Source organism: Streptomyces sp. NPDC051569 (assembly GCF_044454085.1).
GTDB lineage: Bacteria > Actinomycetota > Actinomycetes > Streptomycetales > Streptomycetaceae > Streptomyces.
Genome location: NZ_JBITDJ010000004.1, coordinates 230,687 through 458,803 on the forward strand (window position 1 = coordinate 230,687; position 228,117 = coordinate 458,803).

Here is a 228,117-nt window from a genome sequence, read left to right on the forward strand (position 1 = left end):
CCTGGAGGCGCAGGAACTGCTCGCCGCCGACTGGGGAGTCACCGCCGACGTCTGGTCCGCCACGTCCTGGGGCGAGCTGCGCCGGGACGCGCTGGAGGCGGACGAGGCGCTGCTGCGCGGCGAGGAGCGGGTGCCGTACGTGACCCGCGCGCTGTCCGGTGCGCCGGGCCCGGTGCTCGCGGTCAGCGACTGGATGCGTCAGGTCCCGGACCAGATCAGCCAGTGGGTCGAGCAGGACTACACCTCGCTCGGTACGGACGGCTTCGGCCTCTCCGACACCCGTGAGGCGGCCCGCCGCTACTTCGGCGTGGACGCGCAGTCGATCGTGGTCGCGGCGCTGGCGCAGCTCGCCCGCCGTGGCGAGGTCAAGCCGGCGCGGGTCCTGGAGGCCCGCGAGCGCTACGGTCTCTGACCCGCGGAACGCACATCGGGAGCCCCTGTCGCCTGGCGACAGGGGCTCCCCCGCGTGTGACGGGCTCGGCGCCCTCCTCGTCATGAAGTCGCGGCGGGAGGGGCCGACCCGCTCACACGGCAACGAGGCGGACCGGCCGCCGCAAGCACCTGACCGCGCGGCTCACGCTCGACAGTCTCCGCGATGAACGCGGAGAGCTCCCGCTTGCCGGCCCCGGCACGGATCGCTTCCGCAGTCCCCTCGGGCAGGGCGGGACTGGCCTTCGTCGCCGCCCCTCACCGATGTCGTACCTCGTCCCGGACATGACCCGGATGTATCAACCGAGTAGAAAAAAGAGGGCGCCCGTTGCCCGTCCGACCTCGGTCGGGCCTCTGACCGGTATGCGGCGGCTCCGCGTGCGCCGCCCCCCGGCAACCACGATGCTGGACCCGTGATGGACGAGACGGAGTTCTGGGAGATCATCGACAGCACCCGCGAGGCCGCCGAGGGCGACCCCGAGGACCATGCCGATCTGCTGGTCGAGCGGCTGATGCGGCTCGACCCCGATTCCGTCCTGGACTTCGGGCGCCACTTCGAGGCCCGGTACAACCGCGCGTACCGCTGGGATCTGTGGGGCGCCGCCGTCGTGCTGCTCGGCGGGGCGAGCGACGACGCCTTCGACTACTTCCGCTGCTGGCTCATCGGACAGGGCCGCGAGATCTTCGAGGGCGCGCTGCACGACCCGGACAGCCTGGCCGAGCTGCTGGACCACTTCGACGAGGACCTCGACGGGGACGGCGAGGAGCTGGGGTACGCGGCGGACGAGGCGTACGAGCAGCTCACCGGCGCCGTGCCGCCCGACCTCGGGATCGCGCCGCAGCCGGCGGACCCGGAGGGGGCCTTGCTGGACCTGGAGAACGACGCGGCGCTGGCGGAGCGGTTCCCCGGGCTCTGGGAGCGCTTCGGGGCCGAATAGGGCTGTCCGGCTCGGCGGAGCCCTCCCTCCGGCCCAACGGGCTCAGGGCGGCCGCGTGTTCTCGCGGCGGCCCCGTGGGCTCAGGGCGTCAGCGAGATCGCCATGAACACGTCGTCGACGTACCGCCCGTCCAGGTGGAACTCCCCGGGCAGGACGCCCTCGACGACGTACCCCTCCGCCTCGTAGAGCGCGCGGGCCGGGGCGTTGTGCCCCAGGACCCGCAGGGTCAGCCGCCGCGCGCCCTGGTTGCACGCGTGCAGGGCGGCGGCGCGCAGCAGCGCCCGGGCGATGCCGCGCCCGCGCGCCTCGGGGTGGACGACCAGGCCCTGTATCTGCCGTACGTGCGCGTTGCTCGCGAGTGACGTGGGCCGGGCCACCCGGATGTACCCGACGACCAGGTCCTCCCCGCCGGGACCGTCGGCCTCGGCGACCAGGTACTCCTCGGGCCGGTGCCGGGCGTCGAAGAACGGATCGTAGGGCGGCTGCGGCTTCGGCGTCACCGCGTGCAGCGGCGACCATGTCCGGTGGTCCAGTTCGGCCAGGACGGCTGCGTCGGAGTGGACGGCGGGACGTATGCGCGATTCGGACATGGCGCAACTGTGCCACGAGCCCTTCCAGGGGCAGGATGGGGCCATGAGGATCGCGGTCACCGGCTCCACCGGGCTCATCGGTACGGCTCTTGTACGCTCCCTGCGCGCGGACGGCCATGAGGTGCGCCGCCTCGTGCGGCACCCCGCCCGGGGCGCCGACGAGGTCCAGTGGGACCCCATGCGCCAGTACGTCGACACCGACGGTCTCCGTGGCTGCGAGGCGGTCGTCCACCTCGCGGGCGCGGGGGTGGGCGACCGCCGCTGGACGGAGGCGTACAAGAAGGAGATCCGGGACAGCCGGCTGCTCGGTACGGCGGCGATCGCGGAGGCCGTCGCCTCGCTCGACGTGCCGCCCCGGGTCCTGGTGTCCGGATCCGCCATCGGGTTCTACGGTGAGACCGGGGACCACGCGGTCGACGAGAGCACGCCCCCCGGCGACGGTTTCCTCCCCTCACTCACCGTGGAGTGGGAGGAGGCGGCCCTGGCGGCCGAGGAGGCGGGCGTGCGTACGGTGTTCGCCCGCACGGGTCTCGTGGTCTCGCGCGAGGGCGGTGCCTGGGGGCGGCTCTTCCCGATCTTCCGGGCGGGCCTGGGCGGACGGCTCGGATCAGGACGGCAGTACTGGAGCTTCATCGCGCTGCACGACGAGGTGGCGGCGCTGCGGCACCTGATCGACACGGACTCGCTGGAAGGCCCGGTGAACCTGACGGCGCCCTCACCGGTGACGAACCGTGAGGTCACGGCGGCGATGGGCCGGGTCCTGCGCCGGCCGACCCTCTTCCCGGTCCCGGCGGCGGCGCTGCGGGTGGCGCTGGGCGACTTCGCGGAGGACGTGATCGGCAGCCAGCGCGTGCTGCCGACCCGCCTGCTGGAGTCCGGCTTCCGGTTCGCGTTCCCGACGATCGACGAATCGATCCGCGCGGCGTTGCGCTGACCGGTCGCCCGGCGGGGGCCCGGGCGGCGCCCTTCCACCCGTATCCGCCCGCGCGCCCCACCGGATTCCGCCCGTGCGTCGGCGGCCCCGCGCCCCCATTGCATCGATGCCCCCGCCCACGCGCGTCCGCCGCGCGCCCTTTCCCTTCCTACTCTCGACCGGAACTCGGGCATTCCGACGTCGGGGAGGGGCACGTGATCAGCACCGCGCACCACGCGACCGCACATCAGGCGACCGCGCATCAGGCGGACGTCGTCATCATCGGAGCCGGAATCGCAGGTCTGGCGGCGGCTCATCACCTCACCAGCGCGGGGGTGACGGTCCGTGTCCTGGAGGCCGCCCCTTACGTGGGAGGCCGCCTGACCACCGACCAGGTCGACGGTTTCCGGCTCGACCGCACCGGACAGCTGCTCAACACCTCGTACCCGGAGCTGCTGCGCACCCCGGGCCTGGAGGGGGCCGCCCTCAGGATGTTCTCGCCGGGCGTGCTCGTGCACAGTGACGGACGGAACTACCGGACCGGGGCCGTCGGGAGCGCACGGAGCGCATTGACAGCGGCGCGCGCCCTGGCGAGCGCCCCCCGTCCCCCGGTCGGCGGCGCGCTCGACCAGGCCCGGCTCGGCGCGTCCCTCGGCCGCCTGGCGGCGACACCGACGCCCCGTCTGATGGCCCGCCCCGAACGGACCGCGCTGGAGGCGCTGTCCGCCCGGGGGCTGCCCTCCCGTACGGTCAACGGCTTTGTGCGCCCGCTGCTGTCGGCACTGCTGTGCGACCCGGACCTGACCACGTCCAGCCGCTGCGCCGACCTGGCGCTGCGCGCGTTCGCCCGGGGCCGGCTGTGTGTCACGGCGGGCGGGGCGTCGGCGCTTCCGGAGCTGCTGGTGCGGGCGCTGCCGCCGGGAACCGTCCGTACGGACGTCTGCGTCACGGACGCGTCCATCAGCGGTGTGACCACCAAGGAACACGGCGAGATCGCCTGCCGGTCGCTGGTGGTGGCGACCGGTGCCCGGGCGGCGGCCGAGCTGCTGCCGGGGCTGCGGGTGCCGGACTTCCACGCGGTGACGGTCCTGCACCACACCGCTCCGGCGCCCCCGCTGACGGATCCGGCGCTGCTGCTGGACGCCGAGCGGAGCGGCCCGGTCTCGCACACGGCGGTGATGAGCGCGGTCGACGCCTCACGGGCGCCGGACGGCCGGGTCCTGATCTCGTCGACGGTCCTGGGCACGCCCCCTCCGGCCGCCGAGCTGAACCGTACGGTCCTGGCCCATCTGGCGCGGCTGTACGGGACGGCGACGGACGACTGGGAGCTGCTGGCCGTCCATCACGACCCGGAGGCGGTGCCCGCCATGCCGCCGCCGCACGACCTGCTCAGGCCGGTGCGACTGCTGAAGGGGCTGTACGTATGTGGTGACCACCGGGACACGAACACGGTCCAGGGCGCCCTGTTCTCGGCTCGTCGAGCCGCTCACGCGGTCCTGGGCGATCTGGGCCTGAAACCCGCGCACACCCCCGCACACGGGAGGACACGGCTGCCCGCGGTGGCATGACCGGCTCGCGGCCGGGAGCGCGCGGGTCCCCGGGCCCGCGCGCGTCGGGGCGCGGCGCACCGGCCGCCGCCCCGCTGCCGAGGCCCCGCTGACGAGGCCCCGTCGCCGCCCGTCGCCGCCCGCCCGCCGCCGCCGCCCGCCGCCGCCCCGTTCAGCTGAACATCGCCGTCCGGTCGCGGTAGTTCCGTACCGCCGCCGCGTCCCGGTACGGCTCCAGCCGCCGTTCGAAGTCCCGTACGTACTCCACCGCCCGGGCCGACCGCATCTCCGTGGCCTGCTGGGCCGCCTCCGCGCCCAGCAGGCACGCCTGGTCCAGCTCGCCGAGGCCCAGGCGTGAACAGGCGAGGACGACCCGGCAGAAGAGGCGGCTGCGCGCGTAGGCCGGGGCGCGGAGCTGGAGCGAGCGTTCGGCGTACTGCACGGCGGTGCGGTACTGCTGGAGGTCGCGGTGGCAGTGTCCGAACTCGTCCGCGAGCTGCGCCTCGTCGAAGAAGCGGGCCCAGTGCGGTGCGTCGTCGCCGGGTCTGGCCGCCTCCAGGGCCCGTTCGGCCCGTACGAGGGAGGCGGTGCAGGCCCGGGCGTCGCCGAGCACGCCGTGTCCCCGGGCCTCGGCGGAGTGCAGCAGCGCCTGCACGGCCGGGGGCGCGGACCCGCCGAGCCCCTGCTGGGCGACGCGGGAGAGCTGGATCGCCTCGCGGCCGTGGCCGAGGTAGACGGCCTGCCGGCTCATGGTGGTCAGGACGTACGCGCCGTACGCGCGGTCCCCGGCCGCCTGGGCGAGCCGCAGGGCCTGGACGAAGTAGCGCTGGGCGAGGCCGTGGGCGGCGATGTCGTACGAGGTCCAGCCCGCCAGCCGGGTCAGATCGGCGGCCGCCGCGAAGAGCCGGCGCCCGGTGGCCTCGCCGTACCGGCCGCGCAGCATGGGCTCGGTCTCGTGTTCGAGATAGCGCACGAGCGCCTGGCGGGCGTGGCCGCCGCCGTACGTCTGGTCGAGGGTACGGAAGAGATCGCCGACGGAGCGCAGCGCGGCGATGTCCCCGGCGGTGACCTTCTGACCGGCCGCGCGTTCGGTACGGGGTCGGGGGACCGGGGGCAGGGCGGCGACCGGGGCAGGGGCGTGACCGGCGGCGGAACGCCCCTGGAGCGGCACCCGGGCGGCGTCCCGCAGGGCGGGGTCGGGGCGGCCGACGCGGTCGTCGGCGCGGCCGATCAGCCAGTCCCGGCTGGGAATGACCAGCCCCGCCGGGGTGAACGCGATCTTGCGCAGTTCGGCGTGGCTGCCGGAGTCCTTGCGCCACAGCCCGCTGACGATGTCGACGGCTTCCTCGGGCGTGGACGCGAATTCGAGCCCCGCGTAGACCGGGGCGCAGGCCTCCAGACCCAGGTCCTGGGCGGAGAGCCGCCGGCCGAGCCGGCGGGTGAAGACCTCGGCGATCAGTGCGGGCGTGGTGCCACGAGGCTGCTGCCCGCGCAGCCAGCGCGTCACCGACGTCTTGTCGTACCGCAGGTCGAGGCCGTGTTCGAGGCCGAGCTGATCCACCCGACGGGCGAGCCCCGCGTTGGAGAATCCGGCTTCTGAGATGAGCGCGGCGAGCTGGCGGTTGGGGATGCGCTGCGGAGGTCGTTCCGACATCAGCTGTACGGTCTCCTGCCTTCCGGGCCCGGGGAGCAGCCCTCATGGAACGGCGCGAATTTAGCGGTAGCGACCACCTTGATTGCGGCGTTCGTCCCACCTTCATCCGATCGTGTGAGGATCCAGGGCAGCGCTGACGCGGCGGGACGGACCCTGTCCCGCGCCCCGTCCCGGCCACCTGCCCCGGCGCCTGCCCCCGCGACCTGCCCGGCCGCTCCCCCGAACGCCGCCGTACAGTTGCGAAGGGCGCGACACGTGCACCCTGAAGGTTCTAAGGAGACTCTGCCGTGAGTGAGCTGCGGTACGTCCATCTGGGCTTCGGCGAGGAATCCGTCGAGTACCAGGAGGCCTGGCAGGAGCAGCGCCGGGTGCACGCCGCCCGCTTCGCGGACGAGATCCCCGACACCTGCCTGCTGCTGGAGCACCCGCCCGTCTACACCGCGGGCAGGCGTACGGCGGACAGTGAGCGCCCGCTGGACGGCACTCCCGTCGTCGACGTGGACCGCGGCGGCAAGATCACCTGGCACGGCCCGGGCCAGCTCGTCGGCTACCCGATCCTGAAGCTGCCCCGTCCCGTGGACGTCGTCGCGCACGTACGCCGCCTGGAGGAGGCGCTGATCCGCACGGCCACCGAGTTCGGCCTGGAGACGACCCGGCTGGAGGGCCGCAGCGGGGTGTGGGTCCTCGGGGACCCGGTGGCGGAGCGTCCCGCGATCGGCGGTCTCTCACTGGACTTCGACCCCCGGCTGCGGGACGACGAGTTCGACCCCCGGCTGAACGGTCCGGAGTACGCCCCGTCCAACGCCGGCCAGCGCCGGGAGGACCGCAAACTCGCGGCGATCGGCATCCGGGTCGCGAAGGGCGTGACCATGCACGGCTTCGCGCTGAACGTGAACCCGGACAACACCTGGTTCGACCGGATCGTGCCGTGCGGGATCCGGGACGCGGGCGTCACGTCGCTCGCGAACGAGCTGGGCCGCGACCTGACGATCGCGGAGGTGCTGCCCGTACTGGAGAAGCACCTGCGCGACGTGCTGGAGGGCGCGGCGCCGAAGCCGCGCGAGGTCGAGCGCGCGAGCGTCTGACGCCCCGGGCTCCGCCGGACCCCGTCCGGGACCGTGCCGGGCCCTCGGGGGCCGGGCCTTCGTCCCGGGCCGTGATCACAGGCCTCGGCCCCGACCGCTGGTCCGACCGGGGGAATGGGCCTCTACGGCCACTGGTTGGCCAGACGTCATGCCACACAAATAACGGGCGTAACCTGGTGTTCGCCGAAGAATCGAATGCCGCGCCAGCAGAGAGAGGTGCCGGACGTGTCCGCTGTCGCACCCGACGGACGCAAGATGCTGCGCCTGGAGGTCCGGAACAGCCAGACCCCCATCGAGCGCAAGCCCGAGTGGATCAAGACCCGGGCGAAAATGGGTCCCGAGTACAACCAGCTGCAGAAACTCGTGAAGAGCGAGGGCCTGCACACGGTCTGCCAGGAGGCCGGCTGTCCGAACATCTTCGAGTGCTGGGAGGACCGTGAGGCGACTTTCCTCATCGGTGGCGACCAGTGCACCCGGCGCTGTGACTTCTGCCAGATCGACACGGGCAAGCCGCAGGCGCTGGACCGTGACGAGCCGCGCCGTGTGGGTGAGTCCGTCGTCACGATGGACCTGAACTACGCCACGATCACCGGCGTCGCCCGCGACGACCTGGAGGACGGTGGCGCGTGGCTGTACGCGGAGACCGTGCGCCGGATCCACGCGATGACGGCGGAGCGCGCGGCCGGCGGTACCAAGGTCGAGCTGCTGATCCCCGACTTCAACGCCGTGCCCGAGCAGTTGGCGGAGGTCTTCTCGTCCCGCCCCGAGGTGCTCGCGCACAACGTCGAGACGGTGCCCCGGATCTTCAAGCGGATCCGTCCCGGATTCCGCTACGAGCGCTCCCTCGAAGTGATCACGCGCGCCCGCGAGGCGGGCCTGGTCACCAAGTCGAACCTGATCCTGGGCATGGGCGAGGAGCGCGCCGAGGTCAGCGAGGCGCTGCGGCACCTGCACGACGCCGGCTGCGAGCTGATCACGATCACGCAGTACCTCCGTCCGTCCGTGCGGCACCACCCGGTCGAGCGCTGGGTGAAGCCGCACGAGTTCGTGGAGCTGCAGCAGGAGGCCGAGGAGATCGGCTTCTCCGGTGTCATGTCGGGGCCGCTGGTGCGTTCGTCGTACCGCGCGGGCCGGCTGTACCAGCAGGCGATGGAGCGACGGGGCGCGGCGGTGGCCGGCCAGGCCGTCTGACTCCGCGCCCGGACGCACGGCCTCCCGCTGTGTGAACCCGAGCACAAGCGACTACTTGCCAGTAGCAAGTGGTCGCACCGCGGCCCGTACTCCCCCCGCAGGTCGGGGGCGGTGTACGGGCCGCTTCGGCGTTCTCACGTCTCCCCGCCAACGTTTCATTCGCGTTTGACCGGTCGGTCACGCCCTGGTAACACCAGTCAGTGACGCTGGTTCCACGCACCGCGCACACTTTCCCACCGCTCCAGGCTCCAAGGGAGACCGCCACCATGCAGGTCGCGCCGGTACGACCCGTAACCGAAGCAAGGGCGGCGGCCACCCGCCCGGCAGCCATCCGCCCCGTCACCGCACTGCCCTCCGTCGCCACCGCGCTGCGCGCCGTGGAGTCCCTTCTGCTGAGCGGCGGCCAGCGCACCGCCCGCCGCAACGCCTGGGCGGCCGTCCTGGAGGACCGCCGCAGGGCCAAGGACCGGGCCGAGGTACAGCACGTACTGGAGGCGGTGTCGGACCGCACTTCCCACGCCACGTAAACTTCAGGACATGGCGAGGAAGGAAACCGCAGACACTACTGCGAACGCGGGGCGACTGAAGCAGATCGTCCTTACCTACAAGATGACCCGGCGGGCCGACTCGAAGGTCGGTCTTGTCGTCGCGGGTGTGGGAATCGTCACCTTCGGTGTCTTCCTCGCGATCGGCTTCCTGATCGATCACCCCATCTACCTGGGGATTCTGGGCTTCATCCTGGCGTTCCTCGCGATGGCGATCATCTTCGGCCGCCGGGCCGAGCGAGCCGCCTTCGGGCAGCTGGAGGGCCAGCCGGGCGCGGCGGCCGCGGTGCTGGAGAACGTGGGCCGTGGCTGGACCACGACGCCCGCGGTGGCGATGAACCGCAGCCAGGACGTCGTTCACCGGTCCGTCGGCAAAGCGGGCATCGTCCTGGTGGGCGAGGGCAACCCGAATCGGGTGAAGGGCCTGCTGGCCGCCGAGAAGAAGCGCATGGCCCGTGTCGTCGTGGACGTACCGGTGCACGACATCATCGTCGGTGACGGCGAGGGCCAGGTGCCGCTGAAGAAGGTCCGTACGACCATGCTGAAGCTGCCCCGCGTACTGGCGGGGCCGCAGGTCACGGCGGCCAACGACCGGCTGCGCGCGCTGGGCGACCTGATGAGCAACATGCCCCTGCCGAAGGGTCCGATGCCGAAGGGTATGCGGATGCCGCGCGGCGGGAAGATGCGCTGATCGCACCCACCACGTAACACACGTACAAGAGGGCGGTCCGGAACGCGAGTTCCGGACCGCCCTCTCTATGTTTCCGTTCTCCTGGAAGCCGGCGCCGGTGGCGGCCCGTGCCGGTCGCGGCGTCAGATGCGCACCTGTACGGAGCGGGCGAGGCGGTCGTGCAGTCCGCGCCCGTCGCGATCCCAGATCAGCGCCGGGATGGCCAGGCAGAGCAGCAGACTGCGCAGCAGGACGCGGCCCAGGGAGATCCGGCCGCCGCTCTCGGCGACGACCCGCAGGCCGAAAAGGCGCTTGCCGGGGGTGGAACCGACCGTACTGACGGTAAGCACGCTCAGGACGAAGAGGATGCCGAGCGCCCAGTTGCCCGCCGCCTGCCAGTCACCCGAAGCGAGCAGCCCGTATGCGATCAGCACGCACAGGGCCCAGTCGACGAGGAGGGCGCCGAAGCGCCGGCCGAGCGGCGCTGCCGAGCCCGGTCCCCGCTCCGGCAGTCCGAGCCGTTCACCCCGGTAGCCGAAGTCGACGCCCATGTCCTCGGCGGCCGCACGCGGCCCGGAGAGCCACGATCCGATTACTTGCCTGTTGTCCACCCGCCTACGGTACTGCGCCCCTGTTTGCACCCCCGGGACGGGGTATCGCGGACCGGTTGTCCAGCCCCGGCGCCCACCCGGGCTGGTTAACTTCGGCGAAACAAATGGGTCATGCTTGAGAAATCCTGGAAATCTATGGTCGTGTCCAACGTGTGCCACCGCACTGGCCGCACGACCGAGCGAGAACCCCCGCCCCTTCCCGGGACGGGAGGAGGAGGAGCTGGATGTTCCAGAACGCCGACGAGGCCAAGAAGTTCATCACGGACGAGGAAATCAAGTTCGTCGATGTCCGCTTCTGCGACCTTCCTGGGGTGATGCAGCACTTCACCATCCCGGCGAAGGCGTTCGACCCGACGGAAGAGCTGGCCTTCGACGGCTCGTCCATCCGCGGCTTCCAGGCCATCCACGAGTCCGACATGGCGCTGCGCGCGGACCTGTCGACGGCCCGGCTGGACCCGTTCCGCCGCGACAAGACGCTGAACATCAACTTCTTCATCCACGACCCGATCACGGGCGAGCAGTACAGCCGCGACCCGCGCAACATCGCCAAGAAGGCAGAGGCCTACCTCGCCTCCACCGGCATCGCGGACACCGCGTACTTCGGCCCCGAGGCCGAGTTCTACGTCTTCGACAGCGTGCGCTTCAACACCACGTCGAACGAGAGCTTCTACCACATCGACTCCGAGGCCGGCGCCTGGAACACCGGCTCCACGGAGGACAACCGCGGCTACAAGGTCCGCTACAAGGGCGGCTACTTCCCGGCCCCCCCGGTCGACCACTTCGCCGACCTGCGCGCCGAGATCTCCCTGGAGCTGGAGGCTTCCGGCCTCCAGGTCGAGCGCCAGCACCACGAGGTCGGCACCGCCGGCCAGGCCGAGATCAACTACAAGTTCAACACGCTGCTCGCCGCGGCCGACGACCTGATGCTCTTCAAGTACATCGTGAAGAACGTCGCCTGGCGCAACGGCAAGACCGCGACCTTCATGCCCAAGCCGATCTTCGGTGACAACGGCTCCGGCATGCACGTCCACCAGTCCCTGTGGCAGGGCGGCACCCCCCTCTTCTACGACGAGCAGGGCTACGCGGGCCTCTCGGACACCGCCCGCTTCTACATCGGCGGCATCCTCAAGCACGCCCCGTCGCTGCTGGCCTTCACCAACCCGACGGTGAACTCGTACCACCGTCTGGTCCCCGGCTTCGAGGCCCCGGTCAACCTGGTCTACTCGCAGCGCAACCGCTCCGCCGCGATGCGCATCCCGATCACGGGCTCGAACCCGAAGGCCAAGCGCGTCGAATTCCGCGCCCCGGACCCGTCCTCGAACCCGTACCTGGCCTTCTCCGCCCTCCTCCTCGCGGGCCTGGACGGCGTCAAGAACAAGATCGAGCCGGCCGAGCCGATCGACAAGGACCTCTACGAGCTGGCTCCCGAGGAGCACGCGGGCGTCCCCCAGGTCCCGACCTCCCTCCCCGCCGTCCTCGACGCGCTGGAAGCGGACAACGAGTACCTGCAGGCGGGCGGCGTCTTCACGTCGGACCTGATCGAGACGTGGATCGACTACAAGCGCACGAAGGAAATCGCCCCGATCCAGCTGCGCCCGCACCCGCACGAGTTCGAGCTGTACTTCGACATCTAGCAAGACCCCAGGTCAGAGCGGCCTTTCGCTCCCCTGGACCGTCCGAGGGCCGTTGGCCGCGCGTTCCTTCATCAGGAAGCGCGGCTGACGGCCCGTTTTTTGGACCTCGGCCCGATCAGGCTGTCGACACAAAGCCCATTTGACGTGATGATTGCGTCAGGCTATCGTCCATGCATGCTCTATCCGACCCCAGACCTGAGCGCCGACGACGAGCGCGTCCTTGGTGACATCGACCGCATGCGCCAAGCCCTGCGGCACCAAGTGCGGACCACTCCGTCGAAGTGGTCCGCGGGACTGCGGAAGTTTCTCACCGCCGACGCCGTGGCCGCCTCCAACTCCATCGAGGGCTTCAAGGTGGCCACCGTCGACGTCGAGGATCTGATGGAAGGCGAGCGTGAGGTGGAGGTCTCGGAGGAGAACCGGGAAGAGACCCTCGCCTATCAGCGGATGATGACGTACATCCAGACACTGCATGACGTCGAGGACTTCACATACAGCAAAGGCCTGCTCAACGCACTGCATTGGATCCTTCAGGGGCACCGGCACAGCACGCGAAAGCCGGCCGGCCAGTGGCGTCGGGGCCCGGTCTATGTCACGGACGCTCGCGACCCGAGTGTCGCCGCCTATACCGCGCCGGGCGCAGAACAGGTGGCCGCGCTCATAGACGAATTCGTCGACTGGCTGAACGCCGAGAGCAGCACCCACCCGCTCGTACGGGCGGCCATGGCTCACCTGCACCTTGTGTCGATCCACCCCTGGGCGGACGGCAACGGCCGGATGTCCCGATCTGTGCAGACACTGCTGATCGCTCGGGAAGGTCTCCTGGCCCCGGAGTTCTCCTCCATCGAGGCCTGGCTCGGGCGCCCGGGTAACACCTGGGAGTACTACCGCGAGCTCCAGAGCCGCGGCGCCGAGTACCTCCCGGATCAGAACGTCGCCAGCTGGATCCGCTTCAACCTCACTGCCTACCACCAGCAGATCCAGACCGTCCAGGGCCGCGTCGCCCGCTCCGGGCGCGTGTGGGAGGCACTCACCGACTTCGCCGGGGATACCGGACTGGATGATCGCGCCGTAACCGCTCTGCACGACGTGGCCATGGCCGGACGTGTCCGCCGTTCCCGCTACGAGCACGCCGAAGGTCTCAGTCTGCAACAAGCCCAACGCGACCTGCGCGACCTCGTCACCGCTCAGGTCCTGCAGCCGGTCGGCCGCACGCGGGCACGCTATTACACCGCCGGCCCTCGCTTCCCCCAGTCGGCACTGGACATCGCCCGGACACCCATGACCTTGGCCGACCCGTACAGGGCATGACGAAAGGCATCCGGCGTCAGAGCCATGTCCCGGGGATGCGGGACCGGGGCTCACGCCCGCCTCACGAAGGGACCGCGTCGGCGCGCTCGTAGCGGAGGAGGACGACCCCGTTGCCGAAGGTCCGGGTCTCGGTGAGGCGGAGGCGGGTCTTGGTGTCCGACGGCTGGAACAGGGGCTTGCCCTGGCCGAGGACGATCGGATGGACGTAGAGCCGGTACTCGTCGATCAGGTCATGCCGCAGGAAGGTCGCGGCGAGGTCGGCGCCGCCGAGTGCGAGGTCCCCGCCCGGCTCTGCCGTGAGCGCGCGGATCTCCTCGACGTCGACGTCCCGCACGACGGTGGCGTTCCAGTCGGCCCGTTCAAGGGTCCGGGAGAACACGATCTTGGGCATGTCACGCCAGATTCCGGCGAACTCCGCCACAGGGCCGGAACATGACGGGTCGGCGTCGGCGGTGGGCCAGTACCCAGCCATGAGTTCGTAGGTGACGCGGCCGTTCAGGAAAGCGCCCATCGCCCTGAGCTGCTCGTTGAAGTGGCTGTGCAGCTCGTCATCGACCAGGTGCCAGTCGATCTGCCGCTCCGGTCCCTCGACGTATCCGTCAAGGGACACCGACATCATCAGGACGATCTTTCGCATCGCGGTCCTCGCCGAAGTCATCGAGCCCACCGGGTATGACGGGGAAGATACGCCTCCGGCGCCGGGCGTCGGGCTTTCAACCCGCGGCGATCAGGCCTTCAGTCGTGCACGGGCGAGGATGCGAGGGCGGCGGCGGGGCCGTCCGGGTTGGCTTCGATCCACTCCCGCAGCTGGTCGGGGGTGACCGAGGGGTCGGCGACGCGGACGAAGACGTCGTCATCGGAGCGGACGGCGGTGGCCACGGCCGGGCAGTGGCCACAGGCCGCGGAGCCGGTCTGGCGCCACCACTTGCAGTGGGCGCGCAGGTGGCAGCGGGGAAGGCCGGACTCGGCGGCGGCCGGCAGCGTACGGATCTTGCTGATGAGGGTGCAGTCGTTGCCGCTGCGGTGTGCGCAGCTGCTCACACAGTGGGTGGCGAAGCGGAGGACCCGGGTGGGCTCGATGTTGTCCGGGATCAGGGACTGGACGTCGGCGGCGGGTACGGGCTGGGCGAGGTAGGTGAGCGTACCGTCGGACCGGGATCGGACGCCGAGGACGACTGCCTCCGGGGCATCCGCCCGTCCGCTGGGACACCAGGCGAGTGCGGGGTCGGTGGGAGCCTGCGGGTCGGTCGTGTCCTCGGCGTCCATGATTCTCCTCAGGGTGAGTGCTGGTAAGTGGGCTGGATCAGGTGGCCTTCTGGCCGGCCGGGCCGCAGTTGATCGTGATGGGCGTCTGGGAGTTCTCCAGGTCGATCGCCTTTGCCAGGTGGGCCTGGAGCTGGGCGGCCGAGGTGATGCGCTCGGGGGCCGGGGCCGCGGCGGCGGTGCTGGCGCCCGCGGCGATGAGGCCGGCGGCGACGAGCGTGACGGCGGTGGAACGGCGTACGGGGTTCATGGAATCCTCTCGGGAACGGCGGGCCCGGATGGATCGGCCCTTCCATGGAATGTAGGGTGGCGGCCACGGCACCGGCGGCAGCATCGGCGGCAGTGCGCAGGCAGTGCGCGGGCACCTCTCCCCCGCGCCGGCTTCTGCCTCGATGGCCGGATGTGAGGAGCTGACAGCCCGATGACGACACCCGTCCCGCTGACGGACGAGGCGTTGGCCGAGATCGAGGAGCTCGCCGGGGCCGCGACTCCCGGCCCCTGGTTCGTACGGCTCCTCGATGATGACAAGGCCATGAACCTCGTGGCTGTCAGCACCGTGCCCGACACGGGAAGCGGCGAGCGGTGGCCGCGTTTCGACCGGCGCGAGATCGTGGCGGCGACGCTCGTCCAGTCCCCGGATCACGTCGGCGTCGCCGACGAGCGCTGGGACGAGAACGCCAGGTTTGTCGCCGCCGCTCGCGAGGCCGTTCCCGCTCTGGTCGCCGAGATCAAACGGCTTCGCCGGGAACGCGCCGGCGAAGAGACGCCCTGGGGCTGAAGGCCGGTGACCGGAGGGAGCGAGGTGCGGCACGCGTCGGCCGTCTTTGGCGTCGCCAGCCCTGGCGAACGGAGACGGCTGTGGCCGGGGCGGATGTCCCGACCGCCCCGGCCACAGCCGTGTGTAGTGGATGAACCGTGTCTCAGCGCGATGGCTGAACCGGGTCTCAGCGTGGTAGCTGAACCGGGTCTCAGCGTGGTAGCTGAACCGGGTCTCAGCCCGGTGGCTGAACCGCGTCTCAGCCCGGTGGCTGAACCGCGTCTCAGCGCGCGGTCTCAGCGCGCGGTGTTCGCCGCGAGAGCCGCCGAGATCGCCTCGGCGAGGGTGGTGGTGGGGCGGCCCAGGAGCCGGCTGAGGTCGCCGGTGTCGGTGAAGAGCTCACCACGGGCGAGGCCGAGGTCGGCGTCCGCCAGGACCTCGGCGAACCCCTGGGGAAGGCCGGCGCCGACCAGCAGCCCCGTGAAGTCGGCGACCGGGAGGTCGGCGTAGGTGATCTCCTGGCCGGTGGCGGCGGTGATCGCGGCGGCCAGCTCGGTGAGGGTGAACGCCTCGTCACCGCCCAGCTCGTACACGGAACCGGCGTGCCCCTCGGTGGTCAGGACGACCGCGGCGGCCTCGGCGTAGTCGGCACGGGTGGCGGCGTTGACCCGGCCTTCGCCCGCGCTGCCCGCGACGGTGCTGTGCTCCAGGACCACGGGGAGCTGGTCGGTGTAGTTCTCCAGGTACCAGCCGTTGCGCAGGATGACGAAGGGGACGCCGCTGTCGCGGAGGTGCCGCTCGGTCGCCGCGTGCTCGATCGCCAGCTTCATGGTGGCGGAGTCGGCCTTGGGCGCGCTGGTGTACGCGATGAGGGAGACACCGGCGGCGCGGGCGGCATCGATGGCACGGCGGTGGTTGTCGGCCCGCTCGCCGACCGTGGTGGTGGAGACGAGGAGGAGCTTCTCGGCGCCGGCGAACGCGGCGGCGAGAGTGTCGGGGTCGGCGAAGTCGGCGCGGCGTACGACCACACCACGGTCGGCCAGGTCCTTGATCTTGTCGGTGTCGCGGCCGGTGGCCACGATCTCCGACGGCCGTACTCCGCGCCGCAGCAGCGCTTCGACGGCGAGGCGGCCGAGCTGGCCGGTGGCTCCGGTGACGACGATCGACATTTCGTGCTCCTACATGCTCCGTGGTGGTGGCCGGGCCCTTGGCGACCCGCACAGGGGGAAGTGAACACGAGTCACTCTCTATTCGGAAGTGGCCACCTTTTGGTAAGGTAACCACCCAGAAGAGAGTGAGCAGGTGGGAGCCGATATGCCGAGCGAAATCGCGGAGACCGAGAGGCCGGAAGCCGACATGAGGGAAGCCGAGACGGCGGAACCCGCGTGGGATCCGTACGCCAGCGGGTGCCCGTCCCGGGATGTGCTCGACCGGATCGGGGACAAGTGGACGGTCCTCGTACTCGGCGAGCTGGCCGACGCCGGACCGCAGCGGTTCACGGCGCTGCGCAAGCGGGTCTCCGGGGTGAGCGAGAAGATGCTCACGCAGACGCTCCGCGCGCTGGAGCGGGACGGGCTGGTGCTCCGCACGGTATACCCCACGGTCCCACCCCGGGTCGAGTACGAGCTCACCGACCTCGGGCATACGCTGCGCGACCCGCTGGACGCGATCAAGCGGTGGGCGAAGGAGCACATGGGCGAGGTGCTCGCCGCCCGCGCCTCCTACGCGGCGGAGGCGGGCGGCGCGGGGTCGGGCGGCGCCGGGTCGGGCGGCGTGAAGTCCGCTCCCCAGCCGGCGACGGCCCGGCGCTGAGGGTGAGCGGGGCCGCCGCTGCCGGGCCATCGCGCGCCGCCCGGCCCGCCCGGCCCGCCCGGCCCGATCGGCCCGCCCGGCCTGTCCGCGCCGAGGTCATCAGGACCGAGCGGCTGGAGCTGTTGCCGCTCCGCGTGGACCATGCCGGAGAGATGGCTTCCGTACTGTCCGATCCTGCCCTGCACACCTTTACCGGCGGGACTCCGTCGACGGTGGACGAGCTGCGCTCGCGGTACGCGCGTATGGTCGCCGGCCCGTCCGACCCCGGCGTCTCCTGGTGCAACTGGGTGCTGGTACTCGGGGAGGGCGGGAGCAGGAGGCTGACCGGTACGGTCCAGGTGACCATCGGTCCGGGCCGGCGAGGCCTGCTCGCGGCCGAGATCGCCTGGGTGGTGGGGACGCCGTGGCAGGGGCGCGGCATCGCGACCGAAGCCGCGCGCGGGCTCGTTCGGTGGCTGGACGCGCGGGGCGTAGGGGTCCTGATCGCCCATATTCATCCGGATCACGCGGCATCGGCCGCCGTCGCCGGAGCGGTCGGGCTCGCGCCCACCGACGCACGGCAGGACGGAGAGACGCGCTGGGAGCGGAGCTCGCGCTGAGACGGCGGGCCGGGGAGGGCGCGCCGAGGCAGAGACCGTACGGCGTCCGCCCTACGCAGGAGTCCGTACGGCGGTGTCCCGCCCCGGTTGTACGGGGCGGGACACCGCCTCGGTCGTCGCGGCAGCTGTCAGCCGATCAGCTCCCGCACCATGCGGCAGGTGGTGTTGGACGGCGGGTGGATGCCGATCCGGACCGCCGCGCTCCGTATCCTGCGGTTGCTCGCGCTCGCCGGTCGGTAGACCCCCGAGTCGAGCAGGGCGATGGCGAGACGCATGGCCTTGAGCCGGCGGTTGTGCGTCTCGTACCACTCCCGGGGCCGACCGGCGGGCAGTGGCTTGCGCTTGATCGGTCGCACGGTTTCGAAGGATTTCGTCGTGGTGGTGGCAACAGCCATCGGCGGCCTCCCGGCACGGTGGTGTAACTCTCCCGAACACCCTCCATTTTACCGCCCACCACTGACAATCGCCCCTGGCCAGGCGGCGTTTGCAGGGAGCCTGGCGGTACGGTCCGCGCGCGCTCGCCCTACTCCTTCGCGCGCGCCGCCACGCGCTCCTCCGCCTCTGTCAGGATCTCCGTCAGCCGCAGCCCGAACCGCACGTCGCAGGCGTGCGGCCGGCCCGTACGGACCGACTCCAGCAGCGCGTCGATCGCCGCCGTGAAGGAGCCGACCGGGTCGCTCCCGCCCTGCGGCAGCGCCGCCGTGCCGTGTTCCCCGCGCAGTTCGACGCCCGCGCCCGCCGCCTCCTGAGGTGCGCTCAGGCTGAGCACCGCCGAACTGGCCGCCCCGGACGTGTGCCGCAGCACCAGGTGGGTCAGGTCCGGCTCGCCGCGTACGGCCGTCACCTCGGTGACATCGCCGAGCAGCGGGATGAGGACGGACAGCGCGTGCGGGCCGACGTCCCACAGCCCGCCCTTCTCGCGGCGCCAGGGCGACGCGGCGTACGGGCTGTCCTCATCGGATCCGTACAGGGCGCCGAGCCAGTGCGCGTGGGCGGTGAACCAGCCTCCCCTGGCGGCCTGTTCGTCGATCCAGCGGGCGCTCTCGGGAGCGAACCGCATGGTGCAGAAGACCACGGACGAGACGCCCGCGATCGCGGCCGCGTCCGCCACCTCACGGGCGCCGGCCACGGTCGTCGCGACCGGCTTGTCCATGAGCAGATGGCATCCGGCGGCCGCCGCGCGGGTCGCGAGCGGGGCCTGGATGTCGGGCGGCAGCGCGAAGGCGATGGCGTCGCTCGCGGCGAAGAGCGCGTCGAGGCCGGCCTCGCCCGAGTGCGCGGTGGTGTCATGGGCGGCGGCGAGGGCGGCGGCCGCCTCGGGGCGCCTCCCCCAGACACCGCTGAAGTCGAGTCCGGAGTGGGCGGCGAGTGCGGGTGCGTGCGTGCGTTCCGCCCAGGGGCCGGTGCCGAGGAGTCCGATACGTGGCTTGCTCATGACGCTCAGTCTGCCGGGTCGACACGGGACGGCGGATGTCCCGCGGGTAAAGAAGACCTGGCCGTAGCCCCGGCGGCGGGCGTGGCGCTGCCGGGACGGTCGGCTCAGACGCGGAAGAGCAGGATGATCCCGCCGAAGAAGGCCAGCATGCCGAAGGGCACGACCGGCGCGGGCCGACCGGGACGGCGGGCCGGCACCCGTCTGTTCGGTCCCGAGATGATCCGCGCGTTCAGCAGCGCGGCGACGGGGACGAAAATCAACCACACCGGTTCGAAGAGCCAGTTGGGTGAGTCGAAGGAGAAGTTGTATCCCAGGAGCCAGCTGTCGATGTGGCTCACCCACAGCAGCACATGCGCGAGCAGCGTCCACGGCATGCGCAGCATCACGGCCAGGAAGCGCGCGCGGACCGGGGATCCGGCACCAGCCCGAACGCACCCGCCGACGCCCATACCGCCAGGGCCGCCAGGGCCGCCAGGGCCGCCACGAGGACGACGTAGACGCGCGACGGCCAGTTGTCAGTCGCGGACGCGAGTATCCGGCGGACCGCTGAGCGGAAGCAACCGGAAGGACCGGCGAAACAAGCCTGAGTAACACGTGGTTCACAGTGGGGCAACAGTCAGGAAACTGTACATTGCGAGGCTGCGCGTCATAGCTGCTGGACCCGCAAAGGATGAGGCCCCCCGTGACCTTCAAGGCTGAGTACATCTGGATCGACGGCACCGAGCCGACCGCGAAGCTCCGCTCGAAGACGAAGATTCTCAACGACGGCGCGGAGCTGCCCATCTGGGGCTTCGACGGGTCGAGCACCAACCAGGCCGAGGGCCACGCCTCCGACCGGGTGCTGAAGCCGGTCTTCTCCTGCCCGGACCCGATCCGCGGCGGGGACGACGTCCTCGTCATGTGCGAGGTCCTGAACATCGACCTGACGCCGCACGAGTCCAACACGCGGGCGCCGCTGACCGAGGTCGCGGAGAAGTTCGCGGGCCAGGAGCCGATCTTCGGCATCGAGCAGGAGTACACCTTCTTCAAGGGCGCCCGCCCGCTGGGCTTCCCCGAGGGCGGATTCCCCGCCGCGCAGGGCGGCTACTACTGCGGTGTCGGCGCGGACGAGATCTTCGGCCGTGACATCGTCGAGGCGCACCTCGACAACTGCCTCAAGGCGGGGCTGGGCATCTCCGGCATCAACGCCGAGGTCATGCCGGGGCAGTGGGAGTTCCAGGTCGGCCCGCTGGCGCCGCTGGAGGTCGCGGACCAGCTGTGGATCGCCCGCTGGCTGCTCTACCGCACCGCCGAGGACTTCGAGGTCTCCGCGACCCTCGACCCGAAGCCGGTGAAGGGCGACTGGAACGGCGCGGGCGCGCACACCAACTTCTCGACCAAGGCGATGCGCGAGGGCTACGAGGCGATCATCACCGCGTGCGAGTCGCTGGGCGAGGGCTCCAAGCCGCTCGACCACGTCAAGAACTACGGCGCGGGCATCGACGACCGCCTGACGGGCCTGCACGAGACCGCCCCGTGGAACGAGTACAGCTACGGCGTCTCCAACCGCGGCGCCTCGGTCCGCATCCCGTGGCAGGTCGAGCAGGACGGCAAGGGCTACATCGAGGACCGCCGCCCGAACGCCAACGTCGACCCGTACGTGGTGACGCGACTGATCGTCGACACGTGCTGCACCGCGCTGGACAAGGCCGGCCAGGTCTGACCCGCACCACCGCGCATGTGAGGGGGTGTCCGCCGATCCGGCGGACACCCCCTCATGCCGTACCGGCATGGCGGGCACCCCCACATGCCGTACCGGCGGACGCACGCCGTATCGACAGATGAAAGGGGCCTGCCGCAGCCCTGGGGTATCTGCTTGAATGAAGGCATGGCCAGCTTCCAGCACACCGCGACGGGTCGTATCGACCTGGAGCCGTTCTGGCCGTCCCGGCAGCATCACGACTTCGACCGGGTGTGTTGCCGCGCGAGGAACGCGTCGGCCCTCTAAAGCCTTTCCGGCCTTCGGCCGCCGCGCACGACGTACGTCCCGTCCTTCCTGTCGACTCGACGACTCCTTCGCGCGAAAGAGCTGACCTCCCATGGCGAATTCCCGTTCCTTCTCCACCGGCGCCGCCGCGGTCACAGCCGCCCCCGCACCCCTCAACCAGAAGCCGGCCGCGCCCGGCCGTCACCGTCTCCGGGCCGTCGACCGCGACGAACCGGGGCCGGCCGCCGCCACGGCCGGCCGGGTCATCGACTTCCTTCCGCCGGGAGCCACCTGGCTGCCCGCGCCGCAGCACACGCTGCCCTCGCTGCCGGGTCAGCCGCCGATGGTCGGCTATCTCGTGCTCGTGCCGGCCGATCAGCACGCGGCCGCCCTGGCCGCCTCGGCGCCGTACCGGATCGCCGGTACCGAGCCGAGCGGGACCGAGGGCGGCGGCGGCCCGGTGCGGATCGACAGTGTCGAGCGGACCGCCGTCGTGGACGGGCAGCAGCTGGATCTCACCTATCTCGAATTCGAGCTGCTCGCCCACCTGGTGGCGCATCCCCACCGGGTGCACAGCCGGGACCAGTTGGTGACCACGGTCTGGGGATACGGGCATGTGGGCGACGGACGGACCGTCGATGTCCATGTGGCGCGACTGCGCCGCAAGTTGGGGGCCGAGCACCGTCACACCATCCAGACGGTACGGCGGGTCGGGTACAAGTACGCCCCGTGACAGGGTGCGGGAGCCCAGTCGGCCGCCGCCCCGCCCCCTCGGACGGTGGCGGTGACGACCGGGGTGGCGCCACCGGTGGGCCTGGCACCAGAGCTGGGGGCCCGATTGCTCGCCGGCTGGCCTTCTCCGGGACGGCCGCCCCTCCGGTCAGCGGGCCTCCCGGGCCTCCTCGGGTGCTTCCGGGAAGGCGAGCCGCGTCACGCCCGTCGCCGGTATCAGCGCGTCGCGCCCGGCGGGATCCAAGTGACCATCGGACCATCCGCTCGTTCTGCTGAACGTGCCCCCACGCGAAGCCGTCTCCGCCCCCGCGCCCGGCCCCACCGGCCCCGCCGCCCTCCCCGTCGGCGTCGAAGAGGCCGAGGCGGCCCTCGTCGAGCACTACCCCCGGCTCGTGCGGCTCGCCTATCTCGTCCTGCCGCCCTCACTCGGCCGCAACCGCCGCGTCCTGACCGCCCATGCCCTGGTCCAGCGCTCACTGCCACGCGGCCGTGGCGCGCCGGGCGGAAGCCCGATCCCCGCGCCGCGCCACACCGGTGAGCCGGGTCCGGTTCGCCACGGCCGCGGTTACGCGTACGTGCGCGGCCGGGTGCTGGTCCAGGCGCTCGACGCCGGGCGTCCGCTGCTGCGGATCGCCCGGCCCACCCGGGCCCAACTGCCGCCGCTGCTGCCGCGCGTGTGGGGGCTGCGGCTCTTCCCGCGCTCCGGTGGCGCCGACGAACTCGCCCTGGACCAGCGGCTGTCCCGCCTCTCCTCGGCCGCCCGCGCCGCCTTCGTCCTGCGCGCCCTGGAGCGGCTGTCCGATGACGGGGTGCGGCAGTTGCTCGGCGCGGCCGGCGTGGAGGACCTGGATACGGCCCTCGCCGACGCGGACGCCGCCGACACACCGGACGCCGTCGCGCTACTGGGCTCCGTCGAGTTCGATCCCTGCTCGCTCCAGGCCAGGCCCACCGATCTGCTGCGCCGCCGCCAGCACACCAAGGCCGCGGTCGCCGCGACCCTGGCGGCGCTGGCCTGCGGGGCGTTCCTCGGGCTGCCGGGTGACGGCTGGGGGCCGGACGGGCCCGCGGCGCCCGCGTACGCCCGCAACCCGGCCGCCGAGGCCGCCCTCGACCCGGCGAAGGTACGGCGGGTGGAGCCCACCGCGTGGCGGGCCGCCACCCGTACCGACTTCTCCGTCTGGCCCGCGCGCGGCCCACTGGCCAAGGATCCCGGCCTGCTGCGGCGGGCGCTGGCCGTGTGGGCCAGGCCCGGGGCCTCCGTACAGGTCTCCGCCACCCCGGACACCCCGTCAGGGCCGCCGATGGGACCGCCGCAACTGCTGTACGCGGGCACGGTCGACCGGGCGCGTGTCGTGCTCTTCCACGACGGTCTGCGGGTCGTGCGCTACGCGGAGCCCACGGACAGCGGCGAGGACGCGGCGGCCCTGGATTTCGCGCGCGTCGACGACGCGGACGCGGCGGCCTCCAGCGCGGTGGTCGTCGGCCGCTCCGATGACAACGTCCGCTATCTCACCGCTCCTTGGGTACGGGAAACGTCCGTGCGCGATCTCCTCGACCCGGCGGGCCCGGCGCGACCGCTGCACCGCGACGCGGACGGGGTGACCGACCCGCTGACGAGTCCCGCGATGGCCCGCGACTGCCGCTCCTGGGACACCCTCGACGTGAGCGATACCGGTGCGAGCGATACCGGTGCGAGCGATACCGGTGCGAGCGGCGCCGATGCGTTCGGCGCCGACAGGAGCGGCGCCGAACGGCTGCTCACCGACCTCGGCGAGCTCACCCCGGCGCGGCTGACGTCCGGGCCTCCCGGGGACCCGGAGGACGTGTCGGACAGCGCCGACCGCGCGGCCTGGGCCCGGACGGCCTGCCTCCTCCCCGCGATGCGCTCGCACGGCGTACGGTCCGTGAATTCCTGGCAGTACGCCCGCCAGCCCCTGCCGGAGTCCGACGGCACGGCGGCCTGGCTCTGCACCCGCGCCGAGACCTGGTCGGGCGCGGGGAGCCGGGTGCTGGCGCAGTTCCAGGCGCCGGCGAAGCCCGGGGCCGTGCCGCCGGGGGCGATCGCTGCGCGAGCGGAGAACTCGGCGGCCTGCGGGGTCCGGGATCAGCGGGTGCTGGCGGGCGTGCTGTGGAAGTCGCGCGGCGGCCGGTGGTACGTACTGGCGGCGGGCGGCGGGCAGTTCGGGTCGCTCGCGGTGTCGGGCGGTGTGAAGGGCGGCGCGCGGGGGAATCTGCTGGCGGTACGGGCGCGGGAGGGCGCGCGGGCCGAGCTGTACGGGCTGCTCCCGGACGGTACCCGGGTGGACGCACTGCGTTGAGGAAACGGCGGCGCGGACAGGCTCTCAGGGCAGCAGCAGCCAGTCCGCGCCCAGCGCCGCCGCCAGGCCCGCCCCCAGCAGCCAGATGCCGAGGCGGGTGCGCCCGTGGCGGCTCAGTTCGATCACCACGCCGCACAGGATCATCGCCAGCCCGTACACCCCCACCACCAGCACGGATGTCCGCTGCGCGAGCCGGACCATCAGCAGCACCGCCATCGCCGCCAGCAGCACCGACGCCACCGCGACGCTCGCGGCGCGTGCCTGACGGGGCGTCAGTCCGTTGAGTTCCGGCTCCGGTATGGGGGCGTTCAGGGCCTCGTCCTGGTCAGATGCGCTCATGGACGGGGAGCGTAACGGACCTCTCCGACGACCGCCCGTTAGGCTGTTCGTATGACCACCGTGGTACGCCGCAGGATGGGCGTCGAAGAGCGGAAGCGGCAACTGATCAGCGTGGCGCTGGAGCTGTTCAGCCACCGCTCGCCCGAAGATGTCTCGATCGACGAGATCGCCGCGGCCGCCGGTATCTCCCGGCCGCTCGTCTACCACTACTTCCCCGGCAAACAGAGCCTGTACGAGGCCGCGCTGCGTCATGCCGCCGACGAATTGGCGGACCGCTTCACGGAGCCGCACGAAGGCCCGCTCGGCGCCCGGCTGCTCCGGGTCATGGGGCGTTTCTTCGACTTCGTCGACGGGCACGGCCCCGGCTTCTTCGCGCTGATGCGGGGCGGACCGGCCGTCGGCTCCTCGACGGCCAACGCGATGATCGACGAGGTGCGGCAGACGGCGTACGAGCAGATCATGGCGCACCTCGGGGTCCGGAACCCGCCCGCGCGGCTCGAACTGATCGTCCGTTCCTGGGTGTCGCTGGCCGAGTCGACGGCGCTGATCTGGCTGGACGGGCGGCGGATACCCCGCGGCGAACTGGAGTCGCAGCTCGTGCACGACTTCGCCGCGCTGACCGCCGTGAGCGCCGCGTACGACGACGAGATGGCCGGGATCCTGCTCCGTATCGTCGCGGACGAACCGGCCGACGGACCCTTCGGGGACCTGCTCGGCCGGCTCACCCGGCTGGGTCAGCGCGCTCAGGCGTGACTCGGGCGTGACTCGGACACGGCTCGGACGCGGCTCAGGCCAGGCTCAGGTGGCTCAGCGCGCCTCGGGCCCGGCTCAGGCGTAGACGATCTTGACGTCGGTGAAGCCGAGGGAGCGCAGCAGGCCCTGGAGCATGCTGGTGGTGTTCTTCTCGGCCCGGGCGGTGAGTTCGCTGTCCTTGGCGGCGTCCCCGATGTGGCGCGCGGCCAGCTGGTTCACGGCCCGCTCGTCGGCCGGATTGTCGGAGAAGAGGTCGCCGAGCCGGTCGAGCAGCCCGCGCTGCTTGGACACGGCGTACGAGCGCTCCGGGTCGAGCGCGGGCTTGCCGAGCTGGGCGTGCGGCAGCCGGATCGTGGCGGAGGTGCGCTCCTTGTCGACCTGGACGCTGTTCTCGCCGATGCCGCTGAAGTCGACGTACGCGCTGACGGTGCCGGCGCCCACATAGAGGGTGCGGGTGCCCCGGATGGCGTCCGGCAGGTATTTGGCGTCCTTCTCCAGGTCGACGACGACCTGGAAGTTGCCGGAGGCCGCTTCGTACCGGTCCAGGTCCTGGATGGATTCGAGCAGGGTCGGCCCCGTACGGTCGTGCGTCTCCTCGCCGAACAGGCCGCCGAGCCCGGGCACCAGGTCCAGCCGGCTGCCGAGGAACAGCAGGGCGAGCACGGCGGCCAGGGCGATGAGCGGTTTGCTCCACCGGGGCAGGCGCGACGCGCGCGTGCCGTTCCGGTTCTCTTCCGTTGTCACGTCGGTGGACATACCTACCGGGATTCCCGCCCGGCCGCCGTTCACACAGGGATTGCCGAACGGGCGTGCCACAAAAGCGTGTTCAGCGAAGAGAAGTCCCGGAGAGAACGTCCCTGAGGGAGCGCCCCGGCGAGAGCGCCCGAGCGGCGTTCAGCCCTCCGACCGCAGGTGTCCCCGCAGCGCGTGCGCGAGCGCGCTCTCGCCGTCGTCGACGAGCCCGCGGTGGAAGGCGTCCTCGTACGCGGGGTTCCCGGCCGCCGCGCGCGCCTGCTCCTCGCACTTGGCGCGCACCGGCGCGAGTTCCGGGGTGCCGCGCTGCGGGTGGCCGACCATGTGCCAGTACGCCTGGCCCGTCCCGTAGGCGTGCGCGGCCCGTTCTCCGTTGCCCTGGGCCGCGAAGGCGGCGGCCAGCAGGTCGAGGCCGAGGGCGATGCCGAAGCTGTCGCCCAGCTGCCGTTTGCAGGCGATCATCGAGCGGGCGTGGCCTTCCGCCTCGTACGGCCGGCCCTGGAGCAGGTGCACCAGGGCGAGCTGGTAGTCGGCGTAGGACCGGGTCCAGCTCTCGCCGTGCTCCAGGCACACCCGCCGCAGGTCGGCGGCTTCTTCGCCCGCTTCGTCGAGGCGGCCCATCGCGGTGAGCGCGAAGATCCGGACGATCCGGCAGCGCAGCCGCGCGGCGGAGTCGAAGGGTCCGCCGGGCAGTGCCCGCAGGGCGCGGTCGGCCACCGTGTAGGCGGCCTGAGGGCGGCTCATCATCAGGTAGGCGATGCCGAGGAGGTAGGCGGCGGCGAGCATGGCCTCGGGGTCCTGCTCTTGCCAGGCGGCCATGCCGCACTGCTCGCCGAGCCGGTGGGCGGTCTCGTGGTCGCCCTGGAGCACGACGGTCATACCGAGGGCCCAGAGGGCGGGGGTGCGGTGCGGACCGGTGGTGCGGTCGGCGTCCAGGGCCCGTTCCAGGTAGATCCGGGCCTCGTGCAGATGGCCGGAGCAGCACCAGAAGAAGCCGATGTGACCGGCCATCTTCACGGCCGTTTCCGGGTCGGCCGCGAGCAGGTGGTTGAGGGCGGCGCACAGGTCGGCGTGGGTGTCGGCGACCCGCCGGTACCAGGGGACCTGGTCGGGGCCGAGCCAGGCATCGTGGGCCTGCCGGGCGAGGTCGGCGAAGTAGGCGGCGTGCCGGTCGGTGAGGAGCCGGTCCTCGCCGAGTTCGGCCAGCCAGAGGGCGCCGTACTCGCGGAGGGTGTCGAGCATCCGGTAGCGGTTGCCGTCCCGTCGCAGGACGGACTGGGCGGCGAGGCCCTCCAGGGCCGTACCGACGTCGTCGGCGGAGAGCGGGCCCCCGGCGCAGACCTCGCGGGCGTCCTGTGCGTCGATGTCGCCGCGGAAGACGGAGAGCCTGGCCCACAGCAGGCGTTCGAGGGGGGCGCACAGCTCGTGGCTCCAGCCGATGGCGGTGCGCAGGGCGCGGTGCCGCTGGGGCCATACGTTGTCGTTGGTGAGGATGTCGAAGCGCGAGGTGAGCCGGTCGGCGATCTGCTCGACGGAGTTCTCGTCGAGCCGGGCGCAGGCGAGTTCGACGGCGAGCGGAATGCCTTCGAGCCGGCGGCAGATCTGGACGGCGGCCGCGGCGGTCCCGGGGTCGTCGAGGGAGACCTGGGGTGCGGCCTGGGCCGCGCGGTCGCGGAAGAGCTGGAGGACCTCGTCGTCGCCTTCCAGCGGCAGCGGGGGAACGTCGATGAGGTGCTCGCCCCTGGTGCCGAGGGGCTGTCTGCTGGTGGCGAGGACGGTGAGGCCCGGTGCGGCGGCGAGGAGTTCGCCGACGAGGTGGCCGCAGGCGGGCACCAGCCGCTCGCAGGAGTCGAGGACGAGCAGCAGGCGCCGGTCCCCGAGCCATTGGCGGAGCGCCTCGACGGGCACCCGCTGGGCGTAGTCGGAGAGGCCTACGGCGTCGGAGACCGTGGCGAGCATCAGCCGGTCGTCGTAGAGCGGCGAGAGGTCGGCCCACCACACGCCGTCGGGATGGCGGCCGCCGGAGCGGACGGTGACGCGGCCGCCCGCGCGCTCGGCAGCACGAAGCGCCAGTCGGCTCTTGCCGACGCCGCCGCTGCCGGTCAGAGTGATCAGCCGGTGTTCTTCGAGCGCGCGTTCCAGGAGGGCCAGTTCGCCGGTGCGTCCTACGAAACTGGTCGTCTCTTCGGGAAGGTTCCCCACCACGGATACATTCTGGCCCAGTTGAACTCCAGAACCGACACCCCTGGTGGGGAACGGTCAGAAACGACCGATAGTGCATCTCAATCGGTCAGAATCAGTCCCTCAGTCGGAACTTTCATGATCCGGTTGCACACGTCAGCAATTTCTGGCGCCGGTGTGGAGCGCGAGCGCCGTATTCACACCGAGCGTCGCCGTGAACTGTCCCGAGCTGTTCACGGTCACTCTGCGGCCGCTCTGCACATCGCAGTAGTCCCCACCGGACAGCGAGGTCTGGAAGGTACGGGTCAGCGCGGAGCCCTGGTGGTTGATCGCGACGTACGCCTTGTTCCCGCGTCCGAAGGCGATCTGGTCGTCCCCGTTGTCCCACCAGTCCGTCACGGCCTGGCCGCCGGCGGTGTTGCGGAAGCCGACCATGGACGAGATCTCCGGCCAGGCGTGCTGGCACTTCCAGCCGTCGCTGTAGCAGGCGTTGACCGTGCCACCGTTCGGCGGACCGGCGTCCGGGTCGGTGAACTCGTAGCCGGAGTGCACATCCGGTGATCCGTACGGCCAGGCCAGCATGAACACGTGCGCGAGGGTGTAGTTCGCGTTGTCCTTGTAGCTGAGGGTGTCGCCGCCGCGCTCGGTGTCGTGGTTGTCCACGAAGACGGCCGACTTGGCGCTCTGCATATATCCCCAGCCCTCGCCGTAGTTCTTCAGATAGGCGAGGCTCTCGTTGTTGAAGACGCGCTTGAGGTCCCGGGCGTACCGGAACTCCTGGACGTCACCGGTCCCGAGGTACTCCGTGGGCTGGACCGCTTCGCCCGCGCCGTAGATGACCTCCTGTTTCCAGTAGGCGCCCGGGTTGGACAGTCTGCTCTTGATGTTGGCGAGGTCGGTGGCCGGCATGTGTTTCGCGCCGTCGACCCGGAAGCCGTCGACCCCGAGCGAGAGCAGGTCGTTCAGGTACGCGGCGATCCGGCCGCGCACGTACTCCTCGCCGGTGTCCAGGTCGGCGAGCCCGACCAGCTCGCAGTTCTGCACGTTGGCGCGGTCGGCGTAGTTGCTGACCTGGGAACGGCAGTCGTCCATGTCGGCGCCCGAGTAGATGCCCGGGTAGTCGTACTTGGTGTACGAGGAGCCGCCGGTCCCGGTGCCGTTCCCGGCCGCCATGTGGTTGATGACGCTGTCGGCGACGACCTTGACGCCCGCCGCGTGGCAGGTGTTCACCATGGAGCTGAAGGCGGCACGGTCACCGAGCCGGCCGGCGATCTTGTAGCTGACGGGCTGGTACGAGGTCCACCACTGGCCGCCCTGGATGTGCTCCTGGGGCGGCGAGACCTGGACGAAGCCGTAGCCGGCCGGGCCGAGGTTGTCCGTGCACGCCTTGGCTATGGAGCTGAACTTCCACTCGAACAGCACGGCGGTGACGTCCTTCGAGCCCGGCGGCGCCGCCTGGGCGGTCCCGGCGGGGACCGCGAGGGCGGTGGCACCGGCCACAAGGGCGAGCGCGGCGGCCAGAGATCTGCGAGCCATGGTTCCTCCTGCACTGATGGGGGTGTGCGGGTGACGGATGGTGCGGCCTCGCCGGCGACGCGCTCTGCCCTTGAGGCTCCTTACGGGTGGTGCCGGGGGGTGGTGTGTGGGCGGTGGTGGTGCCGGGGGGTGGTGTGTGGGCGGTGGTGGTGTGCGGGTGGTGGTGCCGGGGGGGTGGTCCGTGGGTGGCGGCCCTCTTTCACCGGGATGCCGGGCGCCGGCGGACGGTCACACCGTCCACCACACCGTGGTGTCGGCCGGCAGCTCGGCCCCGGCGCCGTCGGTCGCGACGGGGCCGCTCGCCAGCAACACCCCGCCGGGGGCCGGGACCCGTACCGCCGTGTCCGTGGTGTTGACCGTGCAGACGAAGCCGGGGCGGGCGAAGGCCAGCACCCCGTCGGGCGCGTCCAGCCACCGCACCGCGTCACCGGCGCCGAGCCCCGGCTGCTCCCGCCGCGCGGCCAGCGCCGACCGGTACAGCTCCAGGGTGGAGTCCGGGTCGCCGCTCTGCGCCTCGACGCTGAGACCGGCCCAGCTGTCCGGCTGTGGCAGCCAGCTGCCGCCGCTGCCGAAGCCGTACGAGCTGCCCTCGCGCGTCCAGGGGATCGGTACCCGGCAGCCGTCGCGGAAGCCGTCCTGGCCGTCCGCGCGGAAGTACGAGGGGTCCTGGCGGGCCTCGTCGGGCAGGTCGGTGACGTCGGGCAGGCCGAGTTCCTCGCCCTGGTAGATGTACGCGGAACCGGGCAGCGCCAGCATCAGCAGCGTCGCCGCGCGGGCCCGCCGCAGGCCCAGCGCGCGGTCGCCGGGCTCCCGGGTCTGGGTGCCGCCCCCGGGCGGCCCGGCGAAGCGGGTGGCGTGCCGGGTCACGTCGTGGTTGGAGAGCACCCAGGTGGTGGGGGCGCCGACGGGGCGCATCGCGGCGAGCGAGAGATCGATGACCTCGCGCAGCGCGGACGCCTCCCACGAGGTGGCCAGGTACTGGAAGTTGAACGCCTGGTGCAGTTCGTCGGGGCGTACGTAGTTCGCGGTGCGTTCGATGGTCGGGGTCCACGCCTCGGCGACGGCGACCCGCTCCCCCGGGTACTCGTCGAGGATGACGCGCCACTGCCGGTAGATCTCGTGCACCCCGTCCTGGTCGAAGAACGGCAGGCCTGCCTCGCTGCTGCCGAGCAGCCTGAGCTGTTCCGCGCCGCCGACGTCGGGCAGGCCCGGCGCCTTGACGAGGCCGTGGGCGACATCGATACGGAAGCCGTCGACGCCCATGTCCAGCCAGAACCGCAGGATCGAGCGGAACTCGTCGGCGACGGCCGGGTGGTCCCAGTTGAAGTCGGGCTGCTCGGGTGCGAACAGGTGCAGGTACCAGTCGCCGGGGGTGCCGTCGGGGTCGGTCGTCCGGGTCCAGGCGGGACCGCCGAAGAGGGACTCCCAGTCGTTGGGCGGGAGTTCGCCGTCCGCACCCTTGCCGGGGCGGAAGTGGTAGCGCTCGCGCAGCGCGGAGCCGGGGCCTTCGCGCAGGGCGCGCTTGAACCATTCGTGCTCGGCGGAGGAGTGGTTGGGTACCAGGTCGACGATGATCCGCAGCGCCAGTTCGTGGGCGTCGCGGATCAGCGCGTCGGCGTCCAGCAGGGAGCCGAACATCGGGTCGATGGCGCGGTAGTCGGCGACGTCGTACCCCGCGTCGGCCTGCGGGGAGGCGTAGAAGGGGCTGAGCCAGACAGCGTCGACGCCCAGCTCCTTGAGGTACGGGAGCCGGCGGCGTACGCCGTCGAGATCGCCCATGCCGTCGCCGTCCGCGTCGGCGAAGCTGCGTGGATAGACCTGGTAGATCACCGCGTCCCGCCACCAGCCGGAGGGGTGGCCCGGGGCGTCGTCGGACGTGCCGGTGAGGGGGGCAGCGAGGTGCTGGGTCATGTCGTCCCTGGAGTGTCTGGGTGGGGAGCGGCGCCGGGCCTGGGCCCCGCGCCGCCGTCGTACAGGTCGTACAGGTCGTACAGGTCGTGAAAGCGGATGGTCGTGCGGCGGGCGCGGGAGGCGTCAGCCCTTGACCGCGCCCGCGGACATGCCGGTGACGAGATGGCGCTGGGCGAAGAGGAAGACGAGCGCGGCCGGGATGGCGATGAGCACGGAGGCGGCGGTCATCGGCCCCCACTGGGCTCCGTACTGGTTGACGAATTTCTGCAGCCCGCCGGCGAGGGTGAGGTTCTCGTCGCCGACCATGAAGGCGGAGGCGTACGCGACCTCGCCCCACGCGGTGATGAAGGAGTAGAACGCGGTCACCGCGAGCCCCGGCTTGGCGAGCGGCAGGACGAGCCGGAAGAACGTGCCGAACGGGGTGAGGCCGTCGACCTGGCCCGATTCGTCGATCTCCCGGGGGATGGTGTCGAAGAAGCCCTTCATCATCCAGGCGCAGAACGGCACGGCGATGGTGAGGTACGTGATGACCAGCCCGGCCGACCTGTTGAGCAGGCCGAGGCCCGCCATGATGTTGTAGATCGGCACGATGAGGACGGCGACCGGGAACATCTGGGTGACGAGCAGGGTCCACATCAGCCCGCGCTTGCCGGGGAAGCGGAAGCGGCTGACGGCGTAGCCGGTGGTGGCGGCGACGAACACCCCGAGGAGGGTGGTGAACCCGGCGATGATCAGCGAGTTGCCGAACCAGGTGAGGAACGGGGTGTCCCGCAGCAGGTTCGTGTAGTTCTCGAACGTCGTGTCCTTGAAGAAGTCCGTCGTCGTCGCGTAGCTCGCCGGCTTGAGCGAGGTCAGGAAGACCCACAGCACCGGGAAGACCGCGATCACGGACGCCACGACGAGCGTGGTGTGCAGCGCGACCGAGGCCAGCGGCGAACGGCGGCCCCGGGGCCCGGTGGTGGTGACGGCCCGGCCGGGGACGGCGGTCCCCGCGGTGCCGGTCGCGGCGGTACTGGTCGCCGCGGTACTGGTCGCTGCGCTGGTCACCACGTATCTCCCTGGTTGCGGAGGACTCGCCGGTAGACCGCGGCGAAGGCCATCAGGAGGACGAGGATCAGCACGCCCCAGGTGGAGGACTGCGCGAAGTCACGCGGGCTGATCTCGAAGGAGAACTTGTACGCCTGCGTGACGAGGATCTGGGTGGCCTCGCCGGGGCCGCCGCGGGTCAGCAGGAAGATCACCGGGAACATGTTGAAGGTCCAGATGGTGGAGAGCAGGATCACCGTCGTGGAGACCGAGCGCAGCCCCGGCATGGTGATGTGGCAGAAGCGCTGCCAGGGGCTCGCGCCGTCCATCTCGGCCGCTTCGTACATCTCCCCGGGGATGGACTGGAGCCCGCCGAGCAGCGCGACCATCATGAAGGGGACGCCGAGCCAGATGTTCACGGCGATGACCGAGAACTTCGCCCAGGTCGGGTCGTTGAGCCAGGGCACGGCGTCGATGCCGCCGCCGGCCAGGATCTTGTTGAGGAGGCCGCGGTCCTCGTTGTAGAGGAAGCGCCAGGCGAAGACCGACACGAAGCCGGGTACGGCCCAGGGCAGGATCAGCAGCAGCCGGTAGAAGGAGCGGCCCGCGATCCGGCGGTTGAGGATGTTCGCGAGGGCGAGGCCCAGCGCGAAGGTCACGCTGACGCAGGACACCGTCCACACCAGCGTCCAGCCCAGGGTGGAGAGGAACTGACCGCCGGTGAGCGCGTCGGCGTAGTTGTCGAGGCCGACGAACCGGTAGGTGGCGGGCAGGTGGTTGACGCCGATATTGCGGGCGACATTGCGCTCGTTGGCGTCGGTGAGCGACAGGTATACGCCACGGACCAGCGGATATCCGATGATCACGCCGATCACGGCCACCACGGGGGCGACCATGGTCCAGGCGTACCAGTGGGTCGAGACGCCACGCCGGAACCCGCCGGGTGGGTTGCCAGAGCCGCGGCTCCGGCCGCGGGCGAGATCCTCGCCCGCGGCCTTCGCCACCGACTGGCTGGTGTGGACAGCCATCAGCCGGCCTGCCTTCCTGTTACTTCCAGCCCTTGAGCAGCTTGCGGTAGGCGTCGCCGGTGGCCTTGACGCCCTTCTCCGGGGTGGTCTGGCCGGTGAGGACCTTGGTGTACTCGGTGACCAGCGGCGCGAAGAGGCTGCCGGTCTCCGGGATCCAGGGGCGCTCGATGGCCTTGTCGACGACGGGCTTGAAGAACCCGACGATCTCGTTGCCCGCGACGTCCGGCTGCGAGTAGACGGAGGTACGGGTCGGGAGCAGGTTCAGCTCCTTGGCGACCTTGGCCTGGCTCTCGGCGGACGTCATGTACTCGGTGAACGCGTAGGAGGCGTCGAGGTTCTTGGAGCCCGCGTAGACCGCGAGGTTGTGGCCGCCCTGCGGGGCGCCCTGGCCCGCTGATCCGGCCGGTACAGGCGCGATGCCGAGGTTGGCCTTGTCCTTGAACTGCGCGCCGCCGTAGGTGTCGGCGATGGCCCAGGGGCCGTTGATCATCATGGCGACCTTGCCGTCCTTGAAGGCGGCCTGCATGTTCTCCCAGCCGTCCGTGGCGTCGGTCTTGGCGGCGCCGGAGTCGACGAGGTCCTTGACGACGGTCATGGCCTTGGCGCCGGCCGCGTTGTCGACGGTGACGGTCTTCGTCTTGGCGTCGACGAGGTTGCCGCCCTCGCCGTACAGGAACGACAGGAACCAGTAGGCGTCGTCGCCGCGCAGATAGAGGCCGGTCCTGCCGGTCTTGTCCTTGATCGTCTTCGATACGGTCTTCAGCTCGTCGACGGTCGTGGGAACCTCGACGCCCGCCTCCGCGAAGATCTTCTTGTTGTAGAAGATGCCCATGGAGTCGATGACCTGCGGCGCCGCGTACGTCTTGCCGTCGTACTTGGTGGAGGCCGCGGCCTGCGGCAGGAAGTCCTGCTCGTTCTTGAGCGCGGGGGTGCCGTCGAGCGGCGCGAGGTAGCCCAGATCGGCGAACTCGGGCGTCCAGGCGACCTCGGAGCGGATCACGTCGGGGGCGCCGGAGCCGGACTGCGCGGCGTTCTTGAACTTGTTCTGGGCATCGCCGAAGGGCACGTTGACGTAGGTGACGTCGACCTTCGGGTGCACCTTCTCGAAGTCCTCGGCGAGCTGCTTGAAGACCTTGTCCTCGCTGCCGACGGTGGAGGTGTCCCACCAGGTGACGGTGCCCGAGAGCTCGCCGCCCGAGCTCTTGCCGTCCGACTTCCCGTCAGTGCCACAGGCGGTCACCGCGAGAGCCAGGGTCGCGGCCAGGGCGGTGGCCGTTATGCCACGTCGCATCCGAACTCCTTCAACTGCCGTACCGCTCCGTCGCGGGCCGGGTCGGACGTGAAGGTAACAGCGATGAAAGAAGGCCGAAAGACCTTGCGGAATATTTCTGCAAGGACGGGTGATCGTTACGGATATGTGTCCCAGTCACGGCGAACCGTGCGGGTGACGTCAGCTCACTTCCGGTAACTAGCACGGTAGATGGGGCTTTCCGGCCCCCGGATGCCGGGCGGAGGCGTTGCGGGAGTGGTGCAGGAAGGTTTCGCAAGCTCTTGCAAGAACGTGCCGTGACGGCTGGTTCCGACGCCCGGTGGGCAATCCGACAGGCGCCCGGTACAGTCCACACTCATGACCGCACGGCTTGCCGACATCGCAACCCAGGCGGGGGTCAGCGAAGCGACGGTCAGCCGCGTTCTGAACGGCAAACCGGGGGTCGCCGCGGCCACCCGCGAATCCGTACTCGCCGCGCTCGACGTCCTCGGATATGAGCGTCCCGTACGGCTGCGCCGGCGCAGCGCGGGACTCGTCGGCCTGATCACCCCGGAGCTGGAGAACCCCATCTTCCCGGCCCTGGCGCAGGTCATCGGCCAGGCGCTGACCCGGCAGGGCTACACCCCCGTACTGGCGACGCAGACTCCCGGCGGCTCCACCGAGGACGAACTGACGGAGATGCTCGTCGAGCGGGACGTCTCGGGCATCATCTTCGTCTCCGGGCTGCACGCCGACACCTCCGCCGATATGCGGCGGTACGAGAAGCTGCGCGCCCAGGGCGTGCCGTTCGTCCTGGTGGACGGCTTCTCGCCGAAGGTCCAGGCACCCTTCATCTCGCCCGACGACCGGGCGGCCATGCGGCTCGCGGTGACCCATCTCGTCTCCCTGGGGCATCAGCGGATCGGCCTCGCCGTCGGTCCCAAGCGCTTCGTGCCGGTGCTCCGCAAGATCGAGGGCTTCCGCGCCACGGTGCGGGAGCTGCTCTCCCTGTCCGAGGCGGACACGGACGAGCTGATCCAGCAGTCGCTGTTCACTCTTGAGGGTGGTCAGGCGGCCGCCGCCGCGCTGATCGAACGCGGCTGTACGGCGGTGGTGTGCGCGAGCGACATGATGGCGCTCGGCGCCATCAGGGCCGCCCGGCAGCTGGGGCTCCGGGTGCCCCGCGACCTGTCCGTCGTCGGCTTCGACGACTCCCCCCTCATAGCCTTCACCGATCCCCCGCTGACGACGATCCGCAAGCCGGTGCCCTCGATGGGCCAGGCCGCCGTTCGTACGCTGCTGGAGGAGATCGGTGGCACACCGGCGCCGCACAGCGAATTCGTCTTCATGCCTGAGCTGGTCGTCCGCGGCTCGACGGCGTCCGGCCCGACCCCCGGGCCGCTGGGTCCTTCGGAGCCCCGCACCCGTCTCTGACGTGCAGCGAATGCGGCGGGAAGCCGACAGAGGGATGATCGGTCGGGGGGTACGAATCTGGCAGAATCTCTCACCATGGGTGAATCCGTGAAAACACAGGACGGCCGCACGGCGAAAGGCAGATCGGCCACCCCGTCACCCATCACTGACGAGGCGGCCGATCCAGCTGACGCCCTCGAAGAGACGCGGGACGCGACCGCGCCCGCCATCGACATGACGCACGGCGCGATCGCGCCGAACGGCTCGACGCCGGCGTTCCCCGACTCCCCGGACCGCCACTCCTGGCTACGCCGCGCACGCTCGCCCCGCCGGCCGCGCCTCTGGTTCGAAATCCTGCTGATCGGGCTGAGTTACTGGATCTATTCCCTGATCCGCAACGCCGTGCCCGAGCAGCGGACGAAGGCCCTGAGCAACGCCGACTGGATCTGGAGCGCCGAACACCATCTCGGCATCGCGGTGGAGCAGTCGATCAACCACGCCGCGGATTCGGTGACCTGGTTGATCGTCGGCATGAACTACTACTACGCGACGCTGCACTTCATCATCACGATCGGCGTCCTGATCTGGCTCTTCCGCCGCCACCCGGGCCGGTACGCGGCGGCCCGCCTGGTGCTCTTCGCGACCACGGCGGTGGCCCTGCTCGGCTACTACCTCTTCCCCCTGGCGCCACCGCGCCTGATGCGCGGCGGGCACTTCATCGACACGGTCGAGCACCACGAGACCTGGGGTTCGTTCGCCTCGGGCAACCTCAAGAACGTGTCGAACCAGTACGCGGCGATGCCCTCGATGCACATCGGCTGGTCCCTCTGGTGCGGCCTGACCATCTTCGCCCTCGCCAAAGCGCCCTGGGCCAAGATCCTCGGCCTCCTCTACCCGACGGTGACCCTGGTCGTGATCGTCGCCACCGCGAACCACTTCTGGCTGGACGCGGTGGGCGGCATGATCTGCCTGGCCTTCGGCTTCGCGGTCTCGTACGTCTGGTACGGCTCGCTCCCGTACAGCCTCCCCCGCACCGTGAAGAACACCCGCCCCAGGCGCCGCCGACGCCCGCTGACGGCGTGAGCCGCGCGTTCGAAGCACCACGCGTGAGGGCCGGGACCGCACCAGCGGCCCCGGCCCTCACCTCGTACCCGGCCCTCAGGGAGTAGCGTCGCGCGTCCCGCGCACTCACGCCGTGCCGTAGAAGAGGTTCTCCACCACCGCCCGCGCCCTGCGTGTCGTGCGGCGGTAGTCGTCGATCATGTCGCCGACATGGCCCGGGTCGTAGCCGAGGTAGCGGCCCATCGCGCCCAGTTCGCGGCCGTCGGAGGGGAAGGTGTCGCCCGGTCTGCCGCGTACGAGCATGACGCCGTTGCGGACGCGGGTGGCCAGGACCCAGGCCTCGTCCAGAATCTGCGCGTCCTCCGCCGGGAGCAGGCCGGCCGCGTGGGCCGCCGCGAGGGCCTCGCGGGTGCGGGGAGTGCGCAGGGTCGGCTCCGAGTGGCCGTGGCGCATCTGGAGGAGCTGGACCGTCCATTCGACGTCGGAGAGGCCGCCCCGGCCCAGTTTGGTGTGGAGTGTCGGGTCGGCGCCCCTGGGCAGGCGTTCCGTTTCCATCCGGGCCTTGAGCCGGCGGATCTCCCGTACGGCGTCGTCGCCGAGGCCCCGCTCCGGGTAGCGGAGCGGGTCGATCAGCTCGATGAAGCGGCGGCCGAGATCCGCGTCCCCGGCCATCGGGACGGCCCTCAGCAGCGCCTGGCTCTCCCACACCAGCGACCAGCGCCGGTAGTACGCCGCGTAGGAGGCGAGGGTACGGACCATCGGGCCGCTCTTGCCCTCGGGGCGCAGGTCGGCGTCGATGAGCAGCGGCGGGTCGGCGGTGGGGACCTGGAGCAGTCTGCGCATCTCGGCGACGACCGCGTTGGCGGCGCGGGCCGCGTCGTGTTCGCTGACGCCCTCGCGTGGCTCGTGCACGAACAGGACGTCCGCGTCGGAGCCGTAACTCAGCTCGCGGCCGCCGAAGCGGCCCATGCCGATGACCGCGAAGCGGGTGGGCAGGGTGTCGCCCCACTGTTCGCGTACGGCGGCGCGCAGGGCGCCGGCGAGGGTGGCCGCGTTGAGGTCGCTGAGGGCTTTGCCGACCCGTTCGACGAGGGCCCCGGGGTCGGCCTCGGCCGGGCTCTCCTCCGTACCGTACGAGCCGATGATGTCGGCGGCCGTCGTACGGAACAGCTCCCGCCGGCGCACCCCGCGCGCCGAGGCGACCGCGCCCTCGGCGGTGTCGGCGCGGCCGACGGCGGCGAGGACTTCCTGTTCCAGGCCCTCGCGGCCGCGCGGGGTCAGCCCGGTCGGGTCGCCGAGGATCGAGACGGCCTCGGGCGCGCGCAGCAGCAGGTCGGGGGCGAGCCGGCCGGCCGACAGGACGCGCGCCAGATTCTCCGCCGCCGCTCCCTCGTCGCGCAGCAGCCGCAGATACCAGGGAGTCTTGCCGAGGGCGTCGGAGACCTTGCGGAAGCCGAGCAGCCCGGCGTCCGGATCGGCCGAGTCCGCGAACCAGCCGAGCAGCACCGGCAGCAGCGTCCGCTGGATCGCCGCCTTGCGGCTCACTCCGGAGGACAGCGCCTCCAGATGGCGCAGGGCGGCCACCGGGTCGGCGTACCCGAGCGCTTCGAGCCGGTGTCCGGCCGCCTTCGTGCTGAGCCTGATCTCGCCGGGTGCGAGCTGGGCGACGGCGTCGAGCAGCGGCCGGTAGAAAAGTTTCTCGTGCAGCCGGCGGACCACCGAGGCGTGCCGTTTCCAGGCCCTGTTCAGCTCGCTGACCGGGTCGCCGCGCATGCCGAGCGAGCGGGCTAGGCGGCGCAGATCGGCCTCGTCGTCCGGCACCATGTGGGTGCGCCGCAGCCGGTAGAGCTGGATGCGGTGTTCCATGGCACGCAGGAAGCGGTACGCCTCGTCGAACTGCGCCGCGTCCGTCCGGCCCACGTAGCCGCCCGCCGCCAGCGCCGCCAGCGCTTCGAGCGTCGAGCCGCTGTGCAGCGAGGCGTCACTCCGGCCGTGCACCAACTGGAGGAGCTGTACGGCGAATTCGACGTCCCGCAGCCCGCCGGGGCCGAGCTTCAGCTCGCGTTCCGCCTGTCCGGCCGGGATGTTCTCGATGACCCGGCGGCGCATCTTCTGCACGTCGGGGACGAAGTGTTCGCGTTCGGCGGCCTGCCACACCATCGGCGACACGGCGTCGACGTACTCCTCGCCGAGCGCCACGTCACCGGCCACGGGGCGGGCCTTGAGCAGTGCCTGGAACTCCCAGGTCTTCGCCCAGCGCTGGTAGTAGGCGAGGTGGCTGCTCAGGGTCCGTACGAGCGGTCCGTTGCGGCCCTCGGGCCGCAGGTTGGCGTCGACGGGCCAGATGGTGCCTTCGATGTTCGATTCGGAGCAGATCCGCATCAGGTGCGAGGCGAGCCGGGTCGCGGCCTGTACGGCCGCCGCCTCGTCGACGGGCTCGGCCGGCCCGCCGGGCCCCTCCGGCGCCTCTCCGACGAAGATCACGTCCACGTCGGAGACGTAGTTCAGTTCGTGTCCGCCGCACTTGCCCATCGCGATGACCGCGAGACGGCAGGCCGCCGCGTCCTCCGGGGCCGCCGCCTTGGCGATGGCGAGGGCGGCGCGCAGGGTCGCGGTCGCCAGGTCGGCCAGCTCGGCGGCGGTCTGGGCGACGTCGGTCGTGCCGCAGACGTCCCTGGCCGCTATGGCCAGCAGACAGCGGCGGTAGGCGATCCGCAGCGAGACGGGGTCGGTGGCGTCGGCGAGGCCTTGTTCGAACTCCGCGACACCGGGGTGCAGATCGGACGATTCGTACGTGACCAGGACCTGCCAGTCGCCGGGGTGTCTGGCCAGGTGGTCTCCGAGCGCCTCCGAGGCGCCGAGCACTCCGAGGAGCCGGTCCCGCAGCGGCTTCGCGGAGACCACGGTGTCCAGCAGCATCCGCAGCTGGTCGGGCGCGGCCGCCTCGGCCAGCCGGACGAGCCCGCGCAGGGCGAGATCGGGGTCGGCGGTGCCGCCCAGGGCGTCGAGGAGCAGCGGATCGGACCGTATGAGGGACATCGCCGGGACATCGAGCAGCCGCTCGGCGGCGGACGGGTCGGTGAAGCCGTGCCGGAGCAGTCGGGTGAACGTACTGCTCCTGCGTCCCGGCATCGTCATGTCGCCGTCTCCTGTCCGCGTCCCCGTACGGTGAGAAAAGCCCAGGTTTCGAGCGTAGCCGCAGGGCGCGGCGGAGGATCGACCGCGTACCGGACCGGGGTGCGGACCAGGGCGCGGCCCGGGGCGGAGACGGCGACATGACGATGCCGGGACGGGGCCGGGACCGGGGGCTGGCCGATGAGTCCTGGGTGCGCGTCCGGTCCATACGTGCGGTCAATGGATGCAGGGCAGCGCCGGCGAGAGGAACGCGTCATGACAGTGAAGGAACCTGTGAACGAGGCGGGAACGGCGACCGGTACCGGATCGGGGACGGCGTCCGTCGCGGGGCACGGGAAGGAGCCCCGCACCGAGCTGGACGCCCGTTACGGCGAGCCGGGGGCGCCCGCCACGGCCTGGTCCGAGGCGGTCGCCCGCCTCACCGAGGCCGAGGTCTTCTGGCTGACGACCGTACGGCCCGGGGGACGCCCGCACGTCACCCCGGTCATGGCCATCTGGACGGACGGCGCGCTGTACTTCTGCACGGGCGGTGAGGAGCGCAAGGCCGCGAACCTGGCGAAGAACCAGGAGGTGGTCCTCACCACCGGCGTGAACGCCCTCCGCGGGGGCCTCGACCTGGTGGTGGAGGGCACGGCGGTGCGGGTGACCGATGACGGGCTGCTGAAAGCCCTCTCGCGGGCCTGGGAGGGGAAGTACGGCCGGGACTGGCATTTCGACGTACAGGACGGCGGTTTCGTGGGCGAGGCGGGCAACCTGGCCCTGGTGTTCGAGGTCGCTCCCCGTACGGTCTTCGGCTTCGGGAAGGCCCCGTACAGCCAGACCCGCTGGCAATTCTGAGCCCCGCCTCGCGTCCACCCGCCCTGTGGCCATTTCACCCGAACGGGTGAATCAGGGCCGACCGACCCAGCCGCGCTCCCGCGCGAGCAGCGCGATCTGGAAACGGGTCCTGGCACCGAGCACGTCCGCCGCCTTGCTGATGTGTTTCTGGATGGTGCGGCGGCTCAGCCCGAGAGAGCGGGCGATCGAGTCGTCCGTGAGGCCTGCGGCCATGAGGTCCAGGATGTCGCGGGTGCGCCCGCCCAGTTGGTCCTTCTCGCCGGGCGCCCGCTCCGGGAGCTGTTCCGTCGTGCCGGACAGGGTGAGGGGCGTCGCGCGCTCCCACACGCTCTCGAAGAGCGCCCGCAGCGCCTCCAGGAGTGGCGAGGCGTGCACGATGACGGATCCGGCGGCGGGGTCCTCCTTGCGCAGCGGGATGATCCCCGCCGTCTCGTCGAAGAGGACCAGCTTCATGGGCAGGCCGGGGAGGAGCCGGAGCCGGCCGCCCATGGCCGTACCGCGCAGGGCGGTCCGCAGGGATACGGCGTCCGTGAATCCGTCACTGTCGTAGACGGAGCGGAGCTGGACGCCTTCCGGGACGTCCCGGTCGGGATCCGGGCCCTGGGCCGGGTCGTGATCCGGGCCTTCGACCGGGTCATGATCCGGGCCTTCGGCCAGGTCGTGATCCGGCTCGTGTTCCGGGTCGTGTTCAGGTCCCTGGGCCGGGCTCTGGGCCGGGCCTCGGGCCGGGCCTCGGGCCGGGCCCCGCACATGATCCTGGCCGAGGTCCGCGATCGGGCCAGGGCTGTGGCCGGGGTCCAGGCCGGGGGCGGAGTCGTCCGCGCCGTCGCCGTGACCGTCGCTGTCGCCGTCATCGCCCGGGGGCAGCTCCAGGTACGGCGGCTTGGCCAGGTGCAGTACCTCGCGCTTGCTGGACGTCAGGAGCTGCGTGTAGCGGGCGGAGACCTGGTCCACGCTCTCGACGATCTCGAAGAGGTCGGAGGTGACGCGCCGGGACGGCACCGAGCGGTAGGCCTCCTGCAGTTGTTCCATGAACAGCTCGGTGCGGGCCAGCTCCTGTCTTCGCCGGGCCAGCAGCGCGCCGAGCGTCGAGCGGGGCGGGCCCGCCGCCCAGCGGGTCGGCCGGCTGCCCGTCCGTACCACGAGCTGCTCGGATTCCAGCGCGCGCAGCGCCTCGCCGGTCTCCCCGGCCGGGGCGCCGACTGCGGCGGCTATCTCGCCCTCCGTCAGCACCGGCCGGGCGACCAGATGCTCCAGGATGCGGCCGGTGAGCGGAGCCAGACCAACTGCGGCCCATGCAGCGTCAGATGACGAAGCCACGACGTCTCCCCCCTATGGAACGTGGGATTGATCGTACGGAAACCGGCAGCTGTCGACGAGTGGTCTTCGACACCAACGAAGCCTAGGGCAGGGCTGTTACAGGCAGTCGCTTCCCCTGTCCCGCCCGCATCTCACCCACGTCTCACCGCGCCTCACCCGCCGCCTCACCCGCCGCCACACACTCCGCCTCACCCGCCGCCACACACTCCGCCTCACCCGCCGCCTCGCCCTCCGTCTCACCCGCCGCCACGCACTCCGCCTCGCCCTCCGCACCCACGTCCGGCGTGGCGCCGCTTCTCATGTGCGCACCTGCGCGGACTCCCCTTCCTGTGGCCCTTGTCCGGAGCCACGCGCGGCAACGAGGGTGAGCGCGAGCCGCGGCGCAACGGTGCGCCACTTCTCCCTGGTCAACACGACATCAGCCGAAGTCACTTCGGCCCTTGGAGGCACCACCTCATGCCACGACTCACTGCCCCGATATCGAGACACAGACGGATCTCCGCAGCGGTCGCGCTCGCCAGTGCCGCCGCCGTGATCATCCCGGCGCTGCCCGCGCAGGCGGCCTCCACCGATCAGCCGGCCACCATCGAGGTCGTGCCGGGCACGGACACCCGTACCCCCGCCCTCGTTGACGGGATCGCGGAGCCGGCCGAGGCGTCCGCGCCGGCCGACGACGCCGCCGTCACCTACCTGGCCGGCCGCCGGGACCGGTACGCCATCCCCAGCCCGGACCAGGACCTGAGCACCGCCGGCGTGAGCAAGGACGCCGCTGGGCTGGAAACCGTCCGTCTCCAGCAGAAGCACCAGGGCGTGGAGGTCCTCGGCGGCCAGTACGTCGTGCGCATGGAGCGGAAGAGCGGCAAGCGCACCGTCACCGGTACCTCCGGCAAGTACTTCACGAACCTCACGGTGAGCACCACTCCGAGCGTGTCCGTGGAGACCGCCGTCAGCCGCGCCGTCGGGGCGGTCGAGCGCGGTACCTCGGCCGGTCTCGTCAAGCCCGCCGCCGTACGCAAGGACAGCGCGTCGAAGCAGGCCGGCACGACGTTCCACGGAGTGGAAAAGGGCCTGATCGTGCTGCCGCGCGGCGCCGGTGTGCTGACCCGCCGTGTGACGGTCAGCGGCACCGACGCGTCGACCGGCGAACCGGTCGTGCAGGAGGTGTACGTCGACGCGAAGTCGGGCTTCCCCGTCCTCCGGTACAGCGCGCTGCGCACCTTTCAGGCGCAGGGCATCGCCCCGGTGACGAAGGCGACGAAGGCCGGGAAGAACGCCTCCGCCAAGGCCGCGAAAACCGCGAAGAGCCTGAGCAGCGCGAAGAGCCTGAACAGCGCGAAGTCCGCGAGCGCGGCGCCCAAGGCCGGCAGCGGCCTCACCGATGTCACCGGCAGCGGCAAGACCCTCAACGGCCGTGACGTGGCCCTCGGTCTCCAGCGCGACAAGGCGACCGGCCTGCACTGGCTGACGGACTACAGCCGGATGAAGTCCACCTCCAAGGCGTCCATCTCCACCTGGGACGCGCGGGACGTGTGGGTGTACGAGGCGTCCGGTGTGTGGCCCCAGGGCATCGTGCCGTTCTCCTCCGCCACCCCGGCGTTCGGCGGCGACGCCACGGGGTCCGGTGCGGTCGACGCCCACTGGGGCGCGCAGCAGGTGTACGACTACTACCTCAAGCAGCACGGCCGGGACAGCCTGGACGGACACGGCGGGGCCATCAACTCCCTCGTCGGCGTGACCGACTTCGGTTACCCGTACGTGAACGCCTTCTGGGACGGCCAGAAGATGGTGTACGGCAGCGGCGACGACGAGTACCTGCCCATGGCGGCCGACACGGACGTCGTCGGTCACGAGATGACCCATGGCGTCGTCGAGAACACGGCGGCGCTGGTGTACGCGGGCCAGTCGGGCGCGATGAACGAGGCGGTGGCCGACTACTTCGGCAACGCCATCGACGTCACCGCCTCCGGGACGCCGATGACGGACCCGGACGCGGGCCTGCTCGGCGAGGACCTGTGCCGTACCGCCGGACCGCGCGACTGCGCGCTGCGCGACCTGAACGACGGCGCCACCACCTCCAAGAACTTCCTCGGGATGTCGTACGGGGTCGACAGCGGCGGCGTCCACCTGAACTCCACCATCTTCAGCGGCGCCCTCTGGGACATGCGCGAGGATCTGGGCGGCCAGCTCGCCGACAAGATCGTCTACCGCGCGCTCACCTCGTACATGACACCGCTGGACGGCTTCACCGAGGGCCGCGCCGCCGTCATCGCGGCTGCCAAGGAACTCGGCGTCAAGAGCAAGGAACTGAAGACCGTCAAGGCCTCCTTCGACGCCCACGGCATCGTGCCGGGCTGGGAGAAGGCGCTCGGCATGGACAGCGACACGCTGCTCGGCAAGCTCAACGTTGCCGGCGCGGGCACGGACGCCGGCGGCGGCTGGTGGGCCACGTCCAAGTCGAACGACGACGGCTCCGCACCGTACTCGATCTACGCGGGCCGCACCGACGGCAAGGGCAAGCCCCAGCAGATGAACGACAACAACGGCTTCTACAACGTCTACCCGTCCACGGACGGCAAGCGGGTCGTGTGGATCACCTACGGCAGCGACGGCGTCAGCATCATGTCGCGGGCGGTCAGCGGCGGGGTCCCGAAGAAGCTGTACACCTCGCTCTACTACGACATCGTCAACCTGAGCGTCGACGGTGACACGGTGGTCTTCGAGCTGGGTGACGACTACGGCGTCCGCCACGTGAACTCCCTGCGGGACGGCGAGAAGCAGCCCAAGCGCCTCGACGAGGACCCGACCAGCATGTGGGTCACCGGTTCGGGCCTGCCGACCATCAAGGGCGGCAAGGTCGCGTACGCCCGGACCTACGCCGACGACTACGGCTACACCACCATCGGCATCGAGCTGTACGACCTGAAGACCGGCAAGGCGACCCGCCTCGGGAAGCCCGCCGAGTACGGCATCGGCCGGCCGGCCATCACGGCGACCGACGTCGTCTGGTTCGTCGACGAGACGCTCTACGACGACAACCACACCGCCGTGCGGAAGTCCGACTTCAAGGGCAAGAACATCGTCGACATCGTCCCCGAGAACGGTCCCGGCGCGGTCTGGGCGATGGACCTGACCGCCTCGGACGACACCGTCACGCTCACCACCCTCGTCCCGGACACCGCCTACCGCAACGAGACGTCGCCGAAGCTCAACCAGTACGGCCTGGACGGCGCGTACCTGGGCCGCGTCTCGTGCAACCGCGGCATGCAGATGGACGCCGCCGCGGACAGCGGTCGGCGCGTGGTCTGGATCGACGGCACCACCAGCGCCACCGACCTGGTGACCCGCGCGCGCCCTGCGGGCCGCTGCGGCTGATCCCGCCGGCTCACGCCTCCGCGACAACCGCTACACCGCCGCGCACGCACCATCCGCCCCGGGGACGCCTTCAGGTGCGCCCCCGGAGCGACCGAGCCGCTTTCCGCCACCGACAGGGTGGCGGAGAGCGGCTCTTCATGCTCTGCCTCCGGTACGGGTCGTGGATACCGTCCTGGAGGTATCCACTGCCGCCGTAAATCGATGGCCCCCTCCGATACGAGGTGGTTCCCTGCGCGGATGACGACCATCGACAACGCCTCCACGAGTACCGACAGCCCGCTGGACCGGATCGACCACTATCAGGACCGCCTGAACCGCCCCCACGCGCGGGCGGAGGACTTCGGGCCGCTGACTCTCTTCGTACGGAAGGGATCCGGGCCGCCGCTCCATGCCCGCCCCACCCGGGGGCGGTCGGGGCCCGCAGTCACGGCCGCCGATGTCGCGCGGGTACAGGCGCGTCAGCGCGAGTTGGGGATTCCGGAGAGCTTCGGGTGGGTCGCACAGACCACTCCCGCGCTGCGGGCCGCCGTCGAGGAGGCGGGGCTGCGGGTCGAGGAGCGGCCTCTGCTGGTGCTTCCCGAGGACGCGCCGGTGCCGGTAGCGGCTGCCCGTACCGTACCCGTGGGGGTGTCGGTCCGCTCCCTGGGCCCGGACGATCCGTGCCTCGCGAGCGCCGTCGCCGTGGCTGAGCTGGGCTTCGCCGAACTGGGTACGCAGGTCGGCGAAGCGGGCGTCAAGGAGCTGGCCGAGGCGGTACGTACGCACGCGGCGAAGGCCACGCGCATCGCGGACCATGTCCGCGCGGGCAGTATGACGGTCGTCGCTGCGGTGGAGGGCGGACTCGCACTCAGCTCGGGCCTGTTCCCGGGGTCCGTCGACGGTGTCACCGAAGTGTGCGCCGTCGCCACGCTCCCGGCCGCCCGCCGCCGCGGCCTGGGACTCGCGGTCACAGCCGCGCTGGTGACCGAAGCGCGCGCCCAGGGAGTGCCGTTCGTCTTCCTCTGCGCGACGGACGAGTCCGTCGCGCGCGTCTACGCCCGGCTCGGCTTCCGCCCCACCGCCACCTTTCTTGAGGCCGAAGGCTGATCCTGACGCAGCGCCAATTGCCTTTTGTGCGGGAGACGTTCCCCCGACTTTTCCTGAATCCACCCCTTAGGGATCCCGGTTCGCGGATGTGAACCCCGAATCCTCTTATTCCGTTGGGTTGTTAACAAGGTCGAAGGAGCGGGGCATCGCCATGGGCGCGAGAGAAGCGCCGTCGGACGAGAAGGCGTCCATCGCTGTTCGAGGGCCGACCACCGCGCCGGACGCGACCGGGGCCCTCCCCGAATCGACGACTTGGTCAGCGCTTCGGCAGACCCACGGGACGTGACGTACATCACTACGACCATCCCTGCGCCTTATTGCATTTTGAGTGGCTGATCATCATTTGCCCGTCTCGCATCTCGGGTAACTTCCCCAATTGATCACAGCTTCTTCACAAATATTTGGGGTGGGACCGTGAATGTGACCGAAGTACTGCCATCTTCTGGGGAGAGGGGGCGGATGTGGCACGAGAAGAGCAAGAGCCTGCGGTGGATAGCCGGCGGGCTCGCCGTCCTCATGTCCGTCACCGTGCTGGAAGGGGCCGCCACAGCCGCGCCCTCCGTCGATCGTCCGACCCAGCTGGCGGCTGATCAGCCGGTCACGGCCGCTGCTGACATCGCTTCCGCGAAGGTTGCCGCCCGGTTGTCGGGTAAGCGGGTGGAGGCGTTGTCGGAGCGGACGGAGACGTCGACGACGTGGGTGAACAGGGACGGCAGTCTGACGACCGATGTCGCGGCCGGTCCGGTCCGGTTCGAGCGGGACGGCCGGTGGGTCGATGTCGATGTGGACTTCGCCCGGCAGGCGGACGGTTCGGTCGCGTCGGTCGCGCATCCGAACGGTCTGCGGCTGACGGGCGGGGCGGGGACGCCGGCGCTCTCGCTGGAGGCGGCGCGGCTGGCGCGGGCGACGGATCTGGTCACGCTCGGGGAGGGCGATGAGCAGATCACGTTGCAGTGGAAGGGTGGTCTGCCGTCCCCGGTACTCGACGGCGCGCGCGCCACGTACGAGGACGCGGTGCCGGGCGCCGATGTGGTCGTGGAGGCGACGCGTACCGGCTTCGAGCAGTTCGTGGAGATCAAGCGGCGTCCGGCGACGGACGATTACACGTACACGCTGCCTCTGCTGGTCAAGGGGCTGGCGGCGAAGCAACAGGCGGACGGCAGTGTGCTGTTCACCGACGAGCGGAACAAGCAGCGGGCGGTGATGCCGGCGCCGGTGATGTGGGACGCGACGGTGGATCCGGTCTCCGGTGAGCACACCCGTCGGGTGCCGGTGGCGATGAAGGTGGTGCAGCAGGGTTCGGCCATCGATCTGGTGGTCACCCCCGATGCCGCTTTCCTCGCCGATCCGGCGACGAAGTTCCCGGTGACGGTGGACCCGTCGACCTCGGCGCTGGGCAATGTCTTCGACACGTACGTCCAGCAGGGTGAGACCAAGGACTGGTCCACGGACACCGAGCTGGACCTGGGCGATCCGGGGACGACGAACTCCAACGGCACGGCTCGTACGGCGCGTTCGTTCATCTCGTGGAACACGGCCCCGTTCGCGGACGCTCTGGTGTCCAGTGCGAAGCTGAGCCTGTGGAATTTCCACTCGGCCAACACGGACTGCAAGGCGTATCCGTGGGAGGTGTGGTCCACCGGCGCGGCGTCGACGTCGTCACGCTGGACGGCGCAGCCCGCGTGGACGGCGAAGAAGGCGACCTCCACCGAGACCAGGGGCAACGCGGCCTGCTCGTCCTCTCCGGACGGGTGGATCAACGCCGATGTGACGGGCCTGGCGCAGGAGTGGGCCTCGGCGAAGGCCGCCAAGGGTCACATGGGTCTGCGTGCTTCGAGCGAGACGGTGGTGGCGCAGTGGAAGCGTGTCAACTCCGCCAACGCGAAGTCGAACCCGCCGAAGCTGAGCGTCACGTACAACTTCCGGCCGCGTACCGGTACCAAGCAGGAGGCCGGTCCGCCGTACTTCTCGTACAGCGGCGCCTACATGGTCAACACTCTGACGCCGACGCTGCGGGACACCTTCGTCGACCCGGACGGTGACAAGGTCAACGCGACCTTCCAGGTCTTCGACAACGCCACCAACGTCCAGGTCGGCGGGAACATCACGTCCAAGTTCGTCGCGTCGGGCCAGCCCGCCTCGGTGACGGTCCCGGCCGGTGTGCTGGCCGAGGGCAGGACGTACAAGTTCCGTACCACCCCCTACGACGGGACGCACTACAACCTGGACTGGTCGGCGTGGAAGACGTTCACGGTCGACACGAAGTCCCCGTCCGCGCCGACGAAGATCGTCTCGACGGACTATCCGGTGGGCCAGTGGGTCAAGGGTGAGGGCCAGGCGGGCACGTTCACCGTCACCCCGCCGTCCGCCGACCACAACTGGCTGGAGTGGTCCCTGGACGGGGTGACCTGGACCAAGGTCACCACCAGCGGCTCCAACACCGCCAAGGCGATCAGTGTCACCCCGCCGAAGAACGGCACCCACGTCCTGCAGGTCCGCTCGGTGGACAAGGCGGACAACAAGTCCGAGGCGCTGGAGTACACCTTCCACGCCGGAGCGGGTGGCTTCGTCCAGCCCTCCGAGGGTGAGCGCACCGCGCGCCGGCTCCCGCTGGTCGCCGAAGCCGACGGTGCGAAGTACGACAAGGTCTCCTACTCCTGGCGCCGTTCCGAGGCGGACGCCTGGGTGCGGATCCCGGTGGGCAACGTCACCTCCGGTGGCACGGCACTGACGGCGTGGCCGGTCCCGCTCGTGGGCGGCAAGAACGCACCGCTGGTGTGGAACACCACCGACACGGTCGACCCCGACGGCACCATCCAGATCAAGGCCGACTTCACCGGCCCCAACTCGGCCGCGTCCAGCACGCTCCCGCTGACGGTCGTCGTCGACCGCGACGCCTCCGGCGCCGCGACCACCGGGGTGGGCCCGGGCTCGGTGAATCTCCTCACCGGCGACTACACCCTCTCGGGAACGGACGCTTCGTTCTTCGGCATGTCCGTCTCCCGCACCCTCTCCTCCCGCACCCCGAACAAGGGGGCCGCCCAGGAGGGCCAGGCCGCCATCTTCGGCAAGGAGTGGGTGGCCGGCACGATCGCCGAGGAGACCGAGTCCGACTACTCGCATGTACGCCGGATCTCCGACACCGCGGTCGACGTGGTGCTGGAGGAGGGCGACGCGATCCACTTCACCGCCAACGCGGCGAAGACCGGCTGGGTCCCGGAACCCGGCTCCGAGGACCTGACCCTCAAGGGCACGGTGACCAGTACGTTCACCCTCACCGACACCGAGGGCACGGTCACCACCTTCACCAAGCCGGACCCGGCGGCAGTGACCTGGCAGGTCTCCAGCACGCTGCTGGACGGTCTGTCCAACACCACCACCAAGATCGTCTCGGAGCTGGTTCCGGGCACGAAGCTGGTCCGCCCGAAGCGCATCATCGCCCCGACCACGGCCGCCACCACCGCCACCTGCGAGACGGCTCCGTCGACCAAGGGCTGCCGGGTGCTGGACTTCGTCTACGCGACGACGACCACCGCCACCGGCACCAGCACCCACGCGCAGTTCGGTGACGTCAAGGACCAGGTCAGCGAGCTCCGCCTGTGGGCCACCGATCCCGGGGCGGCCGCCGCCACCGTGACGGCCGTGGCGAAGTACCGCTACGACTCCAACGGCAGTCTGCGCCAGCAGTGGGACCCACGCCTGAGCCAGGCCACCCAGACCCAGTACGCCTACTCGGGCGGCCGGGTCACCTGGCTGGAACCGCAGGGCCAGCTCCCGTACAACTTCACCTACGGCAACGCGGGCGCCGGCGCGGTCTCCGGGGAGGGCATGCTGCTCAAGGTCTCCCGCGACGCACTCAAGCAGGGCACCACGGACACCGTGGAAGGCAACGCGGTCACCAGTCTCGTCTACGGTGTCCCGCTGACCGGCACCAAGGCGCCGCACGCCATGGGCGCGGCCGACGTCAGGGTGTGGGGACAGCTCGACGCCCCGACTGACGCCACCGCCGTCTTCCCGGCCGACACGGTCCCCGCCTCCTCCAACGGGGCGAACCTGACCGCCGGTGACTACCGCCGGGCCACGGTCAACTACCTGAACGTCTCCGGCCGTCAGGTGAACACCGCCGACCCCGGCAAGAACATCTCCACCACCGAATACGACCGCTTCGGCAACACCATCCGTGAACTGACGGCGGGCAACCGCGTCGTCGCCCTGGGAGCCACGGCCGACGACCGGGAGACCCTGGAGGACCTGGGCATCAGCTCGCTGTCCACCGCGGAGCGTGCCCGGCTGCTGTCGACCACCTCGTTCTACAACGAGAACGGCACCCGCAACATCGAGGGCTTCGGTCCGATGCACCGCATCGACCTGACCGAGGATCTCAAGGAGGGCTCCACCGTCCTGGTCGCCGCGGGCACCTCGGTCCCGGCCCGTTCCTGGACGGTCAACGAGTACGACCAGGGCCGTCCCACGGACGGCAGCGCCACGGTCAAGGACCAGCTGACCATGCCCATCACCGGGGCACGGGTGCGCGACTACTACTCGGTCATGGGCGAGAAGCGTGTCGACCAGACCATCTACGACTGGGCCAAGGGTCTGCCGACCCAGTCCATCAAGGACTCCGGCGGCCTCAGCCTGACCACCACCACCGGCTACGACACCCAGGGCCGCGTCACGGGTCAGATCCTCCCCGGCGGCAACGGCGGCGATGCCGCCAGCCGGATCACCGCGTACTGGTCGGCGACCGGCACCGGCTGGTGCAAGGGACGCCCGGAGTGGGCGGACCAGGTGTGCTGGACCGGCCCCGGTGGTGACATCACCGGCGGCGGTTCCCAGCCCGTCCAGACCGTCGACAGCACCACCGAGTACGACCGGTGGGGCAATCCCGCCAAGGTCGTCGACACGGCGAACAGCGTCGGCCGCACCACCACCACCACGTACGACGCCGCGGGCCGGGCGGTCAGGACGACGGTGACCGGTGGCCTCGGCCAGGCTGTCCCGGAGACCACCACCGAGTACGACCCGGCCACCGGCCAGGTCGTCAAGGTCACCTCGCCGACCGGCGGGACCATCACCAAGGCGTACGACAGGCTCGGCCGCCAGGTCTCCTACACCGACGCCGACGGCGGCGTGACGAGGACCGAGTACGACCTTCTCGACCGCAAGGTCAAGGAGACCGACTCCGTTCCCTCGACCATCACCTACACCTACGACCACACCGCCGAACCGCGCGGCCTGGCCACCAGGACGGTCGACTCCATCGCGGGCACCTTCCAGGCCACCTACGACTCGGACGGCTCCGTGCACACGGAGAAGCTCCCCGGCGGATACACCCTCACCATCGGTGAGGACACCGGCGGCTCGACGGTGAACCGCACCTACACGCGGGACAGTGACGGCGCCACCGTCTACACCGACACCGTCACCCACTCCGTCCACGGCCAGACCACCACACACGCCGGCTGGTCCGACCAGACGTACCGCTACGACAGGGCCGGGCGCCTCACCACCGTCGAAGACACCGCCAGCATGGCGTGCACACGCCGCTCGTACATCTTCGACAAGCGCACCAACCGCACCTCCCTCACCACGGCCACCGCCGACCAGGGCGCGGACTGCCCGACCGGCGGAGGCACCACCAGGACCCACACCTACGACAGCGCCGACCGCATCACCGACCCCGGGTACGTCTACGACGCACTCGGCCGTACCACCGCGGTACCGGGCAACGGCACCATCGGCTACTACGCCAACGACCTCGTGCACCAGCAGACCGCCGACGGCCGGCGCCAGACCTGGCAGCTCGACGCGGGCCTGCGCTTCCGCTCCTGGAAGACCGAGACCGGCAGCGGCACCACCTGGACCCAGACCGCGTCCAAGCTCAACCACTACGACAGCGACGGCGACAACCCCCGCTGGATCATCGAGGACACCGCCAGCGGGACCCTGACCCGCAACGTCGAAACAGCCGGCGGAGACCTCGGCGCCACCACCGGCAAGACCGGCGACACCGTCCTCCAGCTCACCAACATCCACGGCGACATAGCCCTCCAGCTCCCCCTGGACCCGGAACAGGCACCCACCGCCCTGGACAACGACGAATACGGCAACCCCCGCGAAGGCCAGCAACCCACCCGCTACAACTGGCTCGGCGGCAAACAGCGCTCAGCCGAAACCCTCACCGGCCTCACCCTCATGGGCGTCCGCCTCTACAACCCCACCACCGGACGCTTCCTCTCCGTGGACCCCGTCTACGGAGGAAATCTCAACGCCTACGAATACGCCCACGCGGACCCCATCAACCGATTCGATCTCGACGGCAAGTGGAGCATTATGGGGTTGGCAAAGGGGGCCGGACGGGTGGCCTGGAAGTACAAGTGGGACATCGCGCTGACAGCTGCCGGATTCATACCCGGCGTCGGCCAAGTGGCCTGGGGCGTACGAGGCTACCAAGCGTATCGATCTTATCGCGCCATACAGACAGTGAGGAAGGCGCAGACAGTTACGCGTCGGACACACCATGCCCGACGAGGAACAAATTACGGACAGGCCGCTGGCTGCGGTATAGCCTGGGGCGGAGGGGCCGCTATGATTGGCCTATGGCATAAGCCTAGCAATTCAAATTACCAGCGAGGTCTTTCCGTAGCTGGAGCGGGAGTAGGCATAGGACTCTATGCCCGATATGCCCGATGCAGCCCTAGAATCAAGAAGAATTAAGCACCAATGACCCGTATCAGATTCACTCAGATGAGTCTGATACGGGTCATTCTTGATAGGTGAAGGCATAATTTGCGGGACGCAATGGCGCGACACTCTCACCGAATCGAAATCGCGAATAAGTACAATCCAATGAGGGACAGTGATACCCCATCTGAGATTACACACCAATAGCAGCGGGTTAAGAAGAAATTTTACTCAAGAATTAACCAAGGGAAGGTTTAAGCAACATGCCGAAAGTCCGTAGAACCAGGATGGCGAATCGCGTCGCATTCTCTGTCACCGTTCTGTGGTTGTTGTACATTCTCACGGCAGGCAGGTCCATCACAACAGGTGAAACCTCATGGGGGAATCTTCTCAGGAACGTCCCTGCACTGGGCTGGGTACTAGCTCTTGGCTACGGTTTTCTTGCGCCCTTCATGTTTCCTGGTGGATTCTTCACTCTCGTTCAAGAAGGCCAGAAAATACGCCCGGCAGGGGTCGCCTCACGACTGTCCGCCTTGGCTACTACCGTGGCTGCAACGATCTTTGGTTTGCTTTTCGCGGGCCCCCTCTTCGGAGATGGAACTTGGAATGCGAGATTCTGCTCATTCAAGGAATTTCTCACTTCCGCTCCCTTTCTGATTCCTTTCTCTTTGGCGACTCTCTACTGCCTTTTCTCGCCTGTTGTTTGGCCGACCGGAGAACTATTGCGAAAGTTCTTGAAAATGGGAAATAATCCTTAACTTCAACAGCCGTGAGATCCGCTAAATAAACCGCTCCGTTGAGATTTAAGAGAGGTGCGAATGGTTTGGTTCTACCTTCCCGCCTGGCACACCTGGCACCAGTAGCGTCTGCTCCCTTAAGTGGCTCGGTCCAGATCACCAGGCCACCCAAGAACCCAACACATCCCGTCGATTTTTGGCAGGATGCGCGACATCAAGGAGAACGGCATGGCTGAGATTCCAAAGAGGCTGCGGATCGTCGGCATCATCAACGCCTTGGCAACACTAGCCCTCTATTGAGTGGCATTCATCTCGGAAGATGACCAAGAGTCCATTTCTTCCACGCTAATGAGCGACTACAACCACTGGAATAATAATCGCCAGTTCCGTCGCGACTGAAATGACTCGTTGACCTACGCGGAGCGAGAGTCGGTCTGCCGAAAATACACCGGAAGAAGTAGCTGTAAGTGGGGCAAATGGTAAAATATTCTCGGTGGGAGAAATTCCGGCAGGCTATCATCTCCTGGATTCTTTTCGCTCTCCTTGGGCTACTCCAAGGGCTTACGGGAATCACCGGATGGCTGATCCTGGCAATGATCATCGGCTGTACGATCAATCTATTCTTTGAGACGTTTCACTTGCTGCGCGCGGCATGGAATCGGCTGACGAGAAAAGAATAATCAAATATAGGTCACGAGTAATTGCCTCTCGTAGAAATTGATCCGAGGCGGTCCGCTGGTTGTAATGGCGGCCGCCTTATTTATGAGGCGAGTTTCGAATAATACAACTGATTCGGCGGAAAGCGGCGATCGGCCAAAATTCTACCGACCGCAATCTTGCAGGCGTCCGCCTCTACAACCCCACCACCGGACGCTTCCTCTCCGTGGACCCCGATCCACGGAGGGCAACCTCAACGCCTACGAATACGCCCACGCAGACCCCATCAATAGATTCGACCTTGATGGCAAGTGAAGCTGGGGCAAGAAGCAGTGGAATCGATTCCACAACAAAAGACACCGGGTCGGCGGCAACCCAAACTGGCGTTCGATCTACTGGTCTGGAAAGTTCTCCCTCAGCGCGGCGGGGATGGTCGCGCCGTTCGGCCGCGTGAAGACGGTCAGGAATATCTGGAGAGCCGCGAAGAGCCCGCGTGGCACGGCCAAGCGATGCCTGAAATCTGGAGGTAGGCTCGTCACTTGCGCTGGAGCCGGCTGAGGGGTTCAAACAGTAATGAGCGACTACAGCAACTGGAACAATAATCGCCAGTTCCGTCGCGACTGGAATGACTCGTTGACCTACGCGGGGCGAGAGTCGGTCTGCCGGAAATACACCGGAAGAAGTAGCTGTAAGTAATCAGCGTTAAGTCGGTGGGAGGGCTGGTGCGTGGTCATACGTGCCAGCCCTCCCGTCGGAAGCGTAATTCCTCGACGAATGCATCACGGAAGGCGTCATGCAATACAGGGTAACGTATCTAATTTTTCTCGCCCCATTCATGATTTCCAGTGGGATAGACCGCCTTCAGCAGTCGGGATGGCAGCTGGCGTGGGGGGGACTTGAGATCCTTCTGGGAATTTCCATCGTGGTGTATTCGGCCATAGAAATCAGAGATGGGCGAAAGCAGAGACGGTCAAGTAAGTAACAAAAAAGTCAAATAGGGTTGAGCGTAAGCAACGCGCGGTTGGGTCTATGGCAAGGCCGCCCCCTGGCTGATCGGCGTGAGGCAGCCTTTTGCGGCTGGGTGCAGATCCCATGGGGGTTCTGGCGATCAAGCCGCTGGTATGAGCGTGTCGCGGTATCGGGTCTGGTGGTTGCGGTTGAATTCCCGTGTAAGGATTGCACCGGTGAACACATCCCTTACTGGTGGTCTTTTGGACTCAAGCGGCACTAGGGCTTGACAGTCTGCTACTCGCGCTCTTCCTGACGGGAATAGCCCGCAAGGGTGCGGCTCGGACATCTGGGGCCGTTTACATGCTCTCCCTGGCGCCTTGAGTATCGCTACTCGCCCTTTGTGTCTATTTTCGTACCATCTTCGATGCTTGGTAGTCCAGGAATGGCGGGCCGACCGCAGCCTCGACTCTGAGACTCTTCCGCTACGCCCTATCTATGCAGGTAGCGTCAATGCGTGGCAGGCAGGGCCGCTCTGCGGCGTACTTCACGACCTAGGGCAGGGAGCACAGAAGGTAACTTCGCCTTAGCCGTCAAGCGAGAACCGGCCGAGCAGGAGTAGGTGAGCGGTGGCGTGCGGGCCCTGGATACCCACACGCCACTGTCTCGACAGTTGTTCGAGTACGGCGAAGTTTGCAATGTCGCCGCACGAATCGATCGTACGGAAGCAAGGTGATGCAATGCCCGATAGGGAAGTATCCGATTTGAACTGTCGGATCATTTCAGCGTTCCGGAATTTCTGGCTCCTCTCATCTGGAACTGCGGGAGTTGCTGCGTCCTCCGGAGATTCCATCTGGGGTGCAGCCACCTCGTACAGAATCGAGATTGTTGCAATCTATGTCGGATGTGTCGCCTACCCTTTTACGCCCCTCCACTCGGCAAGAGCAGGGAGGTGGAAACCCATGTCCCTCTCCCGCGGAGCGGGAAGCTCGCGCACTCGCTTGTCCTCCTTTGGCATCTGGATAGCCATATACGGGGTCTACGTCTCTATAGTTGGAGTAGTGGGTGGAATCGGATTCCGAGGCAAGTCGGCTGCTGTGGTAGCAGATTCTGTATTCGACACGCTGGTGAGCACTGAGTCATGGGTCCTGTTTTCCGTTCTTGCTCTGTTTTCCCTGGCTGTGCCCACAGCGTGGCCCGTGGCGAAACAGGGCTTCGAGCCAGGCCTAGCCAGCATGGCTAAAACATCAAGGAAGCTACAGACCGCCATCAACGTCACGACGGCGACAGTTCTAGCCATCTTCGGGGCGATATCTCTTTCGGAAAATAATCACGAATCCATTTCCAATATACTAAAGCCAACTTTTATTGTCGCAATGGGAATACTGGTAGGGCTTGTACTCAAGGCGAAGAAAGAGCGAAAAGAATAACCACCCCTGAGAGGGCTGGCGGAGACCTCGGCGCCACCACCGGCAAGACCGGCGACACCGTCCTCCAGCTCACCAACATCCACGGCGACACAGCCCTCCAGCTCCCCCTGGACCCGGAACAGGCACCCACCGCCCTGGACAACGACGAATACGGCAACCCCCGCGAAGGCCAGCAACCCACCCGCTACAACTGGCTCGGCGCCAAACAACGCTCAGCCGAAACCCTCACCGGCCTCACCCTCATGGGCGTCCGCCTCTACAACCCCACCACCGGACGCTTCCTCTCCGTGGACCCCGTCTACGGAGGAAACCTCAACGCCTACGAATACGCCCACGCGGACCCCATCAACCGATTCGACCTCGACGGCAAGTGGAGCTTCAAGAAGAAGTGGAGAACCTTCAAGAAGAAAAGCTGGAGAAAGTGGGCGCGTAGGGGCATCCGAGTCGGCGCGTGGGTAGGGGGCGCTGTGGCTACTGGTGCAATCTGCGGCATGACCGCAGGAGTTGGGTGCCTCGCTGCAGGTTTCGTCATCGGTGCCGCAACTGGCTCGATCGATTATCAGGCGCGGTACTCGTTCCAGCGCAAGAAGCGAATGAACAGAAACGACCACGTTAAAAATATTTGGGCCTTTGCCATCCCAGGATTCGCGGGCGCGTCTGTTGGCAAGCTCAAGTATGCGCGATACTTCTTCAAAGGCGGGGGGAAATGTCGCAAATGACTACCGGGCAGAAATAATCGCAGTATAGAATAAGGTCTGCCCTGTCTCCAGCAACCAGGCGAGGGTGGTCAGACGCTTCGGGGTGCGCGGGAGTGAGGTTACCGCGCACCCCGAAACTCATTCAGGGTATGGACTGAAAGGATGGAAAATAAATGCCAAAGTTCTATATGCAACTCATTGCGTGGGCAATTCTGTGGTGCGTCGTCGGTGTCGCGGCATCGGTAATAGCAACTGCCCTAGGTGTTGCAGATTCCTCAACTGTTAAAGCGGCTATTGTTGCATGGGTGCTCTTCATTGGGACCGGACTGAGCGGCAATAGGCTATATGTAAGGGAAAAGAACGCGATTGACGGTAAAGGAAAGAAGAAATAATGTCATGCGTCGAAAATTTCAGGCTTTAGTGGAGACAAATTCTCCGCTGGTTAGACGTGGCGGGGGACGGGAATAATACCGCCCCCGCCACCCCGTCACATGGACCACGAAAGGTGATCGAAACATGCAGATCCCGAAGCGCGGGCGGGACGCGCTGCTGTCCCGGCCGCGGGGCCGGCTCGCGGGTGAGCGGGTTTGTGGCGCGGGTGTGGCATTTTTGGTGGGGGAGGAAGGGGCGGACAGGGCGTCCTAGCTTTCTCTCTCGCATTTACCGGCGTGATCGTGGGAATGCGAATACGGCTTCGCATGAGGTGAGCCCGTATCCAGTTCCACGACATCGTTGAACAGCCAACGGGCGCAGTCAAAGAAAACGCCGACGAGGATCTGCGGGAACACGAACGGCGACAGGGCAGGGCCAAGCCAGGGACTTGCTCCAGGCATATCTGCGCGAAAGGCAATGAGAGTCAGTGGACATTGGCATGGGAGCTCTGTGGCGTGCCCTCACATTCGTGGGGCGAGGAATTTACACGGTTCTCGATATCGGCAACGTGATTGATGGATTTCGGGCAATGCGCGATGAAATCCGCAAGAAAAAGAAATGATCCCTGTGCCCGACTGCTCGGGAAGGGATCGCCTCCATGCTCCAGGAGGGAGCACCACGAGCGCCACCGGCTACAGCAGCCGTCACCACGCAGGAGCGGGAACAGACCTCACGGCAGGGGAACCCGGGCGGACGGCCCGGCATGCCCCAGCCCCCCCGTCCCGCATGGCCGTGCCCCGGGTGGGGCGCGGCCGGCTCGGAAGCCGGTGCGCGTCCCACCCGGGGCACGGGTCGTTCAGGCACAGGTCGTTCAGGTGGTTACGTGAGCTACGTGAGTTGCGTGAGCTACCTGAGTTACTTGATGCCGAGGGCGCGGATCACCGTCTGGGTCACCGCGTTGCCCGCCTTGTCGCGCGCGGTCGCCCGCAGCGAGACGAAGGTGGCCTTCTTGGGGGCGTCCAGGGTGAAGATTCCCTTGCGGTCCGCGGACACCTTCTGCCAGGTCTTCCCGTCGTCGTACGAGACGTCGAGGGTGACCGGTTCCACCGTGCCGGTGCCCGCGGCGCCCGGGACATGGGCGGCGGTCACGGACAGGTCGGCCTTCTTCTTGGCCTGGCCCTTGTCGTCGGTGTCGACCGCGTAGTCGAGCTGGAGCAGCGGCAGGACCGCCGTCGTGTCGCCGGCCGGGGCCTTCGAGGTGAAGTCCCATTCGGTCCTGGTCGAGGTGGCGTACGAGCTGAGCGAGGCGTCCCGCTCGGTCGTCACGGCCAGCTTGTACGGGAGTGCTCCGGTGCCCGGGGCGTTGGCGGAGACGATGGTGCCCGTGCCCTTGGCCAGTTCGGTCTTGCCCTGGGTCAGGGTGAGCGTCTCCCGCATGGCCTGGTAGTCCATGGCCATGCCGACGTGGTCGGAGCTTCCCCAGCCGGGGATGTCCAGGCTCAGCCAGCTGCCGCTGCGGCTGGGCAGGCGGTAGTTGTTGTTGAGGTGCGGGCGCTGGAAGGGCTGGAACCAGTCCTCCTCGCTCTTACTTCCCTCCTGGTAGCTCCTGCGGGGGGCGATTTCGTACACCAGCCCCTCGACGTAGGCCTCCTGGCCCCAGCGGTACGAGTCGCCGGCGGAGACCCAGTCGACGCGCTCGCTGTTGACCGGGACAGGGGTGAGGGTGCCGAGGGCCCAGTCGCCCACGTCCGTCGGCCAGTCGAAGCGGAACTCCGCGCCGCGCTGTCCCTTCACCTGGTGGTGGAAGCCGACGTCGACGCGGGCCAGGGTCTTCTTCGTGGCCTTCTCGACAAGCTCCTTGGGGACCTTGTTCTGGTGCGTCTCGACGAGGTCGTAGAGGTATTCGCTGTCCGGCTGGGAGACGACGGTGAGTGTGGCCTTGCCGCCCCGGGCCTGCTGGATGAGCTTCTCGCCCTCGTCCTTGCTCAGCAGCGCGACCTCGATCGGGGTCGGGCCGCCGGGTCCGTCGGCGTAGCTGCGGACCGAGCGTCCGTAGCCGTCGTTCCCGACGAGGAGCAGCTTCGCGCCGGCCTTGGCCGCCGCGGCGGCCTGCTGGCTGTCGTAGACGGAGTCGTTGCGCCGTACGACGACGGCCTTGCCCTTGACGTTCAGACCGGCGTAGTCGGCGGTGGCGCCGTTGCCCGCGAACACCACGGGAAGCTTCCACTTGCCCTGGGGCAGCTGGGTGGTGTCCTGCTGGCGCAGCAGGTCGTCGAAGTCGGTCTTGCCGTTGGACACGGTCAGCGCGGGCTGTTCCTTGCGCCAGCGGGCGGTGAGGCGAAAGTCGCCGTGCTTGACGTTCGCCGTGGTCGGCTGGGCCCACACGCTGTCGTAGATGCCGTTGGTCTCCACGACGGAGCGCCAGGGTGTGCCACCCATCGTGCGGGTGTACTCAAGCCGCTCGTAGGTGGTGGCGCTCTCCTCGGGGGTGGTGATGTCGATCCGGCGCAGGGCCGAGGCGTCGAGGACGACCTTGGTGTCCCGGTCGAGGGTGACGTCCGGGTTGCCGAGCAGGGCCATTCCGAGGGAGTTCGGGCCGTGGGCTCCCTGGACCTCCATGAAGGACATGACGGAGTAGACGTCGTCGGGCAGGTAGATGTCCCGGCCGCCCGCGCCGATGCCGTACATCTCGGGCTGGTTCTCGCCCGCGCGCATCAGTTCGACGATGCCGGAGGTCGGTGCCCCCTTGCCGTCCTTCACCACGATGGTGAGCTTGTGCGAGACGGAGCCCAGGGCGATCGCGGTGCGGGCGAGGACCGGGCCGCCGCCCTGCCGGACGGCGGTGATCTGACCGGTGTAGCGGGCGGAGACCGCCGCGAGCGACCGCTTGATGGTGAGGTTGGCCGTCACGGTCCCGCGCGCGGGGACGACGACCTGCTTCTTGGCGAGGGTGAACAGGCCGGAGGGCGCGTTCTTGGCGTCCACGGCCAGGTCCAGGGTGACCGGGGTGCCGGTGGTGTTGGTGTACGTGACCGGCCGGTCGACCGACGTGTTGTCGGTGGCGGTGGCCCGCCCGGCGGAGACGGCTCCGGTGGCCAGGACGGTGGCGCGTACGGCGGCCGCCACGTCCAGGCGTCCGTTGCCGCCCTGGTAGGCGGTGTACTTGGGGGTCGGCTTGGCGCTGCTGACGAGGGCGTCCTTGAGCTGCCGGCCGGTGAACTCCGGGTGGGCTGCGGCCAGCAGGGCGGCGGCGCCGGCGACGTGCGGGGTGGCCATGGAGGTACCGCTCATCGCCTGGTAGTAGCCGGAGCCCCCCGACACGTACTGGGATCGCGCGGCCAGCACGTCGACGCCCGGGGCGGTCATCTCCGGCTTGATGGCCTCGTCGCCCAGCCGGGGTCCCTGGCTGGAGAATTCGGCGATGTCGTCGAGGGAGTCGACGGCGCCCACGGTGAGTGCCGCGTCGGCCGCGCCCGGGGAGGCGATGGTCTTGGCGTCGCCCGCGTTGCCCGCGGCGACGACGAACAGCGCGCCGGTCTCGGCGCTGAGGCTGTTGATAGCCCGGCTGAGCGGGTCGTTGCCGTCGGTCGGGTCGCCGCCGAGGCTCATGTTGATGATCTTGGCGCGCTTCTCCCGGGCGGCCCATTCCATGCCGGCGAGCACCCACGAGTCCTGCCCGGAACCGTCGTTGCCGAGGACCTTGCCGATCAGGAGACCGGCGTCGGGTGCGACGCCCTTCTCCTTGCCGGCCGAGGCGGCTCCCGTACCGGCGATGGTGGAGGCGACGTGCGTGCCGTGGCCGATCCGGTCGGTGATGTCCTCGTTCGGTACGAAGCTGGCCGTGGCGGAGAGGCGCCCCGTGAAGTCGGGGTGGCCCTTGTCGATGCCGGTGTCCAGCACCGCGACGTTGACGCCCTTGCCGGTGTCGCCGCTCTTCCAGACCTCGGGTGCGCCGATCTGGGCGGTGGTGTCGGCGAGGTCCGCCTTGACCTTGCCGTCCAGCCAGATGTGCGAGATGCCGCCGCCGAAGGCGGTGGGCTGGGAGGCGGACTGCCGTGACGCCGACCCCGTCGTGTCCTGGCCACCGGTGACGGAGTCCCAGAAGTCGGCCGCCTTGCTCCGGTCCTGGCTGAGCACGGCGCCCTGGACGCTGCTCAGCTCGCGTACCTTCCTGGCCCCCGTGGGCGCGGTGCCGCGCGAGAGCGCCGCCGCGTCCGTGTAGGAGACGATGAGCGGCAGCTGTCCTCGGTGCGCGTCGTCGTAGCCGTCGGCGATCAGGCCGGTGACGTCGAAGAGGCGCTTGTCCAGCACGCCGGAGGCGATGTAGGGCAGCGCCGTGCGCGGGTAGACGTAGAGGTGGCCGCCGGACTCGGTGATCCGGGCGTCGGACGGCGTGCCGTCTGCGTGGCGCACCGTCACGGTGCCGCCGTTCGTGCTTTCCGCGCCCTGTGCGCCGGGGCCCTGCGCGCCCGCGCCCTTCGCCGCCGACTGCCGCGTGGTGACGATGTCACCGGTGAGCAGGGTGACGGTGTGGGCGCCGGGGGGGCCGGCGGTCGTCACCGTGGGAGTGGTGACAGCGGCCCCGGAGGCCGCCGACGCCGGAGAGAACTCCGCCAGCGCCAGGAAGACGGCACCGGCGGTGGCCAGCCCCGTCCAGCGGATGTGTGATGACTTCAAGAGGTTTTTCCCTTGTGGCCGGTAATACAGGTCCCTGGCTGGTTGCCAGATCTGCGTCCGCCCGTAACTGTCCGGATATCGGAGAGATAGGACGGCGTGTCAGGGGTGACCATACGAGTGTTCGACAGGCGAGACGCTGTGATCTTTCCCACCCCCCTGCCGGACTCCGGCCGACCGGCTTCGACAGCGTGCCCCGCACCGATTCAAGTCGGTTACGGGGCACGGTGGTTCGCCGAGGACGCGCGCGGAGGGAGCCTCCGCCCCGACGCACGGCGTGGCTCCGGAACGCACCTGACAGGCTGTCCACATTCTGAGACGTGCGGTGGGAAGCGGAGCAGGTCACAGGCCGGGGCGCAGGGCGCTCCGCAGGCCGGGACGCAGGCCGAGGCGCGGGCCGGGGCGCGGGGCCGGGGCGCGGGCCGGGGCGCGGGGCCGGGGCGCGGGCCGGGGCGCGGGGCCGGGGCGCGGGGCCGGGGCGCGGGCCGGGGCGCGGGCCGGGGCGCGGGGCCGGGGCGCGGGCCGGGGCGCGGGGCCGGACGCAAGCCGAGGCGCAGTTCAGAACGCCGTCCGGGGGGTACGGGGTGGCGATGGTGCCGACCACGCTGCGGAACAGCGACTCCAGCGGCTCCGGGCCGAGGCGGGACCGGGCCCGGGACAGCGAGGACTTGTTCACCCGCCGCAGCGCGGTGGTGCCCGGCAGGCCGGTCGCCAGCAGCCGGACCTATCGCCTGGTCCTCAACAACATGACGCGACAGGAGGTGGCATGGCCTACGTCCTGCCCTTGCGCGCACCAGGGGGCCGCGAACGTGGACCGTTGTGGACTGCGCCTACAAGGCGGTCGAGCCGGTGAAGGCGCGGCCGACCGCCCCGCTACGTCCTACTTCTCCTCCGGCTCCCAGGCGCGGAGCAGGTCGAGCAGCCCTGCGTCCCCGTCCACGCGCAAGGACTCGGCCTGGATGCGGTCGTACAAGTAGAGGACCAACTCACCGGCCGTGCCATGGACGGAGGCGCCGGCTGCCTCCGACTCCTCGCCGGTCACGGCGGTGGGCGCCAGGATGCGGGCGGAGCGTGCGCCGTCGCCGTCGACCGTGAGGCGCCAGGAGCGGCCCTCGGCGGAGTGGAAGTCGAAGGCCGTGGGCTTGTGCGGCCAGGCACTCGGCGTTCCGCAGACGGTGAACAGGAACTCCTCCACACCGTCGAGTGCCACCTCGACCGGCAGCGGCTGCGCAGCGCCCCCGGCGAGCTGGGCGTCGTACGTGTGCACCGCGGTCTCCTGGGCCCGGTGCCGGGCGACACCGCCGGAGGTTTGCGGTGACTGCGACGCGGGCCACCACGTCCAGCAACCGCTCTCCGGGCCTGCCTCGCGCAGGGCGTCCAGCAGGAGCTGCGTCGACGCGGCCAGCCAGGCCAGCAGGGCCTCACGCTCCCGCGGCACTTCCAGAGCGGCGCGCGCAGCGGTGGCCTCGGCCGGGGGAGCGTCGGCAGGCCCCGCGCCGACGATGGCGGCCCAGAAACGGTCTCCCCCACCCAGGTGCTTCACCAGATCGAACAGCGTCCACCCGGGGCAGGTCGGCACCTGCACATCGAGACCGGGAGCGGCGGCGACCGCGGCGCGGAAGGCGGTCGACCGTTCATCGATCAGTCGCAGCAGGTCAGGAAGCTCAAGATTCTTTTCCACACCGGATGTCTATCACCGTGCCCCGGTGATCGGACAGCGATTTTCACAGTCGCCGCCGGTCAGCCATTGCGGACGTCCTCGCCTCCCACCGCCCGCCTAAAGCAACGGCATTGTGCCCGGTGGCCCCGGGTATCCGGTCGGGACCTGGATCGTGGCGACGATACGGTCCGCGAAGAGCCGTTTCCCGCACAGCGCGCAGGCCCAGCCCTCCAGCTGGTCGCGGTTGTGGAGCCGCCGGTCGGACCGGACGCCCGGTGTCACGGTAACCACTGCGCGTTGACGACACACACCGCCGCGCGCAGCCTCTCCAGCGTCCCCGCCGGCCGGACGTCCCTGAGCGGGCAGTCCCACTCGGCGTCACCGACCGGCGGCCGGAGCCGGATCCGCTGACCCGCGTGCCCCATCACGTAGCCGACCAGGTCCCTCCCCGCGTCCAGCACCAGCGTGCCAATGTCCGGTCGGTCCGTGCTCATGCGTGCGCCCCCCGGCGAATCGCCTGGCCGGTCTGCGGCGGAATCCCTGAGAGGTCCCCGGAAGGTCCGGGGACCTCTCAGGGATTCCGCCGAGCCGTACTCCGCCGCTCGGTCGTGGCGGCCACGGAGAGAACGCTAGAGGCGGACGGTCGCCGCCCGTGGGGACTTTTCCCGTTTTTTCTCGGGCGCCGGCCAACTTTGCGTCAGTTTTCGCGTACGGCCGTCCCGCGCCATGGTGCGCGGCCCCGGGCCCCACGATGCTGGACGGACGCGACCCCCACGGAAGGGGAAACGACCATGGCGCGACGACTGCGCTTCCTCGGTACGGACAGCAAGAACGGCGGCTGCCCCGCCCTGCACGAGGACCTGGACAGCGGAGACCTTATCGTCCAGGGGGCGCCGCTCACCGACCCCGGGGATCTGCGCCTGCTTCAGCATTTCGACGACGGGGAGTCGGCGGTGGTCGTGTCACGCGAGTTACTCGTCGACTTCGGTCCGAAGGAGATAAGACGGGTGCCTCAGCTGATCGGGGCGGACGAGTTCGGCCGGCTCTTCGAGACGTTCGAGCACTCGGCCTGGCGGCTGGAGACACGGCGCGGTTATGCCTCCGACCGGGCGGACGAGACGTACCGGGAGTTCGTGGAGACGGGCACCGTCCGCTGGGATCTGGACGACGAGTGGTGCACCAATATGCGGACGCAGACGGCGGCCGGAAAGCGCGTCGGCCGCGTCCGGATCGTGGACAGCCCGCCGACCACCGGGCAGCTGTATCTGCTCGCCAACGCGGAGCGCAACGCGGCCACGGGCGAGGACATGCGCAACCTCTGGCGTGCCGACGCCGAGCAACTCCGGCTGCCCGCCGAGGACTTCTGGATATTCGACGCCCGACTGATCGCGCTGCTGAACTTCGACGACGCGGACAACCTCCTCGACATCGAGCTGATAACCGAGCCCGCGGAGGTGGTCCGTTACTCCCAGGCGGCCGTCGCCGCGCTGCACCATGCCGTCCCCTTCGATCAGTTTGCGGCGCGGGTAACCGCAACGGAATAGTGCGCGTGAACCGGTGAGCACGGACTATCAGCAAGCACGAGCCGCCCTCGGGGCGCGTCTGCGGGAGCTTCGTATGTCGCGGCCCGGGGGCGGGCTCACCGGTACGCAACTGGCGCGGCGGCTCAGCTGGCCGAATTCGAAGATATCCAAGCTGGAGAACGGCCGGCAGACCGCGAGCCCGGAGGACCTGCGCGCCTGGGCGACGGCCACCGACCAGCCCGGCGCCTTCGACGAACTCCACGCGCTCCTCAAAGGTTTCGAGTCCCACATCCGGTCCTGGCGGCGGCAGCTCGCCTCCGGCCACCGCCCGGTGCAGGAGACGTGGAACGCGGAGGTCGCCCGCAGCGAGGTCGTATACGCCTGGGAGGAAGCGGTGGTCGCGGGCATCCTCCAGACGCCCGACTACGCGCGCCACGTCTTCGTCCGGTACGCGACGCTCTTCGGCTCCGTCCAGGACGCGGACGACGCGGTCCGGGCCAGGATGAAGCGCCAGGAGTGGCTTTACGAGCCGGAGAAGAAGTTCCGCGTCATCATGTGGGAGGCGGCCCTCCACGCCCTGATCTGTCCCCCGCCGGTCCTCGCCGCCCAGCTCGACCGGCTGATGGGCACGATCGGCCTGGACACGGTGGAGCTGGGCATCATCCCGTTCGGAGCTCCCCTGAAGATCCCGCCCGCCAACGGCTTCTGGCTCTTCGACCAGCGTCTCGCGATCGCCGAGGACTGGCACGCCGAGCTGTGGCTGGAGGACACGGACGCCATCACCACCTATCTGCGCGTCTGGCACACGCTGCGGGAGTCGGCGGTGTACGGCTCCGAGGCGCACGCCGTCATCAGCAGGGCCCGCCGGGGCCTCAGCGCGCACTGACCGGGCCGGGCCGCCCGGGGCGCACGCGGTCGCGCTGACCGGACGCGGTCGCGCTGACCGGACGCGGTCGGGCCGGCCGGGTGCGGAGAAGAGAGCATCAGCGGGAACGTGCGCCACCGGCCTGGCACGCGACCGGCCCGCTGACACGCGACCGGACCTGACGCCGGGCCCGCAGGTCCCCGTCCGTCCGCCGCGGGCTCAGCCGACCTGCTCGAAGACCATGGACCACCAGCTGTCCGTCGGTGCCCCGGCGGACGATCCGCAGCAACCGCTGCCCCTCGTCGTCGGGCGTCTCGCTGATCAGCAGGGCACGTGGAAGACGGCGATCTCGACCGGTGCCCGTACGCCGCTGACACGCAGCGATTCAATGATGACCTCGGTGATCCAGGCTCCGGCGTCCGAGGTCCACTCGGGGGAGGTACCCGCGAGCACAATGTCCGGCGTGGAGGAGTCAGTCTTGGTCTCGTGTATGCGCAGGTGGCCGTGACCGCACCGCGCGGCGACGTCAAGCACCTCGGCCACACATACTCCGGGCCCGGTCGAGATCGTCACCGTGACGTCGGTACGGGCATCTGGTGAGGCCAGCGAGAACCAGTCCGCAGCGGCCCGGAGGCGGAAGCCCGCATCGCGGGCAAGCCGCATCGGCACGCGGACGCGGAGCCCGGTCAAGCGCAGCTCCCCGACGCGCTGGAGTACATCGGTGAGGACCCGTGCCATGGGCAGGACAGGCAGGTGCTGGGCTTGCAGGTCGCTGGCGGGGTAGACGGTCAGCCAGGCCAGCTGCCGTGCCTGCCCGTCCTGGGACCAGTCGCCTCCGGCGTCGGCATGTACCCAGCGCCGGCCTCCCAGCTCGTTGCCCGCCCCGAGAACGGTTGAGCTCCACCCGTACGCCTCGGCCCGCTTCACGGCCAGGCTGAACAAGTCTTCGTCCAGGTCGTGGTCCACGCTGACCTGCCCGATCCACGCGTCTTGTTTCAGCACGCCGTAGACCTCGACTCTCACGAGAGGGTCCTCGCCCTCCCTCGCGCTGTCGTCCATGGTCATTCTCCGTCTCTTCAGACGTCGCAGTTGAACGTCTTGCCGGGAGTCTCCAGCTTGTTGGGGGAATCGGCGGCTCCGATGATGTCCACGTCGACGCGGCTGCGCCACTTCGCCGCCTTGGTGCCGACGCACGTCTTGCGGGCGTTGGCCCGACGGGCGCTTCCGCCGCCCTGCTTGACGGTCTTGGAGCCGGTGGCCACGGTGCGCCGGCTCCCACCGCTCTGCATCTGAAGTTCCACGGTGACCTTCGCCTTGGCGCCTCCGCTGTCCCTGTCGAGCCACCACCCATGTGCGGAGATCGTCGGCGGTGGCGTGCTGGAGTAGTGCACCGCATCACCTCCGGTCTGGAACACATCCACGGACTGGGCCTGGGACGCGCTTGGCTCCGGCCCGAGTGCCGAGGCTGATGTGGGGGCACTGGTGGCCAGCAGAACGGAGGCGGCCATGATCAGGAACTTCGCACGCACAGGCGCACTCCAGGGGAAGGTCGGACGCGGGTATCGGGTGGTCTTTTCCGGTGCGCCCACGTTGGTGAACCTCCGCCGGGTCTCGGATGCTTGATCGAAGAGTGACGGCCCGGGGGTCTAGGGCCTCTCGTCATTCCGTCTGCCCCGCGTCTGGAACACGCTGCGGGAGTCAGCGGTGTACGGCTCCGAGGCACACGCCGTCATCAGCAGGGCCCGCCGGGGCCTCAGCGCGCACTGACCGGGCCGGGCCGCCCGGGGCGCACGCGGTCGCGCTGACCCGACCCGGTCGCCGGTGCTTACCGCGCCGGAACCTGGCTGCTTGAACCCCTCCGAGTGAACGGTACGGGGTGGCTGCGCGGGGCTCAGCCGACCTGCTCGAAGACCATGGACCACCAGCTGTCCGGCTGCGCGAACGCGTACCGGTCGCGGGCCTGGAGGTACTCAACGAGCTTGTCCGTGTACGGGCCGCGGTCCTGTGGCGCGGCGTGCTCCAGGTGCTTGGTGCGCAGCGCGAAGCGGTACAGAAATTCGACGAGGTCGGCGAGGGTCCGGTTCACGATCTCGGCGCGCGGCTCGTCGTCGAAGGACATGAGGATCACGTAGCCTCGGTCCAGGTCGAGGCAGTACCGCATCGCGGGGTCGTCGGTCGGTCCGCCCAGTACGAGGATGCGCGTCTCCTCGCCGCCCGACGCGACCGGCACCACGGTGAAGGGATCCGGTCCGCCTTCGGCGGTGTCGAGAGTGAACAGAACGTCGACGAAATCGGGCACACCGACGTCGCACAGCACCTCGGTGACGGCCTCGGGCAGGCCGCGCTCCTCGGCGACGGGACGAGCCAGCGTGACCACGCGGTCCGGGCCGAACAGCTCCGTCATCTCGTCATGGGTCGCCATGCGTTCTCTTCCCTTCGTCGTGCTCTCGTCCCGCCCTTTCGGGCGTGCCGGCCGTTCAGCCGGTGAGACCGGCCCGCCGCAGCAGCGTCAGCCAGTCGTCGTACTCCACCATCTCGTCGTCGACCAGTGCGAGCCGCGCGTACTCCGGCGTGGCCAGCCGCTCCAGGAAGAACTCCTCCAGCCCCTGCGCCAGCTGCTCGAAGCGCTCCGCGTCGAACCACTCGCGGTGCTCGTCCGGGATGCCGAGGACGCCGCCGCCCGTGCGGTCGAGGTAGACCGGCGCCTCGTGGATCATCCCGATACAGAACAGCTTCTCCGGGGACAGCGGCAGCGGGGAGCCGTCGATCGGCCGGCAGTAGAACTGGTGCTCCTCGGCCTCCTCCAGGTCGAAGAGCCGCACGGACGGTCCGCAGTCCGCGCCGTCCAGCACGCGGCAGAAGTCCAGGAACTCCCGTGGCACCCCGTCCGCCTCCGCCGCTGCCACGGTCTCCTCGTCGACCGTCCCGCCGAGCAGGTACCGGTACAGGTCCGGGCTCTCCGCCTTGGCCGACCGCAGGGCATCCACCGTCCCGCGCAGGCGGGCCCCCGGGCTCGCGCTAGTCATCCGGCCACCACTTGACGTCGATACTGATGGGATCGCCGTCCGGAAGATCCTTGATCTGCGGGCGTATCTGCTGGGTGCCGATCTCGAAGTTCGTCGTCCGGTCGAGCATCCGCAGATTACGCCACGCGTCCGGACCACCGGTCTGCAGCTCGTTGACGTGGTCGGGCTGCATCGCGCGGGCGGCCTGTGCGGCCTGCTCGGCGAATTCGGGGTCGTCCTTGTGGTTGCCGCGTATCAGCGCTTCCAGTGCGCCCTTGTAGCTCGCGGTGATCTGCTTGTCGCGGTAGTCCTGGGTCCTGCCCTTGAACTTGAAGAGCTCCCCCTCCTGGCCGAGGCGCTGGAGGGCGTTCGCCTTCCGCGCGAAGCCCTGCCGGTTCATGCCGGGCTTCCACTCCAGGGTGACGGTGTGCGGCTCCTTCGTCGTGTCCGGCCGGTCCGTGCCGATCCCGCCGCCGTCGCGGACCTTGTCCTGGTCACGGGAGCGGGTGACGATGCTGTTCAGCATCGTCTCCAGCGCCTTGTCGTTGCGCTGGTGGTTCTCGCCCATGGCCCGCACGCCCTTGGACACGTCGTGCAGGTGCTTGTGCAGCTGGTCCTCCGCCTTCTCGATGGCCTGGAGGATCTTCTCCGCCCCGCCCTCGACGGCTGCCGCCATGGTGCCTCGGCCCCGCGTCCGGTCCAGCCCGGCGCGGCTGCGGCGCAGTTGGGGACGGGCGCCGGACTCGTGCTCGTCGGCCTGGGACGTGATCCGGTCGGCCAGCCGGTCGTGCAGGTCCTTGTCGTTGCGTACGGTGTCGCTCACGCGTCGCCTCCCCGCCCGGTGAGTGTCCTGCCCGCTGCGTCCAGTCCGTCGGAGAAGCCTTCGCCGCCCGCGCGCAGGGTCTTCCCGGGGCTGTAACCGTCCTGCAAACCAACGGCGTTGGCGCCGAGCTGGATGACGAGGTCGGTGGCCATGCCGCCGAGTGCGGAGAAGACCGGGCCGGTGGCGACGGCCATGAGCTCCTCGACGAGGAGGTGTTCCGCCTCCTTCAGCAGCCGCCGGACGATGACGCGCGTGGCCTGCGTGGCGCCGAGTGCGCCGACCTCGGAGAGCCCGAGCGTGAACGGCGCGGCGGCCTGGGCGGCGATGATCTCCGCTGCGAGGATGCCCAACTGGACGATGGCCGCGACCTTGGCGCCGGCCACCGCGATGGCCGCGCCGTCCAGGGCCATCGCACCGAGATCGGCCGCCTCGGCGAGGCGTTCCAGATGGGTGTCGCTGACTTTGCCCCAGTGCTTCTCGAAGGCCGCCGTCGCCAGGCCCTCGTTGCCCTCCAGGAAGTCGCGGACGATGCCCTCCGTCGCGCTCTTGCCGTCCCGCATCTGGGAGGCGAAGGAGCGCAGGCCGTCGGCCATGTCGCGGTAGTCGTCCTCGTCGACGTTGGGCCACTCGACGCCGATGAGGTCCAGCACCCAGGCCGCCTCGTCGGGCAGTACGACTCCCATTCTCGTTTCCCTCTCCGCCTTGGAGGGACCGCTTCGGGTCACCCACCGCGACGGTCGAATTCTACTGCGCAAGGGGATTTCTGACGGCATGACGAGGCATAAGTGCCCCTTATACGGCGGGAGATGGGGGGCCGGGCTTCGGGGACCGGGCCTCAGCGGCGGCGGAAGGGGCCCTCCGCGCCGGGGTCGCCCTGACCGCCCTGACCGCCCTGACCGCCCTGACCGGAGTAACGCCCGCGCTCAGCGCGGTGCTTGGGGACCGTACGGGCCTTCGGCACGTTCCCTGGCGCGTCCTGTTCGGCGTGCTCGCGCTCGTCCTCGGCGCGGCGTTGTCGCTGCCAGGTGTCGAAGCGTTCCCCGGCCTCGCGGGTCGCGGCGGCGGAGCGCTTCTCCCCGGAGCGGCGGACCTCAGCGGCCCCGGAGAACAGGGCGGCCGTGTACTCGGCATCGGTGAACGCCTGCCGCGCCGTGAGGTCGCCGCGCAGGATCGCCGTGGCCATCTCCCGCAGCTTCGGGTCGGGGCCGGTGCTCAGGCTGCGCAGCGTACGGTGCAGGCTGCGGGCCCGGTCCTCGTCCTTCGCGACGTCCAGCAGCTCCCCCGGGTCCACCTCGCCTGCGTCCGGCACGCGAACCTCCCTCTCCCCTACGCGAGTCGCCATTGTCCAACAGCCGCGCGGAGAATGGGAGTCGGCGAAGCCGACCGGCGGCCGGGGTCAGCTCACGTCAGCGCCGATCCCCCCGCCGACTCGGGACGCCGGGAGGCCGGGAGTCTCCAGCTTGTTGACGGCCCCAAAAAAACTCCTCACCCGCTCGCGTCACCCGGTACGGTCTCGACCACGTTCCCCCGCTACGGGGAGCCCAGTTTCCGCGCGGCCACCCCAGCGGTTCCCACGTCGAGAGCAGGTTTCGTCAATGGCATGTCGTATCAGTGAGCTCGTGCTCGGTTGCCGCGACCCCGAGGTGCTGGCGCGGTTCTGGTGCGAGGTCCTGGACTTCGTCGTGCTCGATCGCGAAGGGGACGACTGCTTCGAGATCGGGCCGCGCGAAGGGTTCGGCGGCCCGCAGCCGACGATCATCCTCAGCCGCAGGGACGAGCCGGAGCCGGGGAAGTCCCGGCTGCACATCGACGTCAACGCCACCGACCGCGATCAGGACGCCGAGCTCGAACGCCTCCTGAAGCTCGGGGCGCGCCCGGCTGACATCGGCCAGACCGGCGAGGAGCAGTGGCACGTTCTTGCCGACCCCGAGGGCAATGAGTTCTGCTTGCTCAAGGCCCGCCTCAACCCGCTCTGACGGCTCCGCGTCCCCGGTAGATGAGCCGGGACCGGTGGCCGGGTTTGCAGCAGGTCGGTGCCGCAGTCGCCTCGGGAAGGGCCCCGGCTCTCGTCGGAACGGTGTTCAGCCCCCCGCCGACACCGGCGCTCGTGGGGACAGGCCAGGAAGATCACGTTCGCCAGGATGATCTTCCGTGCGGTCTGAACCCTAGGCGAACTTTGATCTTCTCCTTCAGGCCGTAGTGCCGAAGGGGACGGCGGGGGCAAATCCGGCCTCACAAACACCTCACATCAGGAGTGATCCACGCTTTCCCCTATCAGCATGTCCAAGACCGCGGCCGTTGTGGCCTGCGCCGCCCTGCTGCCACTCGTTGCCGCACCTGCCGCGTCCGCTGAGGACGCGCTGGGGGGCAAACAAGGGGGGATCTCAGTAGAGGCCATCGACAGCCACCTCTCGAGCGTGCGGCCCGGCTTCCAGTCCAGCAAGACCGACATCGGGTCAGCGCCGACGATCATCGACTTCTACAACTGCAGAACCCCGGATCACGGGACCGGCAGCGAGTGACCTCGGTTCAGCTGATCAACTACAATTACACCACCCCGAACGAGAATTGGGAGACGAAGACCTTCACCGCCTGTTTCGGCGGAGGCCAGTCCCACGGAGAGTGGACCAATCGCAAGGGCGATGACCTCTTCTTTCAGATCAAGACGGTGAATGGGACCACCAATTCCGGCGGAAGCGGACCGACGTTGTCTGCTACGCGCGTCCACATGTGGTGATTTGAGGCATTCCAGGGCCGGCACCGGACCGGTGCGGGCTTTCCCCCACCGTCGGAGAGTACGCACCATGCCCATCGGCTTCCACGCGGCCGCGTTCGGCTATCGCCGCCGTAGTCCGGTCATCCGGGACTTCACCTTCGCCTTTCCGCCCGGCCGGACCGTGTTCCTCGGCCCCAACGGTGCCGGCAAGTCGACGGTTCTGTCCCTGGCCGCCTCCGTGCTGCGGCCCCAGGCCGGCGCCGTCGCGTACGGCAGACGGCGGTCCGACCGGCGTGGCGACCTCGCCGAGTACCGCCGGCGCATCGCGTGGCTGCCCCAGCACATCGAGTCGGTTCCCCGGCTGACCGCCCGCGAACAGGTGGCCTATGTCGGCTGGCTGAAAGGAATGAACCGCCGGGACGCCTGGGACGCCTCTCTCGGAGCTCTGGAGCGGGTCGAACTCGCCGACATGGCCGACCGGAAGGTACGCCGGTTGTCCGGCGGGCAGCAGCGCCGGGTCGGCGTCGCCCAGTCCCTGGTGCACGAGGCCGAAGTCCTCCTTCTCGACGAGCCGACAGCCGGTATGGACCCACGCCAGCGACGCGTCTTCCACGAGATCCTCGGCGGCCTTGACCAGCACGTGCTGCTCTCCACCCACGACGTCGCGGACCTGGAGGACACCTACGACCATGTCGTCGTCCTCAACGGCGGGGTCATCCGCTACGCCGGCGCGGTAAGCGACTTCCTCGCCCTGGCCCCGTCCGGCACCGCGCCGGGCCGCATCGCGGAGGCCGCCTACTACGCCACCGTCCAGGAGGAGGCGGCATGCGCATAGCAACAACACTGCGCACCACCAGCGTTGTCTGGATCGCCCCTCTGGTCCTCGCGTGGGTGTGGCTGGTCAGCAGCCACGAGGCGGCGAACGAACCGGCCTACTGGGCCGGAAACACCGCTCTGGTCGGGCACACCCTTCCTTTCTACGCCCCCGCCTGCGCCGCCTTCGCCGCCTGGGAGGCCGGGCGCACGAGGCGGGCGGGGGTCCACCGACTGGCCCCCGTGCGCGGCAGGTACGCGATCGCGATCGGCGCGCTGTGGCCCGTGGTACTCCTCGGAGTGACGGCGGTCGTGGTGTGCCTGCTGACCGTGCGCATGGAGACCGGCGCCGCACACGACTGGCCCCACCTGGGCGTTCTGGCCATGGCCGGATATCTCATCACCGTCCACACGGTCCTGGGCTACGGGCTCGGCATGCTGCTGCCGCGCATTCTGGCCACGCCCCTGATCCTCGTGATCGACTACCTGTGCCTGGTGATGCCCGTCACAGTCGTGGACCCGATGTGGCTGCGGGAACTCACAGGATGGCTCGACGCCCCCTACGGGGACGTCACCACCACCATGAACCCGTTGGCACTCGCCGTGCCGATGGTGCTGGCCACGGGCTTCCTGGCGGCCGTCCTGGTCAGCGCGGAGATCGCCCGATGGCGTCGCCATCGCGTCGTACGCGTCGGCGCCGCAGCCGCCGCGTCCCTGGTCTGCCTGAGCGTGTTCACCGTCTCGGCCATCCTGCCCGTACGCGACTGGAACGGCGACCCGCCCCCGCGCGCTCGCACCGACCCGCCCGTATGCACCGGCGACTCCCCCAGGATCTGCGTCCCCCTGGAGGCGGCCGACAGCCTGGATCAATTGGCCGTCGCCGCGAAGGAGATCGTGCCACGCCTCGTCGACGCGGGCCTGAAGCCGCCGAAGGAGCTCGCCTTCGTCTCCGAAGCGGCCGACACCGATCTGGGGACGTGGCGGCTGTTCCTCAACCGGGACATGGGCGACGTGGACGTGAGAGCGAGCGTCGCGGCCTCGGCACTGCCGACGCTCCCGCCGTGTCCCACCACGTCCGACGCCCGCACCGGCCATGCGGGCACGCTCACGGCCTGGCTCATGGTCAAGGCCGGCATGGGCGTCGACGAGATCCAGAACCAATACAGTCAGAAGCTGGCCGCCGACCCCCAAGTGATGTCCGTGGTGGACAGAGAGACAAAGCTGTCGCCCGCCGAGCAGTTGTCGTGGTTCACGCGCAACGTCACGTTGCTTCAACAGTGCAAGCCCGCTCCGGAGACCATGCCGACAGCCGACAGGACGGAGGGGTGATCCGATGCACCTGTGGCTGAGAACGCGACGGATCCCGGTCCTCGCCGCCGCTCTCGCGGCGTACGCAGCACTGACCGCGGCGGCCGGGGACACGCTGGTCGACCTCCCTTCCCTGGGTAGCGACACCGCCCGACCCTTGGTTCTCTTCGCCCCGCTCCTGGCCTGCATGGGGCTCGCGCTCTGCCTGAGCAGCAGGTTCCCCGCAGCCGAGGCCTCGGGCAGCCGTCCCGTTCCCCGCTTCGACCAGGCACTGGTCCTGATCACCGTCCTGACCACCATCGCCGTGTCGTACACCGCCACCGTGCTCCTCGACGCCCCGACGGCGAACACCGCCGGCCGCAATACGGCGTTCCTGGTCGGGCTGATGCTCTGCGCCCGCCGGGTAGCGGGTCACCAGGCGGCCGCCATCACGCCCGTCGCCTGGGTGATCACGATGATGCTCATCGGCAACTCGGGCGGCAACGGTCAGGACCAGCCGTGGTCGGTCATCCTCATGCCCCCGGAGCACATACCCGCCGCACTCACCGCGACCGTGATGCTGGCCCTCGGCACAGCCTTGGCCCCGGCCGCCCCGATACTCCGCGATGCGAGCTGAGTCGGGAACGGTCTCGGGAAGGCTTGACAGCAGGCGCACGCGGTGGCCCGGGCACTGGTCCTCGGCAGGGAGACGGCGCCTGTCACCGGACAGCCGGAGTGACCGTACGTCGTTCACGGCGAGCGCAGACGGTACGTCCGGCGGCGGGCTGGACCACGACCCGGACCGTCCGCGTCGGCACGGCACTCCTCACGGCGGGCCGACCAGAGCGGACGGCATCGTGGGCGCGGCCGTGCCCGCACTGCTCCCTCACCTCTCGGCGGCACCTCTCCCCGGCGCCCGTCCCCGTCCCGGTCCGCTTCCGCACCGGCGGTGCCGTGCCCTGCGCCCCGTCGACGCGATCCGGGCCGTTCTGGCCGCGCCCGCCGAGAACGGCGCCGGGCGGCTCCAGCAACCGGGGTGCCTGCCCCGTGTTGCCCGGAGGAGGGACGGGATCTTCCGGCCGGCCACCACCTCGTTGTGTCTGGGGCTCGGCGGACGAGCCGGCTAACGAGGCCGTTTGTCTGGATCAGTCACCCTTCGACATCCGAGAATGAGAGCTCCGCCAGCCCGTAATCCCGGCGGAGTCGAGTGCCCGGACGCCCTCAGGGCGCATTCCCCGCACTGCCCGGCCTCTCTCCCCCGCCTGTTTCTGACGTTGGAAGTGTTCAAGCCCCCGCCGACACCGGCGCTCGTGGGGACAGGCCGCTGTCCGGCGGCGTGTCGGCGAGGTCGCACCCCGGGCAGCAGCCGGGCTCCGGGGCCCGGAAGGCGTGGTCGCAGCGATCGCAGTTCTGGAGCGGATCGGGGCGCGTCACGGTCGGTGCGGCGGGAAGGGGCGGCGGCAGGAATTCGGCGAGCCGGTGGGCGAGCAGCCCGGCCGGGTGGCGAATGGGGCCGTGGGGCAGGGCGGCTGTCAGGGTGCGCTGTACGGCGGCGGGCTCGATGCCTCGCTCCAGCCAGACGGACACGGCGGGCGCCAGCCGGGCCACGTCCCGCTCGGCCAGGACAAGGCGCGGATCGACGCGCCGGAGCCCGGCGAGGAGGTCGGCGCCGGGACGGTGGGCGGCGAGGTCGACGGGGTGCCCGGGGTCCCTGGCGGCCACGGCGGCCACCGCGCTGGATGCCGTAGATGTCGTACGGGTATCGGTACGGGTATCGGTACGGGCGTCCGCCGGCTTCCGGGGCGTCATCGGCGCGGGCCCCGGCTTCGGTGCCACGGCCGCACGGCCCGTCGTGGGCTTGGGCGCGGGCACGGGCACAAGCTGGAGCTTGCGGGGCGGAGGCTCGGCTTTGGACTGCACGGCCAGGGACTGCGGCATGTCGAAGGAGATGGTCCGCGTCACCCACCGGCCCGCCGAGGTGTGTTCGCGCTGACGGCACAGATAGCCGTACGTCTCCAGCTCCCGAAGGGCCGAAGCGATCGCGGTCTCGCCTTCGATGAACTTCGCGGCCAGCGCCTTGATACCGACCTTCGCGCCATCGGCCAACGACTGGATGTGCACGGCGAGTCCGATCGCGGTCAGCGACAGCGATCGGTGCTGAGCGAGGTGGTTTCCGACCACGGTGAAGCGCGAGGCGTGCCGGTGGCGGACGTGCGTCACGCCGGTCGCCGGAACACCGGATTGAGCGCGCGAGGGCGCGCTAAGCTGCTGATCAGCCATCGGGAAGCGTCTTCTTCCTGGGTGGTGAGGCCCTCGATCGGGATGCCAGTCCCGGCCGGGGGCCGTCTCAGATATGGGGTTGTGTCGCTGAGCGTAACCCCACCAACCGGCCCATTCCGAGCCGATGTTGCCACCTTCACTCGTCCGAGTGAGGGACAAGAGGGTGGGTTGGGAAGAGTCCTTCCCATGGTTTTCACACGCTTCTCAGAGCGGGCGGGACCAGGTCTCGGCCCACCGGGTCGCGGAAACCCACGACCCGGTACGGGCGACTCAGCGACCAAGATCGAACTCGGCCCATACGGTCTTCCCGGGCCCCTGCCGAGCCGCCACCCCCCACCGGTCGGCCATCGCCTCCACCAGCAGAAGCCCCCGCCCCGTCTCGGCCTCCGGCCCGCTTCCCCGCCCGACCTGCGGCATCGCTTCCCCCCGCGTATCGGCCACCTCCACCCGGAGCGTGCCGCCCTCGGAGAGGCCAAGGGCCAACCGGAAATCCCGCCCGGCCACATGCCCGTGCAGCACGGCGTTGGCGGCGAGTTCGGCGACGACATGGTGAGCGGCGTCGCAGGACGTGTCCCACTCGATGAGCTGCTGCACGGTGAGCAACCGCGCGAGCCGGGCCCCACGCCGGGTGGAGGAGAGCAGCATGGCGAATTGGCGTACGTCCGCCACGGGAGAAGAGTTTTTCGGATTCATGTCACTCAGCGTGGCGGCCCGCAACTAGCCTGCACAGCAACGACGTCGGTACGGGCGGTCACTGTCCGGGCGGTGACCGCCCTTGTCCGGCCCGTACCCCGTGACGCGTTCAGAACTCGGTGGTTGGAACAGAGGTGGACAACGTGGACAGAGACGTCAACGGTACAGAGAGCACCGATTGGAACGCGGGCTCGGAGGATGACTCCGCCGCCGTTCTCAAGGCGGTTGGACGCCAGATCAAGCTATGGCGTGAGCTGGCGGGAATGCGTCAGTCGGAACTGGGCGCGGCAATCGGCTATGGCGAGGAGCTGATCTCGTCGGTGGAGCGCGGCAGGCGCGTGCCGAGGCCAGAGTTCCTGGACAAGGCGGACGAGGTGCTGGACGCGCGAGGACTCATCTCTGGGATGAAGAAGGACGTAGCTGAGGCCAGGTACCCCAAGAAAGTAAGGGACTTGACGAAGCTGGAGTCCGAAGCGTTCGAGATGGGTTCGTATGCGAACCACGCCATCCAGGCGCTCTTGCAGACGGAGGAGTACGCACGTGCCCTGTTCGGTCTGCGGCGGCCAGCGCATCCCGAGGAGATCATCGAGCAGAACGTCAACGCTCGCATGGCACGTCAGGACATCTTCGACGCGAAGGCTGCACCCATCCTGAGCTTTGTCCAAGAAGAGGTGACGCTGCGCCGTCCCCTCGGAGGCAGAATGGTGTTGCGACGGCAGCTCGAACGGCTGTTGGAGGTTGGGCGGTTCCGAAACGTCGATATCCAGGTGATGCCGACGAATCGGGAGGATTACGCTGGTCTTCCGGGGGCCTTTCGGCTGTTCAAGCTCCGGGGAGGCAGCGCGCTGGGGTACGTCGAGGCCCAGCACATCACCCGCCTGATCTCCACACCGACCGAGGTGCAGCTGCTGGAAATGCAGTACGGGATCATCCGGGCCCAAGCTATGACGCCCCAGGATTCCTTGACCTTCATCGAGAAAGTGCTGGGAGAGACATGACGACCGAGTCCGTTGCCGGGACCCGTTCCGAGCTGGAGTGGATGAAGAGTACCTACAGCACCGGCGAGCATGACTCTGACTGCGTCGAGGTGGCGGCCTCCGCCCACACCATCCACGTCCGGGACTCGAAGCAGACCGGCCTCACCCCTCTCACCGTCACCCCGACCGCATGGGCCGCCTTCGTCACGTACGCGATCACCGGCCACTGACCCCACGGCCGGGCCGGGCCGGCCGCGCTCGATCAGCCGTACAGCCAGTCCCCCGGCACCGCCTCGCGCAACTGGTCCAGCGCCTCCTGCGTACGCGCACGGACCTGGAGGCAGAAGCCGTCCACCTCGCGGATCAGGACATCGGGCCCGGCGAACCAGCGCACGTCGCGCCCCACACGCGGCAGCTCCGTGAACAGGCCTCGCAAACCGGCCTCGTCGTCCTCCGCCTCCACCTCCATGAAGTCCGTGAACCCGTTCTCGAACTGGACCGTTTCGGACATGACCATTTCGACACAGGCCGCTGTGAGGCTCGGCTCCCATGCCTCCCATCGTTCCTGCGACGTGTCCGCGAGGTCCGTACGCATCACCGTGCCGGGGTCGTCAATGCCGAGGTGTTCCAGAGCGATGCCCCAGAAGGCGCAGCCCTGGTTCTCCGCCCGGTACACGAGTGCGCCGTCAGCCACATACAACTCGTCAGGCGTGAGCAGCGTGTCGTGATTGCTGGTGAGATCGGTCCGGCGACCGAACCGTAGATACGCCTCCCGGAGCACCGACGGCACGCGCAAGCCCAGACGCTGTTCGGCGGTCTCCATCTCCTCTGAACTCCAGCCGTCGCCCGGCCGCAACGGCTGCTGCCAGTACGCGGCGAAGTCCGCGATGAATCGCCAGGTCTCCGAACGGTCGCGCAACGCTCCGGACAGGCGGGTGTGGTCGTCAAAGATCCCAGTCACACGCCCGCACCCTACGGCCCGACACCCGACGTGGAACCGTCGACATTGACTACCGCCAGCACGGGCGTGGCACCTCACCCGGCCCCGGCCCCGGCCCACGGACTTGAGCATTGCGCTTGTAACATCAGCTGCTACGCGACGCGTCGGCAGGAGACGGACATGGAATCGCACACAACGGGTCCGCCCGGTCGCGCCATCGGCGCGGTGGCCGTGCTCTGCCTGGCGTTCCTGCCGGCTCTTCTCGCGGCTCTACCGCTCACGCTCAACGGCGCGCAGCAGACGCTGGGCGCCCTGGGCCGGGCGGAAATGCCGGAAGGCGCCACGCCCTCGCTCGGCTGGGGACTCGCGATGCTGGGGGTGGCGGCGCTGCCCTTCGTCGCGTCTCCGGTGGTCCTGGTGGTGGGGCGGGCCAAGCACCTGTCCTGGTCAAGGGCAGCCGAGCTCAGTGCCAAAGTCGTCCTTGGCTGCGGCCTGTTCGCCTGCCTGATGGCGGCGCTGTTCGCCGGCGTGTGATCCGCTGAAAAAGCCTGTCGGGGGCCGGGGACTCTCCCCCCGGCCCCGGTCGCGTGCCCGGTCTCGTCACCACCGTGAAGGCAGCGTCACGCAAGGCCCTCGCGATCCTCCACCGCGCGCTCCTGCCGGTCGGCCTCGGCGCAGGCGCGCGCCATGGCGGACTCGACCTCCTGGCGGGTGACTTCCTTGTAGAGGCGTTCCCCGTGGGCGTCGGTGATGTCGATGACGACGCTGGTCCACTCTTTCGCCGGCTCCTCCGGCACATGCCCGAGCTGGTACTCGGCATCCCGGAGCAGGTCCTCCGTCACCCGCACACCGGTCAGTCGCTCGGCAAGGGCGAGGACGGCCGCCTTGGTGTCGACGTGCGCGCCGCTGTCGTCGTCGGAGAGGTCGAAACCGACCTCACGCATCACGGAATTCAGATCGTCGGGAGTGCTGCCCTCCCTGGTCGTGGGCCATTCGAAGGTGGTCCGAAGCTCCCCGGCCTCGTACCAGTCGAACAGGTCGATGGGCTTGCCTCCGTTGCTGGAGTGCACGACGGCTCGCCCGCCCGCCGACAGGGCCTCCAGGAAACGCGGGCGCATCGCCATGCCACCGTCGAAGTGCAGGACGAGCGTCCAGTCGCCGCCCTCGCCCGGCACGGTGAACGCACCCGCGATGGTGGACGCGTCCCAGTAGTCCGACGCGTCGAGCAGTTCCTGCTGCCGCTCGATCAGCGCGTCCACCCCCGCGCACACGCCCAGCGGCTCGGCCTCCATCACCCGCAGCACCTCCCCGGGGGCGACGCCTCGCACCAGGGTCAGGGCGTAACCCGCCTCCAGCGCGAGTTGGAACAGCGGGGAGGAACGTATCCAGGCGTAGTCATGTACGGTCACCGAAGGCATGCGCCGCAGTCTGCCCGCCACCACTGACAATCCCTCCGGGATCCGTGTCCGCATCCGCGTCGTGAGTCGGTCGTCATGGCCGGTGGTCACGCGCGCGTCGGTGCCCCCCATCGCCGTCAGGGTGCGGGCCAGTTCCGCAGCAGGGCGTCGAGGGCGTCCAGGATCCGTGACCAGGATTCCCGCGCGTCGGGGGCGCTGTGGCTGAATCCTCCGCCCATCTCCAGGCTGACGTAGCCGTGGAAGACACTGCCCATCAGCCGGACCGCGTGCGTCTGGTCCGGCTCCGTCAGGTCGTAGCCGCGCAGGATCGCCCGCGTCATCTGCGCGTGTCTGACGCCGGCGCTGGCGGCCGCCGTCTCCGGGTCAAGCCTCAACTGGGCCGCCGCGTAGCGGCCGGGGTGCTCCCGGGCGTAGTCGCGGTAGACGTCGGCGAAGGCGGTCAAGGCGTCCTTACCGGCCCGCCCGGCCAGGGCGGCGGCGCCCCGGTCGGCGAGTTCCTCCAGGGCGAGCAGGGCGATCTTGGTCTTGAGGTCCTGGGAGTTCTTCAGGTGCGAGTACAGACTCGCGGCCTTGACATCGAACCGCCGGGCCAGCTCCGAGACGGTCACCTGGTCGAAGCCGACCTCGTCGGCCAGTTCCGCCCCTGCACGGGTCAGGCGTTCCGTGGTCAGTCCTGCGCGTGCCATACCCCTCGCCCCAATCAACGAAGCCTATTATGCAGTTGCCTAAAGCCTATAGGCAAATTAGCCTGCCTTGTATGAAGCCGCTGACCGAGCAAGAGATCCGTGCCGCGTTCGTGAACTGCACCAAGGGCGAGGTGAAGCGCCTGCACGTGCCGCGCGACCTGGCCGACCAGCCCTGGGGCGACCTGGACTACCTCGGCTGGCGAGATCCTCAGGCCCCCGACCGCGCCTACCTCGTGGCCGAACTGGACGGCCGCCTCAGGGCCCTCGCGGCGCGCTGCCCCAGCCCCGCCTTCCGGCAGATGCGGCGCAGCATGTGCTCGGTGTGTGTGACCACCCACGACGGCGGCGTCTCCCTGCTGGTCGCGCCGAAGGCGGGGAAGGCCGGACAGCAGGGCAACTCGGTGGGCATCTACATCTGCGGCGACCTCTCCTGCTCGCTCTACGTACGCGGCAAGAAGGACGCGGGCATCGGCGCGCGGCTCCGCGAGACGATCACTCTGGAGGAGAAGATCCAACGGACCGTGACGAACCTGTCCGCGTTCGTCGCCAAGGTGACGGCATGACCCGGGCAGACGGTTCACGCCGCCGAAGGGCGTCCGCCCGGCGTTGCTTCGTCCGGCCGCTGCCCGTGGTGCGCGGTGAACACGAAGACCGGCCTGTCGCCGTCCAAGTCAGTGGACAGCGACGCTTGAACCCACCCCGACCGGGCGCCGCACGGCCGGCCCGCCGGAGATCCGACGGGCCGCGACGACGTGAGGATCAGACCTCGGTGGAGCCGTCTCCGTAGCGAGCTTCGAGCTGGGTCATGAGTTCTTCGTAACTCACCACGCCGTCACCGTCGAGATCCTCCCAACGGTCAAGCCCGCTCTCCCGAAGTTCTTCCAGCAACTGGTCCATCTCCTCAGGGCCCAGCGTCCCGTCAAGGAGCGACTGCTCCAGATCCGTGAGGGGCGGGTACTCCTCCCCTCCGTCCGGCACGGCGAAGAGCTGCCCGCCCACCGGGGCAGGTGCGACCGGCGTGGCCGGCGACATGGCCAGAGCCTCTGACACACCCGGCACGGGAACCGGCGGAATCGGTCCGGTCGCCGCCATAGGAGTCGGGGTGGCGCCTGGGATGGGGGACTCGTACGGCACGGAACCAGTGGGGTTACCCCGTACGGGATACCTCTCGATCATGTCGAAGTCCACCGACTCATCACCCCAGAACGGACGCACGACAGTCGGCGGCTTCCATTCATACCGATCAGGCAGAACCGGCCCCTCCGGCTCAGACTCAACCGGCGACCCCGGCTCAGGCTCAACCGGCTCAGGCTCAGGAGCGGGGGCAGGCTCAGGCACGGGCTCAGGAGTAGGGGCAGGAGCGGGCTCAGGCTCAGGCACGGGCTCAGGCACGGGCTCAGGAGTAGGGGCAGGAGCGGGCTCAGGCACGGGCTCGGGCTCAGGCACGGGCTCAGGCTCGACCGGCGCGGGCTCGACCGGCGCGGGCGTCGGCTCCGGAACAGGCTCGACCGGCACGGGCGTCGGCTCCGGCGCGGGTGCCGGAGGCATCGGAGCGGGTCCTCCGGGAGCGGGGTTGCCGCCTGGGATGGGGGACTCGTACGGCACGGAACCAGTGGGGTTACCCCGTACGGGATACCTCTCGATCATGTCGAAGTCCACCGACTCATCACCCCAGAACGGACGCACGACAGTCGGCGGCTTCCATTCATACCGATCAGGCAGAACCGGCCCCTCCGGCTCAGGCTCAACCAGCTCGGGAACGGGAGCGGGCGCGGGAGCGGGAGCGGGGTTGCCGCCTGGGATGGGGGACTCGTACGGCACGGAACCAGTGGGGTTACCCCGTACGGGATACCTCTCGATCATGTCGAAGTCCACCGACTCATCACCCCAGAACGGACGCACGACAGTCGGCGGCTTCCATTCATACCGATCAGGCAGAACCGGCCCCTCCGGCTCAGACTCAACCGGCGACCCCGGCTCAGGCTCAACCGGCTCAGGCTCAGGAGCAGGGGCAGGCTCAGGCGCGGGCTGCGGGGCAGGTGCGGGCTCGGGCTCAGGAGCAGGAGCAGGGGCGGGCTCGGGCTCGGGCTGCGGCTCGGGAGCAGGGGCAGGCTCAGGCGCGGGCTGCGGGGCAGGTGCGGGCTCGGGTATGGGCTCCGGTGTCGGCGAGGGGGCAGGAGCGGGTTCGGGCTCTGGAACGGGCGCGGGGGCAGGCTCAGGCACCGGTGCCGGAACGGGCGCGGGGGCAGGCGCGGGGGCAGGCGCGGGTACGGGATCAGGCACCGGATCAGGCCAGGCACCCGGCATCGAGGGCTCGGGTTCCGGCGTCGGCTGCGGATCCGGCAAAGGGGCAGGCGCGGGTACGGGATCAGGCACCGGATCAGGCCAAGCACCCGGCATCGAGGGCTCGGGTTCCGGCGTCGGCTGCGGATCCGGCAAAGGCAGCACCGGCGGCTCTGGCTCCGGGGCCGGCGGCACAACTGGCGGGGCTACGGGGGGCACAGGAATAGGAAACGGGATGATGATCGGGTCATCGTCATCTTCCGGCTCCGGTTCCGGCTCCGGCTCAGGTTCTGGCTGGGGCTCCGGCTCAGGCTCCGGCTCCGGCTGCGGCTCCGGCTGCGGCTCCGGCTGCGGCTCCGGCTGCGGCTCCGGCTGCGGCTCCGGTTCTGGCTGGGGCTCCGGCTCAGGCTGGGGCTCCGGCTGCGGCTCCGGTTCTGGCTGGGGCTCCGGCTCAGGCTGGGGCTCCGGCTGCGGCTCAGGTTCTGGCTGGGGCTCCGGCTCAGGCTGCGGCTGGGGCTCAGGCTCCGGCTGGGGCTCAGGCTCCGGCTGGGGCTCCGGTTCTGGCTGGGGCTCCGGCTGCGGCTCCGGCTGCGGCTCCGGTTCTGGCTGGGGCTCAGGCTCCGGCTCCGGCTCCGGCTGGGGCTCCGGTTCTGGCTGGGGCTCCGGCTGGGGCTCCGGCTCCGGCTCCGGTTCTGGCTGGGGCTCCGGCTGGGGCTCCGGTTCTGGCTGGGGCTCCGGCTGCGGCTCCGGTTCTGGCTGGGGCTCCGGCTCAGGCTGGGGCTCAGGCTGCGGCTGCGGCTGCGGCTGCGGCTGCGGCACGGGATCGGGCCCGACAATTTGCCCCGGATCGGGCGAAAGCGGGGGTATCCAAGTCGGCCCGGCCGGATTGCCGGTGACCTCAGGTGACGACGGGTCTATGGGCCCGTACGTGCTCTGAGCGATGGGCTCCGAAGTGGTCCCGTTGGCGTTCTCTTCCGGAGGCAGCGGGTCCTGGGTCCCCGTCTCAGGCCCCGTGTACGGAAGGGTATCCGGGTAGGGCTGAGGCTCCCCAGGGATCATCGCCATGATGATGGGGGTTACCACCGCCCCGTACTCGCCGCCTCCTTCGTCCTCAGGCCCCGCACCCGTGACCAAGTCCATTTCAGCATCGGAGAGTTCCCGGGTTTCAATACCAGGCCACTTATCCACGACGTCATTTCCCCTGAGTGATGAGCCCGCAAGATAAGTGGAGGATGCCACGCCGGGCGAACTGATGTGCGCACATTCTTCAGACAGTCCAGGTTCGGGCTGCGGCGCCGGCACGGACGGCCGTTCCCCCACCACCGATCACGGTGGGGAGCGACGCATCGCCGGGTGGCTCGACCGTCCCACCCGCGGAGCGTCGTAGACCTCAGGACAGCCCGCCCCGACCTCGCTCCTGGTCACGGGTCCGGCTGCCACCGCGGCCCTCTCCGTGGATGCTCACGCCGACACGCGCAGGCATCCTGTGGAGAAAACCGCCTCCAGCAGATCCGAGGGGACTTGAGAGGCTCCAACAAGAAGGGGGCCGTGAGGTGTTGCCGAAGCACATGGCCGCCCCGGCGTCCGGGGAACAGGGCGTCCCAGCCCGTGCGCCCGCGTTCCCGCGGCATCACTCTCGTACGGCTCACCGGCACAGACACCGCCTGTACGGCCGCCTGCTCCGTCACGGGACGGAACCGCCGGACCGCGGGCCGACCTGACGGGGTAACACCCGCACGGGAAGGGGCGCGCGGGGATGGGCTTGGCGGCGGGCGGTCCTCAGGTCGCGTAGCCGGTGAACGCGCCGCCGTGGCAGATCGAGTCGCCGACGTGGCTGGAGGACCCGCTGGTGACGAGACGGCCGTAGTAGGTGTCCTCGTCCTGGATCGACGCCCCGTCGTAGATGCCGTCGCCCGCGTCGCACGTGCTTCGGGCCGTCCCGACGCCCGCAAGCGTCGGGACGGCCCGGAGGAAGTGGGTTGAGCGCGCGGGCGCTGGTTACAGCACCGGGAGGTTCTTGCGGAGTTCGAAGGCGGTGACCTCCGAGCGGTACTCCTCCCACTCCTGCTTCTTGTTGCGGAGGAAGAAGTCGAAGACGTGCTCGCCCAGGGTCTCGGCGACGAGTTCGCTGCGCTCCATCAGGGAGATCGCCTCGCCGAGGTTCTGCGGGAGGGGCTCGATACCCATCGCGCGGCGTTCCGCGTCGGAGAGGGCCCAGACGTCGTCATCGGCGCCGGCCGGGAGTTCGTAACCCTCTTCGATGCCCTTGAGGCCCGCGGCCAGAAGGACCGCGTACGTCAGATAGGGGTTGGCGCCGGAGTCGATGGAGCGGACCTCGACGCGGGCCGAGCCGGTCTTGCCGGGCTTGTACATGGGGACGCGGATCAGCGCGGAGCGGTTGTTGTGGCCCCAGCAGATGTACGAGGGGGCCTCGCCGCCCGAGCCCGCGGTGCGCGTGGAGCCGCCCCAGATGCGCTTGTACGAGTTGACCCACTGGTTGGTGACGGCGGAGATCTCGGCGGCGTGCTTGAGCAGACCGGCGATGAAGGAGCGGCCGACCTTGGAGAGCTGGTATTCGGCGCCCGACTCGTAGAAGGCGTTCCGGTCGCCCTCGAAGAGCGAGAGGTGGGTGTGCATGCCGGAACCCGGGTACTCCGAGAACGGCTTCGGCATGAAGGTCGCCTGCACGCCCTGCTCCAGCGCGACCTGCTTCATGACCAGGCGGAACGTCATGATGTTGTCGGCGGTGGAGAGCGCGTCCGCGTACCGCAGGTCGATCTCCTGCTGGCCGGGGGCGCCCTCGTGGTGGCTGAACTCCACCGAGATGCCCATGTTTTCGAGCATCGTGATCGCCTGGCGGCGGAAGTCCATGCCGACGTTCTGCGGGGTGTGGTCGAAGTAGCCGGAGCTGTCGGCGGGGGTGGGGCGGGTGCCGTCCACCGGCTTGTGCTTCAGCAGGAAGAACTCGATCTCGGGGTGGGTGTAGAAGGTGAAGCCCAGGTCCGAGGTCTTGGCGAGCATCCGCTTGAGGACGTAGCGCGGGTCCGCGAAGGACGGCGAGCCGTCGGGCATCAGGATGTCGCAGAACATCCGGGCGGTGCCGGGGGCCTCCGCGCGCCAGGGCAGGATCTGGAAGGTGCCCGGGTCGGGCTTGGCGATCATGTCGGACTCGTAGACGCGGGCGAAGCCCTCGATCGCGGAACCGTCGAAGCCCATGCCTTCATCGAATGCCTGCTCCAGCTCGGCGGGCGCGACCGCGACCGACTTCAGGAAGCCGAGCACATCGGTGAACCACAGGCGCACGAAGCGGATGTCGCGCTCCTCGAGCGTGCGGAGCACGAATTCCTGCTGCTTATCCATTTCCACCCATCCTTGCTGGTCAGGCCGCACCTGCTCCCATGCCACGGGGCACGCCGGGGCTCCCGAGCATCCCACCACACGATTTCCGGCGCGTTGCGAACCCCCGTCCAACGCTTCGCGTCGTGCGCGTGTACGGGTCACTGCCCATAGTGCCTGTACGGAGGGGTCCCAGGTAACCGGTGGCGGCGATTCCGTCAGCCCCGGGCGCCCCGCGGATGCGCCTCGCCCCGGGTGTGCGTGTCGCTCCGGGTGTGCGTGTCGCTCCGGGTGTGCGTGTCCGACCAGCCCAGCGGGTACGGCTCCGTGTCCTCACCCCGAACGGCGGGCTCGCCGCCCGCCTCGGTGAACGCGGTCAGGGCTCCGACCAGGGCCGAGCGCTGCTCCGGGCTGAGCCGCTCCACGATCACCGAGATCTCGCGGTGGCGGGCGGTCGTGACGTCGTCGACCAGCCGGCGGCCCTCCGGCGTCAGCCGCAGCATCGTCTCGCGGCGGTTGTCGGGGTTGCTCTGCCGGTCCGCCAGCCCCGCGGCGATCACACGGTCCAGCATGCGCATGGCGGTCGACGGATTCACGCCGAGCCGCTCGGCGACCTCCACCAGCTTGGCGTCACCATGGGTGGCCAGGACCGCCAGCAGGCGGAACTGGGGCAGGGTGACCTGTTCTCCCACGGCCGTGAGGGAGCGGGCGGAGACCGTGACCAGGAGACGGGACGCGGTCAGCACCGCGTGGGTCACCGCGTCGACGTCGGCCGCGTCCGCCTGCGGGGGCGGCGGCTCTGGATGATCGGCCATGCCTCTTTCTACCTCGTCACCGACCGGTTCGTAGCGCCGGGGCGTCCACTTCGTCCCACGTGCGCGCCCACTTCGTACAAGATCGATGACCGATTCATACTGTTTTGACGGCGAAATTCGACCGTGGACCCGGCTCCTCACTGCTGCGACAGGGGCGGCACGCATTACGATTTGCGCCCATGGGGGGACCGCGTCGCATACGTCTCACGCGTCCCATGGCACTGGCGAGTGCCGTGGCGACGCTGCTCGCCGCGCTCTTCATCTGTCTGGGACCCGGGACGGACGGAAAGCCCGGCGACGGCATGGGGAGTGGGACGGGCGCCGGGACCGATGCCTCGGCCGGTCGCCACCCTGACCTCGGCCACCAGACGCGGGTCCATCAGGCTCACGCCCAGTACAGCTGCCCGTACGACGAGGGCGACTGCAGGCTCTTCCCGCATGCGAGCCCCGCCGTACTCACCGTACCCCCGCCCGCCGCCCCGCTCGCCACCGAAGGTCACCTTCCGCGCCTCGCACCGGCCCACCCCACCGGCCGGCCGACCCGCTCCGGAGCACATCCCCGCGCGCCGGACCTTCACGTCCTTCAAGTACTGCGGACGTAGCCGGGCCCGCCCGCACCCGCACAGCTTTCGCCAGGTTCCGCAGTTATCCCAGAAGGACACACACATCATGGCTTCCAGGACCCAGTCCAACGAGCGCAAGGCCCGAATAGACGAGATGCGCCGCGCCGAGCAGGCCCGCGAGCGGCGCAATCGCATCATCACGATCTCGGTGAGCGCCGTCGTCGTGGTGGGCCTCGTCGGATTCGGCGCCTTCATCCTGAACAAGGAGTCGAACAAGAAGGACCAGCAGCAGGCGGCGGCCAAGGCGCCCGTCAAGGGCGAGAAGTCCTGGGACGCCAAGAAGCTCAGCCGCAACCACGTCACCGAGGCGGTGACCTACCCGATGACCCCGCCGGTGGGCGGTGACCACAACCAGGTGTGGATGAACTGCCAGGGCGACGTCTACGAGAACCCCGTACCGGACGTGAACGCGGTTCACTCGCTGGAGCACGGCGCGGTCTGGGTCACGTACAACGACAAGGCCGCCGACGCCGACGTGAAGACGCTGAGCGCGAAGGTGAAGAAGACCCCGTACTCGCTGATGAGCCCGGTCAAGGAGCAGTCCGGCGCGATCATGCTCAGCGCGTGGGGCAAGCAGCTGTCGGTGGACAGCGCGGCAGACCCCCGGGTGGACCAGTTCTTCACGAAGTACGTGCAGGGCGCGCAGACCCCCGAGCCGGGTGCCGCGTGCACGGGCGGAACGGGCGCGCAGTGACAGCCGTGTCGCGCACCCAGTGGGCGGCGATCACGGCGGTCGTGCTGGCGGTGCTCTTCGCCGGTACGGCCACGGTGATAGCGGCCGGGCGTGACGACGGGCCGGCCACGGCCCGTACCCCCTCGGCGGACTCGGCGGACGCCGGCTTCGCCCGGGACATGTCGGTCCACCACCAGCAGGCGGTGGAGATGTCCTTCATCGTCCGGGACAGCACGGACGACGAGGATGTGCGCCGGCTGGCGTACGACGTCGCCAACACCCAGGCGAACCAGCGCGGGATGCTGCTGGGCTGGCTGGACCTGTGGGGGCTGCCGAAGGTCGAGGCGGGCCAGGAGCCGATGACCTGGATGACGCGGATGCCGGCGGACATGGACATGGATCATGGGCAGATGGACCACGGCGGCCAGAGCGGCCAGAGCGGCCAGATGGATCACGGCCAGGCGGATGATCAGGGGCAGCAGGCCCACGACGGCTCCCTGATGCCGGGCATGGCCACGAACGCGGAGCTGGACCAGCTCCGCACGGCGCGCGGCAAGCAGGCCGAGATCCTGTATCTCCAGCTGATGACCGACCACCACAAGGGCGGGGTCGCGATGGCCCAGGCATGCGCCCGGATGTGCGTGGTCGGTCCGGAGAAGGACCTGGCCGAGGGCATGGTCGCGGCCCAGCGGTCGGAGCTCGGCCTGATGGCCGACCTGTTGAAGGAGCGCGGCGCGAAGCCGCGTGGCTGACGCACGGACGCCTGAACACGGCTGAAAGACGCGCGGGCCGTCAGTCCGGCCCCTCCCTGGGGACCGGACCGACGGCCCGCGCGATCAGCTCCTGCGGGCCGCCCGCCGCCCTCGTCTCGCTCACCCGTTCGGGTGCTTGCGGTCGCGTCACCCGAACGGCCCCACGATGATGGATGTGGCTCGGGGTGGACGGCACTCAGGAGGCAGGAAACCCATGACCACTGCCAGAGACATGATGCACCCGGGGGCCGAGTGGATCCCCTCGCACGAGACCCTCGACCGGGCCGCGCAGATGATGCGCGAGATGAACGTGGGCGCGCTGCCCATCGCCGACTCGGAGGAGCGGCTGACCGGGATACTCACGGACCGCGACATCGTCGTCGGGTGCGTGGCGATGGGCCGCGACCCGTCGAAGATCACGGCGGGCGAGATGGCACAGGGCACACCCCGCTGGATCGACTCGGACGCGGACGTGGACGAGGTGCTGCAGGAAATGCAGAACCACCAGATCCGCCGCCTCCCGGTGATCGAGGACAAGCGCCTCGTCGGGATGATCAGCGAGGCCGATCTCGCGCGTCATCTGACCGACACCCAGATCGCCGCGTGGGCGGAACGGGTCTACGCGAACCGCTGACCGTGGCCCGGAGACCCATCCCGTGAACCCGTGAACCCGTGATCCTCGGGGGCGCGCGGCTCGCATGCCGCGCGCCCCCGAGGCATCGGGAAGGCCTCCTGGCGGTGCCGGAAGGCGTCCTGCCGGCGTCAGGCCGCGCAGCCCGAATCGGCGATCACGAAGTATCCGGCGGGGCTCTCCCTCAGGGTGTGGGTCACGAAGGTGTTCCACAGCCCCATGTCCTGGTTGGAACCGTTCGCGTAGGCGTGACCGCCGCTCTGGTGCGCCCGTCCCGCCACCACCTGGTTGTAGTTGTTGTCGGTGTAGCACGCGGCCGGGGAGCCGGAGCCGGTGGTCGTCGCCGTGACGGGCGAGGACGTCGCCCCCGCCTTGCCCGCCGCGTCGACCCCGACGACCGTGTAGCTGTAGGAGGTGCCGGCGGTCAGGCCGGTGTCCGTGAAGGCGGGCGAGGTGCTCGTACCGGCCTTCACGCCGTTGCGGAGGACGGTGTACGAGGCGGCGCCGGTCAGGGCGCTCCACGACAGGGAGGCCGTCGTGCCGGTCGTACCGGTGACCTTCAGGCCGGTCGGGGCGGGCAGCGAGCCCGATCCGGGGTCACCCGGATCGCCGGGGCCGCCACCCGTGGACCCGTCCAGGCCCCAGAACTTCGCGGTGTAGTAGCTGGAGCAGATGGACTTGAGGAAGTACGACGCCGAGGTGCCGCACTGGTCCGCTCCGGAGCCGGGGTTCACGGCGAGCCCGTGGCCCATGCCGGCGATCGAGTAGAGCGCGACGGCGGGCTTGCCGGTGGCGTCGTTGTACAGGCTCTCGGTGGTGTTCCCGGTGAGGGTGCGGGTGCTCGACGCCGTCTGGCCGATGCCCCAGACGTTGGTCCACTGGTCGCGCAGCTCGGTGCTGTTGACGGGGTACACCGTGTAGTCGGACGCCCCCTGCCAGATCGCGACGCGCGGCCACGGGCCGGTGTAACCGGGGTAGGAATTACGGACCTTGTCGCCCCACTGCGCGGGGGTCAGATTCTGGCTGCTGGTCTGGCAGCTGGAGGCGGCGGCCTGGCTGGTCGCGCACTGCGCGGGGAGCCCCGAGGCGATGGAGCCGCCGGCGAAGACGTCCGGGTAGTCGGCGAGCAGGTCGGCCGCCATACCGGCCCCGGCGGACAGACCGGTGACGAAGACGCGGTGGCTGTCGGAGCCGTACTGCGACTCGGCGTAGGTCACCATCTGCACGACCGAGGCGGCCTCGCCCCGGCCACGGGTGTCCTTGGCGGAGTCGAACCAGGCGAAGCAGGAGAGAGCGTTGTTCGAGGCGCTGGTCTGCGGATAGACCACCGCGAAGCCCCACTGGTCGGCGAACTTCTGCCAGCCGGAGTTGGTGTGGTAGTCGTTCGCCGTCTGGGTGCAGCCGTGCATCGCGACCACGAGCGGGGCTCCGGCGGGCAGGTTCGCCGGCTTGTACACGTACATCGCCAGATTGCCCGGGTTCGCACCGAAGTTGGTGACCTGCTGGTACGTCCCGGCGGCGGCAGCGGGTACGGCGGCGGTGACCGCGCTCAGCAGGGCGGTGAGGACGCCGAGGACGGCGGCCAGCGCCACGCGTTGGCGGAGTCTGCGCAGGATGTGCGGGGCCATGGACAACTCCTGTGGGTGCCTGGGGTGGAGAAGGGACGGCGTGCGGATGCTGACGCCGGACGGTACGACCCGGCCGTCGGCGGCCGGTATGTGACGGGCAGCCACGCGCGAGGGGCCGGGCATGGTGGCCTCCTCCATGGCGCCCGTACCTTCGGTGTGGCAACACCGCCCGGTACCTTCGGTGTGGCAACCGCACGCAGCGGGGGAAGGCCCCTGGACCACCCGCCGTGGATCTGGACCGCCCGCCGTGGATCAGCGCGCCGGGCGCCTCCCGTAGGGGGCTCACCCGCGTCGGCGGTATAGCCGCCCCCACCATCCTCCGGAGCCGAAGTATGGCTACCGGCCATGTGTGCCGTGCCCCGCATCGTTTCTAGCGTGGCGGCCATGGAGAACAACGGAAGCCCCGTCAGGGGCCCTGCGCCGACCGCGCACCCGAGCGACGCCGCCACCGCCGAGCCGGCCGGCGACCGGTTCCTGGCCGGGCGGACCGCCCTGGTCACGGGAGCGGCGAGCGGCATCGGCCGGGCCTGCGCGGAGGCCCTCGCGGCGGCCGGGGCCACCGTCCACGTGGTCGACCGGGCCGCCGAGGCGGCCAAGCGCGTCGCCGAGGAGATCGGCGGCACCGCGTGGGTGGTCGACCTCTCCGATCCCGACGCCGTCGACGGGCTGCCGGACGACGCGGACATCGTGGTCAACAACGCCGGGCTGCAGCACGTCGCCCCGGTGCACGACTTCCCGCCCGAGCGGTTCGCCCTGATCCAGCGGGTGATGGTGGAGGCGCCGTTCCGTATCCTGCGCCGGACGCTGCCGCACATGTACGAGCGCGAGTGGGGCCGGGTGATCAACATTTCCTCGGTCCACGGCCTGCGTGCCAGCCCCTTCAAGTCGGCGTACGTCACGGCCAAGCACGCCCTGGAAGGGCTCAGCAAGGTGGTCGCCCTGGAGGGCGCCCCGCACGGCGTGACCAGCAACTGCGTCAACCCCGGCTATGTGCGGACACCGCTGGTGGAGGACCAGATCGCCAACCAGGCTCTCGCGCACGGCATTTCACCGGAGGACGTGGTGGAGCGCGTCATGCTGGAACGGACGGCGATCAAGCGTCTGATCGAGCCGGAAGAGGTCGCCCAGGCCGCCTTGTGGCTCTGTTCCCCGCACACCGCGTACATCACCGGCGTCTCACTCCCCGTGGACGGCGGCTGGACCGCTCACTGACGTCCCGCCATGGCCGTCCCTCCTTCACTCCACGTACGGATCACGCTATAGGCCGCACACGTACGGCCGGTCGGAGAACGCGACGGCTGGCCGGGCAGGGGCGCGGCGAGTACGGAGCGGCGGTGGGCGTCCTCGGCCACAGCACGAGAGGGTGGAGCGCCCCTCTTCGCAAAGACACACAACCTGACTACATAATCTTCACGTGATCGAGTCGAGCGTCCCCCTTCCTCCGGCCTCCGTTCCCGACGGCACACCCGCGTGGAGCACCCCCGACGCCGCACGCTGGGCGGCGCTGCGGCCGGAGGCGTGGGCGCGACCCGTGTGGCCGGCGTCGGCGCTTTTCCTGGCCGTGGCCCTGAGAATCGCGGTGGAACCCGGCGCGGCCTGCACCGACGCGTCACCCTGCGGGCCTGACTGGTGGGGCGTGATCCAAATGGGCCTCTTCCTCGCCCAGTTCGCCTGGTTCCTCGTACTGCCGGAGCTCACGCTCCTCTCCGCACCGCTGCTCGCCGTCTGCGCGATCGCGCAGGGTCCGCTCACCATCGGAACGGCCACCGGGAGGGCCGACGCCTTCATCGTCGTCGCCCTCGGCTTCGGCTGGATCGCGGCGCTGCGGCGGCTCGCGGTCAGGAAAGAGCAGCGACTCAGCGCGCGGGGCGCGGCGACGGGGGTGCGGCAGGGGCTTCCCCTGCCGCTCCCGCCGTTCAGACGCGGACTCATCGCGCTCGGCGCCGGACTCGCGCTGTGCGCCGTGGCGGGCGCCGCCGTCATCCTGGCGCTCCGGGGTATCCATGAGGACGAGGCGCGGGCCGCACGGGCGACGCCGGTACGGGCCGAGGTCGTGGGCCGGGGCGAGGAGTCGATACGGGTCAGGATGCCGGACGGCCTGCGCTCCATCGGCGCCGGTTTCCCGGAGGACTACGCCACCGGCGACCACGTGACGCTGCTGGTGAGCGGCGACTGGCGGCGCCTGGCCACCGAACCGTACGACGCGTTCGGATGGCAGCTGCTCATCATCGCCGCCGCCGTGCCGGGTCTCTCCCTTCTCGCCGTCGGAGCGCTGGCCCGGGGCCGGTCGGCCGCGCTGCGGCGTCGGCCCGTACCCGTCCTGCGGGTGCTGGAGCGCCTCGACCGCAACGCGAACACGCGGGTGTACGCGGCTGACGACCGCCTCGGCAACTGGCCGCTCTTCGTCTTCCCCGCCATCGCCGACCTCCCGAAGAAGGACCGGGAGGAGAGCCGCGATGACGATCACGAGCCGGAGTACGACACCCGGCTGCATGAGGCCGTCATGTACGGATCGCCCCGTGAGGGCGGCGAACTGGTACTGGCCACCACGACCCAGGACGGCTCCCCGCTCACCATCCGGAGCGCGGGCCGGATACGGAACTCCCGCCACATCCCCAAGCCGTCCGCCGACTCACGGCGCGCCCGCTCACGGCGTGCGCGCTCACTGCGCGCGCGGCAGGATCTCGCGCTCGTCCACCGCACGGCGGCGTCGATGGAGCCCACGGTCCGGCCGGTCCGGTGGAAGGGACGACGGCGCTCCCGGTGCGCGGCGCTGCCGTTCGCGCTTCTGCTTGCCGGGCAGGTGTTCTGGCTGCCCAGCGAGCTGACGACCGGGGACTACTTTCACGCCGCCCTGGCTCTGCTCGCCCCCCTCTTCACCATCTCCATGACGGCCGGCTCGTTCAACTGGCGGATCACGGCCGATGCGTCGGGACTGTGGCTGACGCATGCGTGGGGCGTCCGGCACGTGCCGTGGGAAGAGCTGACTGCGGTGATCCACGGCGGAAGGCACAGCTCCATCAGGGTCGTCGGGACGCGCGAGCCGAGTCCGCTCCTGCGCACGCCCTGCTGGCCCTGGCTCGAACGGCGCCTCAAGAACCCGCCGTGCCATGTCCGGGCCGTGGAGGAGATCAACGCCATGCGTGTCCACCCGGAGCTGCGACCGACCGGGGAGAGCGCCCCGCGTGAACGGGGCCGCCCGGCCGGGCCGGTCCTCGTCGTCCTCTGCGCCCTGGGGGTGGCCGCGCAGTTCCTCCTGTGACGCGTGGGGGGAGCGCGGGCGGATACGGCCTCCGGCCACACACCGCCCCATCGAAGTGTGGCGTCTCATCACATACGCCTGGCGGCAGTGGACTTCCTACTGTGCGGGACACGCGATTCTCCCCCCACCCCCGCCCGGAGTGATGACCATGACTTCCTCGCACCCCGCATCAACACCCGGGTCAACACCCGTATCAGCGCCCGGATCAGCGCCCGGATCAGGCACCAGCTCGCCTCCGCGCGCCGCCTCCGTGCGCCGGGTCGTCGCGGCCAGCCTCGTCGGCACCACCGTCGAGTGGTACGACTACTTCCTCTACGGCTCCGCCGCCGCGCTGGTCTTCGGCAAGGTCTTCTTCCCCGAGTCCGACCCGCTGACCGGCACCCTGCTCTCCTTCCTCACGTACGCCATCGGCTTCGCCGCCCGTCCGCTCGGCGCCCTCGTCTTCGGCCACTTCGGTGACCGGATCGGCCGCAAGAAACTGCTCGTGGTCAGTCTGCTGATGATGGGCGCGGCCACCACCCTGATCGGCTGCGTCCCCGGCTACGACAGCATCGGCGTCGCCGCTCCGGTCCTGCTGACCACACTCCGGCTGATCCAGGGCTTCGCCCTCGGCGGTGAGTGGGGCGGCGCCGTCCTGCTCGTCTCCGAGCACGGTGACGCCAGGAGGCGCGGCTTCTGGGCGTCGTGGCCGCAGGGCGGAGCGCCCGCCGGCAATCTGATCGCCGTCGGGGTGCTGTCCCTGATGACGACCGTCCAGAGCGACGCGGCGTTCGTGGCCTGGGGATGGCGTATCCCCTTCCTGCTCTCCGCCGTCCTCGTCGGTGTCGGCCTGTGGGTCCGCCTGTCCGTCGACGAGTCGCCGGTCTTCCAGGAGGCACTGGCCAAGGCCGAGCGCCGCAAGGCCGCGCGGAGCGAGGCCGAGCAGCCGCCGATCCTCGCGGTGCTGCGCCACCACTGGCGCGACATCCTGGTGGCGATGGGCGCCCGGATAGCCGAGAACATCTCGTACTACGTGATCACCACCTTCGTCCTCGCCTACTGCGTCGAGCACCTCAAGATCGACAAGCAGACGGCGCTGAACGCCGTACTCATCGGCTCCGCCGTGCAGTTCTGCCTGATCCCGCTCTTCGGGGCGCTCTCCGACCGGGTCGGCCGCAAGCCGGTCTATCTGGTCGGGGCGGTCGGCACCGGCGCCTGGGCGTGGGCCTTCTTCGCCCTGCTGGACACCAGGTCCTTCCCGGCGCTCGTCCTGGCCGTCACCGTCGGGCTGGTCTTCCACAGCGCCATGTACGCGCCGCAGGCGGCGTTCTTCTCGGAGCTGTTCGCCACCCGCATGCGGTACTCCGGCGCTTCCATCGGCGCGCAGTTCGCGTCGGTCGCGGCCGGGGCGCCCGCTCCGCTCATCGCGGTGGCGCTGCTCCAGTCGTACGGCGACGCCACCCCCATCGCCCTCTACGTCACCCTGGCCGCCGTGGTCACCGTGATCGCCCTGCTCTTCGCGGTGGAGACGCGCGGCCGGGACCTGGCCGACGTCACCGCCGACACCGCCGCCGACACCACCACGGACGCCACCGGGCCGGGGGACGCACCGCCGGAGACGGGCGAACGCACCACCGTGTCCGCCTGAGCCTGACAGCCACGCCCGAGGAGGCCGGCTCTCCCCCGGTCTCCTCAGGTCTCCGGCGCTTCCGTACGATGGCCGCCCCATGCCTGAACAGACCACGTCCATCGCCCCGTACATGCGCCGCCTGCTCGAACTCCTCGCCGAGGACGCCCCGGTGGAGGACTTCGGCGCCCTGGCCGCCGCGGCCCGCGTCGACGGCGCCCGTACGGACGACCTCCTGGAGGTCGAGCGCGCCACCGGGACCGCGCTGCGCGTGCGCCGCGTCCTGCGCCAGCACCGGCGCCGGGAGATGGAACTCACCGCGCTCTTCGACACCGCCGGAGACCTCGCCGGGCTGCGCGACCTCGACGCGGTGCTCCAGTCGATCGTGCGCCGCGTCCGGATGCTGCTCGGCACCGACACCGCGTATCTCACGCTCCCCGACGAGGAGGCGGGAGACACCTACATGCGGGTCACCGACGGTTCCGTCTCGCCGCTCTTCCAGAATCTGCGGCTGGAGCTCGGCGAGGGCCTGGGCGGGCTGGTGGCGCAGACCGCCCGGCCGTACGCCACCCCCGACTACCGCACCGACGAGCGCTTCCACCACACCGGCAGCATCGACGCCGGGGTCCTCGACGAGGGGCTGGTCGCCATCCTCGGGGTGCCGCTGCTGCTCGGCTCCAGCAGCGGCCGGGACGGGAAGGTCATCGGCGTGCTCTTCGCCGCCGACCGCACCCCCCGCCCGTTCGCGCCCGACGAGGTCGCCCTGCTGTGCTCGCTGGCCGCCCACGCCGCCATCGCCATCGACACCGCCCGGGCCCTCGCCGACACCCGGGCGGCGCTGGCCGGTCTGGCCGACGCGAACGCGGTCATCCAGGAGCACTCCGCCGCCATGCAGCGCGCGCAGGAGGCCCACGACCGGCTCACCGATCTCGTCCTGCGCGGCGGCGACGTACCGGAGGTGGCCGCGGCGGTCGCCGGGCTGCTGGAGGGGCCCATCACCATCCACGACCCCGACGGCCGCCCGCTCACGGCGGTCGGGCGCGACGGCGGCCCCTTCGCCGGACAGGTCCCGGACGCCACCGGCCTCTTCAGGGCCGCCGGTGACTCCCGTGCGGCCGCCCGCGCCGTCCTCCGGGACGGCCGCTGGATCTGCGCGGTCCTCGCCGGACAGGAGCTGCTGGGCTGCCTGGTGCTGCACGACCGGCCGCGACTGGACGACCCCGACCGGCGGCTGTTCGAGCGCGCCGGAGTCGTCACCGCGCTGCTGCTGTTGCTGCGGCGCTCGGTCTCCGAGACCGAGAACCGTGTCCGGGGCGATCTCCTCGCCGACCTGCTGGCCGCCCCCGACCGCGACCCCGCCGGCCTGGTCGAACGGGGCCGCCGGCTCGGCGTCGACCTCGACCGGTCCCATCTGCTGCTGGTCGCGGAAGCCACCGCCGAAGGGCGGGACCGGCTCGCCGGGGCGGCCGTACGGTACCTCTTCGGCGGCGACGGCATCAGCGCCGAACACACCGGGACGGTGGTGCTGCTGCTCCCGTACGACGGGACCCCGCCCGGCGAGGCCGCCAGGGCCGCCGTCGCGCAGCTCACCCCGCTCGCCGGCGGCCCGGTCACCGTGGCCGCCGCCGGGCCCTCGGCCGGGCCCCGGGCGCTCGCCGCCGCGCACACGGAGGCGGTGCGCTGCCTGCGCGCGCTCCAGTCACTGGGCCGCGTGGGAGACGCGGGCTGCGCCGCCGAACTGGGCTTCGTCGGCGTGCTCCTGGGCGACGCGCACGACGTGCACGGCTTCGTCGCCGCCACCCTCGGACCGCTCCTGGAGTACGACGCGCGGCGGGGCACCGCGCTGGTGCGCACCCTGGACGCCTACTTCGGCTGCGGTGGCAGCCTCACCCGCGCCAAGGACGTGCTGCATCTCCACGTCAACACGGTCGTGCAGCGCCTGGACCGCATCCAGGCACTGCTCGGCCCCGACTGGAACGCCCCGGAGCGCGCGCTCGAACTGCGGCTCGCGCTCCGGCTCCATCTGCTGTCGGGTGACCACCGGCCGGACAGGTCCTAGGAGATCCGGGCGTCCGGCACCCCGGCGGCGTCCAGCAGGTGACGGGCCACCACCCGGGCGCCGTCGTCGCCGGTGAGCAGGGTGTAGTGGTTGGTACCGGCCACCCGCATCGGCGTGACCGGCGCGTCTCCCTCGCCGCCGAGTCCGGCGGCGGCCAGGCGCTGTTCGTCGTACAGCCCCTGCGGCTCGTCCATCAGTCCCCGCTCGGCCCACAGCAGTCGCGCGGGGAAGGGCAGTTGGTGGATCGCGTCCAGCACTTCCGTACCGAACAGGCCCACACCGTCGGCGCGCACCGCGTCAAGCACGCAGGACGAGCGCAGCGCGGGTTCCTCCCCCACCAGGTCGCGCTGGATGTACGCGTCGACCCACGGCGACCAGGACGAGCCGAAGGCCGGGTGCTCCTGCCAGAAGGCCCGGTAGGCGTCGCGGTCGGGGAAGGTCATCGACAGCCGCCGCATGGCCGGGCCGATGACGGCGGTGATCAGCTCGTCGGGCTCCAGATGGGCCGGTGCGGGGAAGCCCACGCCGCCGTCGACGAGCAGCAGGGAAGCGAACCGGTCCGGGAAGCGGACCGTGGCCAGGGCGGCGATGAACGCGCCCATCGAGTGGCCGGTCAGGACGACCGGTTCGGGGCCGAGAGCGGCCGCCAGCGCCGCCGCGTCCTCGGCGTGGGCGGCGATGCCGTACGGGCCCGGATGCGTACGGCTGCCCGCCCGGCCCCGGAGGTCGGGCGCGACCAGGGTCACGCGGCCGGCGAGGTGGTGGGCGACCCGGGCCCAGGACAGGGAGTTGGCGGTGATGCCGTGCAGGGCCAGCACCACGGGCGCCCCCGGCCGGGCCGCCGGCCAGCGCAGCACGGCCAGCTCACCGGAGCCGACCGGGACGGTGCTCTCCTCGTACGGCCCGGTCTCCTCGTACGGCCCGGTCTCCTCGTACGGCCTGGTCTCCTCGTACGCCGTCACGCGCCCGCCTCCTGGTGGTCACCGCTGCCCGACCCCTTACGGGCCGCACCGGCGGACCGTATCCGCTCCGGCAGGCGCACCACCCCGCCCGGCAGCACGTAGACCACCACGACGAAGAGCGCGCCGAGCAGGAACAGCGGCTGGGAGAGGGGCACGCGCAGCACGGCGGGCAGCCCGGCGACCGCGTCGGAGCCGGCCAGGTCGCCCAGCCGGTGATCGGCCCAGGTGTACAGGACACCGCCGATCAGCGGCCCCCAGCGGGTCCCGGAGCCGCCCAGGACCACCATCACCAGCAGCGAGAGGGTGAAGTCCGAGGTCGTCGCCTGCGGGGTGGCGCCGCCGGTCAGCAGCAGGTAGACGATGCCGCCAAGGGCCGCGAGGGCGCCGGCCAGCACGAAGGCGACGAGCTTGAAGCCGTACGGCCGCAGCCCGAGCACCTCCACCCGGCGTTCGTTCTCCTTGATGCCCTCCCAGACGCGCCCGGTGGGCGAGCGGACCGCCCAGTGGACGGCCGCCAGGGTGAAGATCAGGTAGGCCAGGGCTATCCAGTACAGGTTGACGGTGTGTTCGATGCCGACCAGGGCGCCGGGCAGCGACTCCGCCGGGACCGCCCGGCCTTCCTCGCCGCCCGTGATGCCGCCCGGGTCGCGTTCCACGAGGATCGATCCGGCCTGGGCGAAGGCGAGGGTCACCATGGAGAACCCGATGCCGCTCACCCGCAGGCTGACCGAGCCGAGCAGCGCGGCGAGCGCCACTCCGAAGAGCAGCCCGAGCAGGGCCGAGACGGCGAAGGAGAAACCGGCTTCGAGCATGATCGTGTTGGTGGCGTACGTCCCGGCCGCGAAGTACAGGGCGTGGCCGAAGGAGAGCAGCCCGGTGCGGCCGAGCAGCAGGTCGTAACCGGTGGCCAGGGCGCCGAAGAGCAGGCACATGGCGAGCAGTTGGAGGCTGCCAGGACTGCCGATCGGCCCGTCCAGCAGTCCTGGCAGGGGCAGCGCGCTGTACGGCGCGGCGAGCAGCGCCAGCAGGGCGGCGGCGGGCCACCACCGGGTGACGCGGCGCGGCCGCCCGCCGTCGGCCGTGCCGGGCGGCGGGCCACCGGGGAGCGGGCCGCCGGAGAGCGTGTCGCCGGGGGCCTGGAGGTCGTCTGTCTGGTGGGCGGTGGTCACGCGAGTCTCCCGGTGAGGCCGCGCGGCCGGACGAGCAGCAGCGCGGCGAGCAGGACGACGACGGAGAGGTCGCCGAGCCCGGCGGTGGTGTAGTAGTTGGCGAACTGCTGGACGAGCCCGACGCCGACGGATGCCAGCGCGGCTCCGGTGACCGATCCCATCCCGCCCATCACGACCACCACGAAGGCGAAGATGAGCAGCGAGGTGCCCTGGCCGGGGTCGACGGACCCGAAGTAGAGGCCGCTGAGCGCACCCGCGAGGGCCGCCGCCGCCCCGCCGATGGCGAAGACCAGGGTGAAGGCCTTGCGTACGTCGATGCCGAGGGCGGTGACCATCGCCCGGTCCTCGACCCCGGCCCGGACGACGAGGCCGTGCCGGGTGCCGGAGAGGAAGAGCTTGAGGGCGACGAGGACGACCAGGGCGGCGCCGATCAGCACCAGCCGGTTCACGGGGATACGGGCGCCCAGCAGCCCGAAGGTGCCGGACAGGGCCTCCGGCCCGGGGAAGGGGCGGGCGTCCGAGCCCCAGATCGCCGACAGCAGCGCCGGAATGGCGAGACCGACGCCGACGGTGGCCAGGACCTGTTCGCGGGGACGGGCGTACAGCGGCCGGATCACGGCGAGTTCGAGGACGACGGCGGCGAGGGTGCCGACGGCGGTCCCGAAGACGACCGCGAGGACGAAGCCGAGGCCGCCGGGCCCGGCGCCGGGCAGGTGCCCGGAGGCGGCCCACCAGGTGCCGTAGGCGCCGATGGACAGCAGCGCGCCATGGGCGAAGTTCAGCACGTCCATCAGGCCGAAGATCAGCGAGAGGCCGGAGGCGACCAGGAAGTACAGCGCTCCCAGTCCCAGTCCGGTGAGGGTGAGCAGGACGACGGTGGACATCAGGCGCCCGCCCCTTCGGTCCGTACGGGAGGGTGTTCGTGGCGGCCGACGCCCAGCAGCCGGCGGGTGGCCTCGGCGTCGGCGAGCAACTCGGCGGCGGCGCCCTGGTAGGAGGTACGGCCGTCGGCGAGGACGACACAGTGCTCGGCGAGCCGGCGCACCATGGCGAGGTTCTGCTCGACCAGCAGGATCGGGACGGCCTCGGCGGCGCGTTCCAGTACCTGGGCGACCTCGGTGACCACCTTGGGCGCGAGGCCCTTGGTGGGTTCGTCGGCGATGATCAGGCGGTTGCCGTTGAGCAGGGTGCGGGCGATGGCCACCATCTGCTGCTGGCCGCCGGAGAGCGTCCCCGCGGCCTGCTTGGCGCGCTGCCTCAGCTCCGGGAACAGCTCGTACACCAGCGGGTACGCGGGTTCGCCGGCGCCGGCGCGCTCGGCCAGGCGCAGGTTCTCCGCGACGGTGAGCCCGGCGAAGACGCCCCGGTCCTCGGGGGCGTAACCGATTCCCCGGCGGACCAGGGCGTGGGTGGCGAGGCGTACGGTCTCCTCGCCGTCGAGCAGGACGCTGCCGGTGCGCGGGACGAGGCCGAGGACGCCGCGCACGGTGGTCGTCTTGCCGGCGCCGTTGCGGCCCAGCAGGGCGGTGACCCCGCCGGCGGCGACATCGAGGTCGACGCCGTGCAGGATGTGCCGGTCGCCGATGACGACCCGCAGGTCGCGGACGGCGAGCAGGGCCGCGTGCGGTGTGGTGGGCGCGGTGGACGGCGCCGGTGTGGTCCGCGCGGTCACAGCGCCTCCCCGAGGTAGGCCTGCTGCACGGTGGCGTCGGACATGACGGCCGCCGGTGTGTCCAGGGCGAGCAGGGTGCCGTGGTGCATCACGGCGATCCGGTCGGCCAGGCCCAGCAGGACGTCCATGTGGTGTTCCACCATGAGGACGGTGCGGCCCTCGTCGCGGTGCAGGGAGCGGATCAGGTCGGTCAGGGCGGGCACCTCCTCGGCGCTCACCCCGGCCATCGGTTCGTCCAGGAGCATCAGGCGCGGCTCGCCGACGAGCAGCACGGCCAGTTCGAGCTTGCGCTTCTCGCCGTGGGACAGCGCCCCGGCCAGGGCTTCGGCGCGGTGGCCGAGGCCCGTACGGTCCAGTACGCCCCTGACCTGGGCCTGGTAGCCGGAGGCGCGGCGCCAGATCCGGTACGAGCCCCCCGTGGCTGCCTGGGCGGCGAGCCGCACATGGTCGGCGACGGTCATGCCCGGCCACAGGCTGGACGTCTGGAAGGTGCGGCCGAGTCCTCGTCGGGCGCGGGTGGCCACGGGCTCGGCGGTGATGTCGGTGCCGTCGAGTTCGACCGTGCCCCGGGAGGCCGGGTTGACCCCGCTGATCAGGTTGAACAGAGACGTCTTTCCGGCTCCGTTGGGGCCGATGAAGGCCACGAACTCGCCCTCGCGGACATCGAGGGACACGTCCTCGACGATGGTCGCTCCCCCGACGGTCCAGCCGAGGTCGCGCAGCCGGATCACGGGAGCGGGAGCGACGGCGGAAGCGGGGGCCCCGGGGGCAGCGGCGGAAGCGGGCGCGGCCCCGGGGGCGGGGGCGCCGCCCGTGGTCGCGGCGCCCCCCACCCCCTGTGGTGCTCTGTGCGTGGAGCTCACCGCTCAGCCCGCCCGCTTCGTCGCCGGGGGCGTGACGGCCGACATCGCGAGGGAGCCGGCCAGTTCGGGCTTGGCGGCGGCGCCGGTGCCCGTGAGCTTCGCCGTGAACATCGGCTGGAGCAGGGCGTGGTCCTCGGCGCGTACCTGCTCGGAGCCCTTGGGTCCTTCGAAGGTCCAGCCCTCCAGCGCCTTGACCATCGCGCCGGTGTCCTGGGCGCTGCCGGACTCGATGGCCCGCACGATCATCTGCGCGGCGGTGAATCCGTCCGGGCTGAACAGGTCGGGCGTGCCTCCGGCCTTGGTGATGCTGTCGAGCATCGCCGTCTCGACCGGGTTACCGCCGCCCGCTCCCGGGAAGTAGTGGGCGAGGAAGGACACCTTGTCGCCCGCGCCGCCGAAGATCGGGTACGAGGCGGTGCCCGCCAGCCCGGTCACCACCTTGCCGGCGTCGAGGACGCCCTGCTGGTCCAGCGCCGTCCACAGCGCCGGTGCGCTCGCCCCGGCCCAGGCGACGAAGACCAGGTCCGGCTTGCCCGCCTTGACCTGACGCGCGAACGGGGTGAGGTCACCGGCGCTCGGCGGTGCGAGCACCGATCCCACCGTCGCGCCCTGCGCGCCCAGAACGGCCTTCACGGCGGCCACGTTGGCCTGCCCGAACGCGGAGTTCTGCGACAGGACCGTCACCTTCTTGCCCTTGGCGTCGCCGAGCATCGTGCCCGCGGTGAGGATGTCCTGGTACGACTGGCGGCCCGAGCGGAACGTGTACGCGTTGACCCCGGTGACGGCGTCGGTGGCGGCGGTCCCGCTGATGAACAGGACGCGGTTCTGCGCGGCCAGCGGAGCCATCTGGAGGGCCACACCGGAGTCGGTGGACCCGGCGAGGATCTTGTAGCCCTTGCCGATCAGGCTCTTGGCCTCGGCGACGGCCTTCGCCGGGTCCCCCGTGTCGTCCTGCTCGGTGACCTCGATGGGGTGTCCGGCGACCTTGCCGGTGCCGTGCGTGGCGTAGTCCAGGCCCGCCGTGAAGCCTTCCTGGTACTGCTTGCCGTAGGCCGCGAGCGGTCCGGTACGGGAGTAGACCATGCCCACCTTGACGGGGGCGGAGTCCTCGCCGCCCGCCGACGCGCTGTCGGAGCCGGCCGTTCCGGCGGCGGCGCAGCCGGCGAGCAGGGCGCCGGCGGCCAGCAACGAGAACGCGCGTATGGATCTGCTGGTGAACGTGTTTCTGGTGCCCTGTGCGCTGGAAGGCATCTGACCGGCTCCTGGAGTCTTACGGAGTCCGCCGCCGGCCGGAGGAGTGCGGCTCCACAGCGGCGGTCGAATCGTGGTGGGTGATTTCCGAACCGTAGGAGTACCACGCCGTACCGGACATGTGGCTGACAACCGCTTCTGACGACCTGTCCATGGGAGCGGACCACATGGCCAAGCCGGTCCGCCTGCCGGAAGGGTGGGGCCGCCCGGACACCACGGCGCGGAGAGAACCGCGCGTGGACGGGCCTCCGAGCGGGGAAACCCACGTGAAAGGCGATCGCATGGACAAGGTGCTGGGCTCCGCCGCGCAAGCGGTGGCGGACATTTCCGACGGGGCGACCCTCGCCGTCGGCGGCTTCGGCCTGTGCGGCATCCCGTCGGCGCTGATCGCCGCGGTCGGCGAGACCGGCGTCTCGGGCCTGCACGTGGTGTCCAACAACTGCGGTGTGGACGACTGGGGTCTGGGCCTGCTGCTGCGGGCCGGCCGGATCTCCCGGATGACGTCCTCGTACGTCGGGGAGAACAAGGAATTCGCCCGGCAGTACCTGGCCGGTGAGCTGGAGGTGGAACTCACCCCGCAGGGAACGCTCGCCGAGCGGCTGCGCGCCGGCGGCTCCGGGGTCCCGGCCTTCTTCACCCCGGCCGGGGTGGGCACGCAGATCGAGGAGGGCGGCCTGCCCTGGCGGTACGCGGCGGACGGATCGGTCGCGGTTGCTTCCCCGCCCAAGGAGGTACGGGAGTTCGGGGGCCGCAGCTACCTCCTGGAGGAGGCCATCACCGCCGACTACGCCCTCGTCCGGGCGGCGGTCGCGGACCGGCACGGCAACTGCGTCTTCCACGCCGCCGCCCGCAACTTCAATCCGCTGAGCGCGATGGCCGGGCGGATCACCCTGGTGGAGGCGGAGCAGATCGTCGAGCCCGGCGAACTGGACCCGGACGCCGTCCACCTGCCGGGCGTGTACGTGGACCGTGTGGTCGCCGCCGACGCCTCCGACCGGCGTATCGAGCGCCGTACGGTCCGCCCCGCCGCCCGCCCCGCCGCCCGCCCCGCCGTCATCACCGCCGTCATCACCGCCGCCGCCGAGGAGAACTGATCATGCCGCTCGACCGCGACCAGCTCGCCGCCCGCGCCGCCCGGGAGCTCAGGGACGGCCAGTACGTGAATCTGGGCATCGGCCTGCCGACTCTCATCCCGAACCACCTGCCCGCCGGTGTGCATGTCGTCCTGCACTCGGAGAACGGCATCCTGGGCGTCGGCCCGTATCCGTACGAGGGCACGGAGCACCCGGACCTGATCAACGCGGGAAAGGAAACCGTGACCGTGGCCCCCGGCGCCGCGTACTTCGACTCCGCCTTCTCCTTCGGCATGATCCGGGCCGGCCGGATCGACGTCTCCGTCCTCGGCGCCATGCAGGTCTCCGCGCGGGGTGATCTCGCGAACTGGATGATCCCCGGGAAGATGGTCAAGGGCATGGGCGGCGCGATGGACCTGGTCCACGGCGCCCGCCGGCTGATCGTGGTCATGGAGCACACCGCCCGTGACGGATCGCCCAAGATCGTCGAGGAGCTCTCCCTGCCCGCCACCGGCCGGGGCGTGGTCCACCGCATCGTGACCGACCTGGCCGTCCTCGACGTCACCCCTGACGGCCTGGTGCTGGTGGAGACGGCGCCGGGCGTCACACCGGAGCAGGTGCGGGCCGCGACCGGCCCGGAAGTGCTCGTACCGGACCACGCGACGCCGTAACGGACCACGGAGGATCTGGACAGGGCCGCGGGGACACCAGGGACCTCGGGAAACCACGGGATCTCGGGGAAACGACGGCGGCTCGGGCCCGCCGGACGGCCACGGCCGCCGAGGCGGTCCGGCCGTACCCCCGAGGCGGTCCGGCGGGGTACCTGCGAGGCGTACCGCCGTGCCCCGGGCCACCCGCATCGTGTCAGACAGACGATTACACTGACCGGGTGCCTCAACTACGCCTCGCCCTGAATCAGATCGACTCGACCGTCGGCGATCTCGCCGCGAACGCCGAGGCGATCATGCACTGGACCCGGCACGCCGCCGAGCAGGGAGCGCATGTCGTCGCGTTCCCCGAGATGGTGCTGACCGGCTACCCCGTCGAGGACCTGGCCCTGCGGTCGTCCTTCGTCGAGGCGTCCCGGGCCGCCCTGCGCGCGCTCGCGGTCCGGCTCGACGCGGAGGGCTTCGGGGAGCTGCCCGTCATCGTCGGCTACCTGGACCGCTCCGAGAAGGCCCAGCCCCGGTACGGGCAGCCGGCCGGAGCGCCGCAGAACGCCGCCGCCGTGCTGCACCGGGGCGCGGTCGTGCTGAGCTTCGCCAAGCACCACCTGCCGAACTACGGCGTCTTCGACGAGTTCCGGTACTTCGTGCCCGGCGACACCATGCCCGTCGTACGCGTCCACGGCATCGACATCGCGCTGGCGATCTGCGAGGACCTGTGGCAGGACGGCGGGCGCGTGCCGGCCGCCCGGTCCGCCGGGGCCGGGCTGCTGCTGTCCATCAACGCCTCCCCGTACGAGAAGGAGAAGGACGACACCCGTCTCGACCTGGTGCGCAAGCGCGCCCAGGAAGCCGGCTGCACCACCGCGTACCTCGCGATGATCGGCGGCCAGGACGAGCTGGTCTTCGACGGTGACTCGATCGTCGTCGACAAGGACGGCGAGGTCATCGCCCGCGCGCCGCAGTTCGCGGAGGGCTCGGTGGTCCTGGACCTGGACCTGCCGGCCGCTGCCGCCGAGCCACCGTCGGGCGTCGTGGACGACGGGCTGCGGATCGACCGGGTCATCCTGTCCGAGGAGCCCCTCCCGGCGTACGAGCCCGAGCTGTCCGGCGGTTACGCCGAGCGCCTGGAGGACGACGAGGAGGTCTACTCGGCACTCGTCGTGGGCCTGCGCGCGTACGCCGCGAAGAACGGCTTCCGGTCCGTACTCATAGGGCTCTCCGGCGGTATCGACTCCGCGCTCGTCGCCGCCATCGCCTGTGACGCGCTCGGCGCACAGGACGTGTACGGCATCTCCATGCCGTCCAAGTACTCCTCGGACCACTCCAAGGACGACGCGGCCGAGCTGGCCCGGCGTACCGGGCTCAACTTCCGTACCGTCGCGATCGAGCCGATGTTCGACGCGTACATGGACTCGCTGGGGCTCACCGGGCTCGCGGAGGAGAACCTCCAGTCGCGGCTGCGCGGCACCCTGCTGATGGCCGTCTCCAACCAGGAGGGCCAGATCGTGCTCGCGCCGGGCAACAAGTCCGAGCTGGCGGTCGGCTACTCGACGCTGTACGGCGACTCGGTCGGCGCGTACGGCCCGATCAAGGACGTCTACAAGACGTCCATCTTCCGGCTCGCCCGCTGGCGCAACCGCGCAGCCGAGCAGCGTGGCCAGACGCCGCCCATCCCGGAGGCCTCGATCTCCAAGCCGCCCAGCGCCGAACTGCGCCCCGGCCAGGTCGACACGGACTCGCTGCCGGACTACGACGTACTGGACGGGATCCTGGAGCTGTACGTCGACCGCGACCAGGGCAAGGACGCGATCGTCGCGGCGGGCTTCGACGACGCGCTGGTCACGAAGACGCTCCGGATGGTGGATGTGGCGGAGTACAAGCGGCGCCAGTACCCGCCGGGCACCAAGATCTCGGCGAAGGGCTTCGGCAAGGACCGGCGGCTGCCGATCACGAACCGCTGGCGGGAGACGACGGGCTGAGCCCGCGCTCCTGCCGCGCCCGGGGGCCTTCCGCGACGACGCGGGAGGCCCCCGCCGGCGTGTCCTGCCGGTCCCGGCCCGGCCGGTCCAGCGCTCCGGCCGTCACCGCGATCGCCAGGCCGGCGACCGCGAGCACCGCGCCGACCAGGGTCGGTGACATCCAGCCCCAGCCGGCCGCGATCGCGGCGCCGCCGAGCCAGGCACCGCCCGCGTTGGCGAGGTTGAAGGCGGAGTGGTTGGAGGCGGCCGCGAGGGTGGGAGCGTCCTTGGCCTTCCGCATGACGAGCATCTGGAGCGGAGTCGTCGTCAGGAAGCCGACCGCGCCCAGCAGCACCACGGTCACCAGCGCCGCCCACTGCACATGCACCGTGAACCGGAAGGCGACCAGCACGACGGCGAGGGCGCCGAGCGACCCGTAGAGCGTGGGACGCGGCGCCCGGTCGGTGAGCGGTCCCGCTGCCAGGGCGCCGAGCGTCATACCGACGCCGAAGAGCGCCAGGACCAGCGTGACGGACGACTCGCCGAAGCCCATGACCTCGGTCGTCATCGAGGCGAGGTACGCGTACACGGCGAAGACCCCGCCGAAGCCGAAGACGGCGGTGGCGAGACCCAACAGCACCTGGCGGTTGCCGAGAGCGCGCAGTTCCCGGCCGAGGCTCTGGTGCGCGTCGACGGGTGCGTACGGGATGAGCCGGGCGAGCGCGGCCAGCGCCAGCAGGCCGATCGCGGTGACGACGAGGAAGGTGGCACGCCAGCCGAGGTTCTGGCCGAGCAGGGTGGCGGCGGGAACGCCGACGATGTTCGCGACCGTCAGCCCGAGGAACATCGTGGCCACGGCCCGCGCCTGCCGGCCCTCGGGCGCCAGCCGGGCGGCGACGACCGCGCCGACACCGAAGAACGCGCCGTGCGGCAGTCCGGCGAGGACCCGGCCCGCCAGCAGCCAGCCGTAGCCGGGGGCGAGCGCGGAGGCGAGGTTGCCGACGATGAAGAGGGCCATCAGCAGCAGGAGCATGCGTTTGCGCGGGACGCGGGAGCCGACAGCGGTGAGCAGCGGGGCTCCGATGACGACACCGATCGCGTACGCCGAGACGAGATGACCGGCGGTGGGCACGGACGTGCCCAGGTCGTCGGCGACATTGGGCAGCAGGCCCATCATCACGAACTCGGTGGTGCCGATGCCGAAGCTGCTCACGGCCAGGGCGAGCAGCGGAGCGATGGGCATGGGGAAGGACCTTTCCGCGATGAGGCTTCCGAGGAAAGTCCCTCGACGGAACAAAGTCTCTCAGACCGTCTGTTCCGGCAGATGAACAGCGGATTGCGGGCGGCACATCCGTACGCCCGGTTCGCCCGGCGCACCGAGCCCACCCGGCACACCGGGCCCACCCGGCGCGCTCAGCGCAGTTCGACCCGCGCCGCGATCGGCAGATGGTCGCTGTCCGTCCGGGGAAGGGTCCAGGACGACACCGGTTCGACGCCCTTCACCATGATCTGGTCGATCCGCGCCAGCGGGAACCCGGCCGGCCAGCTGAAGCCGTAACCGTCGCCCGCCGCGCCCTGCGTGGAGCGCATCTGGGACGTGATGGCGTTCAGGGAGCGGTCGTTCATCGTGCCGTTGAGATCGCCGAGCAGGATCACCCGGCGCAGCGGCTCCGCGGCGATGGCCTCGCCGAGCGCGTCCGCGCTCTTGTCGCGCTGGTTCGCGGTGAACCCGGCGTGCAACTTGACCCGTACGGAGGGCAGATGGGCCACCACGACGGCGACCTGGCCGTGCGGGGTGTCCACCGTGGAGCGCAGCGCGCGGACCCAGCCGAGCTTGATGTCGACGGGCCGGGAGCCGGTCATCGGGTACTTGCTCCACAGTCCGACCGTGCCCTGGACCGAGTGGTACGGGTAGGTGGCGGCCAGGGCGTCCTCGTACACCGGTACGGCCTCGGCCGTCAGCTCCTCCAGCGCGACGACCTCCGCCCCGGAGTCCGCGAGGGCGTGAGCGGTGCCCTGGGGGTCCGGGTTCTCCGCGTTGACGTTGTGCGTGGCGACCATGAGGTCGCCGCCCGGCCCGGACTTGCCGGCGAGGAGCCCGCCGAAGAGATTCACCCAGACAACGGCGGGCAGCAGCACGGCGATCAGGGCGGTCACGGAGCGCCGTACCAGCGCCAGGACGAGGATCAGCGGGACGAAGAGACCGAGCCAGGGCAGGAACGTCTCGGTGAGGCTGCCCAGGTTGCCGATCTGGTTGGGGATCTGCGCGTGCAGGATCATCACCACCGCGACCACCACGGCGAGCAGGGCGAGGACGATGCCGCGCCGCCAGATGTCCCGGTCGCCGCGCCAGCGGGCGAGCAGGGTTCTGACGCGGGATCCGGTGCGGTGTTTCTCCCCGCCCGCCGTCACCGACCGCGCCGTGTACTCCTGCGTCATGTGTGTCGCCCTCACTACCTTGCTGTGCACACCCACCCCCGACCCTAGGGGATGTCCGCGCGCTTTCTCCTCCGCCGTCCGGGAACGGCCGTACTGCCACGGAGACGCGGGCGGCGGTGCGGCGGGTTCCGATCAAGGACGAATGGCGGGTAGCTGTGACAGAACGCGCACGGTCGGGGCGGGCCGGGGACAGGATGTGATCGGTCTCACCGGCCGGGCGTTTCGCCGCGGGGCGTTTCGCCGTTGGCCGGTCCGGGGCGGCCGGTCCGGGGCGGCCGGCACCGGCTGCGCCGCCGCCGTTCACTTCCGCGGGCTGATCCCCTGGAGCGCCGAGCTGATGATCTGCTCGGCGAGGTCGTCGTCCAGCGGCGCCTCCGACCGGTGCAGTGTGCGGATGAGCATGGGGCCGACCAGCAGGTCGTTCATCAGCTCCACGTCCAGGTCGTCCCGCAGCTCACCGTCGGCCACCCCCCGGCGGATGGCGGCCAGCGTGGCCTGGCGGCGCGGCTCGATCACCGTCCTGTGGTACGCGTCCCACAGCACGGGATGGCTCTTCATCTCCGCGAAGACGTTGTGCAGCAGGGCGGAGGAGCGCTGGGCGAGCCCGCGCCGGCGCAGCGACTCCAGGATGACGGCGAGATCGTCGAGGGCCGAGGTGCCGGGCAGGGCGGGCTCGGGCGGTTCGATCTCCCGCAGGACGTCGACGAAGAGCTCTTCCTTGCCCTGCCAGCGCCGGTAGATGGTGGCCTTGCCGACGCCCGCCGTACGGGCGATCCGCTCGATGGAGAGCGCGCCGAGCGGCACACCCTCCTCCAGCAGGCTCACGACAGCGTCCAGGATCGCCCGCTCGGCCGCCTCACTGCGTGGCCTGCCGCGCCGGTGTTCCTTCGCGTGACCCTGCCCCTGCACGTGTTCCGCCTCTCGCCGCGCCCGTCAGCCGCACTCGCCGCCCCCGGTGAATTCTCGTACACAGCGGCGCCGGCCGTGCGCCGGCCGCCCCGCCCCGCGCACGGGGGCGGGACGGGGCGGCCGGCTTCCTCAGGGGCGGCTCACGGCGGCCGGGGCGGGCGCCTCGCCACTGTCCGTGGCCTTCGCCGTCCTCGGCCGGGCCGGCAGGAAGACCGCGACCACCACGGCGCCGATCACCGCGACACCCGCCGAGGCGAGGGCCGTCAGGTGCATGGCGTCCAGGAACGCCTCGTACGCGGCACCGATCAGCGGCTTGCCCGCGGGACCGAGCTTCCCGGCGATGGCGAGGGTGGCTTCGATGGACTCCCCCGCCGCGTCCCGCGCACCGGCCGGTACGGCGTCGAGGTGCCCCTCGATCCCGCCCCGGTAGGTCGCGGACAGGACGGAGCCGAGAACGGCCACACCCAGGGCCCCGCCGACCTGGCGGAAGGTGTTGTTGATCGCCGAGCCGGAACCGGCCTTCTCGCGGGGCAGCGCCTGCATCACCGCGACCGTCACCGGCGGCATGATGTGGGCCATTCCGGTGCCCTGGACGAAGAAGACCACGCACATCACCCAGACCGGCGTGCCCGCGCCGAAGAGGGCGAACGCCGCGAGTCCGGCCGCGACCAGCACCATGCCCGCCGTGCAGACGGCGCGGGCGCCGAACCGGTCGACGACCAGCCGGGCACGCGGCGCGAAGATCATCTGGGCGGCGGCCAGCGGCAGGATCAGCAGACCCGACTGGAGGGCGCTGTAGCCGCGCACGCTCTGCAGGTAGAAGGCGGAGAAGAAGGTCACGCCCATCAGCGCGAAGAAGACGAGCGCGATGGCGGCGACGGCGGCCGCGAAGGCCGGCTTCTTGAAGTAGGTGACGTCGATGGCCGGGTGGCTGCTGCGCTTCTCGTGCCAGACGAAGCCGGCCAGCACGGCCAGGCCGCCCAGCAGCGGAAGCAGCACGGTGGCGTCGGTGAAGTCGGCCAGCTGGCCGCCGCGGATGATGCCGTACACCAGCAGGACGAGTCCGACGATGGAGAGCACGACCCCCAGCGGGTCGACCCGGCCGGGCCTGGGGTCCCGGGAGTCCGGCACCAGCAGCACCATCGCGACCAGCGCGACGACGGCGACGGGGACGTTCACCAGGAAGATGGAGCCCCACCAGAAGTGCTCCAGCAGCAGACCGCCGGTGATCGGGCCGATGGCGATGCCGAGGCCCACACTGCCGGCCCAGATGCCGATGGCCTTGGGCTGCTCGTCACGCTCGAAGACGTTCATCAGGACGGCGAGGGTGGCGGGCATCACGAAGGCGGCGCCGAAGCCCATCAGGGCGCGGTAGCCGATGAGTTCGGCGGGCGATCCGGACATGGCGGCGAGCGCCGAGCCGATGCCGAAGACGGCGATACCGAAGAGCAGCACCTTCTTGCGGCCGATGCGGTCGCCGAGGAGCCCCGAGGTGAAGAGCAGTCCGGCGAAGACGAGCGTGTAGGAGTTGATCGCCCACTCCAGCTCGCTCTGGGTGGCGCCGATGCCGGTGGGCTCGGGGGCGGCGATCGTCTTGACCGCCACATTGAGGATCGAGTTGTCCAGCACGACGATGAGCAGGCTGAACATCAGGACGCCCAGGATCGCCCAGCGGCGGCGGTGGACGGCTTCGGGTATGCGAGGTGCGGCGGCCGGGCCGCCGGACGGTGTGGACATGACGCACAGGCTAGGCCCATTCCAATACGACACCGTCTCGTATTGGAAAGACTTTACCGCTGCCGGAATACCCGGCCGGAGCAGCTGGCCGGAATAGCTGGCCGGAATAGCTGGCCGGAAGCGTGCGCTGACGAGGCCGGCAGGGGCCCACTTCCCGTGAACGGGCCCGGGATGCCACCATGGATGTGGTCCGGGGACGCCGTCAGGGCGCCTCGAGATGACGAAAGGGCCGTCGGCCATGACTCTTCAGGGTGCACAGAAGCCGCCTGCGGGCGCGGGCGCGGCAAGCCCCGGCGACAGCGGGAAGGCACTGTACGGCGGTAAGAGCTCCCGCCGGATCACCGTCCATGACATCGCCGCCGCCAAGGAGCGCGGCGAGAAGTGGCCGATGCTCACCGCCTACGACGCGATGACCGCATCCGTCTTCGACGAGGCCGGCATCCCCGTGATGCTCGTCGGCGACTCGATGGGCAATGTCCACCTGGGGTACGAGACCACCGTCCCGGTGACGCTGGACGAGATGACGATGCTCTCCGCCGCGGTCGTACGGGGCACGAAGCGCGCCCTGATCGTCGGCGACCTGCCGTTCGGCTCGTACCAGGAAGGGCCGGTCCAGGCCCTGCGCAGCGCCACCCGCCTGGTGAAGGACGCGGGGGTCGGCGCCATCAAGCTGGAGGGCGGCGAGCGCTCGCACCCCCAGATCGAGCTGCTGGTCCAGGCCGGCATCCCGGTGATGGGACACATCGGGCTCACCCCGCAGTCCGTCAACACCCTCGGCTACCGGGTCCAGGGCCGTGGCGAGGAAGCCGCCCAGCAGCTGCTCCGCGACGCCAAGGCCGTCCAGGACGCGGGGGCCTTCGCGGTCGTCCTCGAACTCGTACCGGCCGAGCTGGCCGCCGAGGTCACGCGCATCCTGCACATCCCCACCGTCGGGATCGGCGCGGGTGCAGAGACGGACGCGCAGGTGCTCGTCTACACCGACATGGTCGGTCTGACGGGCGGTAAGGTGCCGCGCTTCACCAAGCAGTACGCGAACCTCCGGCAGACCCTCGGCGACGCGGCGAAGGCGTTCGCGGACGAGGTCGTTGGAGGAACGTTCCCGCAGGAGGAGCACACGTTCCACTAGGGCGCACAGCCACGCCTGGCCCGTGGCCCCTGGCCCCTGATCCTGCCCTCGCCCGCCCACCCGCCCGCCACGAGCCCGCGCTGTCCGCGCGTTCGCGGCGCCCCCAGCCACTGCCCGCACGACCGACAGCCCGCCGGCCATCCCCCGCCGGCGGGCTGTCGTGTGCCCGGCGGCCCTCCCCTGTCGGCCAAATCCCGGCTGCCGCCGGATATCGGCGCGCTGTCGGCCGTTTGTCGGTCACTTGTCGGTGGATTGTCGGCCGCATGTCGGTGGCGGCTGGTGTCATGTGTTCATGACGCGAATCGACAAGAACCCCAACGGCGGCCGCTCGGGCAACGCCGTCGAGGTGCGGGGGCTGGTCAAGCAGTACGGCGGACCCCAGGGCACCCGGGCCCTCGACGGAGTCGACCTCGATGTGCGCGAGGGCACCGTCCTCGGGGTGCTCGGCCCCAACGGCGCCGGCAAGACAACGCTCGTCCGCATCCTCTCCACCCTCGTCCAGCCGGACGCCGGGACCGCGTTCGTCGCCGGGTACGACGTGCTGCGCCAGCCGCGCCAGCTGCGCCGCACCATCGGCCTCACCGGCCAGTACGCCTCGGTCGACGAGAAGCTGTCCGGCTGGGAGAACCTCTACATGATCGGGCGGCTCCTCGATCTGTCCCGCAAGGACGCGCGGCGCCGGTCCGACGAGCTGCTGGAGCGCTTCTCGCTCACGGAAGCGGCGAAGAAGCCCACCCTGCAGTACTCGGGCGGGATGCGCCGCAGGCTCGACCTGGCCGCGTCGATGATCGGTCGGCCCGCCGTGCTCTATCTGGACGAGCCGACGACCGGGCTCGACCCCCGGACCCGCAACGAGGTCTGGGACGAGGTGAAGCGGATGGTCGCCGAGGGCGCGACCGTCCTGCTCACCACCCAGTACATGGAAGAGGCCGAGCAGCTGGCGAGCGAGCTGACGGTCATCGACCGGGGCCGGATCGTCGCCGGCGGCGGGGTCGACGAGCTGAAGGCGAAGGTCGGCGGCCGCACCCTCCAGATCAGGCCGTCGGATCCCGCGCAACTCTCCGCCATGGCACGGGCGATCGCCGAGGCGGGCCTCGACGGGGTGTCCGGCACCCAGGCCGTCCCCGACGAGGGACTGCTCTACGTCCCGATCCTCAGCGACGGGCAACTGACGTCGGTCATCGGCCTGCTGGGCGAGCGCGGCTTCGGCATCGCCCACATAGGCACCCATCTGCCCAGCCTGGACGAGGTGTTCCTGGCCATCACCGGCCAGAAGTCGACCGCCGCGTCCGACACCGCACCCGAGGAGGTCGCGGCATGACCACGACGACGCTGCCCGCACCCGCGCCCGACCTGGCCCCCGGTCCGGCCCGCGCCACCGGCGGCGAGGGCCGGATCGGCCTGCGCGCCAACCTGCGCCACACCGGCGCGCTGGTGCGCCGCAACATCCTGCAGATCAAGCAGGACCCCGAGTCGATGTTCGACGTCCTGCTGATGCCGATCATCTTCACGCTGCTGTTCGTGTACGTCTTCGGCGGCTCCGTCGGCGCGAGCCTCGGCGGCGACCGGAACTCGTACGTGAACTACGTGGTCCCGGGCCTGATGGCGATGATGGGCATGAACATCGCCATGGCGGTCGGCACCGGCATGAACGACGACTTCCGCAAGGGCGTCATGGACCGGTTCCGTACGATGCCGATCGCCCGGTCCTCCGTGCTGATCGCGAAGATCGTCGTCGAGATCGGCCGGATGCTGGTCGCCACCGCGATCCTGCTGGGCATGGGCTTCCTGCTCGGCCTGGAGATCAAGACGTCGGTGGTGGAACTGCTCGCGGCAGTCGGTCTCTCGCTGGCGTTCGGCGCCTCGCTGATGTGGATCTTCATCCTGGTCGGGCTCACCATGAAGACGTCCCAGGCCGTCCAGGGGGTGGGGATGCTCGTCCTGATGCCGTTGCAGTTCGGGTCGTCGATCTTCGCACCGACGGCCACGATGCCCGGCTGGCTCCAGGCGTTCACCGACTACAACCCGCTCTCCGGCCTCGCGGACGCGGCACGTGGTCTGATCAACGGCGGCCCGGTCGCCCACTCCGTCTGGCTGACGCTGGGATGGGCCGCGGCGATCACGGTGGTGACGGCGCCGCTGGCGGTCGCCAAGTTCCGCAAGAAGTCCTGAGCGACCGGGACGACCGGACACCGGGACTACCGGACTCCGGGACACCGGGACACCGGGACACCGGGACACCGGGACACCGGGACACCGGGAAATCCGGACTCCGGTCCACCGGACGGGACTTCAGGCGAGGGCGGCGGCCTCCTCCATCGTGAGGCCGCCGCCCTCGGCGCGCGCCGCCTCGAACGCGGCGTCACCCAGCCACGGCAGCACGACGTTCCGCGCCCCGGCCATCACCTCACGCTCCACGGCGGGCCGGAAGTGACCGGCGGGCAGGAGCGCCTCGTACGCCCCGATCAGCCGCGCCGCGTCGCGCACCCGCTCCGGGCGCTCGGCGAGGCCGCCCACCGCCCAGGCGGCGGTGAGCAGATGGACCACGAACATCTCCGGGGCGATCATCTGGGACATCGGGGACAGGGCCGACTCCAGCGCGGCGCGCACCCCTTCCAGCGCCTCCGCGTACCGGCCGTCCTGGCAGTCCAGCCAGGCGACGGCGCCCTTCACGAAGCCCTCGAAGACGGCGAGCGTCTCGGAACGGAACGCCTCGCGCACCAGGTGGAGCTGCTCCCTCGCCTCGTCGCGCCGTCCGGTCCTGCCCAGCCACATCGCGAGGAAGAGCCGGGCGGCCGGCATCGCCACGTGGGACAGGTCCCGGTCCTCGGCCAGCACCTCGCGCAGGATGCGCTCCCCCTCCTCGGCGCGGTCCGTCTCCAGGTACAGGGTCGCCAGCCGGGAACGCAGCAGGGCGACCTGCCGGTGCGCGCCCAGGCTCTCGGTGTGGCCGATGGCCATGGCGAAGTCCTCGGCGGCGAGCTCGTACTCACCGCGCCGTTCCCGCGCCTCGCCCCGGGCGGAGAGCGCCTCCGCCACCCCCCAGGAGTCGCCGAGCCGCTCGTAGATGGTGAGGCTGCGGTCGGCGTCCCGGCCGGCGTCGCCCGCCCAGGCGGTGCGGTTCGCCAGGATGTTCGCCCGCATCTGGAGCGCGCCGGCCAGCTCCCATTCGTAACCGAGCTGTTCGCACGCCCGCACGGTCTCGTCCAGGAGCACCCTCAGCTCGTCCGCCGTGCCGGTGAGCACGACCGCGAAGAACCACAGGTTCCCGGGAAACCGGCAGGTCTGCGGCAGTCCGGGAACGTACACGGTGGCGATGGACGCCAGCAGCACGCGCCTCTCCGGGGAGGTCCAGTCCTCCTCTTCGTGGTCCATGCTGACCATCTGGATGAGCCGCACCTGGCGTCTGGCCTCCTGGAGAATCTCGGGGGCCAGGGGCGGCGGCCCGTCCGTGCACCGCCCCGTGAGCGGCGGCGCGGGTTCGGCGGGCGGGGCGAACGGGTCGGGTCCGAGGGCCGCGGCGGCGCCCGCCCAGTGCCGCGCGTCGGACCGCAGATCGAGCATCTGCCAGAACCAGCTGAGGGACAGGACCAGGCTGACCGACTCGTGCTCGTCCCCGGCGGCGACGGCCCGGCGCAGGGCGGTGCGCAGGTTCTCGTACTCCAGTTGCAGCCGGGCGAGCGCGGCGCGCTGGCCGAAGCCGCGCAGCAGCGGGTCGGTGGTCCTGGCCAGCTCCCGGTAGTACGTCAGATGACGGCGCTCGGTGGCGGCCCGGTCGCCGGCCTGGTCGAGCCGCTCGGCGGCGTACTCGGCGACGGTCTCCAGCAGCCGGTAGCGCATACCGCCGTCCGGTGCGGGGGCGGCGACGACCAGGGACTTGTCGATGAGCGAGCCGAGCAGCCCGGCGACATCACGAGGCTCGGTGACATCGCGGGATCCGGCGTCGCCATGGGGCCCGGCGTCGCCGTGGGGCCGCCTGGCGTCGCCGTGGGGCCCGGCGTCGCCGTCGTCCGCGCAGACCGATTCCGCCGCTGTCGGATCACAGCCGCCCGCGAAGACGGACAGCCGCCGCAGGACCGCGCGTTCCGGCGCGTCGAGCAGGTCCCAGGACCAGTCGACGACGGCGCGCAGGGTCTGCTGACGTGGCAGTACGGTCCTGCTTCCGCTGGTCAGCAGCCGGAAGCGGTCGTCGAGACGGTCGGCGATCTGGCGGGGCCCCAGCATCCGCAGCCGGGCCGCGGCCAGTTCGATGGCGAGCGGCAGCCCGTCGAGCCGCCGGCAGATCTCGGCGACGGCGGCCGGATCACCCGCCGGATCGAAGTCGGGGCGCACCGCGCGGGCGCGCTCGGCGAAGAGCCGGTGCGCGGGGTCCGGCGGCAGGGGCTCCACGGGCCGTACGACTTCGCCGGGCACCCCGAGCGGCTCCCGGCTGGTGGCCAGGACGGTCAGCTCCGGGCAGCGGGCGAGCAGTTCCTCGGCGAGGGTCGCGGCGGCCTCGATCACGTGCTCGCAGTTGTCGAGGAGCAGCAGCATGCGCCGTCGCTCGCAGTGCTCGGCCAGCCGGACGAGCGGCTCGCCGCCCTGCCGGTCGGCGGCCCGCAGCTCTTCCGCCCCGGCGCCGCGCAGCACGGTCTCGCGCGCCCCGAGCGCGGTGAGCACGGCCTCGGCCACGTTCGCCGGGTCTTCCACGGGCGCCAGCTCGGCCAGCCACACCCCGTCCGGCCATCCCCCGGCCATGAGCTCGGCGGCCTCCTGCGAGAGCCGTGTCTTCCCGGCGCCGCCGGGCCCGAGGAGCGTCACGAGCCGGGCGCGCGCGAGGTCCTCCCCGATGGCCTCGATATCCGCTTCGCGCCCCACGAAGCTGGTCAGCCGGGCCCGGAGGTTGCCGTGGGGAGCGGGGCGGGAGGCGTGGGCCGGTCCTGGCGATGCCTCGCCCCCGCCGGGTGCGAGTCCGCTCGCGTGGGCCGGAATCCGCGGCCGGTCCGCCTGCGACCGGGCCGCCTGTTCCCGGGTCGCCTGTTCCCCGGCCGCCTGTTCCCGGGTCGCCTGCGCCAGGTCCGCCTGTTCCCGGGCCGCGTGTTCCCGCTCCGCCTGCGCCCGGCCTGCCTGCGCCCCGCCCGGTATCCGCGGCGCCGTGGCGGCCTGCGCGCCCGGCGAGCCCCCCGCATGGAGCAGCTGCTCGTACAGCGCACGCAGTTCGGGGCCGGGGTCCGTGCCCAGCCGGGCCGCCAGGTCGCGGCGTAGCTCGTCGTACGCCGACAGTGCCTCCGCCGGGCGGGACGCGTCGCGCAGGGCGCGGATACGGAGCGCGTGCAGCGGCTCGTCGAGCGGGAACTCACCGCAGAGCGCGGCCAGTTCAGGCAACGCCTCGTCCGCCCGGCCGAGGGCGAGCGTCGCCGTCAGCCGGCTCCGCCGGGCCTCCAGGCGGCGGGTCTCCCAACGGGCCGCCTCGGACGCCCGGTCGGGGAGATCGGCCAGCGCCGGTCCCTGCCAGAGCGCGAGCGCGTCGTCGAGAAGGGCGGCGGCCCCCGCCGCTTCGCCCGCCTCCAGGGCTCGCGCACCCTCGCCCGCGAGCCGTCCGAAGCGGTGGAGGTCCACCTCGTCCTCGGCCGCGCGCAGCAGGTAGCCGCCGCCGGACGACGCCACGAGCTCGTGCCCGAGGGCCCGCCGCAACCGCCCGACCAGCGCCTGCAGCGCCCCTACCGCGTCCACGGGCGGATCGCCGTCCCAGACCTCGGCGACGAGCACCGCGACCGGCACCGTACGCCCGGCGCGCAGCGCGAGAACGGCCAGCAGCGCACGCAGGCGCGCCCCGCCGAGGGCGACAGGTGTGCCGTCGTCCTGAAATGCCCGGGTGGTGCCGAGAAGGCAGAAGCGCATCCGCCCATTGTCCCCGGGTGCGGCGGGCGCGGTACGCCGCCCCGGTCAACGCATCATCAAGGTGCCCGAGACGGGCAGATCTCCCACCGGGAAGCGTGCGCAACTACTGAAGGCCAAGGCGCTCGGAAGAGAACGGTCCGGATTTTCGAGAGTTGACGCACCGGAGACCGGGTGCGGCCCAGTTGGCCGGCCGCACGCATGGGGTGGTCAGCCTTGGAGTGTCATAACCAGATGCTGAAGATCGCCGGGACAGAACCTCGGTGTCGGGCTGGTCCGACGGGCGCCTCAGTCCCTGATGGGAAGCTCTCGCGCCGCGTAGTAGGCGTGCAGCGCGGCCTCACTGCCGGAGCCGAAGGCCGTCATGATCCGCTGGAAACGGGCGGAGCGCAGGTCGCCGGCCACGATGACGCGGGAGTGCTGGCGTGTCGGCGGACAGTAGCCGTCGGCGCCTCGGACGAGGTCGCCGGACGGGGCCGTGGGCGCGTTCCCGATGCTGAGGTGGACGGCGTCTGCCGTGACCGTGTGCCGTCCGCCGTCCCGGCTCACCACGTCCGCTCTCACCGTGGCCCCTGCGGAGAGGTGAAGTGTCAGGTGCGCGACGGGCAGGAGCGTGACGCGGGGGTCGTCGCGGATCTCCTCGATCTTGTACTCGTCGGTCTCGGGATACGCCACGAGCAGACGGGTGCCGGTGGTCGGGTGGGCGCGGAGGAAGGTGCCGATCGGGCGGTCACCGCCGAGGACGAGAAGTGTGCGGCCGTCGGCGTCGGCCTGCCAGAGCGGAGGCAGGGTGAAACCACTGGGGACGGTGATCCAGGGGACGTCGCGAGGCTGGAGAGGAGCGACGCCGGTGGCGACGACCGCGTAGGGGGCGGTCAGGCGCATACCGGTGTCCAGGGTGACGGCGACGTGGTCGTCGGCGGCTCGGAGTTCGATGACGTGGCGGCCGAGTTCCACCCGGCACAGCTCCGTACTCTTCAGCTCCGCGGTGATCGAGTCGGCGAGCGCGGGGCCGCTGGTGTGGCCACCGAGAACGTTGTTCAGGGCCGGGATGCGGTAGAGATTGCGGCACAGGGTGTCCGGCTCGATCAGGACCGAGCGCATTCCGACGCTGGCGGCCGTGCGGGCTGCGGCGCAGCCGGCCGGTCCACCTCCGATGATGATCAGATCGGTGTCGTGTGTTGCGGGCGAACCGGTGCGGGGCGGTGTGTCGGCCATGGGGTTATTCCAGCACCGGATCGCCTGCGTAAGCAGCGAGTTGTCCCACCACATCCGCCGCGGTGACGAGTTGGCTGGTTCCGATCAGGCGGCGGGCGACGACGAGTCCGGCGTCGTGGACGTCCGGGCCGGCGTCGCTCGCGGAGGCATCGGTGACGATCCAGGGGGCGTAGCCGTACTCGAAGGCATCGGCGGCGGACTTCAGGACGCAGCTCTCGGTGGCAATTCCGCAGAAGACGAGGGCGGTCCAGCCTGCCTGGCGGATCAGTTCGGTGGCCTCGGGGGTGAAGAGCGTGTACCCGGTCTTGTCGATGACCTTGTGCGAGCGGGCGGCGGCCTCGCTGAGCTCGGGGACTATGTCGGTCTCGGGTGGCTCCTGGAGCCGGTGCCACTGGAAAAAGCGCTCGTAGGAGCTGCCGGGGTAGTTGAAATAGCGAGTGAAGATCACAGGTCGGCCGGCGGCGGACCACTGGGCGATGATGTCGGAGACCGCCGGCACGGCGTGGCGGCTGTGGTGATTCACGAAGCCGTTCTGCATGTCGACCACGACCAGCGCGGCGCTGCCGATGTCCATCCGATGTCTCTCCTGCCTCGTGTCCTCAGCCGACGCTCTCGCGTAGAGCGTCCTGTGCGGCACGCAGCCGTTCGGCCAGCCCGCTGGTCTTCATGATGGCTTCTCGCATCAGGACATGCTGAGCGGTCTCCTGGGCGCGGGCCGTCGTGAGCCGGGAGTAAGCGGCGCGCAGGAAGCGCCAGCCGTACTGCTCGGGCATGGAGGGGTCCTGTCCGTCCTCGATCATCTGTTGGATCTGTCGGGTGAAACACCACAGGGCCTGGACAGTCAGTTCGCAGGTGATCAGCTCGTCGACGGTCAGGCTGCGCTCATGGGAGTGGGACGCGTAGGCGACGCCGGACCAGCCCGCGTAGCCGGTGGAGACTCCCCGTACGCCGAAGGACACGATCTCCGGGTGGTCGAAGCCGGTGGCGAGGAGCGACTCCTCGACCGAGCCGTCCAACGGCGCGGGCCCGCCGAGGGCGCCGCGGTCGACCAGAACCGAGGGCGTGGACAGCAGGCGCAGGACGGTGTCGTAGGCGCTGCCGGCCCAGGGGCTGGAGGTGAGCCAGTAGAGGGAAAGGACGTACTCGGGGTTGGGGACGCCGGAGTGGTCCTCGCCCAAGAGGTCGCGGACCTTGTCCCGCGCCCAGGGAAGGTCGGATGCGTACGAGCGGTAGCGCCACACGGCAAGTTCGGTGAGCGATGCAGGCTCGTGTGGCTGGACGAGGTGGAAGACAGCGACGCCGCACGCGAAGACGTACAGGACGCACTCCCGCGCTTCGGGATGGTCCACACGTGCCGCCGAGGACTCCAGCCAATCCGTGGCCGCCACCGGTGTCATGTGTGCGCGGAGTCGGCGGGCGCGCTCGATGCCGATGAAGACCGGCAGGAACTTGTGGGAGTCCACTTCGATCACGCCGACGACGGGCGGCACGCTGCCATTCGGTCCGATGGCTGCGGCGAACCGCGCCTTCGCGTCGTCCGACGCACGGCCGAGTGCCGTGTCGAGGACAGCCTGCGACTCGGCACGAGGCAGGTAACCGGCTCCCCCACCTTCCCAGTTCGAGATGGTCCGATCGCTGACACCCAGATACGCGGCGAAATCCCGAAGGCTCATGCGCAGGGCATCGCGTAACAGCCGCGCTTCCCGGCCGGACCACCGCTGCACCGTGACCATCGCCGTACCCCCTGTCCGAAGTCCGATGGAACGCCGAAACACTCAGCGTAGCCAGGCATGTTCGGCAGTGGTGCGGCATTGCTGCAGCGCTCGTACCTCACGCCCCGGCCCCGGTCTGCACCATGCTGAGTCCACCGAGCCGGGGAGCACCGACCGCCACCAGGCGGCCCTCCGCCCGTTCTCTCCTGTACCACGTTCAGAAGGAGCCAACGGTATGACCGACATCGTCAAGCGCAACGCCCGCGCCATCCTCCTCGACGGCGACGAACTGGTCCTGATCAAGCGCACCAAGCCGGGCAGGGAACCGTACTGGGTCTCCGTCGGTGGCGGGGCCGAGGAAGATGACGCGACCATCGAGGCGGCCTTGCACCGCGAGGTGTTCGAGGAGCTCGGCGGCGAGCTGGAGCGCGCCGAGCTCGTCCATCTGATCACCGACAAGCTGGAGGACGGCATCGGTGTCCAGCACATCTTCGCCGCCCGCCTGGAGTCGATGGATCTGTCCACCCGTACGGGCACGGAGTTCGCCAAACCGGAGCGGGGCAAGTATGAGGTGGTCCGGGTGCCGTTCACCGCCCAGTCCGTCCGTGAGCTGAACCTGATGCCACCGGAGCTGGCCGACTTCATCGCCGCGAACACGGACGCGATCATCTCCGTCCTCAACACCCCGATCCGCGAGACGTGAACGATGACGCGAGCCCCGGCCTTCGTCAGCCTCAATGGCCCCGACAACGTAGGCAAGACAACCCACCTCGTGCGGCTGGCCGAGCGGTGGGACGGCTTCCAGCCGCTGGGCGCCGTCCACGAGCACGACCCCGAGCCGTGGGCGCGGGTGGCGGGCGGCGACTACGCCCGATGGTGGTTCGAGACGTCGACGACCGTCGAGCTGACCGAGATGCTCCTGGCCGGCCACGCCAAGCGGGCCGCTGCCCGCGAGGCCGGGCGTACGGGCCTGCTTGACCGGGGCCTTTCCATGCTCCTCGCCGTGTCCGCCGCGACCTCCGTGGTCAAGGACGGACTGACGGTGGCCGAGGCACTCAGGACCGTGACGTGCATTGCTGGGTCGCGTGCCGGAGCATCAGAGACCTCCATCCTCCTGATGCCATCCCTCGACGTCGAGCGCAGCTACGCCATCACCAGTGGTCGCGAGGGCCGCCCCTGGACCGGGATCTACCCGTCGTACCAGAGGACGCTGCACGCGGTCCTGCTCCATCAGGCCGACCACGGCGCGTACACCGCCGCCGTGGACTGTGAAGGCCGCTCCCTGGACGGCGTGCACGACGACGTACGCGATCACCTCGACCTCACCCAACGCACCGACGGGAGTCCCCGGTGACCCAGAACGCCCCGCCCCTGGTCCTGCCTCCGGGCCTGGCCCGAACGCTGGCCGCCCTCCGTGACAAGGACCGGCGCCGCCTGGACGACACCCTCACCCGGCTTCACACCGTCAACGGGCGCTTGTGGGACACCGAGGACCGGGTGCGCGGCGCGTTACTGTCCGCCGCCCAGGTCGCCGACTGCAAGCGCGAGATCGACCAGCTCAACGCCGAACGTAACGCGCTCGCCGAGCGGGCCGACGAGGTTCTCGGCTCACTGGCGGACGCGGGCTGTGCCGGCGCGCCGCAGCACACCGAGACGCTCGCCTCCGTCGTGGACCGCCTCTCGGTGCTGACGCTGCGGATCTGGCACAGCGAGCGAACGGCGGCCAAGGATGAGCTCGCCCACCGTCGCCTGCCGGCCCTCCACGGTCAGAGAGAGGGGCTGTGCGCCGCCCTCGACTCGCTGGTCTTCGACGTCGTTGCCGGGCGCCGACGGCTTCCCGCACCAGCCCGGTTCAAGCTGTACGGCCGGGACGACGCCGCTCCCACGGAGATCAAGCCGAGCCGGCACCTGCGCCGGGTCCTCGCGTTCGGCGGGCTGAGTGAGTGCGGCAAGAGCACCAGCGCCGAGTTCGTCCGGCGTACATGCGGTGCCCAGCGCCTCAAGATCGGCTTCCTGCTGCGTCAGGCGGCCCACCGGGAGGGGCTCGCTGACCCGTACGCCCTGTCGGCCCGGCGGCAGGCCGAACTGCTGCTCGGTGAGCTGAACGGCTTCGCGGAGGCACACATCGACACGCGGTTGTTCACCATCGAGTCCGTGCACGACGACGCCTCGATCGCCGAGCTCAAGCAACTCATGAGCGACAGGCTCCAGATCGTCTACCTGGATGCCTCCTTCGCCGTACGTGTCGAACGGTCCGGGGCACCGGCTCCGACCATCGCCGCGAAGGACGAGATCAAGATGAGTCGTGGCGCCCACCGGGTCGCCGCGCTCGCCGACCACGTGATCGACAACTCCGGCAGCATCGCCGCCCCGCACGCCCGGCTCCGGCGCATCGCCGCCCCGCCTGCCTCCACGCCCCTGCGCGTGGGCAACGCGTACGGGCTGGGTCTGCCGGCCGCTGTCGCCTCGGCGACGGCCGACTTCACCGACGCGGTACGGGCGTACGGCCCTGGCGTACGGCTTGCCGCCCTGACCGGCAGTCCTGGCGAAGGCACCTGGATCGCCGGCTGGTCCGACCTGGACCTGCTCGTGATCGCCGAACACGAGGTCACCGACCGGATCCACGAGGCCGTGAACCGGTACCGGAGCGCCCTGAACGGTACGGCGTCCCTCGGCCCCACCCTCGTCACCCCGGGCGAACTGTCCGCCCGACACCTCACCCCCCGCCTGGCTTTCGCCCTGTACCAGCTCCAGCAGGGCCAACCCGCCCTGCACGCCGCCCCCGACACGGAACTGCCGACCATCACACGCGACGAGCTGGCTCTGGCCGCTGTCCATGAACTCCCGCAGGTCATCCTCACCATGCGCCGCCTACGCGCCGAGGCGGGTCCGGACACCCTGCGGCAGCTCTACAAGCACCTCGTACTGGCTTGCCGTCTTCTTCTCCGCGAGCACGACCAGTGGGAGTCCGGTCCCGACCGGATCCTCTCCGCGGCCTCCCGGATGCCGGGTCTGACCGCTGCTTCTGTGCCCTCCCTGGCCGAGATCTCCAGCGCCTGGTGCGACGGCGACACCGAGCCCGTCCTCAAGCCCGTCACGGCGGCCGTCGACCAGTTCCTCGCCTGGTACGTCGCCCAACTCGCCGCCTGAACAGCCTCCTCGATTTCCTCTTCGCCATCCGACAGGAGCTTCGTCGTGCCCGAAACGGTCGCCGTGCAGCCCTTCTCGGCCCGGATCATCGAACGCCTGAGCGTCGGTGCGACCAGCCGCCGCGAGCGCGTCATCCACTCCCTGGACGGCCTTGAGGACCCGGTCCACCCCGACGCCCTGGCCACCACTGGGGCCTGCCTGTGGCGGCACCTTCAGGAGCAGGTGCCGGACGGGCTCGATGCCGTGGACTTCCTCCTCGGCCTGGACGCCGGCGGCATCCTGCCGACCGTCTCCCTCGCCGGCGCCGCTCACCTGCCGTACAAGATCGCCTGGAAGCTGCACCTCCCTCTCGATGGCGCGGTCCGCTTCAGCGAGCCCCACGCGATGCGCACCGACGTCTTCGCGTACGGCATCACTCCCGGACAGCGGATGGTCCTGGTGGACGACGAGATCACGACCGGCCGGACGCTGGCCGACCTCGCCCGCCGTCTCCGCGAGGCCGGCGCGGTCCCGCTGGCTGCGGTCTGTCTGGTGGAGGACACCACGCGCGGGGCCCGAGATCTGCTCACCGGTCTCGGTATGCCGCTGGTCTCCCTCACCACGATCGAGGGCACGGCGTGACTGCGGTCGCCTCGGCGGGGATCCGGTTCCATCCCGGTTCGCAGGTCATCCCCGCCGGGGCCGTCCACGCCACTCCGCTCGGGTACGACCGGGACGGCCTCCCTGTGGGCGCCCCGCTTCCTTTTCCCGCCTCCGCCGAGCTCGTCGACCGCCTGAGCGGGTGTGGCGAGATCGAGGTGGCCTTTGAGGGGAAGCTCGGCGACACCCTCCTCGCCCTTTCGGCAGTCCGAGCGCTCGTCGACTGGCTGCGCGTGCGCTTGGTTCGCGCGGTCGTTCGGGCGGTGGGCCCGTACGCGGGGCTGATCGCACGCACCGGCCTGATCACCCAACTACCGGTCACCGCGCCCAGGGGCCGGCGTGCCGTGATCGGCGACCGCGCCGGGGTCGAAGCACGCGCTTCGGACACGACGGTGAGCCTGGTGCTCGATCCTGCCGCCCCGCCCTGCTGGTCGAGCGACGGCCGCGCCCACCCGAGCCTGCCCGCCCGCCACTACCTGGCACTGGAACGCCGCCTGGGTATCCGTCTGCCCGGCACCGCACCGTTCGCTCCCCTCGTCGCAACCGGACCGAACGACCTCGTGGAAGAACTGCGCTCGTTGGGCTGGCTGAACGGCCTGACCATCGCCCTCATCACCGCCAGCAGTTGGCCGGAGCGCAAGGACTACACCGCCGAGCGTTATATCGCCCTCGCCGAGCACATCGCCGAAGCACAGCAGTCACAGGCCCGGCTCTTACTCATCGGCGGCGCCCCGGACGGCGGCGTCAAGATCTCCACGGAGCTACCGAGGCGCCACGTTCAGGTCCTGCGCCTTGACGGAGTGTCGGCCGACCACCTCACGGATCTGTTCCCGCACTGCCATCTGATCGTCGGCAACGACACCGGCCTCACCCACCTCGCCGCGATGACGCGCGGCAGCGACGGCAGCGGCCCGCCGGTCGTCGGCCTGTACGCGCGTCACAGCCACAGCAAGTGGCGCACCGGCCTGCCCCACCACCACGCTGTCGCCACCGATCTGTCCAACCGCATGCACCAGGGCGACCTCTGCCCTGTCCGCGATGCCATCGCCCCGGATTCAGACGTCCACATGGACACCTTCCCGCCTGCTTCGCTGGCCCGGCTCTGTCTCGACCTGCTGAACGGGGTGGGGCGATGACCGTCCAGTCTCGACTGCGGATCGGTCCGGTAAGACGTTTCACCCGCAACCTGCTCTGCCCCGTCGACCTCCTCGGCCGCCCGCTGCTCCTGAAGTACACCCGCGACCCGGCCGAGGCTCGCAAGGAGATTCGCGGACGCGCCCGCCTGGCTCGGCACTACCGGGTCCCCACCCTCCACGCCCACCTGCGCGTACCCGGCGGGCACCTCCTCGTGTACGAACGCCTCCCCGGCGGGACCGGCCAAGGGCTCCTGCTCGACCTCCTCAACAACGCGGACGAGCCGAGCAGCGGCCTCGACGACTACATGAACCGGCTCACCGCCACATACCGCGACATCATCCTCGCGACGGCACGGCCGACCCATCCGCCCGATGTCGTCCGCAAGCTGTACTGGGACCGCGCGGTGCCCGGCGGCCGACTCGACACGTATTACGCCGGGAAAGACTTCCTGGTCGCCGACGGCCTCGTCGACATCCCGGCCTCCTGCCTCGGCACGTACACCCTGAGTATCAACGGCCGTCGGCACCACCTGGACTGGGCCGCCACCCTCCGCTGGCTGCGCGCCCACTTCGCCACCACAGAACCGATCTGGGCGGCCCTCACCCAAGGGGACCCCACCGACGTCAACCTCGCCCACCCGCTCGCCTGGTTCGACTACGACACCGCCGGCATGAACAGCGTCCCTGGTGAGTTCGCCAACTTCCTCTGGTATGCCTCCGCCCTCGGCGGCTGGCTCGTTCCTACGTACAACCCGGCCGCCTTCGCCGACCACCCTGCGACCTTCGCCCTCATCCAGGCCAACGCACCCGAACTCCGGCGAGGGCACTTCGACCGCACCACGAGCACCATCCACATCGACTGCGCCCCGCGCCTCTCGGCCCCCCGACGAGCCGCCGTGACCGCGTACTGGACCCAGCTCGTACGGCCGGTCGCGGACCGCCTCTGGCCCGGCGAGGACCTGGCGAACCTGCTCCGCCCGTACCTGGCCATGCGCATCCTCGGGGTCTACAACCTGGCAGACCTGACCCCCGAGGACCGGCTCGTCATTCTCGCCCGGCTCGCCGAGGCCATGAGCCCCGCCTTCGACCCCGCCACCTACTTCTGCCCGCTGGAGTCGCCATGCCCGGCCCCCTGAACGGCCGAACCGCCCTGGTCACCGGAGCCACCGGCGGCATCGGATCCGCCATCGCCCTCCGCCTCGCCGCCGACGGCGCCGCCATCGCCCTCGCCCACCTCGATGACGGCCAGGATGCGGCCGAGTTCGCCGACCACATCGCCAAGAGCGGCGGCACCGCCATCCCCCTGGAGGCTGACCTCCGGAACTCCGAGGCCGTACGCGCTCTCTGCCACCAGGCCCATGACCAGCTCGGCCCTATCGACATCCTCGTCAGCACCGCCGGCGCCTATCCCCGCCGACCATGGACGGAGACGACGCCTGCCCACTGGGACGACACTCTGGCCACCAACCTGACCAGCCACTACCTCCTCGCCCACGAGCTGACCCCCGCTATGACCACCGCCGGCCGGGGCCGGGTCATCACGATCGGTTCCGTCCTCGCCACCGCGGGGCGTCACGACCTCGCCGGGTACATCAGCGCGAAGGCCGGCCTCGAAGGACTCACCCGCGCCATCGCCCGCGAACTCGGACCCGTCGGTGTCACCGCGAACTGCGTCGCCCCCGGCTCCATTCGCGTCCCCGCCGAGGAAAACGTCGTCGAAGACCCGGACGCGATGACCGCCCGGCAGCTCGCCCGCCAATGCGTCCAGCGCCGGGGGCGCCCGGACGACGTCGCCGCAGCCGTCGCCTTCCTCGCCACCGACGATGCCAGCTTCATCACCGGCCAGACCCTGCGCGTGGACGGTGGCTGGATCCTTGGCTGACATCTGGCTCATGCGCCACGCCGCCTACGAAGGCCACCGCGCCGGCTACCACGCCCCGCACGAGGCCCCCCTCACCGTGGAAGGCCGCGACCAGGCACGCCGCTCCCTGCCCCTCCCCGAAGGCATCACTGCCATCGTCACCAGCCCGATCCCCCGTGCCCGCCAGACCGCCACACTCGTCGCGCACCTCACGGGCCTGCCGATCGTCGCCACCTCAGGTCTCCTCGCCGAATGGCGCGCCCCGAGCATCGTCCTCGGACGCACCGCAGAGACCTATCCGCAGGCCTACCGGGCCTGGCGCGCCCGTCGGCTCGCCAACCCCTCCCTGCACTGCGAAGACGGCGAGAGCCTCACCGACCTCCACATCCGCGCCCGCCGCTGCGCCGCTTTCCTGCACCTCACCGCCCACCGCTACGGCCCGCTTCTGGCCGTCTCCCACACCCTCCTGCTGGGCGTCCTCACCCACCTCACGGAAGGCCCCGCCGCCTTCACCACCGCCGCGAGGATGCCGTGGCAGTTTGCCGAGCGCCGTCTGTTCACCGTCCTCCAGCCCACGGCGCCGCCCCTTCAAAGTTCTCCACGATGAACGGCCCACGACCCGACCGTCGTCGACCTGCTGGACGCAGGCCGTCGTACACCTCCGACGGCTCTCCTGCATGTCACACCCATCCGGGGCGGGTTGAACACGCGCGGCGTCCAACCCACCTGCTCCACAATGCTGTTCGAGCATCAGCGATCAGCCGCCCGGGAGAGGAAGGCAAGGAGCCTCAGCAGTCTGACAAAACGCCAAACCAACGGAAGGCTCGACAAGCGGCCGTGCGACGTCTCTCCCAACGCTGGGAAGTGCAGCGTGTGTCACTTCCACGGGCACGACAAACGTAATTACCCGGTCAAGTGAACTCCGAGCAGTAGAGCCCCTGGACCTCACACCTCACGGGCAAGACCGTGACTTGCCCGCACCGAGGGCGCCAGTGAGTCTCTCGGCCAACGCATCATCCCAGCCGCACCTCCGACATCGCATCGATAGCGCCCGGGGAGTCTCAGTCTCAGTTCCGGTCTCGGCGGGCCCCGGTCAACTCCGTCCGGGGCAGCACCCCGGTTCGCCGGGCAGGAACCCGGGGGGCGGGCGGGGCGTTTGTCCGGCGTCGCCAGTACGGTCGATCCGCACAGCCATCAATCTCCGGGAGACGTCACCATGACCACCGCCACCACCCGCCCCAGTGAACGGCGGATCTCCCCGGTCTTCGTGGGGATCCTGGCCGTCACGGCGGTCTCGGGCTGGGCCGTGTGGGCGGACATCGCGGCGAGCCCCGGGTTCGCCGTCTTCCTGTTCGTCACCGCCGCCTGGATCGTCTCGCTCTGCCTGCACGAGTACGCGCACGCGCGCACCGCGCTGCACAGTGGCGACATCTCCATCGGAGCGAAAGGGTATTTGACCCTCAATCCGCTCAAATACACCCATACTCTGCTGAGCATCGTCCTTCCGGTGATCTTTGTGATCATGGGCGGGATCGGTCTGCCGGGTGGCGCGGTCTTCATCGAGCGGAACCGCATCCGGGGCCGCTGGAAGCACAGCCTGGTGTCGGCGGCGGGTCCGCTGACGAACGTGGCCTTCGCCCTGGCCTGCTCGGCGCCGTTCTGGCTGGGCACCCTGGACGGGACCCCGACCGCCTTCCGCTTCGCGCTCGGTTTCCTCGCGATGCTCCAGCTCACCGCCGCGATCCTGAACTTCCTGCCGGTGCCAGGCCTGGACGGCTACGGGGTGATCGAGCCCTGGCTGTCGTACAGGATCCGCCGGCAGGTGGAGCCGTACGCGCCGTTCGGCATGCTCGCCGTCTTCGTCGTCATCCTCATCCCGTCGGTGAACGCGGGATTCTTCGACGCCATCGACACGGTCCTGCGCGGACTCGGGGTGTCGGACCTGGACACGTGCTGCGGGCGGGAGCTGTTCAGCTTCTGGAACGGCGGGAACGGCTTCTGCACGGACCTGGTCGGCCGATAGCCGCCGACCGGTAGCCGCCGACCGGGCCGATGAGCCGCCGGATCAGCCCGTGGCGGTCGGGGTGGCGGCCGCGCGCTCGATCCTCGCCTTGCGCAGGTAGTACCACGCCATGTTGGACGAGAGCCCGGCGAGCAGCACCCAGACGACGCCGAGCCAGTTGCCCTGGACGAAGGAGACCACGGCCGCGGCGACGGCGAGAACGCAGACGATGACGGCGTACAGAGCGAGGCGGGGCATGGGGGTCGGCTCCTGTCGGGGGCTTTCTGGACTGCGGTCGTACGCGGTCCAGTGTCCCCCATGCCCGGGGGCCGCCGGCTCGGCGGGGGCGGCGGGTCAGACGTCCGTCACGCGCAGTCCGGCGTGCGCCTTGTAGCGGCGGTTGACGGAGATCAGGTTGGCCACCAGCGACTCCACCTGGTGGGCGTTACGCAGCCGGCCCGCGAAGACCCCGCGCATGCCGGGGATCCGGGCGGCCAGCGCCTGCACGATGTCCGTGTCCGCGCGCACCTCGCCCAGCACCATCACATCGGTGTCGATCCGCTCGACGGACGGGTCCTGGAGGAGTACGGCCGACAGGTGGTGGAACGCGGCGGTCACCCGCGAGTCGGGCAGCAGGGCGGCGGCCTGCTCGGCGGCGCTGCCCTCCTCGGGGGTGAGGGCGTACGCGCCCTTCTTGTCGAAGCCGAGCGGGTTGACGCAGTCGATGACGAGCTTGCCCGCCAGCTCCTCCCTGAGGGATTCCAGCGTCTTGGCGTGCCCGTCCCACGGCACGGCGACGATGACCGCGTCGCTGCGTCGCGCGCACTCCGCGTTGTCGGCGCCCTCGACGCCGTTCCCCAGCTCGGCCGCCGCCGCTTCGGCCCGCTCGGCCGCCCGCGATCCGATGATCACCTTCTGGCCGGCCACGGCCAGCCGGTAGGCGAGTCCCCGCCCCTGATCCCCGGTACCGCCGAGCACGCCGACCGTCAGACCGGAGACGTCCGGGAGGTCCCAGGGGTCCTTGACCGGGGGCTTGGCGGCGCTGCCGCTGTCTGTTGAAGTCATGCTCCCGACTCTAGGCCGTGTTGGGGAAGTAGCGCCGTCCGCCCGCAGGGCGGGCCGCACGACGTCCGGTGCGTGCGATCGCAAGGCGGAGAATCACCCTCGTACTGGACGTACCCGGGTGATTCCGACAACGCGGCGAGTGTGCGTGCCGGGCGTCGCGGGGCAGGCGGGGCTTCCCCAACACGGCCTGACCGGGGCTCCCACCGGAAGGGCCGCCCGCTCCCGTGGCGCCGTTCGGGTGAGCTGTCCCGGTCCGGCCGCGCCGGGGGGCGGAGTGCGGCAGGATGCGGGCGCATGGATGCCGTACGCGTCGCGCTGCTGCGTGAAGTCCTCGCCGGGACCGGGTGGCCGGCCTCGGCCCGGCGGTTCGCCGGGGTGTTGCGGTCCTCCGTCCTGCCGCAGGGCGGCGGGCTGCTGCTGGTGGGGACCGAGGAGTACGAGCCGTGGCATCTGGCCGCGCATCTTGTGGACGAGGCCGCCTGGTCCGGCCAGCCGGAGCTCAATCCCACGCTCGTACGGCACCAGGTGCGTGCCGGGGATCCGGCACATCTGGCCGTCGGCCTCGGGCGGCTGGCGGCGGCCGGCAGGGGGGAGACACTGCTCCTGGTGGCGCCCGAGCGGCCGGACGGCGGGCTGCTGGAACGGGTGCGTGACGCGCGGCGGGCCGGAGCGACGGTGCTGGCGCTGGACGGCGGGGACGCGGACGTACGCGGGCTGGCGCACGACGCGCTGACGGTGGGCGCGTCCGAGACGGCGGGGGGCGTGGATCTGGACACCGTGCAGCATCTGGTGAGCGCGGCGGCCGGGGAGAACAGCCTGCCGGCCCAGCGGGGGCGGCGGCGCTTCCGGGACCGGCTGTCCCGGCTGGCCGACCAGCTGACCGCGCCGCCGCCCGGGCGCTGGTGACGGCGCCGCCGCCCGGCCGCCGGTGACCGCGCCACCGCCCGGCCGCCGGTGACCGCGCCACCGCCCGGCCGCCGGTGACGGCCATCGGGTAATCGGTTTGCCCGTACGGGCCACCGGCCCGCACCATGGCTCCTCGTGACTGGACAGCTCGCCGCGATACTGCCGGACCTCTCCCCCCTCCGTTCGTCCCGGGATTTCCGGCTGCTCTGGGTGCAGGGGCTGGTGACGAACTTCGGCAGCTTCATGGCGATGATCGCGCTGCCGCTCCAGATCAAGGACCTGACCGGCTCCCCCTTCGCCGTCGGCGCCATGGGCGCGGTCGAGCTGCTGCCGCTCGTCGTCTTCGGGCTGTACGGCGGGGCGCTCGCCGACGCCGTCGACCGGCGCAAGGTCATCCTGCTCACCGAGGCGGGACTGGGCCTGCTGGCCGCGCTCCTGCTGGTCAACGCGCTGCTGCCGGAGCCGCTGCTCTGGCCGCTCTACGTGGTGGCGGCCGGGGTCTCCGCACTGGCGGGCCTCCAGCGCCCGGCGCTGGACTCGCTCCTGGCGCGGATCGTCCCGCACGACCAGCTCACAGCTGCCGCGGCACTCAACGCCGTGCGCTGGCAGCTCGGCGCGATCGCCGGGCCCGCGCTGGCCGGTCTGATCGTCACGTACGCCGGTCACGCGACGGCCTACGGGGTGACGATCATGGGCTTCGCGGTCTCCGTCCTGCTCTGTCTGCGCCTCTCGCCGGCGCCGGCCGCGCACGACGCGGTGAAACCGTCACTGCGGGGCATCGCGGAGGGCGCGCGCTACGCGTGGAGCAGGCCGGTGCTGCTGGGGACGTACGCGATCGACCTGGCGGCGATGTTCTTCGCGTACCCGAACACGATCTTCCCGTTCCTCGCCGACGAGCTGCACGCGGAGTGGGCGCTCGGCCTGATGTACGCGGCGGGGTCGATCGGCTCGGTGGTACTCAGCCTGACCAGCGGCTGGACCTCCCGGGTGCGGCGGCACGGGCTGTTCGTGGTGTTCGGCGCGGCGGCGTGGGGGCTGGCGGTCACGGCGGCGGGGTGGTTCTCCCACATCTGGGTGGTGCTGCTCTGTCTGGCGATCGCGGGCGCGGGCGACATGCTCAGCGGCCTGGGCCGCTCGACCATCTGGAACCAGACCATCCCGGAGGAGCTGCGCGGCCGGCTCGCGGGCATCGAGGTGCTCTCGTACAGCGTCGGCCCCCAGCTCGGGCAGGTCCGCGCGGGCTCGATGGCGGGCTGGACGGGCACCCGCCCCGCGATCTGGGGCGGCGGCCTGGCCTGCCTGGCCTCGGTGGGCCTGCTGGCGGCGGCCCTGCCGAAGCTGGTGACATACGACGCGGCCACGGACGAGGACGCGCTGCGCCGCCGCGCCCAGAAGGAGGCGGCGACGGCGGCGACAGCGGCGGTGTCCGCGTAAGGGTGACCCCGTGACCCCGGGGCGGCGGTCAGCGGTCGGTGGGCAGCGGGCCCGCCGGGGTCAGGACCCGGGCCGTCCGGGGTCAGGACCCGGGCCCGCCGGGGTCAGAACCCGGGCCCGCCGGGGTCAGAAACCCCTCAGGCGGGGCCGTCCCCGCTCCCGTCCCCGGACTTCGACGGGTCGTGCCAGCGCGGGTCGTTCTCCCACTCCAAGTTGCGTTCGCGCGCCGTCTCCATCGCGTGCTGCGCCTCTTCGCGGCTCCCGTACGGACCGAAGCGGTCCTTGTTCGGGCACTCCGGGCCTTCCTCGACCTTCTTGTGCTCCAGGCAGTAGTACCACTCGCCGGGCTTACCGACCGTGCGCTTCTTGAACAGGGCCATCTTCGGCTCCTTCCTCTGTCGCCATGCTGCCCCACGGGCGCTCGTTAGACTCGCTGGCATGTCTGGCCAGTCACCGCTCGTACCAGGGGACCTCTCCCCCGTCCGTTCCGTTCCCGGAAACATCCGGCGCCCCGAATATGTCGGGAAGCCCGCTCCTACCCCGTACACGGGGCCGGAAGTGCAGACCGCAGAAACTGTCGAGCTGATGCGGATCGCGGGCCGTATCGCCGCGCAGGCGATGGAGGAGGCAGCGAAGCACATCGCCCCCGGTGTGACCACGGATGAGCTGGACCGGGTCGCGCACGAGTTCATGTGTGACCACGGGGCCTATCCGTCGACCCTCGGCTACCGGGGTTTCCCCAAGTCGCTCTGCACGTCCGTCAATGAAGTGATCTGTCACGGCATCCCCGACTCCACCGTCCTGCGGGACGGGGACATCGTGAATCTGGACGTCACCGCGTACATCAACGGGGTGCACGGCGACAACAACGCCACCTATCTCTGCGGCGACGTGGCCGAGGAGTCACGCCTCCTCGTGGAGCGGACGCGCGAGGCGCTGAACCGCGCCATCAAGGCGGTCAGGCCCGGCCGCCAGATCAACGTGATCGGGCGGGTCATCGAGTCGTACGCGAAGCGGTTCGGGTACGGCGTCGTCAGGGACTTCACCGGACACGGGATCAACACGTCCTTCCACTCCGGGCTGATCGTGCCGCACTACGACAGCCCGCACGCCACCACCGTCATCCAGCCGGGCATGACCTTCACGATCGAGCCGATGCTGACGCTCGGTACGTACGAGCACGACATGTGGGACGACGGCTGGACCGTGGTGACCAAGGACCGCAAGCGGACGGCGCAGTTCGAACACACCCTGGTGGTGACGGGGACGGGCACCGAGATCCTCACGCTGCCGTAACCGAGTCCTGACGTTGCGGGCGGGGCCGGACGGGGTAGCGTTTTTACCGACAGGACGTCGGGAACCAGTTGACTTAGGTAAGCCTAAGCAGGGAAGATCGCAGGTGACGGCAGTGTGCGCTGCCACCGTCGACTTTTTCCCGCTCCCGTTCTCTCGGTCTTCGGAGGCCCGCCTTGGACGCAACCACCACTGCCACCCCGTTCTCCACGCTCATCCGGGTGGCCTCGCAGCAGCAGCACACCGAGGCGGAGACCTCGACGTTCATGAGTGACCTGATGGGCGCCCGGCTCGGGGTCGACGCGTACACCCGCTACACCGAGCAGCTCTGGTTCGTGTACCGCGCGCTGGAGGGCGCCGCCGGGGCGCTGCGGACGGACCCGGTCGCCGGGCCGTTCATACAGGACGAGCTGCTGCGCCTCCCGGCGCTGGAGCGCGACCTCGCGCACCTGCGGGGCGCCGACTGGCGTACGGGCCTGGAGCCGCTGCCCGCGACGGCCGCGTACGCCGCCCGGGTCGAGGAGTGCGCCCGCACCTGGACCGGCGGGTACGTGGCGCACCACTACACCCGCTACCTCGGCGACCTCTCGGGCGGCCAGATCATCCGCGACAAGGCGGAGAAGACCTGGGGCTTCGACCGCAAGGGCGACGGCGTGCGCTTCTACGTGTTCGAGGAGATCTCCAACCCGGCGGCGTTCAAGCGCGGTTACCGCGAGCTGCTGGACCAGGTGGCCGCGGACGACCTGGAGAAGCAGCGGATCATCGACGAGTGCAAGCGGGCGTTCGACTTCAACGGGGCGGTCTTCCGCGAGCTCGGCGCGCAGTTCCCGCTGAGCGCGTAGCACCTCCCCGGACGGACACCGCCCCCGTCGGGCGGTACCCGTCAGGGCGCCGCCTCCGTCAGGCGGTGCTGAGCAGGCGGACCCGTCCGCCGATCTCGATCGACCCGTCAGGGCCGGGGGCCGTGAGTATCTGCGACCCCCGGCCCTGCGTGATGTTCAGGGCGCGGCCCAGCCGCGCCGTGAGCAGCAGGGCCGCCGCACCGGTCGCCTCGTCCTCGACGATGCCGTCGTCCCGGCGCGGAAAGGCCCGGGCCCTGACCCGGCCCCCCGCCTCGTCCAGCCACGCCCAGGCGTAGAGCCAGCCCTCCCCGGGCGGCGGCGCGGGCAGCGCGTCGACCTCGGCGGCGGAGGCGTACTGCCGGATCGTCCGTGGCGGCGCCCACTCGGGGCGGGCGGTGATCCAGGTGAACTCGCCGTCCTGCCGCGCCCACACCTCGCCGGCGGGCGGATTCACCGCCTCCAGATCCAGCAGCCACGCGGCGCCGACGAGCGGATGCCCGGCGAACGGCAACCGCAGCCCCGGCGTATAGATGTCGACCACACCCCGCTCGGGATCGTCGACGAACACCGTCTCGCTGTAGCCGAGTTCGGCCGCGATGGCCTGCCGCCCGGCCCGGTCGGGATGGTCACGCCCCTCGCGGACAACGCCGAGCGTGTTGCCGTGCAGGCCGTCGCCCCCGCAGAAGACACTGAGTACGTCGATGCCAGTCATCCCGGCATTCAACATCACGTCCCGGCCGGCCGGGTACGCGCCAGGGCCGCACCACCGTTTCCGGGGTGCGGCCCTGGCGTGCGCCGAGGGGACCGCGGCGCGGGAGGAGCGGCGTGGTTACGCCGTCTCCTCCAGACCCGAGTCCAGGCCCGAGTCCAGGCCCGCGGCACGGCGCCTGGCGACGTAGACCGCCGCCGCACCGGCCGCCACGATCACACCGGCGGCGCCCAGGAGCGCGCCCGTCGGGACCTCGGAGCCGGTGGAGGCGAGGGAGCCGCCACCGGTGCCACCGGTCGTACCGCCGACGCTGCCACCGGTGCCGCCCGTGGCGCCGGAGCCGCCGTCCGTGCCGCCGTCGGTGCCGTCGCCGCCGTCGCCCGGCAGGGTCGCGTCCTTGTCGAGCGAGACCGCGAGGGTCAGCTTGTCGAGACCGGTGCCCGCGGCGTACATACCGCCGAACGCCTTGGTGCCGTCGGCGGTCAGGCTGGCGGCGACCGCGTCGAGGCTCACCACACCGTCCTTGGCCTCCAGTTCACCGGCCGGCAGCTTCAGCGTGGCCAGGGTGAGGTCCTTGTAGGTGGTGACCTTGTGGGTCTCCCGGTCCTTGCTGCTGACATCGGCGACGAGAGTGCCCTTGCCGTCCTCCACCGTGACCTGGAGGTCGCTCAGGCTGAGGTCCAGGACGTACTCGCCCTGCTCCTCGTGGCCCAGGAAGCGGACCGTACCGGCGAAGGACGCCGAGAGGTCACCGCTGTCCGCGTCGAAGGAACCGGTGGCGTCGGGGAAGCGGTAGGAGGCGCCGGACTCCTCGGCGCCGCCACCCAGTTCGACCTTGCCCTGGGCGATCGGACCGGTGACGTACGTCCGGAAGGACTCCTTGACGCCCCAGTTCAGATTGCCGTCGACGATCGTGCCGTCGCTCTCGGCCGGCGGCTCCTCGGACTCCGGAGCGCTCTCCGACGGGGTCGGGGCGGGCTGCGTCGGCGGCTGGGTGGTCGGCTCGTCCGTGGGAGTGGTCTCGGTCGGCGTGGGCGTCGGGGTGGGCGCCTCCTCCGTGGGCGTCGGGGTCGGGGTCGGCGTGCTGGGCGTCGAGTACTTGACGGCGAGCGTCGCCTTGTCGAGCTCCGTGCCCTCCGCGTACATGCCGTTGAACGCCTTCGCGCCGTCGGCGGTCAGCGTGGTCGGGACGTCCTTGAAGACCATCGTGCCGCCGGCGGTCTCCGGGCGGATGCCCGCCAGGTCGATCGACGCGAGCTTGATGTCGTCCTGGGTGGCGCCGTTGAGGGTGACGTCCGCCTCGATGGCGCCGCCGGTGCCCTCGGTCACGAACTTCACATCGCTGACCTTGATGTCGAAGCCGTGCGCGGTGGAGGAGAACCGCACGGCGCCGTCGAAGTCCGTGGTCACGTTGTGCGTGCTCGGGTCGTACGAACCGGTGCCGTTGGAGAAGGTGAACGCGCCGTTGCCGGCGGCCTGGGTGGCACCGTCCGTGGCGGAGATGGTGCCCGCCGCGGCGAGGGCCACATAGCGGCGGAAGGACTCCTTGAGGCCCCAGTTCAGGGTGCCGTCCGACAGGTCCATCACCGGGGCGGCGGCGGGCGCGGCGGCGAGCGCCGGGAGGGTGAAGGCGGTGGCGCCGAGGGCGGCGACGGTCGTGATGGCCGCGGCGAGGGCTATGGGGCGGCGGGTGGCTGCCATGGGTCGGGTTCTCCTCGAAGGCGTGGTGACTACGTGTGAGAGGGGGCACGGACGGAGCCGTGCGGGTGATGCGGGTGGTGCCTGTACGGCGTGGTGTGTGCGGCGTGTGGTGTGCGCCACGTGTGGTGTGCGCGGCGCCGGCGGGTCCGTGACGCGGGGCGTCAGTTCGCGCCGGTGCCGGGGGTGCCGCGCCGGTTCCTGCGGACGGCGAGGAAGCCGAGTCCCGCGACGACCAGCACACCGGCGCCGATCGCCCCGTACGTCCCCGCGCCGGCGGACGAGGAGGGCGGCGCGGTGGCCGCCGTCCCGGTCTCCGGGCTCGCGGTGACGGCCGGGGTCTCCGGCTGGGCGGCGACGGTCACGTCACTGCCCAGGTCGGGCAGGGCGGGCAGTTCGGCCTTCTTGTCGACGGTCACGGCGAGCGAGACGGGGTCCATCACGGTGCCCGCCGCGTACAGCGAGCCGAATGCCTTCGCGCCCTGCGCGGTCAGCCTCGCGGGGGCCTCGGTGATCGAGGCGAGTCCGGCCTTCGGCTTGAATCCCCGGGCCGTGAAGGTGACCAGCGGGACGGCCTTGCGGGGAGCACCGGTGGTGGTGGCGTCGGCGACATCGGCGGACAGGGTGCCCGTGCCGTCCTCGACCCGGACGGAGACCTTGCTCAGCGTCAGGTCCAGTCCGGTGCCGGTGAAGCGGACGCTGCCCGCGAAGTCCGCGTCGAGCGTCGCCTTCCCGGCGTCGTACGTGCCCTTCCCGCGCGGGAAGCGGAACAGCGCGCCGCCGTCCTCGGCACCGCCGCTCAGTGTCCAGGTGCCCTGGGCGATGGAGCCGGTGACGTACTCGCGGTAGGTACGACGGATGCCCCAGTCCACGGCGGCGTCCTGGAAGGCCCCGGCGGTCTGCTTCTTCCCGCCCTCGGTCTCCTGCCCGCCGCTCCCGGCCTTCCCGCCCGCGTCCTGGCCTCCGCTCGCGCCCTGGCTGCCGCCGCCGGGCTTCCCGGCAGGCTTCTGTTCGGCCGCGACATCCACGGAGAGGCTGATCGGGTCGAGCGCCGTACCCGCCGTGTAGTACCCGGCGAAGGCGGTCGCGCCCTGGGAAGTGAGGGTGGCCGGGACGGAGTTGAGGGCGACGCGGTTGCCGCCGCCCACCATGTTGATTCCGGAGAGATTGAGCGCGGCCAGCGGCACCTGGTACGTGGTGGTGACCCTGCCCGACTCCTTCTCCTTGCTGACCATGTCCGCGTAGAGGGTGCCACCGCCGCCGGAGACGCGCACCGTGGGACGGCTGATGGTGAGGTCGAGCTCGTACGAGCCGTCGCTCTTCCGGTGGCCGACGAACCGGACGCCGCCCGAGAAACCGGCCCGGAAGGCTCCGGTGCCCGAGTCGTAGGAACCGGCGGCCGAGTGGAAGCGGAACTGGCTCCCGCCGACCGTGGCGGCGCCTCCGTTCAGGCTCCAACCGCCTTGCGCGATCGGCCCGGTGACGTAGCTCTGGAAGGACGACTTGATGCCCCAGTCGAGCCTGCCGCCCTGGACCGTACGGCTCGCCGCCTGTGCGCCGCCCGCCGGGAGCAGAGCCACCGGCAGAGCGACGAGGAGCGCGACGACGAACGCGCGCACGGGTCTGAAGGACAGCATCAAGCCACTCCACGTCTGAAATACGTCAATACGTCAATACGTCTGAGAAACGTCGACAAGACGTCCGAAAACATCCTGGACATGCCGGGGGAAACCGAGTTCGAACGGCGCAACCCCGACTGACGAGGTAAGGCTAACCTAAGCTATCTTCTGCTTGTGCGGGAACCCCTTCCGCCGGCGACAGCTAGAACGACAGGACGGTGCACTCCGTGCGCAGATCACGTCTGGCGGGTGCGCTTCTCTCCGTGCTCGCCCTCGCCCTGGTCACCACCGGCTGCGGTGACAGCGGTACGAGTGGTTCGGCCCCGAAGGCCGCGCCCCACGCGGGTGCCGCTTCGGCCGACCGCGTCGAGCCCCTGTCGACCCCGGCCCGGCCGGAGTTGCCCGTCACGGTCGTCTCGGCAGACGGCAAGCGGGTCACGGTCTCTTCGGCCGACCGGATCGTGCCGCTCACCGGCTCCCTGAGCGAGATCGTCTTCACCCTCGGTCTCGGCGACCGCGTCGTGGCCCGGGACATCACCGCCACCTTCGAACAGGCCGCGAAGCTGCCGGTGGTGACGCGGGCCCACGACGTCTCGGCCGAGAGCGTGCTGTCGCTCAAACCGACGCTCGTCATCGCCGACACCACCACCGGCCCGGTGGAGGCCATCGGACAGATCCGGGACGCGGGCGTCCCGCTGCTCGTCGTCGAACCGGCGAAGAGCCTCGCCGACGTCGGGAGGCGGATCGACACCGTGGCCGCCGCCCTGGGCCTGCCGGCCTCCGGCAGTGAGCTGAAGAAGCGTACGGAGGAGCGGATCGCCGCCGTACAGAAGGACATTCCCACCCCCGAGGGCGGGAAGAAGCCGCGCGTCGCCTTCCTCTACGTGCGCGGCTCGGCCGCCGTCTATCTGCTCGGTGGCGCCGACTCCGGGGCGAGTTCGCTGCTGGAGGCCGCCGGGGCCGTCGACGCGGGCAAGGAGTCCGGGCTGCGGAAGGACTTCACCCCGATCACGAGTGAGGCGCTGGCGAAGGCCGCGCCCGACGCGATCCTGGTGATGACGAAGGGCCTGGCGTCGGTGGACGGGATGGACGGCCTGGTGAAGATCCCGGGCGTCGCCGAGACCCCGGCCGGAATGGACCGCAGGGTCATCTCCGTCGACGACGGAGTGCTGCTGAACTACGGACCACGCACGGACCAGGTGCTGAAGTCGATCGTCGAACAGCTTTACGCGAACGGGAAGTGACGTGACGACGACCTCCGCCGCGCCCGCACCACCGGTTCCGGCCCGCGCCCCGGAAACGAGTCGGCTCCCCGGCACCACCGCCCTGCTGACCGTCGGACTGGCGGCCGCACTGCTCGTCCTGTGCCTGCTCTCCGCCGGGATCGGCGCCTACCACATCCCCCTCGGGGATGTCCTCGCCTCCCTCCAGCACCGGATCGGGCTCGGCGGCGCCGCGCTCGACCGCGTCGGGGAGAGCGTCCTGTGGAACGTCCGGCTGCCCCGCGTCGTCCTCGCCCTCCTCGTCGGCGCGTCACTCGGCTGCGCGGGCGCGCTGATGCAGGGCGTGTTCGGCAATCCGCTCGCCGAGCCCGGCGTCATCGGGATCTCGTCGGGCGCGGCGGTCGGCGCGGTCGCCTCGATCGCGCTGGGCCTGAGCTTCTTCGGCAACTGGACGGTGACGGTCTGCGCGTTCGTCGCCGGACTCGGGACCGTCCTGCTGGTGTACGTGCTGTCCCGGTCGGGCGGCCGTACGGAAGTGGTCACCCTCATCCTCACCGGCATCGCGGTGAACGCCTTCGCGGGGGCGCTGATCGGGCTCTTCATCTTCTTCGCGGACAACGCGCAGATCACCCAGATCACATTTTGGCAGCTCGGTTCGCTGGCGCAGGCGACCTGGCCGAAGGTCCTCGCCGTACTGCCGTGCGCGCTGGCCGGACTGGCGGTCGCGCCCTTCTCCGCGCGGAAGCTGGACCTCCTCGCCCTCGGCGAACGCCCGGCCCGGCACCTCGGGGTGGACGTCGAGCGGCTCCGTATCGCGCTGGTGCTGGTCGTCGCCCTGCTCACCGCCGCGGCGGTCGCCGTGGCCGGGATCATCACCTTCGTGGGCCTGCTGGTGCCGCACCTGCTGCGGATGGCGGCCGGGCCCGGCCACCGCTTCCTGATCCCGGGCAGCGCACTCGGCGGCGCGGTGATCCTGGTGGCGGGCGACCTGGCGGCCCGCACGGTCGCGGCCCCGGCGGAACTCCCGCTGGGCGTCCTCACCGCCCTCTTCGGCAGCCCCTTCTTCTTCTGGCTGCTGCGCAGAACCCGTCGCAAGCAGGGAGGCTGGGCATGAGCCTGAGAAGTCTGTTCGCACCGCGCGGGCGCGTGCTGCCCGCCCCCGCCGCCCCGGGCACCCCCGTCGCCGAGGTCCGCGGGCTCCATCTGCGGCTCGGACAACACGAGGTGCTGGCCGGGATCGAACTCACCGCGCGCGCCGGGGAGGTGCTCGCGCTCGTCGGGCCCAACGGCGCCGGGAAGTCGACCCTCCTCGCCGCGCTCGCCGCCGATCTGCGTCCCGACCGGGGCGAGGTACGGATCGGTGGGCGCCCGGCCCCGGAGTGGTCGGCGCCCGAACTCGCCCTGCGCCGCTCGGTACTTCCGCAGGCGGCCACGCTGTCCTTCCCCTTCCCGGTCGCGGAGGTCGTCCGGATGGGCCGGGCGCCCTGGGCCGGGACCGAGCGGGCGGACGAGGACGAGGTGGCGGTCGCCGAGGCGATGGCCGCCACCGAGGTCGCCGAGTTCGCCGCGCGCCCCTTCTCCGCGCTGTCCGGCGGGGAACGGGCCCGGGTCGCGCTCGCCCGGGTGCTCGCGCAGCGCGCTCCGCTGCTGCTGCTCGACGAGCCGACGGCCGCACTCGACCTGCGCCATCAGGAACTGGTCCTGCGGATCTGCCGGGAGCGGGCGGCGGCCGGTGACGCCGTCGTGGTCGTGCTGCACGACCTGGGGCTGGCCGCGGCATACGCGGACCGGACCGCCGTGCTGCATGACGGGCGGATCGCGGCCGTGGGTCCGCCCGCCGGGATCTTCCGCGACGAACTGCTGAGCCGGGTCTACCGACAGCCCGTCGAGGTGTTCCCGCATCCGGGGACGGGGGCCCCGCTGGTGGTCCCGAAGCGGACTTTTTGACCATTGCTTTAAGCATTCTTGGGATGATCTTGAAACGGGCGTGACCTGCTCGTATCCGGCCGGAAGAGTGAGAGCTGAATCACCGCAGGAGGGGGAACAGCTAAGGCAAGGCTCGGTTAAGTTAGGTCCGCCTCACTTCTGTGTCGCTCGCCTGTCCCCGCACGTCCCCCGACGTATTCCTTCCATCGTGGAGCCCCGTATGCGACCTGTCCGCCTCTCCGTCGTCGCCGCCACCGCCGCGGTGGCCGCCCTGACCGTGGTCACGGGCTGCGCCGAGAAGAGCGACGCCAAGGGCGGCTCCGGCGCCGACGGCGTCGTCGGGGTCATCGCGAAGGACGACTCCTGCGAGGTGTCCAAGAAGGAGTTCCCGGCCGGCCACGTCGAGCTGGCCATCGAGAACAAGGGCTCCAAGGTCACCGAGGTCTACATCCTCTTCCCGGACGACCGGATCGTCAGCGAGCGCGAGAACATCGGCCCCGGCACCAAGGCCAAGGTCACCGCCGAAGTCAAGGCCGGTACGTACGAGATCGCCTGCAAGCCCGGCATGACGGGCGACGGCATCCGCCAGAAGGTCACCGTCACCGGCGGTTCGACCGTCAAGCGCAGCCCCGAGATGGATGCCGCCGTCGCCTCGTACCGCAAGTACGTCCAGGAGCAGGCCGACGCGACGCTGCCGAAGGTCAAGGTCTTCACCGACGCCGTGCGCGCCGGTGACATCGAGGCCGCCAAGAAGGCGTACGCCACCTCCCGTATCGGCTGGGAGCGCACCGAGCCGGTCGCCGAGTCCTTCGGAGACATCGACCCGAAGGTCGACGTGCGGGCCGACGGCCTGGAGGACGGTCAGAAGTGGACCGGCTGGCACCGGCTGGAGAAGGAACTCTGGGAGGACAAGAAGCTCGGCCCGGACGCCACCGCGCTCGCCGACGCCCTCGACAAGGACCTCACCGACTGGCAGACCCGTGTCGGCAAGGCCGAGATCACCCCGACCTCCATGGCCAACGGCGCCAAGGAACTGCTGGACGAGGTCGCCTCCGGCAAGGTCACCGGTGAGGAAGAGCGCTACAGCCACACCGACCTCGTCGACTTCAAGGCGAACGTGGAAGGCGCCCAGCAGTCGTACGAGCTGCTCAAGCCGGTCGCGTCGAAGAACGACCCGGCGCTGGTGACCGAGCTGGACAAGCAGTTCGCCGCGCTCAACACGCTGCTCGACAAGTACCGCACGGCGGCGGACTCGTACGACTTCACCTCGTACGAGAAGGTCGGCGAGGCGGAGCGCAAGGAGCTCTCGGACGGTGTGAACGCGCTGGCCGAGCCGCTCTCCAAGCTCGCCGCCGCCGTCGTCAAGTAAGGAACCCTCGGCATGCCGGACGAAACAGCGGAGCCCACACCCACGGCGGCGGGCGGCGACCAGCCGGCGTCCCGCGCGCCCTCCCGGCGTGCGCTGCTCGGCTGGGGCGGTGCCGGGATCGCACTCGGCGCCGCCGCGGCCGGGGGTGCGGCGGCGGCCCTGCGGGATGGTGACACGGTCGTACCCGCGGCCGACACGGGTGCGGCGGTCGCGTTCCACGGCGCGCACCAGGCCGGTATCGCCACCGCCGTCCAGGACCGGCTGCACTTCGCCGCGTTCGACGTGACGACGAAGGACCGCGCGGAACTGGCCCAGCTGCTCAAGGACTGGACGCGGGCCGCCGAACGGATGACGGCGGGCCACGCGGTCGGTGAGGGCGCGTACGGCGGTCTCCCCGAGGCCCCGCCGGACGACACGGGCGAGGCGCTGGGTCTCCAGCCGTCCCGGCTCACCCTGACGATCGGATTCGGCCCGTCGCTCTTCGCGAAGGACCGCTTCGGCCTGGAGGGGCAGCGCCCGGAGGCGCTCGTCGACCTGCCGAAGTTCCCCGGCGACAATCTCGACCCGGCGCGCGGCGGCGGCGATCTGTGCGTCCAGGCGTGTGCGGACGATCCGCAGATCGCGGTGCACGCGATCCGCAATCTCGCGCGGATCGGGTTCGGGAAGGTCGCGGTGCGCTGGTCGCAGCTCGGCTTCGGCAAGACGTCGTCGACGACGCCCGACGCCCAGACCCCGCGCAATCTCTTCGGCTTCAAGGACGGCACCAGCAACATCGCCGGCACGGACACCGCCGCGCTCGACCGGCACGTCTGGGCGGCGGCGAAGGACGGCAGCGCCTGGATGGCGGGCGGCTCCTATCTGGTGGCCCGCCGGATCTCCATGCGGATCGAGGTCTGGGACCGTACGTCCCTGCGGGAGCAGGAGGACGTCTTCGGGCGGGACAAGGGCGAGGGCGCGGCCGTCGGCAAGGCGCACGAGCACGACCGGCCCAGCCTGAAGGCGATGCTGCCGACCTCGCATGTGCGCCTCGCGCACCCGGACTCCCACCACGGCGCCATGATGCTGCGCCGGGGCTACTCCTTCACGGACGGTACGGACGGCCTGGGCCGCCTCGACGCCGGGCTGTTCTTCCTCGCGTACCAGCGCGACGTGCGGGACGCGTTCATCCCCGTACAGCGGTCACTCGCGCGTTCCGACGCGCTCAACCAGTACATCCAGCACGTGGGTTCAGCGGTCTTCGCGGTCCCGCCGGGCGTCCGGGACACGGACGACTGGTGGGGCCGGGCCCTGATCTCCTGAGTCAGATAAAGGAGTTCCGACGTGTTCGGCAACTATCTCATCGGTCTGCGCGAGGGCCTTGAGGCCAGCCTCGTGGTCTGCATCCTCATCGCCTATCTGGTGAAGACGGGCCGGCGCGACGCGCTGCGGCCCATCTGGATCGGTATCGGGATCGCGATCGCCGTCGCGCTCGGTTTCGGCTTCGCGCTCGAATTCGGCTCGCAGGAGCTGACGTTCGAGGCGCAGGAGGCGCTCGGCGGTTCGCTGTCGGTCCTCGCGGTCGGCCTGGTCACCTGGATGGTCTTCTGGATGCGGCGCACGGCGCGGCATCTGAAGAAGGAGCTGGGCGCCAAGCTGGACGCGGCGCTCCAGCTCGGCACGGGCGCGCTGGTCGCGACGGCGTTCCTGGCGGTGGGCCGGGAGGGCCTGGAGACGGCGCTGTTCGTCTGGGCGTCGGTGCGTGCCTCCTCGGACGGCACCCCGGGACCGCTGGTCGGCGTGCTGCTCGGTATCGCCAGCGCGGTGGTGCTGGGCTGGCTCTTCTACCGGGGCGCGCTGAAGATCAATCTGGCCAAGTTCTTCACCTGGACCGGCGGGATGCTGGTGGTCGTCGCGGCGGGCGTGCTCGCGTACGGCGTCCACGACCTGCAGGAGGCACGCTTCCTCGGCGGGCTGTCCAGCCAGGCCTTCGACATCAGCTCGGCGATTCCGCCGTCCAGCTGGTACGGCACGCTGCTGAAGGGCGTCTTCAACTTCCAGCCCGACCCGACGGTGCTTCAAGTCGTCGTGTGGTGCCTGTATCTGGTCCCGACGCTCGCTCTGTTCCTGGCCCCGGTAGGGTTCGGACGGTCAGTGGGGGTCAAGGAGCAGAAGGCGGCCGATGAGCAGGCTGGGAAGGCCGATTCGGGCAGCGGCGGGACTCGCGACGGTGACGGTGCTGTCGTTGACGGCGAGCGCGTGCGTGACAGTGCACGGGGAACTGGCGGTCCTGCCGTCGGCGGAGCGGAGTGAGGCCGCGCAGGCCCTGAAGGACTTCACCGACGCCTACAACAAGGCGGACAAGGCGTACGACCCGGCGCTCGACGCGGGGCGGGTGACGGGCGCGCTCAGTGCGATCAACCAGGCGGGCCTGAAGGCGCGGCACATCACGAGCCCGGACGGCAATCCCGGGCACCAGCCGCTGCGGCTGACCGACGCGACGTTCACGATCCCGAAGAAGGCCGGCTGGCCGAGGTGGTTCGTCGCGGACACCGACAGCAACCGCGACGTGGACAGCGGCCCCGGCGACAACCACTGGCTGCTCGTCTTCGTGCGCGGCGGGCCCGACCGGCAGTGGGAGGTCGCGTATCTGTCGATCCTCTCCCCGGACGAGATCCCCGTCTTCAAGACGGACAAGGACGGCTGGGCCGAGGCGGTACGGCCGGACAGCACGACGCTGTCGGTGGCGCCGGAGAAGCTGAGCGCGGAATACGCCTCGTACCTGGACAGCGGCCGGCCGGGGCACTTCGCGGACGGCCCCCACACGGACGCGTGGCGGGCCGACCGCGACAAGAAGGCGCGACTGCCCGGGCAGGCCACGCAGTACGTCGACCAGCCGCTGGGCGACGGCGACTTCGAGCCGCTCGGGCTGACGACCGAGGACGGCGACGCGCTGGTCTTCTTCGCCACCCGCTACTTCGAACGCCAGACAGGCGCGCCGGGCTACCGCCCGGCGGTGAACGACGATGTGGCCGCGCTGATGAAGGGCGAGGTGAAGACCTCGCTCACCAAGGAATGGGTCTCCAGCCAGACCGTCCTGGTCCCCCGCAAGGGCGCGGCCAGCCCCCTCGTGGTGGTGTCGGGCCGCCTCCAGGGGGTCACGGGGGCGAAAGGCTCGTAGGACCACCGGCCCGCGCTGCCCAGGTCCGCACGCAGCCCGGTCCGCACACACCCCAGGTCCGCCCCCGCCCGGGGCAGCGGGCCGGGCGGCGGTCCGTACAGGGCCTAGCGGCCGAGGGGCCAGGCCACCGCGTGCGGATCCAGTTCGCCGTTCTCGCCCGCGTAACGCGCGCACGCGTCGGTGAGGATCTCCAGCAGCGTCAGCGGGTCCGGGAGCGGGTGCTCCGGGCCGCGCAGCCAGGTCACGGCGAGGTCGCCGGGCAGTCGCGCCGGCGGTACGAGGACATAACTGCCCCGGCAGTGCCAGCGCAGGCCCGGGTGCTCGTCCATGGTCTCGGGGTGGCAGTCCAGCTCACAGGGCCACCACTCGTCCTCGTCCTCCGGGGTGCCCCGGGTCGCGGTGAAGAAGAGCATCCGGTCGCCACCCGAGTCGGCCACCGGGCCTACCTCGACGCCCTCGTCCAGCAGGCGCTCCAGCGCGCGGCTGCCCGCTTCGAGCGGGACGTCCAGCACGTCGTGGATCATGCCGGTCGCGGTGATGAAATTGGCCTCGGGCTGATTGCGGGCCCACCGCTCGACCTGGGCGCGGTCCGTCGTGGACTGGGTCTGCCAGGCGAAGGAGATGGGGTGTCGGGCCGGGGTGGGACAGCCGATCCGGTCACAGGAGCACCGGTAGCCGACCGGGTGCGCGGCGGGCGCGATGGGCATACCGGCCTCGGCGACGGCGACGAGCAGCGCCTCCCGGCCGGCCGCGTCACCTTCCAGCGCCGAACCACCGGCACTTTTCCTGGGACGCCTGCGCAGCCACTGGGGAATCCTGCTCTCCGTGCCGCGGTAGCGGCCGAAATCGTCGCCCATCTATCCCCTCACACTTCACGCTCGCCCCTGCGGACTCTTTTCCATGGTCGCACCATCCTGCTCCTCAGGTGGCCGTCCTCCCCAACCGGGGTCGGCGGGCCAGGGCCTCCGGGCGGGGAACATCACGGCTTATGTGCCGATATGAACCACCGACGGCGGCCACTCCGCGCCGGTGGCGTTCGACACACCCGCCCCTTGCCGTGCCGGGTCGGGTCAGGTGCCGGGCGACACGGCACGTCTCCCCCGGATGGGCGTCCGGGAATCACCCGAACGGATCACAGCGCAACCGCTCCCCGGGGCGGACCATGGCTTCCACGCACACGTCGTGCGCACCGCCGCTCGTGAGGAGCCCTCGTTGCCTCGTGACGCATCATCTCCGCGTACCGCCCCGCCGCGTACCGCCTCGCCCCGCAGCTATCTCATGTGCCCGCCGCACCACTTCAGGGTGACGTACTCGATCAACCCCTGGATGGACCCGGCGAAGCCGGTGGACCTGCCGCTCGCCCTCGCCCAGTGGGAAGACCTCCGCGACCGCTATCTGGCGCTCGGTCACTCCGTCTCGTTCCTGGAGCCGGACCCCGGACTGCCCGACATGGTGTTCGCGGCGAACGGCGCCACGGTCATCGACGGCCGGGTGCTCGGCGCCCGCTTCGCCCATCCGGAACGGACCGGCGAGGCCGAGGCGCACCTGGGCTGGTTCCGCGCGCACGGCTACACCGAGATCCACGAGCCCGCGCACATCAACGAGGGCGAGGGTGACTTCGCCGTCACCGCCTCGTACCTGCTGGCCGGGCGCGGCTTCCGGTCCAGCCCGCTCTCGCACGACGAGGCGCAGGAGTTCTTCGGCCGGCCCGTGATCGGCCTGGACCTCGTCGACCCGCGCTACTACCACCTGGACACCGCGCTCTGTGTCCTGGACGACGCGGCCGACGAGATCATGTACTACCCCGGCGCCTTCTCCCCGGGCAGCCGGGCCGTCCTCGCCCGGCTCTTCCCCGGCGCGCTCATCGCCGGCGAGGAGGAGGCAGCGGCGCTCGGCCTCAACGCGGTGAGCGACGGCCGCCATGTGCTGCTGCCGCAGGCCGCGGCCGGGCTCTACGCGCCGCTGCGCGAGCGCGGGTTCGAGCCGATCGGCATGGACCTCGGTGAGCTGCTCAAGGGCGGCGGCAGCGTGAAGTGCTGCACGCAGGAGCTACGCGTCTGACGCGTCCGGCCCCTCGGGCCCGGTGTGCGGCGGCGGCCACGCGTCGCCCCACGCCGTGTCCCGCGCCGCCCGGTACAGCGGGCCGTGCCGCTTGGCCACCGTCTCCCGCCGCAGCCCGTCGTCCGCCGTGCACAGCTCCAGCAGCACCTGCCCCTTGCGGATCTGCGGCTTGCGCGTCACCCGCGCGGGCACCGGCCGCGCCGCGAAGCGCACCGCCGCGACGTAGCTGAACTTCTCGTCCTCGTACGGCAGCGAGCCGCCCTTGACCTGACGGTGCAGCGAGGAGCGGCTGACCCGCGCCGCGAAGTGGCACCAGTCCGCGCCCGGCTCGATCGGGCAGGCACCGCTGTGCGGGCAGGGCGCCGCGATCCGCATGCCCGCCGCGATCAGCTGGTCCCGGGCCTCGATGATCCGCAGATAGCCGTCGGGGGTGCCGGGCTCCACGATCACCACGGCCCGCGCGGCCCGCGCGGCCTCGGCGACGAGCGCGCCCCGGTCCCGCTCGGTGAGTTCCTTGAGTACGTAGGAGACCGTCACCAGGTCGCTCTCCGGCAGCTTCAGCGCGGCACCGATCCTGGCCTGCCGCCATGCGGCGTCGCGCAGCGCGGGGGTCCCGGACGTCCCGGCCAGCTCGCGCCCGAGGGCGAGTGCGGGCTCGGCCCAGTCCAGCACGGTGGTGGTACGGGGCTCCGCCCAGGTCGCGTCCGCCGCCCAGATCGCGGCGCCGGTGCCACCGCCCACGTCCACGTGGCTGCCGGGGGCCCAGTCGGGCGCGGCGGCGGCGAGGCCGTCCAGCGCGGCCCGTACCGCCTCGAACGTCGCGGGCATCCGGTACGCGGCGTAGGCGGCCACGTCGGACCGGTCGCGGAGCACGGGCGCGTCCGTCGGGGTGGTGCCCCGGTAGTTGGCGATCAGGCGCTCGACGGCCTGGGCGGCCTGCTTGGGCGGCAGCCCGTCGAGGAGTCCGGCGAGCGCGGCGCGCAGGGCTTCCGCGGTGGGGAGGGTGGCGTTCACCGCCGAATTTTAGACCGCCCGGCGACGAGGGGCGGCGCCGGTGCGGTGCCGGACCGTAGAGGGGGATCGAACTGCGAAGGAGTCATGCGCGGTTGCTACTCTGACGCCGTCGTCCGGCAGTGACTCTCACCTGCCCGGCAGTAGCTCTCACGGGGGGACCATGAGACAGAGGGTCGTACGCGGGGTCCTGGTGGGCGGCGTGATCGTGCTCGCCCTGATCCTCCTGCTCGCCACCTGTGGCGCGAAGCGGGACACCAAGGGGGCCGAGGGCCCCAGGAAGCCGGTCGTGAGCAGCCCGGTCAGGGTGACTCAGCTGACCGTGCCGTCCACGTTCGACACGACGCGCGGCTGGGACATCGCCCCCGCCTCCCCGGATTACGCGGTCGCGGGCGCGGCGGGCCGTATCGCCTATCTGGAGCGGGTCAACGGTCTCCAGTTCCGGCTGCGGACCCTGGACCCCGGTACCGGGGAGCACGACTGGGACGGTCCGCCCTGGCGGTCGCTCTTCTCCCCCGACCGCTTCCCCCGGCTGCTCTCGGTGACCCAGGCGGAGCGGGAGTTCTTCGTCACCTGGTCGTACGGACGGCTCGAAACGGACGCGCTGACCCCGTCGGACTTCATCGTGTCCCTCGATGTGTACGACGCGGCAGACGGCTCCCGGCGACGGGTGGAGGTGCCCTGGCCCGACGCGCCGATCGTCACCGCGACCGGACCCTCCATCCTGATTAGTGACGGCAAGGCGGCCAGCGCCGTCGTCGACCCGGCGACGGGCGACGTGGTCCAGGTCGCGCCCGCCTCGCTCGGTTATCCCAAGGGCTGCGCGCAGTGCCGGAAGCTGACCGAGGTGCGCGGGACGACCGGCCAGGGGCTGCTGGTCAGCGGCGCCAGGGAATTCTGGGTACGCGGCGGCTGGTTCAGCCGGAAGGTCGCGCCGAAGGACACCGATCCCGCCTCCGGTGTGCCCGCCTCGATGGCCCACGGCTATCTGCTCGCCAAGTGGCAGAAGAAGAAGGGCGCCAAGGACGCCGGCACGCACGAGATCTGGGCGCTGCACGACACCGCGACCGGCGCCGCCGTGGCCCAGGCGCAGTGCCGGAAACCGGCGATCGCCCCGGGCGACGACCCGCGGCTGATCGCCTCCCCCGTGGGCCACTACCTGGTCGCCGGGAGGCTCGCCTTCGACCTGGTCGCGAAGACGGCGTACTGCTTCGAGGAGCCGGACGGCACCAAGCCGCTCACGCTGACCACCGTCACCGACGACGGCACGGCGTACGGCGCGACGGACGCCCGGTCCCCGGCGGACGCGCTGGCGGGCGGCGGCACCCCGGTGACGGTGGACCTCACCACCGGGACGCCCGCGATCCTGCCGTCCAACATCCGGTTGCCCGGCGGAGAGACCACGGCCGCCGGTCTCTTCCGCTGGACCGACGAGAAGGACATCCCTCATCTGACCGGCTACCCACACCGCGACTGAGGGCCCGGCGACCGAGGGCCCGGCGACCGAGGGCCCCGGACCCTCGGTCGCGCATCGGCCGGACGTGACTCAGGCGACGGCCGGGTTCTCCCGCCGTTCCCTGGGGTGCCGGTGCTGCCAGGGACGTACGAGCCCCAGGAAGCAGCCGACCGCGCCGACCGCGCACACCACCTGGACGACGGCCATCGGGACCGCGGTCCCCTCGCCCGCGACGCCGACGAGCGGCGAGGCGATGGCGCCGATCAGGAAGGACGACGTACCGATGAGGGCGGAGGCGGAACCCGCGGCGTGCGGGGCCCGCATCAGCGCCTGGGCGTTGGTGTTCGGCAGCGCCAGGCCCATCGCGGACATCAGCACGAACAGCGCCGCCGCGATCGGGAAGAGCCCCACAGGACCGAACACACCGGTGGTCATCAGCAGCAGCGCCAGCCCGGCGAGCGCGATGACGGCGAGTCCGAGGCCGAGCACCCGGTCCATGCTGACCCGGCCGACCAGCACCTTGCCGTTGAGCTGGCCGACTGCCATCAGACCGATCGAGTTGACGGCGAAGAGCAGGCTGAAGGTCTGCGGCGAGGCACCGTAGATCTCCTGCACCACGAACGGCGAGGCGGAGATGTACGCGAACAGCGCGGCGAAGGCGAGCCCGCCCGACAGCACGTAGCCGGCGAAGACCCGGTCGCCGATCAGCCCGCGCATCGTACGCAGCGCCTCACCGACCCCGCCGCTGTGCCGGTTCTCCGGCGCCAGCGTGTCGTCCAGCCACTTCCAGACGACGAAGGTCAGGAGCGTCCCCACCACCGTGAGGATGACGAAGATGCCGCGCCAGTCGGTCAGGCGCAGCACCTGGCCGCCGATGACGGGCGCGATGACCGGCGCGACGCCGGAGATCAGCATCAGCGTGGAGAAGAAGCGGGCCATCTCGTCGCCGTCGAACAGGTCACGCACGATCGCGCGGGAGATGACGATGCCCGCCGCGCCGGCGAGCCCCTGGAGCAGGCGGAAGCCGATGAGGAGCTCGACGCTGGGCGCCACGGCGCACATGGCCGTGGCGATGATGTAGACGACCATGCCGAACATCAGGGGCTTGCGGCGCCCCCACTTGTCGCTCATGGGCCCGACGATGATCTGACCGAGCGCCATGCCCGCCAGACAGGCGGTGAGGGTGAGCTGCGCGGTCGCGGCGGGCGAGTCCAGTACGCGGGTGACCTCCGGCAGCGCCGGGAGGTACATGTCCATCGACAGCGGGGGCAGTGCGTTGAGCCCGCCGAGGACCAGGGTGACGAGCAGTCCGACGCGGCGCGCGGGTGCGGGGCCGGTGGGCGGCGGGGAGGGTGACCGCGGGGATGTCAGCCCCGGGGACGCCGGCCCCGGGGAGGGTGCCTGTGAGGAGGGTGCCTGTGAGGGGGCTGACTGTCCGGGGGCCGGTCGCTGCCCCGGAACGTGGGTTTCACCTGGTGTTGGTGTTGGTGCCGGACGCCGTTGTCCTGGCCGTATGTGTCCGTTCTGCCCTGCGGTGATCTGACCGCCGTCCGGCATCCGTATCTCCATGTCGTCGAATCCTTACCTATGCTCTCAGCTCAGCTGGAGTGTTCGAGACCGTTTAAATTGAGGCAGCTATGACAGCGGTAGAAGTGACACAGGACCGAGCTGTGCGCTGGGGCGTACTCGCGACGGGCGGCATCGCCGAGCGGTTCACCACCGACGTGCTGGGGGTGCCCGGGGCCGAGGTCGTCGCGGTGGCGTCGCGCAGTGACGCGTCCGCGCGGAACTTCGCGGACCGGTTCGGCATCGAGCGGGCGTACGGCGACTGGGCCGGGCTCGTCGCCGACGAGGAGGTGGACGTCATCTACGTGGCGACTCCGCACTCCGCGCACCGGGCCGCCGCCGGCCTGGCTCTCGCCGCCGGGAAGCCGGTGCTGTGCGAGAAGCCGTTCACGCTCAACACCCGCGAGGCCGAGGAGCTCGTCTCGCTGGCCAGGAAGCGGAACGTCTTCCTGATGGAAGCCATGTGGACGTACTGCAATCCCCTTCTCCTGCGCATGGTGGACATGATCAAGGACGGTGTGATCGGCGAGATCCACACCATCCACGCCGACTTCGGCATCGTGGGCCCCACCGACCCCGAGCACCGGCTGCGCAACCCCGACCTGGGGGGCGGCGCCCTGCTCGACCTCGGCGTGTATCCGGTGGCCTTCGCTCAGCGCCTGCTGGGCGAGCCGGACCGGGTGCTGGCCGACGCGCTGCTCTCCCCCGAGGGCGTGGACCTCAACACCGGTGTCCTGCTGGGCTGGGAGTCCGGGGCGCAGGCGCTGCTCTCCTGCTCGGTCACGGCCAGGAGCGCGCAGGACGCGTCGGTGATCGGCACGAAGGGCCGGTTCGAGGTGCCCGGTCTGTACGACCCGCAGCGGATCGTCCTGCACCGGGAGGGCCAGGAGCCCGAGGTGTTCACCCTGGAGAGCGAGCTGCGCGGGATGCAGCATGAGGCGGCCGAGGTGATGCGCTGCCTGCGGGCCGGCGAGACGGAGTCCCCGCTGGTGCCGCTGGACGGCACCCTCGCCGTGATGCGGACGCTCGACGCCGCGCGCGAGCGCATCGGCGTCCGCTTCCCCGTCGACGCGTAACCGGCCGGGGACCGCACCGGACCGCACCACACAGGAGCGCACCGGACCGACGACGTCTCGGGCCGGTGTCCCGCGCCCGACTGTCCGTCCGGTGCGACTGTCCGTCCGGTGCGACTGTCCGTCCGGTGCCGGTCAGGCAGGCCTGAGGCCCTGATCGCCCGCCTCGGTCACGAAGGACCCCACCGTCGTGACCGGGGCGCCGGGCTTGGTGACGGCGCTGACCGCCCGGAAGTCCGCCCGTGCCTCCTGGACGCCGAGCGCCACGGTCACATAGCCGCGCCGCCCGTGGTAGAACTTCATGTGCCCGTTGGCCGCCATGTGCGCTGCCCAGTCGGCCGGTTTGTCCGTACCGTCCTTGCCGCTGGAGATCGAGGTCGCCACGATCTCGGTGCCCAGGGTGCGTGACTCCGGGTCGTTCCAGTCCTTCTTCAGGTCGTACGCGTTCGCGGTGTGCACATCGCCGGTCAGCACCATGAAGTTCTTGAGCCCGGCGGCTTCCACGCCGTTCATGAGGCGCTGTCGGGAGGCCGGGTAGCCGTCCCAGGCGTCCATCGACAGCTTGAAGTCGGCGGTGGGCAGATTGCGCCGCTGGGAGAACGTGACCTGCTGCGGCATGACGTTCCAGGTCGCCGTGGAGCTCTTCCAGCCGTCCAGCAGCCATCTCTCCTGCGCCTGCCCTGTCAGGGTGCGCGCGGGGTTCTCCGATTCCGGGCCCGGCACCTGCCAGCCGTCCCCGTACGCCTGGTCGGAGCGGTACTGCCGGGTGTCGAGGATGTCGAACTGCGCGAGCCGGCCGAACTGGAGCCGGCGGTAGAGCCGCATGTCGGGCCCCTTGGGCTCCTGCGGGGCGCGCAGCGGCTGGTTCTCCCAGTACGCGCGGTACGCGGAGGCGCGGCGCAGCAGGAATTCCTCGGGCGGGACGTCGTTCTCGGGGGTGTCGCCCGCGTAGTTGTTCTCCGTCTCGTGGTCGTCCCAGGTGACGACGAACGGGTGCGCGGCGTGCGCGGCCCGCAGGTCCGCGTCCGACTTGTAGAGGCTGTAGCGCAGCCGGTAGTCCTCCAGCGTGACCGTCTCGCGGTTGAAGTGCGCGGGCAGCCGGCGGTCGGTGTACTTGCGGGCCCCGCCGACGGCGGTCACGGCGTATTCGTACAAATAGTCGCCGAGGTGGAAGACGACATCGAGGTCCTCCTCGGCCAGGTGCTTGTACGCGGTGAAGTAGCCGTCGTGGTACGCCTGGCAGGAGACGGCGGCGAAGGTGAGGCGGCTGATCGCGGTGTTGCGCAGAGGCGCGGTGCGGGTGCGGCCGACCGGGCTGATCCAGGTACCGGCGCGGAAGCGGAAGTAGTACACGCGGTCCGCGTCGAGACCGGCGACGTCGACGTGCACGCTGTGGTGGAACTCCGGGTGGGCGTCGAGCCGTCCGCTCGTGACGATCCGGGAGAAGCTGGTGTCGCCGGCCACCTCCCAGCGCACGGAGACCCGTTCCGCGGGCAGTCCGCCGTCCGCCTCGTACGGGCTGGGCGCGAGCCTGGTCCAGAGCAGGATGCCGTCCGGGCGCGGGTCCCCGGAGGCGACGCCGAGGGTGAACGGGTCCGTGGAGATCTTCCTGGTGTCCAGCTCGGCGGCGCTCGCGGCACCGGTGGCCGGCAGGTTGACGGCGAAGGCGAGCGCGGCGGCGGCCGCGGTGCCGGTGAGGAACCGGCGGCGGCCGAGGCGCGCGGCGGCGGCCCTCAGCTCGGGTGCGTGGGTGCCCTGCGCGTGGCGGTGTACAAGTGTCATGTGCCCCTCCCCTGACGGCGGCTGTCACTCGCGTTACGGTCGAGCGCGAAGGCGCCCTGTTGTCGGGTGCACAACACGCATAGGGCGACCGGATGGGGTCCGCGTGCTGCGCTCAGTTGTACCTTACGTACGCTCCGTGTCCGCGAACGCCATGCGGAAGATCAACACCATGTAGAAAATAAGATCAGCTTCCTCTTTTCGGTCGTTCTCGACGCGGCGGGAATGCGTCCGGCCGACAGGGGAGTTGGCGCAGTCATGAGCCCACAGAGCGCATCCGGTACGACGTCACCCGCCGAAGTCCTCCGGTACACGGCCTTCTCCAGCGATCCGGGGGGCGGCAACCCCGCCGGAGTGGTCCTCGACGCGGCCGGACTCCACGACGACGAGATGCTCGCGATCGCGGCGGAGCTGGGATACAGCGAGTCCGCGTTCCTCACCGCGCCGCCCGGGGGACTCGGCGGCGGGTCCGGCCGGGCCTTCACCGTCCGGTACTTCAGCCCGAAGGCGGAGGTCCCGTTCTGCGGACACGCCACGGTCGCCGCCGCCGTCGCCCTGGCCGAACGCACGGGCCCCGGAGACCTCGTCTTCGCCACCCGCGCGGGGACCGTACCGGTCACGGTCACCGAGACGGACGGGACGCTGCGGGCCACCCTCACCAGCGTCAAGCCGTACGTGGCCGGCGTGGCCGAGCAGGACGTACGGGAGGCACTCACCGCACTCGGCTGGCCGGCCACCGACCTGGACCCGGCCCTGCCGCCCCGCATCGCCTTCGCCGGCGCCCGCCACCTCGTCCTCGCCGCCGCGAGCCGCGCCCGGCTCGCGGACCTCTCGTACGACTTCGCGCGCCTCGAAGCACTCATGCACCGGCTGGACCTGACGACACTTCAGCTGGTCTGGCGCGCCTCGGCGACGGTCTTCCACGTCCGCGACCCGTTCCCGGTGGGCGGCGTGGTCGAAGACCCGGCGACGGGTGCCGCGGCGGCCGCCTTCGGCGCGTACGCCCGCGAACTCGGCGCCGTACCGGGCGAGTCGGTCCTCACCCTCCACCAGGGCGAGGACCTGGGGCGCCCGGGACTGCTGACGGTGGAGCTGCGGGAGGGTGACCCGCACATCCGGGTGAGCGGCGCGGGGGCCCGGATCCCGCAGCCGGCGGACTGAGCGCCGGGCGGCGGGCGCCGGGCGTTGGGTCAGCGCCGGGGGCTGGACCGATCCGCGCCGCTGAGGAGGCTTCCCCGGTGGCCCATGCTGAGCATGCTCTGCCGGTAGGCCCACAGGGCGCGTTCCTTCTCGCCGCACCGCTCAAGGATTTCCGCGAGTTCCGACCAGGCGAACGCGGCCTGGCGTCCGGCCTCGGACGCCTCCAGCATCAGCGCGCCGCGTTCGTAGGCGATCTGCGCGGCGTCGTGATTCCCGAGGGTGAGCTGCGCGGCGGCGAGGACCAGCTGCGTACGCGCGCTCTCCAGCCGGTGCTCGGGCCCCAGCAGATCCAGCGCCCGGGCCGCGTGCCCCAGGGCTCCCTCGGCATCACCCAGCATGAGGTCGGCACGGGCCAGCGCCGTCTCCACATAGGCGACGTCGATGCTGCTGCCGACGGAGCCCAGCACCTGGGCGCTCTGCTGGAGCAGTTTCTTCGCCGTGTCCGCGTCGGGCTCCTCCGACTGCAGCAGGACGCCCGCATAGGCGTTGCGGACGCGGGCCAGCGCCCGCTCGTCATCACCCTCGGAATAGATCGCCAGGGCCTTGGTGATCAACGACAGCGCCTCGTTCGACCGGCCCTGGCGGTGCATGACCACACTGGCGTTCCAGTAAGCCGCTCCCAGGGCCTTCCGGTCCGTGACGATGGCGGCTTCCCTGATGGCCCGGGCGGCCAGGTAGTCGGCCCGGTGGAGATCGCCCCGCTCGCAGTAGATGCCGACCAGGGTGGACAGCAGTTCCAGGTAGGTGACCGTGGGCGGCAGTTGGGCGGCCTTGAACTCGTCGAGCGTGCTTTCGGCGAGCTCGATGGCGTGCGAGAGGTCGCCCAGCTCCCGGTAGCAGCGGCACAGCGACATGACGACGGTGAACTGGGGAACGAAGGCCCGCAGCTCCCCCAGCGACATCTCACGCAGGGCTTCGAAGCGGGCGACGGCCTCCTCCAGCTGCCCACCGGCCTCCAGCGACTGCGCGACACCGAGTTCGGCCGCGCACCAGATGGCCGGGTGCTGCGAGACGGACACTTTCTTCCGCAGCTCCTCGAACCCGGATCGCGCGGCCTGCGCGTCCCCGTTCCGCAGCGTCATCTCCGCGTAACGCAGCTCGACCTCCAGCGATGTGGCGTCCGGCTTCGCGCCGGCCCCGCTGAGGTAATCGGGCTTGCAGCCGAGCCGTTCCGCCAGCAGGCGAATGACATCGGCGGACGGTTCGCGCTTTCCGGCTTCGAGCAGCGAGATGTAGCTGGGGGAAAGGTCCTTCCCCGCCAGAACCTCCTGTGACATTCCGGCAGCACGCCGTAGCCTTTGAATCCGCGATCCGATTGATTCACTGCCTGGCATCTGAAAGTGCTCCACCTTGACGGGAAATGAAAAAATCTTGACACGGCGAAAGGGATCGAGTCAATGCGCTCTCCCGCTTCCGGACGCGGCGGCATCGGGAGATCGGCAGCCGCTCCATTAACCGGTGGACAGGCGCCGCTTCGAGGGATGGGATGGCAGATCCATCGAATCCACAGCATTCAGCCCGTTCGAGGAGCTGCCTCTTGTCCGCCGATGATTCGTCCTCCGTCGAGGTGTACGCCGACGCGGCTCTCGTACGCCGACTGCTCGCGGGGCAGTTCCCACAGTGGGCGGACCTCCCCCTCGCGCCGGTCACCTCGCCCGGCGCGGACAACGTGACGTATCGGCTCGGCCAGGATATGTCCGTACGGCTGCCCCGCTACTCCAGGTGGGTCGGTCAGGTGGAGCGGGAACAGCGGTGGCTGCCGCACCTCGCTCCGCACCTGCCGCTCGCCGTCCCCACGCCGCTCGCACAGGGGATCCCCGCCGAGGGCTACCCCTTTCCGTGGTCCGTCTACCGCTGGCTCGAAGGCGAGAACCCGGCCGTCGGGCGCATCACCGATCCGGTCCGGGCGGCGAGGGATCTGGCGGAGTTCATCACGGCACTCCAGGGGATCGACTCCGCCGGCGGTCCGCCTCCCGAGTGGAGTAACGGATTCCGTGGCGTTCCCATGGGTGATCCCGCCGATTCGGCGGCCGTCGAGGAGCGTGTCCGCTCCCGGATCGCCGCCCTGGAGGGCCTGGCCGACACCGACGCGGTGACCGAGGTATGGGAAGCGGCCCTGCGGGCACCGGCCTGGGACGGTCCGCCCGTCTGGATCCACGGGGACCTCGCGCCCGGCAACCTGCTCACCGTCGACGGCCGGCTCAGCGCCGTCATCGACTTCGGGACGCTGGCCGTGGGCGATCCCGCGTGCGACCTGCTGGCCGCGTGGTCATTCCTGCCCACGGAAGCCAGGGACGTCTTCCGCGCCGCCCTCGGGGCCGACGAGGCGACGTGGGTACGGGGGCGTGGTTGGGGACTCGCCACGTCGCTGCCTTCCCCCGCCGACCTCGCGGACACCGATCCCGTGCGTGCGGCCCGCGCCCGGCGCCTGATCGATGATCTGATCGCGGATCACCGGAACGACAGCGCACACCGGCCCGCCTGACCACCGGCCGCCTGACCACCGGCCCGCCTGGCCACCGGCCCGCCTGACCACCGGCCGCCTGACCACCGGCCCGCCTGGCCACCGGCCCGCCTGACCACTGGCCGCCCGGCCGGGCGCCGTCCGCACCACCGGCACCGTCCGCACCACCGGCACCGTCCGCACCACCGGCACCGTCCGCACCACCGGCACTGTGGACGCCACCCGGCTCAGTGACTGGTGGTGCAGTCGTGGTCGGCGTGGTGGAGACGGGCGAGGAAGGCGGCGACAGGCGCCGCTTCGCCGGGGCGGAGAAACCGGGCGAAGTGCCGCTCGATGCCTTCGAGATGGACCTCGGACGCCGCCGCGAGCCGTTCCCGGCCGCGCTCGGTGAGTTCGGCGTATATGACGCGCCGGTCCTCCTCCGAGGGCGCGCGGCGCACGAGGCCGGCGGTGTGCATCCGCCCCAGCAGTCGCGTCAGCCCTCCCGTGCTGTAGACGACGGCCTCGGCGAGGTCGCTCATGCGCATGCGGCCGTGGACGGTCTCGGCCAGTCGCAGCAGGACGTCGTACTGGCTGAGGCCGATACCGGCCCGCTCGGCCATCTCGGCCTCCATGGCCCTTGTTATCTGGTTGTAGGAGAGCAGGTAGTGCCGCCAGGCGGCCAGCGCTCTCGGGTCCGATCCTGGGTCGCTCATCGGTGTGTCCCCTCCCGCCGGGAATTATATCTGTACCTACAATAGTTGTACCGGCAGATAAACGAGAGGCCGCCTGGGCGGCTCGCACCGGAAGCCAAGGAGAGGGACTCATGAGCATCCCGGCCGGATCCATCGGACTGAACATCGACCCCTCGGCCTCGGGGGTGCAGGCCGCACAGCGCCTGACCCGCCTCGCCGAGGACAGCGGCCTGGACTTCGTCGGGATCCAGGACCACCTCTACCACCCGGAGTTCCTGGAGACATGGACGTTCATGACCGCGCTGGCCATGTCCACGCAGCGGCTGACGTTCACCACCAACGTGGCCAACACCGTGCTGCGCCCGCCGGCGCAGCTGATCAAGGCCGCCTCGACCCTGAGCCTGCTCAGCGGCGACCGGGTCGTGCTGGGCGTCGGGGCGGGTGCCGCACCGCAGGCCACGGCGGCGTACGGCGGTCCTGAGTACTCCCCGGGCCAGGCGGCGAGCGCCTTCGAGGAATCCATGCGGGTCATGAAGGCGATGAGCGACCCGGCCGGGCGCTCGGTGCGGATCAACGGCGAGTACCACCAGGTCAACGGCGCCCACCCCGGGCCGCTGCCGCCCCGGCCGGTCCCGATCATGGTGGGCTCGTACGGGCCGCGCATGCTGCGGATCACCGGGCGGCTGGGCGACGGCTGGCTACCCACCAACGCCTACGCCCCGCCGGAGCGCGTCCCGGAGATGCAGCGGATCCTCGACGAGTCGGCGGCCGCCGCCGGCCGCGACCCGAAGGCCGTACAGCGCGTCTACAACGTGATGGGCACGATCACCGACGGCGGCCCCACCTCCGAGGGCCAGAGCCTGACGGGCCCCGCCGGCTTCTGGGTGGAGACCCTGGGGCGCTACCGCGACGAGCTCGGCTTCGACTCGTTCCTGTTCTGGCCCGTCAACGCCGACCCCGAGGCCCAGACAGCACTGTTCGCCGAGCACGTGGCACCCCACGTACGCGCCCGCACCGCCGGCTGACCACCCCCGCCGCCGACCGCCCCCACCCCACTCACCGAAGGAACACAGACATGAGCACCACGCCCGCAGCGGATTCCCGCGACGAGAAAATAGCGGTTCCCCCCGAGGGCACCTGGCACATCGACACCCTGCACTCCTACGTCGGCTTCACCGCCCGGCACCTGGGATTCGTCCGGGTCCGCGGCCGTTTCACCGACGTCGAGGGCACCATCCGTATCGCCGACCCGGTCGAGGAGACGACCGCGGACGTACGGATCGCGATGGCCACGGTCGACACGGGCGTCCCGTTCCGCGACCAGCACCTGCGGTCGGCCGAATTCTTCGACACCGACCGGCACCCCGTCATGGAGTTCCACGGCCACCGGGTCCGCCGTGCGGAGAGCCACTGGGAGCTGGACGGCGACCTCACCGTCACGGGCACCACCCGCCCGGTGACCCTGACCGGTCAGTTCCTCGGCCAGGACACCTACCCCTTCACCGGCGGCCGCCGCCTGGCGTTCACCGGACACACCACCGTGGACCGCCGCGACTTCGGCGTCTCCGCCCTGCCCCCGCTCCCAGGAGCGGAGATCTTCGTCGGCGCCACCGTCGACATCGATCTGGAGATCAGCATGGTGGAGGGCGAGATCCGCCCCATCGTCGAACAGTTCCTGGGTCGCCCACTGGCCCTGTGACCGCCTCCACGTGACACGGGCCGCTCCGCGCCTCGAAGGCGACCTCCACCACCGGCGCGCCGCACCCTGTTACGAATCGAAGGTTCACGCCCGTCGTAACCGGGGGCCTCGGGGTCGGGGCTCGGGCAGAGATTGCCGGAGCCGGGGCGCGGACCGGTCCGTGCGGTACCGGTGTGAACGCGGCGTCGGAAATCCGCCGGCACACCTGAACGGCCGGGAGTAGGTGGATGGGTACGACGACGCCGTGAAGTTGCCTTGACTTCATCTCAGATTCCGCACACCAACTTCAGCCCCACGCCTACTGGAGCGGGGCTGAAGTTGCGCTCCGCCCGCTATCTCGGGGGTACCGTTCCTGTTGTCAAGTCAGAACAGGAGCCCAGTATGCCTGTACGTCCTGCCGAACACACCGGCGCGCGAGTAGCGCGCAACCGCGTGCTTCGCCACCTGACGCAGCAGGGCCTCGCGAATCGAGCCCACGTCTCGGCGTCCCTGATCAGCAAAGTGGAACGAGGCACCGCGCCAGCCACCGCCGCTTTTCTTGGCGCTGTAGCGCGCGCCCTCGCTGTATCCGTGAATGAGCTTACGGGTCAGCCTTACATAGAAGAACTTCGTGCAGACCAGATCGATCAACTCATTCAGCCGATCCGCGAGGCGCTGGACGTTTATGATCTTGGCCCAGACCCTGAGATCCTGCCCCGCGCCCACGCCGTCCTGGCTGACGAGGCCAGGAAGCTGGGCGAAACTATCCGGGAAACGAACCTGCGCGCTGCCGCAGCAGCCCTCCCCGCTCTGATTCACGAGACGACGACCGCAGCCCACCTCACCCCGTCCGATGCCATGTGGCGAACTCTGGCGTACCTGTATCGGTCGGCCTACGACATCGCAGGCAAACTGGGGTACAGCGACCTTTCCACGACCGCTCTGGACAGGCTCGATTGGGCCGCTGTTCGAGCTTCCGATCCCGTTCTGGCGTCACTGCGTCAGTACTTTCGAGGGCAGGCCTACCTTCGAGCGGCGCAGTACAACATCGGCAAGCGGATCGTTCTGGCTGGCCTCAGTACGATCAAGCAGGCCGAGCCCTCGCTTGAGCGGAACGTAGTAACTGGCCAACTGCACCTCGGGGCCGCAATCCTCGCCGCTCGGGACAACCGAGAAACAGACGTAACCGGGCACTTGGGCGAAGCTCTCCGAATTGCCAAGATCACGGGTCCGGCCGAAAAGGTGCTGTGGTGCTCCTTCGGCCCGGCCAATGTGGCACTTCACCGAGTAGCGGCGCACTCCGAGATGAGCAACTTCGGCGACGCGGTGGAGGCTGCCGAGGGGATCGCCCTCGACACTCTGCCAGCTTCCAGAGTTGGCCATCATTACGCCGACCTGGCGCGCGCGCAGATGTGGTCGGGCAAGCCGGATGCGGCTTACCTGACCCTTCGAATGGCACGGAAGGCCGCACCGCAGCAGACAAGGTATTCGCCGCTGGTCCGCCAGACCGTGGAGGATCTGGCCTCCCACTATCGGCGGGTGCCCGACAATTTCGCGAATTTCGCTCACTGGATTGGCATGTAACACTGCGTCAATCTCGGGCCTCGACTGACAAAGACTCTTGTCAGTCGAGGCCCTTTTTTGTCGCCACCCTGGTCATGTGACTCACCCCGCGCAGCCCCAGGAGGAGGAGCAGACGATGACGGCCGAACCTGAGCTCCCACCTGACACGGGCAATACATCCCCTCGCCTAGCGGAACCGTCGGCACTCGATCTGGCGGCGATGGACGAGACCGTGAGGTGGGCGGTCGCCATCCGGTTCGCGATGCCGGAGCGGTCGGAGATCGACGAGGCCACCCGGACACTCGTCGGGCACACGGAAGAGCTGCTCGGACGGGATCTGGGCTACGACGAGGACCATCTCGTCCGTGAGGTCTACCGCGAGGCGTACGGGCTGCTGGACCTCGGTCGGCGGCCCACCGGGACGGCGACGCAGTTCAGCGCGTACGAGTACCTGCGCGAGCTGGCCCGCGTCACGCTGCGTCTCGCCTCGGCCTACCGCGAGACCCACGAGGGTGGCGGGGAGCGATGAGCGTCGAAGAGAGCGACATCGTCAAAGAGGCGAACACCTATCTGCACGCCCACCCGGGCGAGACCAAAGCGCTGACGCCGCTGTTCATGGCAGCGTGCGATCACACCCGGCTCCGGACCTGCCATCACGCGGGAAGCTGCCCGCTGGTCACGGCCGGCGCGATCGTGGTCGACGAGCAGAATCGGGTGCTCTCCCTGTGGAACGGCCGCTGGGCTCTCGCCGAGGGCTCTCCCGACGACCAGGACGACTCGCTCAGCGACGCCGCCCTCCGCGTGCTGGAGGAGTTCGCCGGCATCTACGACGTCTGGGCGGCCCCCGGGGAGGAGGGCCCTCTCCTGATCGACGTCACCGAACCGGCCCCCGAGTTCGGGGGAGCGCGGAAGCGCTACGGCTTCCGCTACCTGTTCCGCGCCCACTCCGACGCGCTGTCACCCGTCGTCGCGGTCGGCGGACAGGCCCGGTGGGTGCCACTCGACGAGATCAGCCCCCTCATCCGCACCCGCGTACTCCACCGGCCGGCGGTCTCACTGTGAGCCCCCGGGGACAGCAGATCGCCTACGTGCTCGCGGTCCTCTCGGTCGGCACGGCCCTCGTCGTAGCGATCGGGAGGGGCTGATGAACGGCGCCGGGCAGTCGGCCGCCCCTCCCAGGATCTTCGCCATTGAGCAGCAGCCCGATGAGGTTCGTGTCGGGGATCTCGTCCGGCTCGACCAGGCGCTCCACGAGGTCTCGACCATAAGGGCCACACCTACCGGACGCAGGTGTCTGATCTTTCGCGATCACGCGCCGTGGCTCATGGACGGGCCCCGCATCATCTACCGCCCCCTACTCCGTGCGGGCAGCGGCGTGTGGCCGCTGCTCCCCCCGACCTTGAAGAGCGGAAGGCTCCATGAAAATCCTGAAGAAACTGATCGACCGGCTGCGCGACGCGGTGCTCCGCAGGCGGATCCAGCGCTTCCAGCGGCAGGCGGTACGGGACCGTCACGACCGCACGGTGGGTCGCATGGAGGCCGCGCTCGTACGGCTGGAAGAGCAGACCCTTTACGACAGCATCTTCGGCTCCGGCCGCTCGGACAGGAGCTGAGAGTCCCACTCTCATCCTCGCCACGGCAAATAGCTAGAAGAAGGTTCACCGCATGAAGAAGAAAATGCTCGTCGCCACACTTCTGGCCGCCGCAGCGGTAGGCGTGGCCTGCCTCGCGGTCACCAGTCGGCAGCACCGGGAGAGGTGTCTCCTGGCGACGGCCGCCATGCATCAGAGACTGATGGCGGATCAGGAAAGGGATGCGACGCTCGCTGCGATGTCGCCGGCGCTCGACTCTTGCACCGAAGAGCAGCGGGTTCACACGCTGCACTGCAACCGCTGGATGGTGCTGTGGACGTCGCAGTTCCGCACACGCGTCGTCGCTCCCGGCGCGATGCACGGTGTCGCGGTCGACTTCATGGCGAACCCGCGGAACGCCGAATTCTGGAAGAAGGCCCGGAAGGTGCGGATCGCGGAAGCGCGGGACAGCACGGACCGTGAGTTCGTCGAAATCTTCGAGCAGGCGTACCGCGCGACGTTCCGGTCCCCGGATTGCACGAATCTCAGCAGCTGATCGTGCCCTAAAGACTCCGCCCCGAAGTGATAGGGGGCGGAAATGTCCCGCTCGGCCGCTCCTATATGCGGGGAGGGGCGGGAAGAGCGGGGCGTGGAAGCGGGGGAGGCAGGGCGGCGCTCTGTCTCCCCCGTACGACCCGTACCGGCCCCGCAGTACTCGACGCAACTTCCGATCGCGACACGAAGAAGGAGCACCACATGGCACCGACGACTCTGGAGATCCGGCCGCCCCAGGCGGCCGTACGTCCCTTCGGCTTGACCAAGGCCGTCCCCGTGCGCGCCGAGGCGGGTGTGTGGCCCGTCCTGTCCCTCTGCCCTGAGCGGCAGATCAGCGTCACCACGGACGGGGAGCCGTTCATCCACGCCCCGTCGATGAAGTCCGCGTTCGAAACGGTCTCCCAGACGAGGGAGGACAGCCAGCTCGACGAGTCGAAGTCGAACGACACCGACTGACCTGACACCGGCCGAATGAACGGAGAACCTGATCAATGACTGTTCTGGTGTTGACGCGCGAGGACGACGCCACCGCTGATCTGGTGATCGCGGAGCTCAACGAACGGGCCGTGCCCGTGCATCGGCTCGACCCGGGAACGAGTTTCCCCGCTGCCCTGCGGTTGACGGCCCGCGTCGGCCGTCTGCGGGACGTCTGGGAAGGCACCCTGCGCGGTGAGCACCGGACCGTGGATCTCGATCATGTGCGCTCCGTCTACTACCGGCGTCCATCGGAGTACGCCCTCCTTCCCGGCCTGCCGGAGGAGGACGCGCAGTGGGCAGCCGCCGAGGCCCGAGCCGGTCTCGGCGGCGTGCTCGCAGCGCTGGACTGTGTCGTCGTGAATCGCCCGCACCGCAACAAGGCGGCCGGCGTCAAGCCGGTGGCGCTCGCGACCGCCGGACGCTGTGAGCTCGCTGTTCCCGACACCCTGATCACCAACGACGTGGACGAGGCTCGCGCGTTCGTGCGTGGCCTTCCTGGTGGGGTCGCCGCGTACAAGGGGCTGGGCACGCACCCTCCCACTGGCGTTGACGGTGAGCCGAACGCGCTGTGGACCACCCAGGTCCACGCCGAAGAGATCACGGACTCGGTGGCCCTCACTGCCCACCAGTTCCAGGAGTGGATACCGAAGGCGTACGAAGTGCGGGTCACCGCTGTGGCCGGCCAGCTCTTCGCCGCCGAGATCCACGCCGGATCCGAGGCGAGCCGCATCGACTTCCGCACCGACTACGACAGCCTCAACTACAAGGTCACCAGGGTTCCGTCACACGTCGACGGCGGCATCCTCCGCCTGCTGGACACGTTCAAACTCCATTACGCCGCTATGGACTTCCTCGTTAGTCAGGCCGGGGACTGGTACCTGATCGACCTCAACCCCAATGGGCAGTGGGCGTTCATCCCGGAGCTGCGAACTCCCATCACCCGAGCCCTGGCCGACCTTCTGGAGGCACCCCTGTGACCACCGACACCACGCCCACCGCCGACGATCTGCGCCGCCTGATGACGGAACGGCTCGTCTCCTCGGGCGACCTCGCCTCCTATCCGTGGCGTGAGGCGTTCGCCAGCGTGCCCCGGCATGCGTTCGTGCCCGCGTTCACCGTGCGCTCGGAAGGTGTCAAGCACACCTACGACGAGACGGACGCGGCATGGCTGGCCGCCGCCTACGGTGACGTCTCTCTCCTGACCCAGTTCGATGAGGCAGGTACGGCTACCAGCTCCTCGACACAGCCCTCTCTCATGGCCCGGATGCTGGAAGCGCTGTTCGTACGGGACCGGGACACGGTTCTGGAGATCGGTACGGGCACCGGCTATAACGCGGCCCTGCTCTCGCACCGACTCGGAGCCGACCGTGTCACCTCGGTCGACATCGACCCCGACCTCGTGGACGCCGCGCGCGAGCGGCTCCGCAGCGCGGGATACGAACCCACCCTCATCGCGGGCGACGGCATGGCCGGCTGCGACACCCACGCACCGTACGACCGGCTGTTGGCAACCTGCGGCGTCGGACGTATCCCCGACGCATGGCGGGCACAGGTCCGTCCCGGAGGGGTCATCGTCGCCAACGTCGGGCTGGGCATTGCCCGCCTGTCCATCGAGGCGGACCACAGCGCCTGCGGGCCGTTCCTCACCGATTGCGCGGCCTTCATGTCCGCCAGGCCGACACCGGACACCATCCGCAACACGGCCCAGAGTTCATACGGAGCGCTCCTCACGTGGACGGGCGAGGAGCGGGAGATCACGCTCGTCACCACGCTCGGGGCCGAGGTGCCCCAGCTCCTCGCGTCGCTCGCGCAGCCGAACGTCATGGAGTTCACCCTCACTGCCGACGACGGCCGGACGATCCGCTGTCTCCTCGACGCGCAGACATCGTCGTGGGCCCGCATCACCCAGCTCGACCCGACGACGGCGCACCTCGAACACGGCGGCCCCCGCGACCTCTGGGCAGAGCGCGTACCGCTGCTCACCCACTGGGTCGCGGCGGGCCGCCCGGGCGCGCATCGCTACGGACTCACGATTACGGCCGCCGGCCACTGCCTCTGGCTCGACTCCCCCCGAGGCGACTCCTGGCACCTCACCTGAACCTGAGCCCCCGCTAAAACCCGCCGGAAGGGGCGGCAGCGCGCAGGCTGCCGCCCCGGTAAGCACCTGAGAGAGGAAACGAATGACCACGAACGACGACGACGATGCGCTGTTCGCCTCGATCAACACAATGGCGTCGGCCAGCCGCGCCGCACGGAGCGAGGACCTGACTCAGGACGAGCGGGCCCTTGCCGCAGAGTTGGGCAACGCGGCAGCGGACCGCGCGAAGAAGAACCGTTAGTCGCCGTTGAGGAAAGACCGCCCTAGTTACGTCCTCCGGGAGTACCCATGGCCAATCAGGCTGCCGGCCACCCCGTAACCGCCGCCGTCCTGCTCACCAATCCGAGTGACAACCTGCTCATCGTCCGCCCGGCCAAGGAGAACGCCCCGTGGCAGCTGCCCGGCGGCATCGTCGAAATGAATGAGTCCCCTTTCGACGCCGTCCGTCGAGAGGGACGGGAAGAACTCGGCCTCGACCTCGACGTACAGGAATACGACCTGTTCGCCGTCGAGTGGCTGCAAGCCACCCGGCCCGGCCGGCGCAACCGGCTCGCATTCATTTTTGCCGGCCCCGTGCTTTACCCCGCCGACACCGACCGCATCGTCTTGCAGCGCGACGAGCTCGACGCCTGGCGCTGGGCCACTCGTGCCGACGCGGAATCAATGCTTCATCCGGCGCTCGCGGCGCGAATAGTGGGCCCGCTCCAGACGCCCCAGCGCGCCCACTACCGTGAAACCAGATACGAAGGGACGTTATGACCACGACCGACTTCCCCGCCCGGAAACTGCGCATCGGCACTCGCAGCTCACCGCTGGCCCTCGCTCAGGTCGACCAGGTGTCGGCCCTGCTGCGCAAGATCGAGCAGGACCTCGACATCGAGGTCGTGCCGGTCACCACCGAGGCCGACAAGTGGCAGGGCGACCTCGCCCAGCTCGGCGGGAAGGGCCTGTTCGTCCGCGAGATCGATCAGATGTTGCAGCGCGGACAGGTCGACATGGCCGTCCACTGCATGAAGGACGTGCCGGGCGATGTCCCCATGCCGCGCGGCCTGATCTTCGCCGCCTACCTTCCGCGCGACGACGTACGCGACGTGCTGCTCGTCCCCGAGGGCTCCGAGGTACTGACGCTCGACGACCTGCCGCCCGGCGCTTCCGTCGCCACCTCGGCCGTGCGCCGTAAGGCTCAGATCAACCGCGTACGCCCCGACCTGAACGTCGTACGCATTCGCGGCCTGGTAGGCACCCGAATCGAGAAGATGGACGGACGCAAGCCCATCGACCACAAGCTCGACGCCATGGTGCTGGCAAAGGCCGGACTCGAACGCCTCGACATGATGCACCGGGCCCGGCAAGTGTTCGAAGTCGCCGACATGCTGCCGGCCGTCAGCGCGGGAGCCCTCGGCCTCGAATGCCGGAAGGACGACGACTCCGTCGCCTACCTCCTCCAGCAGCTCAACCACGAACGAACCATGACCGAGATCACCGCAGAGCGGGTCATGCTGCACGGCCTGCGAGGCCACTGCAACAGCCCCATCGCGGGGCACTGCGTCACGGAGCCCGACGGACAGCTCAGCCTCAGGGCGATGGTCTTCTCCCGCGACGGCTCCAAGTTCGTTCACTCCCACCTCTGGGGCGAGTCCTTGAACGACCCGGCCGTACTCGGCTCGCGCGTCTGCGCCGAGCTGCTACGGCAGGGAGCCCGCGACATCATCGAAGGCATTCCGCACTAGCGTCCCGCCCATCTGATCGGCGACCTCTCCAAGGTGATGAAAGGCCCCGTCCCTCTTGCCCCAGGCAGATGGGCGGGGCCTCTGCGTGGCCCTGGAGGTCGCGCCCTACACGGCCGGAGGCGTCTCGGGATCAGGCACGGGCTCGGCCGGGGGGAGCGGAATCGGCTGGGGTCCGGGACAGGAACCGGCTCAGGAAGCGCGCGACCCCCTGGGACGTCTTCACCGCCACACAATCGCCACAGGGCGGTCAGAAACAGGCAGAAGAAACAGGCAAGTAGGGCAAAAGCACTAGGGTCAGCCCGTGAAATGAGAACCCCCTCTGACCCACAAACATGCAAGTCAGAGGGGGTTTCGCCTCCTCCGAAGAGGGGGCGGCAGAACGAGCCAAGCTATACGCCGGGTTTTGTCGCCCGGTCGCCTCGCGGCGGCCGGGGAGACGGCCATCCATCTAGGACCGACGTTGCCGCCGGTCTCGTGCGGTCTACCCGCGGACTCGGGCGGGCAGCCCTCGATCGTCCGCGCAGGGCCATCAGCCGATGGCCCCTCTTGACCTTGCTCCGGGTGGGGTTTACCTAGCCGTCCGAGTCACCTCGGACGCTGGTGGTCTCTTACACCACCGTTTCACCCTTACCGGGGACCGAGGTCCCCGGCGGTCTGTTTTCTGTGGCACTGTCCCGCGGGTCACCCCGGGTGGGCGTTACCCACCACCCTGCCCTGTGGAGCCCGGACGTTCCTCGGCAAGATCAGGGATCTTGACGCGGCCGCCCGCCCGGCTCGTTCTGCCGTGTCGGCCATGCTACCCGGCGGTGGTGGGACGGTTCGCATCGAGACGGTGGGGAGAGAGCGGGTGCGCCGTGTCACCTACCCTGGCGCGGGGGCCGCGCCCCCGTCGCCGTACGTCCGTGAGGAGATCGCCGTGCTCGTCCTGTTGCCGCCCTCGGAGGGAAAGGCCGCCTCCGGGCGTGGCGCTCCGCTGAAGCCGGAGTCCCTGTCGCTGCCGGGTCTGGCCGAGGCGCGGGCCGCCGTACTGGACGAGCTGGTGGAGCTGTGCGCGGCCGACGAGGAGAAGGCCCGCACGGTGCTGGGCCTGAGCGAGGGACTGCGCGGGGAGATCGCCAAGAACACGGAGCTGCGCACGGCGGGCACCCGGCCCGCCGGGGAGATCTACACCGGCGTGCTGTACGACGCGCTGGACCTGGCCACGCTCGAACCCGCCGCGCGCCGGCTGGCCGGGAAGTCGCTGCTGGTCTTCTCCGGGCTGTGGGGCGCGGTCCGGGTGGGCGACCGTATCCCTTCGTACCGCTGCTCGATGGGGGTCAGACTGCCGGGGCTCGGCGCGCTGGGCGCGCACTGGCGCGCGCCCATGGAGTCGGTGATGCCGGAGGCGGCGGGCGACGGGCTCGTGCTGGATCTGCGCTCGGCGGCGTACGCGGCGGCGTGGAAGCCGAAGGGTGAAGTGGCGGGGCGTACGGCGACGGTACGGGTGCTGCACGCGCGGATCGACCCGGCGACCGGCGCCGAGAAGCGGTCGGTGGTCAGTCACTTCAACAAGGCGACGAAGGGCCGGCTGGTGCGGGATCTGCTGACGGCGGGAGTCCGGCCGGAGGACCCGGCCGGGCTGGTGGAGGCGCTGCGGGAGCTGGGGTACGTGGTGGAGGCGACGGCTCCGGAGAGGGCCGGGCGGGCATGGGCGCTGGACGTGGTGGTCACGGCCATTCACTAGGCCCTCGCCAGAACCTCGATCGGCGTCCGTTGCGCCCTGTGCAACGTTCATTGCGGGGGGCGCCACCCGCGCGGCAGGATGAGGCCATGATCTCCGTGCTCGACCTCGCCCCCGTCATCCCTGTCGTCGTCCTGAACGATGCCGCCGACGCCGTCCCCCTCGCCCGCGCCCTGGTCGCGGGCGGTCTGCCCGCCATCGAGATAACCCTGCGGACGCCGGCGGCACTGGACGCGATCCGCGCGATCGCGGCGGAGGTGCCGGACGCCGTGGTCGGCGCGGGCACGGTGATCACGGCCGCCGCCGTGGCCGACTCGGTGGCGGCGGGCGCGCGTTTCCTGGTCAGCCCGGGGTGGACGGACACCCTGCTCGACGCGATGCGTTCCTCCGGTGTGCCGTTCCTGCCCGGGGTGTCGACCACCTCGGAGGTCGTGGGGCTGCTGGAGCGCGGTGTCACGGAGATGAAGTTCTTCCCGGCGCAGGCGGCGGGCGGCACGGCCTACCTGTCGTCCCTGTCGGCCCCTCTCCCCCAGGCCCGTTTCTGCCCGACGGGCGGCATCACCCCGGAGTCGGCCCCGTCGTACCTCGCGCTGCCGAACGTGGGCTGTGTCGGCGGTACGTGGATGCTCCCGGCCGACGCGCTCGCGGCGAAGGACTGGGACCGCGTGGAGTCCCTCGCCCGCGAGGCATCGACACTCCGGCTCACGCGCCGCGCCTGAGCCCTCAGCTTCAGCCCTCAGCCCTCGGCCCGGGCCCGCCCGCCGCCCGAAGTCCAGAGAGACGTGCTCCGCCAGCGGGCGGTAGCCCAGCCGCCGGTAGAGGGCGTTGGACGTCGGGTTCGAGCGGTCCGTGAAGAGGACGATCTCGCGGGCCCCCGCCTGCCGCGCCGCCTGCGTGACGGCTGACGTCACCGCCGCCGCGTACCCGTGGCGGCGCAGCTCGGGTGGGGTGTAGACGGGGGCGACCCGGATCTCCGGCGGAACTCTTCGACGTCGTCGGTCAGTTGCCAGTTCATGCCCGATGTTCCTACGGTGCGGTCCCCCGGCGCACCCGCGTTTCCCGGTCGGCCGGTCGGCCGGGCGCCGGGCCCGGCCGCCTGCTGCCGGGCCCGGTGCCAGGCCGGGCCGCCGGATTCCCGGCCTGGGCGCATGATTCCGGGCCGCCCGACGGCTGGCCGGGCCGCCTGCCTCCGGCCGTCAGCGCAGGTGCGAGGTGTCGTTCAGGAGGCGGACCGAGGCGTTGCCGTCCGCGTAGTACGCCACCGCCGACAGCGAGGCCGCCGACAGCTCCATCCGGAACAGGGACTCGGGGGGCGCGCCCAGGGCCAGCCGGACCAGCGTCTTGACCGGTGTGACGTGCGTGACGAGGAGGACGGTCCGGCCCGCGTACCGCTCCAGCAGCCGGTCCCGGACATCCGCGACGCGGCGGCCGACCGTCGCGAAGCTCTCGCCGCCGCCGGTCGGGGCGGCGGCGGGCGAGGCGAGCCAGGCGTTCAGGTCGTCGGCGTACCGCTCCCGTACCTCCGCGAAGCTCAGCCCCTCCCAGGCGCCGAAGTCCGTCTCGCGCAAACCCTCCTCGACGCTGACGCCGAGGCCGAGCCGGGCGGCGACCGCTTCCGCCGTCTCACGGCAGCGCCTCAGCGGTGAGGACACGATCTCCTGGACGGTGCCGCGCGCGGCCAGCGACGCCGCGACGGCCTCGGCCTGGCGGCGGCCGACCGCCGACAGCTCCGGGTCGCTGCCGCCACTTCCCGAGAAGCGCTTCTCGGGAGTGAGGGCGGTCTCGCCGTGCCGCAACAGGACGAAGGTGGCGGGGGTGCCGAGATCGGCCGAGGCGCCCCAGCCCACGGAGGGGGTCGACGAGGCGGCTGACGGGGTGGCTGCGGGGGCCGTGCCCGCGCTCCCGGACGCCTGCGCCGCGCCGGCTCCCGCCAGCGCCGCCCGTGCCCGGGCCGCGCCCGCCGCCGCGTCACCGGGCGGACCGGAGGGCGGCGCGGCCACGGCCGTACGCGCGGCGGATCGCGCCGCCCCCGCGTCCAGCGCGGCCGTGGAGGCCGACGGCTCCCACTGCTTGCCCCTCTTGCCCGCGTCCATCGCCTCGTTGGCGAGCCGGTCCGCGTGCTTGTTCTTCTCGCGCGGGATCCACTCGTACGTGACCTGCGCGGCCGGGAGGATCCGCGCGGCCTCGGCGGCCAGCGGCTTCATGTCCGGGTGCTTGATCTTCCAGCGCCCCGACATCTGCTCGACGACGAGCTTGGAGTCCATCCGGACATGGATCTGGGCCGCCGGGTCCAGGGCCTTCGCGGCCTTGAGTCCGGCGATCAGGCCCTTGTACTCGGCGACGTTGTTGGTGGCGACCCCGATGTACTCGGCGGCCTCCGCCAGCGGCTCGCCGGTCAGCGGGTCGAGGACGACCGCGCCGTATCCGGCGGGCCCCGGGTTGCCCCGGGAGCCGCCGTCCGCCTCGACGAAGAACTTCGGCTTCCGTCCCGGTGTGGTGGGCATCGGCCTACAGACCCGAGTCGGCGGTACGGATCAGGATGCGGTGGCAGTTCTCGCAGCGCAGCACGGTGTCGGCCGACGCGGCCTTGACGTCGTTGACCTCGGTGATGTTGAGCTCCAGCCGGCAGCCCTCGCAGCGCCGCTGGTAGAGGCGGGCCGCGCCCACCCCGCCCTGCTGGACGCGCAGCTTCTCGTACAGCTTGAGCAGGTCGGCCGGGATGGACCCGGCGACGACCTCGCGCTCCTTGGTGACGGTCGCCGCCTCACCGTCGAACTCCTCGAAGGCGGCGTCCCGGCGCGCGGCCGCGTCGTTCGTCTTCGACTGGACGGAGGAGACACGTTCCGTCAGCTCGGCGACCCGCTCCTGGGCGGACTCGCGGCGCTCCATGACCTCCAGGACGACGTCCTCAAGGTCGCCCTGGCGCTTGGCGAGCGAGACGATCTCGCGCTGGAGGTTCTCCAGGTCCTTGGGCGAGCTGACCGAACCCGAGTCCAGCCGCTGCTGGTCGCGTACGGCCCGCTGGCGCACCTGGTCGACGTCCTGCTCCGCCTTGATCTGCTCGCGGGCGGTGTCGCTCTCCTCGGTCGTCGAGGCGACGAGCAGGTCGCGCAGCTGCGCGAGGTCCTTGGTGAGCGACTCGATCTCGGCGTGCTCGGGCAGCGACTTGCGCTTGTGGGCGAGCTGCGACAGTCGTACGTCCAGGGCCTGGACGTCGAGGAGTCGGATCTGGTCGGCGGGCGCGGCGTTCAGTTGGGGGCTCCTGAGGAGTGGTGGGAGGACCAGGGGTCGGTGACCGTCTTCGAGACGTGGACCCGCAGGTCCCAGCCGTGGCGGTCGGAAATCTCGTCGAGCTGGGCGGCGGCCTGCTCGCACCAGGGCCACTCGGTGGCCCAGTGCGCGGCGTCGACCAGCGCGAGCGCGGTGTGCCGGGCCGCCTCGGAGACGGCTTCGGAGGCGGGGTGGTGGCGCAGGTCGGCGGTGAGGAACGCGTCGACGCCCGCGGCTCTGACCGCGCCGAAAAGGCTGTCGCCGGAGCCGCCGCTGACCGCGACCGTACGGACGAGGGCGTCCGGGTCGCCGGCGGTGCGGATGCCCTGCGCGGTGGCCGGCAGCCGGTGGGCGACACGGGCGGCGAAGTCGCGGAGGGTGGCGGGCGGGTCCAGCTCGCAGACCCGGCCGAGGCCGCGGCGGCCCGCCGGGTCGGTGGGGTCGGGCACGAGGGGCCGTACGATCCGCAGGTCCAGCGCGCCCGCGAGGGCGTCGGAGACGCCGGGGTCGGCGGTGTCCGCGTTGGTGTGCGCGACGTGCAGCGCGATGTCGTGCTTGATGAGGGTGTGCACGACGCGGCCCTTGAAGGTGTCCGCCGCGACCGTCGTCGTACCACGCAGATAGAGCGGGTGGTGCGTGACGATCAGGTCGGCGCCGAGCCGTACGGCTTCGTCGGCGATGTCCTGGACGGGGTCGACGGCGAACAGGACGCGGGTCACCGTGGCGTCGGGGTCGCCGCAGACGGTGCCGACGGCATCCCACTGTTCGGCCCGCTCAGGGGGCCAGAGGGCGTCGAGCGCGGCGAGGACTTCGGACAGGCGGGGCACGGAGGAAAGGCTACCTGCCCTCCGTGCCCCGCCCACCATGACCGTGACCGGGCCGCCCGTCCCCGCCGGGGGGTCGGGGTCGGGGTCGGGGTCGGGGTCGGGGTCGGGGTCGGTCAAGTGCTCCGGCCGCTGGGTCCGGCCGCTCGGGCCGCGGACCCGCTACTTGACGAAGTAACCGCGCAGGTCGTCGAGGACCAGGTCGGCCGCCGTGACGCCCAGGCCCAGGTACCAGGTCTCGTCCGGGACGTCCTTGGCCTGACCGGCCTTGACCGCCTTCAGGTTCTTCCACAGCGGGTTGGAGCGCGCGGTGTCACGGTCGGTCTTCGCCGGGTCCCCGTACACACCGGTGAAGATCCAGTCGGCGTCCGCGTCGTCGATCTTCTCCGGGCTGATCTCCACGGCGAGGTCGTTGATCTGCTGGTTCGCGGGCCTGGGCAGGCCGGCGTCCTCAAGGATCGTGCCGATGAAGGACGCCTTCGCGTACAGCCGCAGCTTGCCCGGCATGTAGCGGACCATCGAGACGACCGGCTTGTCCGCGCCGATGTCGGTGCTGAGGCCGGCGACCTTCTTGTCGTACGCGGCGAGCTTCGCCTTCGCCTCGGCGGTGCGGTCCAGCGCCTGGGCGTTGAGGAGGTAGTTCTCCTTCCACGTGAAGCCCGGCCGGATCGAGAAGACCGTCGGAGCGATCTTCGACAGCTCCTTGTACTTGTCCGCCGCCCGCAGCTGGCTGCCGAGGATCAGGTCGGGCTTGAGGCCCGCGATCGTCTCCAGGTTGAGGCTGTTGATCGTGCCGACGTCCTTCGGGCTGCCCGCGTCCTTCTTCAGGTAGCTGGGGATGCCCACGGCGCCCTCGGTCGGCGCGTAGCCGATCGGCTTCAGACCGAGCGATACGACGTTGTCGAACTCGCCGACGTCGAGCACGACGACCCGGGCGGGGCGCGTCTTCAGCTCCGTCGTGCCCATGGCGTGCTTGATCGTGCGCGGGAACTGGCCCGGCTGGGCGTCGGTCCCGTACGTGGCCGTCTTCTCGGCCGCGCCGGCGAAGTCCTCGCCGCCCGTGGCGACGGCGGCCTTCTTGCCGCTGTCCGACCCCTTGGCGCCGGAGCCGCTGCCGGCGCTGTCGGCGCTGTCGGCGCTGTCGGAGGAAGCGCCGCTGCCGCAGGCCGCGAGGGTGAGCGCGGCGGCGAGAGTGACGGCGGCGGCTGCGCCACGGCGTCGTACGGACAACATCTACATGCTCCTGACGGGAGATCGAGCAAGGCGTGCAGAGCGGCGAAGAGCGTTGCAGGACGGTGCTCACAGCGGTTACTTAGGCGTGCCTTACCTTAGCCCGTCGCCCTCTCGCCCAGCACACCCACCCCGCCATTCCCGGCGAAACGCACCGTGTCCACCCTTATGTGTGAAGTGCGGGCTCTCGTATTGTTCGGCAGGAAGTGCGAAAACTACCTTCGTCGCCGGAGGTGACGAGCCGATGACGGTCGGTGCCATCGAGATGACGGCGGAGAGCGGAGCGGTAGCGGGTACGAGGTTCGCGATCACGGCGGACGGGATGTACGCGGCACGGCTGACGCTCCGCGCGCCCGAGAACGGCGGACCGGGAGCGGCCGGACCGGCGGGGGGCGGCCCGGCGGGGGGCGGCCCGGCGGGGGGCGGCCCGGCGGCCGGAGAGCCGGGGGCGGCAACGGCCGGCGCGGCGGAGCACGACGGCGCGTGGTTCCCGGAGCGGTGGACCCTCGGCGGCCCCGAGCCGTACGCCGTGTCCCTCCCCCTCGACCAGCCCGAAGAGCCCGGCAGCGAGGTACTGCCGCTGGCCGACGGACGGGTGCTCATCCGCCGCCGGGTGGCCGACCGGCACGACCTCTCGCTGCTCTATCCGATAGGGCCGGGGACGGGGCAGCTGCCGGTCGGCAGCATCGAGTGCGCGGAACTGACACTGCTGCCGCCACCGCCGGACGGCCGGTGCGCGTACGCCCTGTCGGCCAGCCCGCACTCCACGACGATCTGGCTGGTGGCGGGCGGCGCGTTCGGCCCCGAGCGGATCGCCGAGGTGCGGGGGCGCTGCTCGGGTGGCGCGTGGCTCGACCGTACGGGGCGGATGCTGGCCCTCGACCGGGAGACGGACGGCGTGGTCAAGGCCGTCGCGGTCGACCTGGAGCGGGGCGGGGAGACGACCCCGCTGCTGCAGATCACGGAGGACAGCAACGACCGGCTGCTGCTCGCGGACGCCGACAGCGGGCTGCTGCTGATCCGCTCGGACGCGGCCGGGCACGACCGGCTGGGCTGGGGCGTCCTGGGGAGCCTGCGGCCGGTGCGCTTCCCCGACTGCCTGAGGCCGGCGGACTACGCGGTGACGCCGATCGCCGTACAGCCCGGGCAGGTACTGATGCCGGAGAGCTGCGCGGTGGCGCTGCGGATCGACGGCGCGGCGGGCAGCTGGGTGGGGCTGTGGCGGCCGGCGGGCAAGCGGCTGCGGCACCTGCCCGCGCCCGACGGGTGGCTGGCGGGGGCCGGCCTGTGGAGCGCGGACGGCGTCCTGCGGCTGCCGTACGCGACGCGAGCGGTGCCCTGCGGGGTGGCGCGTCTCGCCGTCCCGGCGAACGCGCTCCTCGCCGGGACCGAGCCCGGAGCCGGTTCCGGAACCGGCTCCGGAACCGGCTCCGGCCCGGCACCGGCCACCCACCCGGCACACCCGGACTGGACCGGCGGGGAATCGCGGGCGGCTCCGGACACCCCCGCGATGTGGAGACCGGTGCCACTGCAGCAGGCACCCCTGACGGGCCGTGGGGCGCCTGGCTGAATGTCGCCGGGGACGGTCACGCCCCACCCGGCGTCCCCGCCCGGGCCGGGACGCCCGGGCGGGGACGCCGGGCCGGGATGCCCGGGCGGGGACGCCGGGCCGGGACATCGGGCCGGGACGTCGCGCGGGACACTCCGGCCGTGACGCTCGGGCCGTGACATTTGTACTCGGCGAGTCCGTACATGCGCATCTGCCGCGCAACGGCCGGGCTCCGTAGCGTCATTGGCATGACACGGACGCGAGCACCCGAAGAACGGACCACCCGGCGACACCTGTTCCGGCGCCACCGCCCCGGCGACAGGCCGGGACCTCCCAGCGCCTACGCCCTGCTGCCCTGGCTGCTGCTGGGCCTCGGCTCCTTCTCCAACATCGTCCAGGGCGAGACGCCGAATCCCTGGTTCGGCGGCATCGGCCTGCTGGTCTTCAACTCCCTCTACGTATCCGTCGTGTTCCGGTCCTTCCAGCCGGAGAAACGGCGGAGTCCGGCCACGTGGTGGCTGCTCAGCGGAATGGGCCTGATGACCTTCGGGCTCGCCGGCGTGTACGGCGGCAGCTGGCTGCTGTTCCTGCCGCTGTTCGGGCTCGCCTGCGGCAGCGTGCTGCGCGGCCGGGCCCTCCTGCTGGTGGCCATCCCGCTGAGCGCCGCGGCCGGCGTGGTCGCGGCGTACCACGACGGCTGGGGCGCGGTCCCGATCGCGTACGGCACCTTCATCTCGCTGATGGTGACCGCGGCGCTCCTCACCCTCGCCGAGACGGTGATGGAGCTACGGGAGACCCGGCAGGAGCTGGCGCGCTCGGCGGTGGAGCGGGAACGGCTGCGCTTCTCCCGCGATCTGCACGACCTGCTCGGGCACACCCTGTCCGTGATCGTGGTGAAGGCGGAGGCCGCGCGCAGGCTCGCCCCGCGCGATCCCGGTGCCTCCCTGGGCCAGATCGCGGACATCGAAGCCGTCGGCCGGCAGGCGCTGACCGAGATCCGGGAGGCTGTCACCGGCTACCGCGAGGGCAGCCTCTCCGCCGACCTGGACCGGGCGCGCTCGGCGCTCACCGCCGCCGGGATCGAACCGGTCGTACGGCAGTCAGGACCGCCGCTGGAGCCGGGGACCGAGGTGCTGTTCGGCTGGGTCGTGCGGGAGGCCGTGACCAATGCCGTACGGCACAGCTCCGCGGCTCACTGCGTGATCACGGTGGACGGCTCGGCCGAGCGGGTCCGGCTGACGGTGACGGACGACGGGGTCGGCGTGCGGTCCGGCCAGGACGCGGCGGCCACCGGCGGTACGGGGCTGAGGGGGCTCACCGAGCGCCTCGCGGCGGCGGGGGGCACCCTCGAAGCGGGCCCGGCGGACCCGGCGGCGGGCTCCCCGGGCCCGACCGGCCCGGCGGGACCGGCGGCCGGATTCCGCGTGACCGCCACCCTGCCGGCGGACACCACGACGGCAACGGCCCCCACCGGCACCGCGCCTGACGGCCCGGCGCGGGGAGCGTGCTGAAATCCCGGCTCCGCGCCGCGCCGCGCTCACCCCCCGGCGGGAGCCGCCGCCCTACCCTTTGCAGGTGACCGAGATGCCGCAGGACCACCGGCCGGCCAAGTGCGTACGCGTCCTTCTCGCCGAGGACCAAGGGATGATGCGCGGCGCGCTCGCGCTGCTGCTGGGCATGGAGCAGGACATCGAGGTGGTCTCCCAGGTGGCCACCGGTGACGCCATCGTGGACGCGGCGCTCGTCTCACGCCCCGATGTGGCACTGCTCGACATCGAACTCCCCGGCCTCAGCGGCCTCGACGCCGCCGCGCTGCTGCGGGAGGAGGTGCCCGACTGCCGGGTGCTGATCCTGACCACCTTCGGCCGTCCCGGTTATCTGCGCCGGGCCATGGAGGCGGGGGCGGCGGGTTTCCTGGTCAAGGACGGGCCGGTGGAGGAGCTCGCCGCCGCGATCCGCCGGGTGCTGACGGGCGAGACCGTGATCGATCCGGCGCTCGCCGCCGCCGCGCTGAGCGCGGGCCCGAGCCCGCTCACCGCGCGGGAACGTGACGCGCTGAACGCGTCCGTGGACGGCGCGACCGTCTCCGATATCGCGGCGAAACTGCATCTGTCCGAATCGACGGTACGGAATTACCTCTCCGCGGCCATCGGCAAGACCGGGACCCGCAACCGCATGGAGGCGGTACGGGCGGCCCGTCAGCAGGGCTGGCTCTGAGGCCGGTCGCAGGACTTTCCCGACGTCCTGATATCGAGGAGCGGCAGGCGTTCGGAACGGCGGGTGTTTCGGAACGGCGGGTGTTTCGGAACGGCGGGTGTTTCGGAACGGCGGGTATTCGGACGGCGGTCACGCGGAGTTCTTTCCCGGCAAGAGTCGCGATCCCGCCGAATGAATTCCGAAGGAATGACGAGGGCGTCCAGAATACATCCCCCATATATCTTCAATATCTCCGGAATGAGCAGGGAGACATTTCCCGAACGTCACACATTGTGATGCTTTGTCCCGTTATGACAAACGGGCCTCGGCCATCGAACGCGCTTTTCGTACCGCGACTGCCGGAATACGGCGCCGGGACGGAAGCGTTCATGGTGCATCCACTTGGCGGCCGTCCTCGGCCGCCGGGCGCCCGCACCCGCCTGTCCACGACGTTCAACCCTCTCCCTGTCCCTTTTTCTTCCCTGCCCGGAGGCCGCACGTATGCCGCAGACGACGACCGATCAGCCCGCCGGGGCTCTCCTCGAACCACAGGAGCGCAAAGCCGGCGGTATCGTCCCCGTCCTCGCGTTCGCGGGCATCACCGTCGCGGTGATGCAGACCCTGCTCGTCCCCGTCATCAAGGACCTGCCCACCCTCCTCCACACCGCGCCCGGCAACGCCACCTGGGTCATGACGGCGACCCTGCTCGCCGGCGCGATATCGACGCCGATCATGGGGCGCCTCGGCGACCTCTTCGGCAAGCGGCGGATGCTGCTCGCCAGTCTCGCCGTGATGGTGATCGGCTCCCTGATCTGCGGATTCACCAACGATCTCATCATCATGATCATCGGCAGGGCGCTCCAGGGCTTCGCCATGGGCGCGATTCCGCTCGGCATCGGCATCATGCGCGACGAGCTGCCGCGCGAGCGGCTCGGCTCGGCGATGGCGCTGATGAGCTCCTCCATCGGCGTGGGCGGTGGGCTCGCGCTGCCGGCCGCGGCCCTGGTCGCCCAGAACGCCGACTGGCACGCCCTCTTCTTCGCCTCCGCCGGGCTCGGCGTGCTGTCCATGGCGCTCACCGTCCGCTTCGTACCGGAGTCGTCGGTACGGGCCGAGGGCCGCTTCGACTGGCTCGGTGCGATCGGCCTGTCCGCCGGACTCGTCGCCCTGCTGCTGCCGATCACCAAGGGCAGCGACTGGGGCTGGGGCTCGGGCACCACACTGGGACTGCTGGCTCTCGCCGTGACCATCCTGCTGCTGTGGGGCGTCATGGAGCTGAGGAATCCCGCTCCGCTGGTCGACCTGCGCACCACCGCCCGCCGCGAGGTCCTGCTCACCAACCTCGCCTCGATCATGGTCGGTGTCGCCTTCTACGCGATCTCCCTGGTCCTGCCCCAGCTGCTGCAGCTGCCCACCTCCACCGGATACGGCCTGGGCCAGTCGATGCTGGTCGCGGGTCTGTGCGTGGCACCGCTCGGCCTGACGATGATGTTCACCGCCCCGCTCTACGCCCGGATCTCCGCCCGCCGGGGCCCGAAGGTCTCCCTGATCCTCGGCATGGTGATCATCGCGATCGGATACGGCGCGGGCATGGGCCTGATGAGCGCCGCCTGGCAGACCATCATCATCTCGGTGGTCGTGGGCGCGGGCATCGGCCTCGCGTACTCCTCACTTCCCGCTCTGATCATCGGTGCGGTCGATCCGTCGGAGACCGGCGCGGCCACGGGTCTGAACACGCTGATGCGCTCCATCGGTACGTCGGTGTCGAGCGCGGTCATCGGCATGGTGCTCGCACACACCTCGATGCGGTCGGGCGGGGTGGCGGTGCCCACCCTGCACGGCTTCCGCATCTCGTTCCTCATCGCCACCGCCGCGGTGGTCGGGGGCCTGGCGCTGGCGGCCTTCCTGCCGTCGCAGCGCAAGGCGGCACTTCCGCGGCAGCGCGTGGCGGACGTCCTCGCCGGCGAGGAGACGGACCGGCAGCCGACGCTCGTGGCCGGGTCCGGCGGATTCCGTGGGCGGGTCATGGACGCGGGCGGTACGCCGGTGGCGCGGGCGACCGTGACGCTCATCGACCGCGGGGGCCGGCAGGCGGGCCGTACCGTCGCCGACGAGGACGGCCACTACGCGCTGCTCCCGCCGGGCGCCGGGCACTTCGTGCTGGCCGGGACGGCCACGGGGTACGCGCCGCACGCCTGCCCGGCCGTGTACGCCGGCGACGGCCTGCCGGTGGACGTCGATCTGGTCCTGGCGGAGAGCGCCCCGGAGCGGCAGACCGCCGTCCCGTCGCCCTGACCTGGCGTCGCTCCCCCACCCCCGTACACCCCCCGGCGCCGCGACACCGGGGGGTGTACGGCAGCATGGGCGCCCGCCCAGCCGTACAGCCGCAGCCGTACAGCCGCAGCCGTACAGCAGGATCAGCACGAGCACGATCAGCAGGAGGAGAGTCCATGCCCGCCGGGACGGAGCCGACGCCGGAGGTCCTCGCCGCCTTCGAGGCCGCCAAGGGGTTCATGCCCCTCCACGAAGGGCTCGCCCTGTACGCGGCCGCCGCCGACGCGGGCACACTCGGCCTGCCCCTCCTGGAGGTCGGCACCTACTGCGGCCGCTCCACCCTGCTTCTCGCCGACGCCGCCCGCGCGGCCGGGACGGTCGCCGTCACCGTCGACCACCACCGTGGCAGCGAGGAGCAGCAGCCCGGCTGGGAGTACCACGATCCGAGCGTGGTCGACCCCGAGGTCGGCCGGATGGACACGCTCCCCACCTTCCGCCGCACCCTGCACCGGGCCGGTCTTGAGGACCACGTGATCGCGGTCGTCGGCCGTTCGCCGCAGGTCGCCCGGGTCTGGGGCGGGCGGCTCGGGCTGGTCTTCATCGACGGGGGCCACACCGACGAACACGCGCGCGGTGACTACGAGGGGTGGGTCCCGCATCTCGCCGAGGGCGGCCTGCTCGTCATCCACGACGTCTTCCCCGATCCGGCGGACGGCGGCCGGGCGCCCTACCGCGTCTACCTGCGGGCTCTCGCGTCGGGCGCCTTCACTGAGCTGTCCGTGACCGACTCGCTGCGTGTCCTGCGCCGCACGGCACCCGCGATCCGACCCGAGTCCTAACATCGCTGCGTGTCGTACGACGAGAGCCCTCCCCCTGCCCAGCCCGCTGCCCAGCCCCCTGCCCAGCCCGCCGACCGGCCTCCCGCGCGCCGCCGCTTCGGCCGGACCGGTCTCACCCTCACGATCGCCCTCCTGGTCCCGGCCGCGCTGGCCGGCCGGCTCGTCTGGCAGGGGATGAGCGGGCCGGAAGGTGGCGGTGGGGCCGGTGCGGCGGTGGCCGGTTCCACGGCGTCGCCCTCCCCGGGCAGCGGCGATGACGCCAACGGAGACGCCGCCCCGGGCGGGACCCTCGCCGGCAAGGTCGTCGTCATCGACCCCGGCCACAATCCGCGTAATTTCCAGCACACCGCCGAGATCAACAAAACGGTTCACATCGGCGACAGCAGCAAGGAATGCGACACCACCGGCACCGAGACCAACGCCGGTTACGCCGAAGCCGTGTTCACCCTCGACGTCTCACGCCGGCTGGCCACTCTGCTGGAGGAGCGGGGCGCCACGGTCAGGTTCACCCAGGACGACGACCGCCCGTACGGCCCGTGCGTGGACGAGCGCGCCCGTATCGGCAACAAGGCCGGGGCCGACGCCGTCGTCTCCGTCCACGCGGACGGCTCGGCGGCGGGCAACCGCGGCTTCCATGTGATCCTCCCGGCTCCGGTCACGGGCGGCGGCGCCGACACCCGGCCGATCGTCGGTCCCTCGCGCGCACTCGGCGAGCGCATCGTCGGCTCTTTCGCCCGGGAAACCGGAAGCGCTCCCTCCAACTACATCGGCGGTGGCACGGGCCTCGACGTGCGCAAGGATCTCGGCGGCCTCAATCTGTCCACCGTGCCCAAGGTTTTCATCGAATGCGGCAATATGCGCGACGCGCAGGACGCGGCCCTGCTGACCAGCGCGAAATGGCGGCAGAAAGCGGCACGGGGACTGGCCGAGGGCATCAGCGGATTTCTGGCGCATTGAGTGGCGGGAGTGAGAGCGGGCGGCGGATTTCCGCCGCTATGACGCTTTCATGCCGCTTCCCTGCGGTTCACATGCCGTTTTCATGCCCTTTTCCGCTGCCGGGCAGACGCCCCGATCGGTCAGGCGATACATTCATCCGTACGATAGGGAGCCGCCCCGAGCTTCGCAACGAGACGACTGACGAAGGACTTTTCACGTGAACATCCGCTCCCTCACTCGAGGTGACGGCGTGGTGATCGGAGCAGCGGTGTTGCTGTTCATCGCCTCGTTCCTCCACCTCTACGAGTCCCCCGTCTTCGGGTCCGGCGGCGCCCCGACCGCCTGGGACTCGCTGGGCACCGTGATGAGCCTCCACCTGGCCGGGGTCATCGCCGCGGCACTGATCGTCGTCTCGCGCACCCTGCCGGCGCCACGGAAGATCGCCGGACTCGACCTCGGGCAGTTCGGCATCGCCCTGGCGGTCTTCGCGGCCTGGACGGCGCTCTGGCTGCTCGTCGGCCTGAACGGTGTCGACGCGGGCGGCGGCCTGATCATCGGTTTCATCGGCGCCCTGATCCTCGCGGCGGCCGCCGTCGCGACCCCTCTTCTGCCGCAGCTGAAGACCGCGCTCATCGGCGCCCCGAGGCCGCAGGCCCCGCAGCCGTACGGCGGCCACCCGGCCGGTCCCACCCCGGGTTACGGCTACCCCGGCGGCCCGGGGGCGTACGGCGCGCAGGCGGGCCAGCACGGTCAGCCCCAGCCGTACGGCACGCAGGACTCCCAGCCGGGACAGCCCCAGCCGTACGGTGGCCCGCAGCACAGCCAGCAGGCTCAGCCGCAGCACGGCGGCGGCGCGCCGGCGGCCGACTTCGCGGCGTTCTGGTTCGCGGTGCCGGTGGCCCGCCCGCTCTTCGGTGAGGACGGCTCGCCCTCCCCGATCGCCGAACTGGCCCCCGGGACCTGGTATCTCGCCGTCGAGCAGCGCGGCCCCGGCCTGGTGGCCCAGACGCAGGACGGCCGGCGCGGCATCCTCCAGGACACCAGCGGCATACAGCGCGGCTGATCTGACAGCTGACGCCACGACAGCACGGCCCCCGCCCCTCCGGGCGGGGGCCGTCGCCGTACGCGGGCGGTCCGTACGGTCAGCCGAAGGACGCCTGCGAACGGGATGCGGCGAGCGCCGGGTGGGCGGCTCAGCCCTTCAGGTCCGACAGCGACGGCACCTTGTCCTTCACCTCGGCGCCCGCGCTCTTCCCCGCGTCCTTGACGTCGGTGATGACCTTTTCCACGCTGTTGACATCGCCCTTGCCGACATCGCCGTCGCGCAGTTTCGAGGCGAGGCCCTTGAGGGACGCGATCCCGGCCGTCAGCGGAGCCACCGCCTTGGACAGCAGCGGGTCACCCTTGGCGTTGTGGGCCGCCGCCTTGAGCCGGTTGTAGGCGAAGGCGCCCGCGAGGCCCGCCTTGATGAGGGCGAGCGTCCGGCCGTGCGCGCCCTTCTTGAACTTACCGGCGCGGAACGGCTTGATGATCCACTGGTACGTCGCCCCGGCCGCGAGACCCGCGTTGGTGACGAAGCGGGTCTTCGCGAACTTCTGCGCCTGGGCGGAACTCGTCGGGGTCGCCTTCGCCGCCGACACGTCCGCCACGGACTTCGCCTTGTCGCCGCCGCCGCACGCGGAGGTGGACACGAGGAGCGCGCAGGACAACAGCAGTGCCACGACGGCGCGGCGTAGCGGATTTCTGGCGTGCACAGCGGACCTCCCTGGACGGACCATGTCCGCAGCGTCACCCGCCGTCCGTACCCGCGCCACCCTGGCGGTCCGTTCGGGTTTCACCCGCTCACAATCGGCAATCCGTTCGACATGTCCTCACGTCATCGCAGTGGAAGCGGCTCCGCGGCGACGATCATCATCGTCATCGCGGACATCATGGCCTTCATCCTGGGCCTCTGGATCCTGATGTACCTGCTGGACGCCAACCGAGCCAACGAACTGGTGAACTTCATCCAGGACGCGGCCCGCTGGCTCGCCGGCTGGTCCTACGACCTGTTCACCTTCGACCAGGCATGGGCCCGCGTCGTCTGCGGCTACGGTCTCGCCGCGGTCGTCTACCTGGCCATCGGCCACGGGCTGGCCAACCGCCTGCGCCGCGTCTGACGATCACCACGGCCCGCGCGGCAGGCGGACTCAGCCGCAGCAGTCGGGCTCCAGCCCGCGCGGCAGACGTTCGCCGCTGAACACGGCGGTGGTCGCCTCGTCCCCCCCGAGGGCGGCCACCGCCAGCAGCAGCGACCCCGCCGTCCAGGTGGTGAGCTCCTCCGGCCAGACGGCGCGGTCGCCCTCGAAGACGTACCCCGTCCAGTACATCCCGCCCTCGGCGCGCAGGTGCTGGATGGACTGGAGGATCTCCAGCGCCCGGTCCGACTCCCCCATCACCCAGAGCGTCAGGGCGAGTTCACAGCTCTCACCGCCCGTCACCCAGGGATTCGGCAGGATGCAGCGCACCCCGAGGCCGGGGACGACGAAGCCGTCCCAGCCCTCCTCGATCCGCTCCTTGGCCTGCGCTCCGGTGACGGCCCCGCCGAGCACGGGGTAGTACCAGTCCATCGAGTAGCGGCTCTTGTCGAGGAACCGTTCGGGGTGGCTGCGGATCGCGTGGGCGAGCGCCCCGGCCGCCAGCTCCCAGTCGGGCTGCGGCTCCTCGCGCTCCTCGGCGATCGCGAGCGCGCAGCGCAGCGCCTGGTGTATGGAGGAAGAGCCGGTCAGCAGCGCGTCGTTGACGGCCGTGCCGTCCGCCTCGCGCTTCCAGCCGATCTGCCCGCCGGGCTGCTGCAGCTCCAGCACGAATTCGACGGCCGCGTGGACGACCGGCCACATCACGTCGAGGAAGCCGTCGTCGCCGGTGGCCAGGTAGTGGTGCCAGATGCCGACGGCCACGTACGCGCAGAAGTTGCTCTCGCGCCCCCGGTCACCGGGGAGCGCCCCGTCCTCGTCGGTGTCGGCGTAGGCCGCGTACCAGGAGCCGTCCTCGTTCTGGTGCCGGGCCAGCCACGCGTACGCCCGCGCCGCCGCCTCGTGCTCGCCCGAGGCGTCCAGCGCCATGGCGGCCTCGACGTGGTCCCAGGGATCGAGGTGGTGTCCGCGGAACCACGGGATGGCCCCGTCGGGACGCTGGACGGCGAGCAGGCCGGCGACGGTCTCGACGGCCTGCTCGGCGGTGAGGACGCCGGGCAGCACGAGATGCTCGGTGGCGTCGGGGCCGGGGCTGGGGAGGGTCACTTGGCGGCCACCGCCGGCAGGTGCGGCTTGGTCGCGTACGCCACGAAGCTCTTGCCGACGACGGGATTCAGCAGCTGCTCGGTGATCCGGGTGGCCCGGGGCTTCTTCATGATGTCCCAGACCAGCAGCTTGTGGTAGGCGCGGACGGGCAGCGCCTTGTCGTTGTCCACGCCGAAGGCGCACTTCAGCCACCAGTACGGGGCGTGCAGGGCGTGCGCGTGGTGGGTGCCGTACGGCTTGAGTCCCGCCTCGCGCATCCTGCCCAGCAGTTCATCGGCCTTGTAGATGCGGATGTGGCCGCCCTCGACCTCGTGGTACGCGTCGGAGAGCGCCCAGCACACCTTCTCGGGGCCGTATCTCGGCACGGTGACGGCGATCCGGCCGCCGGGCCTCAGGACGCGGACCATCTCCGCGAGCACACCCTTGTCGTCCGGGATGTGCTCCATGACCTCGGAGATGATCACGACGTCGAAGGACGCGTCGGGGAACGGCAGATGCAGCGCGTCGCCCTCCATGGCGGTGGCGGTGGCGCCCCGCGGGGCCTCCCCGGCCTCCTTCATCGCGGCGAACCACTTGGCCACCTCGCGGATCTCCCCGCCGTCGCGGTCGAGGGCCACGACCTGAGCGCCGCGCCGGTAGCACTCGAAGGCGTGGCGGCCCGCGCCGCACCCCAGGTCGAGCACGCGGTCGCCCGCGGCGAGCGGGAAGCGGGTGAAGTCCACGGTCAGCACAGGGTCCTGCTTTCGCGGTCGGGGAGACGGTAGGTCGCACGGGAGGACGCGTACGGGGCCGGGGCCGGGCGGCGGTGCGGGTGCGCGCGGCGGTGCGGGTGCGGGCGTGGCATCAGCTGGGGCCGCCACGGGCCGTGAAGGCCGGGCTCCCCCGGTCCCGTGCCGGGCGCGCGGCGATCGCCGCGCGGTACAGCTCGGCGGTGCCCTGCGCGGCCTTGGCCCAGGTGAAGCGGGACAGCACCCGCGCGCGTCCCGCCGTGCCCAGCCGGGCCCGCAGTTCCGGGTCGCCGGCCAGCCAGCCGAGGGCGGCGGCCAGCGCGCCCGCGTCGCCGGGCGGCACCGCGAGACAGCTCACCCCGTCGGCGCCCGCCACCTCGGGGATCGCACCGCCGGTGGTCGCGACGAGCGGGGTGCCGGTGGCCATCGCCTCGGCGGCGGGCAGCGAGAAGCCCTCGTACAGGGACGGCACACAGGCGATCTGCGCGCTCCGGATGAGATCGACGAGCTCGGCGTCGGAGATGCCCTTGACGAACTCGACGGCGTCCTCCAGGCCGAACCGCTCGATGGCCTGGGCGACGGGCCCCTCCTCGGCCCGCCGGCCGACGACGACGAGATGCGCGTCGGGGTGCTCCGTACGGAGCTTGGCGAGCGCCTCGATCAGGAAGACGAGGCCCTTGAGGGGGACGTCCGCGCTGGAGGTCGTGACGATCCGTCCGGCTATCTCGGGCACGGCGGGATCGGGCGAGAACAGCTCGGTGTCGGCGCCGATGTGTACGACGTCGATACGGCCGGCCGGCACCCCGAGATGGTCGGTGATCTCCTGCTTGGAGGAGCCGGAGACGGTGAGCACGGACGGCAGCCGGCGCGCGACGCGCCCCTGCATCCGGGTGAACCCGTACCAGCGGCGCACCGAGGCGCGTCTGCGCCGGCTCCCGGCGGCGGCCAGATCCAGCCGCCGGTCCACGGTGATGGGGTGGTGGATGGTGGTGACGAGCGGCGCGCCCAGCTCGCCGAGGAGCCCGTATCCGAGCGTCTGGTTGTCGTGGATGACGTCGAACTCTCCCGCGCGGGCGGCCAGATGGCGCCGGGCGCGGAGGGAGAAGGTCAGCGGCTCGGGAAAGCCGCCGGTCCACATGGTGGCGACCTCCAGGGCGTCGATCCAGTCGCGGAACTCGTCACGCTTCGGCGTACGGAACGGGTCGGGCTGCCGGTAGAGATCGAGGCTGGCCAGCTCGGTGAGCGGAACGCCCTCGTCGAGGACGGGGTAGGGCTGGGCGCCGATCACCTCGACGGTGTGTCCGAGACGGGCGAGTTCGCGGGACAGATGCCGGACGTAGACGCCCTGCCCGCCGCAGAACGGGTTGCCCTTGTAGCTGAGAAGCGCGATCCGCAACGGCCGCCCGTCCGCACCCGGGGCCCCCGCTCCGGTGTCCGCCGCCATGGCCTCAGCGGTCACTCTCGGCCCCCTTCTCCACTCACGTCTCCACTCACGCTCTTGCCGACGGCGGAGGTAACTCACGGACGTGTTTTCTCCGTCTTTCCCGCGTCAATCTAGAACAAGTCACAGACTTGATCGTCAGCAGGTTTCGAATCTACCGGCAGGTAGCGCCGCTGTACCGGCCGGACCGGGTGATTCCCGCCACGGCGGGCGCGCTCCGCGTACCGCCCGGCGCCCAACTCGGCCGCGGCGGGAGAAGGCGTCGCGAGGCCCGGTGGACGACGTCACGCCGCCCCGCCGGGACGTGCCCGGCGGGGCGGCGTGGTCTTAACGCTTCTCGGGTGTGGTCACTGCTTCTTGAGGACGAAGTCCTTGACCGTGACCCTCCCTTCCTTCACGGTGGCGTTGCCCTTGGCCGCCTTGTAGCCGGGCCGGGTGACAGCGAGGCTCAGGCGGCTCCCGGAGGTGTCCGGGGTGAGGGTGTAGACACCGTCCGGGTCCGTCGTCACCGTGTACGACGCGTCCGCCGAGGTGATGGTCACCGTGGCCCCCGCCAGCGGGATGGTGTGGCCCTTGGTGTCCTCCCCCGAGACCGTGCCGGTGATCCGGGCCGGCGCGGGTCCCGGCTTCACCGTGAAGGTGACCGGGACCGCCGGGGTGGCGTACGGGGTGCTGGTGTACGCCGCGAGCAGGGCCTGGTAGTCACCCGGCCCGGTGATCTCCTTCGCCGAGGCGTCGAAGGTCAGGGTGACCGTGGCCTTGGCGCCGGGGGCGAGTGTCAGCTTGCCGGGGTCCGCCGTGAGCCAGGGGGCCGCCGGCAGGTCGGCGGTGCCGTAGCCGGGGAGCAGCTCCACCGTGGCGGTCGGGGAGGTGGCGGGTCCGTACGCGCCGCCGACCTTGTAGAAGCCCAGCGCGGAGCCGGCCCGGAAGTCCGCCCGCTTGGCGCCCGCGAGGGCCGACCACGTGTTGGTCCGAGGGTCGTACATCGCGCCCTGGTTGTTGATGATGTTGCTGCTGACCCCGCTGGAGATGAGCAGCATGCCGTTGGCCGCGACGGAGAAGGCGCCCCAGCGTCCCTTGGGGATGTCGGCGAGCTTCGTCCAGCTGCCGGCGGCCGGGTCGAGGACATAGGTGGAACGGACCTCGCCCCGGGCGCTGTCGAGACCGCCGGAGCAGTAGATCTTCTGCCGGATCGCGCCGCAGGCCTGCCAGGAGACGGGCTCCGGGTAGGAGGCGGCCGTGCTCCAGCTGTCGGAGGCCGCGTCGTAGACCTGGACGTCCGTGCTGCCGCAGGTCGTCTGGAGGCAGCCGCCGATCACGTACAGCTTGCCGTCGAGCACCACGCTGCTCGACGCCGCGTACGGCGTCGGCATGGGGGCGCCGGTGGTCCAGCGGTCGGTCTTCGGGTCGTAGATCTCGGTCTTGCTGTCCGGGACGCTGTTCTCCATCCACCCGCCGGTCGCGTACAGCTTGCCGTCGATGAAGCCGTGCGCGACCTGCTCACGCGGGTCGGCCGCCGGGGCCAGCTGGGTCCAGGTGCCCTCCTTGGGGTCCAGGCGGAGCAGCTCGCTGGTGTCGTCCCAGCCGTAGAAGCCGAACGCGGAGTAGATCTTGCCGTCGTAGGCGTCGGCGGCGTTGTCGGAGATCCCGGTCTCCAGGTAAGGGCCGAACTCCCAGGCGGTGCCGGGGACGTTCGGTGCGGCCGGTTCGGGCGCGAGGGCCCGCCGGGCCCCCTTGGGCTGGGTCCCCCTGGGCTGGCTCCCCTTGCGCCGGGCCGCGCCCGCCGAGGACAGCGGCGAGATGTTGTCGGCCCTGATCTCGATGAGCGGTGTGCCGGTGCTTCCCGTGCTGCCCGCGCTGCCGGTGCTTCCCGTGCTGCCCGCACCGGCGGTACCGACGGCCTGGGACTCCAGTTCGACCGTAGCGGGGGCCGTGCCGGTGTTCTTCACCGTCAGTTTCTCGGTGACCTTCTTCCCCTGCTCGGCGGTGCCGGTCACCGACTCCTTGGTGAAGGCCAGCCGCCCCGCCTTCATCGCGTACGAGGCCTCGGTGACGCCGTCGGCGGCGACCTTCAGGCTCGTGGCGCTGTCGGCGTAGAGGTTCTTGGCGCCGGTGAACGTCTGCTCGCCCGGCTGGGAGAACAGCCAGTAGAAGCCGTCACCGAGTCCCGGGTCGTCCGGGGTGGCCGCCGAGGTGGCCGGGGCGCCGGCCTGACCGGTCGGGGTGACGGTCGTTCCGGGGAGCGGCGCGCGGGTGTTCGCGTCGGTCGCCTGCCCGACCACCAGACCGCCCGGGAGCGTCTCCAGTGTGCGCGTCGTGACGGCGAAGTCGTCGATCTCCCACCACCAGCTCCAGTCGGCGGTGTAGTGGAAACGGAACCTGGCGCCCCGGGTGCCGGCGTACGCGTCGAGCGGATAGTCGATGGTGGCGGGACCGTAGATCTCGCTGGTGAACTTCAGGATGTTCTGCCAGGTCGAGCCGCCGTCGGTGCTGATGTCGACGCCCGCGCTCTCGACGCCGGCGGGGACGAACTCCGTACGGAACGACAGGACGGGCGCCGTGGTGGCGGTGGCCTCGGCGAGGTCGAAGGCCGGGCTGATCAGGCTGCTGTCCTGGTGGCCGCCCTGGTCGTAGAAGAAGCTGTCGACGATCGCGAAACCGCCGTCGCCACCGGTGTCGTTGGTCATGGCGCTGGGGTTGTCGAAGGCCCAGCCGCCGGTGGTGCCCTCGGCGTTCCGCACGCTCCAGCCGTCCGGCGTCGTACCGGAGTCGAACCGTTCGGTGGCGCCGGTCGTCCTGACGGCGTAGCCCGGTGTCGTCTCCGACCAGAGGTCGGCGGCCAGGGCGAAGTCGGCGGTCGTGGCCGACCTGGCCATGGTGACCTTCCGGGTGACAGGCCGGTAGCCCGGGTAGTCGCTGGAGACGGACACCGTGTAGTCGTGGCCCTCGGGCAGCTTCACGCTGTACGCGCCGGTGGCGGGGTCGGTCCGGACGGGACCGCCGGGCATGCCGTCCACGGTGATCCTGGCGTAGAGCGGCCAGCCGTGCGCGGAGCCGTCACGGACCGTGCCGGACAGCTTGCGGCTGGGCACCGGCTTCAGTGCGAAGTCCTTGGTCAGCGAGGAGTTGTCGGTGACCGACAGCCCGCCGGCCGTGCCGGTGGCGTAACCGTAGGCGTCGACGGCGAGGTCGTACGTACCGGCCGGCAGGGTGAGCGAGTAGCCGCCGTCCGCCGACGTACGTACGACCGTGCCCAGGGCGTCGACCGTGGCCTCCGCGAGCGGGAGGCCGGTGGCGCTGTCGGTCACGTGGCCGGAGACCTCGCCGTACGCGCCGGCGCGGAACGCGGCCGGACCGTTGGGGGTCCCGAGGCCGGTCGGCGCGTCGTAGCCGGTCGCGGCGGAGCACAGATAGGCCGGGGAGCAGACGCCGTTGGTCCCCGCGGTGACGTCGTTGAGGCCGAAGCCGTGGCCCGCGTACGGGTAGGCGTTGGGATAGGTGCTCTTCACCGGGGTCCCGGCTCCCGCGTAGACGCCGGCGATGATCGGGGCCGAGGCGCTGGTGCCGCCGAAGACGTTCCAGCCGCCGTTGCCGAAGGAGTCGTAGACGGCGACGCCCGTGGCGGGGTCGGCCACCGCGGCGACATCGGCCACGGTACGGCCGGCGCAGCCGGAGTCGGTCTGGAAGGCCGGCTTGGCCTGGTACACCGAACACCCTGAGCCGCCCGCGCTCCACGCCTTCTCCGCCCAGCCGCGGCCCGTGTCCGGGTCCTGGACGAGAGCGGTGCCGCCGACCGAGGTGACGTACGGGGAGGAGGCGGGGAAGGAGACGCCGAAGCCGCTGTCGCCGGAGGAGGCGACGACGGCGACACCCGGGTGGTTGTAGTGGGCGCCGTACAGGCCGGCCTGCGAGGGGTCCTCGCCGCTTCCCGGGGTGTCGTCGTAGAGGGTGCCGTACGAGTTCGACACGTACTTGGCGCCCAGGGCGACCGCGGTGTCCACGGCGGCGCCGAGGTCCTCGAAGCCGGCGCTGTCCGCCTCGACGAGGAGGATGCGGGCGTTCGGAGCGACGGCCGAGACCATGTCCAGGTCCAGGGCGATCTCACCGGCCCAGTCCTGGTCGGGGACCGGGTACGCGGTGCCGCCGCGCTGGTCGACCTTGGTCAGGCAGCCGTCGGCGGTGGTGCACTCCGGCAGGCCGTACTGCTGCCGGTAGACGGCCAGGTCCGCTTCGGCGGTCGGGGCGTCGTACGCGTCGACGATGGCGACGGTCTGGCCGGCGCCGCCGTCGGCGGGCAGGTTGTAGGCGCTGCGCAGGTCGGCGGGGCCGTAGCCGTCGGGGGCTCCGGCGGCCCCCTTCCGCAGGCCCTTCACGGGCCGGATGTCGGTGCGCCGCAGCGCGAAGCAGGCCGCCTCGCCCGGCTCGGGGGCGGGGCAGGACGCCTCGACGCCGGGCCGGCCGCGCGCCCCGTCGGCCGCCGGGGCCGCGTCGGCTATGGACTGCGGGCCGAACCCCGCGAGGGCGCCGGCCGCCAGCAGCGCGGCTGTCGCGGCGGACAGGGTCCGCCGCAGGGGTCTCTTACGTCTTATGGTGCGCAACACGGGCTCCAATGGCGTCGTGGCCGACCACAGCGGAACAGGCCGACGCGAGCCTAAGGATCATGACCGGGACATGACGCCTGCCGTGTGCATGCACCTGGTCAAAAATATGTTCCGCTCGTATTTCCCAGCGGGAGTTCACGGGGCAGATGTCCACAGAACGACCGGCTGAGCGGCACGCGACGACCGCCAGGACGGACCGCGACGTGGTCCGCCAGGACGGACGACGCGGAAACAGATGTGGCGTGTGCGCACCCTGCCCGGGGGGCGCCCACGCCACACGCGAAGCGGAGCCGGTCAGCGCAGGCGGGCGACCTGGGGGTCGTGGTCGCTGGCCTGCTCGGCGAACTCGGCGTTGATGTGGACCACGTCGTAGTCGGGCTTCTTGATGCCCGGGCTGGTCAGGATGTGGTCCAGGGTCTGCGAGTTGCCGTCGTAGACGTAGCTGTACCGCTCGCTCTTCGGCAGGGTGCTCATCAGGTCCTTGAGGACACCACCGTCGGTCAGGGCGGCGAGCGGCGCGGAGAACCCGTAGTCGTTCAGGTCACCGAGGACGACGACCTTGGCCTTCTTGTCCTTGGCCAGCAGGCTCGCGACGAAGGTGTTGACCTCCTTGGCCTGCGCCAGGCGCTGGATCTCCGAGCTCAGGACCGGGGGCTGGAACCGGCCGTAGATCGGCTGGTCGCCACCCTTGGAGTTGAAGTGGTTGCCGATGACGAAGTACGGCTCACCGTGGAAGGTGAACTCGCCGACGAGCGGCTTGCGGCTGCTCTTCCAGGCCGTCGAGGTCGGGTTGATCCGGCCCGGCGACACGGAGAGCGTGACTTCCTTGCCCTTCTTGCTGTTCGTCACGGCCTCGACCGCCGTGGTGGCGTCGCCGCCCGGACGGTCCACGAAGGAGACGCGCTTCGGGTTGAAGAGGAAGACGTTGCGGATGTTGCCGCCCGGCTCACCGCCGTCGAGCTTGTCCTGCGGGTCGATCCCGCGCCACTCGTACGCCGGGCCGCCGGCCGCCTTGATCGCGTCGGTGAACCGGGCGAGGGTCTTGTCGGCAGCGACCGTGCCGTCGTCCTTGGCGCCGTTGTTGTCCTGGATCTCCTCCAGGCTCAGGATGTCCGGCGACGCGAGGTTCTTGACGACGGCCTTGGCCAGCTCGTCGAACTTCGACTGCGGGTCGGTCGGGTCGAGGTTCTCGACGTTGTACGTCGCGATGGACAGCTCGTCCTCCTCGGCCTGACGGGTCACCTCCCGCTGGATACCGCCGGACTCGACCGTGCCGAGCTTCGTGGTCTGGACGCTGTAGCCGCCGTAGTTGGCGTAGTCGAGGACACCGGTGCTGTCGCCCGCGAGGGTGTCGCCGACATCGGCCTTGATCTGCTCGCCCGTCAGCGAGGCGACGAGGAGGCGGCCCTGGTTCACCTCGTCGTACGCGTTGTAGAGCGTGCCGCCGCGCGAGGTCTTGTTCTGGCTGGGCTTGGTGGTGATCCAGGTCTCGCCGTACGAGTTGGACGCGCCCACGACCCGGCTCGTGCCGACCCGCACGAGCATCCCCTCGCGGGACTCCAGCCAGTCCAGCGCGTACTTGGTGGGACGCAGCGCCAGCTTCTCGATGTTGCCGTCGGCCTGGTTCGGCGTCGGGGAGTAGACGTCGGCGAGCGTCTTGTTGTCGATCAGCTCGGCCGCGGGCAGGGCGTTGCCGGAGGATACGACGGTGGTCGTCGGTCCGGTCAGCTCGGTGACGGACTGTCCGCCGGTGCTCGCGCCGCCCGGGTAGTACTCGGAGATCTTGCCGGTGACGACGACGGAGTCGCCGACCTTGACCTGCGGGGTGACCGAGCCGGTGAAGACGAAGACGGCCTCGCTGGTGGACGGGTCCGTGTCGGGCCGGGTGTCCTGGATCCAGAAGCCGCGCGAGGAGCCGGTGGCGCGGATCGCGGTCACGACGCCGGGCACGTTGGTCACCGTCGCCCCGGCGTACGGGGAGAGCCTGGTGGTGCCCTGGATGTCGTGGATGCGCAGGTCGCCGGGGGTGGGGTCGGCGGGCGGGGTCGGCGGGGTCGGGTCGCCGCCGTTGCCGCCGCCCGCGCCCGCGCTGTTGCGGGGGGACGGGGTCGCGCCGGAGAGGTCGGCCGCGTTGTTGTCCGTGTCGGTGAGGGCGGCGTTCCGCGTGACCGAGGTGGTGTTGCCCGCGCCGGTGGCCGGCGAGCCCTCGCGTACGACGGCGGTGCCGAAGCCGACGAGGTCCTTGATGCTGCCGTCCGCCGCGCAGTCGGCCGCGGTCAGGCAGGTCAGCGGGGTGGTGGAGTGCACCAGCGCGATGGTGCCGCTGGTGCCCGACAGGGCGATGGTGCCGGCCGCGTCGGGCGCGGGCAGGGCGGTGTCGCCGCCGGTGCCCTTGGACTCCTCGACGAGGTAGCTGCCGCCCGCCGGGATGGCACCGCTCAGCGGGGTGGCCTGCCACTTGGAGGTGCCGGTGGGGGCGCCGCTGAGGTACTGCACGGACCAGCCGGTGAGGTCGAAGGCGGCGTCGCCGGAGTTGCCCAGCTCGACGAAGTCGTGGGTGAGGGTGGCACCGGAGTTCCCGCCGCCGCCGTACACCTCGGCGATCACCGCGTCCGGGGACGGGGTCGCCTGAGCCACGAGCGGGAAGGCGACGAGGGATCCGACCAGGCCGGCGGGGAGCGCGAGGGCGACCATCTTGGCCCGCCGGCCGCGGAAGGCCGCAGGTATGGATGAGGGCACGATGAACTCTTTCTCTAGCGTGTTCTCCATGGCGTTCTCTCGCCTGTGCGCCACGCGTCGGGCCTCGGCAATTCCGGCGCGGGCAACCGCACATGCAGCCGCGCGTGGCCTGCGAACGTGGTGTGCGGGAGAGGTGTGAGAAGTCGAAAGTCGGCTCAAGGTACGCGCGTAGATACGCTCCCAACAAGAGGCGGGGCACTCCAAGGCGTAAGTGTTTACCGACCGTTCGCCGGATTTAACCCGCCACCGCGACGGCGGAACCGGACCGGAACAGGAAGCCGCGCGGCGGGGGCGGGCCGGCGCGGGCACGCGGCCGGTCCTCCCGGGGGCGGGCGGCAGCCGGCCGGTAGAGTGGCCGGAATCGTCGAGGTGCAGGGGCCGGAGCCTGGTGACCGCGTACCCCGCGCCCGGCTCCCGCAGGAGAGGCCACGCCCGCCATGATCACCGTACGCCGCAGCGCGGCGGCGCTCGTCGTATCCGCCGTGCTGTCCCTGGCCCTCGCTCCGGGCGCCGTCGCGGACGAGGCGACCGCACGCGCCCTACCTCCCTCCGCCGCCCCTTCCTCCGCCGCCCCCGCCTCGGCCGCCCCTTCCTCCGCCGCCCCTTCCTCCGCCGCCGTGCTGCCGCCGGGCCTGTACGGCACGAAGGACCCCACCCGCGACGGTGTCTGGCGGCAGTCGCTCGCGATGCTCGGTCAGTTCACCAGCCACTTCCGGCCCGCGAACGAGGCCATCCGCTGGCTGAAGGCGCAGCAGTGCGCCAACGGCGCGTTCCCCACGTACCGCGCCGATCCCACCGCCCCGTGCGACGTGACGACGGCACTCGACGTCGACGCCACCGCCGCCGCCGTCCAGGCACTGTCCACGCTCGGCGGCCAGCGGGCCCCCATGGACCTGGCGATGAACTGGCTGCGGTTCGTACAGAACGAGGACGGCGGCTGGGGCCCCTCCCCCGGTACGCGGAGCGACGCGAAGTCGACCTCGCTGGTGATAGGAGCGCTGACGGTCGCGGGGGTACGGCCCAGCTCGGTGCTGTCGGTGCATTACCGGAATCCGTACGACGCGCTGGTCGGTCTCTCGATCCCGTGCCACGCGGGCACCGGCGCCGGTGCCTTCGCGTTCCGGCTGGACGCGTCCGGGAAACCGGCCGGTGCCCGGGCCGACGCCACCGCGATGGCGGTCCTCGGCGGGATCGGCAAGCGCATGGTGACCTCACCCGTACCGCCGGGTCCCGCGCCGTCCTGCGTGACGACCGCCGACCCCGCACCGGAGCGGGCGGCCCGCAACGGCGCCGCCTATCTGGCGGGCGCCCTCGCGGCGACGGGACATCTCGACCGCCTGCCGCCGCCCGGCACCGCCGGGACCGGCGCGCTGCCGCGGCCCGACCCCGGAAGCACCGCGAACGCGATCGTCGCCCTGACGGCCGGCGGATACGGGGACCAGGCGAGCGGCGCCCTGGAATGGCTGAAGAAGAACTCCGCGGCCTGGGCTCAGGAAGCGGGGCCGGCCGCCTACGCCCAGTTGATCTTCGTCGCCCACACGACGGACACGGACCCGGGCGACTTCGGTGGGATCGATCTCGTCGAGCGGCTCAACGCGACCGGGCCCACCCCGAAGGCCGTACCGCTGACCCCCGCCGAGCTGGCCGCCGCCTCGGCCGCCAAGAAGAGTCAGGCCGTCGCCGGCGCCGAAGACAGCCTCGCCGTCGCGTGGATCATCGGGGTCGGCCTGATCGCCGTCACCGGGATCGGCCTCCTGCTCCGTGGCCGGAGGGCCGGCCGGCCCGTGTGACCGTGGCCCCCGCCCTCGCATAACGGCCCGCGCCCTTCCGTAGCGGCCCCGCCCCCGCGTAACGGCCCGCGCCCTTCCGTAGCGGCCCCGCCCCCGCGTAACGGCCCGCGCCCCCACGCCCCCTGATCGCCGGTCCCCGATTGGCGATCTTGGTCGTGCCGATCAAGGCTGAGGGGACGCACCGGGGGGGCGACGGGAGGGAACCCCACATGTTCGCCGGTCTCGGCCGCCTGGTGGTCCGCCGCCCCTGGTGGATCATCCTCACCTGGGTCGTGGCGGCCGCCGCCGTCATCACCCTCGCGCCCACGCTGACCTCCGACAACGACGAGGCGAGCTTCCTCCCCAGCTCGTACGAGTCCATCAAGGCGTCGGACGTCCAGAAGAACACCTTCCCCCGGCAGAAGAACATCGGCGCGGTCATCGTCTTCCAGCGCTCCGACGGAAAGAAGCTCACGACGGCCGACTCGGCGGAGATCGCCAGGATCTCCAAGAGCCTGCAGGCGCGGCGGATTCCGCAGGTCGACAGCGTGGTGCCGGGCCCGCCGTCACCCAATCGGCTGGTCCAGACGTCGGTCGTCGCGATGCCCCGGGTGAACAACCCCCAGAACAACACCGCGCAGGAGGACGCGGTCAAGACGCTGCGGCACGATCTGCGGGCCGATCTGAAGGCCACTCACCTGACCGGCGGGATCACCGGCTCCGCCGCCCAGGCCCTGGACCAGAAGGACTCCTCGAAGCGCGCCGGGCTGCTGGTCGGCGGCGGCACGGTCGTGATCATCATCGTGCTGCTGTCGCTGATCTTCCGCAGCCCCATCATCGCGCTGCTTCCGGTCGTACTGATCGGCCTGATCACGCCCATGGCGACCGGTCTGATCGCCTCCGCCAACAAGGCGTTCGACCTCAAGGCCGACTCCTCGGTCGCACAGCTGCTGACCGTCGTGCTCTTCGGGGTCGGCACCGACTACGTCCTGTTCCTGCTCTTCCGCTACCGGGAAGCGCTCCGGACGGGCGAGGATCCCCAGGGCGGCATGATCCATGCCGTCGAACGCGTCGGTGAGGCGATCGCCTCGGCCGCCGGGGCCGTCATCGTCGCCTTCCTGGCCCTGACGCTGTCCTCGCTCGGCCTGCTCCGCTCGCTGGGCCCGGCGCTCGCCATCGCCGTCTTCATCACCCTGCTGGCCGGTCTGACGCTCGTACCGGCCGTGGTGTCCCTGCTGGGGACGAAGGTGTTCTGGCCGTCCAAGGCGTGGCGGCGGGAGCCGGAGGGTACGGGCTTCGCCCGGCTCGGCGCGTCCATCGCCCGGCGGCCGGTGGTCTGGGTGGTCCTCTCGACCCTCTTCATGGGCGTGCTCGCCCTGGGCGCCCTCGGATACCGGGCCAACTTCGACCTGGCGTCGTCCTCGATCCCGTCCGACAAGGAATCGGTGGTCGCTCAGCGGAATCTGGAGAAGGGATTCCCGTCGGGCACCACGGACCCGACCTTCGTGTACCTCGAATCGACGACGGGCAAGCACCTCCCGGCCTCCGGCACCCGGGCCTTCCGTACGACGCTCCAGGAGGTCAAGGGCGTCGGTACGGTCGCCGCTCCGCTGCTGAACCCCGCCGGCACCGCCGCCGCGTACGCGGTCGTCCTCACCGACGGTGCCGCCTCCGACAAGGCGCTGGCCACCGTCAAGAACCGGCTCCGGCCGGACGCGCACCAGGGGGCCCCGCCGGGCACCAGGGCCCTGGTGGGCGGGACGACGGCGGTGTACGTCGACATCAACAAGGCCGTCGACCGCGACTACGCGGTGGTCTTCCCCACAGCCGCGGTCGTCATCATGGTGATCCTCGGTCTGCTGCTGCGCAGTCTGGTCGCGCCCTGGTACCTGATGCTCTCGGTGGCGCTCGGCTTCATCGCGACCCTGGGGGCCACGACCCTGATCTTCACGAAGCTGGGCAGCCAGCCGGGCCTGTTCTTCATCCTGCCGGTGATCATCTATCTGTTCGTGGTCGCCCTGGGGACGGACTACAACATCCTGATGGTGTCGCGCCTGCGTGAGGAGGCCCGGGAGGGCCGCGACCCGCGCGACGCGGTGGCCACGGCCCTGCGCCACTCGGGCCCCACGATCGCGGCGGCCGGTGTGATCCTGGCGGGCACCTTCGCGACCCTGCTGCTGGCGGGCAACTCGACGCTCTCGCAGATGGGCTTCTCCCTGTCCTTCGGCATCCTCGTGGCGGCCTTCGTGATGGCGATGCTCTTCACCCCGGGCCTCACCGCCCTGATCGGCCGCGCGGCCTGGTGGCCGGGTCACGCGGACATCGCGGAGGCGGGCGGGGCGGGGAAGCCGGACGGTGCGGGGAAGCCGAACGGCGAGGAGCCGGGGGACGGCCGCCTCTGAGGAGCGGCCGTTACCCCGGCGCCACCCCTGAGGCGCGGCCGTTACCCCGGCGCCACCCCTGAGGCGCGGCCATGACCTCGCCGCCCCCTGAGGCGCGGCCGTTTCGTCCGGGCCGCCCCTCGGAGCCGTACGCACTCGTCCTGGTGCCGGAAGCGACGCTAGACCGGGCGCTTGCCCGTGCCCCCCGCCGGAACGGGCGTGCCGCTCCTCCGCTCCCCCGCCGGGGCGGGATCCGGTGGTGCCGGCTGTGCCGCCACGGGCAGCAGCTCGCGCGGTCCCGCCAGCAGGTACGTCAGGCCGAAGCCCGCACCGACGACCGCCGCGCCGCCCACCGCGTCCAGCACCCAGTGGTTGGCGGTGGCCACGATCGCGCAGACCGTGAAGAGGGGGTGCAGCAGGCCGAGTGGTTTCATCCACAGCTTCGGCGCCAGGACCAGGACGACCACCCCGCACCACAGCGACCATCCGAAGTGCAGTGAGGGCATCGCCGCGTACTGGTTGGTCAGCGCGGTCAGCGCCCCGTAGTCCGGGTTGGCCAGGTCCTGCGGGCCGTGCACCGTGTCGATGAAGCCGAGGCCCGGCATCAGCCGGGGTGGGGCCAGCGGGTAGAACCAGAAGCCGGTCAGCGCGAGGACCGTGGCGAAGCCGAGCGAGGCGCGGGCCCAGCGGTAGTCGGCGGGCCGGCGGACGTAGAGGACGCCGAGGATCGTCAGCGGCACGATGAAGTGGAACGACGTGTAGTAGAAGTTGAAGAAGTCCGCCGCCCACTGGGCTTTCACCACCGCCTGGTTGGCCCAGTGCTCGATGTCGATCCCGAGCGCCCGTTCGACGGCGTGGACCTGACGGCCGTGCTCCTCGGCCGCCGCCCGGCCGCCCGTCGCGGCCAGGCGGATATGGGAGTAGACGGAGTATCCGACGCGGATGACGAGCAGTTCGAGCAGCAGATTGGGGCGGCTGAGCAGCCGGCGCCAGAACGGTGCCGGCGGGACCCGGCGCCGGCGGGCCGGAGCGGGCTCCGCGTACGCGGTCGGCACCGCCGTCTCGAAGTACGGCGAGGTACGGGGCAGGAACGGCACCACGCAGGCCGCCGCCAGCGCGGCGAGCAGCGGTACGTTTTCCGCCAGGGGCGCCAGCCATGTCATGTTCGGCAGCAGCATCCGACCGGGCAGCGTCATCACCAGCACCACGACCGCCGGCCAGGCCAGCCGGTCCCTGGCCCGTGTGCCGACGCGGCCGACGACTGCCAGCAGCACCCACAGCAGCTGGTGCTGCCAGGCGGTCGGCGAGACCGCGACCGCGACACAGCCGGTCAGCGCCACCGCCAGCAGCGGTTGCCCGTCCTGGGCGTAGCGGACCGCGCGCCGCAGGCCGAAAACAACGACAGCCGCCGCCAGGGCGACGAAGAGCGCGATCTCCAGTGGCCCTTCCAGGCCCATCCGCAGGAGCGCGCCGTGCAGCGACTGGTTGGCGAGGCTGTCGGGGCGTTCGCCGAGACCGGCGCCCGCCACATGGTGCACCCAGTACGCCCAGGAGTCGCCGGGCAGCGCCGCCCAGGCGAGCGCGGTGCAGGCGGCGAAGGTACCGGCCGTCGTCGCGGCGGCCTTCCTGCGGCCGGTCAGCCAGAGCAGCGGCGCGAAGAGCAGTACGGCGGGCTGCAGGGCCGCGCCGATGCCGATGAGGACGCCGCGGGCGCGCTCGTCCCGTACGGCGAAGCAGCCGACCAGCACCAGCAGGACGGGGATGATGCTGGTCTGGCCGAGGTGGAAGCTGTTGCGTACCGGCAGGGACAGCATGAGCAGGCTGATCGCGACCGGCGCCGCCAGCAGTCCCGTACGGCGCGACACACGGCCCGGCAGGGCGCGGGCCACGACCAGGCCGAGCGCGACGACCAGCAGCAGTGTCCCGAAGGTCCACACGATGCCGAGGCTCCGTTCCGCCGAGCCGGCCAGCGGTTTGAGGACGACGCCGGCGAACGGTGTGCCGGTGAACCTCCCCGTGTCGTACAGCGAACCCGCCCCGTGAAGGATGCCGTTGTCGCCGATCCACTCCGTCAGATCGGTGAGCCGTTCACCGGGCGGGTGCCGGAGCACCGCCGCCGCCTGTCTGACCGCGAGTACGGCGGCGAGCAGCCAGAGGACGGCGCGAGCCGTTCCGAGGCCGTTCTCCGTACCCCCGGCCGCGCCTCCCGCCGCGCCTCCCGTACCTGCCGCACCCGCCGCCGCACCCGCCGCCGCACCGCCGTGCACGCTGTGCTCCGCATTCACCACGCCGCGCCGACCCTCCGTCCGTCCGAAAACGCCGTCCTTGGGCACTGAGCCTCGCATTGCCCCGTCATGATGAGTCAGGCAACCCCCTCTTCGCCCGAGTGTCATCCGTCTTTCGCCGTTCCGCCGAATCCTTCCGGTGAGAACGGGTCAGAGGGCGCGGGGGATGCGGGTGGCGAGCCCCGACACCACGTAAAGCCGCCTACGGCACCGGCCCGCTGAGTTACGTTCCACGAGCAGCGACTCCGTTACAGAGAAGAGGGCCCGCATGTCCCAGGAACAGTGGAACGCCGTCGACCGCTACTTCACCGATCAGCTCGCCCCCGCCGACGAAGCGCTCTCGGCGGCCCTCGACGCCAGTGCCGCGGCCGGCCTGCCCGCCATCAACGTGGCACCCAACCAGGGCAAGCTGCTGCATCTGCTGGCCCGCGTCCAGGGCGCCCGGACGATCCTGGAGATCGGCACACTCGGCGGTTACAGCACCATCTGGCTGGGCCGCGCGCTGCCCGAGGACGGCAGGCTGATCTCGCTGGAGTACGACCCCGTCCACGCCGATGTGGCCCGCGCCAATCTGGCACGGGCCGGACTCGACAAGATCGCCGAGGTCAGGACGGGGGCCGCCCTGGACACGCTGCCCGCACTGGCCGCCGAGGGCGCGGGCCCGTTCGACCTGGTCTTCATCGACGCCGACAAGCCGAACAACCCGCACTACCTGGAGTGGGCGCTGAAGCTGACGCGGCCGGGCAGCGTCATCATCTGCGACAACGTCGTGCGGAACGGGGCGGTTGTCGACGCGGCCAGCACCGACCCGGCGGTGGTGGGCACGCGGGGCATGATCGAGCTGATGGCGGGGAATCCGCGGCTGTCCGCGACCGCGCTGCAGACGGTGGGCAGCAAGGGGTACGACGGCTTCGCCCTGGCCCACGTACTGGCCTGACGAAACGCGAACGCGGACCCGGTACGGGCACGGACCCGGTACGGGCGCGGACCCGGTCCGGACACGGACCGGTATGGCGGCCCCGGGATACACGCGAGCGGACGCGTGCACCGGCACGGACGGAGGCGGCGGGCCGTCCCTTGCCCGCCGCCTCCGAGACCGTGCCCGGGTCCGAAGCCCCGGGTCCGCCGCTGTGCCGGATCAGATCCGCAGCAGCCGTTCCGTCACCTCGCGGTAGCTCTGCAGCGCGAGCCGCAGGTCCTCCGTGTCCGTGCCGTCGGCCGAACCGTTCTTGCCGCCCTTGGCGGATCCGTCCCAGCCGGCGCGCAGCGACCGGGGTCGCTCGGCGAGCGCGTTCGTCAGGCGCTCGGCGGCCTCCTCCAGCACACCGGCGGCCTCCTCGACGGAGTGCCGGGGGCCGTCCACGAAGGAGTTGAGGGCTTCCTGCAGACGCTGGGTCAGCTTGTCGCTCTCGTCCTGGGGGAACAGCCGCGGATCCGTGCTCGTGCCGCCCGTGGCGCCACCCGTCCTGTGCGCGGGGACGGCGGCCTGGGCGGAAGCCGGGGCCGCCGCCTTCGCCGGCCCGGCTTCCGCCTCGCGCGGCTCGGCGGCGTCGCGGGCGTGCAGGGGCTTGACCGGCCCGCGGGCCTCGCGGGCACCGGTGGTCTCGCGGGTCCCCGTGGTCTCCCGGGTCCCGGTGGTCTCATGAGTCCTGGTGGCCTCACGGGGCTCCAGGCTCTCGCGGGATCCGGGGGCTCCGGCGGGCCGCTCCGGCATGTCCTGCCGCGTGTCCCGCCGTGTGTCCCGCTGTGTGTCCTGCCGCCCGGTCCGGGCCGCCTGGGGGATGTCCTGGTGCTTCGGCCGGCTCGTCGGTTCGCTTGCCGGCGTGTTCATCGCTTCGCCCGTCCGCGCGTTCGCCGGGGCGTTCTTCGGGTCATTCGTCGGGTCGTACGTCATCACACGCCACTCCCTTTGGGCCGCAGTGAAAGATTCCGGTTCCGGCCGGCGTTCCCGGGGCGGTGCTTACCGCTCTCCTCCGGGCGGGCGAGGATCAGTCGCTCGAAGAGCTCGCGCGCGCCGACCATCGCCTCACGCAGCTCCTCCGTGCTCGCACTGCGGCCGTCCTGCGAGGCCGCCTGGTGCACCCTGCGGTAGCCGTCCACCTCGTGCGCGTAGTGGACGGAGAGGGCGTCGAGCTGTTCGTCGTATCGTGTGCCGTCCGGGTAGCCGCGCTCGGCCGCCACCCGTGCCACCAGCTGGTCCGCCTCCGCCACCGCTTCCTGCGGGGCGTCGACGAAGCGCTCCTGGAGACCGGCCCAGTGGGCCACGTACTGTTCCCGGCTCTCGGCGGAGAGGGGCTCCGGCCGCAGGTCGCCGTGGCGCCGCACCCGCTCGCCCAGCTCGCGCTCGGCTGCCTTGGTGTCACCGTCGTGACGCGCGACGACCCGCTCGTACTCCGGACCGAACCGGCGCTTCAGGCCGGTTCGCCCGCTTCCCCTGCCGGGCCCGAGGTACAGGACCGCGGCCACAATGATCACAAACACCACGATCAGAGCGACGACGATCAGAACTGTGGTCATGATTGCCTTCCTGGTTCTCGGCTCGTCTCGGCTCGTACGCGTTTCGGCTCGTACTCGTTCCGGTACTGCTCGTAACGGGCTGTTCTACGAGTCGGGTTGCCCGGAATCCAGGAGCCAAACGGCGCGTTGCCGAGTGCGCTCGGGCCGGCGCGCTCAGGCGGCGTGGTCCCGGGGCGGCTCGGGGGTGCGGGGCCGTTCGCTGTCGGAGCCGCACAGTTCGCTGTTCAGGTCGTGGACCAACTGCGTGAGATCCGTGGGCCGGTGGGGCCCCCACCAGTCCCCCAGCAGCTCCGACAGGGACTCCTCGCGGGCCGCCGCCAGCACGTCCGCCATCCGGCCGCCCAGAGGGGTGAGCGTCAGCTCAAGGCCCTCGCGGCGGACCAGTTCCCGCTCCTCCAGCTGCCGGGACGCGTCGGTGACGGTGGTGATCGGCACGGGCGCGGCGTCCGCGAGCAGGGCGGGTTCGACGACACCGTCGCGGCGGATCCGCAGGAGCATCCAACTGGCGGCCGGGAGCAGGTCGTACCCCGCCTTCTCGGTGATCGTCTCGTAGATCCGGCGGCGGCCCTCACGGGTGCCGAGGACCGACAGGGCGCGCGCCACCTCGTCGCGCGAGGAGCGCTCGACCGGGTTGGACGCCAGGGTCTCGCTGACCTCCGGTGCGGTCACCGAGCCGCGCAGCTTGTCCTCCTTGAGGAACCACGAGACGACGAAGGCGAGCAGCACGACCGGCACGGCGTACAGGAAGACATCGGTGATGGACGTCGAGTAGGCGTGCAGTACGGCGGGGCGCACCGAGGGCGGGAGCCGGTCGATGGCCCGGGGGTCGGCGGTCAGTTGGCTGGTCCCCACCCCGGGGGGCAGGCGCAGGCCGGTGAGGGCCTTGTCGACCTTGTCGTTGAGGAGGTTGGTGAAGATCGTGCCGAAGATGGCGACGCCGAAGGACGCGCCGATGGAGCGGAAGAAGGTGGCGCCCGAGGTCGCGACGCCGAGGTCCTGGTAGCTGACGGCGTTCTGGACGACCAGGACCAGGACCTGCATGACGAGTCCGAGGCCCGCGCCGAAGACGAAGAAGTAGGCGCTCATCACCCACGTGCCGCTGTTCTCGGTGAGCTGATGGAGCAGCAGGAGCCCGATCGCGGTGATGCCGGTGCCGAGCACGGGGAACGCCTTCCAGCGGCCCGTACGGCTGACGATCTGACCGGACACCGTGGAGGTGATGAGCAGCCCCAGCACCATCGGCAGCAGGTGGACGCCGGACAGGGTGGGGGTGATGCCGTGCACCACCTGGAGGAAGGTCGGCAGGTAGGTCATCGCGCCGAACATCGCGAAGCCCACGATGAAGCTGATGAGCGCGACCAGGGTGAAGGTCCGGAGCCGGAAGAGCCGCAGCGGCAGTACGGGCTCGGCGGCGCGCCGCTCGACCTGAATGAAGAAGGCGAGCAGGAGGAGTCCGAGGACGGCGAGGCCGATGATCTCGAACGAGCCCCAGGCCCAGGTGGTGCCGCCGAGTGAGGCGACCAGTACCAGGCAGGTGGCGACGGACGCGATGAGGAAGGTGCCGAGGTAGTCGATGGTGTGCCGGGTCGTGCGGACCGGGATGTGCAGGACGGCGGCGATGATGGCGAGGGCGACGGCGCCGATCGGCAGGTTGATGTAGAAGACCCAGCGCCAGCTGAGGTGCTGGGTGAAGAAGCCGCCGAGCAGCGGGCCGAGGACGCTGGTGGCGCCGAAGACGGCACCGAACAGGCCCTGGTACTTGCCGCGTTCGCGCGGCGGGACGATGTCTCCGACGATCGCCATGGACAGCACGATCAGGCCGCCGCCGCCCAGGCCCTGGAGGGCGCGGAAGCCGATGAGCTGAGGCATGTTCTGGGCGACGCCGCAGAGGGCGGAGCCGATGAGGAAAATGACGATGGCGGTCTGGAAGAGCTTTTTGCGGCCGTACTGGTCCCCGAGCTTGCCCCAGAGCGGGGTGGCGGCGGTCGAGGCGAGCAGGTAGGCGGTGACCACCCAGGAGAGGTGGTCCAGGCCGCCGAGGTCGCTGACGATGGTCGGCAGGGCGGTGGACACGATGGTCTGGTCGAGCGAGGCGAGCAGCAGGCCCATCAGCAGCGCGCTGATGGCGACCATGACGGTGCGGTTGTTCTGGCCCTCGCCGGGAGCCGGACTCACGGCCGGGGTGCTCACTTCCTGAGCCATGGGAGATCTCCTCGGGGTCCGCCGAGTCTCCATCCTGTCCGTTCCGTCCCGTTATGGCCTGCCGAGCGGCCGCCGTGGCCTCCGAACGTTGGTACGGCGTTCGGAAAGGGCCTGCATAATCGCTGGGAGTTCAAGGGGGCAGTGCATGGGAGGGGACCCACGTTGACCGGACAGCTCTGTCCTGAATGCGATACGCCGAGAGCCGCCGAGGGGCAGCCGGGCTGCTTCTGCGCGGGGCGTGCGGCGCGGGCGGCGCAGGCCGGGCGCACAGCGGAGATCGCCGCGTCGGAGGACTTCGATCCGCTGCGCATACGGCCGTACGTGACGCTCGACGAGGCCGGCCGGGAGGCCCCGGTGACCTTCCGCACGGCGGGCCCGCTGCCGGCCCTCGCGCCGGAGGCCGGACCCGCCGGACAGCCGTCCGCCGAGCCGCGGGTCTCCGTTCGGGCCGCCGGGCCCCTCCGTCCCGAGCCGGCACCGGCCCGCCGCAAGTCGCTCCGAGCGGTGGCGATCGGGGCGGCGACCGTCGCGGTGATCGGCACGGCGGCGTTCGGCGCGAGCCTGTTCCCGGGAAGCGACCAGCAGGACATGGCGCTGCCCGACGAGGGCCACACGGGGATGCCGGAGGGGAACCTCCTGGAGCCGGACGCGTCTCTCGTGACCTCGTCGGCCGCACCGTCGGCGTCGCCCTTCGTCTCGACCGCACCGACGGCCACAGGCGCCTCGGGGGCTCCGCCCGGGTCGACACCGGCCGCGTCCACGACCTCGAACTCGACCGCGCCCACGGAGGCGGGCACGCCGGCCTCCCCCGCCCCCGGGGCGACGGCACCGGCCCGCCCCGGCGACCCGGCGGTCCCGCCCAGGGCCCCGGCGGCGCCGGTCCTGGCCCCGGTCCAGGGCGGATCCCCGCTCAGCCGCGGGGACTCCGGCGCGGAGGTCGTCACGCTGCAGAACCGGCTCGCGGAGATGCGGCTCTTCCACGGCCGGGCGGACGGCCGGTACGACGAGCGCGTCGAGATCGCCGTACGCGTCTACCAGACCTACCGGCGCGTCGACGGCGACGCGAAAGGCGTCTACGGGCCGCACACCCGACGCGCCCTGGAGTCGGAGACGAAGGGGCGCGGGCGGCGCCACTGACCCGATTTGTACAATGGGGAAACAAAGTGGCTTCGCCCGTACTCCCTGACCGGCGGGCGAGGCCGCTTGTCTCTCTTCCCGCTCACTGGAGTACGCCGATGCCGGCCACCGCTTCCACCACCACGACGTCCGTCCTGACCGCGCGCGGTCTGCTGCTCGACATGGACGGCACCCTCGTCAACTCCGACGCCGTCGTGGAGCGCGTCTGGCGCGGCTGGGCGACCGAGCACGGCCTGGACCCGGACGAGACGATGAAGGTCGTCCACGGCCGCCAGGGATACGCCACGATGGCCATCCTGCTCCCGGAGCGGCCGATGGAGCAGAACTACGCCGACACCCGCGTGCTGCTCGCCCGGGAGACCGCCGACACGGACGGCGTCATCCCGGTCCCGGGCGCCCCGGCCTTCCTCGCGGCCCTGGCGACACTGCCGCACGCCCTGGTCACCTCGGCGGACGAGGCCCTGGCCACCGCCCGCATGACGGCGGCGGACCTCCCCCTGCCCAAGATCCGCGTCACCGCCGAAAGCGTCACAGCCAGCAAGCCCGACCCGGAAGGCTTCCTGCTCGGCGCGGCCGAACTGGGCCTCGCCCCGGAGGAGTGCGTGGTCTTCGAGGACTCGGAAGCCGGCATCGCGGCGGGCCGGGCGGCGGGCATGCGGGTGGTGGGCGTAGGCCCGAGGGCGGCCGCCCAGTCCCCGACGGCGCACGTCGACGACCTCACCCACCTGACGCTGGAAGCCCTCCCGACGGGCGAGATCCGCCTGCACATCGGCTAGGTGTACGGGCCCGCGGGGTGTTACGCGGCTGATGTGAGCCGCCCCGGGGCAGCGGGCTTCTCCCGGGGCCGGCGCGGCTCCTCGGCGAGGGTTCTGGCGCTGTCGGGTAGCGTCTTGGCATGGTCACCGAAAGCACCTCCGTGCTGGTCGACATCCGGAAGTACGACGGCAGCCTGAGCGCGCGGTGGACTGCCACCCGGCTGGGTGAGGACGAGCACGGCGTGTGGCTGGGCACGGCGCGAGGCGTTTCCGTCAGCTCAGCCACGGGCGGCTGGACAAGCCGGTTCGGCTACGTGATGTTGGTCCCGCGTGACAGCTGGTGGACGGCCACATTCTGTGCGGACCCGGGCCCCGAGATGTACTGCGACGTGTGCACGGTGCCCGAGTGGGACGCGGACGGGACCGTCCTGCGCACGGTGGACCTCGATCTCGATGTCGTGCGGCCTCGTGGCGGCGAAGCCCGTATCGAGGACGAGGACGAGTTCGCCGAACACCAGGTGCGCTACGGCTACCCCGACAGCATCATCGGCAAGGCCCGCCGGACCTGCGAGTGGTTGATGGAGATGGGCCGTCGCGATGGTGACGGCGTCGAACCCTTCGCCTCGGTGTACCGCCACTGGCTCGGCCTCATGGGGTAGGCCGCAGGCCAGGGACCGCCGGCCCGGGATCATCACCGGGCACGCCATCGTCGCGACCGGTCCGCCTGTCCAGGACGTACCGCACCTGGGCCGCGGCGGCAGTAGCCTGCCGTCCGCTCGATCAGCGACAACGGCGCTCACCCTTCGCGTGGCCCGAACTCACCGGCCATCAGACTCCGGTGGCGGCGCGCAACCGTCGCTGACACAGGACATCAGCCCACCGCCGCCTCCACCAGGCTGAAGCCCGCCAGCGCCAGCATCAGGATCGCCGCCACCCGGGTGATCAGTTTCAGCGGGACCCGTTTCATCAGGGCCCGGCCGCCCAGGATGCCGATCGCCGCCACCGACCAGAGCGCCAGTACCGCGCCGATGGCCACCGAGACCGGGCTGTTGTAGCGCGCCGCCAGGTTCGCCGTCGTGATCTGGGTCAGGTCGCCGAACTCCGCGACCAGGATGAGTGTGAAGCCGGTCGCCGAGACCCTCCAGAAGGACTGGTTCGCCGGCTCCTTGGCCTTCCCCTCCTCCTTCTCCTCATCGGCCTTACGGAACAGCAGCACCAGCGCCCCCGCCAGGAACAGCGTGCCCACCACCGCGTCGACCACCCGGTGCGGCAGCAGCCTGAGTACGCTGCCCGCCGCGATCGCCAGCGCCACGTGCACCGCGAAGGCCGGCGCGACCCCCGCGAAGACGTATGACGCGCGGTAGCGGGTCCCGAGCATGAGGCTGGCGAGGGATGTCTTGTCGGGGAGTTCGGCGAGGAAGATGACGCCGAAGACGATCGCCATGACGCTGAAGCTGATCACTGGTAGCCATCCCCGCGGTTCTATCGGCCGTGCCCCGCAGTATGTCGACATTTTGGCCGACGGCCGCCATCCCACGCCAACCATGTCCCGACGAATACGAATTGTCGTCCCATCAGGAACGAACGATTCCGCGCAACCCCTTGATGTGACGTGCTCATGTCGCCACGCTGTTACCTGACGCCCACCCCATGGAAACCCACCGCCGCCACGATGGCGGCCGGGCCCCAGGCCGGCTCGCCGGCCGGCCTCCAGGCCGGGCCCGTAACCGCCGCACGGTCAGGCCAGGTTCCCCCCACTCCAAGGGAGTTCGCATGTCCGGTATCTACGCGCGTCGAGTACCCCGCATCGCCATCCTCGCCGCCTCAGCCGCCCTCGCCACCGCCACCACCCTGCTCACCGCCCCCGCCGCGTCGGCCGCCATGCCCACCCCGGTGACCGCCGCCACCGCCCGCACGTACCTCGGCCAGCTGACCGTGCAGGCGGAAGGTTCCACCAGCGGCTACAGCCGGGACAAGTTCCCGCACTGGATCACCCAGTCGGGCGCCTGCGACACCCGCGAGACGGTGCTCAAGCGTGACGGTACGGGCGTCGTCCAGGACTCCGGCTGCGCCGCCACCAGCGGCAGTTGGTACTCCGAGTACGACGGTGCCACCTGGACCGCCGCGTCCGACCTGGACATCGACCACATGGTGCCGCTCGCCGAGGCCTGGACGTCGGGCGCCAGCGGCTGGACCACCGCCCAGCGGCAGGCTTTCGCCAACGACCTGACCCGCCCGCAGCTCATCGCCGTCACGGACAACGTGAACCAGTCGAAGAGCGACCGGGACCCGGCCCAGTGGCTGCCCCCGCGCGCCGCCTACCAGTGCACCTACGTCCGCGCCTGGGTGCAGGTGAAGAAGTACTACAACCTCACCGTCGACTCCGCCGAGAAGACCGCGCTCCAGGGTGTCCTCAACGGCTGCTGATCCCTGGTCGCTGTATGACGCGGGGGCCGGGCACTTCCCCGCCCGGCCCCCCTCCCCGCCCGCCTCCGTCGTTCCGTACCGTACGCGTGGACGGAGGAGGGCACTTATGACCGGGCTACGCCTGGGACCGCTGCTGCGATACGTCGGCTGCGACGGCGCCGATGAGGACACCGGTGGCACGGCGACCATCTGGATCGAGGCCGACCGGCCGTGCGTCGCGGAGGTCCGCTGTGCGGACGGCGCGTCCGGGACCTCCCGTACGTTCCAGATCGCCGGCCACCACTACGCGCTGATCCCGGTGACCGGCCTGACCCCCGGGGCCGGCACCGCGTACGAAGTACTCCTCGACGAGCGCCGCGTCTGGCCACCCGAGGACTCCCCCTTCCCGCCGAGCACGATCCGGGCCCCCGCCGTTCCCCCGGGCGACGCCCCGCCCGCCGGACTGCGGGTGGCCTTCGGCTCCTGCCGCTGGGCCTCGCCGCCGCGCGACGAGCCGGATCCGCTCGGCCCCGACGCCCTGGACGCCCTCGCGGCGCGGCTCGCCGCCGACCCGGAAGCCGGGCGCCCGGACGTGCTGCTCCTGCTCGGTGACCAGGTGTACGCGGACGAGACCTCGAAGGCGACCAGGCGCCGGCTGGCCCGCCACCGGGATCTGCGTGAACCGCCGGGCGAGGAGGTCGCGGACTACCAGGAGTACACCTACCTCTACGACGAGTCCTGGAGCGACCCCGACGTCCGGTGGCTGCTCTCCACCGTGCCGAGCTTCATGATCTTCGACGATCACGATCTGATCGACGACTGGAACACCAGCGCCGCCTGGCTGGCCGACCAGCGCGAGCTGCCCTGGTGGCAGGAGCGGTTGCTCAGCGGGCTGATGTCGTACTGGGTCTATCAGCACCTCGGGAACCTCTCCCCCGCCGAACTGGCGGCCGACGAGCTGTACGCGGCGGTACGCGCCGACCCGGACGGCACCGATCTGCTCCGGCGCCACGCCTCCGAGGCCGACCGCGAACCGGCGCGCGTGCGCTGGAGCTACCGGCGTGACTTCGGCCGTACGCGGCTGCTGATGGTCGACTCACGCGCCGCCCGCGTCCTGGCGGAGCAGGACCGCGCGATGCTCGACGAGGGCACGGCCCGGTGGGTGCGGGAGCAGGCGCTGGACGGGCGGGGATCGTACGACCATCTGCTCATCGGCACGTCACTGCCCTGGCTGCTGCCGCCGCTCATCCATGACCTGGAGTCCTGGGACGCGGCGCTGTCCCGGGGTGAGCGCGGCCCCCGCTGGGCGCGCTTCGGCGAGTGGCTGCGCAGGGCGGCCGACCTGGAGCACTGGGCGGCGTTCCCCGACTCCTTCGAGGAGTTGGCCGCGCTGGTCGCGGAGGCCGGCAGCGGGCCCGGGGCGCCGGCGACGGTGTGCGTCCTGTCCGGCGATGTGCACCACGCGTATGTCGCCGAGCCGTCCTGGACCGCCGGGGATCCGGACGCGCGCGTGCTGCAGCTGACCTGTTCGCCGGTGCACAACTCCGTCCCGGCCTCGATGAAGGTCGGCTTCCGCCTCGGCTGGAGCCGGCTCGGCCGGCGCCTGGGGCGCGTCCTGGCCCGGCACGGCCGCGTCGCCCCGACGTCGGTCAACTGGGCAAGGACGGGCGGGCCCTGGTTCGGCAACCAGCTGATGACCCTGACCCTGCGCGGCCGTTCCGCCCATCTGCGGCTGGAACACGCGCGCGACCGGAAGAGGAGCCGGGGCGAGGAAGGGGACGGAGGCGGAGGCAGAGGCGGGGACGCCGAGCTGATGACCGTGGACGAAAGGACCCTGACACCGGATCCGTGATCCTTCCCACAGGGCGTGATCCGCTGCCCGAGGGTTCGGCCTCCGGGGCACCAACGGCATGATGAGGCGGGCGCTTCGCTTCCCAGAAGCGGAAGGTCCGCTTCCAGCACCCCACATGCCCCGGGAGTCACAGTTTTGTCCGATGTACGGCAGCCCCTGCCCCGCTCCTTCGCCGTCGTCGGCGCCGGCCCCCGCGGCACCTCGGTCCTTGAGAGACTCTGCGCGTCCGTGCCCGAACTCGCCCCCGGCGTACCGCTGATCGTGCATGTCGTCGATCCGGCGCCGGCGGGCGCGGGCCGCGTCTGGCGTACCGACCAGCCCGCCGAGCTGCTGATGAACACGGTCGCCTCGCAGGTCACCGTGTTCACCGACGAGAGCGTCGCGTGCGAGGGCCCGATACGCCCGGGCCCGAGTCTGTACGAGTGGGCCGCGGCCCGCCCCGGCGAGCGGCTCGGCCCCGATGACTATCCGAGCCGTGCCGCCTACGGCCGCTATCTGGAGTGGGCCTTCCGCAGGACGGTGGAGGGCGCGCCGGAGAGCGTGACCGTCAAGGTCCACCGGGCCCGTGCGATCCGTCTCGACGACGACGCGACGGGCGGTACGGGCAGTACAGGCGACGCGGGCACCACACGCAACGCGGGCAACACAGGCGACGCGGGCACCACAGGCGACGCGGGCAGCACAGGCATCGCGGGCAGCACACGCAACGCGGGCAGCACAGGCATCGCGGGCAGCACAAGCGTCACGGACGCCACAGGCGATACGGGCGCCGCCTCCACCGGATCCGGCGCGCACCGCCCGCCCGGCACCTCGGGCTCGTACCGCCCCACCCAGACGATCATCCTCGACGACGGAACGATCATTTCCGGTCTCTCCGCTGTCGTCCTCGCGCAGGGGCATCTGCCGGTGGTTTCCGGTCAGACCCAACTGGCGCTGTCCGAGTACGCGACCCGGTACGGGCTGCGCTATCTGCCGCCCGCCAACCCGGCGGATGTCGATCTCTCCGCCGTCGCCCCGGGCGAGCCGGTTCTGCTGCGCGGCCTCGGCCTCAATTTCTTCGACCACATGGCGCTGCTGACGGCGGGGCGCGGCGGCACGTTCGCCCGGGGCGCCGACGGCGTTCTCGTATACCACCCGTCCGGCCGGGAGCCGCAGGTGTACGCGGGGTCGCGGCGCGGGGTCCCGTACCAGGCACGCGGGGACAACGCGAAGGGCCCGTCCGGCCGGCACCGGCCGCTGGTGCTGACCCCGGAGGTGATCGCCGACTTCCGCGAGCGCGCGGACAAGGGCGATCCGCCGGACTTCCTCGACGAGATATGGCCGCTGGTCGCCAAGGAAGTGGAGTCCGTGTTCTACGGTTTCCGCGGCCGCCTCCTGGAGCGGTTCCTCGCGGCGCCGCACGGCGGGCCGGAGGAGGCCGCCGTGCTGGACGAGGCCGGGATCGGGCCGGCCGGCCGCTGGTCCTGGGACCGGATCTCCCGTCCGTACGGCACCGAGTCGTTCCACGACCCGGCCGATCACCGTGCCTGGCTGCTGGCACATCTGCGCCGGGACGCGGCCCAGGCCGCGCTCGGCAATGTCGCGGGCCCGGTCAAGGCGGCGCTGGACGTGCTGCGCGATGTCCGCAACGAGTTGCGGCAGATCGTGGACCACGCCGGGCTGTCCGGCGCCTCCCGGCGCGACCATCTGGACCGCTGGTACACGCCGTTGAACGCGTTCCTCTCCATCGGTCCGCCGCGCCGCCGTATCGAGGAGATGGCGGCGCTGGTCGAGGCCGGGGTGCTGGACGTGATCGGCCCGCGAACGACCGTACGGGCGCGGGACGGTGTGTTCGTCGCCGAGTCCCCCGACGTGCCCGGGTCCGAGGTGCGCGCCACGACCCTGGTGGAGGCCCGGCTGCCGGAACCGGACCTCCGGCGCAGCAGCGATCCGCTGCTCTCGCGACTCCTGAAGACCGGCCAGTGCCGGACACACGTCGTTGACGGCTACGAAACCGGCGGCCTCGACGTGACACGCCGCCCCTACCGCCTGCTCGACCGTCAGGGGCGTGCGCATCCAAGGCGGTTCGCCCTGGGGGTACCCACGGAAGGGGTGCACTGGGTGACCGCCGCCGGGGCGCGTCCCGGGGTCGATTCCGTGATGCTCTCCGACACCGACGCGGTGGCACGTGCCACCTTGCGGACGCCGGCCGGCGGCGAAGCGGAATACGCGGCGAGAATTGATCGGCGGCAGAATGTTGAACTTGCAAGCATAGATTAGGCATGCCTAACGTGAGGGCGCTTCTCGTCGGTCCAGACCACTGATCGAAGGAGACCAACCCCCCATGTACACACGCCTCAACCACGCTCAGCCCTACGCCCTGAGCCTGTTCCGGATCGTCGTCGGCCTGCTCTTCGCGTGCCACGGAGCAGCCTCGCTCTTCGGCCTCTTCGGCATGCACGCCCTTTCGGCGGGCGCCTGGCCCGGGTGGTACGCCGGTGCCATCCAGCTCGTCGGCGGCGGACTCGTGCTGATCGGTCTCGGGACCCGGACAGCCGCCCTGGTGGCTTCCGGGTCCATGGCCTACGCGTACTTCAACGTCCACCAGCCCGATGGGCTCTTCCCGATGCAGAACGGCGGTGAGGCGGCCGCGATCTTCTGCTGGACCTTCCTGCTGATCGTCTTCACGGGCCCGGGCGCGCTGTCCGTGGACCGTCTGCTCACCTCCCGCGGCGGCTCCGGCTCCGAGGACGAGCGGCGAGCGCACCGGACACCCGTGGCCGCGTGAGGCGTACGGACCTGAAGCGCGCCTGACACCGAGCCGGCGCCCGGACCGCCGAACTTCCGGTCCGGGCGCCGGCATCAGGCGCCCCGGCTGATTTCCCGTACCGCACAGGCGTACGCTGTATGGCTGCAGCCGCCCCTGCCGCTCCCCTGCGACGTCGCGGCCTTTTCACGGCATCGGGCGGGGAGTCAAAAAGTGCTGGAGAGTATCGGGTCGCTGACGGGCAGCCCATGGATCTACGCCGTCGTGGCCCTCTCCGTCCTGCTTGACGTGTTCCTGCCTGTCCTGCCGAGCGGCGTCCTGGTGGTCACCGCCGCCACCGCCGCGGCGGCCGGCTCGACCACCGTCGCGGGGGCCGCCGACAAGGTGGCGCAGGTGGCCCAGGTGTCCGAGGTCGCGCAGGTGCCGCAGGAGGTCCCGTCGCTGCTGATCCTGATGCTGTGCGCGGCGGGCGCGTCCGTCCTGGGCGATCTCGTCGCCTTCCGCCTCGCCTGGCGCGGCGGCGCGCGCCTCAATCGCGCCATCGCCCGCTCCCGCCGACTCACCACCGCACAGGAACGTCTCGGCGCCGCGCTCAGCGCCGGGGGCGGGGCCCTGGTCGTCGTCGCCCGCTTCGCCCCGGCCGGCCGCTCGGTCGTATCGCTCGGCGCGGGGGCCGCGCACCGAAAGGTGAAGGAGTTCCTGCCCTGGTCGGCACTGGCGGGCGTGGCGTGGACGGGCTACAGCGTGGGCCTCGGGTACTTCGGCGGCCAGTGGCTGGGCGCCAGTTGGTTCGGTACGGCCCTGTCCGTCCTCGCGCTGTTCGCGGCGGGCACGCTGGCCGCGTATGTCGTACGGCGCCCGGCCGCGGCACCCGCCCCCGCTCCCGCCGCCTGAAAGGCCGCTGACGGCCCGTAGGACGGGGCTCCGGAACCGACGCGGAGGGGAGCGGCGTGGTGGGACCACGCCGCTCCCCTCCGGCTACGTCGCCGACCGGAGCCGGGTCGGGGTCGGCCGGCTCGGTCGGCCGGTGTGGCCGCCCGGTATGGCCGTCCGGATCTGCCGTCCGGAACGGTTACCGCGATGGTTACGCGGGCAGCGGGCGTCCGACGGCGCGGAAGAGCCTGTCCCGCGACTGCGCCGCCCTGGCGTGGATGTCGTGGTCCTCCAGGAGCCGGCCGTCAGCCTTGAGCACCTCTCCGGCGACGAGGACCAGTTCGACGTTGCCGGCGTGCCCCGACGCGACGATGGACGCGGCGACATCGGTGGCCGGCAGCATGTTCGCCTGGTCCAGGCGGATCATGATGAGGTCGGCCTCCTTGCCCGGGGTGAGGCTGCCGGTGCGGTCGTCGATTCCGCAGGCACGCGCGCCCTCGATGGTGGCGAAGGAGAGGAGATCGGCGGCGTCGAAGGTCGGCAGTGCGGTGCCGGCCAGGTCCATCGGACCGGCTGCCCCGGCCATCACCAGCTGCTGGTAGGCGAGCGTGGACCGCATGACGCCGAACATGTCGCCGCTGACGATGGTCTCGGTGTCGACGCTGAGGCTGGGGCGGATACCGGCCGCGAGCAGGCGGTTGGTGGCGGGCTGGCCGAGACCGGGCATGAACACTTCGAGCGAGGACGCCACCGACACCGACGCCCCGTGCGCCGCGAGCATCCTGAGCTCTTCGTCGGTCGACGTGCAGGCGTGGACGAACGTCATGTCCGAGCCGAGCAGGCCGGAATCGGACAGCGTCCGGATGGCCTGCTGCTGCGCGCCCCACTCGCCGAGCCCGACGTGCATGCTGATGCGCAGGCCGAGTTCGCGGGCGAGCCGGATGTCCTGGGCCGCGACATCGGGGGTCGACAGTTCCGGCCCGCGCAGCATCGCGTTGAGGGTGACCCGGGCCGAGTCGTCGGCCAGCACCTCGTTACGGACACGACGGATGTCCTCGGGGTGCGTGCGGGAACTGCCGAACTGCCACTGCTCGGCCTCTGTGGACGGCCACCCGTGGTCGAACACCGAACGTATGCCGGACTGCCAGTGCGCCGCGATCGCCGCGTCGGTGTGCTCGGGGCTGTTCATGATGTGCGACTCGTCGCGGATCGTCGTCGTACCGGAGTCGATGGCGCCGAGGTCCGCCGCCAGATTCCCGACGAGGACGTCCTCGGGCTCGAAGTGCTGACCGAGACCGATCTGGATCTCGCTCCGGTACTCCTTGTAGGTCCAGGCGGGCCCCAGATTGCGGAGCGCGCCCTGCCAGGTGTGCCGGTGGGTGTCGATGAATCCCGGGAGAACGGCGCGGCCCGTGCCGTCGATGACGCGTGCCCGCTCGTCCCGCAGATCCGGTCCCACGGCGTGAATCTTTCCGCCGACGACCAGAATGTCGCCGACGAGTTCACCGAGCCGGTCGTCTTCGGTGATCAGATAAGCGCCCTTGATGAGGAGGCGTTCGGATTCCGCGGTCTTGTCGTGCGACACGTTGGTTGTCCTTTTCTCGCGCCCGTGCGGGCGTGGTTGGTCAATACCGGTGAATCGATGGGGATGCTCTTCGAGTACGGGGGAGTTGAGGGGCTGACGCCCTCGGTTCACGCTCGTCGGCGCGACGCGATCCAGACCGCGACCAGCGTGAGGACCGCCCCGGCGACGGTCAGGACGCCCGTGGAGCCGCCGCCCGAGGGAAGCGCCACGTCCAGCACGATCGAGCCGGCCAACTGGCCGGCGATGGAGCCCATGCCCAGCAGCAGGACGCCGATCCGGCGTACGAGGTACGCGGAGGCCCCGATGAACACCACTCCGCAGAGTCCGCCGAGATACACCCACCCGCTGGAGGGCAGCGGCTCGGCCGGGGGGCCCTGGATCAGCGTCTTGATGATCCAGACAAGGCCGAGGGATATCGCTCCGACGAAGAAGTTCATCCAGGTGGCGGCAAGCGGCGAGCCGGCCACGGCTCCTGACACACCGTTCATGGCCTGCTGGAAGCCGAGCAGGAAACCCGCCACCAGCGGCACCAGAGCGGGCAGCAGGGCCCCGGGACCCGCGGCCGCGGAGAGCTGCGGCAACGTGGCGACGACGGCGGACACCAGGATGAGCGCCGCGCCCAACAGCCTTCTTCCGGCCGGGCGTTGCCTGATGCCTCCGCCGAATCCGACGGAGTCCACGACCAGACCGCTGAGTGTCTGACCCGCGATCGCCGACACGGTGAAGACGGCCACTCCGGTGATCAGCGCGGTCGTGGACTGGGCCAGTGCGAAGGAGGCGCCGAACAGGCCCGCCGCCAGATACCGCAGCGGCAGCCGGCCGCTCCTGGCCGCCGCCCCGAGGGTGCGCAGGCTCTGACGCAGGCGCGGGGAGAACGCGGCGGCGAGGGTCATCAGGATCAGGCCGCAGGTGAAGCTGAGGGTGGCGGCCGTGATTCCGTCGTCGAGCCGGTGGCTCAACTCGCCGTTGATCCGCGCCTGCACCGGGATCACCATGCCGACCAGCACGGCCATGACGATGTACAGCGGGCGTGAAGCCGACTGGGGGGCGGACGGGGAAGAGGAGGTGCGCTCCGCTACCCGGTCCTGAGTCAGAGTGGCTTTCATCTGCTGTTTATCTTCCTTGCTTGTCATGAGCCGGTCGCACCATTGCTTCGCGACGATGCCGGAGCGTCATCAGCCGCTCGGGAATGGGGAACGTGGGGTTTCGCAACGCGGTGACGTGGTGCCGTGTTGCTCACTCATTCAGCATGGCCGAAGAATCACGGGAAAACAGCCGGGAGGGTAACCCTCTCTGTGGTACGAACTCCGTGGTCAGTCTCTGATTCCATGGTCATTCTCTGATTCCGGCGGCCGTCCCGGAACGACGAAAAGGCGTCCGGAGCGCAGTGTGTGGCACTGCGCTCCGGACGCCTTCGGTGGTTGTTTCCCCGGTGCGTCAGGTGACGGACGCGCGGCGTGCCGCACCCCGTACCTCGATGTCCTGGAGCAGTCTCGCGGTGGACTCCGCGATCTCGTTCACGGCCTGTTGGAAGACCTGGCGATTGTGCGCGGCGGGCTCCCGGAAGCCGGAGACCTTGCGTACGTACTGGAGTGCGGCGGCCCGGATCTCCTCCTCGGTGGCCTCTTCCGGGAGGACGGGCGGACGGAGGGTCTTGATACTGCGGCACATGCTTCCAGTGTGCCTCCGGACGCCCCGGGGCCGGGGGCATCCGGTCAGACGTTGATGTTGAGCCGGTCCAGGGGCTCGACCAGCTCCTCTTCCTCGTAGTCCAGGTGGGACGTGAGGACGCGGTCCAGCAGCGCCACGCACCGGTGGACGTCGCCGATCTTCGTGTCGTCCTTGATCAGGGCGACGAGCGCCTCGTCCAGCGCGATCAGCACGTCGGCGATGACCTCGTGTTCCTGTTCCAGCTGTTCCAGGACGGGACTCAGGGAGTCCTGCTTCTCCTGGAGCTCGGGGAACATGAGCTCGTCCTCGATGGTGTGGTGCGTCGTGAGGGTCCGGCAGTAGGCGGCGCAGAAGGAGCCCAGGGTCCAGTGGTTCTGCCGCATGGTGAGGTTGTTGATCATGGACCGGGCGGCGGCGGCCTCCTGGTCGCCCGCCGCGACCTGGGCCACGGCGTCGCGGATCTGCTGCATCTCCTGGCGCAGGTTGTTGTGGATGAGCACCAGACGGGCGCCGGTGCCGCCGGGGCGTCCCGTGCGGCCCGCGCCGGCCGACTGCTTCGTCACCCGGGGGCGGCTGTTCTCCTTCAGGGGGTCGGTCGCCCACAGGTCGACGCGCTCGTGCTCCAGCTGTGCCGGTGCGACCTCGTCCGGCGCGGCCTCGTCCGGCGCCGCCGGGGCGGCCCCCCGGGCCTGGTCCACGGCGGCACGGACGAGCGGAGCCACCTCCTCGGTGAAGATCCGCAGGTCCCGTTCCGCGTCGTAGGCGGAAGGCGCCATGACGAATCCGCTCACACCGAGTTCGAGGGCGAGTTCCGTCAGCTGCTCGGCCCACTCCCGCGGGGGGCCGGTCAGGAAGCCGGAGCCGGTCCGCCCGCCGAAGCTGCCGACGACGTTGTAGATCCGCTGGATCTCCTCCGGCTTGCGCCCGGCCTCGATGGCCGCCTTGTCGAGGATCGCGGTCATCTCGACGAGCTCGGCGGGGGACGCGTACTGGGACGACGGCAGCCAGCCGTCCCCCAGCCGCGCGGTCAGCTCCAGCATCCGCTTCTTGTACGAGCCGATCCAGAGGCCGAGGGGGTGCACGGGGAAGGGGCCGGGCCGGGCGCCGAGCAGGGAGTAGTAGCGGCCTTCGCGGTGGATTCCCGCCGACCCGGGGGTCCACAGGTCACGGATCACGTGGATGGCCTCTTCGAGGGCGTCCACGGCCTCGCGGGGGGTGCGGCGCTCGCCGCCCATGGCCACGACGCCGTCCCAGAACGCGCCGGCGCCGAGGCCGAGCTCGACCCGGCCGCCACTGAGGATGTCCAGGGTCGCGGCGCTGCGGGCCAGCACGGCGGGCGGCCTCAGGGGCAGGTTCGCGACGTCCGGGAACAGCGTGATGTTCTCGGTGCGCGCGGCCAGGTCGGTCAGCAGCGTCCACGTGTCGAGAAACGACGGCTGGTACGGATGGTCCTGGATGCCGACGAGGTCCATGCCTATCTCGTCGGCGAGCGTCGCGAGCCGGATCAGCTCCGGCGGGTTGTGCGCGGTCGGCGTGAGAAAGGCGCCGAAGCGCAGCTCGTGCCTGAGATCCGTCATGTGAGGTCTGGTCCTTTCACCGGGCCACCGTTTTACGGAATGTCCATATTGGCCCAATTTGATCCATGAAAAAGGGCATCGGGTGCCCAAGTGACGGACATCACTCCCGCAGAGAGGCCGACGAAAGGGCCGAGAACAAGAGGCCGGAGGCCTCAGTCGTCGGCGGACTCGCTCAGGTCGACGGCCCGCCAGATCTCCGCGAGCGTGCGCAGCTGCTCTTCGCTCAGCTTGCCGAGGAACTGGCGCCGGAGGCTGGCCAGGTGGACCGTACGCGCGCGCAGGTAGGCCTCACGCCCCGACGGCGTCAGCACGGCGTCCAGACCCCGGGCGTCACCCGGGCACTTGAGGCGCTCGACATGGCCCTGGCCTTCGAGGTCGTCGACGATACGGGTGAGCCCGCTGCGGCTGATCAGCAGCGACGCGGCGATGTCCTTCATCCGCATCCGGCCCTCAGGCGCCTCGGCGATGGCGAGCAGGACCTCGTACGAGGAGGTCGCGAGCCCTTCGGCGGCGAGGAGCTCCTTGTCGAGCGTGCGCAGCAGCCGTACGTGGGTGCAGA

General features: G+C 70.8%; 195 protein-coding genes, 1 other RNA gene and 3 pseudogenes (2 of these 199 only partly in view). 111 read left to right on the top strand and 88 right to left on the bottom strand.

Annotation, left to right across the window (positions count from 1 at the left end):
• Positions 1–412, top strand: the 3' end of a protein-coding gene (aceE, locus tag ACIBAE_RS09230; protein ID WP_399283370.1) for a pyruvate dehydrogenase (acetyl-transferring), homodimeric type. 2,270 nt of this gene lie to the left of the window's left edge; 412 of the gene's 2,682 nt are visible here — the last part of the coding sequence; the start codon falls outside the window, past its left edge; its stop codon occupies positions 410–412.
• A gap of 433 nt (positions 413–845) precedes the next feature.
• Positions 846–1,367 (top strand): DUF4240 domain-containing protein, encoded by a 522-nt coding sequence (locus tag ACIBAE_RS09235; RefSeq protein ID WP_399283791.1) that lies wholly within the window; start codon positions 846–848, stop codon positions 1,365–1,367.
• A gap of 80 nt (positions 1,368–1,447) precedes the next feature.
• Here the strand turns inward: ACIBAE_RS09235 and ACIBAE_RS09240 are convergent, their stop codons facing one another.
• Positions 1,448–1,957 carry a GNAT family N-acetyltransferase gene (locus ACIBAE_RS09240; RefSeq protein ID WP_399283371.1) on the bottom strand — a complete coding sequence of 170 codons (510 nt, stop codon included), beginning with the start codon at positions 1,955–1,957 and terminating at the stop codon, positions 1,448–1,450.
• Positions 1,958–2,000: 43 nt separating this feature from the next.
• Between ACIBAE_RS09240 and ACIBAE_RS09245 the strand changes: the two genes are divergently transcribed.
• Both ACIBAE_RS09245 and ACIBAE_RS09250 read left to right on the top strand, forming a co-directional pair.
• On the top strand, positions 2,001–2,891 hold the full coding sequence (locus tag ACIBAE_RS09245) for a TIGR01777 family oxidoreductase (RefSeq protein WP_399283372.1): 891 nt from the start codon (positions 2,001–2,003) through the stop codon (positions 2,889–2,891).
• A 194-nt stretch (positions 2,892–3,085) separates the two neighbouring features.
• A complete protein-coding gene (locus tag ACIBAE_RS09250; RefSeq protein WP_399283373.1) occupies positions 3,086–4,438 on the top strand; it encodes an NAD(P)/FAD-dependent oxidoreductase in 1,353 nt (450 codons plus the stop codon).
• 151 nt (positions 4,439–4,589) lie between these two features.
• On the opposite strand, the gene ACIBAE_RS09255 is transcribed toward ACIBAE_RS09250, so the two are convergent.
• A complete protein-coding gene (locus ACIBAE_RS09255; protein ID WP_399283374.1) occupies positions 4,590–6,071 on the bottom strand; it encodes a regulator in 1,482 nt (493 codons plus the stop codon).
• Between the two features lie 287 nt (positions 6,072–6,358).
• Here ACIBAE_RS09255 and lipB point away from each other — a divergent pair, with 287 nt between their 5' ends.
• From lipB to ACIBAE_RS09275, 4 genes are all read left to right on the top strand, one after another.
• Positions 6,359–7,156 carry a lipoyl(octanoyl) transferase LipB gene (lipB, locus tag ACIBAE_RS09260; protein WP_399283375.1) on the top strand — a complete coding sequence of 266 codons (798 nt, stop codon included), beginning with the start codon at positions 6,359–6,361 and terminating at the stop codon, positions 7,154–7,156.
• 225 nt (positions 7,157–7,381) lie between these two features.
• Entirely contained in the window at positions 7,382–8,347 is a 966-nt protein-coding gene (locus ACIBAE_RS09265; RefSeq protein WP_399283376.1) for a lipoyl synthase, read from the top strand.
• Between the two features lie 266 nt (positions 8,348–8,613).
• Positions 8,614–8,874, top strand: coding sequence for a hypothetical protein (locus ACIBAE_RS09270; protein WP_399283377.1), 261 nt, complete (start codon positions 8,614–8,616; stop codon positions 8,872–8,874).
• A gap of 10 nt (positions 8,875–8,884) precedes the next feature.
• Entirely contained in the window at positions 8,885–9,583 is a 699-nt protein-coding gene (locus ACIBAE_RS09275) for a DUF4191 domain-containing protein (RefSeq protein WP_399283378.1), read from the top strand.
• A gap of 122 nt (positions 9,584–9,705) precedes the next feature.
• Here ACIBAE_RS09275 and ACIBAE_RS09280 read toward each other — a convergent pair whose 3' ends face one another.
• Positions 9,706–10,173: an RDD family protein gene (locus ACIBAE_RS09280; protein ID WP_399283379.1), complete on the bottom strand. Its 468-nt coding sequence runs from the start codon at positions 10,171–10,173 to the stop codon at positions 9,706–9,708.
• A gap of 224 nt (positions 10,174–10,397) precedes the next feature.
• Here ACIBAE_RS09280 and glnA point away from each other — a divergent pair, with 224 nt between their 5' ends.
• Both glnA and ACIBAE_RS09290 read left to right on the top strand, forming a co-directional pair.
• Complete coding sequence (glnA, locus tag ACIBAE_RS09285) at positions 10,398–11,807, top strand: type I glutamate--ammonia ligase (protein WP_399283380.1); 1,410 nt, start codon at positions 10,398–10,400, stop codon at positions 11,805–11,807.
• Positions 11,808–11,981: 174 nt separating this feature from the next.
• Positions 11,982–13,118 (top strand): Fic family protein, encoded by a 1,137-nt coding sequence (locus ACIBAE_RS09290; RefSeq protein WP_399283381.1) that lies wholly within the window; start codon positions 11,982–11,984, stop codon positions 13,116–13,118.
• Between the two features lie 61 nt (positions 13,119–13,179).
• Here ACIBAE_RS09290 and ACIBAE_RS09295 read toward each other — a convergent pair whose 3' ends face one another.
• The 3 genes from ACIBAE_RS09295 to ACIBAE_RS09305 all read right to left on the bottom strand — a co-directional run bounded on the left by ACIBAE_RS09295 (position 13,180) and on the right by ACIBAE_RS09305 (position 14,631).
• Positions 13,180–13,755, bottom strand: coding sequence for a dihydrofolate reductase family protein (locus tag ACIBAE_RS09295; protein WP_399283382.1), 576 nt, complete (start codon positions 13,753–13,755; stop codon positions 13,180–13,182).
• A 98-nt stretch (positions 13,756–13,853) separates the two neighbouring features.
• Positions 13,854–14,384: a hypothetical protein gene (locus tag ACIBAE_RS09300; RefSeq protein WP_399283383.1), complete on the bottom strand. Its 531-nt coding sequence runs from the start codon at positions 14,382–14,384 to the stop codon at positions 13,854–13,856.
• Between the two features lie 37 nt (positions 14,385–14,421).
• Positions 14,422–14,631, bottom strand: a complete 210-nt coding sequence (locus tag ACIBAE_RS09305; protein ID WP_399283384.1) for a hypothetical protein — start codon at positions 14,629–14,631, stop codon at positions 14,422–14,424.
• 171 nt (positions 14,632–14,802) lie between these two features.
• On the opposite strand from ACIBAE_RS09305, the gene ACIBAE_RS09310 reads away from it, so the two are divergent.
• Positions 14,803–15,159 (top strand): hypothetical protein, encoded by a 357-nt coding sequence (locus ACIBAE_RS09310; protein ID WP_399283385.1) that lies wholly within the window; start codon positions 14,803–14,805, stop codon positions 15,157–15,159.
• 275 nt (positions 15,160–15,434) lie between these two features.
• Here ACIBAE_RS09310 and ACIBAE_RS09315 read toward each other — a convergent pair whose 3' ends face one another.
• Positions 15,435–16,307, bottom strand: a complete 873-nt coding sequence (locus ACIBAE_RS09315) for an SDR family oxidoreductase (protein ID WP_399283386.1) — start codon at positions 16,305–16,307, stop codon at positions 15,435–15,437.
• 187 nt (positions 16,308–16,494) lie between these two features.
• Between ACIBAE_RS09315 and ACIBAE_RS09320 the strand changes: the two genes are divergently transcribed.
• Together ACIBAE_RS09320 and ACIBAE_RS09325 are read left to right on the top strand one after the other, a co-directional pair.
• Positions 16,495–16,950: a winged helix-turn-helix transcriptional regulator gene (locus ACIBAE_RS09320; protein WP_399283792.1), complete on the top strand. Its 456-nt coding sequence runs from the start codon at positions 16,495–16,497 to the stop codon at positions 16,948–16,950.
• 152 nt (positions 16,951–17,102) lie between these two features.
• Positions 17,103–17,549 carry a GNAT family N-acetyltransferase gene (locus tag ACIBAE_RS09325; RefSeq protein WP_399283387.1) on the top strand — a complete coding sequence of 149 codons (447 nt, stop codon included), beginning with the start codon at positions 17,103–17,105 and terminating at the stop codon, positions 17,547–17,549.
• Positions 17,550–17,677: 128 nt separating this feature from the next.
• On the opposite strand, the gene ACIBAE_RS09330 is transcribed toward ACIBAE_RS09325, so the two are convergent.
• The 3 genes from ACIBAE_RS09330 to ACIBAE_RS09340 form a co-directional block, all read right to left on the bottom strand.
• Positions 17,678–17,944: a hypothetical protein gene (locus ACIBAE_RS09330; RefSeq protein ID WP_399283388.1), complete on the bottom strand. Its 267-nt coding sequence runs from the start codon at positions 17,942–17,944 to the stop codon at positions 17,678–17,680.
• Positions 17,945–18,072: 128 nt separating this feature from the next.
• Positions 18,073–18,984 carry a Gfo/Idh/MocA family protein gene (locus tag ACIBAE_RS09335; protein ID WP_399283389.1) on the bottom strand — a complete coding sequence of 304 codons (912 nt, stop codon included), beginning with the start codon at positions 18,982–18,984 and terminating at the stop codon, positions 18,073–18,075.
• 104 nt (positions 18,985–19,088) lie between these two features.
• A complete protein-coding gene (locus ACIBAE_RS09340) occupies positions 19,089–19,367 on the bottom strand; it encodes a hypothetical protein (protein ID WP_399283391.1) in 279 nt (92 codons plus the stop codon).
• A 299-nt stretch (positions 19,368–19,666) separates the two neighbouring features.
• Here ACIBAE_RS09340 and glnII point away from each other — a divergent pair, with 299 nt between their 5' ends.
• The 3 genes from glnII to ACIBAE_RS09355 all read left to right on the top strand — a co-directional run bounded on the left by glnII (position 19,667) and on the right by ACIBAE_RS09355 (position 24,000).
• A complete protein-coding gene (gene glnII, locus ACIBAE_RS09345; RefSeq protein ID WP_399283392.1) occupies positions 19,667–20,686 on the top strand; it encodes a glutamine synthetase in 1,020 nt (339 codons plus the stop codon).
• A gap of 376 nt (positions 20,687–21,062) precedes the next feature.
• A complete protein-coding gene (locus tag ACIBAE_RS09350) occupies positions 21,063–21,683 on the top strand; it encodes a winged helix-turn-helix domain-containing protein (protein ID WP_399283393.1) in 621 nt (206 codons plus the stop codon).
• A 268-nt stretch (positions 21,684–21,951) separates the two neighbouring features.
• A complete protein-coding gene (locus tag ACIBAE_RS09355) occupies positions 21,952–24,000 on the top strand; it encodes a hypothetical protein (RefSeq protein ID WP_399283793.1) in 2,049 nt (682 codons plus the stop codon).
• Positions 24,001–24,024: 24 nt separating this feature from the next.
• On the opposite strand, the gene ACIBAE_RS09360 is transcribed toward ACIBAE_RS09355, so the two are convergent.
• A complete protein-coding gene (locus tag ACIBAE_RS09360; RefSeq protein ID WP_399283394.1) occupies positions 24,025–24,339 on the bottom strand; it encodes a hypothetical protein in 315 nt (104 codons plus the stop codon).
• Between the two features lie 51 nt (positions 24,340–24,390).
• Here ACIBAE_RS09360 and ACIBAE_RS09365 point away from each other — a divergent pair, with 51 nt between their 5' ends.
• Positions 24,391–25,092 carry a TetR/AcrR family transcriptional regulator gene (locus ACIBAE_RS09365; protein WP_399283396.1) on the top strand — a complete coding sequence of 234 codons (702 nt, stop codon included), beginning with the start codon at positions 24,391–24,393 and terminating at the stop codon, positions 25,090–25,092.
• A gap of 75 nt (positions 25,093–25,167) precedes the next feature.
• On the opposite strand, the gene ACIBAE_RS09370 is transcribed toward ACIBAE_RS09365, so the two are convergent.
• The 7 genes and pseudogenes from ACIBAE_RS09370 to ACIBAE_RS09400 all read right to left on the bottom strand — a co-directional run bounded on the left by ACIBAE_RS09370 (position 25,168) and on the right by ACIBAE_RS09400 (position 34,818).
• The gene (locus ACIBAE_RS09370; RefSeq protein ID WP_399283398.1) at positions 25,168–25,848 is read right to left on the bottom strand and encodes a DUF4230 domain-containing protein; all 681 of its coding nucleotides are present in this window, start codon (positions 25,846–25,848) and stop codon (positions 25,168–25,170) included.
• Between the two features lie 138 nt (positions 25,849–25,986).
• Positions 25,987–28,047, bottom strand: coding sequence for an ATP-binding protein (locus ACIBAE_RS09375; protein ID WP_399283795.1), 2,061 nt, complete (start codon positions 28,045–28,047; stop codon positions 25,987–25,989).
• Positions 28,048–28,185: 138 nt separating this feature from the next.
• Positions 28,186–29,562, bottom strand: a pseudogene (locus tag ACIBAE_RS09380) (alpha-amylase family protein); the annotation flags it as partial.
• A 228-nt stretch (positions 29,563–29,790) separates the two neighbouring features.
• Positions 29,791–31,473 carry a glycoside hydrolase family 13 protein gene (locus ACIBAE_RS09385; RefSeq protein WP_399283401.1) on the bottom strand — a complete coding sequence of 561 codons (1,683 nt, stop codon included), beginning with the start codon at positions 31,471–31,473 and terminating at the stop codon, positions 29,791–29,793.
• A gap of 123 nt (positions 31,474–31,596) precedes the next feature.
• A complete protein-coding gene (locus ACIBAE_RS09390; protein WP_399283403.1) occupies positions 31,597–32,520 on the bottom strand; it encodes a sugar ABC transporter permease in 924 nt (307 codons plus the stop codon).
• Positions 32,517–33,527, bottom strand: coding sequence for a carbohydrate ABC transporter permease (locus tag ACIBAE_RS09395; RefSeq protein ID WP_399283406.1), 1,011 nt, complete (start codon positions 33,525–33,527; stop codon positions 32,517–32,519). Before ACIBAE_RS09395 ends, ACIBAE_RS09390 begins: the two co-directional genes overlap by 4 nt.
• A 19-nt stretch (positions 33,528–33,546) precedes the next feature.
• The gene (locus tag ACIBAE_RS09400) at positions 33,547–34,818 is read right to left on the bottom strand and encodes an extracellular solute-binding protein (protein WP_399283408.1); all 1,272 of its coding nucleotides are present in this window, start codon (positions 34,816–34,818) and stop codon (positions 33,547–33,549) included.
• Between the two features lie 336 nt (positions 34,819–35,154).
• Here ACIBAE_RS09400 and ACIBAE_RS09405 point away from each other — a divergent pair, with 336 nt between their 5' ends.
• Both ACIBAE_RS09405 and ACIBAE_RS09410 read left to right on the top strand, forming a co-directional pair.
• On the top strand, positions 35,155–36,210 hold the full coding sequence (locus ACIBAE_RS09405) for a LacI family DNA-binding transcriptional regulator (RefSeq protein ID WP_399283410.1): 1,056 nt from the start codon (positions 35,155–35,157) through the stop codon (positions 36,208–36,210).
• 75 nt (positions 36,211–36,285) lie between these two features.
• Positions 36,286–37,272, top strand: coding sequence for a phosphatase PAP2 family protein (locus tag ACIBAE_RS09410; protein ID WP_399283412.1), 987 nt, complete (start codon positions 36,286–36,288; stop codon positions 37,270–37,272).
• A 105-nt stretch (positions 37,273–37,377) separates the two neighbouring features.
• Here the strand turns inward: ACIBAE_RS09410 and ACIBAE_RS09415 are convergent, their stop codons facing one another.
• Entirely contained in the window at positions 37,378–40,389 is a 3,012-nt protein-coding gene (locus ACIBAE_RS09415) for a bifunctional [glutamine synthetase] adenylyltransferase/[glutamine synthetase]-adenylyl-L-tyrosine phosphorylase (RefSeq protein WP_399283414.1), read from the bottom strand.
• Between the two features lie 252 nt (positions 40,390–40,641).
• On the opposite strand from ACIBAE_RS09415, the gene ACIBAE_RS09420 reads away from it, so the two are divergent.
• Entirely contained in the window at positions 40,642–41,223 is a 582-nt protein-coding gene (locus ACIBAE_RS09420) for a pyridoxamine 5'-phosphate oxidase family protein (protein WP_399283416.1), read from the top strand.
• A 51-nt stretch (positions 41,224–41,274) separates the two neighbouring features.
• On the opposite strand, the gene ACIBAE_RS09425 is transcribed toward ACIBAE_RS09420, so the two are convergent.
• The gene (locus ACIBAE_RS09425; protein WP_399283418.1) at positions 41,275–42,543 is read right to left on the bottom strand and encodes a LuxR C-terminal-related transcriptional regulator; all 1,269 of its coding nucleotides are present in this window, start codon (positions 42,541–42,543) and stop codon (positions 41,275–41,277) included.
• A 142-nt stretch (positions 42,544–42,685) separates the two neighbouring features.
• A complete protein-coding gene (locus ACIBAE_RS09430; protein ID WP_399283419.1) occupies positions 42,686–42,844 on the bottom strand; it encodes a hypothetical protein in 159 nt (52 codons plus the stop codon).
• Between the two features lie 155 nt (positions 42,845–42,999).
• Here ACIBAE_RS09430 and ACIBAE_RS09435 point away from each other — a divergent pair, with 155 nt between their 5' ends.
• The 7 genes and pseudogenes from ACIBAE_RS09435 (at position 43,000) to ACIBAE_RS09465 (ending at position 59,149) form a co-directional block, all read left to right on the top strand.
• Positions 43,000–45,915, top strand: coding sequence for a M4 family metallopeptidase (locus ACIBAE_RS09435; RefSeq protein WP_399283420.1), 2,916 nt, complete (start codon positions 43,000–43,002; stop codon positions 45,913–45,915).
• 237 nt (positions 45,916–46,152) lie between these two features.
• On the top strand, positions 46,153–47,001 hold the full coding sequence (locus tag ACIBAE_RS09440; RefSeq protein WP_399283421.1) for a GNAT family N-acetyltransferase: 849 nt from the start codon (positions 46,153–46,155) through the stop codon (positions 46,999–47,001).
• A 459-nt stretch (positions 47,002–47,460) separates the two neighbouring features.
• A complete protein-coding gene (locus tag ACIBAE_RS09445; RefSeq protein ID WP_399283422.1) occupies positions 47,461–53,718 on the top strand; it encodes a DNRLRE domain-containing protein in 6,258 nt (2,085 codons plus the stop codon).
• A 3,049-nt stretch (positions 53,719–56,767) separates the two neighbouring features.
• Positions 56,768–57,457 (top strand): hypothetical protein, encoded by a 690-nt coding sequence (locus tag ACIBAE_RS09450; RefSeq protein ID WP_399283423.1) that lies wholly within the window; start codon positions 56,768–56,770, stop codon positions 57,455–57,457.
• A gap of 8 nt (positions 57,458–57,465) precedes the next feature.
• A pseudogene (locus ACIBAE_RS09455) lies at positions 57,466–57,861 on the top strand (RHS repeat-associated core domain-containing protein); the annotation flags it as partial.
• Positions 57,862–58,328: 467 nt separating this feature from the next.
• Entirely contained in the window at positions 58,329–58,547 is a 219-nt protein-coding gene (locus tag ACIBAE_RS09460; protein WP_399283425.1) for a hypothetical protein, read from the top strand.
• Positions 58,548–59,014: 467 nt separating this feature from the next.
• Positions 59,015–59,149: a hypothetical protein gene (locus tag ACIBAE_RS09465; RefSeq protein ID WP_399283427.1), complete on the top strand. Its 135-nt coding sequence runs from the start codon at positions 59,015–59,017 to the stop codon at positions 59,147–59,149.
• Between the two features lie 293 nt (positions 59,150–59,442).
• Here the strand turns inward: ACIBAE_RS09465 and ACIBAE_RS09470 are convergent, their stop codons facing one another.
• From ACIBAE_RS09470 to ACIBAE_RS09480, 3 genes are all read right to left on the bottom strand, one after another.
• The gene (locus tag ACIBAE_RS09470) at positions 59,443–63,204 is read right to left on the bottom strand and encodes a S8 family serine peptidase (protein WP_399283428.1); all 3,762 of its coding nucleotides are present in this window, start codon (positions 63,202–63,204) and stop codon (positions 59,443–59,445) included.
• Positions 63,205–64,081: 877 nt separating this feature from the next.
• Positions 64,082–64,882, bottom strand: coding sequence for a maleylpyruvate isomerase family mycothiol-dependent enzyme (locus tag ACIBAE_RS09475; RefSeq protein ID WP_399283429.1), 801 nt, complete (start codon positions 64,880–64,882; stop codon positions 64,082–64,084).
• A gap of 257 nt (positions 64,883–65,139) precedes the next feature.
• The gene (locus ACIBAE_RS09480) at positions 65,140–65,355 is read right to left on the bottom strand and encodes a hypothetical protein (protein ID WP_399283431.1); all 216 of its coding nucleotides are present in this window, start codon (positions 65,353–65,355) and stop codon (positions 65,140–65,142) included.
• A gap of 297 nt (positions 65,356–65,652) precedes the next feature.
• On the opposite strand from ACIBAE_RS09480, the gene ACIBAE_RS09485 reads away from it, so the two are divergent.
• Both ACIBAE_RS09485 and ACIBAE_RS09490 read left to right on the top strand, forming a co-directional pair.
• Positions 65,653–66,405, top strand: coding sequence for a DUF6879 family protein (locus tag ACIBAE_RS09485; RefSeq protein WP_399283432.1), 753 nt, complete (start codon positions 65,653–65,655; stop codon positions 66,403–66,405).
• A 13-nt stretch (positions 66,406–66,418) separates the two neighbouring features.
• Positions 66,419–67,270 carry a helix-turn-helix domain-containing protein gene (locus tag ACIBAE_RS09490; protein ID WP_399283433.1) on the top strand — a complete coding sequence of 284 codons (852 nt, stop codon included), beginning with the start codon at positions 66,419–66,421 and terminating at the stop codon, positions 67,268–67,270.
• A gap of 300 nt (positions 67,271–67,570) precedes the next feature.
• On the opposite strand, the gene ACIBAE_RS09495 is transcribed toward ACIBAE_RS09490, so the two are convergent.
• From ACIBAE_RS09495 to ACIBAE_RS09525, 7 genes are all read right to left on the bottom strand, one after another.
• A complete protein-coding gene (locus ACIBAE_RS09495; RefSeq protein ID WP_399283435.1) occupies positions 67,571–68,314 on the bottom strand; it encodes a hypothetical protein in 744 nt (247 codons plus the stop codon).
• 11 nt (positions 68,315–68,325) lie between these two features.
• Positions 68,326–68,778, bottom strand: a complete 453-nt coding sequence (locus ACIBAE_RS09500) for a hypothetical protein (protein ID WP_399283437.1) — start codon at positions 68,776–68,778, stop codon at positions 68,326–68,328.
• A gap of 362 nt (positions 68,779–69,140) precedes the next feature.
• The gene (locus ACIBAE_RS09505) at positions 69,141–69,671 is read right to left on the bottom strand and encodes an SUKH-4 family immunity protein (RefSeq protein ID WP_399283438.1); all 531 of its coding nucleotides are present in this window, start codon (positions 69,669–69,671) and stop codon (positions 69,141–69,143) included.
• A 55-nt stretch (positions 69,672–69,726) separates the two neighbouring features.
• Positions 69,727–70,275: a hypothetical protein gene (locus ACIBAE_RS09510; protein ID WP_399283439.1), complete on the bottom strand. Its 549-nt coding sequence runs from the start codon at positions 70,273–70,275 to the stop codon at positions 69,727–69,729.
• Positions 70,268–71,077 (bottom strand): hypothetical protein, encoded by an 810-nt coding sequence (locus ACIBAE_RS09515; protein WP_399283440.1) that lies wholly within the window; start codon positions 71,075–71,077, stop codon positions 70,268–70,270. The genes ACIBAE_RS09510 and ACIBAE_RS09515 overlap by 8 nt, the downstream gene beginning before the upstream one ends.
• Positions 71,074–71,760 (bottom strand): hypothetical protein, encoded by a 687-nt coding sequence (locus ACIBAE_RS09520; RefSeq protein ID WP_399283442.1) that lies wholly within the window; start codon positions 71,758–71,760, stop codon positions 71,074–71,076. The genes ACIBAE_RS09515 and ACIBAE_RS09520 overlap by 4 nt, the downstream gene beginning before the upstream one ends.
• Positions 71,761–71,912: 152 nt before the next feature.
• Positions 71,913–72,386, bottom strand: coding sequence for a hypothetical protein (locus tag ACIBAE_RS09525; RefSeq protein WP_399283443.1), 474 nt, complete (start codon positions 72,384–72,386; stop codon positions 71,913–71,915).
• Positions 72,387–72,672: 286 nt separating this feature from the next.
• On the opposite strand from ACIBAE_RS09525, the gene ACIBAE_RS09530 reads away from it, so the two are divergent.
• The 5 genes from ACIBAE_RS09530 (at position 72,673) to ACIBAE_RS09550 (ending at position 76,530) form a co-directional block, all read left to right on the top strand.
• A complete protein-coding gene (locus tag ACIBAE_RS09530; protein ID WP_267008962.1) occupies positions 72,673–73,053 on the top strand; it encodes a VOC family protein in 381 nt (126 codons plus the stop codon).
• Between the two features lie 303 nt (positions 73,054–73,356).
• On the top strand, positions 73,357–73,599 hold the full coding sequence (locus ACIBAE_RS09535; RefSeq protein ID WP_399283444.1) for a hypothetical protein: 243 nt from the start codon (positions 73,357–73,359) through the stop codon (positions 73,597–73,599).
• A gap of 282 nt (positions 73,600–73,881) precedes the next feature.
• Positions 73,882–74,628 carry an ABC transporter ATP-binding protein gene (locus tag ACIBAE_RS09540; RefSeq protein WP_399283445.1) on the top strand — a complete coding sequence of 249 codons (747 nt, stop codon included), beginning with the start codon at positions 73,882–73,884 and terminating at the stop codon, positions 74,626–74,628.
• Positions 74,619–75,935 (top strand): hypothetical protein, encoded by a 1,317-nt coding sequence (locus ACIBAE_RS09545; RefSeq protein WP_399283447.1) that lies wholly within the window; start codon positions 74,619–74,621, stop codon positions 75,933–75,935. Before ACIBAE_RS09540 ends, ACIBAE_RS09545 begins: the two co-directional genes overlap by 10 nt.
• 4 nt (positions 75,936–75,939) lie before the next feature.
• The gene (locus ACIBAE_RS09550; protein ID WP_399283449.1) at positions 75,940–76,530 is read left to right on the top strand and encodes a hypothetical protein; all 591 of its coding nucleotides are present in this window, start codon (positions 75,940–75,942) and stop codon (positions 76,528–76,530) included.
• 647 nt (positions 76,531–77,177) lie between these two features.
• On the opposite strand, the gene ACIBAE_RS09555 is transcribed toward ACIBAE_RS09550, so the two are convergent.
• On the bottom strand, positions 77,178–78,113 hold the full coding sequence (locus tag ACIBAE_RS09555) for a helix-turn-helix domain-containing protein (protein ID WP_399283450.1): 936 nt from the start codon (positions 78,111–78,113) through the stop codon (positions 77,178–77,180).
• Positions 78,114–78,443: 330 nt separating this feature from the next.
• The gene (locus ACIBAE_RS09560) at positions 78,444–78,866 is read right to left on the bottom strand and encodes an ATP-binding protein (RefSeq protein WP_399283451.1); all 423 of its coding nucleotides are present in this window, start codon (positions 78,864–78,866) and stop codon (positions 78,444–78,446) included.
• A 134-nt stretch (positions 78,867–79,000) separates the two neighbouring features.
• Here ACIBAE_RS09560 and ACIBAE_RS09565 point away from each other — a divergent pair, with 134 nt between their 5' ends.
• Positions 79,001–79,864: a helix-turn-helix domain-containing protein gene (locus tag ACIBAE_RS09565; RefSeq protein WP_399283453.1), complete on the top strand. Its 864-nt coding sequence runs from the start codon at positions 79,001–79,003 to the stop codon at positions 79,862–79,864.
• Entirely contained in the window at positions 79,861–80,073 is a 213-nt protein-coding gene (locus ACIBAE_RS09570; protein WP_399283454.1) for a DUF397 domain-containing protein, read from the top strand. Before ACIBAE_RS09565 ends, ACIBAE_RS09570 begins: the two co-directional genes overlap by 4 nt.
• Before the next feature lie 32 nt (positions 80,074–80,105).
• Here the strand turns inward: ACIBAE_RS09570 and ACIBAE_RS09575 are convergent, their stop codons facing one another.
• Positions 80,106–80,804, bottom strand: coding sequence for an SMI1/KNR4 family protein (locus tag ACIBAE_RS09575; RefSeq protein ID WP_399283456.1), 699 nt, complete (start codon positions 80,802–80,804; stop codon positions 80,106–80,108).
• A 159-nt stretch (positions 80,805–80,963) separates the two neighbouring features.
• Here ACIBAE_RS09575 and ACIBAE_RS09580 point away from each other — a divergent pair, with 159 nt between their 5' ends.
• Positions 80,964–81,317, top strand: coding sequence for a hypothetical protein (locus ACIBAE_RS09580; RefSeq protein ID WP_399283458.1), 354 nt, complete (start codon positions 80,964–80,966; stop codon positions 81,315–81,317).
• A gap of 86 nt (positions 81,318–81,403) precedes the next feature.
• Here ACIBAE_RS09580 and ACIBAE_RS09585 read toward each other — a convergent pair whose 3' ends face one another.
• Entirely contained in the window at positions 81,404–82,201 is a 798-nt protein-coding gene (locus ACIBAE_RS09585) for a DUF6461 domain-containing protein (protein ID WP_399283459.1), read from the bottom strand.
• A 116-nt stretch (positions 82,202–82,317) separates the two neighbouring features.
• The gene (locus ACIBAE_RS09590) at positions 82,318–82,887 is read right to left on the bottom strand and encodes a TetR/AcrR family transcriptional regulator (protein ID WP_399283460.1); all 570 of its coding nucleotides are present in this window, start codon (positions 82,885–82,887) and stop codon (positions 82,318–82,320) included.
• Between the two features lie 71 nt (positions 82,888–82,958).
• Between ACIBAE_RS09590 and ACIBAE_RS09595 the strand changes: the two genes are divergently transcribed.
• Positions 82,959–83,450 carry an FBP domain-containing protein gene (locus ACIBAE_RS09595; protein WP_399283463.1) on the top strand — a complete coding sequence of 164 codons (492 nt, stop codon included), beginning with the start codon at positions 82,959–82,961 and terminating at the stop codon, positions 83,448–83,450.
• Between the two features lie 196 nt (positions 83,451–83,646).
• Here the strand turns inward: ACIBAE_RS09595 and ACIBAE_RS09600 are convergent, their stop codons facing one another.
• The 3 genes from ACIBAE_RS09600 to ACIBAE_RS09610 form a co-directional block, all read right to left on the bottom strand.
• Complete coding sequence (locus tag ACIBAE_RS09600) at positions 83,647–83,937, bottom strand: hypothetical protein (protein WP_399283464.1); 291 nt, start codon at positions 83,935–83,937, stop codon at positions 83,647–83,649.
• A 3,231-nt stretch (positions 83,938–87,168) separates the two neighbouring features.
• Entirely contained in the window at positions 87,169–88,530 is a 1,362-nt protein-coding gene (locus ACIBAE_RS09605; protein WP_399283466.1) for a glutamine synthetase family protein, read from the bottom strand.
• Positions 88,531–88,724: 194 nt separating this feature from the next.
• On the bottom strand, positions 88,725–89,321 hold the full coding sequence (locus tag ACIBAE_RS09610; RefSeq protein ID WP_399283468.1) for a MarR family winged helix-turn-helix transcriptional regulator: 597 nt from the start codon (positions 89,319–89,321) through the stop codon (positions 88,725–88,727).
• A gap of 215 nt (positions 89,322–89,536) precedes the next feature.
• Here ACIBAE_RS09610 and ACIBAE_RS09615 point away from each other — a divergent pair, with 215 nt between their 5' ends.
• The 4 genes from ACIBAE_RS09615 (at position 89,537) to ACIBAE_RS09630 (ending at position 92,003) form a co-directional block, all read left to right on the top strand.
• Positions 89,537–89,923, top strand: a complete 387-nt coding sequence (locus ACIBAE_RS09615) for a DUF2946 family protein (RefSeq protein ID WP_399283469.1) — start codon at positions 89,537–89,539, stop codon at positions 89,921–89,923.
• Between the two features lie 67 nt (positions 89,924–89,990).
• Positions 89,991–90,638 (top strand): DUF3105 domain-containing protein, encoded by a 648-nt coding sequence (locus ACIBAE_RS09620; protein ID WP_399283471.1) that lies wholly within the window; start codon positions 89,991–89,993, stop codon positions 90,636–90,638.
• A 5-nt stretch (positions 90,639–90,643) separates the two neighbouring features.
• The gene (locus ACIBAE_RS09625; protein WP_399283796.1) at positions 90,644–91,369 is read left to right on the top strand and encodes a DUF305 domain-containing protein; all 726 of its coding nucleotides are present in this window, start codon (positions 90,644–90,646) and stop codon (positions 91,367–91,369) included.
• A gap of 214 nt (positions 91,370–91,583) precedes the next feature.
• Positions 91,584–92,003: a CBS domain-containing protein gene (locus ACIBAE_RS09630; RefSeq protein ID WP_399283473.1), complete on the top strand. Its 420-nt coding sequence runs from the start codon at positions 91,584–91,586 to the stop codon at positions 92,001–92,003.
• Between the two features lie 128 nt (positions 92,004–92,131).
• On the opposite strand, the gene ACIBAE_RS09635 is transcribed toward ACIBAE_RS09630, so the two are convergent.
• Positions 92,132–93,628 (bottom strand): PHB depolymerase family esterase, encoded by a 1,497-nt coding sequence (locus ACIBAE_RS09635; protein WP_399283475.1) that lies wholly within the window; start codon positions 93,626–93,628, stop codon positions 92,132–92,134.
• A 384-nt stretch (positions 93,629–94,012) separates the two neighbouring features.
• On the opposite strand from ACIBAE_RS09635, the gene ACIBAE_RS09640 reads away from it, so the two are divergent.
• The 4 genes from ACIBAE_RS09640 (at position 94,013) to ACIBAE_RS09655 (ending at position 100,555) form a co-directional block, all read left to right on the top strand.
• Positions 94,013–94,840 (top strand): 3-hydroxybutyrate dehydrogenase, encoded by an 828-nt coding sequence (locus ACIBAE_RS09640; protein ID WP_399283478.1) that lies wholly within the window; start codon positions 94,013–94,015, stop codon positions 94,838–94,840.
• A 202-nt stretch (positions 94,841–95,042) separates the two neighbouring features.
• The gene (locus tag ACIBAE_RS09645) at positions 95,043–96,890 is read left to right on the top strand and encodes a hypothetical protein (RefSeq protein ID WP_399283480.1); all 1,848 of its coding nucleotides are present in this window, start codon (positions 95,043–95,045) and stop codon (positions 96,888–96,890) included.
• Positions 96,891–97,038: 148 nt separating this feature from the next.
• On the top strand, positions 97,039–98,517 hold the full coding sequence (locus tag ACIBAE_RS09650) for an MFS transporter (RefSeq protein WP_399283482.1): 1,479 nt from the start codon (positions 97,039–97,041) through the stop codon (positions 98,515–98,517).
• A gap of 79 nt (positions 98,518–98,596) precedes the next feature.
• Positions 98,597–100,555, top strand: coding sequence for a helix-turn-helix domain-containing protein (locus ACIBAE_RS09655; RefSeq protein ID WP_399283484.1), 1,959 nt, complete (start codon positions 98,597–98,599; stop codon positions 100,553–100,555).
• Here the strand turns inward: ACIBAE_RS09655 and ACIBAE_RS09660 are convergent.
• The 6 genes from ACIBAE_RS09660 to ACIBAE_RS09685 all read right to left on the bottom strand — a co-directional run bounded on the left by ACIBAE_RS09660 (position 100,552) and on the right by ACIBAE_RS09685 (position 106,472).
• On the bottom strand, positions 100,552–101,418 hold the full coding sequence (locus tag ACIBAE_RS09660; protein ID WP_399283798.1) for an alpha/beta hydrolase: 867 nt from the start codon (positions 101,416–101,418) through the stop codon (positions 100,552–100,554). The genes ACIBAE_RS09655 and ACIBAE_RS09660 overlap by 4 nt on opposite strands.
• A gap of 95 nt (positions 101,419–101,513) precedes the next feature.
• Positions 101,514–102,545, bottom strand: a complete 1,032-nt coding sequence (locus tag ACIBAE_RS09665; RefSeq protein WP_399283799.1) for a branched-chain amino acid ABC transporter permease — start codon at positions 102,543–102,545, stop codon at positions 101,514–101,516.
• Positions 102,546–102,682: 137 nt separating this feature from the next.
• Entirely contained in the window at positions 102,683–103,570 is an 888-nt protein-coding gene (locus tag ACIBAE_RS09670; protein WP_399283485.1) for a branched-chain amino acid ABC transporter permease, read from the bottom strand.
• Positions 103,570–104,301 (bottom strand): ABC transporter ATP-binding protein, encoded by a 732-nt coding sequence (locus tag ACIBAE_RS09675; protein ID WP_399283800.1) that lies wholly within the window; start codon positions 104,299–104,301, stop codon positions 103,570–103,572. The genes ACIBAE_RS09670 and ACIBAE_RS09675 overlap by 1 nt, the downstream gene beginning before the upstream one ends.
• Positions 104,302–104,354: 53 nt before the next feature.
• The gene (locus tag ACIBAE_RS09680; RefSeq protein ID WP_399283802.1) at positions 104,355–105,089 is read right to left on the bottom strand and encodes an ABC transporter ATP-binding protein; all 735 of its coding nucleotides are present in this window, start codon (positions 105,087–105,089) and stop codon (positions 104,355–104,357) included.
• Between the two features lie 135 nt (positions 105,090–105,224).
• Positions 105,225–106,472 carry a substrate-binding domain-containing protein gene (locus ACIBAE_RS09685; RefSeq protein WP_399283487.1) on the bottom strand — a complete coding sequence of 416 codons (1,248 nt, stop codon included), beginning with the start codon at positions 106,470–106,472 and terminating at the stop codon, positions 105,225–105,227.
• A gap of 281 nt (positions 106,473–106,753) precedes the next feature.
• Here ACIBAE_RS09685 and ACIBAE_RS09690 point away from each other — a divergent pair, with 281 nt between their 5' ends.
• The 3 genes from ACIBAE_RS09690 to ACIBAE_RS09700 all read left to right on the top strand — a co-directional run bounded on the left by ACIBAE_RS09690 (position 106,754) and on the right by ACIBAE_RS09700 (position 110,192).
• Positions 106,754–107,566 (top strand): CoA transferase subunit A, encoded by an 813-nt coding sequence (locus ACIBAE_RS09690; RefSeq protein ID WP_399283489.1) that lies wholly within the window; start codon positions 106,754–106,756, stop codon positions 107,564–107,566.
• Positions 107,567–107,568: 2 nt separating this feature from the next.
• Complete coding sequence (locus ACIBAE_RS09695; RefSeq protein ID WP_399283491.1) at positions 107,569–108,216, top strand: CoA transferase subunit B; 648 nt, start codon at positions 107,569–107,571, stop codon at positions 108,214–108,216.
• Between the two features lie 218 nt (positions 108,217–108,434).
• Positions 108,435–110,192, top strand: a complete 1,758-nt coding sequence (locus tag ACIBAE_RS09700; protein WP_399283493.1) for an NAD+ synthase — start codon at positions 108,435–108,437, stop codon at positions 110,190–110,192.
• On the opposite strand, the gene ACIBAE_RS09705 is transcribed toward ACIBAE_RS09700, so the two are convergent.
• The 4 genes from ACIBAE_RS09705 to ACIBAE_RS09720 form a co-directional block, all read right to left on the bottom strand.
• Positions 110,161–111,414, bottom strand: a complete 1,254-nt coding sequence (locus ACIBAE_RS09705; RefSeq protein WP_399283495.1) for an MFS transporter — start codon at positions 111,412–111,414, stop codon at positions 110,161–110,163. The genes ACIBAE_RS09700 and ACIBAE_RS09705 overlap by 32 nt on opposite strands.
• A 170-nt stretch (positions 111,415–111,584) precedes the next feature.
• Entirely contained in the window at positions 111,585–112,610 is a 1,026-nt protein-coding gene (locus tag ACIBAE_RS09710) for an endonuclease/exonuclease/phosphatase family protein (RefSeq protein WP_399283496.1), read from the bottom strand.
• 300 nt (positions 112,611–112,910) lie between these two features.
• Positions 112,911–113,519: a TetR/AcrR family transcriptional regulator gene (locus tag ACIBAE_RS09715; RefSeq protein ID WP_399283497.1), complete on the bottom strand. Its 609-nt coding sequence runs from the start codon at positions 113,517–113,519 to the stop codon at positions 112,911–112,913.
• A 129-nt stretch (positions 113,520–113,648) separates the two neighbouring features.
• Complete coding sequence (locus tag ACIBAE_RS09720) at positions 113,649–115,256, bottom strand: MFS transporter (RefSeq protein ID WP_399283498.1); 1,608 nt, start codon at positions 115,254–115,256, stop codon at positions 113,649–113,651.
• A gap of 238 nt (positions 115,257–115,494) precedes the next feature.
• Between ACIBAE_RS09720 and panB the strand changes: the two genes are divergently transcribed.
• The 3 genes from panB to ACIBAE_RS09735 all read left to right on the top strand — a co-directional run bounded on the left by panB (position 115,495) and on the right by ACIBAE_RS09735 (position 118,554).
• Complete coding sequence (gene panB, locus ACIBAE_RS09725; protein ID WP_399283500.1) at positions 115,495–116,382, top strand: 3-methyl-2-oxobutanoate hydroxymethyltransferase; 888 nt, start codon at positions 115,495–115,497, stop codon at positions 116,380–116,382.
• A 292-nt stretch (positions 116,383–116,674) separates the two neighbouring features.
• Positions 116,675–117,703, top strand: a complete 1,029-nt coding sequence (locus ACIBAE_RS09730) for an ATP-binding cassette domain-containing protein (RefSeq protein WP_399283502.1) — start codon at positions 116,675–116,677, stop codon at positions 117,701–117,703.
• Complete coding sequence (locus tag ACIBAE_RS09735) at positions 117,700–118,554, top strand: ABC transporter permease (protein ID WP_399283504.1); 855 nt, start codon at positions 117,700–117,702, stop codon at positions 118,552–118,554. Before ACIBAE_RS09730 ends, ACIBAE_RS09735 begins: the two co-directional genes overlap by 4 nt.
• Positions 118,555–118,674: 120 nt before the next feature.
• Here ACIBAE_RS09735 and ACIBAE_RS09740 read toward each other — a convergent pair whose 3' ends face one another.
• From ACIBAE_RS09740 to ACIBAE_RS09755, 4 genes are all read right to left on the bottom strand, one after another.
• Entirely contained in the window at positions 118,675–122,262 is a 3,588-nt protein-coding gene (locus ACIBAE_RS09740) for an AfsR/SARP family transcriptional regulator (protein WP_399283506.1), read from the bottom strand.
• 285 nt (positions 122,263–122,547) lie between these two features.
• Positions 122,548–123,477 carry an FAD-dependent oxidoreductase gene (locus ACIBAE_RS09745; RefSeq protein WP_399283508.1) on the bottom strand — a complete coding sequence of 310 codons (930 nt, stop codon included), beginning with the start codon at positions 123,475–123,477 and terminating at the stop codon, positions 122,548–122,550.
• Between the two features lie 4 nt (positions 123,478–123,481).
• On the bottom strand, positions 123,482–124,051 hold the full coding sequence (locus tag ACIBAE_RS09750) for an isochorismatase family cysteine hydrolase (protein WP_399283510.1): 570 nt from the start codon (positions 124,049–124,051) through the stop codon (positions 123,482–123,484).
• Positions 124,052–124,076: 25 nt separating this feature from the next.
• Positions 124,077–125,150 carry a helix-turn-helix domain-containing protein gene (locus tag ACIBAE_RS09755; protein ID WP_399283512.1) on the bottom strand — a complete coding sequence of 358 codons (1,074 nt, stop codon included), beginning with the start codon at positions 125,148–125,150 and terminating at the stop codon, positions 124,077–124,079.
• A gap of 274 nt (positions 125,151–125,424) precedes the next feature.
• Here ACIBAE_RS09755 and ACIBAE_RS09760 point away from each other — a divergent pair, with 274 nt between their 5' ends.
• The 9 genes from ACIBAE_RS09760 to ACIBAE_RS09800 all read left to right on the top strand — a co-directional run bounded on the left by ACIBAE_RS09760 (position 125,425) and on the right by ACIBAE_RS09800 (position 133,998).
• Positions 125,425–125,892 (top strand): NUDIX domain-containing protein, encoded by a 468-nt coding sequence (locus ACIBAE_RS09760; RefSeq protein WP_399283514.1) that lies wholly within the window; start codon positions 125,425–125,427, stop codon positions 125,890–125,892.
• Between the two features lie 3 nt (positions 125,893–125,895).
• Entirely contained in the window at positions 125,896–126,543 is a 648-nt protein-coding gene (locus tag ACIBAE_RS09765; RefSeq protein WP_399283516.1) for a hypothetical protein, read from the top strand.
• A complete protein-coding gene (locus ACIBAE_RS09770; RefSeq protein WP_399283518.1) occupies positions 126,540–128,339 on the top strand; it encodes a DUF4254 domain-containing protein in 1,800 nt (599 codons plus the stop codon). The genes ACIBAE_RS09765 and ACIBAE_RS09770 overlap by 4 nt, the downstream gene beginning before the upstream one ends.
• Positions 128,340–128,384: 45 nt before the next feature.
• On the top strand, positions 128,385–128,960 hold the full coding sequence (locus ACIBAE_RS09775) for a phosphoribosyltransferase domain-containing protein (protein WP_399283520.1): 576 nt from the start codon (positions 128,385–128,387) through the stop codon (positions 128,958–128,960).
• Positions 128,957–130,114 carry a glycosyltransferase family 9 protein gene (locus ACIBAE_RS09780; RefSeq protein WP_399283522.1) on the top strand — a complete coding sequence of 386 codons (1,158 nt, stop codon included), beginning with the start codon at positions 128,957–128,959 and terminating at the stop codon, positions 130,112–130,114. Before ACIBAE_RS09775 ends, ACIBAE_RS09780 begins: the two co-directional genes overlap by 4 nt.
• On the top strand, positions 130,111–131,250 hold the full coding sequence (locus tag ACIBAE_RS09785; protein ID WP_399283524.1) for a hypothetical protein: 1,140 nt from the start codon (positions 130,111–130,113) through the stop codon (positions 131,248–131,250). Before ACIBAE_RS09780 ends, ACIBAE_RS09785 begins: the two co-directional genes overlap by 4 nt.
• Positions 131,235–131,996 (top strand): SDR family NAD(P)-dependent oxidoreductase, encoded by a 762-nt coding sequence (locus ACIBAE_RS09790; protein ID WP_399283526.1) that lies wholly within the window; start codon positions 131,235–131,237, stop codon positions 131,994–131,996. Before ACIBAE_RS09785 ends, ACIBAE_RS09790 begins: the two co-directional genes overlap by 16 nt.
• Complete coding sequence (locus tag ACIBAE_RS09795) at positions 131,989–132,582, top strand: histidine phosphatase family protein (RefSeq protein ID WP_399283528.1); 594 nt, start codon at positions 131,989–131,991, stop codon at positions 132,580–132,582. Before ACIBAE_RS09790 ends, ACIBAE_RS09795 begins: the two co-directional genes overlap by 8 nt.
• A 609-nt stretch (positions 132,583–133,191) precedes the next feature.
• Positions 133,192–133,998: a site-2 protease family protein gene (locus tag ACIBAE_RS09800; protein ID WP_399283530.1), complete on the top strand. Its 807-nt coding sequence runs from the start codon at positions 133,192–133,194 to the stop codon at positions 133,996–133,998.
• Between the two features lie 42 nt (positions 133,999–134,040).
• Here the strand turns inward: ACIBAE_RS09800 and ACIBAE_RS09805 are convergent, their stop codons facing one another.
• Both ACIBAE_RS09805 and npdG read right to left on the bottom strand, forming a co-directional pair.
• Positions 134,041–134,235: a hypothetical protein gene (locus ACIBAE_RS09805; RefSeq protein ID WP_399283532.1), complete on the bottom strand. Its 195-nt coding sequence runs from the start codon at positions 134,233–134,235 to the stop codon at positions 134,041–134,043.
• A gap of 96 nt (positions 134,236–134,331) precedes the next feature.
• Positions 134,332–135,042, bottom strand: coding sequence for an NADPH-dependent F420 reductase (npdG, locus tag ACIBAE_RS09810; protein ID WP_399283534.1), 711 nt, complete (start codon positions 135,040–135,042; stop codon positions 134,332–134,334).
• Between the two features lie 294 nt (positions 135,043–135,336).
• Between npdG and ACIBAE_RS09815 the strand changes: the two genes are divergently transcribed.
• Positions 135,337–135,948: a hypothetical protein gene (locus ACIBAE_RS09815; protein ID WP_399283536.1), complete on the top strand. Its 612-nt coding sequence runs from the start codon at positions 135,337–135,339 to the stop codon at positions 135,946–135,948.
• A gap of 135 nt (positions 135,949–136,083) precedes the next feature.
• Positions 136,084–137,382: an MFS transporter gene (locus ACIBAE_RS09820; RefSeq protein WP_399283539.1), complete on the top strand. Its 1,299-nt coding sequence runs from the start codon at positions 136,084–136,086 to the stop codon at positions 137,380–137,382.
• 137 nt (positions 137,383–137,519) lie between these two features.
• Here ACIBAE_RS09820 and ACIBAE_RS09825 read toward each other — a convergent pair whose 3' ends face one another.
• Positions 137,520–137,762 carry a hypothetical protein gene (locus ACIBAE_RS09825; protein WP_399283541.1) on the bottom strand — a complete coding sequence of 81 codons (243 nt, stop codon included), beginning with the start codon at positions 137,760–137,762 and terminating at the stop codon, positions 137,520–137,522.
• A 58-nt stretch (positions 137,763–137,820) separates the two neighbouring features.
• Here ACIBAE_RS09825 and map point away from each other — a divergent pair, with 58 nt between their 5' ends.
• Together map and ACIBAE_RS09835 are read left to right on the top strand one after the other, a co-directional pair.
• On the top strand, positions 137,821–138,678 hold the full coding sequence (gene map, locus ACIBAE_RS09830; RefSeq protein ID WP_399283543.1) for a type I methionyl aminopeptidase: 858 nt from the start codon (positions 137,821–137,823) through the stop codon (positions 138,676–138,678).
• Positions 138,679–138,851: 173 nt separating this feature from the next.
• A complete protein-coding gene (locus tag ACIBAE_RS09835) occupies positions 138,852–139,517 on the top strand; it encodes a heme oxygenase (biliverdin-producing) (RefSeq protein ID WP_399283545.1) in 666 nt (221 codons plus the stop codon).
• A 58-nt stretch (positions 139,518–139,575) separates the two neighbouring features.
• On the opposite strand, the gene ACIBAE_RS09840 is transcribed toward ACIBAE_RS09835, so the two are convergent.
• From ACIBAE_RS09840 to ACIBAE_RS09850, 3 genes are all read right to left on the bottom strand, one after another.
• On the bottom strand, positions 139,576–140,229 hold the full coding sequence (locus ACIBAE_RS09840) for a PhzF family phenazine biosynthesis protein (RefSeq protein ID WP_399283547.1): 654 nt from the start codon (positions 140,227–140,229) through the stop codon (positions 139,576–139,578).
• A gap of 117 nt (positions 140,230–140,346) precedes the next feature.
• The gene (locus tag ACIBAE_RS09845) at positions 140,347–141,927 is read right to left on the bottom strand and encodes an HtaA domain-containing protein (RefSeq protein ID WP_399283549.1); all 1,581 of its coding nucleotides are present in this window, start codon (positions 141,925–141,927) and stop codon (positions 140,347–140,349) included.
• Between the two features lie 161 nt (positions 141,928–142,088).
• Positions 142,089–143,561: an HtaA domain-containing protein gene (locus ACIBAE_RS09850; protein WP_399283551.1), complete on the bottom strand. Its 1,473-nt coding sequence runs from the start codon at positions 143,559–143,561 to the stop codon at positions 142,089–142,091.
• Positions 143,562–143,770: 209 nt separating this feature from the next.
• On the opposite strand from ACIBAE_RS09850, the gene ACIBAE_RS09855 reads away from it, so the two are divergent.
• The 7 genes from ACIBAE_RS09855 (at position 143,771) to ACIBAE_RS09885 (ending at position 151,218) form a co-directional block, all read left to right on the top strand.
• Complete coding sequence (locus tag ACIBAE_RS09855) at positions 143,771–144,787, top strand: hemin ABC transporter substrate-binding protein (protein ID WP_399283553.1); 1,017 nt, start codon at positions 143,771–143,773, stop codon at positions 144,785–144,787.
• A 1-nt stretch (position 144,788) separates the two neighbouring features.
• Complete coding sequence (locus ACIBAE_RS09860) at positions 144,789–145,880, top strand: FecCD family ABC transporter permease (RefSeq protein ID WP_399283555.1); 1,092 nt, start codon at positions 144,789–144,791, stop codon at positions 145,878–145,880.
• Positions 145,877–146,713 (top strand): heme ABC transporter ATP-binding protein, encoded by an 837-nt coding sequence (locus ACIBAE_RS09865; RefSeq protein ID WP_399283557.1) that lies wholly within the window; start codon positions 145,877–145,879, stop codon positions 146,711–146,713. Before ACIBAE_RS09860 ends, ACIBAE_RS09865 begins: the two co-directional genes overlap by 4 nt.
• Before the next feature lie 199 nt (positions 146,714–146,912).
• On the top strand, positions 146,913–148,061 hold the full coding sequence (efeO, locus tag ACIBAE_RS09870; RefSeq protein WP_399283559.1) for an iron uptake system protein EfeO: 1,149 nt from the start codon (positions 146,913–146,915) through the stop codon (positions 148,059–148,061).
• A 12-nt stretch (positions 148,062–148,073) separates the two neighbouring features.
• Entirely contained in the window at positions 148,074–149,360 is a 1,287-nt protein-coding gene (efeB, locus tag ACIBAE_RS09875; protein WP_399283561.1) for an iron uptake transporter deferrochelatase/peroxidase subunit, read from the top strand.
• 21 nt (positions 149,361–149,381) lie between these two features.
• The gene (gene efeU / locus ACIBAE_RS09880) at positions 149,382–150,350 is read left to right on the top strand and encodes an iron uptake transporter permease EfeU (RefSeq protein WP_399283563.1); all 969 of its coding nucleotides are present in this window, start codon (positions 149,382–149,384) and stop codon (positions 150,348–150,350) included.
• Positions 150,301–151,218 carry a hypothetical protein gene (locus tag ACIBAE_RS09885; RefSeq protein ID WP_399283565.1) on the top strand — a complete coding sequence of 306 codons (918 nt, stop codon included), beginning with the start codon at positions 150,301–150,303 and terminating at the stop codon, positions 151,216–151,218. Before efeU ends, ACIBAE_RS09885 begins: the two co-directional genes overlap by 50 nt.
• A gap of 104 nt (positions 151,219–151,322) precedes the next feature.
• On the opposite strand, the gene ACIBAE_RS09890 is transcribed toward ACIBAE_RS09885, so the two are convergent.
• Positions 151,323–152,075, bottom strand: a complete 753-nt coding sequence (locus ACIBAE_RS09890) for a bifunctional DNA primase/polymerase (RefSeq protein WP_399283567.1) — start codon at positions 152,073–152,075, stop codon at positions 151,323–151,325.
• A 355-nt stretch (positions 152,076–152,430) separates the two neighbouring features.
• Between ACIBAE_RS09890 and ddaH the strand changes: the two genes are divergently transcribed.
• Positions 152,431–153,279 carry a dimethylargininase gene (gene ddaH, locus ACIBAE_RS09895; protein WP_399283569.1) on the top strand — a complete coding sequence of 283 codons (849 nt, stop codon included), beginning with the start codon at positions 152,431–152,433 and terminating at the stop codon, positions 153,277–153,279.
• On the opposite strand, the gene ACIBAE_RS09900 is transcribed toward ddaH, so the two are convergent.
• On the bottom strand, positions 153,268–154,293 hold the full coding sequence (locus ACIBAE_RS09900) for a small ribosomal subunit Rsm22 family protein (RefSeq protein WP_399283570.1): 1,026 nt from the start codon (positions 154,291–154,293) through the stop codon (positions 153,268–153,270). The genes ddaH and ACIBAE_RS09900 overlap by 12 nt on opposite strands.
• A gap of 160 nt (positions 154,294–154,453) precedes the next feature.
• Between ACIBAE_RS09900 and ACIBAE_RS09905 the strand changes: the two genes are divergently transcribed.
• Positions 154,454–155,767 (top strand): hypothetical protein, encoded by a 1,314-nt coding sequence (locus ACIBAE_RS09905; RefSeq protein ID WP_399283572.1) that lies wholly within the window; start codon positions 154,454–154,456, stop codon positions 155,765–155,767.
• Positions 155,768–155,836: 69 nt separating this feature from the next.
• Here the strand turns inward: ACIBAE_RS09905 and ACIBAE_RS09910 are convergent, their stop codons facing one another.
• Positions 155,837–157,303: a multidrug effflux MFS transporter gene (locus ACIBAE_RS09910; protein ID WP_399283804.1), complete on the bottom strand. Its 1,467-nt coding sequence runs from the start codon at positions 157,301–157,303 to the stop codon at positions 155,837–155,839.
• Between the two features lie 80 nt (positions 157,304–157,383).
• On the opposite strand from ACIBAE_RS09910, the gene ACIBAE_RS09915 reads away from it, so the two are divergent.
• Positions 157,384–158,388 (top strand): Gfo/Idh/MocA family protein, encoded by a 1,005-nt coding sequence (locus ACIBAE_RS09915; RefSeq protein ID WP_399283574.1) that lies wholly within the window; start codon positions 157,384–157,386, stop codon positions 158,386–158,388.
• A gap of 132 nt (positions 158,389–158,520) precedes the next feature.
• Here the strand turns inward: ACIBAE_RS09915 and ACIBAE_RS09920 are convergent, their stop codons facing one another.
• Positions 158,521–160,167, bottom strand: a complete 1,647-nt coding sequence (locus ACIBAE_RS09920) for an alkaline phosphatase D family protein (protein WP_399283576.1) — start codon at positions 160,165–160,167, stop codon at positions 158,521–158,523.
• Between the two features lie 255 nt (positions 160,168–160,422).
• Here ACIBAE_RS09920 and ACIBAE_RS09925 point away from each other — a divergent pair, with 255 nt between their 5' ends.
• Positions 160,423–161,325 carry a PhzF family phenazine biosynthesis protein gene (locus tag ACIBAE_RS09925; RefSeq protein ID WP_399283578.1) on the top strand — a complete coding sequence of 301 codons (903 nt, stop codon included), beginning with the start codon at positions 160,423–160,425 and terminating at the stop codon, positions 161,323–161,325.
• A gap of 29 nt (positions 161,326–161,354) precedes the next feature.
• Here the strand turns inward: ACIBAE_RS09925 and ACIBAE_RS09930 are convergent, their stop codons facing one another.
• Entirely contained in the window at positions 161,355–162,698 is a 1,344-nt protein-coding gene (locus ACIBAE_RS09930; RefSeq protein WP_399283580.1) for a helix-turn-helix domain-containing protein, read from the bottom strand.
• A gap of 203 nt (positions 162,699–162,901) precedes the next feature.
• Here ACIBAE_RS09930 and ACIBAE_RS09935 point away from each other — a divergent pair, with 203 nt between their 5' ends.
• Complete coding sequence (locus tag ACIBAE_RS09935) at positions 162,902–163,849, top strand: aminoglycoside phosphotransferase family protein (RefSeq protein WP_399283582.1); 948 nt, start codon at positions 162,902–162,904, stop codon at positions 163,847–163,849.
• 206 nt (positions 163,850–164,055) lie between these two features.
• Here ACIBAE_RS09935 and ACIBAE_RS09940 read toward each other — a convergent pair whose 3' ends face one another.
• Positions 164,056–164,523, bottom strand: a complete 468-nt coding sequence (locus ACIBAE_RS09940) for a MarR family winged helix-turn-helix transcriptional regulator (RefSeq protein ID WP_399283584.1) — start codon at positions 164,521–164,523, stop codon at positions 164,056–164,058.
• Between the two features lie 110 nt (positions 164,524–164,633).
• Here ACIBAE_RS09940 and ACIBAE_RS09945 point away from each other — a divergent pair, with 110 nt between their 5' ends.
• From ACIBAE_RS09945 to hemC, 13 genes are all read left to right on the top strand, one after another.
• Complete coding sequence (locus ACIBAE_RS09945; protein ID WP_399283586.1) at positions 164,634–165,527, top strand: LLM class flavin-dependent oxidoreductase; 894 nt, start codon at positions 164,634–164,636, stop codon at positions 165,525–165,527.
• Positions 165,528–165,577: 50 nt separating this feature from the next.
• Positions 165,578–166,201 carry a YceI family protein gene (locus tag ACIBAE_RS09950; protein WP_399283588.1) on the top strand — a complete coding sequence of 208 codons (624 nt, stop codon included), beginning with the start codon at positions 165,578–165,580 and terminating at the stop codon, positions 166,199–166,201.
• Positions 166,202–166,582: 381 nt separating this feature from the next.
• Entirely contained in the window at positions 166,583–167,764 is a 1,182-nt protein-coding gene (locus tag ACIBAE_RS09955) for a helix-turn-helix domain-containing protein (RefSeq protein WP_399283590.1), read from the top strand.
• Positions 167,765–167,879: 115 nt separating this feature from the next.
• Entirely contained in the window at positions 167,880–168,272 is a 393-nt protein-coding gene (locus ACIBAE_RS09960; protein ID WP_399283591.1) for a hypothetical protein, read from the top strand.
• The gene (locus ACIBAE_RS09965; RefSeq protein ID WP_399283593.1) at positions 168,269–168,805 is read left to right on the top strand and encodes an NUDIX domain-containing protein; all 537 of its coding nucleotides are present in this window, start codon (positions 168,269–168,271) and stop codon (positions 168,803–168,805) included. Before ACIBAE_RS09960 ends, ACIBAE_RS09965 begins: the two co-directional genes overlap by 4 nt.
• Before the next feature lie 356 nt (positions 168,806–169,161).
• Complete coding sequence (locus ACIBAE_RS09970; RefSeq protein ID WP_399283595.1) at positions 169,162–169,356, top strand: hypothetical protein; 195 nt, start codon at positions 169,162–169,164, stop codon at positions 169,354–169,356.
• A gap of 52 nt (positions 169,357–169,408) precedes the next feature.
• Positions 169,409–169,870, top strand: a complete 462-nt coding sequence (locus ACIBAE_RS09975) for a DUF6082 family protein (protein ID WP_399283596.1) — start codon at positions 169,409–169,411, stop codon at positions 169,868–169,870.
• A 200-nt stretch (positions 169,871–170,070) separates the two neighbouring features.
• Complete coding sequence (gene tgmA, locus ACIBAE_RS09980; protein ID WP_399283597.1) at positions 170,071–170,325, top strand: putative ATP-grasp-modified RiPP; 255 nt, start codon at positions 170,071–170,073, stop codon at positions 170,323–170,325.
• Positions 170,326–170,360: 35 nt separating this feature from the next.
• Positions 170,361–171,323 (top strand): ATP-grasp ribosomal peptide maturase, encoded by a 963-nt coding sequence (gene tgmB / locus ACIBAE_RS09985; RefSeq protein ID WP_399283599.1) that lies wholly within the window; start codon positions 170,361–170,363, stop codon positions 171,321–171,323.
• Positions 171,320–172,444: a methyltransferase domain-containing protein gene (locus ACIBAE_RS09990; protein WP_399283601.1), complete on the top strand. Its 1,125-nt coding sequence runs from the start codon at positions 171,320–171,322 to the stop codon at positions 172,442–172,444. Before tgmB ends, ACIBAE_RS09990 begins: the two co-directional genes overlap by 4 nt.
• Before the next feature lie 82 nt (positions 172,445–172,526).
• Positions 172,527–172,685 carry a hypothetical protein gene (locus tag ACIBAE_RS09995; RefSeq protein ID WP_399283603.1) on the top strand — a complete coding sequence of 53 codons (159 nt, stop codon included), beginning with the start codon at positions 172,527–172,529 and terminating at the stop codon, positions 172,683–172,685.
• Between the two features lie 47 nt (positions 172,686–172,732).
• A complete protein-coding gene (locus tag ACIBAE_RS10000; RefSeq protein ID WP_399283604.1) occupies positions 172,733–173,203 on the top strand; it encodes an NUDIX domain-containing protein in 471 nt (156 codons plus the stop codon).
• Entirely contained in the window at positions 173,200–174,174 is a 975-nt protein-coding gene (hemC, locus tag ACIBAE_RS10005) for a hydroxymethylbilane synthase (protein ID WP_399283605.1), read from the top strand. The genes ACIBAE_RS10000 and hemC overlap by 4 nt, the downstream gene beginning before the upstream one ends.
• Before the next feature lie 376 nt (positions 174,175–174,550).
• Here hemC and rnpB read toward each other — a convergent pair.
• Positions 174,551–174,951, bottom strand: an RNA gene (gene rnpB / locus ACIBAE_RS10010) — RNase P RNA component class A.
• 139 nt (positions 174,952–175,090) lie between these two features.
• Here rnpB and yaaA point away from each other — a divergent pair.
• On the top strand, positions 175,091–175,897 hold the full coding sequence (gene yaaA, locus ACIBAE_RS10015; protein WP_399283807.1) for a peroxide stress protein YaaA: 807 nt from the start codon (positions 175,091–175,093) through the stop codon (positions 175,895–175,897).
• A gap of 86 nt (positions 175,898–175,983) precedes the next feature.
• Positions 175,984–176,613: a bifunctional 4-hydroxy-2-oxoglutarate aldolase/2-dehydro-3-deoxy-phosphogluconate aldolase gene (eda, locus tag ACIBAE_RS10020; protein ID WP_399283607.1), complete on the top strand. Its 630-nt coding sequence runs from the start codon at positions 175,984–175,986 to the stop codon at positions 176,611–176,613.
• 84 nt (positions 176,614–176,697) lie between these two features.
• Here the strand turns inward: eda and ACIBAE_RS10025 are convergent.
• From ACIBAE_RS10025 to ACIBAE_RS10045, 5 genes and pseudogenes are all read right to left on the bottom strand, one after another.
• Positions 176,698–177,027 (bottom strand): annotated as a pseudogene (locus tag ACIBAE_RS10025) (GNAT family N-acetyltransferase); the annotation flags it as partial.
• 63 nt (positions 177,028–177,090) lie between these two features.
• Positions 177,091–178,398: a bifunctional RNase H/acid phosphatase gene (locus tag ACIBAE_RS10030; RefSeq protein WP_399283609.1), complete on the bottom strand. Its 1,308-nt coding sequence runs from the start codon at positions 178,396–178,398 to the stop codon at positions 177,091–177,093.
• A 4-nt stretch (positions 178,399–178,402) separates the two neighbouring features.
• Positions 178,403–179,146, bottom strand: coding sequence for a zinc ribbon domain-containing protein (locus ACIBAE_RS10035; protein ID WP_399283808.1), 744 nt, complete (start codon positions 179,144–179,146; stop codon positions 178,403–178,405).
• Positions 179,143–179,991, bottom strand: coding sequence for a Nif3-like dinuclear metal center hexameric protein (locus ACIBAE_RS10040; RefSeq protein WP_399283611.1), 849 nt, complete (start codon positions 179,989–179,991; stop codon positions 179,143–179,145). Before ACIBAE_RS10040 ends, ACIBAE_RS10035 begins: the two co-directional genes overlap by 4 nt.
• Before the next feature lie 159 nt (positions 179,992–180,150).
• Positions 180,151–181,218: an ABC transporter substrate-binding protein gene (locus tag ACIBAE_RS10045; RefSeq protein ID WP_399283810.1), complete on the bottom strand. Its 1,068-nt coding sequence runs from the start codon at positions 181,216–181,218 to the stop codon at positions 180,151–180,153.
• A 244-nt stretch (positions 181,219–181,462) separates the two neighbouring features.
• Here ACIBAE_RS10045 and ACIBAE_RS10050 point away from each other — a divergent pair, with 244 nt between their 5' ends.
• From ACIBAE_RS10050 to ACIBAE_RS10080, 7 genes are all read left to right on the top strand, one after another.
• Positions 181,463–182,788: a hypothetical protein gene (locus tag ACIBAE_RS10050; protein WP_399283613.1), complete on the top strand. Its 1,326-nt coding sequence runs from the start codon at positions 181,463–181,465 to the stop codon at positions 182,786–182,788.
• Positions 182,789–183,015: 227 nt separating this feature from the next.
• Complete coding sequence (locus ACIBAE_RS10055; protein WP_399283615.1) at positions 183,016–184,278, top strand: sensor histidine kinase; 1,263 nt, start codon at positions 183,016–183,018, stop codon at positions 184,276–184,278.
• Between the two features lie 73 nt (positions 184,279–184,351).
• Complete coding sequence (locus tag ACIBAE_RS10060) at positions 184,352–184,984, top strand: response regulator (protein ID WP_399283811.1); 633 nt, start codon at positions 184,352–184,354, stop codon at positions 184,982–184,984.
• A gap of 480 nt (positions 184,985–185,464) precedes the next feature.
• A complete protein-coding gene (locus ACIBAE_RS10065; protein ID WP_399283617.1) occupies positions 185,465–187,258 on the top strand; it encodes an MFS transporter in 1,794 nt (597 codons plus the stop codon).
• Positions 187,259–187,413: 155 nt separating this feature from the next.
• Positions 187,414–188,076, top strand: coding sequence for a class I SAM-dependent methyltransferase (locus ACIBAE_RS10070; RefSeq protein WP_399283618.1), 663 nt, complete (start codon positions 187,414–187,416; stop codon positions 188,074–188,076).
• Between the two features lie 9 nt (positions 188,077–188,085).
• Positions 188,086–189,033, top strand: coding sequence for an N-acetylmuramoyl-L-alanine amidase (locus tag ACIBAE_RS10075; RefSeq protein WP_399283619.1), 948 nt, complete (start codon positions 188,086–188,088; stop codon positions 189,031–189,033).
• 196 nt (positions 189,034–189,229) lie between these two features.
• The gene (locus tag ACIBAE_RS10080; protein ID WP_399283622.1) at positions 189,230–190,075 is read left to right on the top strand and encodes a hypothetical protein; all 846 of its coding nucleotides are present in this window, start codon (positions 189,230–189,232) and stop codon (positions 190,073–190,075) included.
• Positions 190,076–190,205: 130 nt separating this feature from the next.
• On the opposite strand, the gene ACIBAE_RS10085 is transcribed toward ACIBAE_RS10080, so the two are convergent.
• Complete coding sequence (locus ACIBAE_RS10085; protein WP_399283623.1) at positions 190,206–190,766, bottom strand: hypothetical protein; 561 nt, start codon at positions 190,764–190,766, stop codon at positions 190,206–190,208.
• Positions 190,767–190,877: 111 nt separating this feature from the next.
• Here ACIBAE_RS10085 and ACIBAE_RS10090 point away from each other — a divergent pair, with 111 nt between their 5' ends.
• The gene (locus ACIBAE_RS10090) at positions 190,878–191,171 is read left to right on the top strand and encodes a hypothetical protein (RefSeq protein ID WP_399283624.1); all 294 of its coding nucleotides are present in this window, start codon (positions 190,878–190,880) and stop codon (positions 191,169–191,171) included.
• A gap of 30 nt (positions 191,172–191,201) precedes the next feature.
• On the opposite strand, the gene ACIBAE_RS10095 is transcribed toward ACIBAE_RS10090, so the two are convergent.
• From ACIBAE_RS10095 to ACIBAE_RS10115, 5 genes are all read right to left on the bottom strand, one after another.
• Positions 191,202–192,293, bottom strand: a complete 1,092-nt coding sequence (locus ACIBAE_RS10095) for a prenyltransferase (protein ID WP_399283626.1) — start codon at positions 192,291–192,293, stop codon at positions 191,202–191,204.
• A complete protein-coding gene (locus ACIBAE_RS10100; RefSeq protein WP_399283627.1) occupies positions 192,290–193,024 on the bottom strand; it encodes a methyltransferase domain-containing protein in 735 nt (244 codons plus the stop codon). The genes ACIBAE_RS10095 and ACIBAE_RS10100 overlap by 4 nt, the downstream gene beginning before the upstream one ends.
• Positions 193,025–193,136: 112 nt before the next feature.
• A complete protein-coding gene (locus tag ACIBAE_RS10105; protein ID WP_399283629.1) occupies positions 193,137–194,480 on the bottom strand; it encodes a glycosyltransferase family 4 protein in 1,344 nt (447 codons plus the stop codon).
• A gap of 329 nt (positions 194,481–194,809) precedes the next feature.
• Complete coding sequence (locus ACIBAE_RS10110) at positions 194,810–199,060, bottom strand: carboxypeptidase regulatory-like domain-containing protein (protein WP_399283631.1); 4,251 nt, start codon at positions 199,058–199,060, stop codon at positions 194,810–194,812.
• Between the two features lie 297 nt (positions 199,061–199,357).
• Positions 199,358–201,757, bottom strand: coding sequence for a lamin tail domain-containing protein (locus tag ACIBAE_RS10115; RefSeq protein ID WP_399283812.1), 2,400 nt, complete (start codon positions 201,755–201,757; stop codon positions 199,358–199,360).
• Between the two features lie 482 nt (positions 201,758–202,239).
• On the opposite strand from ACIBAE_RS10115, the gene ACIBAE_RS10120 reads away from it, so the two are divergent.
• Positions 202,240–203,592 carry a prenyltransferase/squalene oxidase repeat-containing protein gene (locus ACIBAE_RS10120; RefSeq protein WP_399283633.1) on the top strand — a complete coding sequence of 451 codons (1,353 nt, stop codon included), beginning with the start codon at positions 202,240–202,242 and terminating at the stop codon, positions 203,590–203,592.
• Between the two features lie 209 nt (positions 203,593–203,801).
• Positions 203,802–205,973, top strand: a complete 2,172-nt coding sequence (locus ACIBAE_RS10125; protein ID WP_399283635.1) for an MMPL family transporter — start codon at positions 203,802–203,804, stop codon at positions 205,971–205,973.
• 158 nt (positions 205,974–206,131) lie between these two features.
• Here ACIBAE_RS10125 and ACIBAE_RS10130 read toward each other — a convergent pair whose 3' ends face one another.
• Complete coding sequence (locus tag ACIBAE_RS10130) at positions 206,132–208,297, bottom strand: bifunctional glycosyltransferase 87/phosphatase PAP2 family protein (RefSeq protein WP_399283636.1); 2,166 nt, start codon at positions 208,295–208,297, stop codon at positions 206,132–206,134.
• Positions 208,298–208,505: 208 nt separating this feature from the next.
• Between ACIBAE_RS10130 and ACIBAE_RS10135 the strand changes: the two genes are divergently transcribed.
• Positions 208,506–209,174, top strand: coding sequence for an O-methyltransferase (locus ACIBAE_RS10135; RefSeq protein ID WP_399283638.1), 669 nt, complete (start codon positions 208,506–208,508; stop codon positions 209,172–209,174).
• Between the two features lie 201 nt (positions 209,175–209,375).
• Here ACIBAE_RS10135 and ACIBAE_RS10140 read toward each other — a convergent pair whose 3' ends face one another.
• The 3 genes from ACIBAE_RS10140 to ACIBAE_RS10150 all read right to left on the bottom strand — a co-directional run bounded on the left by ACIBAE_RS10140 (position 209,376) and on the right by ACIBAE_RS10150 (position 212,956).
• A complete protein-coding gene (locus ACIBAE_RS10140) occupies positions 209,376–210,131 on the bottom strand; it encodes a hypothetical protein (RefSeq protein WP_399283639.1) in 756 nt (251 codons plus the stop codon).
• The gene (locus tag ACIBAE_RS10145) at positions 210,131–210,754 is read right to left on the bottom strand and encodes a hypothetical protein (protein WP_399283640.1); all 624 of its coding nucleotides are present in this window, start codon (positions 210,752–210,754) and stop codon (positions 210,131–210,133) included. The genes ACIBAE_RS10140 and ACIBAE_RS10145 overlap by 1 nt, the downstream gene beginning before the upstream one ends.
• Positions 210,755–210,907: 153 nt before the next feature.
• The gene (locus ACIBAE_RS10150) at positions 210,908–212,956 is read right to left on the bottom strand and encodes a DHA2 family efflux MFS transporter permease subunit (RefSeq protein WP_399283642.1); all 2,049 of its coding nucleotides are present in this window, start codon (positions 212,954–212,956) and stop codon (positions 210,908–210,910) included.
• Positions 212,957–213,118: 162 nt separating this feature from the next.
• Here ACIBAE_RS10150 and ACIBAE_RS10155 point away from each other — a divergent pair, with 162 nt between their 5' ends.
• From ACIBAE_RS10155 to ACIBAE_RS10165, 3 genes are all read left to right on the top strand, one after another.
• Positions 213,119–214,093: a peptidoglycan-binding protein gene (locus tag ACIBAE_RS10155; RefSeq protein ID WP_399283644.1), complete on the top strand. Its 975-nt coding sequence runs from the start codon at positions 213,119–213,121 to the stop codon at positions 214,091–214,093.
• Positions 214,094–214,191: 98 nt separating this feature from the next.
• Positions 214,192–214,869 (top strand): HAD-IA family hydrolase, encoded by a 678-nt coding sequence (locus ACIBAE_RS10160; RefSeq protein ID WP_399283646.1) that lies wholly within the window; start codon positions 214,192–214,194, stop codon positions 214,867–214,869.
• Positions 214,870–214,988: 119 nt separating this feature from the next.
• Positions 214,989–215,507, top strand: coding sequence for a DUF402 domain-containing protein (locus ACIBAE_RS10165; protein WP_399283647.1), 519 nt, complete (start codon positions 214,989–214,991; stop codon positions 215,505–215,507).
• 212 nt (positions 215,508–215,719) lie between these two features.
• Here ACIBAE_RS10165 and ACIBAE_RS10170 read toward each other — a convergent pair whose 3' ends face one another.
• A complete protein-coding gene (locus ACIBAE_RS10170) occupies positions 215,720–216,310 on the bottom strand; it encodes a TMEM165/GDT1 family protein (protein ID WP_399283650.1) in 591 nt (196 codons plus the stop codon).
• A 311-nt stretch (positions 216,311–216,621) separates the two neighbouring features.
• Here ACIBAE_RS10170 and ACIBAE_RS10175 point away from each other — a divergent pair, with 311 nt between their 5' ends.
• The 5 genes from ACIBAE_RS10175 (at position 216,622) to ACIBAE_RS10195 (ending at position 222,746) form a co-directional block, all read left to right on the top strand.
• Positions 216,622–217,275, top strand: coding sequence for an HNH endonuclease family protein (locus ACIBAE_RS10175; RefSeq protein WP_399283651.1), 654 nt, complete (start codon positions 216,622–216,624; stop codon positions 217,273–217,275).
• A 106-nt stretch (positions 217,276–217,381) separates the two neighbouring features.
• The gene (locus ACIBAE_RS10180; RefSeq protein WP_399283652.1) at positions 217,382–219,106 is read left to right on the top strand and encodes an alkaline phosphatase D family protein; all 1,725 of its coding nucleotides are present in this window, start codon (positions 217,382–217,384) and stop codon (positions 219,104–219,106) included.
• A gap of 135 nt (positions 219,107–219,241) precedes the next feature.
• On the top strand, positions 219,242–221,365 hold the full coding sequence (locus ACIBAE_RS10185; protein WP_399283654.1) for an FAD/NAD(P)-binding protein: 2,124 nt from the start codon (positions 219,242–219,244) through the stop codon (positions 221,363–221,365).
• Between the two features lie 64 nt (positions 221,366–221,429).
• A complete protein-coding gene (locus tag ACIBAE_RS10190) occupies positions 221,430–221,873 on the top strand; it encodes a DoxX family protein (RefSeq protein ID WP_399283655.1) in 444 nt (147 codons plus the stop codon).
• Between the two features lie 192 nt (positions 221,874–222,065).
• Entirely contained in the window at positions 222,066–222,746 is a 681-nt protein-coding gene (locus tag ACIBAE_RS10195; RefSeq protein WP_399283656.1) for a DedA family protein, read from the top strand.
• Positions 222,747–222,936: 190 nt separating this feature from the next.
• Here the strand turns inward: ACIBAE_RS10195 and ACIBAE_RS10200 are convergent, their stop codons facing one another.
• The 5 genes from ACIBAE_RS10200 to ACIBAE_RS10220 form a co-directional block, all read right to left on the bottom strand.
• The gene (locus ACIBAE_RS10200) at positions 222,937–224,310 is read right to left on the bottom strand and encodes an amidohydrolase family protein (protein ID WP_399283657.1); all 1,374 of its coding nucleotides are present in this window, start codon (positions 224,308–224,310) and stop codon (positions 222,937–222,939) included.
• 107 nt (positions 224,311–224,417) lie between these two features.
• The gene (locus ACIBAE_RS10205; RefSeq protein ID WP_399283658.1) at positions 224,418–225,416 is read right to left on the bottom strand and encodes a DMT family transporter; all 999 of its coding nucleotides are present in this window, start codon (positions 225,414–225,416) and stop codon (positions 224,418–224,420) included.
• A 331-nt stretch (positions 225,417–225,747) separates the two neighbouring features.
• Positions 225,748–225,981, bottom strand: a complete 234-nt coding sequence (locus ACIBAE_RS10210) for a DUF2277 domain-containing protein (RefSeq protein ID WP_399283659.1) — start codon at positions 225,979–225,981, stop codon at positions 225,748–225,750.
• A gap of 44 nt (positions 225,982–226,025) precedes the next feature.
• Positions 226,026–227,558, bottom strand: a complete 1,533-nt coding sequence (locus tag ACIBAE_RS10215) for an LLM class flavin-dependent oxidoreductase (RefSeq protein ID WP_399283660.1) — start codon at positions 227,556–227,558, stop codon at positions 226,026–226,028.
• Between the two features lie 152 nt (positions 227,559–227,710).
• Positions 227,711–228,117, bottom strand: partial view of a MarR family winged helix-turn-helix transcriptional regulator gene (locus tag ACIBAE_RS10220; protein WP_399283662.1) — the 3' portion only. It continues 130 nt past the right edge of the window; only the last 407 of its 537 coding nucleotides appear in the window; the start codon falls outside the window, past its right edge — the gene reads right to left on this strand; its stop codon occupies positions 227,711–227,713.

Excerpts from the sequence above, each read along its gene's own strand:
- ACIBAE_RS09235 (WP_399283791.1), top strand. The coding sequence starts at position 846 with ATGGACGAGACGGAGTTCTGGGAGATCATCGACAGCACCCGCGAGGCC.
- ACIBAE_RS09240 (WP_399283371.1), bottom strand. The coding sequence starts at position 1,957 with ATGTCCGAATCGCGCATACGTCCCGCCGTCCACTCCGACGCAGCCGTC.
- ACIBAE_RS09245 (WP_399283372.1), top strand. The coding sequence starts at position 2,001 with ATGAGGATCGCGGTCACCGGCTCCACCGGGCTCATCGGTACGGCTCTT.
- ACIBAE_RS09255 (WP_399283374.1), bottom strand. The coding sequence starts at position 6,071 with ATGTCGGAACGACCTCCGCAGCGCATCCCCAACCGCCAGCTCGCCGCG.
- ACIBAE_RS09270 (WP_399283377.1), top strand. The coding sequence starts at position 8,614 with ATGCAGGTCGCGCCGGTACGACCCGTAACCGAAGCAAGGGCGGCGGCC.
- ACIBAE_RS09275 (WP_399283378.1), top strand. The coding sequence starts at position 8,885 with ATGGCGAGGAAGGAAACCGCAGACACTACTGCGAACGCGGGGCGACTG.
- glnA (WP_399283380.1), top strand. The coding sequence starts at position 10,398 with ATGTTCCAGAACGCCGACGAGGCCAAGAAGTTCATCACGGACGAGGAA.
- ACIBAE_RS09290 (WP_399283381.1), top strand. The coding sequence starts at position 11,982 with ATGCTCTATCCGACCCCAGACCTGAGCGCCGACGACGAGCGCGTCCTT.
- ACIBAE_RS09295 (WP_399283382.1), bottom strand. The coding sequence starts at position 13,755 with ATGCGAAAGATCGTCCTGATGATGTCGGTGTCCCTTGACGGATACGTC.
- ACIBAE_RS09300 (WP_399283383.1), bottom strand. The coding sequence starts at position 14,384 with ATGGACGCCGAGGACACGACCGACCCGCAGGCTCCCACCGACCCCGCA.
- ACIBAE_RS09305 (WP_399283384.1), bottom strand. The coding sequence starts at position 14,631 with ATGAACCCCGTACGCCGTTCCACCGCCGTCACGCTCGTCGCCGCCGGC.
- ACIBAE_RS09310 (WP_399283385.1), top strand. The coding sequence starts at position 14,803 with ATGACGACACCCGTCCCGCTGACGGACGAGGCGTTGGCCGAGATCGAG.
- ACIBAE_RS09315 (WP_399283386.1), bottom strand. The coding sequence starts at position 16,307 with ATGTCGATCGTCGTCACCGGAGCCACCGGCCAGCTCGGCCGCCTCGCC.
- ACIBAE_RS09320 (WP_399283792.1), top strand. The coding sequence starts at position 16,495 with ATGAGGGAAGCCGAGACGGCGGAACCCGCGTGGGATCCGTACGCCAGC.
- ACIBAE_RS09325 (WP_399283387.1), top strand. The coding sequence starts at position 17,103 with ATGGCTTCCGTACTGTCCGATCCTGCCCTGCACACCTTTACCGGCGGG.
- ACIBAE_RS09330 (WP_399283388.1), bottom strand. The coding sequence starts at position 17,944 with ATGGCTGTTGCCACCACCACGACGAAATCCTTCGAAACCGTGCGACCG.
- ACIBAE_RS09335 (WP_399283389.1), bottom strand. The coding sequence starts at position 18,984 with ATGAGCAAGCCACGTATCGGACTCCTCGGCACCGGCCCCTGGGCGGAA.
- ACIBAE_RS09340 (WP_399283391.1), bottom strand. The coding sequence starts at position 19,367 with ATGCTGCGCATGCCGTGGACGCTGCTCGCGCATGTGCTGCTGTGGGTG.
- ACIBAE_RS09350 (WP_399283393.1), top strand. The coding sequence starts at position 21,063 with ATGGCGAATTCCCGTTCCTTCTCCACCGGCGCCGCCGCGGTCACAGCC.
- ACIBAE_RS09360 (WP_399283394.1), bottom strand. The coding sequence starts at position 24,339 with ATGAGCGCATCTGACCAGGACGAGGCCCTGAACGCCCCCATACCGGAG.
- ACIBAE_RS09365 (WP_399283396.1), top strand. The coding sequence starts at position 24,391 with ATGACCACCGTGGTACGCCGCAGGATGGGCGTCGAAGAGCGGAAGCGG.
- ACIBAE_RS09370 (WP_399283398.1), bottom strand. The coding sequence starts at position 25,848 with ATGTCCACCGACGTGACAACGGAAGAGAACCGGAACGGCACGCGCGCG.
- ACIBAE_RS09385 (WP_399283401.1), bottom strand. The coding sequence starts at position 31,473 with ATGACCCAGCACCTCGCTGCCCCCCTCACCGGCACGTCCGACGACGCC.
- ACIBAE_RS09395 (WP_399283406.1), bottom strand. The coding sequence starts at position 33,527 with ATGGCTGTCCACACCAGCCAGTCGGTGGCGAAGGCCGCGGGCGAGGAT.
- ACIBAE_RS09400 (WP_399283408.1), bottom strand. The coding sequence starts at position 34,818 with ATGCGACGTGGCATAACGGCCACCGCCCTGGCCGCGACCCTGGCTCTC.
- ACIBAE_RS09405 (WP_399283410.1), top strand. The coding sequence starts at position 35,155 with ATGACCGCACGGCTTGCCGACATCGCAACCCAGGCGGGGGTCAGCGAA.
- ACIBAE_RS09410 (WP_399283412.1), top strand. The coding sequence starts at position 36,286 with ATGGGTGAATCCGTGAAAACACAGGACGGCCGCACGGCGAAAGGCAGA.
- ACIBAE_RS09415 (WP_399283414.1), bottom strand. The coding sequence starts at position 40,389 with ATGACGATGCCGGGACGCAGGAGCAGTACGTTCACCCGACTGCTCCGG.
- ACIBAE_RS09420 (WP_399283416.1), top strand. The coding sequence starts at position 40,642 with ATGACAGTGAAGGAACCTGTGAACGAGGCGGGAACGGCGACCGGTACC.
- ACIBAE_RS09430 (WP_399283419.1), bottom strand. The coding sequence starts at position 42,844 with ATGAGAAGCGGCGCCACGCCGGACGTGGGTGCGGAGGGCGAGGCGGAG.
- ACIBAE_RS09435 (WP_399283420.1), top strand. The coding sequence starts at position 43,000 with ATGCCACGACTCACTGCCCCGATATCGAGACACAGACGGATCTCCGCA.
- ACIBAE_RS09440 (WP_399283421.1), top strand. The coding sequence starts at position 46,153 with ATGACGACCATCGACAACGCCTCCACGAGTACCGACAGCCCGCTGGAC.
- ACIBAE_RS09445 (WP_399283422.1), top strand. The coding sequence starts at position 47,461 with ATGTGGCACGAGAAGAGCAAGAGCCTGCGGTGGATAGCCGGCGGGCTC.
- ACIBAE_RS09450 (WP_399283423.1), top strand. The coding sequence starts at position 56,768 with ATGCCCGATAGGGAAGTATCCGATTTGAACTGTCGGATCATTTCAGCG.
- ACIBAE_RS09460 (WP_399283425.1), top strand. The coding sequence starts at position 58,329 with ATGCCAAAGTTCTATATGCAACTCATTGCGTGGGCAATTCTGTGGTGC.
- ACIBAE_RS09480 (WP_399283431.1), bottom strand. The coding sequence starts at position 65,355 with ATGAGCACGGACCGACCGGACATTGGCACGCTGGTGCTGGACGCGGGG.
- ACIBAE_RS09485 (WP_399283432.1), top strand. The coding sequence starts at position 65,653 with ATGGCGCGACGACTGCGCTTCCTCGGTACGGACAGCAAGAACGGCGGC.
- ACIBAE_RS09495 (WP_399283435.1), bottom strand. The coding sequence starts at position 68,314 with ATGACCATGGACGACAGCGCGAGGGAGGGCGAGGACCCTCTCGTGAGA.
- ACIBAE_RS09505 (WP_399283438.1), bottom strand. The coding sequence starts at position 69,671 with ATGGCGACCCATGACGAGATGACGGAGCTGTTCGGCCCGGACCGCGTG.
- ACIBAE_RS09510 (WP_399283439.1), bottom strand. The coding sequence starts at position 70,275 with ATGACTAGCGCGAGCCCGGGGGCCCGCCTGCGCGGGACGGTGGATGCC.
- ACIBAE_RS09520 (WP_399283442.1), bottom strand. The coding sequence starts at position 71,760 with ATGGGAGTCGTACTGCCCGACGAGGCGGCCTGGGTGCTGGACCTCATC.
- ACIBAE_RS09530 (WP_267008962.1), top strand. The coding sequence starts at position 72,673 with ATGGCATGTCGTATCAGTGAGCTCGTGCTCGGTTGCCGCGACCCCGAG.
- ACIBAE_RS09535 (WP_399283444.1), top strand. The coding sequence starts at position 73,357 with ATGTCCAAGACCGCGGCCGTTGTGGCCTGCGCCGCCCTGCTGCCACTC.
- ACIBAE_RS09540 (WP_399283445.1), top strand. The coding sequence starts at position 73,882 with ATGCCCATCGGCTTCCACGCGGCCGCGTTCGGCTATCGCCGCCGTAGT.
- ACIBAE_RS09545 (WP_399283447.1), top strand. The coding sequence starts at position 74,619 with ATGCGCATAGCAACAACACTGCGCACCACCAGCGTTGTCTGGATCGCC.
- ACIBAE_RS09550 (WP_399283449.1), top strand. The coding sequence starts at position 75,940 with ATGCACCTGTGGCTGAGAACGCGACGGATCCCGGTCCTCGCCGCCGCT.
- ACIBAE_RS09560 (WP_399283451.1), bottom strand. The coding sequence starts at position 78,866 with ATGAATCCGAAAAACTCTTCTCCCGTGGCGGACGTACGCCAATTCGCC.
- ACIBAE_RS09570 (WP_399283454.1), top strand. The coding sequence starts at position 79,861 with ATGACGACCGAGTCCGTTGCCGGGACCCGTTCCGAGCTGGAGTGGATG.
- ACIBAE_RS09580 (WP_399283458.1), top strand. The coding sequence starts at position 80,964 with ATGGAATCGCACACAACGGGTCCGCCCGGTCGCGCCATCGGCGCGGTG.
- ACIBAE_RS09585 (WP_399283459.1), bottom strand. The coding sequence starts at position 82,201 with ATGCCTTCGGTGACCGTACATGACTACGCCTGGATACGTTCCTCCCCG.
- ACIBAE_RS09590 (WP_399283460.1), bottom strand. The coding sequence starts at position 82,887 with ATGGCACGCGCAGGACTGACCACGGAACGCCTGACCCGTGCAGGGGCG.
- ACIBAE_RS09595 (WP_399283463.1), top strand. The coding sequence starts at position 82,959 with ATGAAGCCGCTGACCGAGCAAGAGATCCGTGCCGCGTTCGTGAACTGC.
- ACIBAE_RS09605 (WP_399283466.1), bottom strand. The coding sequence starts at position 88,530 with ATGGATAAGCAGCAGGAATTCGTGCTCCGCACGCTCGAGGAGCGCGAC.
- ACIBAE_RS09610 (WP_399283468.1), bottom strand. The coding sequence starts at position 89,321 with ATGGCCGATCATCCAGAGCCGCCGCCCCCGCAGGCGGACGCGGCCGAC.
- ACIBAE_RS09615 (WP_399283469.1), top strand. The coding sequence starts at position 89,537 with ATGGCACTGGCGAGTGCCGTGGCGACGCTGCTCGCCGCGCTCTTCATC.
- ACIBAE_RS09620 (WP_399283471.1), top strand. The coding sequence starts at position 89,991 with ATGGCTTCCAGGACCCAGTCCAACGAGCGCAAGGCCCGAATAGACGAG.
- ACIBAE_RS09630 (WP_399283473.1), top strand. The coding sequence starts at position 91,584 with ATGACCACTGCCAGAGACATGATGCACCCGGGGGCCGAGTGGATCCCC.
- ACIBAE_RS09635 (WP_399283475.1), bottom strand. The coding sequence starts at position 93,628 with ATGGCCCCGCACATCCTGCGCAGACTCCGCCAACGCGTGGCGCTGGCC.
- ACIBAE_RS09640 (WP_399283478.1), top strand. The coding sequence starts at position 94,013 with ATGGAGAACAACGGAAGCCCCGTCAGGGGCCCTGCGCCGACCGCGCAC.
- ACIBAE_RS09650 (WP_399283482.1), top strand. The coding sequence starts at position 97,039 with ATGACTTCCTCGCACCCCGCATCAACACCCGGGTCAACACCCGTATCA.
- ACIBAE_RS09655 (WP_399283484.1), top strand. The coding sequence starts at position 98,597 with ATGCCTGAACAGACCACGTCCATCGCCCCGTACATGCGCCGCCTGCTC.
- ACIBAE_RS09670 (WP_399283485.1), bottom strand. The coding sequence starts at position 103,570 with ATGTCCACCGTCGTCCTGCTCACCCTCACCGGACTGGGACTGGGAGCG.
- ACIBAE_RS09685 (WP_399283487.1), bottom strand. The coding sequence starts at position 106,472 with ATGCCTTCCAGCGCACAGGGCACCAGAAACACGTTCACCAGCAGATCC.
- ACIBAE_RS09690 (WP_399283489.1), top strand. The coding sequence starts at position 106,754 with ATGGACAAGGTGCTGGGCTCCGCCGCGCAAGCGGTGGCGGACATTTCC.
- ACIBAE_RS09695 (WP_399283491.1), top strand. The coding sequence starts at position 107,569 with ATGCCGCTCGACCGCGACCAGCTCGCCGCCCGCGCCGCCCGGGAGCTC.
- ACIBAE_RS09705 (WP_399283495.1), bottom strand. The coding sequence starts at position 111,414 with ATGCCCATCGCTCCGCTGCTCGCCCTGGCCGTGAGCAGCTTCGGCATC.
- ACIBAE_RS09710 (WP_399283496.1), bottom strand. The coding sequence starts at position 112,610 with ATGACGCAGGAGTACACGGCGCGGTCGGTGACGGCGGGCGGGGAGAAA.
- ACIBAE_RS09720 (WP_399283498.1), bottom strand. The coding sequence starts at position 115,256 with ATGTCCACACCGTCCGGCGGCCCGGCCGCCGCACCTCGCATACCCGAA.
- panB (WP_399283500.1), top strand. The coding sequence starts at position 115,495 with ATGACTCTTCAGGGTGCACAGAAGCCGCCTGCGGGCGCGGGCGCGGCA.
- ACIBAE_RS09730 (WP_399283502.1), top strand. The coding sequence starts at position 116,675 with ATGACGCGAATCGACAAGAACCCCAACGGCGGCCGCTCGGGCAACGCC.
- ACIBAE_RS09735 (WP_399283504.1), top strand. The coding sequence starts at position 117,700 with ATGACCACGACGACGCTGCCCGCACCCGCGCCCGACCTGGCCCCCGGT.
- ACIBAE_RS09740 (WP_399283506.1), bottom strand. The coding sequence starts at position 122,262 with ATGCGCTTCTGCCTTCTCGGCACCACCCGGGCATTTCAGGACGACGGC.
- ACIBAE_RS09745 (WP_399283508.1), bottom strand. The coding sequence starts at position 123,477 with ATGGCCGACACACCGCCCCGCACCGGTTCGCCCGCAACACACGACACC.
- ACIBAE_RS09750 (WP_399283510.1), bottom strand. The coding sequence starts at position 124,051 with ATGGACATCGGCAGCGCCGCGCTGGTCGTGGTCGACATGCAGAACGGC.
- ACIBAE_RS09755 (WP_399283512.1), bottom strand. The coding sequence starts at position 125,150 with ATGAGCCTTCGGGATTTCGCCGCGTATCTGGGTGTCAGCGATCGGACC.
- ACIBAE_RS09760 (WP_399283514.1), top strand. The coding sequence starts at position 125,425 with ATGACCGACATCGTCAAGCGCAACGCCCGCGCCATCCTCCTCGACGGC.
- ACIBAE_RS09765 (WP_399283516.1), top strand. The coding sequence starts at position 125,896 with ATGACGCGAGCCCCGGCCTTCGTCAGCCTCAATGGCCCCGACAACGTA.
- ACIBAE_RS09785 (WP_399283524.1), top strand. The coding sequence starts at position 130,111 with ATGACCGTCCAGTCTCGACTGCGGATCGGTCCGGTAAGACGTTTCACC.
- ACIBAE_RS09790 (WP_399283526.1), top strand. The coding sequence starts at position 131,235 with ATGCCCGGCCCCCTGAACGGCCGAACCGCCCTGGTCACCGGAGCCACC.
- ACIBAE_RS09800 (WP_399283530.1), top strand. The coding sequence starts at position 133,192 with ATGACCACCGCCACCACCCGCCCCAGTGAACGGCGGATCTCCCCGGTC.
- ACIBAE_RS09805 (WP_399283532.1), bottom strand. The coding sequence starts at position 134,235 with ATGCCCCGCCTCGCTCTGTACGCCGTCATCGTCTGCGTTCTCGCCGTC.
- npdG (WP_399283534.1), bottom strand. The coding sequence starts at position 135,042 with ATGACTTCAACAGACAGCGGCAGCGCCGCCAAGCCCCCGGTCAAGGAC.
- ACIBAE_RS09815 (WP_399283536.1), top strand. The coding sequence starts at position 135,337 with ATGGATGCCGTACGCGTCGCGCTGCTGCGTGAAGTCCTCGCCGGGACC.
- ACIBAE_RS09825 (WP_399283541.1), bottom strand. The coding sequence starts at position 137,762 with ATGGCCCTGTTCAAGAAGCGCACGGTCGGTAAGCCCGGCGAGTGGTAC.
- map (WP_399283543.1), top strand. The coding sequence starts at position 137,821 with ATGTCTGGCCAGTCACCGCTCGTACCAGGGGACCTCTCCCCCGTCCGT.
- ACIBAE_RS09840 (WP_399283547.1), bottom strand. The coding sequence starts at position 140,229 with ATGACTGGCATCGACGTACTCAGTGTCTTCTGCGGGGGCGACGGCCTG.
- ACIBAE_RS09845 (WP_399283549.1), bottom strand. The coding sequence starts at position 141,927 with ATGGCAGCCACCCGCCGCCCCATAGCCCTCGCCGCGGCCATCACGACC.
- ACIBAE_RS09850 (WP_399283551.1), bottom strand. The coding sequence starts at position 143,561 with ATGCTGTCCTTCAGACCCGTGCGCGCGTTCGTCGTCGCGCTCCTCGTC.
- ACIBAE_RS09865 (WP_399283557.1), top strand. The coding sequence starts at position 145,877 with ATGAGCCTGAGAAGTCTGTTCGCACCGCGCGGGCGCGTGCTGCCCGCC.
- efeO (WP_399283559.1), top strand. The coding sequence starts at position 146,913 with ATGCGACCTGTCCGCCTCTCCGTCGTCGCCGCCACCGCCGCGGTGGCC.
- efeB (WP_399283561.1), top strand. The coding sequence starts at position 148,074 with ATGCCGGACGAAACAGCGGAGCCCACACCCACGGCGGCGGGCGGCGAC.
- ACIBAE_RS09890 (WP_399283567.1), bottom strand. The coding sequence starts at position 152,075 with ATGGGCGACGATTTCGGCCGCTACCGCGGCACGGAGAGCAGGATTCCC.
- ACIBAE_RS09905 (WP_399283572.1), top strand. The coding sequence starts at position 154,454 with ATGAGACAGAGGGTCGTACGCGGGGTCCTGGTGGGCGGCGTGATCGTG.
- ACIBAE_RS09910 (WP_399283804.1), bottom strand. The coding sequence starts at position 157,303 with ATGCCGGACGGCGGTCAGATCACCGCAGGGCAGAACGGACACATACGG.
- ACIBAE_RS09915 (WP_399283574.1), top strand. The coding sequence starts at position 157,384 with ATGACAGCGGTAGAAGTGACACAGGACCGAGCTGTGCGCTGGGGCGTA.
- ACIBAE_RS09920 (WP_399283576.1), bottom strand. The coding sequence starts at position 160,167 with ATGACACTTGTACACCGCCACGCGCAGGGCACCCACGCACCCGAGCTG.
- ACIBAE_RS09925 (WP_399283578.1), top strand. The coding sequence starts at position 160,423 with ATGAGCCCACAGAGCGCATCCGGTACGACGTCACCCGCCGAAGTCCTC.
- ACIBAE_RS09930 (WP_399283580.1), bottom strand. The coding sequence starts at position 162,698 with ATGCCAGGCAGTGAATCAATCGGATCGCGGATTCAAAGGCTACGGCGT.
- ACIBAE_RS09940 (WP_399283584.1), bottom strand. The coding sequence starts at position 164,523 with ATGAGCGACCCAGGATCGGACCCGAGAGCGCTGGCCGCCTGGCGGCAC.
- ACIBAE_RS09945 (WP_399283586.1), top strand. The coding sequence starts at position 164,634 with ATGAGCATCCCGGCCGGATCCATCGGACTGAACATCGACCCCTCGGCC.
- ACIBAE_RS09950 (WP_399283588.1), top strand. The coding sequence starts at position 165,578 with ATGAGCACCACGCCCGCAGCGGATTCCCGCGACGAGAAAATAGCGGTT.
- ACIBAE_RS09955 (WP_399283590.1), top strand. The coding sequence starts at position 166,583 with ATGCCTGTACGTCCTGCCGAACACACCGGCGCGCGAGTAGCGCGCAAC.
- ACIBAE_RS09960 (WP_399283591.1), top strand. The coding sequence starts at position 167,880 with ATGACGGCCGAACCTGAGCTCCCACCTGACACGGGCAATACATCCCCT.
- ACIBAE_RS09965 (WP_399283593.1), top strand. The coding sequence starts at position 168,269 with ATGAGCGTCGAAGAGAGCGACATCGTCAAAGAGGCGAACACCTATCTG.
- ACIBAE_RS09970 (WP_399283595.1), top strand. The coding sequence starts at position 169,162 with ATGAAAATCCTGAAGAAACTGATCGACCGGCTGCGCGACGCGGTGCTC.
- ACIBAE_RS09975 (WP_399283596.1), top strand. The coding sequence starts at position 169,409 with ATGAAGAAGAAAATGCTCGTCGCCACACTTCTGGCCGCCGCAGCGGTA.
- tgmA (WP_399283597.1), top strand. The coding sequence starts at position 170,071 with ATGGCACCGACGACTCTGGAGATCCGGCCGCCCCAGGCGGCCGTACGT.
- tgmB (WP_399283599.1), top strand. The coding sequence starts at position 170,361 with ATGACTGTTCTGGTGTTGACGCGCGAGGACGACGCCACCGCTGATCTG.
- ACIBAE_RS09995 (WP_399283603.1), top strand. The coding sequence starts at position 172,527 with ATGACCACGAACGACGACGACGATGCGCTGTTCGCCTCGATCAACACA.
- ACIBAE_RS10000 (WP_399283604.1), top strand. The coding sequence starts at position 172,733 with ATGGCCAATCAGGCTGCCGGCCACCCCGTAACCGCCGCCGTCCTGCTC.
- hemC (WP_399283605.1), top strand. The coding sequence starts at position 173,200 with ATGACCACGACCGACTTCCCCGCCCGGAAACTGCGCATCGGCACTCGC.
- eda (WP_399283607.1), top strand. The coding sequence starts at position 175,984 with ATGATCTCCGTGCTCGACCTCGCCCCCGTCATCCCTGTCGTCGTCCTG.
- ACIBAE_RS10030 (WP_399283609.1), bottom strand. The coding sequence starts at position 178,398 with ATGCCCACCACACCGGGACGGAAGCCGAAGTTCTTCGTCGAGGCGGAC.
- ACIBAE_RS10050 (WP_399283613.1), top strand. The coding sequence starts at position 181,463 with ATGACGGTCGGTGCCATCGAGATGACGGCGGAGAGCGGAGCGGTAGCG.
- ACIBAE_RS10055 (WP_399283615.1), top strand. The coding sequence starts at position 183,016 with ATGACACGGACGCGAGCACCCGAAGAACGGACCACCCGGCGACACCTG.
- ACIBAE_RS10060 (WP_399283811.1), top strand. The coding sequence starts at position 184,352 with ATGCCGCAGGACCACCGGCCGGCCAAGTGCGTACGCGTCCTTCTCGCC.
- ACIBAE_RS10065 (WP_399283617.1), top strand. The coding sequence starts at position 185,465 with ATGCCGCAGACGACGACCGATCAGCCCGCCGGGGCTCTCCTCGAACCA.
- ACIBAE_RS10070 (WP_399283618.1), top strand. The coding sequence starts at position 187,414 with ATGCCCGCCGGGACGGAGCCGACGCCGGAGGTCCTCGCCGCCTTCGAG.
- ACIBAE_RS10090 (WP_399283624.1), top strand. The coding sequence starts at position 190,878 with ATGTCCTCACGTCATCGCAGTGGAAGCGGCTCCGCGGCGACGATCATC.
- ACIBAE_RS10115 (WP_399283812.1), bottom strand. The coding sequence starts at position 201,757 with ATGGTCGCCCTCGCGCTCCCCGCCGGCCTGGTCGGATCCCTCGTCGCC.
- ACIBAE_RS10120 (WP_399283633.1), top strand. The coding sequence starts at position 202,240 with ATGATCACCGTACGCCGCAGCGCGGCGGCGCTCGTCGTATCCGCCGTG.
- ACIBAE_RS10125 (WP_399283635.1), top strand. The coding sequence starts at position 203,802 with ATGTTCGCCGGTCTCGGCCGCCTGGTGGTCCGCCGCCCCTGGTGGATC.
- ACIBAE_RS10130 (WP_399283636.1), bottom strand. The coding sequence starts at position 208,297 with ATGCGAGGCTCAGTGCCCAAGGACGGCGTTTTCGGACGGACGGAGGGT.
- ACIBAE_RS10135 (WP_399283638.1), top strand. The coding sequence starts at position 208,506 with ATGTCCCAGGAACAGTGGAACGCCGTCGACCGCTACTTCACCGATCAG.
- ACIBAE_RS10140 (WP_399283639.1), bottom strand. The coding sequence starts at position 210,131 with ATGACGTACGACCCGACGAATGACCCGAAGAACGCCCCGGCGAACGCG.
- ACIBAE_RS10145 (WP_399283640.1), bottom strand. The coding sequence starts at position 210,754 with ATGACCACAGTTCTGATCGTCGTCGCTCTGATCGTGGTGTTTGTGATC.
- ACIBAE_RS10150 (WP_399283642.1), bottom strand. The coding sequence starts at position 212,956 with ATGGCTCAGGAAGTGAGCACCCCGGCCGTGAGTCCGGCTCCCGGCGAG.
- ACIBAE_RS10160 (WP_399283646.1), top strand. The coding sequence starts at position 214,192 with ATGCCGGCCACCGCTTCCACCACCACGACGTCCGTCCTGACCGCGCGC.
- ACIBAE_RS10165 (WP_399283647.1), top strand. The coding sequence starts at position 214,989 with ATGGTCACCGAAAGCACCTCCGTGCTGGTCGACATCCGGAAGTACGAC.
- ACIBAE_RS10175 (WP_399283651.1), top strand. The coding sequence starts at position 216,622 with ATGTCCGGTATCTACGCGCGTCGAGTACCCCGCATCGCCATCCTCGCC.
- ACIBAE_RS10180 (WP_399283652.1), top strand. The coding sequence starts at position 217,382 with ATGACCGGGCTACGCCTGGGACCGCTGCTGCGATACGTCGGCTGCGAC.
- ACIBAE_RS10190 (WP_399283655.1), top strand. The coding sequence starts at position 221,430 with ATGTACACACGCCTCAACCACGCTCAGCCCTACGCCCTGAGCCTGTTC.
- ACIBAE_RS10205 (WP_399283658.1), bottom strand. The coding sequence starts at position 225,416 with ATGAAAGCCACTCTGACTCAGGACCGGGTAGCGGAGCGCACCTCCTCT.
- ACIBAE_RS10210 (WP_399283659.1), bottom strand. The coding sequence starts at position 225,981 with ATGTGCCGCAGTATCAAGACCCTCCGTCCGCCCGTCCTCCCGGAAGAG.
- ACIBAE_RS10215 (WP_399283660.1), bottom strand. The coding sequence starts at position 227,558 with ATGACGGATCTCAGGCACGAGCTGCGCTTCGGCGCCTTTCTCACGCCG.